195 protein-coding genes and 10 pseudogenes (2 of these 205 only partly in view) are annotated in these 230,686 nt (G+C 62.7%); 96 read left to right on the top strand and 109 right to left on the bottom strand.

Going from position 1 to position 230,686, the window contains the following annotated elements; all coding sequences use genetic code 11:
- The 3 genes from OKW39_RS23130 to OKW39_RS23140 form a co-directional block, all read right to left on the bottom strand.
- Positions 1-3,585, bottom strand: partial view of a CheR family methyltransferase gene (locus tag OKW39_RS23130; RefSeq protein WP_429563789.1) — the 5' portion only. It extends 498 nt beyond the left edge of the window; the window shows 3,585 of its 4,083 coding nt (coding positions 1-3,585); its start codon is at positions 3,583-3,585; its stop codon lies beyond the left edge, outside the window.
- A 104-nt stretch (positions 3,586-3,689) separates the two neighbouring features.
- Positions 3,690-4,679, bottom strand: a complete 990-nt coding sequence (locus OKW39_RS23135) for a chemotaxis protein CheB (RefSeq protein ID WP_090811729.1) — start codon at positions 4,677-4,679, stop codon at positions 3,690-3,692.
- A 305-nt stretch (positions 4,680-4,984) separates the two neighbouring features.
- Positions 4,985-6,064 carry a glycosyltransferase family 4 protein gene (locus OKW39_RS23140; protein ID WP_429360360.1) on the bottom strand — a complete coding sequence of 360 codons (1,080 nt, stop codon included), beginning with the start codon at positions 6,062-6,064 and terminating at the stop codon, positions 4,985-4,987.
- A gap of 142 nt (positions 6,065-6,206) precedes the next feature.
- Here OKW39_RS23140 and OKW39_RS23145 point away from each other — a divergent pair, with 142 nt between their 5' ends.
- The 8 genes from OKW39_RS23145 (at position 6,207) to OKW39_RS23180 (ending at position 14,419) form a co-directional block, all read left to right on the top strand.
- A complete protein-coding gene (locus OKW39_RS23145) occupies positions 6,207-6,767 on the top strand; it encodes a hemerythrin domain-containing protein (protein WP_429563790.1) in 561 nt (186 codons plus the stop codon).
- 317 nt (positions 6,768-7,084) lie between these two features.
- Entirely contained in the window at positions 7,085-7,357 is a 273-nt protein-coding gene (locus tag OKW39_RS23150; RefSeq protein ID WP_090811724.1) for a DUF6723 family protein, read from the top strand.
- A gap of 328 nt (positions 7,358-7,685) precedes the next feature.
- Positions 7,686-8,762, top strand: coding sequence for a cytochrome c oxidase subunit II (coxB, locus tag OKW39_RS23155; RefSeq protein WP_429563791.1), 1,077 nt, complete (start codon positions 7,686-7,688; stop codon positions 8,760-8,762).
- Positions 8,759-11,386: a cytochrome c oxidase subunit I gene (gene ctaD, locus OKW39_RS23160; RefSeq protein WP_429563792.1), complete on the top strand. Its 2,628-nt coding sequence runs from the start codon at positions 8,759-8,761 to the stop codon at positions 11,384-11,386. Before coxB ends, ctaD begins: the two co-directional genes overlap by 4 nt.
- A 14-nt stretch (positions 11,387-11,400) precedes the next feature.
- Positions 11,401-11,730 carry a hypothetical protein gene (locus OKW39_RS23165; protein WP_429332513.1) on the top strand — a complete coding sequence of 110 codons (330 nt, stop codon included), beginning with the start codon at positions 11,401-11,403 and terminating at the stop codon, positions 11,728-11,730.
- The gene (locus tag OKW39_RS23170; RefSeq protein ID WP_429564258.1) at positions 11,727-12,677 is read left to right on the top strand and encodes a cytochrome c oxidase assembly protein; all 951 of its coding nucleotides are present in this window, start codon (positions 11,727-11,729) and stop codon (positions 12,675-12,677) included. The genes OKW39_RS23165 and OKW39_RS23170 overlap by 4 nt, the downstream gene beginning before the upstream one ends.
- On the top strand, positions 12,674-14,035 hold the full coding sequence (locus OKW39_RS23175; RefSeq protein WP_429563793.1) for a c-type cytochrome: 1,362 nt from the start codon (positions 12,674-12,676) through the stop codon (positions 14,033-14,035). Before OKW39_RS23170 ends, OKW39_RS23175 begins: the two co-directional genes overlap by 4 nt.
- Before the next feature lie 105 nt (positions 14,036-14,140).
- Complete coding sequence (locus tag OKW39_RS23180) at positions 14,141-14,419, top strand: DUF2934 domain-containing protein (RefSeq protein ID WP_090811720.1); 279 nt, start codon at positions 14,141-14,143, stop codon at positions 14,417-14,419.
- Positions 14,420-14,434: 15 nt separating this feature from the next.
- On the opposite strand, the gene nadE is transcribed toward OKW39_RS23180, so the two are convergent.
- Both nadE and OKW39_RS23190 read right to left on the bottom strand, forming a co-directional pair.
- Complete coding sequence (gene nadE / locus OKW39_RS23185) at positions 14,435-15,295, bottom strand: ammonia-dependent NAD(+) synthetase (protein WP_429360373.1); 861 nt, start codon at positions 15,293-15,295, stop codon at positions 14,435-14,437.
- A 14-nt stretch (positions 15,296-15,309) separates the two neighbouring features.
- The gene (locus OKW39_RS23190; protein WP_090811716.1) at positions 15,310-15,834 is read right to left on the bottom strand and encodes a CinA family protein; all 525 of its coding nucleotides are present in this window, start codon (positions 15,832-15,834) and stop codon (positions 15,310-15,312) included.
- A gap of 255 nt (positions 15,835-16,089) precedes the next feature.
- On the opposite strand from OKW39_RS23190, the gene OKW39_RS23195 reads away from it, so the two are divergent.
- The 3 genes from OKW39_RS23195 (at position 16,090) to OKW39_RS23205 (ending at position 20,441) form a co-directional block, all read left to right on the top strand.
- The gene (locus OKW39_RS23195; protein WP_429563794.1) at positions 16,090-18,156 is read left to right on the top strand and encodes a protein-L-isoaspartate(D-aspartate) O-methyltransferase; all 2,067 of its coding nucleotides are present in this window, start codon (positions 16,090-16,092) and stop codon (positions 18,154-18,156) included.
- A gap of 330 nt (positions 18,157-18,486) precedes the next feature.
- On the top strand, positions 18,487-19,791 hold the full coding sequence (locus tag OKW39_RS23200) for a cation:proton antiporter (protein WP_429563795.1): 1,305 nt from the start codon (positions 18,487-18,489) through the stop codon (positions 19,789-19,791).
- Between the two features lie 233 nt (positions 19,792-20,024).
- Positions 20,025-20,441 (top strand): organic hydroperoxide resistance protein, encoded by a 417-nt coding sequence (locus OKW39_RS23205; RefSeq protein ID WP_429332506.1) that lies wholly within the window; start codon positions 20,025-20,027, stop codon positions 20,439-20,441.
- A 107-nt stretch (positions 20,442-20,548) separates the two neighbouring features.
- Here OKW39_RS23205 and OKW39_RS23210 read toward each other — a convergent pair whose 3' ends face one another.
- The 4 genes from OKW39_RS23210 to OKW39_RS23225 form a co-directional block, all read right to left on the bottom strand.
- Positions 20,549-21,283 carry an ABC transporter substrate-binding protein gene (locus OKW39_RS23210; protein WP_429360379.1) on the bottom strand — a complete coding sequence of 245 codons (735 nt, stop codon included), beginning with the start codon at positions 21,281-21,283 and terminating at the stop codon, positions 20,549-20,551.
- A gap of 228 nt (positions 21,284-21,511) precedes the next feature.
- On the bottom strand, positions 21,512-22,801 hold the full coding sequence (locus OKW39_RS23215; protein ID WP_429360380.1) for an MFS transporter: 1,290 nt from the start codon (positions 22,799-22,801) through the stop codon (positions 21,512-21,514).
- Positions 22,802-22,853: 52 nt separating this feature from the next.
- Positions 22,854-24,182 carry an MFS transporter gene (locus tag OKW39_RS23220; protein WP_429563796.1) on the bottom strand — a complete coding sequence of 443 codons (1,329 nt, stop codon included), beginning with the start codon at positions 24,180-24,182 and terminating at the stop codon, positions 22,854-22,856.
- A 71-nt stretch (positions 24,183-24,253) separates the two neighbouring features.
- On the bottom strand, positions 24,254-25,528 hold the full coding sequence (locus OKW39_RS23225) for a glucarate dehydratase family protein (RefSeq protein WP_429563797.1): 1,275 nt from the start codon (positions 25,526-25,528) through the stop codon (positions 24,254-24,256).
- Positions 25,529-25,733: 205 nt separating this feature from the next.
- Between OKW39_RS23225 and OKW39_RS23230 the strand changes: the two genes are divergently transcribed.
- The 3 genes from OKW39_RS23230 (at position 25,734) to OKW39_RS23240 (ending at position 27,434) form a co-directional block, all read left to right on the top strand.
- A complete protein-coding gene (locus tag OKW39_RS23230; protein WP_429563798.1) occupies positions 25,734-26,438 on the top strand; it encodes a GntR family transcriptional regulator in 705 nt (234 codons plus the stop codon).
- Between the two features lie 257 nt (positions 26,439-26,695).
- Positions 26,696-26,953, top strand: coding sequence for a hypothetical protein (locus OKW39_RS23235; protein ID WP_187614321.1), 258 nt, complete (start codon positions 26,696-26,698; stop codon positions 26,951-26,953).
- 133 nt (positions 26,954-27,086) lie between these two features.
- Complete coding sequence (locus OKW39_RS23240; protein WP_090811698.1) at positions 27,087-27,434, top strand: hypothetical protein; 348 nt, start codon at positions 27,087-27,089, stop codon at positions 27,432-27,434.
- A 97-nt stretch (positions 27,435-27,531) separates the two neighbouring features.
- On the opposite strand, the gene OKW39_RS23245 is transcribed toward OKW39_RS23240, so the two are convergent.
- The gene (locus OKW39_RS23245; RefSeq protein WP_429360385.1) at positions 27,532-28,545 is read right to left on the bottom strand and encodes a Gfo/Idh/MocA family protein; all 1,014 of its coding nucleotides are present in this window, start codon (positions 28,543-28,545) and stop codon (positions 27,532-27,534) included.
- 425 nt (positions 28,546-28,970) lie between these two features.
- Complete coding sequence (locus OKW39_RS23250) at positions 28,971-29,828, bottom strand: helix-turn-helix transcriptional regulator (protein WP_429332499.1); 858 nt, start codon at positions 29,826-29,828, stop codon at positions 28,971-28,973.
- A 104-nt stretch (positions 29,829-29,932) separates the two neighbouring features.
- On the opposite strand from OKW39_RS23250, the gene OKW39_RS23255 reads away from it, so the two are divergent.
- Positions 29,933-30,832 carry an SDR family oxidoreductase gene (locus OKW39_RS23255; protein WP_429563799.1) on the top strand — a complete coding sequence of 300 codons (900 nt, stop codon included), beginning with the start codon at positions 29,933-29,935 and terminating at the stop codon, positions 30,830-30,832.
- 62 nt (positions 30,833-30,894) lie between these two features.
- Here OKW39_RS23255 and OKW39_RS23260 read toward each other — a convergent pair.
- Positions 30,895-31,239 (bottom strand): annotated as a pseudogene (locus tag OKW39_RS23260) (phosphatase PAP2 family protein); the annotation flags it as partial.
- A 135-nt stretch (positions 31,240-31,374) separates the two neighbouring features.
- Here OKW39_RS23260 and OKW39_RS23265 point away from each other — a divergent pair.
- The 3 genes from OKW39_RS23265 (at position 31,375) to OKW39_RS23275 (ending at position 33,817) form a co-directional block, all read left to right on the top strand.
- Positions 31,375-32,247: an endonuclease/exonuclease/phosphatase family protein gene (locus OKW39_RS23265; protein ID WP_429563800.1), complete on the top strand. Its 873-nt coding sequence runs from the start codon at positions 31,375-31,377 to the stop codon at positions 32,245-32,247.
- A gap of 139 nt (positions 32,248-32,386) precedes the next feature.
- Positions 32,387-33,172, top strand: coding sequence for a COG4705 family protein (locus OKW39_RS23270; protein WP_429402293.1), 786 nt, complete (start codon positions 32,387-32,389; stop codon positions 33,170-33,172).
- A 144-nt stretch (positions 33,173-33,316) separates the two neighbouring features.
- Positions 33,317-33,817 carry a hypothetical protein gene (locus OKW39_RS23275; RefSeq protein ID WP_429563801.1) on the top strand — a complete coding sequence of 167 codons (501 nt, stop codon included), beginning with the start codon at positions 33,317-33,319 and terminating at the stop codon, positions 33,815-33,817.
- Here the strand turns inward: OKW39_RS23275 and OKW39_RS23280 are convergent.
- Entirely contained in the window at positions 33,796-34,980 is a 1,185-nt protein-coding gene (locus OKW39_RS23280) for a glycosyl hydrolase (RefSeq protein WP_429360397.1), read from the bottom strand. The genes OKW39_RS23275 and OKW39_RS23280 overlap by 22 nt on opposite strands.
- A 1,882-nt stretch (positions 34,981-36,862) precedes the next feature.
- Here OKW39_RS23280 and OKW39_RS23285 point away from each other — a divergent pair.
- The 6 genes from OKW39_RS23285 to OKW39_RS23310 all read left to right on the top strand — a co-directional run bounded on the left by OKW39_RS23285 (position 36,863) and on the right by OKW39_RS23310 (position 43,293).
- Complete coding sequence (locus OKW39_RS23285) at positions 36,863-37,507, top strand: SCO family protein (protein ID WP_090811955.1); 645 nt, start codon at positions 36,863-36,865, stop codon at positions 37,505-37,507.
- A 17-nt stretch (positions 37,508-37,524) separates the two neighbouring features.
- Entirely contained in the window at positions 37,525-39,483 is a 1,959-nt protein-coding gene (locus tag OKW39_RS23290; RefSeq protein ID WP_429563802.1) for an RICIN domain-containing protein, read from the top strand.
- The gene (locus OKW39_RS23295) at positions 39,483-39,917 is read left to right on the top strand and encodes a hypothetical protein (protein ID WP_090811682.1); all 435 of its coding nucleotides are present in this window, start codon (positions 39,483-39,485) and stop codon (positions 39,915-39,917) included. The genes OKW39_RS23290 and OKW39_RS23295 overlap by 1 nt, the downstream gene beginning before the upstream one ends.
- A gap of 461 nt (positions 39,918-40,378) precedes the next feature.
- A complete protein-coding gene (locus OKW39_RS23300; RefSeq protein ID WP_429563803.1) occupies positions 40,379-42,640 on the top strand; it encodes a polysaccharide biosynthesis tyrosine autokinase in 2,262 nt (753 codons plus the stop codon).
- 228 nt (positions 42,641-42,868) lie between these two features.
- The gene (locus OKW39_RS23305) at positions 42,869-43,048 is read left to right on the top strand and encodes a hypothetical protein (protein ID WP_429332492.1); all 180 of its coding nucleotides are present in this window, start codon (positions 42,869-42,871) and stop codon (positions 43,046-43,048) included.
- 80 nt (positions 43,049-43,128) lie between these two features.
- Positions 43,129-43,293, top strand: a complete 165-nt coding sequence (locus OKW39_RS23310) for a hypothetical protein (protein ID WP_244145196.1) — start codon at positions 43,129-43,131, stop codon at positions 43,291-43,293.
- A 461-nt stretch (positions 43,294-43,754) separates the two neighbouring features.
- Here the strand turns inward: OKW39_RS23310 and OKW39_RS23315 are convergent, their stop codons facing one another.
- A complete protein-coding gene (locus tag OKW39_RS23315) occupies positions 43,755-44,957 on the bottom strand; it encodes a glycosyl hydrolase (protein WP_429563804.1) in 1,203 nt (400 codons plus the stop codon).
- A gap of 569 nt (positions 44,958-45,526) precedes the next feature.
- Positions 45,527-46,753: pseudogene (locus tag OKW39_RS23320) on the bottom strand (ISL3 family transposase).
- 719 nt (positions 46,754-47,472) lie between these two features.
- Here OKW39_RS23320 and OKW39_RS23325 point away from each other — a divergent pair.
- Together OKW39_RS23325 and OKW39_RS23330 are read left to right on the top strand one after the other, a co-directional pair.
- Positions 47,473-48,069, top strand: a pseudogene (locus OKW39_RS23325) (sugar transferase); the annotation flags it as partial.
- A 105-nt stretch (positions 48,070-48,174) separates the two neighbouring features.
- Positions 48,175-49,299: a glycosyltransferase gene (locus OKW39_RS23330; RefSeq protein WP_429360407.1), complete on the top strand. Its 1,125-nt coding sequence runs from the start codon at positions 48,175-48,177 to the stop codon at positions 49,297-49,299.
- Positions 49,300-49,659: 360 nt separating this feature from the next.
- Here OKW39_RS23330 and OKW39_RS23335 read toward each other — a convergent pair whose 3' ends face one another.
- The 3 genes from OKW39_RS23335 to OKW39_RS23345 form a co-directional block, all read right to left on the bottom strand.
- Positions 49,660-50,580, bottom strand: a complete 921-nt coding sequence (locus OKW39_RS23335) for a glycosyltransferase (protein WP_090811675.1) — start codon at positions 50,578-50,580, stop codon at positions 49,660-49,662.
- Between the two features lie 98 nt (positions 50,581-50,678).
- The gene (locus OKW39_RS23340; protein ID WP_429360409.1) at positions 50,679-51,620 is read right to left on the bottom strand and encodes a glycosyltransferase; all 942 of its coding nucleotides are present in this window, start codon (positions 51,618-51,620) and stop codon (positions 50,679-50,681) included.
- 257 nt (positions 51,621-51,877) lie between these two features.
- Positions 51,878-52,789 carry a polysaccharide deacetylase family protein gene (locus OKW39_RS23345; RefSeq protein ID WP_429332488.1) on the bottom strand — a complete coding sequence of 304 codons (912 nt, stop codon included), beginning with the start codon at positions 52,787-52,789 and terminating at the stop codon, positions 51,878-51,880.
- Positions 52,790-53,191: 402 nt separating this feature from the next.
- On the opposite strand from OKW39_RS23345, the gene OKW39_RS23350 reads away from it, so the two are divergent.
- The 5 genes from OKW39_RS23350 to OKW39_RS23370 all read left to right on the top strand — a co-directional run bounded on the left by OKW39_RS23350 (position 53,192) and on the right by OKW39_RS23370 (position 59,634).
- Positions 53,192-55,453: a polysaccharide biosynthesis tyrosine autokinase gene (locus OKW39_RS23350; protein ID WP_429563805.1), complete on the top strand. Its 2,262-nt coding sequence runs from the start codon at positions 53,192-53,194 to the stop codon at positions 55,451-55,453.
- A gap of 193 nt (positions 55,454-55,646) precedes the next feature.
- Positions 55,647-56,876 carry an ISL3 family transposase gene (locus tag OKW39_RS23355; protein WP_429562555.1) on the top strand — a complete coding sequence of 410 codons (1,230 nt, stop codon included), beginning with the start codon at positions 55,647-55,649 and terminating at the stop codon, positions 56,874-56,876.
- Between the two features lie 67 nt (positions 56,877-56,943).
- The gene (locus OKW39_RS23360; protein WP_429332486.1) at positions 56,944-58,182 is read left to right on the top strand and encodes a lipopolysaccharide biosynthesis protein; all 1,239 of its coding nucleotides are present in this window, start codon (positions 56,944-56,946) and stop codon (positions 58,180-58,182) included.
- Positions 58,183-58,264: 82 nt separating this feature from the next.
- On the top strand, positions 58,265-59,413 hold the full coding sequence (locus tag OKW39_RS23365) for a hypothetical protein (protein WP_429563806.1): 1,149 nt from the start codon (positions 58,265-58,267) through the stop codon (positions 59,411-59,413).
- A 98-nt stretch (positions 59,414-59,511) separates the two neighbouring features.
- Complete coding sequence (locus tag OKW39_RS23370; protein WP_429332484.1) at positions 59,512-59,634, top strand: hypothetical protein; 123 nt, start codon at positions 59,512-59,514, stop codon at positions 59,632-59,634.
- A 34-nt stretch (positions 59,635-59,668) separates the two neighbouring features.
- Here OKW39_RS23370 and OKW39_RS23375 read toward each other — a convergent pair whose 3' ends face one another.
- From OKW39_RS23375 to OKW39_RS23395, 5 genes and pseudogenes are all read right to left on the bottom strand, one after another.
- Positions 59,669-60,499, bottom strand: a complete 831-nt coding sequence (locus tag OKW39_RS23375; RefSeq protein ID WP_018422193.1) for an ATP-binding cassette domain-containing protein — start codon at positions 60,497-60,499, stop codon at positions 59,669-59,671.
- A complete protein-coding gene (locus OKW39_RS23380; RefSeq protein ID WP_429563807.1) occupies positions 60,499-61,503 on the bottom strand; it encodes an ABC transporter permease in 1,005 nt (334 codons plus the stop codon). The genes OKW39_RS23375 and OKW39_RS23380 overlap by 1 nt, the downstream gene beginning before the upstream one ends.
- Positions 61,503-62,612 (bottom strand): sugar ABC transporter substrate-binding protein, encoded by a 1,110-nt coding sequence (locus tag OKW39_RS23385; RefSeq protein WP_090811664.1) that lies wholly within the window; start codon positions 62,610-62,612, stop codon positions 61,503-61,505. The genes OKW39_RS23380 and OKW39_RS23385 overlap by 1 nt, the downstream gene beginning before the upstream one ends.
- A gap of 291 nt (positions 62,613-62,903) precedes the next feature.
- Positions 62,904-63,014: pseudogene (locus tag OKW39_RS23390) on the bottom strand (uracil-DNA glycosylase family protein); the annotation flags it as partial.
- A gap of 93 nt (positions 63,015-63,107) precedes the next feature.
- Complete coding sequence (locus OKW39_RS23395; protein ID WP_429332482.1) at positions 63,108-63,656, bottom strand: DUF488 family protein; 549 nt, start codon at positions 63,654-63,656, stop codon at positions 63,108-63,110.
- 174 nt (positions 63,657-63,830) lie between these two features.
- Here OKW39_RS23395 and OKW39_RS23400 point away from each other — a divergent pair, with 174 nt between their 5' ends.
- Entirely contained in the window at positions 63,831-65,231 is a 1,401-nt protein-coding gene (locus OKW39_RS23400) for an MFS transporter (protein WP_090811661.1), read from the top strand.
- A gap of 33 nt (positions 65,232-65,264) precedes the next feature.
- Here the strand turns inward: OKW39_RS23400 and OKW39_RS23405 are convergent, their stop codons facing one another.
- The 32 genes from OKW39_RS23405 to OKW39_RS23560 form a co-directional block, all read right to left on the bottom strand.
- Positions 65,265-66,230, bottom strand: a complete 966-nt coding sequence (locus OKW39_RS23405; protein ID WP_429563808.1) for a sulfonate ABC transporter substrate-binding protein — start codon at positions 66,228-66,230, stop codon at positions 65,265-65,267.
- Between the two features lie 568 nt (positions 66,231-66,798).
- A complete protein-coding gene (locus OKW39_RS23410; RefSeq protein WP_018422184.1) occupies positions 66,799-67,239 on the bottom strand; it encodes a MarR family winged helix-turn-helix transcriptional regulator in 441 nt (146 codons plus the stop codon).
- A gap of 27 nt (positions 67,240-67,266) precedes the next feature.
- On the bottom strand, positions 67,267-69,162 hold the full coding sequence (locus tag OKW39_RS23415) for an FAD-binding monooxygenase (protein ID WP_429563809.1): 1,896 nt from the start codon (positions 69,160-69,162) through the stop codon (positions 67,267-67,269).
- A 137-nt stretch (positions 69,163-69,299) separates the two neighbouring features.
- A complete protein-coding gene (locus OKW39_RS23420; protein ID WP_090811655.1) occupies positions 69,300-69,506 on the bottom strand; it encodes a hypothetical protein in 207 nt (68 codons plus the stop codon).
- Between the two features lie 121 nt (positions 69,507-69,627).
- Positions 69,628-69,996 (bottom strand): hypothetical protein, encoded by a 369-nt coding sequence (locus OKW39_RS23425; protein ID WP_429563810.1) that lies wholly within the window; start codon positions 69,994-69,996, stop codon positions 69,628-69,630.
- A 14-nt stretch (positions 69,997-70,010) separates the two neighbouring features.
- Positions 70,011-70,547 (bottom strand): tetratricopeptide repeat protein, encoded by a 537-nt coding sequence (locus OKW39_RS23430; RefSeq protein ID WP_429563811.1) that lies wholly within the window; start codon positions 70,545-70,547, stop codon positions 70,011-70,013.
- 49 nt (positions 70,548-70,596) lie between these two features.
- The gene (locus OKW39_RS23435; RefSeq protein ID WP_429563812.1) at positions 70,597-71,376 is read right to left on the bottom strand and encodes a sigma-70 family RNA polymerase sigma factor; all 780 of its coding nucleotides are present in this window, start codon (positions 71,374-71,376) and stop codon (positions 70,597-70,599) included.
- On the bottom strand, positions 71,373-72,176 hold the full coding sequence (gene fliP, locus OKW39_RS23440) for a flagellar type III secretion system pore protein FliP (protein ID WP_429563813.1): 804 nt from the start codon (positions 72,174-72,176) through the stop codon (positions 71,373-71,375). The genes OKW39_RS23435 and fliP overlap by 4 nt, the downstream gene beginning before the upstream one ends.
- A complete protein-coding gene (locus OKW39_RS23445; RefSeq protein WP_429563814.1) occupies positions 72,173-72,544 on the bottom strand; it encodes a flagellar biosynthetic protein FliO in 372 nt (123 codons plus the stop codon). The genes fliP and OKW39_RS23445 overlap by 4 nt, the downstream gene beginning before the upstream one ends.
- Positions 72,541-72,870, bottom strand: coding sequence for a flagellar motor switch protein FliN (gene fliN, locus OKW39_RS23450; protein ID WP_262420007.1), 330 nt, complete (start codon positions 72,868-72,870; stop codon positions 72,541-72,543). The genes OKW39_RS23445 and fliN overlap by 4 nt, the downstream gene beginning before the upstream one ends.
- Positions 72,867-73,559 (bottom strand): FliM/FliN family flagellar motor C-terminal domain-containing protein, encoded by a 693-nt coding sequence (locus tag OKW39_RS23455; protein ID WP_429563815.1) that lies wholly within the window; start codon positions 73,557-73,559, stop codon positions 72,867-72,869. Before OKW39_RS23455 ends, fliN begins: the two co-directional genes overlap by 4 nt.
- A 134-nt stretch (positions 73,560-73,693) precedes the next feature.
- A complete protein-coding gene (locus OKW39_RS23460) occupies positions 73,694-74,887 on the bottom strand; it encodes a flagellar hook protein FlgE (protein WP_429563816.1) in 1,194 nt (397 codons plus the stop codon).
- 12 nt (positions 74,888-74,899) lie between these two features.
- Positions 74,900-75,322, bottom strand: a complete 423-nt coding sequence (locus tag OKW39_RS23465; protein ID WP_429354704.1) for a flagellar hook assembly protein FlgD — start codon at positions 75,320-75,322, stop codon at positions 74,900-74,902.
- A complete protein-coding gene (locus OKW39_RS23470) occupies positions 75,312-76,085 on the bottom strand; it encodes a hypothetical protein (RefSeq protein WP_429563817.1) in 774 nt (257 codons plus the stop codon). The genes OKW39_RS23465 and OKW39_RS23470 overlap by 11 nt, the downstream gene beginning before the upstream one ends.
- Positions 76,082-76,534, bottom strand: a complete 453-nt coding sequence (locus OKW39_RS23475) for a hypothetical protein (protein ID WP_429563818.1) — start codon at positions 76,532-76,534, stop codon at positions 76,082-76,084. Before OKW39_RS23475 ends, OKW39_RS23470 begins: the two co-directional genes overlap by 4 nt.
- Positions 76,535-76,544: 10 nt before the next feature.
- Positions 76,545-77,873 carry a FliI/YscN family ATPase gene (locus tag OKW39_RS23480; protein ID WP_184058978.1) on the bottom strand — a complete coding sequence of 443 codons (1,329 nt, stop codon included), beginning with the start codon at positions 77,871-77,873 and terminating at the stop codon, positions 76,545-76,547.
- Positions 77,866-78,579, bottom strand: a complete 714-nt coding sequence (locus tag OKW39_RS23485) for a FliH/SctL family protein (RefSeq protein ID WP_429563819.1) — start codon at positions 78,577-78,579, stop codon at positions 77,866-77,868. The genes OKW39_RS23480 and OKW39_RS23485 overlap by 8 nt, the downstream gene beginning before the upstream one ends.
- Positions 78,576-79,142: a hypothetical protein gene (locus tag OKW39_RS23490; RefSeq protein ID WP_429563820.1), complete on the bottom strand. Its 567-nt coding sequence runs from the start codon at positions 79,140-79,142 to the stop codon at positions 78,576-78,578. The genes OKW39_RS23485 and OKW39_RS23490 overlap by 4 nt, the downstream gene beginning before the upstream one ends.
- A complete protein-coding gene (gene fliF / locus OKW39_RS23495) occupies positions 79,129-80,673 on the bottom strand; it encodes a flagellar basal-body MS-ring/collar protein FliF (protein ID WP_262420008.1) in 1,545 nt (514 codons plus the stop codon). The genes OKW39_RS23490 and fliF overlap by 14 nt, the downstream gene beginning before the upstream one ends.
- A gap of 13 nt (positions 80,674-80,686) precedes the next feature.
- Positions 80,687-81,022, bottom strand: a complete 336-nt coding sequence (gene fliE, locus OKW39_RS23500; protein WP_184058971.1) for a flagellar hook-basal body complex protein FliE — start codon at positions 81,020-81,022, stop codon at positions 80,687-80,689.
- A complete protein-coding gene (flgC, locus tag OKW39_RS23505; protein ID WP_429563821.1) occupies positions 81,022-81,495 on the bottom strand; it encodes a flagellar basal body rod protein FlgC in 474 nt (157 codons plus the stop codon). The genes fliE and flgC overlap by 1 nt, the downstream gene beginning before the upstream one ends.
- A 4-nt stretch (positions 81,496-81,499) precedes the next feature.
- Positions 81,500-81,865 carry a flagellar basal body rod protein FlgB gene (locus OKW39_RS23510; protein ID WP_184058966.1) on the bottom strand — a complete coding sequence of 122 codons (366 nt, stop codon included), beginning with the start codon at positions 81,863-81,865 and terminating at the stop codon, positions 81,500-81,502.
- Between the two features lie 14 nt (positions 81,866-81,879).
- Positions 81,880-83,022, bottom strand: coding sequence for a flagellar basal body P-ring protein FlgI (locus tag OKW39_RS23515; protein WP_429563822.1), 1,143 nt, complete (start codon positions 83,020-83,022; stop codon positions 81,880-81,882).
- A complete protein-coding gene (locus tag OKW39_RS23520; protein WP_184058964.1) occupies positions 83,022-83,609 on the bottom strand; it encodes a flagellar basal body L-ring protein FlgH in 588 nt (195 codons plus the stop codon). The genes OKW39_RS23515 and OKW39_RS23520 overlap by 1 nt, the downstream gene beginning before the upstream one ends.
- A 7-nt stretch (positions 83,610-83,616) precedes the next feature.
- On the bottom strand, positions 83,617-84,279 hold the full coding sequence (locus OKW39_RS23525) for a hypothetical protein (protein WP_429563823.1): 663 nt from the start codon (positions 84,277-84,279) through the stop codon (positions 83,617-83,619).
- Between the two features lie 156 nt (positions 84,280-84,435).
- The gene (locus OKW39_RS23530) at positions 84,436-85,209 is read right to left on the bottom strand and encodes a flagellar hook-basal body protein (RefSeq protein WP_187618587.1); all 774 of its coding nucleotides are present in this window, start codon (positions 85,207-85,209) and stop codon (positions 84,436-84,438) included.
- Between the two features lie 2 nt (positions 85,210-85,211).
- A complete protein-coding gene (locus tag OKW39_RS23535) occupies positions 85,212-85,934 on the bottom strand; it encodes a flagellar hook-basal body protein (RefSeq protein ID WP_429360454.1) in 723 nt (240 codons plus the stop codon).
- A gap of 47 nt (positions 85,935-85,981) precedes the next feature.
- Positions 85,982-88,084, bottom strand: a complete 2,103-nt coding sequence (locus OKW39_RS23540; RefSeq protein WP_429563824.1) for a flagellar biosynthesis protein FlhA — start codon at positions 88,082-88,084, stop codon at positions 85,982-85,984.
- The gene (locus tag OKW39_RS23545) at positions 88,081-89,151 is read right to left on the bottom strand and encodes an EscU/YscU/HrcU family type III secretion system export apparatus switch protein (protein WP_429563825.1); all 1,071 of its coding nucleotides are present in this window, start codon (positions 89,149-89,151) and stop codon (positions 88,081-88,083) included. Before OKW39_RS23545 ends, OKW39_RS23540 begins: the two co-directional genes overlap by 4 nt.
- 2 nt (positions 89,152-89,153) lie before the next feature.
- Complete coding sequence (locus OKW39_RS23550) at positions 89,154-89,906, bottom strand: flagellar biosynthetic protein FliR (protein WP_429563826.1); 753 nt, start codon at positions 89,904-89,906, stop codon at positions 89,154-89,156.
- Between the two features lie 4 nt (positions 89,907-89,910).
- Positions 89,911-90,177 (bottom strand): flagellar biosynthetic protein FliQ, encoded by a 267-nt coding sequence (locus OKW39_RS23555; protein ID WP_184058948.1) that lies wholly within the window; start codon positions 90,175-90,177, stop codon positions 89,911-89,913.
- Positions 90,178-90,433: 256 nt separating this feature from the next.
- Positions 90,434-91,612 carry a tetratricopeptide repeat protein gene (locus tag OKW39_RS23560; protein WP_429563827.1) on the bottom strand — a complete coding sequence of 393 codons (1,179 nt, stop codon included), beginning with the start codon at positions 91,610-91,612 and terminating at the stop codon, positions 90,434-90,436.
- A 284-nt stretch (positions 91,613-91,896) separates the two neighbouring features.
- Between OKW39_RS23560 and OKW39_RS23565 the strand changes: the two genes are divergently transcribed.
- From OKW39_RS23565 to OKW39_RS23590, 6 genes are all read left to right on the top strand, one after another.
- The gene (locus tag OKW39_RS23565) at positions 91,897-106,029 is read left to right on the top strand and encodes a LysM peptidoglycan-binding domain-containing protein (RefSeq protein ID WP_429563828.1); all 14,133 of its coding nucleotides are present in this window, start codon (positions 91,897-91,899) and stop codon (positions 106,027-106,029) included.
- Entirely contained in the window at positions 106,026-106,268 is a 243-nt protein-coding gene (locus OKW39_RS23570; RefSeq protein ID WP_429402335.1) for a hypothetical protein, read from the top strand. Before OKW39_RS23565 ends, OKW39_RS23570 begins: the two co-directional genes overlap by 4 nt.
- A 59-nt stretch (positions 106,269-106,327) precedes the next feature.
- The gene (locus OKW39_RS23575) at positions 106,328-107,425 is read left to right on the top strand and encodes a hypothetical protein (RefSeq protein ID WP_429563829.1); all 1,098 of its coding nucleotides are present in this window, start codon (positions 106,328-106,330) and stop codon (positions 107,423-107,425) included.
- A 7-nt stretch (positions 107,426-107,432) separates the two neighbouring features.
- A complete protein-coding gene (locus OKW39_RS23580) occupies positions 107,433-107,789 on the top strand; it encodes a hypothetical protein (protein ID WP_429360468.1) in 357 nt (118 codons plus the stop codon).
- Between the two features lie 121 nt (positions 107,790-107,910).
- A complete protein-coding gene (locus OKW39_RS23585) occupies positions 107,911-109,062 on the top strand; it encodes a hypothetical protein (RefSeq protein WP_429563830.1) in 1,152 nt (383 codons plus the stop codon).
- A gap of 307 nt (positions 109,063-109,369) precedes the next feature.
- On the top strand, positions 109,370-109,834 hold the full coding sequence (locus tag OKW39_RS23590; RefSeq protein ID WP_429402340.1) for a DUF2846 domain-containing protein: 465 nt from the start codon (positions 109,370-109,372) through the stop codon (positions 109,832-109,834).
- Between the two features lie 178 nt (positions 109,835-110,012).
- Here the strand turns inward: OKW39_RS23590 and OKW39_RS23595 are convergent.
- Positions 110,013-110,243: pseudogene (locus OKW39_RS23595) on the bottom strand (transposase domain-containing protein); the annotation flags it as partial.
- A 2-nt stretch (positions 110,244-110,245) separates the two neighbouring features.
- On the opposite strand from OKW39_RS23595, the gene OKW39_RS23600 reads away from it, so the two are divergent.
- The 4 genes from OKW39_RS23600 to OKW39_RS23615 are packed head-to-tail and all read left to right on the top strand — an operon-like array spanning position 110,246 to position 113,018.
- The gene (locus OKW39_RS23600) at positions 110,246-111,721 is read left to right on the top strand and encodes a LysM peptidoglycan-binding domain-containing protein (RefSeq protein WP_429563831.1); all 1,476 of its coding nucleotides are present in this window, start codon (positions 110,246-110,248) and stop codon (positions 111,719-111,721) included.
- A 13-nt stretch (positions 111,722-111,734) separates the two neighbouring features.
- Complete coding sequence (locus OKW39_RS23605; protein ID WP_429563832.1) at positions 111,735-112,100, top strand: hypothetical protein; 366 nt, start codon at positions 111,735-111,737, stop codon at positions 112,098-112,100.
- Between the two features lie 2 nt (positions 112,101-112,102).
- Positions 112,103-112,558 carry a hypothetical protein gene (locus OKW39_RS23610; RefSeq protein WP_429563833.1) on the top strand — a complete coding sequence of 152 codons (456 nt, stop codon included), beginning with the start codon at positions 112,103-112,105 and terminating at the stop codon, positions 112,556-112,558.
- 28 nt (positions 112,559-112,586) lie between these two features.
- Entirely contained in the window at positions 112,587-113,018 is a 432-nt protein-coding gene (locus OKW39_RS23615; protein WP_429563834.1) for a hypothetical protein, read from the top strand.
- A gap of 122 nt (positions 113,019-113,140) precedes the next feature.
- Here the strand turns inward: OKW39_RS23615 and OKW39_RS23620 are convergent, their stop codons facing one another.
- Positions 113,141-113,356, bottom strand: coding sequence for a hypothetical protein (locus tag OKW39_RS23620; protein WP_429563835.1), 216 nt, complete (start codon positions 113,354-113,356; stop codon positions 113,141-113,143).
- A gap of 365 nt (positions 113,357-113,721) precedes the next feature.
- On the opposite strand from OKW39_RS23620, the gene OKW39_RS23625 reads away from it, so the two are divergent.
- Complete coding sequence (locus tag OKW39_RS23625) at positions 113,722-114,045, top strand: glycoside hydrolase family protein (protein ID WP_429563836.1); 324 nt, start codon at positions 113,722-113,724, stop codon at positions 114,043-114,045.
- Positions 114,032-114,442 carry a hypothetical protein gene (locus tag OKW39_RS23630; RefSeq protein WP_429563837.1) on the top strand — a complete coding sequence of 137 codons (411 nt, stop codon included), beginning with the start codon at positions 114,032-114,034 and terminating at the stop codon, positions 114,440-114,442. Before OKW39_RS23625 ends, OKW39_RS23630 begins: the two co-directional genes overlap by 14 nt.
- A gap of 100 nt (positions 114,443-114,542) precedes the next feature.
- On the opposite strand, the gene OKW39_RS23635 is transcribed toward OKW39_RS23630, so the two are convergent.
- On the bottom strand, positions 114,543-115,856 hold the full coding sequence (locus OKW39_RS23635) for an MFS transporter (protein WP_429563838.1): 1,314 nt from the start codon (positions 115,854-115,856) through the stop codon (positions 114,543-114,545).
- Between the two features lie 124 nt (positions 115,857-115,980).
- Positions 115,981-116,940 carry an MBL fold metallo-hydrolase gene (locus OKW39_RS23640; RefSeq protein ID WP_429332477.1) on the bottom strand — a complete coding sequence of 320 codons (960 nt, stop codon included), beginning with the start codon at positions 116,938-116,940 and terminating at the stop codon, positions 115,981-115,983.
- A 205-nt stretch (positions 116,941-117,145) separates the two neighbouring features.
- Between OKW39_RS23640 and OKW39_RS23645 the strand changes: the two genes are divergently transcribed.
- Complete coding sequence (locus tag OKW39_RS23645; RefSeq protein WP_429563839.1) at positions 117,146-117,949, top strand: IclR family transcriptional regulator; 804 nt, start codon at positions 117,146-117,148, stop codon at positions 117,947-117,949.
- A gap of 5 nt (positions 117,950-117,954) precedes the next feature.
- Positions 117,955-118,809: an IclR family transcriptional regulator gene (locus tag OKW39_RS23650; RefSeq protein ID WP_187613054.1), complete on the top strand. Its 855-nt coding sequence runs from the start codon at positions 117,955-117,957 to the stop codon at positions 118,807-118,809.
- A gap of 10 nt (positions 118,810-118,819) precedes the next feature.
- Here the strand turns inward: OKW39_RS23650 and OKW39_RS23655 are convergent, their stop codons facing one another.
- On the bottom strand, positions 118,820-119,011 hold the full coding sequence (locus OKW39_RS23655) for a DUF2783 domain-containing protein (protein ID WP_013094246.1): 192 nt from the start codon (positions 119,009-119,011) through the stop codon (positions 118,820-118,822).
- 5 nt (positions 119,012-119,016) lie between these two features.
- Positions 119,017-120,702 carry an FAD-dependent oxidoreductase gene (locus OKW39_RS23660; RefSeq protein WP_187613055.1) on the bottom strand — a complete coding sequence of 562 codons (1,686 nt, stop codon included), beginning with the start codon at positions 120,700-120,702 and terminating at the stop codon, positions 119,017-119,019.
- A gap of 279 nt (positions 120,703-120,981) precedes the next feature.
- Here OKW39_RS23660 and OKW39_RS23665 point away from each other — a divergent pair, with 279 nt between their 5' ends.
- A complete protein-coding gene (locus tag OKW39_RS23665) occupies positions 120,982-122,136 on the top strand; it encodes a virginiamycin B lyase family protein (RefSeq protein ID WP_429563840.1) in 1,155 nt (384 codons plus the stop codon).
- 49 nt (positions 122,137-122,185) lie between these two features.
- Here OKW39_RS23665 and OKW39_RS23670 read toward each other — a convergent pair whose 3' ends face one another.
- Positions 122,186-122,605, bottom strand: coding sequence for a DUF1810 domain-containing protein (locus OKW39_RS23670; RefSeq protein ID WP_429563841.1), 420 nt, complete (start codon positions 122,603-122,605; stop codon positions 122,186-122,188).
- A 160-nt stretch (positions 122,606-122,765) separates the two neighbouring features.
- Here OKW39_RS23670 and OKW39_RS23675 point away from each other — a divergent pair, with 160 nt between their 5' ends.
- On the top strand, positions 122,766-123,236 hold the full coding sequence (locus tag OKW39_RS23675) for a ribonuclease (RefSeq protein WP_090811628.1): 471 nt from the start codon (positions 122,766-122,768) through the stop codon (positions 123,234-123,236).
- A 586-nt stretch (positions 123,237-123,822) separates the two neighbouring features.
- Positions 123,823-125,172, top strand: a complete 1,350-nt coding sequence (locus OKW39_RS23680; protein WP_429563842.1) for an NAD(P)/FAD-dependent oxidoreductase — start codon at positions 123,823-123,825, stop codon at positions 125,170-125,172.
- A gap of 144 nt (positions 125,173-125,316) precedes the next feature.
- On the opposite strand, the pseudogene OKW39_RS23685 reads toward OKW39_RS23680, so the two are convergent.
- Together OKW39_RS23685 and OKW39_RS23690 are read right to left on the bottom strand one after the other, a co-directional pair.
- Positions 125,317-125,478 (bottom strand): annotated as a pseudogene (locus OKW39_RS23685) (cupin domain-containing protein); the annotation flags it as partial.
- A gap of 2 nt (positions 125,479-125,480) precedes the next feature.
- The gene (locus OKW39_RS23690; protein WP_090811625.1) at positions 125,481-126,071 is read right to left on the bottom strand and encodes a LysE family translocator; all 591 of its coding nucleotides are present in this window, start codon (positions 126,069-126,071) and stop codon (positions 125,481-125,483) included.
- A 100-nt stretch (positions 126,072-126,171) separates the two neighbouring features.
- On the opposite strand from OKW39_RS23690, the gene OKW39_RS23695 reads away from it, so the two are divergent.
- Positions 126,172-127,062 (top strand): LysR substrate-binding domain-containing protein, encoded by an 891-nt coding sequence (locus tag OKW39_RS23695; RefSeq protein WP_429563843.1) that lies wholly within the window; start codon positions 126,172-126,174, stop codon positions 127,060-127,062.
- Positions 127,063-127,149: 87 nt separating this feature from the next.
- Here OKW39_RS23695 and OKW39_RS23700 read toward each other — a convergent pair whose 3' ends face one another.
- The gene (locus tag OKW39_RS23700; RefSeq protein WP_429564259.1) at positions 127,150-128,040 is read right to left on the bottom strand and encodes a LysR family transcriptional regulator; all 891 of its coding nucleotides are present in this window, start codon (positions 128,038-128,040) and stop codon (positions 127,150-127,152) included.
- Between the two features lie 121 nt (positions 128,041-128,161).
- Between OKW39_RS23700 and OKW39_RS23705 the strand changes: the two genes are divergently transcribed.
- Positions 128,162-128,902 (top strand): SDR family NAD(P)-dependent oxidoreductase, encoded by a 741-nt coding sequence (locus OKW39_RS23705; protein ID WP_184055638.1) that lies wholly within the window; start codon positions 128,162-128,164, stop codon positions 128,900-128,902.
- Between the two features lie 36 nt (positions 128,903-128,938).
- Here the strand turns inward: OKW39_RS23705 and OKW39_RS23710 are convergent, their stop codons facing one another.
- On the bottom strand, positions 128,939-129,688 hold the full coding sequence (locus OKW39_RS23710; RefSeq protein WP_429563844.1) for an SDR family oxidoreductase: 750 nt from the start codon (positions 129,686-129,688) through the stop codon (positions 128,939-128,941).
- A gap of 99 nt (positions 129,689-129,787) precedes the next feature.
- On the opposite strand from OKW39_RS23710, the gene OKW39_RS23715 reads away from it, so the two are divergent.
- Together OKW39_RS23715 and OKW39_RS23720 are read left to right on the top strand one after the other, a co-directional pair.
- Positions 129,788-130,702, top strand: coding sequence for an AraC family transcriptional regulator (locus OKW39_RS23715; protein ID WP_429563845.1), 915 nt, complete (start codon positions 129,788-129,790; stop codon positions 130,700-130,702).
- Between the two features lie 8 nt (positions 130,703-130,710).
- Positions 130,711-131,142, top strand: a pseudogene (locus tag OKW39_RS23720) (glycine cleavage T C-terminal barrel domain-containing protein); the annotation flags it as partial.
- Positions 131,143-131,247: 105 nt separating this feature from the next.
- Here the strand turns inward: OKW39_RS23720 and OKW39_RS23725 are convergent.
- From OKW39_RS23725 to OKW39_RS23745, 5 genes are all read right to left on the bottom strand, one after another.
- Positions 131,248-131,715 (bottom strand): BON domain-containing protein, encoded by a 468-nt coding sequence (locus OKW39_RS23725; RefSeq protein WP_429564260.1) that lies wholly within the window; start codon positions 131,713-131,715, stop codon positions 131,248-131,250.
- Between the two features lie 170 nt (positions 131,716-131,885).
- On the bottom strand, positions 131,886-133,331 hold the full coding sequence (locus OKW39_RS23730) for a DUF5939 domain-containing protein (protein WP_429563846.1): 1,446 nt from the start codon (positions 133,329-133,331) through the stop codon (positions 131,886-131,888).
- 118 nt (positions 133,332-133,449) lie between these two features.
- Positions 133,450-136,755: an adenylate/guanylate cyclase domain-containing protein gene (locus tag OKW39_RS23735; protein ID WP_429563847.1), complete on the bottom strand. Its 3,306-nt coding sequence runs from the start codon at positions 136,753-136,755 to the stop codon at positions 133,450-133,452.
- A 302-nt stretch (positions 136,756-137,057) separates the two neighbouring features.
- On the bottom strand, positions 137,058-138,005 hold the full coding sequence (locus OKW39_RS23740; protein ID WP_090811608.1) for a pseudouridine-5'-phosphate glycosidase: 948 nt from the start codon (positions 138,003-138,005) through the stop codon (positions 137,058-137,060).
- A 62-nt stretch (positions 138,006-138,067) separates the two neighbouring features.
- Complete coding sequence (locus tag OKW39_RS23745) at positions 138,068-138,730, bottom strand: dihydrofolate reductase family protein (protein ID WP_429563848.1); 663 nt, start codon at positions 138,728-138,730, stop codon at positions 138,068-138,070.
- A gap of 264 nt (positions 138,731-138,994) precedes the next feature.
- Between OKW39_RS23745 and OKW39_RS23750 the strand changes: the two genes are divergently transcribed.
- From OKW39_RS23750 to OKW39_RS23765, 4 genes are all read left to right on the top strand, one after another.
- Positions 138,995-139,504: a DUF1269 domain-containing protein gene (locus tag OKW39_RS23750; protein ID WP_429332459.1), complete on the top strand. Its 510-nt coding sequence runs from the start codon at positions 138,995-138,997 to the stop codon at positions 139,502-139,504.
- A gap of 146 nt (positions 139,505-139,650) precedes the next feature.
- A complete protein-coding gene (locus OKW39_RS23755) occupies positions 139,651-140,778 on the top strand; it encodes an aminotransferase class V-fold PLP-dependent enzyme (protein ID WP_429563849.1) in 1,128 nt (375 codons plus the stop codon).
- A gap of 353 nt (positions 140,779-141,131) precedes the next feature.
- Complete coding sequence (locus OKW39_RS23760) at positions 141,132-141,764, top strand: hypothetical protein (protein WP_244144945.1); 633 nt, start codon at positions 141,132-141,134, stop codon at positions 141,762-141,764.
- A complete protein-coding gene (locus OKW39_RS23765) occupies positions 141,765-142,025 on the top strand; it encodes a hypothetical protein (protein WP_090811598.1) in 261 nt (86 codons plus the stop codon).
- Between the two features lie 198 nt (positions 142,026-142,223).
- Here OKW39_RS23765 and OKW39_RS23770 read toward each other — a convergent pair whose 3' ends face one another.
- Positions 142,224-142,622: a VOC family protein gene (locus OKW39_RS23770; protein WP_429563850.1), complete on the bottom strand. Its 399-nt coding sequence runs from the start codon at positions 142,620-142,622 to the stop codon at positions 142,224-142,226.
- A gap of 498 nt (positions 142,623-143,120) precedes the next feature.
- Between OKW39_RS23770 and OKW39_RS23775 the strand changes: the two genes are divergently transcribed.
- The 4 genes from OKW39_RS23775 to OKW39_RS23790 all read left to right on the top strand — a co-directional run bounded on the left by OKW39_RS23775 (position 143,121) and on the right by OKW39_RS23790 (position 146,779).
- Positions 143,121-143,459: a P-II family nitrogen regulator gene (locus OKW39_RS23775; RefSeq protein ID WP_026226100.1), complete on the top strand. Its 339-nt coding sequence runs from the start codon at positions 143,121-143,123 to the stop codon at positions 143,457-143,459.
- A 28-nt stretch (positions 143,460-143,487) separates the two neighbouring features.
- Positions 143,488-144,912 carry an ammonium transporter gene (locus tag OKW39_RS23780; protein ID WP_429360502.1) on the top strand — a complete coding sequence of 475 codons (1,425 nt, stop codon included), beginning with the start codon at positions 143,488-143,490 and terminating at the stop codon, positions 144,910-144,912.
- 274 nt (positions 144,913-145,186) lie between these two features.
- A complete protein-coding gene (locus OKW39_RS23785) occupies positions 145,187-145,477 on the top strand; it encodes a hypothetical protein (RefSeq protein WP_429563851.1) in 291 nt (96 codons plus the stop codon).
- 135 nt (positions 145,478-145,612) lie between these two features.
- The gene (locus OKW39_RS23790) at positions 145,613-146,779 is read left to right on the top strand and encodes a porin (protein ID WP_429360503.1); all 1,167 of its coding nucleotides are present in this window, start codon (positions 145,613-145,615) and stop codon (positions 146,777-146,779) included.
- 217 nt (positions 146,780-146,996) lie between these two features.
- Here OKW39_RS23790 and OKW39_RS23795 read toward each other — a convergent pair whose 3' ends face one another.
- Both OKW39_RS23795 and OKW39_RS23800 read right to left on the bottom strand, forming a co-directional pair.
- Complete coding sequence (locus OKW39_RS23795; protein WP_429563852.1) at positions 146,997-148,817, bottom strand: hypothetical protein; 1,821 nt, start codon at positions 148,815-148,817, stop codon at positions 146,997-146,999.
- 326 nt (positions 148,818-149,143) lie between these two features.
- Positions 149,144-151,084 (bottom strand): sigma-54-dependent Fis family transcriptional regulator, encoded by a 1,941-nt coding sequence (locus tag OKW39_RS23800; protein WP_429563853.1) that lies wholly within the window; start codon positions 151,082-151,084, stop codon positions 149,144-149,146.
- A 438-nt stretch (positions 151,085-151,522) separates the two neighbouring features.
- On the opposite strand from OKW39_RS23800, the gene OKW39_RS23805 reads away from it, so the two are divergent.
- From OKW39_RS23805 to OKW39_RS23855, 11 genes are all read left to right on the top strand, one after another.
- Positions 151,523-152,578 (top strand): ATP-NAD kinase family protein, encoded by a 1,056-nt coding sequence (locus tag OKW39_RS23805; protein WP_429563854.1) that lies wholly within the window; start codon positions 151,523-151,525, stop codon positions 152,576-152,578.
- A gap of 82 nt (positions 152,579-152,660) precedes the next feature.
- On the top strand, positions 152,661-153,647 hold the full coding sequence (locus OKW39_RS23810) for a thiamine pyrophosphate-dependent dehydrogenase E1 component subunit alpha (protein ID WP_429563855.1): 987 nt from the start codon (positions 152,661-152,663) through the stop codon (positions 153,645-153,647).
- Positions 153,648-153,783: 136 nt separating this feature from the next.
- Entirely contained in the window at positions 153,784-154,788 is a 1,005-nt protein-coding gene (locus OKW39_RS23815) for an alpha-ketoacid dehydrogenase subunit beta (RefSeq protein ID WP_429563856.1), read from the top strand.
- Positions 154,789-154,791: 3 nt separating this feature from the next.
- A complete protein-coding gene (locus OKW39_RS23820) occupies positions 154,792-155,901 on the top strand; it encodes an acetoin dehydrogenase dihydrolipoyllysine-residue acetyltransferase subunit (protein WP_429563857.1) in 1,110 nt (369 codons plus the stop codon).
- Positions 155,902-155,906: 5 nt separating this feature from the next.
- Positions 155,907-156,875, top strand: coding sequence for a lipoyl synthase (gene lipA, locus OKW39_RS23825; protein WP_090811575.1), 969 nt, complete (start codon positions 155,907-155,909; stop codon positions 156,873-156,875).
- A gap of 188 nt (positions 156,876-157,063) precedes the next feature.
- On the top strand, positions 157,064-158,467 hold the full coding sequence (locus OKW39_RS23830; RefSeq protein WP_429563858.1) for a DNA-binding protein: 1,404 nt from the start codon (positions 157,064-157,066) through the stop codon (positions 158,465-158,467).
- 212 nt (positions 158,468-158,679) lie between these two features.
- Positions 158,680-159,594: a LysR substrate-binding domain-containing protein gene (locus OKW39_RS23835; protein WP_429360511.1), complete on the top strand. Its 915-nt coding sequence runs from the start codon at positions 158,680-158,682 to the stop codon at positions 159,592-159,594.
- 122 nt (positions 159,595-159,716) lie between these two features.
- A complete protein-coding gene (locus OKW39_RS23840) occupies positions 159,717-161,012 on the top strand; it encodes a dicarboxylate/amino acid:cation symporter (RefSeq protein ID WP_090811568.1) in 1,296 nt (431 codons plus the stop codon).
- On the top strand, positions 161,009-162,475 hold the full coding sequence (locus OKW39_RS23845; RefSeq protein WP_429563859.1) for an aspartate/glutamate racemase family protein: 1,467 nt from the start codon (positions 161,009-161,011) through the stop codon (positions 162,473-162,475). Before OKW39_RS23840 ends, OKW39_RS23845 begins: the two co-directional genes overlap by 4 nt.
- A 95-nt stretch (positions 162,476-162,570) precedes the next feature.
- Positions 162,571-163,989: an aspartate ammonia-lyase gene (gene aspA, locus OKW39_RS23850; protein WP_429563860.1), complete on the top strand. Its 1,419-nt coding sequence runs from the start codon at positions 162,571-162,573 to the stop codon at positions 163,987-163,989.
- Between the two features lie 73 nt (positions 163,990-164,062).
- A complete protein-coding gene (locus OKW39_RS23855; protein WP_429563861.1) occupies positions 164,063-165,184 on the top strand; it encodes an asparaginase in 1,122 nt (373 codons plus the stop codon).
- 36 nt (positions 165,185-165,220) lie between these two features.
- Here the strand turns inward: OKW39_RS23855 and OKW39_RS23860 are convergent, their stop codons facing one another.
- Positions 165,221-167,449, bottom strand: coding sequence for an SLC26A/SulP transporter family protein (locus OKW39_RS23860; RefSeq protein WP_429563862.1), 2,229 nt, complete (start codon positions 167,447-167,449; stop codon positions 165,221-165,223).
- 250 nt (positions 167,450-167,699) lie between these two features.
- On the opposite strand from OKW39_RS23860, the gene OKW39_RS23865 reads away from it, so the two are divergent.
- Positions 167,700-168,317 carry an adenylate/guanylate cyclase domain-containing protein gene (locus tag OKW39_RS23865; protein WP_429563863.1) on the top strand — a complete coding sequence of 206 codons (618 nt, stop codon included), beginning with the start codon at positions 167,700-167,702 and terminating at the stop codon, positions 168,315-168,317.
- Complete coding sequence (locus OKW39_RS23870) at positions 168,299-170,995, top strand: ATP-binding protein (RefSeq protein ID WP_429563864.1); 2,697 nt, start codon at positions 168,299-168,301, stop codon at positions 170,993-170,995. Before OKW39_RS23865 ends, OKW39_RS23870 begins: the two co-directional genes overlap by 19 nt.
- A gap of 20 nt (positions 170,996-171,015) precedes the next feature.
- Here OKW39_RS23870 and OKW39_RS23875 read toward each other — a convergent pair whose 3' ends face one another.
- Entirely contained in the window at positions 171,016-171,321 is a 306-nt protein-coding gene (locus OKW39_RS23875) for a hypothetical protein (RefSeq protein ID WP_090811556.1), read from the bottom strand.
- Between the two features lie 289 nt (positions 171,322-171,610).
- Here OKW39_RS23875 and OKW39_RS23880 point away from each other — a divergent pair, with 289 nt between their 5' ends.
- Positions 171,611-172,399, top strand: a complete 789-nt coding sequence (locus tag OKW39_RS23880; protein ID WP_429563865.1) for a class I SAM-dependent methyltransferase — start codon at positions 171,611-171,613, stop codon at positions 172,397-172,399.
- Between the two features lie 34 nt (positions 172,400-172,433).
- On the opposite strand, the gene OKW39_RS23885 is transcribed toward OKW39_RS23880, so the two are convergent.
- The 11 genes from OKW39_RS23885 to OKW39_RS23935 all read right to left on the bottom strand — a co-directional run bounded on the left by OKW39_RS23885 (position 172,434) and on the right by OKW39_RS23935 (position 188,673).
- Positions 172,434-173,993 carry an efflux transporter outer membrane subunit gene (locus OKW39_RS23885; RefSeq protein WP_429563866.1) on the bottom strand — a complete coding sequence of 520 codons (1,560 nt, stop codon included), beginning with the start codon at positions 173,991-173,993 and terminating at the stop codon, positions 172,434-172,436.
- A 2-nt stretch (positions 173,994-173,995) separates the two neighbouring features.
- Entirely contained in the window at positions 173,996-177,247 is a 3,252-nt protein-coding gene (locus OKW39_RS23890) for an efflux RND transporter permease subunit (RefSeq protein ID WP_429563867.1), read from the bottom strand.
- Complete coding sequence (locus OKW39_RS23895; RefSeq protein WP_429564261.1) at positions 177,244-178,347, bottom strand: efflux RND transporter periplasmic adaptor subunit; 1,104 nt, start codon at positions 178,345-178,347, stop codon at positions 177,244-177,246. Before OKW39_RS23895 ends, OKW39_RS23890 begins: the two co-directional genes overlap by 4 nt.
- 2 nt (positions 178,348-178,349) lie before the next feature.
- Positions 178,350-180,020 (bottom strand): fatty acyl-AMP ligase, encoded by a 1,671-nt coding sequence (locus OKW39_RS23900; protein ID WP_429563868.1) that lies wholly within the window; start codon positions 180,018-180,020, stop codon positions 178,350-178,352.
- Positions 180,021-180,051: 31 nt separating this feature from the next.
- A complete protein-coding gene (locus tag OKW39_RS23905; protein WP_429563869.1) occupies positions 180,052-181,041 on the bottom strand; it encodes a fatty acid desaturase in 990 nt (329 codons plus the stop codon).
- Positions 181,042-181,092: 51 nt separating this feature from the next.
- Positions 181,093-183,837: a phosphoenolpyruvate synthase gene (locus OKW39_RS23910; protein ID WP_429563870.1), complete on the bottom strand. Its 2,745-nt coding sequence runs from the start codon at positions 183,835-183,837 to the stop codon at positions 181,093-181,095.
- Positions 183,838-183,852: 15 nt separating this feature from the next.
- Positions 183,853-185,514 (bottom strand): nucleotidyltransferase domain-containing protein, encoded by a 1,662-nt coding sequence (locus OKW39_RS23915; RefSeq protein WP_429563871.1) that lies wholly within the window; start codon positions 185,512-185,514, stop codon positions 183,853-183,855.
- 18 nt (positions 185,515-185,532) lie between these two features.
- Positions 185,533-186,615 carry an SDR family oxidoreductase gene (locus OKW39_RS23920; RefSeq protein ID WP_187615755.1) on the bottom strand — a complete coding sequence of 361 codons (1,083 nt, stop codon included), beginning with the start codon at positions 186,613-186,615 and terminating at the stop codon, positions 185,533-185,535.
- Between the two features lie 26 nt (positions 186,616-186,641).
- A complete protein-coding gene (locus OKW39_RS23925) occupies positions 186,642-187,448 on the bottom strand; it encodes a hypothetical protein (protein ID WP_429360533.1) in 807 nt (268 codons plus the stop codon).
- A 107-nt stretch (positions 187,449-187,555) separates the two neighbouring features.
- A complete protein-coding gene (locus OKW39_RS23930; RefSeq protein ID WP_429360535.1) occupies positions 187,556-187,885 on the bottom strand; it encodes a phosphopantetheine-binding protein in 330 nt (109 codons plus the stop codon).
- Positions 187,886-187,902: 17 nt separating this feature from the next.
- Positions 187,903-188,673 carry a Coq4 family protein gene (locus OKW39_RS23935; RefSeq protein ID WP_429360536.1) on the bottom strand — a complete coding sequence of 257 codons (771 nt, stop codon included), beginning with the start codon at positions 188,671-188,673 and terminating at the stop codon, positions 187,903-187,905.
- 592 nt (positions 188,674-189,265) lie between these two features.
- Between OKW39_RS23935 and OKW39_RS23940 the strand changes: the two genes are divergently transcribed.
- From OKW39_RS23940 to OKW39_RS23960, 5 genes are all read left to right on the top strand, one after another.
- Positions 189,266-190,375 carry a hypothetical protein gene (locus tag OKW39_RS23940; protein WP_429563872.1) on the top strand — a complete coding sequence of 370 codons (1,110 nt, stop codon included), beginning with the start codon at positions 189,266-189,268 and terminating at the stop codon, positions 190,373-190,375.
- A gap of 49 nt (positions 190,376-190,424) precedes the next feature.
- Positions 190,425-191,957: a B12-binding domain-containing radical SAM protein gene (locus tag OKW39_RS23945; protein WP_429563873.1), complete on the top strand. Its 1,533-nt coding sequence runs from the start codon at positions 190,425-190,427 to the stop codon at positions 191,955-191,957.
- Between the two features lie 68 nt (positions 191,958-192,025).
- Positions 192,026-193,453, top strand: a complete 1,428-nt coding sequence (locus OKW39_RS23950) for a tryptophanase (protein WP_429563874.1) — start codon at positions 192,026-192,028, stop codon at positions 193,451-193,453.
- 9 nt (positions 193,454-193,462) lie between these two features.
- On the top strand, positions 193,463-194,215 hold the full coding sequence (locus tag OKW39_RS23955) for a dTMP kinase (RefSeq protein ID WP_429360542.1): 753 nt from the start codon (positions 193,463-193,465) through the stop codon (positions 194,213-194,215).
- A 136-nt stretch (positions 194,216-194,351) separates the two neighbouring features.
- On the top strand, positions 194,352-194,558 hold the full coding sequence (locus OKW39_RS23960) for a hypothetical protein (protein ID WP_090811949.1): 207 nt from the start codon (positions 194,352-194,354) through the stop codon (positions 194,556-194,558).
- A gap of 128 nt (positions 194,559-194,686) precedes the next feature.
- Here OKW39_RS23960 and OKW39_RS23965 read toward each other — a convergent pair whose 3' ends face one another.
- A complete protein-coding gene (locus OKW39_RS23965) occupies positions 194,687-195,160 on the bottom strand; it encodes an Lrp/AsnC family transcriptional regulator (RefSeq protein ID WP_090811524.1) in 474 nt (157 codons plus the stop codon).
- Positions 195,161-195,430: 270 nt separating this feature from the next.
- Here OKW39_RS23965 and hppD point away from each other — a divergent pair, with 270 nt between their 5' ends.
- From hppD to OKW39_RS23980, 3 genes are all read left to right on the top strand, one after another.
- Positions 195,431-196,504, top strand: a complete 1,074-nt coding sequence (gene hppD, locus OKW39_RS23970; RefSeq protein ID WP_184011854.1) for a 4-hydroxyphenylpyruvate dioxygenase — start codon at positions 195,431-195,433, stop codon at positions 196,502-196,504.
- 93 nt (positions 196,505-196,597) lie between these two features.
- The gene (locus OKW39_RS23975) at positions 196,598-197,980 is read left to right on the top strand and encodes an amino acid permease (RefSeq protein ID WP_429563875.1); all 1,383 of its coding nucleotides are present in this window, start codon (positions 196,598-196,600) and stop codon (positions 197,978-197,980) included.
- Between the two features lie 44 nt (positions 197,981-198,024).
- A complete protein-coding gene (locus OKW39_RS23980; protein ID WP_090811518.1) occupies positions 198,025-199,230 on the top strand; it encodes an amino acid aminotransferase in 1,206 nt (401 codons plus the stop codon).
- Between the two features lie 142 nt (positions 199,231-199,372).
- Here the strand turns inward: OKW39_RS23980 and OKW39_RS23985 are convergent, their stop codons facing one another.
- Positions 199,373-200,491 carry a patatin-like phospholipase family protein gene (locus OKW39_RS23985; RefSeq protein WP_429563876.1) on the bottom strand — a complete coding sequence of 373 codons (1,119 nt, stop codon included), beginning with the start codon at positions 200,489-200,491 and terminating at the stop codon, positions 199,373-199,375.
- Between the two features lie 268 nt (positions 200,492-200,759).
- On the opposite strand from OKW39_RS23985, the gene OKW39_RS23990 reads away from it, so the two are divergent.
- The gene (locus tag OKW39_RS23990) at positions 200,760-202,793 is read left to right on the top strand and encodes an ATP-binding protein (protein WP_429563877.1); all 2,034 of its coding nucleotides are present in this window, start codon (positions 200,760-200,762) and stop codon (positions 202,791-202,793) included.
- Positions 202,794-203,109: 316 nt separating this feature from the next.
- A complete protein-coding gene (locus OKW39_RS23995) occupies positions 203,110-203,673 on the top strand; it encodes a zinc-binding dehydrogenase (RefSeq protein WP_429563878.1) in 564 nt (187 codons plus the stop codon).
- A 251-nt stretch (positions 203,674-203,924) separates the two neighbouring features.
- Here the strand turns inward: OKW39_RS23995 and OKW39_RS24000 are convergent, their stop codons facing one another.
- The 13 genes and pseudogenes from OKW39_RS24000 to OKW39_RS24060 all read right to left on the bottom strand — a co-directional run bounded on the left by OKW39_RS24000 (position 203,925) and on the right by OKW39_RS24060 (position 215,141).
- Complete coding sequence (locus tag OKW39_RS24000) at positions 203,925-204,956, bottom strand: Acg family FMN-binding oxidoreductase (protein ID WP_429563879.1); 1,032 nt, start codon at positions 204,954-204,956, stop codon at positions 203,925-203,927.
- A 142-nt stretch (positions 204,957-205,098) separates the two neighbouring features.
- Complete coding sequence (locus OKW39_RS24005) at positions 205,099-205,746, bottom strand: response regulator (protein ID WP_090811511.1); 648 nt, start codon at positions 205,744-205,746, stop codon at positions 205,099-205,101.
- A gap of 351 nt (positions 205,747-206,097) precedes the next feature.
- Positions 206,098-206,802, bottom strand: a pseudogene (locus tag OKW39_RS24010) (Tn3 family transposase); the annotation flags it as partial.
- 175 nt (positions 206,803-206,977) lie between these two features.
- The gene (locus OKW39_RS24015) at positions 206,978-207,931 is read right to left on the bottom strand and encodes a fatty acid desaturase (RefSeq protein ID WP_429332418.1); all 954 of its coding nucleotides are present in this window, start codon (positions 207,929-207,931) and stop codon (positions 206,978-206,980) included.
- Positions 207,928-208,347 carry a hypothetical protein gene (locus OKW39_RS24020; protein ID WP_184052544.1) on the bottom strand — a complete coding sequence of 140 codons (420 nt, stop codon included), beginning with the start codon at positions 208,345-208,347 and terminating at the stop codon, positions 207,928-207,930. Before OKW39_RS24020 ends, OKW39_RS24015 begins: the two co-directional genes overlap by 4 nt.
- Positions 208,348-208,363: 16 nt before the next feature.
- Positions 208,364-209,203: an alpha/beta hydrolase gene (locus OKW39_RS24025; protein ID WP_429332417.1), complete on the bottom strand. Its 840-nt coding sequence runs from the start codon at positions 209,201-209,203 to the stop codon at positions 208,364-208,366.
- A complete protein-coding gene (locus tag OKW39_RS24030) occupies positions 209,203-209,910 on the bottom strand; it encodes a 4'-phosphopantetheinyl transferase family protein (RefSeq protein ID WP_429563880.1) in 708 nt (235 codons plus the stop codon). The genes OKW39_RS24025 and OKW39_RS24030 overlap by 1 nt, the downstream gene beginning before the upstream one ends.
- 5 nt (positions 209,911-209,915) lie before the next feature.
- Positions 209,916-210,812, bottom strand: a complete 897-nt coding sequence (locus tag OKW39_RS24035) for a class I SAM-dependent methyltransferase (RefSeq protein ID WP_429332415.1) — start codon at positions 210,810-210,812, stop codon at positions 209,916-209,918.
- On the bottom strand, positions 210,805-211,107 hold the full coding sequence (locus tag OKW39_RS24040; protein WP_184011839.1) for an acyl carrier protein: 303 nt from the start codon (positions 211,105-211,107) through the stop codon (positions 210,805-210,807). The genes OKW39_RS24035 and OKW39_RS24040 overlap by 8 nt, the downstream gene beginning before the upstream one ends.
- 8 nt (positions 211,108-211,115) lie before the next feature.
- Entirely contained in the window at positions 211,116-212,042 is a 927-nt protein-coding gene (locus tag OKW39_RS24045) for an acyl-CoA desaturase (RefSeq protein WP_429332414.1), read from the bottom strand.
- A gap of 15 nt (positions 212,043-212,057) precedes the next feature.
- Positions 212,058-212,381, bottom strand: coding sequence for a hypothetical protein (locus OKW39_RS24050; protein ID WP_429564262.1), 324 nt, complete (start codon positions 212,379-212,381; stop codon positions 212,058-212,060).
- 38 nt (positions 212,382-212,419) lie between these two features.
- On the bottom strand, positions 212,420-213,649 hold the full coding sequence (locus tag OKW39_RS24055; protein WP_429562555.1) for an ISL3 family transposase: 1,230 nt from the start codon (positions 213,647-213,649) through the stop codon (positions 212,420-212,422).
- A 79-nt stretch (positions 213,650-213,728) separates the two neighbouring features.
- Positions 213,729-215,141, bottom strand: a complete 1,413-nt coding sequence (locus OKW39_RS24060; protein ID WP_429563881.1) for a fatty acyl-AMP ligase — start codon at positions 215,139-215,141, stop codon at positions 213,729-213,731.
- 440 nt (positions 215,142-215,581) lie between these two features.
- Between OKW39_RS24060 and OKW39_RS24065 the strand changes: the two genes are divergently transcribed.
- The 5 genes from OKW39_RS24065 to OKW39_RS24085 all read left to right on the top strand — a co-directional run bounded on the left by OKW39_RS24065 (position 215,582) and on the right by OKW39_RS24085 (position 218,782).
- The gene (locus tag OKW39_RS24065; RefSeq protein ID WP_429563882.1) at positions 215,582-215,857 is read left to right on the top strand and encodes a hypothetical protein; all 276 of its coding nucleotides are present in this window, start codon (positions 215,582-215,584) and stop codon (positions 215,855-215,857) included.
- A gap of 36 nt (positions 215,858-215,893) precedes the next feature.
- Complete coding sequence (locus OKW39_RS24070; protein WP_429332411.1) at positions 215,894-216,307, top strand: cupin domain-containing protein; 414 nt, start codon at positions 215,894-215,896, stop codon at positions 216,305-216,307.
- A gap of 233 nt (positions 216,308-216,540) precedes the next feature.
- Positions 216,541-217,068 carry a flavodoxin family protein gene (locus OKW39_RS24075; RefSeq protein WP_429332410.1) on the top strand — a complete coding sequence of 176 codons (528 nt, stop codon included), beginning with the start codon at positions 216,541-216,543 and terminating at the stop codon, positions 217,066-217,068.
- A 341-nt stretch (positions 217,069-217,409) separates the two neighbouring features.
- Entirely contained in the window at positions 217,410-218,291 is an 882-nt protein-coding gene (locus OKW39_RS24080; protein WP_429563883.1) for a F0F1 ATP synthase subunit gamma, read from the top strand.
- A 248-nt stretch (positions 218,292-218,539) separates the two neighbouring features.
- On the top strand, positions 218,540-218,782 hold the full coding sequence (locus tag OKW39_RS24085) for a hypothetical protein (RefSeq protein WP_184058754.1): 243 nt from the start codon (positions 218,540-218,542) through the stop codon (positions 218,780-218,782).
- Between the two features lie 111 nt (positions 218,783-218,893).
- Here the strand turns inward: OKW39_RS24085 and OKW39_RS24090 are convergent, their stop codons facing one another.
- Together OKW39_RS24090 and OKW39_RS24095 are read right to left on the bottom strand one after the other, a co-directional pair.
- A complete protein-coding gene (locus OKW39_RS24090; RefSeq protein WP_429563884.1) occupies positions 218,894-220,555 on the bottom strand; it encodes an AAA family ATPase in 1,662 nt (553 codons plus the stop codon).
- Positions 220,552-220,860 (bottom strand): hypothetical protein, encoded by a 309-nt coding sequence (locus tag OKW39_RS24095; protein WP_176078841.1) that lies wholly within the window; start codon positions 220,858-220,860, stop codon positions 220,552-220,554. The genes OKW39_RS24090 and OKW39_RS24095 overlap by 4 nt, the downstream gene beginning before the upstream one ends.
- Positions 220,861-221,034: 174 nt before the next feature.
- Between OKW39_RS24095 and OKW39_RS24100 the strand changes: the two genes are divergently transcribed.
- From OKW39_RS24100 to OKW39_RS24115, 4 genes are all read left to right on the top strand, one after another.
- Positions 221,035-221,985 (top strand): acetyltransferase, encoded by a 951-nt coding sequence (locus OKW39_RS24100; RefSeq protein ID WP_429332406.1) that lies wholly within the window; start codon positions 221,035-221,037, stop codon positions 221,983-221,985.
- Positions 221,986-222,408: 423 nt separating this feature from the next.
- Entirely contained in the window at positions 222,409-223,098 is a 690-nt protein-coding gene (locus tag OKW39_RS24105; RefSeq protein WP_429563885.1) for a CBS domain-containing protein, read from the top strand.
- A 56-nt stretch (positions 223,099-223,154) separates the two neighbouring features.
- Entirely contained in the window at positions 223,155-223,418 is a 264-nt protein-coding gene (locus tag OKW39_RS24110; RefSeq protein WP_429360557.1) for a hypothetical protein, read from the top strand.
- Positions 223,419-223,467: 49 nt separating this feature from the next.
- Positions 223,468-224,145 (top strand): phosphoribosyltransferase, encoded by a 678-nt coding sequence (locus OKW39_RS24115; RefSeq protein WP_429360712.1) that lies wholly within the window; start codon positions 223,468-223,470, stop codon positions 224,143-224,145.
- Between the two features lie 61 nt (positions 224,146-224,206).
- On the opposite strand, the gene OKW39_RS24120 is transcribed toward OKW39_RS24115, so the two are convergent.
- The gene (locus tag OKW39_RS24120; RefSeq protein ID WP_429564263.1) at positions 224,207-225,928 is read right to left on the bottom strand and encodes a ShlB/FhaC/HecB family hemolysin secretion/activation protein; all 1,722 of its coding nucleotides are present in this window, start codon (positions 225,926-225,928) and stop codon (positions 224,207-224,209) included.
- Between the two features lie 415 nt (positions 225,929-226,343).
- Here OKW39_RS24120 and OKW39_RS24125 point away from each other — a divergent pair, with 415 nt between their 5' ends.
- The gene (locus OKW39_RS24125) at positions 226,344-228,377 is read left to right on the top strand and encodes a glycoside hydrolase family 28 protein (protein ID WP_429563886.1); all 2,034 of its coding nucleotides are present in this window, start codon (positions 226,344-226,346) and stop codon (positions 228,375-228,377) included.
- A 204-nt stretch (positions 228,378-228,581) separates the two neighbouring features.
- Here the strand turns inward: OKW39_RS24125 and OKW39_RS24130 are convergent, their stop codons facing one another.
- The 4 genes and pseudogenes from OKW39_RS24130 to OKW39_RS24145 form a co-directional block, all read right to left on the bottom strand.
- The gene (locus OKW39_RS24130) at positions 228,582-229,112 is read right to left on the bottom strand and encodes a cytochrome b (protein ID WP_187615784.1); all 531 of its coding nucleotides are present in this window, start codon (positions 229,110-229,112) and stop codon (positions 228,582-228,584) included.
- Positions 229,113-229,175: 63 nt separating this feature from the next.
- Positions 229,176-229,613 carry a DUF6691 family protein gene (locus OKW39_RS24135; protein ID WP_429563887.1) on the bottom strand — a complete coding sequence of 146 codons (438 nt, stop codon included), beginning with the start codon at positions 229,611-229,613 and terminating at the stop codon, positions 229,176-229,178.
- Between the two features lies 1 nt (position 229,614).
- Complete coding sequence (locus OKW39_RS24140) at positions 229,615-230,046, bottom strand: YeeE/YedE family protein (protein ID WP_184010771.1); 432 nt, start codon at positions 230,044-230,046, stop codon at positions 229,615-229,617.
- A gap of 43 nt (positions 230,047-230,089) precedes the next feature.
- Positions 230,090-230,482: pseudogene (locus OKW39_RS24145) on the bottom strand (TSUP family transporter); the annotation flags it as partial.
- Between OKW39_RS24145 and OKW39_RS24150 the strand changes: the two are divergent.
- A pseudogene (locus tag OKW39_RS24150) lies at positions 230,364-230,686 on the top strand (tyrosine-type recombinase/integrase); its annotated part runs 939 nt beyond the window's last position; the annotation flags it as partial. The pseudogenes OKW39_RS24145 and OKW39_RS24150 overlap by 119 nt on opposite strands.

A 230,686-nucleotide genomic window follows, 5' to 3' on the forward strand; every position in this document is an offset into this window, starting at 1 on the left:
GACCAGATCACGCACCAGCGCGAGGCCGATGCCGAGGCCCCCGCGGCGCAAGCCCGGATCGCGGCTCTGCTGGAACATCTCGAAGATATGCGGCAGCAGCGACGCCTCGATGCCGATGCCGGTATCGCTGACGCGCAGCACGGCCTCGGCGTGATCGTTGACCTGCAACGACACCTGAATCGAACCGCGCTGCGTGAACTTCAGCGCATTGCTGATCAGATTCCACACGATCTGCTCGATCCGCGTGAGGTCCGCGTGAATGATCACAGGCGCATCGGTGATGTCGACGCTCAACGCGACGCCGCGCTGCGCCGTATCGTCCTGCACCGCGCTGCACACGCGCTGCACGATCTCGCGCATGTCGACCACGGTGCGCACGACCGACAGCTTGCCCGTGCGCACGCGCGAAATGTCGAGCAGATCGTCGATGATTTGCGCCTGGCCCAACACGGTGCGGCGGATCGTATCGGTCGCGCGCGACACGTTCAGGTTCTGCCGCGTTTCCGGCGCGCGCGCGATCAGCTCGGCGCTGGCCGAAATCAGGTTCAGCGGATGCTTGAGCTCGTGCGACACGACCGCGAGAAATTCGTCGCGGCGCCGCTGCGCGTCGCGCTCGCTTGCCGCGCGCAGCGATTCGACATGGGTGCCGCGTCCCGAGGTCGGTTCATTCACATATTCGCCGAGATCGCGCGTGATCTGCGCAAAGCCGCTGATGCCCGGTTCGTCGAGACGGGACAGCACGCCGCTCGCGAAAAAGCGCGTGCCGTCCTTGCGCAAATGCCAGCGCTCCTCTTCGGCGCGGCCATTCAGACGCGCTTCGGCGAACTCGCGTTGCGCGACGTTGTCGGCGCGGTCCTCTTCGGTGTACAGGATGTCGGCGGACTGGCCGATCATATCGGCTTCCGTATAGCCGAAAATCCGTTCCGCGCCCGCGTTCCAGCTGTTGATCACGCCGTTGTCGTCGAACGTGATGATCGCGTAGTCGCGCGTGCTTTCCGCGACGATGCGCATGCGCCGCTCGCCTTCGCGCAGCCGGTCTTCCGCCTGACGCCGCCCGGTGATGTCGATGAACGACAGCACCGCGCCGTCGATGCGGTCCTCGGTCGTGCGGTAAGGCACGAAGCGCGCGAGATACCAGCGCCCGTCGTTGCTCTTCAGCTCGCGTTCGATCAGGCGCAACGAGTCGAATGCCTCGGCCGCGTCGTCGGCGAGCTTGTCGTATTCGAGGCGGTGCGTGATGTCGAGCAGCGAGCGGCCGATGTCCGACGGAATGATGCTGAAGACGTCGGTTGCGCGCGGCGTATAGCGCTTGATGCAGATGTTGCGGTCGACGAAGATCGTGCCGATGTCGTTCGCGGCGATCAGGTTGTGCAAGTCGTCGTTGATCTTGCCGGTTTCCTCGACCTTCGACTTCAGCTCCGCGTTGACCGTGGTCAACTCCTCGTTGATCGATTGCAGCTCTTCCTTGCTGGTTTCGAGTTCCTCGGTCGCCGAGCGCAGTTCCTCGTTGATCGCCTGCAATTCCTCGTTCGATGCCTTCAGCTCCTCGGTTGAGGTTTCCGACTGCTCGATCGTGGACTGCAACTGTTCCTTCGTGCGTTGCAGTTCCCGTTCGAGCTGAGTGATGATCGGGTCTTTCTGCACGTCGGCCGGCGCCGTTTCGGCGTTCGCCACGCTGTCCTCGACCTCGTCGAACAGCACCAGCACGAAGTCCGCGTTCGCTTCCGGATCGTGCACGGGCCGCGCGGTCATGTTGACGAAGTACGACCGGCCATCGCGCTCGATGCGCACGCGGCGCGCTTCGACGCTGCGGTTCGTGTGCAAGGCCTGATAGATCGCGGTGCGCAGTTCCAGCCGCAGTTCCGGACGCACGACGGCCACGATGTTGTGCGACGGCTCGCCGCCGGAATACTGCAGAAAACGCCCGGCGCGATCGGACAGATGAACGATTTCGGATTCGCGGCTCACCAGCACGCTGGGCGGCGCATATTGCTCGACGAGCCGCTGATGCAGATCGCCGAACGAAAAGCGCCGGCGCCCCGGCGGCTGCACCGTGGTCACGACAGGCCGCGAGCTCATGGTGCCGGAAATCGCGATCGGCAGCGGCGTGTCACTGCGTACCGCCATGTTCGCGCGATAGATGCGGTTGCGCTTGTCGACCACGGTGAACATCGAGCTCACGCCGTCGGCCGACTCCGAGCTGCCGAGGAACAGCATGCCGCCGGGACGCAGCGCGAAGTGGAACATCTTCAGGATTTCGATCTGCGCTTCGCGGTCGAGGTAGATCAGCAGGTTGCGGCAGCAGATCATGTCGAGCCGCGAGAACGGCGGGTCGCTCAGCACGTTGTGGTGGGCGAACAGCATGTGCTCGCGCAGCTCTTTCTTGATCCGGAAATGCGCGGCGTCCCTCGTGAAGAACTGGCGGATGCGCGCCGGCGTCAGGTCGGCGGAGATCGAGTCCGGGTACACACCGGCGCGCGCGAGGGAAATGGCGCGCTCGTCGATGTCGGTCGCGAATACCTGAAAAGACACGCCCTCGGGCGACTTCAGCGAGCGTTCCTGCAGCAGCATCGCCAGCGAATAGGCTTCTTCGCCCGTCGCGCAGCCCACCGACCACACGCGGATGCGGTCCTGTTCGCCGCGGTTTTCGAACAGGGGCGGCAATACTTCACGTTCGAGCACGTCGAACGCTTCCTTGTCGCGGAAGAAATTGGTGACGCTGATCAGCATGTCCTGCAACAGCGCCTGGGTTTCTTCAGGGTGCAGATGCAGATAATCGCGATACACCTGCAGGTCGGTAATGCCGTTGACTTGCAGCCGGCGTTCGATACGCCGCAGAACCGTAGCCCGTTTGTAATGTCGGAAATCGTGTGCGGTGCGGGTGCGCAGAATCACCATGATTTCGCGCAGCGCGCGCTCGGCCGACTCGTTGACCGTGTCTTCCTCGGGCTCGTCCGCCTCCGCGGCCGGCAGATGGATTTCCCGCGCGGTGGACCACAGATCGAGCAGCCGTTGCGGCATCTCGGCCGCGGTCATCACGAAGTCGGCCATGCCGGTCGCGATTGCGCTGCGCGGCATGCTGTCGTATTCGGCCTCGGAAGGGTCCTGCACGAGCGTGATGCCGCCCATTTCCTTGATGCGCGACAAGCCGACCGAGCCGTCCGAGCCCGCTCCCGACATCACGATGCCTATCGCGCGTTCGCGGTGCGCCTCGGCGAGCGTGCGGAAAAACAGATCGATGCTCGCGCGGCGTCCTTCCTCGGGCAGCTTGCGCGTGACGCGCAGGTAGCCGTCGACCATGATCATCTCGAACGAGGGCGCGACCAGATAGACGTGGTCCGATTCGATCGGCGTGGGGCCGGTGACCTGCTGCACGGACATGCTGGTGACTTTCTGCAGCAGTGAGGCCAGATTGCTTTCGTGATCCGGCAACAGGTGAACGACCACGACGAAGGCCATCGACGTGCGCGCGGGCAGCGCCTCGAAGAACTCCGTCAGCGCGTTAAGCCCCCCCGCCGATGCGCCGATACCGACGATCGGATAGAGTGCCTGGCTAGGCAGAGTTTGCCCTCGCTTCTTTGACATGGCTGCGTGTCCCTTCTTGGAAAGGATAGTGTTCAGCGGTGGATTTTTATAGGGCGACGAGCCCATTTCCTGCTGGCTCGGACGGTTATTATCCCGCATTGCACTCATTTTTCCATCAGCATCGACTGCAGCAGTTCGGCCGCGTGCCTCGCGCGCAGCACATTATCCTCCTCGCGCTGTTGGGCGGCGGTATCTCCGGTTTTGGCGAAATGGTCGCGCAACTCGCGGCTGAACATTTCGCGCTCGCGCAGCGCACGCAGCGCTTTGCGCAATGAGTCCTCGGCATCCGTCATGCGGCCGTCGCCGAGCGACGCGGCCGAATATGCATGACCGGTATGACAGCGATAACGCATCACCCGCGATCCGGTCATGCGCCACAGCGTGCCGTTGCATTCGGGGCATGTGAAAGTCGAGGGCGTCGCGAGTCCCCTGATTGCTTCGAATGCCGTGGTGCCGGCCAGCCACGCGTCTTGTTCGAGAACGATGCGATCGGTCGCCTCGCGCCGCGCACGGCCGTTTTTTCCCGGCGCGCTGGCGTTGCCGCCGGTCAGTTTTACCAAACATTGCCCCATTTGATCGAGCGGCAGCACGTGGTCGGCAAACGGCGATGCATGTCGCGGCATCTCGCTCGCGAATGCGTCGGCCGGGTCCTGGACGAGCGTCGCGCCGCCGCACGCCTGGATTGCTTCGAGGCCCGCGGTGCCATCGTCGAGCAGGCCGGTCAGGATCACGCCGATCGCGCGTGGCCCTATCTGCGTGGCCGCAGTGCGAAAGAGGGGGTCGATCGCCGGGCGCGCGAAGTTCTCTTTCGCGCCGTGCAGAAGCCGCAGTAGCCCATCCTCGACGACGAGGTGCCGATCGGGCGGCGCCACGTAAATTCTGCCGGGCGCGTAATGTTCGCCATCCTGTGCGTGCTTGGCGGGTAGCGGTCCGGCCTGGTTCAGAAGCGCGGGCAGCATGCTGCCATGCGCGCCGATATGCAGCACGACGGCGATGCTGGCGGGCATATCGACGGGAAGCTGCGAGGCAAGCGAACGCAGCGCATCGACCCCTCCCGAGGACGTGCCGATTACGATGAAGTCGCGGTGGGTCAAGGGGGCTCCGGGACGTGGAAGCAGGCGTGAAAGCGGACCTTTCCTGTTAGTCAAACAAACGAGCAAGCCATATGCCGTCGCTGCATTTTTTGGGGCGTTGCCGGTAAAAACGTTCTTTTGGCGACGGCGGTTTTCAGCCTCCGCCACAATCCAGGCACGCGGGCCGCAAGCGCCGCGCGAAGCTCGCACAATGCATATGACGAATGTCGTGCAACATCACACTGCCGCAGCGACCCTCGCGGTGATGCAAAGCCGGACGCCCCGCGAAGCCGAGGTGCGCCGCGCGGGCGGTCCGGTTAACGCAATTACACCGGCGCGGGCTGACTGCCCGTTGCTCGCGGGCGGCCGCTCGTGTCGTGCGCGAGCAGCGCGTCGTAGATCGTCAGATAGTCGTCGGTCATGCGCGCGGCCGTGAAGCGGCGCTCGAACGCGCGGCGGCACGCGCCGCGCTCGATGCTGTCGATGCGCGCAACCGCTTGCACGGCCTCGTCCACGTTATCGACGATCAGGCCGCTCACGCCGTCTTCGATCAATTCGGGCACCGCGCCGCGGCGAAACGCGATCGCCGGCGTGCCGCATGCCATCGCCTCGATCATCACCATGCCGAACGGCTCGTCCCATTCGATCGGCAGCAGCAACGCGCGCGCGTTCTCGATCAATTGCCGGCGCGCGCCGCCGCCGACTTCGCCAAGGTATTCGGTGAATGCGCCAGAGCGGCGCAAGAGCGGATCGATGCGTTCGCGGAAATAGTCGCGTTCGCCGGGATGAATCTTCGCGGCGATCTTCAATGGCAAGCCGCTGCGCCGGGCGATTTCGATCGCGAGATCGGGACGTTTCTCCGGCATCATGCGGCCGAGAAAAAGCAGATAGGAACCGGCCATCGGTTGAAATTCGAACTGGTCGAGCGGCAGTCCGTGATGGACCGTGCCCTGCCAGTTCGCCCACGACACGGGCCCGCGCTGACTCGCGGAAATCGACACCACCGGCACGCGCGCGAATTCGCGAAACAGCGGGCCATGATCGTTCAGCAGCAGACGGCCGTGCAGCGTCGTCAGCGTACGGCATGGCAGGCGCTCGGCCCACGCGAAATGCAGCGGCTCGCCGTGAAAATGGACGACGTCGAAGCGGTCCGCGTCGCGAATCACGCGCGCGAGCTGCCTGACGTGATGGGTTTGCGTGTCCCACACGTTCGCGTCGCGCCAAAGACCGCGCGGGCAGATCGGCACGAGTCGCGCGGCGCTCGTCGAATCGGCGCTCGCATAGAGCGTCACGTCGTGGCCGCGCGCGACCAGCTCTTCGGTCAGATACGACACGACGCGTTCGGTGGCGCCGTACGCGAACGGCGGCACGCTTTCGTAAAGCGGAGCGATCTGGGCGATTCTCATCAGTCGTTGAGAAGAGGAAGGAGAGGTTAGCGCGCGACATGCCGCGCCGGACCACCAGCAGCAAGTGACGTACCGCCGCCGGACCGTTGGCGCGGTATGGCGTTTGCTCGATGCGGGCACTTGACCGATTGAAGGAGGCGCCATGAACCGCGCAACGCGAGCCGCTACCGACGACACGCAGCCCACCGCTCGACGCGACACCGCGAGCACGCCCGATGCGCTCGCGCTGCTCGAGGCCGATCACCGCGCCGTGGAAAAACTGTTCGACGCCTTCGGCAAATCGCGCGGCGACGAGCGCGACACGCTCGAAGCCAAAGCCGCGCTGACGCAGCGCGCGTGCGAAGAGCTGACGATGCACACGATCATCGAGGAAGAGCTGTTGTATCCGGCCGCGCAACAGGCGCTGCCCGACGACGACAAGCTCGATGTCGATGAAGCCTACGTCGAGCATTTTCTGGTGAAAACGCTGATCGCGAAGTTCGAGACGCTGAAGCCGGGCGACAAAGGCTTCGACGCGACGTTCAAGGTCATGTCCGAGCTCGTGCGGCATCACGTCGAGGAGGAGGAACGCGAACTCTTTCCGGCCTTGCGGCGCACCGGCTGCGATCTCGCCGCGCTCGGTGAAAAGATCGCGGCGCGCAAGCGCACGCTGCAGGCCAGGCTGGATCAGGCGGGCAGTCGCGCGGTCGGCGACAAGACCTGATGGGCGCAAGCGCCATCGAACATCGGAGGTGCATGATGGCAGTTGCAGCAGCCGACCGACGCGCTCGTGCGGCTCACGTCGAGCGCGATTTGCGGCACGGAGGGCCTACCGCGAGTTCGACCGGCGCGAGCCGGGTGGATCAAGGTAAAGCTGGAGCCTTGAAATGCGCGCGCCAGTCGCGCTGATCCGTTTGAAGCGTCGCCACGACAGGGAAGCCCATAAGTCGACGCTTATGGACGAACGCGCCCTTTTACACCTCCATTAACATCGGTTTCAGAAGGGGCGTAACAGGATCGCCTAATGCAGCAGGGAGTGACATGTCCAGGAGAAAGCTGAAACTGATCCAATACTCGCCGGCCGCGATCCTGTCGCGCGACGACTTTTCGATCTTCGTCACCGCGCGACGCAGCGCCGATGGACGATTCTATGCCGACCTACTGGTCAGCCGTAAGGTGGACGGCCGCCGACTGTTCCCTTTCGATGGCGCACCCGCTGTCGGTCCGTTCGACAGTATCGAGGAAGCGCGGCTCGCCGCCGAGGAATACGGCGCGCGGATCGTCGCGGCCGACCTTGCCTGTCCCGAGATGTAAGCGCGCGGCCCGTGCCGCGCTCAGCGATCCGGCCGCGATGGTGACCGGATCGCGTCGATCGTCGACGACACGCCGGCATCGGCGCGCGTGGCGCTATCGCCTGGCGACTGCATCCCCAATTGACGCGTGTGCCAGTCCGCGACCGGCACACCGCGGACCTGCGTGTCCGCCGTATTCCTTCTGACGTCGTCATCGCGGCTCCCCTCGAATGTCCAGAGATGCCAGGATTGGCCACCGGTCGAGCATCGGCCGTTGCTTTGCAGCTGTCGTCGTTGGAACGGCGCTTGCTGTGTGCGCCATGATCTATCTCGCTGGACCTATCGGACCTATGGCTTCTCATCGCATTTCGCTCCTCGCGCGGCGTGGCGTGCGGATACTGCTCGCCTGCGTGGCACGCGGCGCTTGCGCACAGCAACCGCCGCAGGATGCGCTGCATCCGGCCGGCGTGCAGGCCGCGCACATTCTGCGGCTGTGGCACCTGTCGTTGATCGTCTGCGGCGCGGTGTTCGCGGCAGTGCTGTTCGCGACACTGATTGCGCTGGTTCGCCGCACCGATAGGAGCGGCACTACTGGCGACGATGCGCAAAGTGTCGAGCACGCGTCACTCGCGCAGCCGCGCGAACGCGGAACGCAGCGCGTGGTCGCCGTCGTCAGCGTCGCGTCGGTCGCGCTGCTGTTGGGGCTGATCGTCGCCGACGTATTGACGGATCGCGCGCTGTCACGCTTGCCGGTCGACGACGCGTTGCATCTCGAAGTCACCGGCGAGCAGTGGTGGTGGAAAGTCGACTATCCTGGCGATGCGCAACAGCCGGGCTTCTCGACCGCGAATGAATTTCACGTGCCCGCGGGGCGGCCAGTCGTCATCGCGCTGAAGGCGAGCGATGTGATCCACAGCTTCTGGATGCCCAATCTGCACGGCAAGAAGGACATGCTGCCGGGCATCGATTCGACGATCGAATTCCGCGTCGACAAACCCGGCGTCTATCGCGGCCAGTGCGCCGAATATTGCGGTGCCGAGCACGCATGGATGGCGATGTTCGTGACCGCCGACACGCCCGAACATTACGCGCACTGGCGTATGCAGCAGGCCACGCCCGCCGTGACGGCGGCGCTCAGTCCGACCGACGTGGTCGCTCGACGCGGCCTGCAGATCTTCGAGCAGTCGAGCTGCGCAAACTGCCACACCGTGCGCGGCACGTCGGCGCAGGGCACGCTCGGCCCAGACCTCACGCACCTGATGAGCCGGCAGACGATCGCCGCGGGCGTGCTGCCGAACACGCAGCAGAACCTCGCGGCGTGGATCCGCGATCCGAACGCGCTGAAGCCGGGCACGACGATGCCGACCGTGCCGCTCCCCGCATCCGACCGGCAAGCGCTGGTCGCCTGGCTCGGAACCCTACGATGAGCACGCTCGAACGCCCGGCCGCCTTGCACGTCGACCTCGCGATCAAGGACGGCCCCCACGCGCCCGCCGATACGCGCGCGCTGCTCGCCGACACGTGGCGCGATCCGCCGGGCGTGATTGGCTGGTTGTCCGCAATCAACCACAAGACGATCGCGCGGCGCTTCATCGTCACGACGTTCGTATTCTTCCTGCTCGCGGGGTTGCTCGCGCTCGCGATGCGCACGCAGCTCGCGCGGCCGAACAACCACGTGGTCGGTCCCGACTTCTACGACCAGCTGTTCACGATGCACGGCACGACGATGATGTTCCTGTTCGCCGTGCCGGTGATGCAGGCGGTCGCCGGTTACCTGATTCCGTTGATGATCGGCGCGCGCAGCGTCGCGTTTGCGCGCATGAATGCGTACGCATACTGGGTGTTCCTGTTCGGCGGACTGACGCTCTACATTGCGTTCGCGATGGGCGCGGGGCCGCGCTCGGGCTGGTTCAGCTACGTGCCGCTGGCCGGCCCGGACTATGCGACGGGCAAAGGCTCCGATATCTGGGCGCAGATGATCACGTTCACCGAGCTGTCCGCGCTGCTCGAAGCGATCGTGCTGATCACGACCATTCTGAAAATGCGCGCGCCCGGCATGTCGCTGAACCGGCTGCCGCTGTTCGCATGGGCGACGCTCGTCACGCAGTTCATGGTGCTGTTCGCGATGCCCGCGGTCATGCTCGCGAGTACCGCGCTGATTCTGGACCGGTTGGTCAGCACGCAGTTTTACAACCCGTCGCTCGGCGGCGACGTGCTGCTGTGGCAACACCTGTTCTGGTTCTTCGGACACCCGGAGGTCTATTTGATCTTCATCCCGGCACTCGGCTTCATGTCGTCGATCATCGAGACCTTTTCGCGCCGGCCGGTGGTCGGCTATCCGGCGATGGTGCTCGCGCTGATCGCGACCGCGTTCCTTGCGTTCGGACTCTGGGTGCATCACATGTTCGCGACCACGGTGCCCGAACTGGGCAAGAGCTTCTTCACGGCGGCAAGCGTGCTGATCGCGGTACCGTCGGCCATTCAGATCTATTGCTGGCTCGCGACGCTGCTGACCGGCAAGCTCAGGCTCCGGACGCCGCTGCTGTTCGTGCTCGCGTTCTTCTTCATCCTGGTGCTGGGCGGCATGACCGGCATCATGCTCGGCTCGGTCGCGCTGGATCTGCAGGTGCATGACACCTACTTCGTGGTCGCGCATCTGCACTACGTGCTGATAGGCGGCGCGGTGTTTCCGCTGTTCGGCGCGTTCTACTACTGGTTTCCGAAGATCACCGGACGCATGCTCGGCGAGCGCCTCGGGCGCTGGCATTTCTGGCTGTTCTTCATTGGCTTCAACGTGACGTTCTTCCCGATGCACTGGCTCGGCCTGCATGGCATGACGCGGCGCATCTGGACTTATCCCGCCGGGCTCGGCTGGGGGCCGCTGAATTTGAGCGCGACACTCGGCGCGTATCTGATGGGCGTCGGCGTCTTGCTGTTCCTCGTCAATGTGGCGCGCAGCCGCCGGCGGGGCGCCGCTGCGTCGGCCGATCCGTGGGGCGGCGGCACGCTCGAATGGAGCATGCCGAGCCCGCCGCCGCCACACAATTTCGACGTGCTGCCGATCGTGCATGGCCGCCATCCGCTGTGGGAGCCGTCGCGGCAGCCGGCGTCGGTGTCGGGTCTCACGGCCGGCGCGCGCGAGGTGCTGACGACGAGCGCGCTCGATGCGATCGCCGAAACCCGCCCGCTGTTTCCGACGCCGTCGATCTGGCCGTTTGTGAGCGCTGTCGCGACGACGATCTTCTTTATCGGTTCGATCTTCACGCCGACGGCCGTATGGTGGGGCACCGTGCCGGTCGCCGCGGCGATGATCGCGTGGTTCTGGCCAACCCGCGCGAGCAACGCGGTGGCGCGCGCGCTCGAACGCTGGCCGTCGCCACGCGGCGGTACGGCGCAGCACGAAACGCCGCAAATCCGCACGCTTGCCGAGTCCGACGACACGCCGGCGGGCACCGTCTCGACCCTCGATGTGCGCGCGTTGCCGAGCTTCGACTTCAGCCATCGCAGCCCGATGTGGTGGGCGACCGCCGGTCTGATGGCGATCGAAGGCACTGTGTTCGCGATCGCGGTCGCGATGTACTTTTATCTGCGCGGCGTGAACGCGGCGTGGCCGCTGCACGCGCCGCCGCCCGCTTTGCTGTGGGGCACGCTGAACACGGCCATCCTGCTGCTGAGCCTCGCGCCGAACCAGTTCGCGAAGCGCGCGGCGGAGCGTGGCGAGCGCGCTCGCGCGTGCTTGTGGCTCAGCGTGTGCCTCGCGTTCGCGCTGGCATTCCTCGTGGTGCGCGGCTTCGAGTTCACGGCGCTGAACGTGATGTGGTACGCGAATGCATATGGCTCGATCGTGTGGCTGCTGCTCGGGCTGCATACCACGCACCTCGTGACCGATACCGTCGATACAGCCGTGCTCGCGCTACTGCTGAAGACCGGTCCGTTCGAGGGCAAACGGCTGCTCGACACCAGCGAAAACGCGATCTACTGGTACTTCGTCGTGATGAGCTGGCTGCCGATCTATGCGGTGCTGTACGTTGCGCCGCGCATGCATGGGTGATTCGTGAGGTGCCGATGGATATCTGGCTAGGATTGCTCGCGGCACCCACGGCGGTGCTCGCCACCCAGAGCATCGACTATGCGCTGATCCGGCTCGCCTGCGCGAGCGGCGCCGCATGGCCGATGCACGCGGTCAGCGCGGCGGCGTTCGCGTTCTGCGCGTTTGCCGCGTGGCTCGCATACGGACGCTGGCGTGCCGAACGCTCGCCCGGCGAGCCCGCCTATGCGCGACGCGACGCGCGCGCCGGCTTTTTCGCGCTGATGGCGATGATCGTCGGTGCGCTGTCCGCGCTCGTGCAACTCGCGATGTGGTTCCCGCAATGGCTGCTGCCCGCTTGCCGATGACACGGCACATCCATTGGGCCGCATGCCTGGCCTGGCTGCCCAGCACGACGGCCGCCGCGCATGTGCTGTCCGACGCCGATCGCGCGACCTTGTCGTTCGGCTGGAGCTTCGAGCCGTGGGTCGTCGCGTTGCTGGCGCTCAGCATCGGCGCGTATCTGATCGGCTATGCGCGGCTGCGGCGCCGCTCGCGCGCACGGCGGCGCGGGGTCGGCGCGCGCACGCTGCATCTGCTGGCCTTCGCCGGCGGTTGGAGCGCGCTCGTGCTCGCGTTGATGTCGCCGCTCGATACGTTGTCCGGGGCGCTGTTTTCCGCGCACATGGTGCAGCACGAATCGATGATGCTGATCGCGGCGCCGCTGTGCGTGGCGGGGCGTCCGCTTGCCGTATGGATGTGGGCGCTGCCGCGGCGCGCGCGTCTGGCGGTCGGGCGGGCGGTGCGCGCTCGCCCGTTCGCGCGCGCGTGGCGCTGGCTGACCGCGCCGCTGGTCGCGTGGGTGCTGCACGCCGCCGCTCTATGGGCGTGGCATGCGCCGACGTTGTTCGAGGCCGCGCTTGCGCATCCAACCGTGCATTCATTGCAGCACGCCAGCTTTTTGCTGAGTGCGCTGATCTTCTGGTGGACCGTGACAGGCGACGGCGCCCGCCGCGGCAACGGCGGCCACGCGATGCTGTCGCTGTTCACGACGATGGTTCACACGAGTGCGCTCGGCGCGCTGATCACGCTTGCGCCGGGCCTCTGGTATCCGTCGTATATCGAACCGTGCGCGGCGTTGGGCATCAATCCCCTGCACGATCAGCAACTGGGCGGACTGATCATGTGGGTGCCGGGCGCGATGGCCTATCTGGCTGGCGGGCTGCTCGTCGCGGCGCGCTGGCTGAGCCGCGCGGACCGGCAGCCGGCATTCACGTACGACGCGGCGCGGGCCCGCGGGGAGGGCGCGCCATGATGCGAAGGCATGCCGCGGCGCGAGCGGCGGCAGCGGGTGCGTTGCTGGCGCTGTGCGTCGGGTTGTCGGCGAGCGCATTCATCGGTGGATCGATCGCGGCGGATGCGTCGGCGGCGAGCACTGACGCGCAGGCTTCGGGCGACGCGGCGAGCATCGAGCCGTCCCAGTTCGCGCTTGGCGAGTACCTGGCGAAAGTCGCCGATTGCGCCGGCTGCCACACCGCGCCGAAGGGCGGTGCGCCGTTTGCGGGCGGCCTTGGCATGGGTTCGCCGTTCGGCACGATCATGTCGAGCAATATCACGCCGGACCCGCAGTACGGCATCGGCCGCTACACGTACCAGGACTTCGAGCGCGTGCTGCGCGAAGGTGTCGCGCGCGGCGGCAAGCGGCTCTATCCGGCGATGCCATACGTGTCGTTCTCGAAGCTCAGCGACGAGGACGTGCACGCGCTTTACCTATACATGCTGCACGGCATCGCGCCGGTCGCGAAACCCACGCCGCGCTCGGACGTCGCGTTTCCGTTCAACCAGCGCTGGGCGCTGCGCTTCTGGCAGATGGTCTTCGTGCCGTCGCAGCCATACGTGCCGCGTCCGCAAAGCGACGCGATATGGAATCGCGGCGCGTATCTGGTGCAAGGCCCGGGACATTGCGGCGCGTGTCATACGCCGCGCGGCAAGTTCTACCAGGAAAAAGGCCTCGACGAGTCGTCGAGCGACTATCTGGTGGGCGGCGTCAACGATCACTGGTTCGCGCCGAACCTGACCGGCGACATGGGCTCAGGACTCGGCCGGCTCACCGCCGCGGACATCGCCGCGTTCCTGAAGACCGGCCACGGCGCGGGCGTCGTCGCGTACGGCAGCATGGTCGAACAGGTCGAGGACAGCACGCAGTATCTGACCGACGACGATCTGCATGCGATCGCGCATTACCTGAAGTCGCTGCCCCCGCAACAGCCGTCGGGCACCTATACGCACGGCGCCGATCCAGCGCGTTCTAGCGTGAACGGCAGCCGCGTGCCCGACTCGCTGAGCGTCGGCTTCAACGTCTACCAGTCTTTCTGCGCAAGCTGCCATCGCGCGGATGGGCGCGGCGTGCCGAACGTGTTCCCGGCGCTCGCGGGCAACCCTTCGGTGATCGCGGAAGACACCACGTCGCTGATCCGGCTGCTCGTCGAAGGCGGCAACAGTCCGGCAACGCGAAGCGGTCCGTCACGTCAGTCGATGCCGCCGTTCGCGGCGACCCTCGCCGTCGTCGAGATCGCGCAGGTCTTGACGTATATCCGCAGTGCCTGGGGCAACAACGCGCAGTCCGTCACCGCCAACGACGTCGCGACGCTGCGAAACGAGCTGCACAAATAGCAGCACACGCCGCGCGGAACAACGCTTGCTCGCCTGTCGCTCGCCGTCATTCGGGCACGGCGCGCATGGCGCCGTATTGCATCGCTCACGTTCACGGAGAGACACATGGACAAGGAACTCGAAGCCCGCATTCGCACGCGGGCGTATCAAATCTGGGAAAACGATCCGTCGCCGGAAGGCAGGGCCGACGACCATTGGGAAGAAGCGCGCCGGCAGATCGAGGCGGAAGGCGCGATCGATGGGGCTGCCGCGCCGCAGGAGCCGACCGATCAGTCCGCCGATCGCGACCGCGGCTCGCGCATCGCGCCCGAACAGCAACTGCAGGAAATGCCCGGCGAGGACATCGAACAGCCGAAGCGCGCCCAACGTCCGCGCGCCGGATAAGCGGGCGCCGCGCTGTCAGACCGACGCCGACGATGGCGTCGGAGCCACCGGCAGCGCGCGCTTGTGGCGCGTCGCCATGTAAAAGCGGCGGATCGTGGTCAAGACTTCTTCACTGACGGGCTTGCCTTCGAGGAAGTCGTCGATGTCCTGGTAGCTGATGCCGTAGCTGTCCTCGTCCGGCTTCTGCGGCGTCAGCGATTCGAGGTCCGCGGTCGGCACCTTGTTGACGAGCCGCTCCGATGCGCCGAGCGCATGCGCGAGCGCGCGCACGCGGCGCTTCGTCAGACCGGCGAGCGGCAGGATATCGGCGCCGCCGTCGCCGAACTTCGTGAAGAAGCCCATCAGCGATTCGGCCGCGTGGTCGGTGCCTATCACCACGCCGACGCGCGCGCCCGCAATCGCGTACTGCGCGATCATGCGTTGCCGCGCCTTGATGTTGCCGAGCACGAAGTCTTCCTGAAAGTCGTCGACGTACTGCACGTTGCCGCGTTTGAGCGAAGACAGCATCGCGTCGGCGGGCTCCTTGATATTGACCGTCAGCGTTTCGTCCGGACGGATGAACGCGAGTGCGGCCGCGGCGTCCTCTTCGTCGCGCTGGCTGCCGAACGGCAGACGCACCGCGACGAAACGGGCTTCATAGCCGCTGGCGCGCAGACGTTCGACGGCAAGCTGCGCGAGGCGCCCCGCGGTCGACGAATCGACGCCGCCGCTAATGCCCAGCACGTAGGTGCGCAGGCCTTGCGACGCCAGGTAGTCGCCGAGGAACGCGACACGCCGCTCGCGTTCGCGGGCCACGTCGAAATCACGCTCGACGCCGAGTTCGTCAATCACTGCCTGTTGCCAGGCGTTGGCGTCGAAGGAGGATTGCAGATTCATCGTTCGGTCTCTCTTCAGTGGTCCCGCTGGATGCGCGGGAGTTGATCGAAGTAATGCTCGACGCGCGACAGCGCATACAGCGCGGCGGCCGAACGCACGTCGTTGCGGTCGCCCGAAAAGCGCCGCGTCTCGGCGAACGTGACGAACTGATCGCCCGGCCGCCGGAACGCCCACGCGAAGCATTGCGTGCCCTGTGGCGGATCGTCATCCGAGCCGCCATGCGCGCCGCCATCGGCGAGCCCCGTGTTCGATACCGCGATGTCCGCGCAGCAGCCTTCCTGGCGCAACGCGCCCTCGGCCATTTCGCGCGCGACCGCTTCGCTGGTGAGTCCGTATTGCTTCATCGTGCTTTGCCGCACACCGAGAAACCCTGCTTTGCCCGATGGCGAGTAGCTGACGAAGCCGACGTCGAGACATGCGCCGCTGCCCGGCACGCTCGCGAGATAGGACGCGATCTGGCCGCCGGTGCAGGATTCGGCGGTCGCGAGCTTCAGACCTCGCGAGCTGAGGAAGGATACGACCTGCATGGGAATGCTCATGATTTTCGCCCCTGTTGTGCGACGCAATCGGACCGGCGTTTTGTTCGCTCAAGCGCTCGCGCCGGAACCGCAGCAAATATCGGTCCGCGCTCGCGGACCGCGGGCGCGTGACGGCGGCTTCACGTTTCGCGCATCGCCACCGGTCCCCGCTGGCGGTATGCTCGTTGCTGAAGCGTGGAACAGCAGTGCGCTCGCGCGCGGCCCCGTGGCAAGTGCGGAGCGCGCGCAGCGCTGCGCATTCGCGAGGAGGCGGCGATGAGCGATTTCGACGAAGCGCGCGCATGGATGGTCGAACGGCAGATCGTGCAACGCGGCGTGCGCGACGACTACGTGATCGAAGCGATGCGGCGCGTGCCGCGCGAGGCGTTCGTGCCCTCCGATCTGCGCGAATTCGCGTATGACGATACGCCGCTGCCGATCGGCGGCGAGCAGTCGATCTCGCAGCCGTACATCGTCGCGAAGATGCTCGCGGCCGCCGAGTTGCAGCCCGGCGATCGCGTGCTCGACATCGGCACGGGCTCCGGCTATGCGGCCGCGATCGCCGCGGAGATCGCGGGCCGGGTGGATTCCATAGAACGCGACGCGAGCCTCGCCGAGGGCGCGCGCGAGCGCTTGCAGCGGCTCGGCTACGAGAACGTCGAAGTGCATGTCGGCGACGGCACCGCAGGTCTTGCCGCGCATGCGCCCTATAACGCGATCATCGCGGCGGCGGGCGGACCGCGTGTGCCGCGAGCGCTGCGCATGCAACTCGCCGTGGGCGGACGGCTCGTGATGCCGGTCGGCAGCAGTCAGAGCCGTCAGCGGCTCGTGAAGATCGTGCGGCGCGACGAACACGACTACGACGAAGATGCGTTCGGCGACGTGCGCTTCGTGCCGCTCGTCGGCGACGATGGCTGGCCGGAGCCAGGCGGCGCGGCGCGCGCGGATTTGCGGCCTGCATCCACGTCCACGCCCATCCCGCTCACGCCTACGCCGGCCGCACCTATGCCGGTCGCGCCTAGGCCGGCCGCGCCTAGGCCGGCCGCGCTCGAACTCGCGATTCGCGACGCGGCCGAACCGTTGCCCGACATCGATTCCGCGGAATTCGCGGCATTTTTCGACCGCTTCGCCGGGCATCGCGTCGTGCTGCTCGGCGAGGCCAGTCACGGCACGTCGGAGTTCTACCGTGCGCGCGCGGCGATCACGCGGCGCCTCGTCGAGCAGCACGGCTTTTCGATGATCGCGGTCGAGGCCGACTGGCCCGACGCCGCGATCGTCGACCGGCATGTGCGCGATCGGCCGATGCCCGGCGGGCGGTCCCGACCGTTTCGCCGCTTTCCGACCTGGATGTGGCGCAACACCGACTTCATGGGCTTGATCGCGTGGCTGCGCTCGCACAACGCCGCGCACCCCGAGCGCGAAACGCGCTTTTACGGGCTCGATATCTACAGCCTTTCCGAATCGATCGATGCGGTATTGCGCTATCTCGACAGCGTCGACCCTGCCGCGGCGCGCATCGCTCGCGAGCGTTATGGGTGCCTCAGTCCGTGGCAGAAAGATCCGGCCGTATATGGACGCGCCGCGTTGAGCGGCGGCTACGCGCAGTGCGAAGAACACGTGGTCGCGCAACTCGGCGATCTGCTGAAAAGCCGGCTCGACTATGCGCGCGAAGACGGCGAGCGCTTCCTCGACGCGGCGCAGAACGCGCGGCTCGTGGCGGTCGCCGAGCACTACTATCGCGCGATGTACTACGGCGGGCCGCAAAGCTGGAATCTGCGCGACACGCATATGTTCGACACGCTGCGTCATACGCTCGACAGCCGCGGGCCGCAGGCGCGTCTGGTCGTGTGGGCGCACAACTCGCATATCGGCGACGCGAGCGCCACGCAGATGGGCCGCATGCAGGACGAGATCAATCTCGGCCAGCTGTGCCGCGCGCAGTTCGGCGACGCGGCGGCGCTGATCGGGTTTGGCACGCACAGCGGCACGGTCGCCGCGGCGAGCGATTGGGGCGGACCGATGGAGGTCAAAACCGTGCAGCCCTCGCTCGAGGGCAGCGTCGAATTCAGCATGCACGGCACGGGTCTCCCGCGCTTCCTGCTCGACCTGCGGCCCGGCATGCACGACACGCTGCGCGAACGGCTGCGCGCGCCGCTATTGGAGCGCTTCATCGGCGTCATCTACCGTCCGGGGACCGAGCGGTATAGCCATTACGCGCAAGCGTCGCTGGCCGAGCAGTTCGATGCGTTCGTGTGGTTCGATCGCACGAGCGCGGTGAGCGCGCTGCCCGTTTCCGCCGACGAAAAGAACCACGCGGCGGAGACTTTTCCATTCGGTGTGTGAGGGCGATCGGCACGCTCACGCCTCAGGCGAGGAACGCGGCTTGCAACGGAACGGACAGTGCATTCCAGCTGGTCCGAACCGAGGGGTCGCTCATGAACAAGGATGTACAGCGCCTTGCCATCGCCGCGATGTCGGGTGTTGCCAGTGGCGTCGTCTGCGCGCAAGGCGCCCGGCGAGCTGAGCCGCGACCAGGCGAACCGTGAACATGCGGGGCGCGCGAACCAGGCCGCGGTTCAGCACGGATAGCGCCGCCGGCATGGCGCGAGCAGTGCGCGCTAGCGGCGACGCGGCCCGGCTGCCGCCACCGCCGCGCGTGCTCGCGATTCCGCCATGAAGGACGAACCGGTCTGGTTCCTGCTGATCGGCGCGCTGCTCACGTTCATGGCCGTCGCGCGCGGGCCGATCCGCCGCTTGCCGCTGACCGGCGCGATGATTTATCTGCTGGTCGGCGTGGCGGTCGGGCCGGCCGTGTCCGGGCTCGTCGGGGTCGATCTGCTCCGCAATACCGCGTTGCTCGCGATGCTGGCTGAAGTCGGGCTCGTCGTGTCGTTGTTTTCGATCGGCATGCATCTGCGCGTGCGGCTGCGCAATCCGCTGTGGTTGTTGCCGCTGCGGCTCGGCGGCCCGGCGATGCTCTTCACCGTCGCCTTGATGTTCGGCTTCACCGCTTTGGTGACCGGACGCGCGGACGGCGCGGCGTTGTTCCTCGCGGCCGCGCTCGCGCCGACCGACCCGGTGCTCGCCAACGAGCTGCGCGTGACGCAAGCTGGCGACGACGAGCCCGTGCGGTTCGCGTTGTCGGGCGAAGGCGGCCTGAACGACGGTGCCGCCTATCCGTTTGCGGTGCTGGGACTGACGCTTGCCGGCGCGAGGCTGTTCGGCTCGGGCAGTGGCGTGCATTTCGTCGGCTCGGTGCTGTGGGGGATCGTCAGTGCGCTCGTGATCGGTTGCGTGTTTGCGATCGTGTTCGCGCGCGCGATCTTTTTTCTGCGCACCCGCTACGGCGAAGCGATCGGTCTCGACGGGTTTCTCGCGCTAGGCCTGATGTCGACGTCGTACGGCGCGTCGCTGCTGCTGCACGCGTATGCGTTCGTCGCGGTGTTCGTGGCGGGCGTCGCCGTCCGTCACGAGGAACTGCGTGCGACGGGCGACAAGAATCCCTCGGAAGTGCTCGACGAGGTGCAGCACGGCGAACAGGTCGATGTCGCCCAGGATCCAGAAATGGCGCATGCGGTCCTCGCCGAATCGATGATGGGCTTCATGCGCGAAATGGAGCGACTCGCGGAGTTGTCGCTGATGCTGATCATCGGCTGCGTCGTGTCCGCGCACTGGCGCGAGATGTTCGATCTGCGCGCCGTGTTGCCCGCGGTGTTTCTGTTTTTCGTCGCGCGGCCGCTGTCCGTCGTCGTCGCGATGATGGGTGCGCGCATCGACAATAGCCAGCGGCATCTGATGGCGTGGATGGGGATTCGCGGCGTCGGCGCGTTTTACTACCTGATGTTCGGCCTCGAATACGTGCGTGGCGCGATGACGCCGCTGCTGCCCGCCGTGCTCGATGCGATCGTGTTATCGGTGCTGCTGCATGGCTCGACCGCGAACTATCTGTTGCGGCGGTATTTCGACCGGCGTCGCTGAATGAAGCGACGGGCGCGATGGCGCGCGTGAGTTGTCGCGCCGCGCTCCGCCTGGCTCCCGTTTGCCGCTCCTTGTATCGCAATGTATCCGCGCGGCCCGGGGATACGTGCGCTTACCAAACCCGCTGATCCAGACACATGCGAGATACGTCGGCGCGTTCAAATACGTGCACCGCAAGTTCGAGCCCGGATTTGCAGACCTGAATATCACTGGATCAACAGGAGTAAGCCACCATGACCCGCATCGAAGCAGTGCTGTACACCGGCAAAACCCATACGACCGGCGGCCGCGAAGGCGCCGCGCGCAGCTCGGACGGCCGTCTCGACATCAAGCTGTCGCCGCCCGGCACCTCGGGGGGTGGAACGAATCCCGAGCAGTTGCTCGGCGCGGGCTGGTCGGCGTGTTTCATCGGCGCACTCGGGCTGGCGGCGCGCGCGTTGCACCTGTCGTTGCCGGCCGATACCAGCGTCGATGCGGAGATCGATCTCGGCACCACCGATGGCGCTTATTTCCTTCAGGCGCGTCTGTTCGTCAGTCTTCCCGGTGTCGAGCGTGACGTGGCGCACGGGTTGATCGAGCGAGCGCATCTGACCTGCCCGTATTCGAAGGCGTTGCGCGGTAATGTGGATGTGCAGACTACGCTCGTTTGAGCGTCGCTGAGGGTGGTGGCGGGGCCGCGCCGAAGCATCGCGCGGCCCCGCGTATCTGCCATGCCAGCAGCTTCGAAAGCTACGCGGTGTCGGGTTCGTGCGGCCCGCTACGCCGCAGGCGCAACCGACGCTCCCGCGATCTTGTGCCGCGCGAGCGATTGCGCCACCAAGCCCGAGGCCTTCATCTCTTCGACAAACGAACACAGCGCGTGAGCCGCCGCTTCGCCGCGGCTCTTCGGCACACCCATCGCCTGCCGGATCACCATGAAGCGCTCGTCTAGCAACCGCAGACCGGGAGTTTGCTTCGCATCGGCCTCGAGTTGCTGCTTCACGCCTGCCGCCACTTCCAGATGCTGCTCGATAAACGTCGGCACGACGCTCGGCGAGCTCGGCGCGCGCACGATTTGCGCGGATTTCAGCTCGCGCGTCAGAAACAGATCGTATGCACTGCCTTTGCCGACGACGACCCGGTTGTGCGCCTGATCCACATCCTGATTCGAGTGTACCGGCGAGTCGTCGCGCACCAGGTAGAAGCCTTCGATCAACACATACGGCGCTGTGAACGCGATCGTCTCGCCGCGCAACGGATCGATCGCGAAGAAGCCGAAATCCGCGCGCTCCTCGCCGACGGCCTGCACCGATTTGCCGGCCGTATCGAAGACGACCAGCTCCAGTTCGACGCCCAGTTTCGCGGCGAACGCGCGCGCGAGATCGATCGATACGCCGAACGGCTCGCCGGAGTCGGCGTGACGATTGGCGAGGATTGGATTGCCGAGATTGATCGACGCGCGCAGCTTGCCCGTGGGCGTGAATGCGGCGACGACGGAGGGATCGATGGTCATAACGGCTCTCGTGGCGATGGCGTTGGGGCGAGCGAAGTCTCAGGGTCCAAGGATTTCGCTGATGCGGGATAGCGCGTTGAGAGTATGCAACAGATGCTCGCCCGTTGCTTCTGACACTTCTTCGTTGCGCTCGCGCTCCAAAAGTTCAGCAGGAAGCATCATTGCAAGGGCGGGGGACGCCAGTTATCCGTGCCACGTCCCCTCGCCCTTTCACCCGCCAGCGTTACCTCAATCGCGCAACTTGACCGTCGTCATCCGCGGCATCAACAGATGAATGATGCCCAGCGCAACCAGATACGCCGACGCGCCGACCGTAAAGAGCGCCCAATACTGCCCGGTGCGCTGCAAGGTCTCGCCGATCACGCCGGAAAAGAAGAACGAACCGACCATCCCCGCCACGCCGCCGATACCGACCACCGTGCCGACCAGCCGCTTCGGAAACACGTCGCCGACGGTCGTGACGAGGTTCGCCGACCAGCCCTGGTGCGCCGCTGCCGCGAGACCAACGGCGAAGACCGCCCACCACAGGCTCTGGAAATACGACAACGTTGCGATCGGCACCACGCACAATGCACAAATGAGCATCGTGAGCTTGCGCGCGAAATTCGGCCTGTTGGTGCGGGCCATCAAACGCGACGACAGCCAGCCACCCGCCACGCTGCCGACCGATGACATCGTATAGATAGCGATCAGCGGCAGGCCCATGTTGCCGATGTCGATATGGCGCGACTCATTGAGCCACTTGGGCAGCCAGAACAGATAGAACCACCACACCGGATCGGTCAGCAGCTTGCCGAAGACGAACGCCCACGTTTCGCGGTACTTGAGCACCGACAACCAGCCGACTTTCTGCTCGACGACTTCCTCGCGATCCGCATTGATGTAGTCGAGTTCTTCCTTCGACACCGACGGATGCTCCGAAGGCTGCCGATAAACGAGCATCCACACCGCCAGCCAGATGAAACCGGTCGCGCCGCCCGCGATGAACGTCGCGCGCCAGCCCCACGTCACGGCAGCGATCGGCACGAAGGCCGGCGCCACGATGCCGCCGATCGTCGCGCCCATGTTCCAGAAGCCCGTCGCTAGCGCGCGTTCCTTCTTCGGAAACCACGTGGCGGTAGTGCGGATCGCAACCGGAAAATTGGCCGCCTCGCTGAAGCCGAGCAGACCGCGCACGGCCGCGAAGCCCGGCACGGTCGATGCCACCGCGTGGAGCATCGCCGCGAGACTCCACAGCGCCATCGCGCTGCCGTAGACCTTCTTCGTGCTGACGCGATCCGCGATGCGGCCGAAGATCGCGAGACCCACCGCATAGGCGACCGTAAACACCATCACGGTCTGCGCGTACTGCACCTGGCTCCAGCCGATATCCTTTTGCAGCAGCGGCGCGAGCAGCCCGAGCATCTGACGATCCATGTAGTTGATCGTCGTCGCGGCGAAGATCATCGCGCAGATGGTCCATCGGTATCGTCCGACGGCCGTGCGTGCGGCGGCCGTCGTGGCTTCTATCGTTTTCATCGTGTCTCCTTAAGGTTTCTGCAAATGGTGTCTATACGGTTGTTCGATGCAGTCAATGCGCGGAGGCTGGCACTCCTTCGCGCGGGCTCATGCGGGAGAAGAACACGACCCCGGCGGCCACCACCGACATCACCGCGAGTCCGATGAGGCCGCCCTCGATCGAGCCGGTCTTCTGTTCGAGGAGGCCGAAGGCCGCTGGCGCGACAAAGCCGCCGAGGTTGCCGATCGAGTTGATCAGCGCCAGCACCGCGGCGGAAATCCGCGCGTCGAGATAGCCCTGCGGGATCACCCAGAACAGTGACGAGGCGGCCTTGAAGCCGATCGCCGCAAAGCAGATCGCGACGAACGAAAATGCCGGGCCGCCCTGGCCGGCCGTATACATGCCGAGCGCGGCGATCAGCAGCACGCACGCGACCCACGCCTGCTGGAACTTGAAGCGCGCCGCGAGCATCGCGAACAGATACATCGCCGCGATCGAGATCAGCCACGGAATCGAGTTGTACAGGCCGACCTGGAAATCGTTGAAATGGTCCATCTTGCGGATGATGCTGGGCAGCCAGAAGGTCGCGCCGTAGATGGTCAGCGATACCGCGAAGTAGATCAGGCAAAAGATCAGGATTTGCGGATCGCGCAGCAGCGCGCCTATCGATGGCTTGACCGGGTGCGCGGCGGCGCGCTGGCGTTGCTCTTCGTCGACCGCATCGAGCAAGGCCTCCTGCTCGGCGCGGGTGAGCCAGGCGGCGTCGCGCGGCTTCGAGTCGAGCCACAGCAGAATGAAGCCCGCGAGCACGACCGAGAACATGCCTTCGATGATGAACATCCACTGCCAGCCGCGCAGCCCCGCGCCTTCGATCAGCATCAGCCCGCCGGAGATCGGCCCGGACAGCACCGACGCGAGCGCCGAGCCGCTCAGGAAGATCGCCATCGCCTTGCCGCGCTCGTTGCTCGGCAGCCATTGCGTGAAGTAGTAGATGACGCCGGGAAAGAAGCCCGCTTCGGCCGCGCCGAGCAGGAGCCGCATCGCGTAGAACGACGTCTCGCCGCGCACGAACGCCATGCCGGCCGCGGCCAGCCCCCACGTGAGCATGATGCGCGCGAGCCACAGCTTCGCGCCGTAGCGCTGCAGCAGGATGTTCGACGGCACTTCGAAGATCGCGTAGCTGATGAAGAAGAGCCCCGCGCCGAGCCCATAGGCCGCCGCCCCGATGCCCAGATCGGCGCTCAGATGCTGGCGCACGAAGCCGATGTTCACGCGATCGATGTAGTTGACGATGAACATCACGACGAACAGCGGCAGCACGCGCCATTTGATCTTGCGCACCGCGCTCGCCAGCGCGCCGGCGCGCTCGGGCCGCGCCGTGTCGGCAATCGGGCTACTCATGGGGTTGTCTCCTTCGATGGCGACGCGCGTTGCGCGTCGCAGGGCTCGTAGGCGCGGATTGGAAGCGGGAGTTAAAAGCGCGGATTCTTGCCGGTGAAGCCCGGCTCGTACTTGCGCATCTGCGAGAGGTCATCGCGATTGCGCACGCCGCACGACAGATACTGCGCATGCAGTTCGGCGAGCCGCTCGCGGTCGAGCTCGACGCCGAGGCCCGGCGTGGTGGGCACGCGCACCGAGCCGTCGTCGAACGTCACGCGGCCGCCCTTGATGACTTCTTCCTCCTGCCACGGGTAATGCGTGTCGCACGCATAGGTCAGGTTGGGGATGCTTGCCGCGACGTGCGTCATCGCCATCAGGCTGATGCCGAGGTGCGAGTTCGAGTGCATCGACATGCCGAGATCCCACAGCTTGCACATGCGCGCGAGCGTCTGCGTCGCGCGCAGGCCGCCCCAGTAGTGGTGATCCGACAGCAGGACCTTGACCGAACCCATCTCGGCGCCGCGCCGGAAATCTTCCATCGTCGTGATGACCATGTTGGTCGCGAGCGGCAGGCGCGTGTGCTTCGCCAGTTCGGCCATTCCTTCGAGACCCGGGCACGGGTCTTCGTAGTACTCGAGCAGCTCGTCGAGTTCCGGTGCCGCCGCGATGCTCGTTTCGAGCGTCCAGTTGGCGTTCGGGTCGAGGCGCAGCGGCACGCCGGGGAACGCCTGATGCAGCGCGCGCATGCACGCGATTTCGTGTGCCGGTTCGAACACGCCGCCCTTCAGCTTGATGCTCTGGAAGCCATACAGCTCGATCATTCGACGCGCCTGCGCGACGATCTGCTCGGGGCTCAGGCCTTCGCCCCAGGCATCGGGCGCATAGGGCTTGTCGACGTGCTCGGCGTATTTGAAGAACAGATAGGCGCTGTAGGGCACGGCGTCGCGCACCTTGCCGCCGAGCAGGTCGACGACCGGCGCGCCGACGATCTGCCCTTGCAGATCGAGCATCGCGACTTCGAGCGTGCTGATGACTTTCGGCGCGTTCTTCGCCGAGTGCGAGCCGGGCGCGAGTTCGAATTCGACCGCGCCCGGGCTCGCCTTGATCGACGCTCGCACGCGCTCTTCCATGCGATTGAGGTCGAACGGCGACAGGCCGGTCACCAGCGACTTCGCCTGTTCGAGCACGCGCAGCATCGGTTCGTCGCCATAAGTCTCGGAGATGCCGACGCGGCCGTCGCTCGTCTCCAGCTCGACGATGGCGCGCAGCGCCCAAGGTTCGTGGATTCCGGCGGCGTTGAGCAGCGGGCCGTCGCGGAAGGCGATCGGGGTGATGCGCACCTGCGTGATGGTGATGTCGCGAGTCATGATGGCATTCGGCATAAGAAGAGTTTGATGGGACGGATGGTAAAGCACTAATGTATTAGTGCGTTACTGGGGTAAATACCCATCTGCACTTCTCGCGGAATTCCGCTCGCAAGCCCGCTGGAAGGGGCGCGCGTCGGCTATAGTACTAGTGCCTCAGCGGACCGCCATGCCGGGTCACGCCTGCTTCCATGCTTCAGTTTCTGCCATGAAAAACCACGCTCATTCGTCGACGGTAACCCGGCTCGACCGCTCCCGCCACGCCGCGCCGCAAGTATTCGAACGACTGCGCGAAATGATCCTTTCCCTCGAACTCACGCCGGGTACGGTGCTGTCGCGCACCGAGCTGGCGAACCGCTACGGGCTCAGCCAGACGCCCGTGCGCGACGCGCTGATGAAGCTCGGCGAGGAAGGTCTCGTCGACATCTATCCGCAGCACGCGACGGTCGTCAGTCAGATCAACGTGACGTCCGCGCTGCAGGCGCATTTCCTGCGCCGCTCGATTGAACTCGAAGTGGTGCGCACGCTCGCGGAGCAGCACGACGCCACGCTGATCGCTGAACTGCGCCTGACGATCGCGCGGCAAACGGAAGTGCTCGACCTGAAGAACTACGAGCAGTTCTCGCTGCTCGATCAGGCGTTTCATCGGCAGATGTACGAGGCGGCCGGCGTGCCGCAGCTATGGGATCTGGTGCGTAGGTTGAGCGGCCATATCGACCGGCTGCGGCGCCTGAATCTGCCGGTGGAGGGCAAGACGATAGCGGTCGTGCGCGATCACACCGAGATCGTCGATGCGATCGGCAAAGGCGATGTCGAGGCGGCGCAGGCAGCGCTACGCAAGCATCTGTCGGGGACGCTGAGTCAGATCGATCAGATCCGCACAAGTCATCCGAATTTTTTGGCGGACGAGTGAGCGTTCGCTGATTCGCTGGCTACGGCTGGTTCACGGTCATTCTGAATGGACCGCCGTTCGCCGCCGCGTGGGGTACCGCTTCGTTGAGCGGATCGCAGCATCCTCGTTTTCATGTTCATCGAACCGGAAGCGCGGCGGCTGGTGGATCGCGCACGACGCGACAGCCCTAGGACCTTGGTCCGATTGACGCGACTGCCACGCGTGGCACCCTCGTACAAAGCCGGAATACTCATATTCAACCTGTCAGGGAGGTCGCCATGTTTTCATGGAGCCGGGAGTTCTCGGTCGCGGTCATGGCTGTGTCCGTGATGGCTTGCGCGGGAAGCGCCTGGGCAACCGAACAGGCTCAGCAGCGTCGCGCCGGACGTGACGTTCGCCAGGAGACACGCCAGGGTTCCCGCCACACGAAGCAGGAGTGCCGGGCCACGGACCAGAAGAGCAATTCGCAGTGCCGGCAGGACAAGCGGCAAACCAAGCAGAACGGCCGTGAGGCGGCCAGGAATATCAAGTATTGAGCGTTTGCGTTCGCGTGCGCCAGCTGGGCACTGAACCAGCGACAGCAGGGGATGGCAAACACCACGTCCACCAGATCAAGCGGGGAAGCTGATGCGAGCCTGCCGATACGTAGCGCTTTGCACCTTGCCGTTCATGATCGTCGGCTGTAACACGCCTCCGATCGCACCGGGCAAGCCGGTCGATATCCCGACTGCCCTCGAGCAGGTTCTCCAGGGGCTGTGCAATTTCCGCAAAGATCAGGCCAGCCGGAAGCAGGATCTGGGCGCTGCAATCGACTCTATCACCGTGGAACTCGACCTGACCGTCGACGGAGCGAGAAATCCCCCGGTGGCGGTGGCACCGGATATCCAGTTCATTCCCACGGTTAGCTATGGTCAGATCATGACGGCAAACAGAGGTAGCAGACTCGTGCTTACGCTGAAAAACACCGGCAGCGGTGCCCACGGCGGCGACTGCGATGTCACCGCGCCGGCCAGGTAGGGACCACTTTCGCTCGCCATAGTCTATGGCTTTGCGAATGCGGACAACTGGGCACTTGCCGCGCGTTGAACAGCGCGGCTCGCGCCAGCGTTGCACGTCAACCTTGGGCGATGCTCTCCCACGCGCCCGATTGAGCCGAGCGGAACACGGCATCGATCACCCGCATATTCGCGCGCGCATCTTCTAGCGGAATAGCCTGCGGGCTCCCACTCAGGATCGCCTCCGCGAACGTGGCGGCGGCTACGCCATATTGATCGCACACCGTAAGCTCCAGCCAGCGATCAGTCGCGACACCGTCGCTATTGTGCTCACTGATTAGCAGGCGCGTCGGTCGATCGTTTGGTGCATTGAATGGAATTTCGACTTCGATTCGCCCCTTGGTACCGTGAAATTGCATCCGCTGGTACGGATAGGTCTGAGTCGAGTAAAAGAAACTCGCCTGCACGCCATCGAAGTCCATCAGCACGGAGCCGAGCCGGTCCACTTTGAAGGTGGGATCCTGCTCCACCAGCGCAACTACGCGCCGTGGCTCACGCCCGATAGTGAAGCGCGACGTCGTGATCGGATAACAACCAATATCGAGCAGACCGCCGCCACCTAGCTCGCTCTTGTTGCGGATATTGTCTTCGTTCGTGTTGTGATAGGTGAAACCGCCGGTCACTGCCCGCAATTCGCCGATCGCGCCTTCGTCGATCAAGGTCCGCACCTTCAACCATTGCGGATGCGTGCGAACCATGAACGCTTCCTGGATGTATCGGCCGTTCTTGTCGCGCGCGGCGATCAGCCGTTCAACCTGTTGAGCGTCCAGGCTGATCGGCTTCTCACACAGGACGTGCTTGCCCGCCTCGACCGATTTGATCGTCCATTCCACGTGGAGATGATTGGGTAATGGAATATAGACCGCGTCGATTTCCGGGTCCGCGAGGAGCGCCTCGTAACTATCGTATGCGACAGCCAGACCATACCTGGCCGCGGCTTCCCGCGCCTTCTCCCGAGAGCGTGACGCGATGCCTTTCACCCGACACTTCGGCGCGTTGTGCATGGGCACGACCACCTTGTCGTTGATCTTTGCGGCGCCCAAAATTCCCCAGACTATTTCATCCTTTGCCATGACATCCCTTTATTCGATTGCGTATCCGATGAATCGAGCAGGCTGAACATTCGCGTGAGTCGACAAGTCGCGTGAGTCCGCGAACGACCAGAAGCACGCGATCGTATCAGTTTAACCGTGTCGACCCGCGATACGCGGCGAACACTGCAGGCCCTGGAAGTCGCCGACGCCGTCGCCATTCGCATCCATGAAGGTGCCTGCCGAGAGGCAATAAATGATCGCGCCAACTTGCTTGCCGCCAGCGAGGCGGTCGTCGTGATTCTTACGCGAAGCTTGTCCGATGCCGTGCGGCCCATTAACCGGCCGAACGATGCAGTTCGGTAGTCGTCCCCAAGGTGCTTCAACCTCATTGGTTTCCACGAGCAATTGCGGAGTCGCCTGAGTGCGATCCGGCGGCCGCGCTCGCGGTGGAGCGTCAAAGCCGATCACGCAGCGGTCAAAGGCGCGGCGCTGGCACTCTCATCGATCGATGAAACGGTACTGCGGATGCGCGTGGCGATTCGCGCGTCGAGCGGCGTGTACACGAGCATGCTCAGGTCTGGCCGACCATCGACGGCGAACAGCGAATACTCCATTTCGATGGTCCCGAACGCAGGATGCAGCAGGCGCTTAACGTGCTGTCCTTCGCTGTGGCCGAATACCTGGTTTTCGCGCCACATGCGTTCGAAGTCCGGGCTCGCGCGACACAGATCGTCGACCAGATCGCCCACCTCGGAAGCGAGCCCCGCGCGGGCAACGTCCGCTCGGAACGTCCCCACGACGAAGCGCGCGACACTCTCCCAGTCGTGCTGTTTTGCCCGGACGGCCGGATCGCCGAACAGGAAACGCAGGATGTTGCGCTGGCCCGGCGGCAGCGCGCTGTAGTCGGTCAGCACGACGGCTGCGGCGCGATTCCACGCGACGACGTCCCACGTCGCGGTCTTGATGATCGACGGGCTGGCATCGAGTGAATCGAGCACGCGCTGTAAGCGCGGGTCCACTGCGTCGGTGGACCGGTAGCGCACTTCCGGGGGGCGTCCGAGGCCCAGCATGAAAAGATGTTCGCGCTCGGTATTCGTCAGCATCAGCGCCGCGCAGATGCGCTCAAGCACCGCGGCGGATGGCGCGCCGCCGCGGCCCTGCTCGAGCCACGTGTACCAGGTCGAGCTGATATTCGCGCGCTGCGCCACTTCTTCCCGGCGCAATCCGGGCGTGCGCCTGCGGCCCGAGAAGCCGAAGCTGGCCGGATCGAGCCGCGTGCGGCGACTACGCAGAAAGTCCCCGAGGGTTTGGGCAGTGTTCACTGGGATGATTAACCTGTTAGTCGCTTTACCGGGATAAGCTCACTACTTCAATAGCATAGTGAATGATCGCATAGTGCGTCGGTGGCTATTCTGGAGACTTGACCATGCGAATCTTTCTGACGGGCGCAACCGGGTTTATCGGCTCGGCTTTGGTGCCCGAACTTATCCAAGCCGGGCATCAGGTCATCGGCATGACCCGGTCCGATCAGGGCGCGCAGGCGCTCAGCGCAGCCGGTGCGCAGGTCCATCGCGGCACGCTCGAAGACACCGACAGCCTGCGCAGCGGCGCCGCGAAGGCGGACGCCGTCGTTCACCTTGCTTTCGACCACGATTTCTCGCACTTCGTGGAGAACTGCGAGAAGGACAAGCGTGCTATCGCTGCACTGGGCTCGGCGCTGGCCGGCTCGGATCGGCCGCTTCTGATCACGTCGGGCACGGGCGTCGGCAGCCGCGATCACGGGCAGCCGGCCACCGAAGACGTGTTCAACACCAGTCACCCGAACCCGCGCATCGGCTCGGAGCTGGCCGGCAACGTGCAGCTGGAGGCGGGCGTCAACGTGTCGGTGATGCGCTTGCCGCAAGTGCATAACCCGTACCGGCAAGGCCTCATCACGCCGCTCATCCAGATCGCGCGGGACAAAGGCGTGTGCGCCTATGTGGAGGAGGGACGCAACCGCTGGCCGGCGGGGCATCTGTCGGATGTCGTGCGGCTGTACCGGCTCGCGATCGAGAGGGGCGAACGCGGTGCGCGCTATCACGCGGTCGGCGAAGAAGGCGTTAGCGCCCGCGAGATCGCCGAGGCGCTCGGACGCGGCCTGAAGTTGCCGGTCGTCTCGATCGCGCGCGAGGAGGCGCAGGCGTACTTCGGATGGATGGCGATGTTCGCCGCGCTCGATATGCCGGCATCGAGCGCGCAGACGCAGGCGCGTTTGGGCTGGCGACCGACAGGTCCGACGCTTCTCGCGGATCTGAACGAAGCGCGCTACGTTAAGGTGTCCACGTAGCTTTCGCTGTCGCTGTCAGCCGCCGTCGCACGAGAACAAACCTGGAGCAACCATCGCCGCCGTCATAGGTGTTTCATTACGCCACTCGCCAGCTTGCGCAATTCGTCGAACTGCGTGACGAGCTGGAGGCACAGAATAAAGGCCAGCGTCGCTGCGGGCGCCGGGTGGCGTTCGGTCCATCGCAGCACCGGCGTCGCGTAGCGTACGCGGATCGTATCCCGCGTCATCACCAATGTAATCACGATTCCCACCACGGCGCCCACCAGCAAATCGGTCGGATAGTGAAAGCCGGGATAGGCGCGCGGAAGGCAAATGAACAGCGCAGTATAGAGAAGCACCAGCACGCCGACGCGCCGCGACATGAGGAAGATGCCGGTGGCGACCGCCATCCATAGCATCGCGAACTCACCGAGGTGTATGTTGGACAGATATGTTTCGATGGATAAATCGAAGCTATTCGTTGTTTTCTAAAGAAATTGAGCCGGTCGCGGATGAGGGGGATGCGGCGATACACTGTAGTCGGATCTTTCAAGGAGGCCGTCATGAAACTGGTCGACTGGAACATTCAGTGGGGATGCGGCGTCGACGGCCGCGTCGACCTCGGACGGATCGTGCGGGAAGCACGCGCGTTGTGCGACTTCGACGTCCTGTGTCTGCAGGAAGTCACGCGCGGCTTCGACGAAGAACCGGCGGCCGGCGGACTGAAAGGCGCGCCATCGTCCGATCAGTTCGCCGAACTTGCCGCTCTGCTGCCGGAGATGACCGTGCTCGATGCGATCGGCTCCGATCTGCCCTCGTTGGGCGCGAGCCGTCATCGGCGGCAGTTCGGCAATGCCATCGTGACCCGTTTGCCGGTTCGTCAGGTGCTGCGCCATTCTCTGCCGTGGCCCGCGGACCCCGCCAAGCCGTCGATGCTGCGCGTCGCGCTCGAAGCGGTGCTCGAAGCCGACGTCGGTCCGCTTCGTGTCATCACCACGCACCTCGAGTTCTATTCGGAGAAACAGCGGCTTGCACAAGTGGCGAGACTGCGCGAGTTGCATCAGGAGGCGTGCGCTCACGCGCGCGCTCCCGCGCGTGGCGAGAAGCCGGACAGTCCGTTTGCCGATACGGCGCGCCCGGTCAGCGCGATTTTGTGCGGAGACTTCAACAGCGCATTCGAAGACACCGCCTTTTGCCGAATGCTCGAACCGATCACCGACGCTCCGGCGTTCGTCGATGCGTGGGCCCGCGCGCACCCCGGCGAGCCGCGTGCCGCGACGGTCGGCCTATACGATCACGAGCAATGGCCCCACGGAGCATTCGCGTGCGATTTCGTTTTCGTCACGGAGGACCTGAGCGCACGCATTGCATCGTGCGATGTCGATCAGCACAGCCGCTCGTCCGATCATCAGCCGATGTGGCTGGAACTGCGTTGAAGGGACTCGCAGTTACCGCCCCGTTATTGGCGCAGGAAAATCTGACCGCGTGATTCGGTGGGATGCTTAAGGTGCTGTTAAGCGTTGCTCTGCGATGGTTGAGCCTATGTTCAAGCCATGAGAATAGTGAGCACGTCACATGAATAGCAACCCGTCGCAAACTCGCGCGCATGCACTCAGTAAAGTCCCGCAGATCACGCTGGGCTTCTGGATCATCAAAATCGCCGCCACGACGCTTGGCGAAACGGGCGGCGATTGGGTGACCATGTCGCTCAAATTGGGTTATCTGATCGGCACCGCGATTTTTGCGGTTATTTTTATTGGGCTGGTCGCAGGGCAGATCAGGGCAGAGCGGTTCAATGCCTCGCTCTATTGGGCGACCATCGTCGCAACGACCACGCTCGGTACCACGCTGGCCGACTTCTTCGATCGTTCGGTGGGAGTCGGCTATCCGGGCGGTGTAGTCATCGTCTTCGCGCTTCTGCTTGCGAGCCTGGGCGTCTGGTACAAATCGGAAGGTACGGTGGCGGTGCAGAGCGTAACCACGCCCAAAGCCGAGTGGTTCTATTGGGTGACGATCCTCTTTTCGCAGACACTGGGTACGGCCTTGGGCGATTGGGTGGCGGGATCGGACGAAGGCGGTCTGGGGCTTGGCTATGAGTACGGCGCTTTGATCTTCGGTGGGGGGCTGCTGATCGTCGGTGCGCTTTATTACTGGTCGCGGCTGTCACGGACCGCTATATTCTGGGCGGCGTTCATCCTGACGCGTCCGCTAGGCGCGACCTTGGGGGACCTGCTCGACAAACCCATTTCTCAAGGTGGGCTTGAGATCAGCCGACTCTATGCGTCGGTGATTCTGGTTTCGTTCATGGCGCTCTGCGTGATTTTCTTACCGCAACGTCCTGCTGGGCGAGCGATGCGGTAGATGGCGCGAAGAGGCTACGAATGTTCGGGAATAGCCATTGCGTGCCCGCTTTCGCCGCGACACCGACGCGCAGAACGAGCGCGTTGACCTATCGGTAGCGCGCCCGCTCGACGTCCGTTCAATCGAGGCCGACATGAAGAATCCGTGGACGAAGAAGAACCCGTTCCTGAGCATGTGGTTAAGCGGCGCCAATACCGTCGCCAACTCAGCGCGGGTAAGAACGACAGCGGCAGCCAAACGCGCGACCTCCGCATTCTGGAGCGCCGCACTCAGCTCACCGAAGCCGAAGAAAAGCAGAAAGACACGCCGCTGAGCGGACTCGTCCGCTGTCGGGCGAATATGCACGGCTGGCGTGCGCGTCCGGACGCACGGCGTATCAGGACCGGGCGTTTCTCGACTCTCGGGTGGCGCCGCGTTGTTTGCCGTGTCTGCTCCTTCGACTACGGCAGCGACGAGTTTGACGCAACGCATTGGCACGGTGCCAGTTCATTCTCGCGAAGCTCGGCCTCGGGAATTTCGCTGCGCGCTCAAACTGGATGCGGTCCTGTCAACCCGGCCAAACCGGAAAAACGAAGGAGCGCGATAGTCGCGCTCCGTTCATTCATGGGTTACAGCAGGCAGGCTTACTTGATCGCAGTCAGGTAAGAGCCGGACAGGAAGCGTTGCGAACGCGGAATGGTCGCCGTGTAGGCCTGAATCGCGGCTGCCAGCTGCGGACGAATCAGGTTACGGTTGTAGTCGTAGATCGAATAGCCGTCGCCTTCGCCATTGCTCGGATCGCCGTTGCGCACGACATACCAGAACGCCTTTGCCACTGAACCGTTGTTCATCAGAACCTTCAACTGGTTGAATGCGGCCGTTTGTCCGGCGTCCGTACCGTTGGTGCCATTGTTGGTCTCGGTCAGCCAGATCGGCTTGGCGCCACTGCTAACGAGGTTCGACACCGTGGTCATGAATGCCTGCACCATCATGTCGTATTCGGCGCTGCCGAAGTAGGGGTGAACGTCGACGACATCGATCGTGGTGTTCAACGGGCTGGAAGCACTCTTCGTGTTGTTACCCATTGCCTTGATGTAGTCGGTCGCCTGGATCAGCTCGCTGCCCGCGGGCGGTTTCCAGCCGTTATTCGGGTACGCCGAGTTGTAGAAGTACGAGATGCCCTGAGTGTGCAGAACCGTTTTGTAGCCCGACTGGCTTTTCGTGTTCAGGATCTGCTTGGCTTCCGAATAGAGCGTCTTGCTGCGATTCAGAATGTATCCGGAGATACCGTTCGGATCGCCGTAAGACGGGTCCGAAGCGGAGAACGACCAGTTGGTCTCATTGAACAGTTCGATGTCAGCCGTAAAGGGCAGAACGACGTCCATGAGCGAGCCGAGATACTTCGTGAACGTCGCGTCGCAGAAGTCGAGTCGCGGTGACGATGCGCTCGGCGGATTCTTGGTGGCCGGGCATTGGTATGCGCTAGACGGCGCGTACATGCCCACCTGGAAAAGAATCTTCATGCCGCGCGTGCGTGCGGCGTTCAGAAGCGACTTCAGAAAGGCCACTTTGTTGGGATCCAGCGTGCTGCCGTCGGCCAGCGTCATGAAGTCCCACGAAACGCCGAGGCGAACCGTACCCACGCCCAATCCGGCAATCAGATCCAGGTCCTTTGAGCATTCGTTCAGCGCCGTCTGATCTGCACTCCAGAGATTGCAGTTCACGTCCATTGCAAAACGGTCGTTTCCGCTTCCGGTGGGCGGCGGCTGCAGCGCCGCGAGTTGCTGGGCGGTGGCGGCGGTCGAAGTCGTCTGGGAGAACGCTGGCATCGATTGCCCGCACAACAGGGCTAAAACGGCGAATAGTGAGTAGAGTCTGAGTTTCATGGCTTAGCTATAAATTGCTACTGACCGGGGATGGGCCGAGAACGTTGGAATTACGTTTGCCGATGACCATCAGTTCCTGAAGCGATGGCATACGTAACGCAAACACGTCAAACGCGTGAGTCAACGGTCGCTGACATCACGATTGAAAATGCTCTTGCACGGGATAGGCGGGTTTCGTATCGATCGTCGCGAAACGGTTCAATCGCCTTGTCCCGCCCGTTGCACCAGGGCGCGGTTATAAGGCTGACCGTTCGCCTGAACCGGCGGAGAGCCATTGTCGGGGGGCACTACGCCGTTGCTGTACGGATCTGTAGCCGCGTTCGCGACTGTGTCGGCAGGGAGGGAGTTGGCGGTCACGGACGCGGTGCTGCCATCATCGCCTGTTTCACCGCCACAACCTGCAAGGCTTAGTACGCCTGCGATGAATGCAAGCGCCGAAGCAGTTTTTGCGATCTGGGGAAGCCGACGAAATGACGGTTTCAGTCTTGGAGAGAGTCTGCTGGAAAAGGACATCTGTCTATCAAGGCCGATGGAACCTTGCCGCTAAAACGAACAACGTTCGCGTGATAAGGACGTCGCCACGAAAAAATACGCAACAACACGAAGTACAACTGAATAATGACCGGCTTTTGTCAAGAGCCGCCCGCTGCCGCACTCGCGTGGGGCACTAATCGCGTTTTAATCTTCAGATTTAATGCGACCTACTGAAAACCCGCTTTCATCATTTTCAATCGGAAGATTCGGTAATTCGTCGCAAATTGCGAAGTTTCTCCAATCGAATCAAAATCGATAAGGTTTTCCCTGAGTAATCTGATGAATACGAATGATACAGAAATGGAACAAATCTCGCGCCATCGGGCGTAACTAAGCGTAACAACGGATTTTGTGCTATGTGAGGCCATCGGCAACGTGTCCCTCCTCGCTTCCCACGCTTATCCAGAGGGGTTCTCGCGCCCGGGTTCGAGATTCACAAAGCAACAAAAAAACCGTTACAAAATTGTTACTTGTCGCTTTTAGACAGTCGGGGCACTTTAATTTCCGCCAATGTATGGTTCTTATCGGGATGGCTCGGGACCTAATTAAATGCTAATTAAATGTCTCGGTATGGTTTTAGAAAGAAAATAATGCTGCCGAGGCATTTATATGGGCCGTGCCGGTCGCATCAAATAAATCGCGGAATGCGAATTTTGCCACGGTTTGACTTTGTGCTTTGGAACAAGGAGACGGCCGGGAGCCAACGGCGCGGAACCTGCATATCATCGCCAGCGAAACACGCGCAATGGCTCGCCGTGGTCGCGGCGAAACTCGAAGCCGCCGGACACCGGCGCTGCTTGCTATTCGCCACCGCGGACTTGCCATCGCGCCGATGCTGAGGCCTTGTTGGGCAACGCCTTCGTTGTAGGAGCAGGGCTTGGCAGTTCGGTAACGGTCAGCCGAGTCTCTTCGGCCGGGCCGACCTGGTCCGCCTGCCTGACGCGTCTTGCCGCCACGTTTGAGCGCGCAATCCATTTTCGCGACTTCGCCATTTCCGCCGCCTCACGACGAATCTCAGGACGACATAGGGTTTTGCTCGGGCTCTCTAAAACAACCAGTCTTTGAAGTTTCATTGTTATGTGGCCGACCTCACAAAGCGGAGCAAGTCGCCGGCCTGACGCTGTCATTTTCCGGAAAGTTCTCTGCTACGCTCCCTAATACCATTGGCTCGCAATCAGAAAGCGAACGTAGCCGTCGCGCGACTCGTGCGCATTATCGCGCGGGTAACACGCAATAAAAGATGGCGACGAATGGTTCTGCGAGCCATTACCCGTTGCGGGAGATCATAGTCATGTTCCATCAACATGCGCCGACTCGCGCGGCGTTGCGTGCGTGCGCGCCGGTCCGAAGTCCGAGGCGCCGCGCGCTGCTGCGTGGCATATCGGCCGCGGCGTTAGCCGGCGTTTCTTTTCCGCTATACGCGCAGCACGCAAGCATAGGACTCGTCACACCGCCCATTCGTCTCGACGACTTCTGGGTGGTCGATCAAAGCGGCGAGAAACGGTTGCTAACCGACCTGTTGCGTCAGAAAGTGACTGCGTTGCAGACGATTTACACAGGATGCACTTCAGTTTGTCCTTTGCAGGGTGCGCTGTTCAGCACCGTTCAGCAACGGATATCGCAGTTACAGCACCGCTACCCCGTTCAGTTGGTGTCGATCGGAATCGATCCGCTTTCCGACACGCCGCCCGCGCTGCACGCATGGCTCATGCGCTTCCAGGCCGGACCCGAATGGCGGGCGGCCACGCCGACGTTGCAGGACGTCGACCGGATGCGCAGAGCGCTTTCGGGCAGCACCCTGCCACTCGGCAACATTGCCGATCACTCGACCCAAATCTACTGCTTCGATGCGAACGCAATGTTGCGCTGGCGAAGTGACGACCTGCCTCGCGCGGATCAAATTTGCGATGTACTGGGCGCATTAGGGCGTGTGTAACCTACTGGACTGAGGCTATGTCACAAAACCGATCGTTTAGGATCCTCTCGCAATCGTTCGACGGGTGCGTGAAAGCGTTGCTGCTGATCACATTCATGGCGACGCTTTCGATGTTCTCCACAGCTGCCGACGCGCAGACATCGAGCACGCTCACCGTCAACGGCACGACCTTGTGCGCCGACGTGAACGCCGAATCGAAGACGCCTGGCGCCTCGGTTATCGAGTGGACGTGCAATGGCGGGAATAACCAGCACTGGACACTGACGCAGAACAACGGGCTTTATCAGTTCGTCAACGTCAACAGCAACCTTTGCCTCGACATCTACGGTGTCAGCATGGATGCCGGCGCTGGGGCGGACCAGTGGACCTGCAATGGCCAGGCGAATCAAAGCTTTCAGCTGATCCCGCAAGGTGGCGGCTTTGCAATCGTCGCGTCGCAGAGTCATCTGTGTCTGGCTGCTGCCAGCCTCACGGCGCAGGGCTCGCAGATCACGCAGCAGTCTTGCAGCGGAACCGCTCTGCAGACGTGGCAGATCAGCGGCATGACCGCGAAAACATTGCCGGCAAAGTGGACTACACCCTATAACCTGTCGATCGTGCCGGCAGCTGCGGCGAATCTGCCCGATGGCACCGTGGTAGTGTGGTCCGCCGACCAGAAGCTGGACTTTACGGCTGGCGAAGTCACCCCCGGCAACACATACACCGCAATCTTTAACCCGACTACCGGCACGAGCAAACAGGTTCTCGTGTCGAATACCGGCCACGATATGTTCTGCCCGGGAATCGTCAATCTTCCGGATGGCCGCATTTACGTCACTGGTGGCTCGAGCAGCGACGCGACGAGTTTCTACACGCCTTCGACTGGAAAATGGTCGTCAGGTCCTCTAATGAATATTCCGCGCGCCTACCAAGGCAGCGTAACGTTGAGCAATGGCAACGTATTCCTGGTGGGCGGCTCGTGGAACGGAGGCGAGGGCGGCAAGACCGGCGAAACCTGGTCGCCGAGTACGGGTTGGCAGGTCAATAGCGCCATTCTCGCCGACTACATCCTCACGAATGACGCGGCTGGCATTTTCCGCTCCGACAATCATGCATGGCTGTTTGCGGTGGCAAATGGGCGAGTCTTCCACGCCGGTCCGAGCGTTGCCATGCACTGGTTCGATACCGCCGGCGCGGGCAGCGTGACGCCTGCCGGCAACCGGGGCAGCGATACCGATGCGATGAACGGCAACGCCGTTATGTACGATATCGGCAAGATCCTGGCTGTTGGCGGTGCGCCGAGCTACGAGTATGCCAACGCGACTGCGGACGCCACCCTAATCGACATCAGCAGCGGCACCGCGGTGACGCAAACGCTTACGCCGATGAATTACCGCCGCGCCTTCAACACCAGCGTGGTCTTGCCGAACGGTCAGGTGGTAGTCCTTGGTGGAGAGGCGTACCCGATAACGTTTTCCGACGACACCGCCGTGCTGGCGCCAGAGTTGTGGGACCCTACCACCAAGACTTTCTCGGTGCTCCCGCCGCAAGCCGTGCCGCGTAACTATCACAGCATCGCACTGCTGTTGTCGGACGGTCGCGTACTGAGTGGTGGCGGTGGACTGTGCGGAACCTGCTCGACAAACCATACGAACCTCGAAATACTGACGCCGCCGTACCTGCTCAACGCGGACGGCTCGGCGGCAACACGACCGACCCTCACAGCCGCGCCCACTACGGCACAGCTCGGGACATCGATCGCCGTAACGGGCAGCAGTGGCATCACGGCCTTTGCGTTGATGCGCATGTCTTCGTCGACCCACGCGGTCAACAACGAGCAGCGGCGGGTACCCGTGACTTTCACGGTAGGAACGGCGGGCGAATATCTGATCAATATTCCTTCTGACCCGGGTGTCGTCGTGCCTGGCTACTACATGCTGTTCGGCCTGAACGCGAAGGGCGTGCCGAGCGTTTCGCGCACGGTGCAGATCCAGTGATGGCGGTACGGTCACGGCGAACCGCGGCGCGTGCGCTGGCGCTGGCGCTGGCGAACATCACGTATGTCGCGCATGGCGCGCCGCTTTGTGCGTCGAACGATCTCGGGTGTTCGATCTTCAACGGGCAGCATTCGGTTGAGGCGCAATTGCGCGACGACGATCGTCTGTTGCCCGGCTCGACCACGCGTTGTGCGAACTGCCATTCGCAAACCGGCTCGAGCGACGCATTCGCACCACCCTTGACCGCCGGTAACCTGTTTCCTGCGAAGAGTCGAAGGGACGGTCCGGCGAGCAGTTACGATCAGGCAACGTTCTGCAGGGCGCTGAGGGAAGGCATCGACCCGGTCAACGTGATGTTGCGCAAAGCCATGCCTCACTACCGGATATCCGAGACCGAGTGTGCGGCGCTCTGGCATTTCGTGACGAAGCGCTAGCACCTTTGCGTGCGGTTGCGCGAATTCGGCGCCGTTTGCTCCACCAGCTTTTGTCGGTGTTTTCACGCTATACGGGCGCTTGTTCGAAATGATCGAAATAGCGACATCGCAATTGCGCACGACCCCGTTGGTGCGAAAAACGCGAATGTGCGGCAGCGTACGGAGGTGCGGCAAGCCGTCAGATAGGCTGCGATGACTTCTGCTATGAATAACTCGATTTCTGTTTGCTGGCGCAATATATCGGATGCGGAAAAATTAGAAATCTGCGCCAGATCTGGCGGAAGTCTCTTTTAGACCATAAGACGATTCATTTCGAGCACGCTTGCGAGCAGGACTGACGTACTCGGCCTGTGCGTCCGATTTCAGCCGTCCCGTGACAAAAAGCGAGATCTGGCAACGCCGCATCGCCTGCACATTAAATCTAGCTTCCACCCTTTTCGTACACCCTCCCTGGGGTTTCGATGAATCAGAACTCTCTGCTTACGAATGCTGTCGTGCTCCGGAATAACGATGTAAGTCTTTCGCGTTATTTCGACGTTCTAATGGCCAACCGCTGGCTGGTCGGTGGCATCGCCGGCAGTGTGCTCGCCCTGGGCGTGGCCTACGCGTTTATCGCGCCGTCGGTGTACCAGGCCGATATTCTCGTGCAGGTTGAAGACAGCATTCCGACCAACAATTCCAAAGGCCCGCTGGGCGACGTCGCCAGCATGTTCGACGTCAAAACAGAGGCGACGGCTGAAATGGAAATCCTGCAGTCGAGAATGGTGGTCGGAAAAGCGGTCGACGATCTGCACCTCGACGTCAGCGCAAAGCCGAAGCGCTTTCCCTTGATCGGAGACTGGTTGGGCCGGCAAGCCCGGAGTCTTTCCGAGCCAGGGATCTTTGGATTTGGCGGATATGCATGGGGCGATGAAGCGATCAAGGTGTCCAGCTTCGACGTCCCGGAAGCATTCGAAGGCGAGAAGTTCGTTCTGACGGTTCTGGAGGGCGAACGCTACCGGCTGGAGCAGTCGGATCTCAGCGAGCCGATCGAGGGTCGCGTGGGCGAAAAGCTCGACACGAAACTGCCCGATGGCGCGATCACGCTGCAGGTCGATTCGCTGAACGCAAAGCCGGGCACGCAATTCATTCTGGAGAGACAGTCGCGCGAGAAGACGGTGGAAAGCCTGCAAAACCGGCTGACGGTCTCGCAGAAGGGTAAAGACAGCGGCATCATCGGCGCGTCGCTGACGGGCTCTGAGCGGCTGCTGACGGCCAGCACGCTCGCCGAAATCGGCAATGCGTATGTTGACCAGAATCTGAAGCGCAAGGCGGCGGAAGCCGAGAAGTCGCTTGCGTTCCTGAGCGCGCAGCTGCCGCAACTCAAGAGCGACCTGGAGCGTGCCGAGGGACGCTATAACGACATGCGCAACCGCATGGGCGTGTTCAATCTGAGCGAGCAGGGCAAGGCCTATCTGGATCAAAGCGTAGCCACGCAGCGCAGCCTGCTCGAACTGAAGCAGAAGCGCGCGGAGATGGGCGCGATCTACGCGCCGGGTCACCCCGCGATCCAGGCGATCGATCAGCAGATCGGCATGCTGAGCAGCAGGATCGGAAGCTTGTCGCAGCAGGAACAGGCGTTGCCGGACCTGGAGCAGAATGCGGTGCGCCTGACCCGTGACATGAACGTGAACAACGAGCTTTACGTCGGCATGCTGAACAACATGCAACAGCTCAGACTGGTTCGCGCCGGCAAGGTTGGAACGGTGCGGTTGATCGATAACCCGGTGGTGCCGAAAGAGCCGATCAAGCCGAACAAGCTTCTGGTGATTATCTATGCTGCGTTGGGCGGCCTGATTCTGGGCGTGGGTGCGGCGTTCGGGCGTACGGCGCTGTATCGGGGCGTGACCGACGCGCAGGAGATCGAGGAGCAAACGGGCCTGAACGTCTATGCGAGCGTGCCGCTGTCGCAGGCGAAAGTCGCGCGAATCGGCAAGACGCCGAAGCTGCCCGCTGGCGAGAAGTTCCTGCTGGCGAGCGAGTTTCCGCGCGACCCGTCGATTGAAAGCCTGCGCCGACTCAGAACCGCGCTTCATTTTGCCATGCTGGAATCGGAATCGGGCGACAATCGCGTGCTGCTGACGGGGCCGACGGAACAGGTGGGCAAGTCGTTCCTTTCGGCGAATCTGGCGGCGGTCGTATCGGCGGCCGGCAAGCGGGTGTTGCTGATCGACGCGGACCTGCGCAAAGGTCATCTCGAGCAATACTTTGGTCTCGACTCGACCCCCGGCCTGGCTGACTATCTGACGTCGGACGTGACGTCCGACCCGGTGATCATGCGTGACGTGCGTCCGGGCCTCGACTTCGTTGCGCGCGGAGCGATACCGGAGAACCCGGCCGAGCTTCTGGTGAGCGAACGCATGCAGCAATTCCTCGCGAAGACGAGCGAATACGATATCGTGCTGATCGACACGCCGCCGGTGCTCGCCGTCTCCGACGCGACCGCGCTTGCGGATAGCTGCGGCACCGTGTTGCTGGTGACCCGCTTCGAGACCACTTCCATTGCGCAGGTGCTGGAGGCGACCGCGCAGCTCAAGCAGGCGAATGCCCGGGTGAAGGGCGTGATCTTCAACGGGATCGATACGGATGTCTATCGCTATAGTCTCGGCGCGCGCGCAGACCTCTATCGCAGTGCTTCCTATCTCGATGCACTGCCGGCCAGTGGAGAGACAAAAAAAGACTAGCCTTCACGGCGCGAGGGCCGTCGTCACGAATGGCGATGAAAAATCAGCCGACTTTCGGCGTGGATGATTGGCGGATATCAAAGACTCATTCGTCAGTGTCCCTGGAGTTGTACTGAGTCAGGCGCTCAATTTCTTTTCGATTCTATTGATCGGGAAGTTCTGCGGGCCGACGGCTTTCGGGTACTTTTTATCCGCTCGTTAATCGGCTTGCGTCTGGAGGTTGCGTGCATGGCGGCGGACAAGGCCCAAGCCGTGCGTGCAATGACGAGTTGCAGCGCCGTCGCCATACCGATCGGCCCCGCGCTTGGTGGCCACGATCATTTCCGCCCCTCCGATTCGATCCCGGTGATCGCCCTCGCATTCGGCGTATTTCCGCAACAGACGCTGGGTGAAGCGCTGACCAGCTGAGCGCACGGGCACCGGCGTCTTCATCTATGGCGGGATCTTTTCGACCTCTCTGTTTGTGCCGGCCGGCGTCTGCCATTTTGATGCCGATGATCTTCGTCCGTCGCGACGCCGGCAGCTTCGCGCTCGCCTACCGCGTCGGCTATTTTCGTGCGTCACGTTCTTCTGAACCCGCGCGCCGCCGGCGATGCGATGCGCTTGCCATTCTGAAGTTTGGCGCCGAAAGCGTGGCTAAACCCGTGGTATAGTGAGTTCGATTATTAGGTCGGCATCCATCCGCAAGCGGGACATTGCGCCCTTGTCAATCTCTGCCGGACTTTGGATCGCCTTCATCACACTGTCCGGTGCCGCTAGGGAAGATCTCAAGCCATAGCTACGCCACCGATGACATCGTGCTGTTCAACTTCTCGAAAATTCGATGTGGTCGTAAAGGGAGTGGAAGATGGTAACTTTCTTGACGCATGCCGCCTGTCTGCTGATCGGCGTGGCGATTGGGGTCTTCGCGTGTGCGCTTTGCGTTGCGCGCGCGAGAGGATCAAAGGAGGATAATTAGTCTCATCGCCCTCTTATGATTCATCCGTCATTGCGGATGTCCGCTGCTTCCTTTTTGCAACACCATCAAGCACGTTGAAGCAGGGCAGAACAGCAAAATCACGCAAACAGCGGAGTCGGCGTTCGCGTTCATCTCATCGATTGCAATTAGACGCCTTCACTGGACCGGGGTCAGGTAGGGACCCGATAGGAATCGCTGCGCTCGCGGGATGCTCGCGGTGTAGGCCCGAATAGCGGCGGCAAGCTGCGGACGAATCAGGTTACGGTTGTAATCGTAGATCGAATAGCCGTCGCCTTCCCCGTTGCTCGGATCGCCGTTACGCACGACATACCAGAACGCCTTTGCCACCGAACCGTTGTCCATCAGCACCTTCAACTGATTGAATGCCGCGAGTTGTCCGGCGTCCGTACGGGTCGTCCCGTTGTTGGTTTCCGTGATCCAGATCGGCTTGGGACCGCTAGCGACCAGATTCGAAACGGTCGTCTTGAACGACTGCATCAGCGTTTGGTAGTCGGCGCTGCTGAAGTACGGGTGAACGTCGACGACGTCGATCTCGATGTTCAAAGGGCTGGAAGCACTCTTCGTGTTGTTACCCATTGCCTTGATGTAGTCGGTCGCCTGGATCAGCTCGCTGCCCGCGGGCGGTTTCCAGCCGTTATTCGGGTACGCCGAGTTGTAGAAGTACGAGATGCCCTGAGTGTGCAGAACCGTTTTGTAGCCCGACTGGCTTTTCGTGTTCAGGATCTGCCTGGCTTCCGAATAGAGCGTCTTGCTGCGATTCAGAATGTATCCGGAGATACCGTTCGGGTCGCCGTAAGACGGGTCCGAAGCGGAGAACGACCAGTTGGTCTCATTGAACAGTTCGATGTCAGCCGTAAAGGGCAAAACGACGTCCATGAGCGAGCCGAGATACTTCGTGAACGTCGCGTCGCAGAAGTCGAGTCGCGGTGACGATGCGCTCGGCGGATTCCTGGTGGCCGGGCATTGGTATGCGCTAGACGGCGCGTACATGCCCACCTGGAAAAGAATCTTCATGCCGCGCGTGCGTGCGGCGTTCAGAAGCGACTTCAGAAAGGCCACTTTGTTGGGATCCAGCGTGCTGCCGTCGGCCAGCGTCATGAAGTCCCACGAAACGCCGAGGCGAACCGTACCCACGCCCAATCCGGCAATCAGATCCAGGTCCTTTGAGCATTCGTTCAGCGCCGTCTGATCCGCACTCCAGAGATTGCAGTTCACGTCCATTGCAAAACGGTCGTTTCCGCTTCCGGTGGGCGGCGGCTGCAGCGCCGCGAGTTGCTGAGCAGTGGCGGTAGTCGCGTTCGTTGTCTTGGCGCGACCGTCCTTCGCGAAGGACGACATCGGCTGCCCACACAAAAGTGTTAAGACGGCGAATAAAAAGAAAATTGTGAGTTTCATTTCGCAACTATAAATGCTGTCGCCTGGAATTGGTTCCGAAAACGTCAGAGTTAAGTGTGGCGATGAACATCAATTGTTGACGCGACCGCATTGACGGCACGGATACGTCGAACACGCGCATCGAATACCGTGTCGACGTCAGAGTCCCGCACTGACACTACACTTCGAACAGAGCGACTCAATCTTCCTAAGGATGCGCCCCCTTGTTCGGCATTAGTCCAAGCTGAAGTTTGTTGTGTGACGCAATGCCTCACTATCAGATTTCCGACGCCGGTTGCGCCACGCTTGCCGGCGTATCACGAAGTCTTCGCGTCGAACTCCGCAATGAGCGAATCGTCCGGTCATGTACGGGAACGCACATCGATTCGTAGTGCCGAGCCGGGATACTTGCGACTTCGATGTGCAGCGCGAGTCATCGCATAGACCTTGCCGCGGTCAGTCATTACACAAGTTGTTCTTTCATCAAATGTTCTTTTTTCCGGCTCTTTTGAAAATGCAGTGGGTAACGGGGCTCACGAGGCATGCGGGTTGAGGCCGGAGAAATCGAGCTTGCCAGCAACGAGAAAGAGGACCGTGCGCATCGTCGCGAAGCGCGTGTAGCCGCGAGCCTTTCGCTTGGCCGCTTGAAACAAGCCGTTGATTGCTTCGATGAAGCCGTTGGTCTGGCGCGTCTAAGTCCAGGCGACGATGCCGTCGAAGTGCCGACGAATCAGACGCGCGACGTCCTTCATCGGCTCGACTTTCGAACGCATGACGTTGGTGCACCACTGCCGCAACATCTCGGAGACGACATGGATTTGCTTGCGCCCGAGAATCTCGCGCAGTTGCTCGCGATACAGCCATGCGCGGGCGGTGCGCTTGGTGGCGTACTGCCTGACCAGCGCCTCGAGGTCGGTCAATTGCGCCAGATTCAGTTTGTTGGCGTCCTTGAGCAGCGTCCAGCGCATCCCTTTAAGTTCTGGGTCGGCTTTCTGTTGTTGGCGGCGCACCGTATCAAGCGCCTTGGACGCGTGGGCGACGACGTGAAACTTGTCGAACGTCAGCCGCGCATTGGGCAGATGTTCGCGCACGCCTTTGATGAAGGCGGGCGACATGTCGATGCTCACCGAGGTGACCTGCTCGGGCGTGCCGTGGTGTCGGCTCAGATATGCCGCGAAGCCTTCAATCGTCTTCGCGTCACGCCCGGGCGTGACGAACACGACCCGTCGCGCCTGCATGTCGGCGACCAGCGTCAGATACTCGTGGCCGCGCCGGTACGAGGTTTCGTCAATAGCTACCGTGCTCACGTCCGACAGGTTCGCCGACGTGAGCGCGAGTTCCACATAGCGCGAACAGATGGCGTGCACTCGGTGCCACGACAGATTGACGATGCGTGCCACCGCGGCAAACGGCATCTGCTGCGCCAGCATCAGCACCAGCGCTTCGAACAGCAACGTGAAGCCGTCGAGTTGGCCGACCCAGTCGGGTTCCACCAGCCGTACCGCGCCATCCGGCAAGCGCACTCGCGGTACCCGCACTTCCAGATAGCACTCGTGCTGGAAGAAATTCAGGTGGCGCAGTCGCTTGATTTGCGTGTCATGCACTGGGTGCTCACCGGCGACCCCGGGGTAGGCGAAGCGGCTGCCAGCGACAAAGTCCACGGCAATCGTGAGCTGCCGTTTGGCCGTGTCGAAGTCGACGCCTTGCAGGTACCACGGGGCCTTGATTCCCAAGGCGGCTTCAAAGAGTTGATTCGTCATGTTCGCTTCGTCTCGCATGGCTGGTTGCCGCATTCTGCCGCAACCAGCCATGCACCAGCTTGCCGGTTCAGGGCGCCTCAAGGGTTCGCTGCGCCGGGCTCACGCCCGCCCTTGACCCGCCAAATCACCCACTCGGGTTTCAAAAGAGGCTTTTTTCCTAAAGATGAAAATTGTCGTCTCTCTTTAGACAAATTCGAAATCACGAGCGTTCGAAAGAACGGTTACACGTCTGATAAAAGTATGCGTCTGACCTGAACGCTTTGTCATGATATTTACGCGTGATACCTGGCGATAAGACCAATCAAATAACGAAGCCATGATTCGAATTCTGCGTATTTGATTGTCAGAAGAACTGTTGGTGCACCCGATGAAGGCGACGTGTCGCGATCGAACAGTACGATGGCGACTTTATGCGCTATTGCTAACATTCGGTCTTTGAGTGAGATGTTACGCTCGTCGTGACTCGTCAGTGAATCAATGAAATTAGCTTCACTAAACGATTCACTTCCACACCAAAATCTGTTTTGCAAGCGCAAGGTGCCTACGCCGGCATCGTTTCCCACGAGTTTCCGAACTGAGGAGATAGTATGTTCGAATCCAACGCCACCGCGGATCCGAAACTGGAAGAGGCGTGCCTTGAGCCGAATTCAAAACCGGTCGCCCTGGATGAATCGAACCCGCAAAGCGAGAACATCTTCGTCGCAAGGTGGGACGATGCAGTGAAGAGAACGATGGACGTTTGCGGGGCGTCGGTTCTACTCATCCTGCTCTTCCCGGTTCTTCTGATAATTGCGCTGGCAGTCATGAGCGATCACGGAAACGCCGTATATGGTCATCCGAGAATTGGCCGAGGAGGACGTACTTTCAAGTGCCTGAAGTTCCGCTCCATGGTCAAGAACTCGGATGAAGTTCTCGCCAAACTGCTCGCAACCGATCCGCAGGCTCGTGCGGAATGGGACCGCGATTTCAAGCTTAAAAACGATATTCGTGTGACGCCAATTGGCCGCATTCTGCGCAAGACGAGCCTCGATGAGTTGCCGCAACTATGGAACGTGCTGCGCGGCGATATGAGCCTGGTGGGACCCCGTCCTATCGTGCAGAAGGAACTGGTGCGATATGGCCGCGATGTTCGTTACTACCTCGCGCTGAAGCCGGGAATGACAGGCTTATGGCAGGTCAGCGGCCGCAACGATGTGGACTATCCGACGCGGGTTTCGCTCGATGTTAAATACGCAATGAACCGCTCGCTGACATTCGATATGTCGATTCTTTTGAGAACCGTCAAAGTGGTGTTCGCCAAAGACGGCGCCTACTGAGCCGGCTGAGGTCCTTGCCCTGTCGTCGGTTGCATGTCGTCGCGATCGCCGTGACCGATCGGGGATGTGTTCCGCTATTGCTGCGCAATTCACGAGAAACATGTTATGAGAGTGGTCCACGTAATCGAATCGACTGCTACAGGAACGCTTGCAGTTGTGAGCACGCTTGCGACGCGCCTCGCCAAGGAAGGTCACGAGGTGTATGTGATCTATTCAGAGCGCGAGGAAACACCGAAGAATTTGCGCGCGATGTTTCACTCTGACGTCGTCCTGCAGCATCTGCAGATGAAAGGGCCATCATTGGCTCGGATCATGTCTGTCTTGCGTCAACAACTCATCGAATTGAACCCGGATATCGTCCATCTGCACTCGTCATTCGCAGGTTTCCTGGGACGAATGTCGACCTTGTTTGCGTTGCCGTCAACGGCGCTTCTTTATAGCCCGCACTGCATCTCTTTCGTACGGCGAGACATAGGCAGGTTGAAGCGATACTGTTTCGCCGCGTTGGAGTTGCTTGCGTGTGTGAAGAACTGCACATACGTTGGCTGCTCCGAGAGTGAATGCGCCGCTATTCGCCGCTATCTTCGGCGAGATGCAGTACTGGTCGAGAACGCAATCGATCGGGCTGTCAGTGTCCAGGGCAACAATCGTTTGGAAAGCGCCGGAAAAGTCGGATCGACGAAAAGGCGAAAAATTGTGACTGTCGGCGGCATTCGTGTCCAAAAGAATCCGCGATTGTTCGCGGAGATTGCTCGCTCGTTTGATCGGGACGGCGTCGAGTTCGTATGGATCGGCGACGGCGACGCAGATCTCAGGAGGACGCTCGAGGACGCCGGCGTGCGTGTGACCGGTTGGCTTACGCGTGCTGACGTAATCGCGGCTGTGGCGCAAGCGGATATCTATTTGTCGACAGCTTCCTGGGAGGGAATGCCGATTTCTCTGATTGAAGCAATGACGCTCGGCACACCCGTTGTGGCGTCAGATTGTCCCGGCAATATAGACACCATTCGTCACAATTCGACCGGCGTTCTTTATCGGACGGCTGCGGAAGCGACTTCGCTGATCCGGAAGATGATAGCCGAGGATAAATTTCGTGAAGGTTTATTGCGGCGCGCGCAGGAAGAAGCGCGCAACAGATTCAGTGAAGATCGTTTCTTCAACAACATCGCGCTGCTTTATTCGGCCCAGTTGAGAAGCATTCGCCAGAGCCGTTCGGTGCTGAGCGAGTGACTACGTGAAGCTGCACGGCGGGGCTTAGCGCGATTTTCCGGCGAAGAGGGGACGCGGCGCCGGTTTCAGTTGCTTGCGCAGACTGCGCGATTTGCAGCAAGCCGTCGTCTGGGACCGATTGCATACAGTGCTCTTGCCGAAGTGAAGAGTAGCGGACAAAAGCCTCTTCACGCGCGTGACCATCAACTCTTCATCGATTCGCGCAGTCGGGACGGGCGAAGAACTGGCCCGAACGTGCCGATGGGGCGCGGCAAGAATCGAAGCACCACGCCGTAACCAACGTTCACGGAACGCCCATCGCAACGAGACTGACTTTTGAGAAATGGTTTGCGCGTGTCATCGCGCAAACCATTTTAATTTTTAGAGCCGCGCGAGATATCGCTCCACGCCCGAGGCGGCGATTATATCTGTCCACCGCAAATGCAGCAGCGTCGAGGGGTCATTTTTCGGCACCATATCGCCGTGGAAATTGCAGATGCTAGAGAATACGTCTGGGCCCGTTACTTTACATTGAATTCCAAACTTGGCGGCGGCGTTCAGATTCGAAGGCGAGTCATTGCAGATGATTCTTTTGCCGAGCGCAGCATATTCCAGAAGCTTGGTCGGCGTCTGCACGTCGTACGGACGCTTGTACGGGATGGTTGAAATAGCAATCTCGCAGTTGCGAACCACCGCGAGGGCGTCGCGTTGCGCAAGACGTCCCGTGAACAGGATGCCGGGCGATCGAAGATATGCGTCGGAGATTTCCTTTTCAACAGGCCCAATCAGAACGAGGGTATCCGAGTCGCGCTTGGCGGCCAGGAAGTCCCTGATGAAGCCGACAAAGCCGCGTTCCCGCGTTATCTCGCCCAGATAACAATACGTTCCGGACGGAAGCGCCTGGTTGCGGTCAGCATCCGTCGCGAAAATCCAATCTGGTACGCCCATCGGCAGGAAAACGGTGTCTACGCCGTCGCGGAAGCCCATGACTGCACTCATTGAGTCGTTCTGAAATATTCGAAGATCGGGCCGTGATTGAAACGTTTTCTTGATGCTGTCCTTTAGCGCACTGTTACGCCCGACAGACAGCGAGCGGTAATCGTGGATAACGTATTTTGCAGCAGGGATCCTGGGGTAAAAGCCCATGATGCACCAGAGAACGTACTCCTCCGGATTCTTGACTTTTTTGTAATCATCCAGTGTCCCTGACGTTACCTTACAGTCGTTTCTCACAAAATACTTCGTGTAGGCGTCTATCTCTGGATAATTCGCCTTGCCGGGGTGAAGAATGAATATCTGCATGTCATTACCACCGTTCAAATGTCGTCTCTTCGGCTGACTCAGTGCTACCAAGGGCAGTTCGAGTCGCATTCTTGAAATGTCGCACGTCAATGGATTGGTCAAGCGTTGGTTAGCTTGATATCCGTTGGCAGAAATGTCGCGACGTTGGACTGCTCTATCACCCGGTCCCAAATGAGGTCTGCGAAGTCCGTCCGACGATTCGCTGTCGCACCGCGGGCGGCGTCTTCATCGATTCCGTCAAAGATGTTCGCCGTGGTGATCACACTATGGATGCCCATCTCTTCACAGCATCTGATATTCGACGGCGAGTCGTTGCACACGATTTTCTTGCCGAGCGCAGCATACTCGAGCAGCTTGGTCGGCGTTTGATAGCAGTGCGGCCGGTGATAGGGGAAATAGCACACCGCAACATCGGATTCGACCACGTGCTTCAGCGCCTCACGCTGCGGCAACGGCCCGGTGAAAATGATATTTTTTGCATTCGAAAATCTTTCGTAGATGCGCGGGTCCGGTTTTCCCACCAGGAGGAGGGAGACGTCGCGCTTCTGAAAGTTGTTTATAAATGCTTCCAGCACGCGATCGAAGCCCCGCTCGACGCTCATTTCGCCGATATAACAGAAATCAGCTTTCTTTTCGGTCTGACCGCCATCCTGTACCTCGAAGATCCAGTTCGGCACGCCCATGGGCAGGATCACACTGGGTACGCCGTAACCGAAACCCATGATCTCCTGTTGCCGTTTGTTCTGAAAGATCCGCAGATTCGGCTGGCAATTGAAATACCGCTTCGCGACGTCTTTCATCGCCGGCCAGCCGCCAACGGAGAGAGAACGGTAGTCATGGATGACAAAGTCGGATTCAAACCGGTTCGGATAAAAACCCATGATTTCCCACAAAACGAAATTTCGTTTGTTATCGAGGGCGCGGTAATCGCTAATTGTTCCGACCATCACATCCACGCCGCGCGCTTTAAAATAGTTTTGATAGGCAGTAATTTCCGGATAATTGGCGGTACCCGGAGACGTGATGAAGATTTTACGCATGCCGCCTTCCTTTTTAACCGTGGAGATAAGGAACAATAAGGCCGTTACGAGTAATGCACTGGCGGTCCGGTTGCGCCTTTGATTGACAGGTGCTCGAACGTTGACCGCTTGTTCTGCTCGAAGCCGAGATCGCGCGCGATAGTATTTTTATTAGCGAATACCTTATCGTGACGATTCGCCGCCCTGGGTTGGATGCAGCGCGGTGCACGACGGTGTCGTACGCCGCTGCGCGAGCTGTCGCGTCGGCGCTGTGCTTTCTACGCCTGGTTCAATGCACGTGGCCTGCTAAAGATGCGCTGAGCCAGGCGCCTGACGCGTCCCAGTCGCAGATAGCGCGGCACCAACGTCAGGCCCGTGAGCTGCGCGGCAAACCACGACACGGAAGAGTCATCGTCAATGTCGAACGCCTTGAGTCGGAACGGGTCGCTTCCTTCGTCATTCCAGCCCACGTCGGTCGTGCGTGCGGTCTTGTAGCCGGCGGCCTTCAGCAGCTCGACTTCGCGCGGACCATAAATGCCATAGGGATACGCGAAATGCTCGCAAGGCTTACCTACGATCCGTTCTACCTCCGACTTTGATAGCGCAAGCTCTTCAAAGCATTCGTCATCGTCACAGAAGGTTAGTGTCGGGTGATAGCGTGTGTGAGACTGAAAGTCGACATAGGGGCGCATCTCTTCAATATGGGCGGCGCTGAGGCCACTAATCGTCGCCGCTGGGTCTGGCAAGTCCTGACGAAAGCCTCGCGCGTCGAGTTCAGCCAGGCGCTCGTGGTTTTTCATGCGAATCAGCCGCTTCACACCTGCATCCCTTGCGACAGGATGCAGGAACCAGTGAGTACGATCGTGCGCCACGACACTGCTGCAGATGTAAATGGTCGGGTACACGCCGTACTTGATGAATACGGGCAGCAGATTTGCATTGCCGATATGGCCGTCGTCAAACGTGACGGCCACGCGCGGGCGACCACTACCTCGCGAATTTGCCTGCGACAACGGCACGAACTCGACCTTGTCTTTCAGGTACTCAAAATGAGCCTCGAGCGTGGCGGGCGACGGATCGTGATAGAGCAGAATCGCGGTGCGATCGCGCCAGAGAAAGGCTCGAATCGCCGCGGGGGTTCCACTGAAAAGCAGCGCGCGTGTGAACATCTCACGCATCAATTGTTTCATATGCATCCCAAGCTAACGGCGTTGAATGGGATTGTGCCGTCACGGCCACAAAAGCGATGTGCGTTAGCGTACGGAGGTGATGATCGTCTTCAGATAGTCTGCGATACCTGTTAGTGTGAAATCTACGCTAATTTTCCACCGAGGAATCTACTGCGGGGAAACAGTGGTTCAGCGGAGAATTAGGCAGTCTTATCTTTGTACGGTAAGACGATTATTCTGAAGTTGGTGGCGCGCAAAGCAGAGGAATTGTTGACAGATTGCGTTGCACACCGAACTGACGCGCGCAGCGCCCGCACCCAAAATGTTGCCGTCCCGTGACAAAAAGCGAGATCTGGCAACGCCGCATCGCCTGCACATTAAATCGAGCTTCCACCCTTTTCGTACACCCGCCCTGGGGTTTCGATGAATCAGAACTCTCTACTTACGAATGCTGCCGTGCTCCGGAATAACGATGTAAGTCTTTCGCGTTATTTCGACGTTCTAATGGCCAACCGCTGGCTGGTCGGTGCAATCGCCGGCGGCGTGCTCGCCCTGGGCGTGGCCTACGCGTTTATCGCGCCGTCGGTGTACCAGGCCGATATTCTCGTGCAGGTTGAAGACAGCATTCCGACCAACAATTCAAAAAGCCCGCTGGGCGACGTCTCCAGCATGTTCGACGTCAAAACAGAGGCGACGGCTGAAATGGAAATCCTGCAGTCGAGAATGGTGGTCGGAAAAGCGGTTGACGATCTGCACCTCGACGTCAGCGCAAAGCCGAAGCGCTTTCCCTTGATCGGAGACTGGTTGGGCCGGCAAGCCCGGAGTCTTTCCGAGCCAGGTATCTTTGGATTTGGCGGATATGCATGGGGCGATGAAGCGATCAAGGTGTCCAGCTTCGACGTCCCGGAAGCATTCGAAGGCGAGAAGTTCGTTCTGACGGTTCTGGAGGGCGAACGCTACCGGCTGGAGCAGTCGGATCTCAGCGAGCCGATCGAGGGTCGCGTGGGCGAAAAGCTCGACACGAAACTGCCCGATGGCGCGATCACGCTGCAGGTCGATTCGCTGAACGCAAAGCCGGGCACGCAATTCATTCTGGAGAGACAGTCGCGCGACAAGACGGTGGAAAGCCTGCAAAACCGGCTGACGGTCTCGCAGAAGGGTAAAGACAGCGGCATCATCGGCGCGTCGCTGATGGGCTCTGAGCGGCTGCTGACGGCCAGCACGCTCGCCGAAATCGGCAATGCGTATGTTGACCAGAATCTGAAGCGCAAGGCGGCGGAAGCCGAGAAGTCGCTTGCGTTCCTGAGCGCGCAGCTGCCGCAACTCAAGAGCGACCTGGAGCGTGCCGAGGGACGCTATAACGACATGCGCAACCGCATGGGCGTGTTCAATCTGAGCGAGCAGGGCAAGGCCTATCTGGATCAAAGCGTAGCCACGCAGCGCAGCCTGCTCGAACTGAAGCAGAAGCGCGCGGAGATGGGCGCGATCTACGCGCCGGGTCACCCCGCGATCCAGGCGATCGATCAGCAGATCGGCATGCTGAGCAGCAGGATCGGAAGCTTGTCGCAGCAGGAACAGGCGTTGCCGGACCTGGAGCAGAATGCGGTGCGCCTGACCCGGGACATGAACGTGAACAACGAGCTTTACGTCGGCATGCTGAACAACATGCAACAGCTCAGACTGGTTCGCGCCGGCAAGGTCGGAACGGTGCGGTTGATCGATAACCCGGTGGTGCCGAAAGAGCCGATCAAGCCGAACAAGCTTCTGGTGATTATCTATGCTGCGTTGGGCGGCCTGATTCTGGGCGTGGGTGCGGCGTTCGGGCGTACGGCGCTGTATCGGGGCGTGACCGACGCGCAGGAGATCGAGGAGCAAACGGGCCTGAACGTCTATGCGAGCGTGCCGCTGTCGCAGGCGAAAGTCGCGCGAATCGGCAAGACGCCGAAGCTGCCCGCTGGCGAGAAGTTCCTGCTGGCGAGCGAGTTTCCGCGCGACCCGTCGATTGAAAGCCTGCGCCGACTCAGAACCGCGCTTCATTTTGCCATGCTGGAATCGGAATCGGGCGACAATCGCGTGCTGCTGACGGGGCCGACGGAACAGGTGGGCAAGTCGTTCCTTTCGGCGAATCTGGCGGCGGTCGTATCGGCGGCCGGCAAGCGGGTGTTGCTGATCGACGCGGACCTGCGCAAAGGTCATCTCGAGCAATACTTTGGTCTCGACTCGACACCCGGCCTGGCTGACTATCTGACGTCGGACGTGACGTCCGACCCGGTGATCATGCGTGACGTGCGTCCGGGCCTCGACTTCGTTGCGCGCGGAGCGATACCGGAGAACCCGGCCGAGCTTCTGGTGAGCGAACGCATGCAGCAATTCCTCGCGAAGACGAGCGAATACGATATCGTGCTGATCGACACGCCGCCGGTGCTCGCCGTATCCGACGCGACCGCGCTTGCGGATAGCTGCGGCACCGTGCTGCTGGTGACCCGCTTCGAGACCACTTCCATTGCGCAGGTGGTGGAGGCCACCAAGCAACTCAAGCAGGCGAATGCCCGGGTGAAGGGCGTGATCTTCAACGGGATCGATACGGATGTCTATCGCTATAGTCTGGGCGCGCGCGCAGGCCTCTATCGCAGTGCTTCCTATCTCGACGCATTGCCCGCCAGCGGAAAAACGCAGAAAGGCTAGCCTTCAGACGACAACCATCGTCGTGTAGAGCGATGAAAAATGCCTCTTTCAAAATCCGAGTGGCTGGTTTGGCGGGTCAAGTACGGGCGTCAGCCCGGCGAAGCGAATACTTGACGCGCGTTGAAGAAGTAAGCTGGGACAGGGCTGGTTGCGGCAGAATGCGGCAACCAGCCCTGCAAGACAACGTGAACCGATGAACCAGACCCAACTGTTTGAAGCCGCCTTGGGGATCAAGGCGCCGTGGTACGTGCAAGGCGTCGATTTCGATGCCGCGCGGCGTGAGCTGACCATTGCCGTGGACTTTGTCGCGGGTACGCGCTTTCCATATCCCGGTGTGGCGGGCGAACACCCGGCTCACGACACCCAGATCAAGCGGCTGCGGCACCTCAACTTCTTTCAACATGAGTGCTATCTGGAGGTCCGGGTGCCGCGGGTACGTCTGCCGGACGGCTCGGTGCGCCTGATCGAACCCGACTGGATGGGCAAGCTGGACGGCTTTACGCTGCTGTTTGAAGCACTCGTGCTGGCGCTGTGCCGGGAGATGACATTTGCCGCGGTGGCACGCGTGGTGAACCTGTCGTGGCATCGGGTGAAAGCCATCTGTGACCGTTACGTGGACCTGGCCGTGGCCGCGACTGACCTGTCCGAAGTCACTGCGGTGGCTATTGACGAGACTTCGTGCCGGCGTGGCCACGACTATGTTTCGCTGGTCGCCGACATGGACGGGCGGCGTGTGGTCTTCGTCACGCCAGGCAAAGATGCCGGCGTTGTCGAACGCTTTGCCCGGCACCTGGAGGAACACAACGCAACGCCTGCGCAGATCGAGTCGGTCAGCATCGACATGTCGCCCGCCTTCATCAAGGGCGTCGAGGAGCATCTGCCCGATGCGCGGGTGACCTTCGACAAGTTTCACGTCGTCGCGCACGCGTCCAAAGCGCTTGATGGCGTGCGCCGCGCGCAGCAGAAAACCGATCCGTCGCTGAAGGGTATGCGCTGGTCGCTGCTCAAGGATGCCGGGAAGCTCGATCTCGCACAACTGACCGATCTCGAGGCCCTGATCAGCCAGTACACCACCAACCGCACCGCGCGTGCGTGGATGTACCGCGAGCAGCTGCGCGAGATTCTCGATCGCAAACAGATCCACGTCGTCTCCAAAATGCTTCGCCGGTGGTGCGGCAACGTCATGCGCTCGAAAGTCGAACCCATGAAGGACGTCGCGCGCATGATCCGTCGTCATTTCGACGGCATCATCGCGTGGGCGCAGACGCGTCAGACCAACGGATTCATCGAAGCGATCAACGGCCTGTTTCAGGCCGCCAAACGCAAGGCACGGGGATACGCCAGCTTCAAGACCATGCGCACCGTGCTGTTTCTCATCGCGGGCAAGCTCGACTTCTCAGCACTCAATCCGCATGCCTCGTGAGCCGCATTACCCACTGAGTTTTTAAAAGAGCCTGAAAAATTCACCCGGACTTCGACGTAGATAAATTGTGAATATCAAACATTCGATCGTCAGTATCGCTGGAGTCGTACTGAGTCAGGCGCTCAATTTCGTTTCGATTCTATTGATCGGGAAGTTCTGCGGGCCGACGGCTCTCGGGTATTTCAGCCAGCTCATGGCCGGTGGTCTTTTTATCGGGTCGGTGATCGGCTTGCGTCTGGAGGTTGCGTGCATGGCGGCGGACAAGGCCCAGGCCGTGCGCGCAATGACGAGTTCCAGTGCGGTCGCCATAGGGATCGGCGTGGCGCTCGTGGTGGCCACGGCAGCGGCCGGGCATGCGGAATACATACCTGTTATCGGTCTGGCACTTGGCGTGTTCCTGCAACAGGCGTTGTGCGGAGCACTCACCACCGAAAGAAAGTACGCGCAAATCGCGACGATCCGGTTCTTCCCTAATGCCGCGTTCGCCGTCTACTTCGTCTGCATGATGATGTTTTCGAAAGGGGAGTGCACAGGCACCACCGTATTCAACGTCTATAGCTGGATTTTTCTGGCCTCGACCGTTGTGCCCGCCGCGATCTGCCTTTACTCGGCGCGCCGGATGATCCCGTTGGCCTTCATCAGGTTCTCCGCGCTTCAGATCCAGTATGCAAAATTTGGTGTGCCGACCACTACGCTGAATTCCTTCGTGATCTATGCGTCCGCCATTTTGATGCCGATGATCTTCGATCATCGTGAAGCCGGCATCTTTGCGCTGGCGTATCGTGTGGGGTACTTCCCTGCGTCCCTCTTGTCGCAAAGTTTGGGCGCTGTCTTCCGCCGCGATCTGATCGATTATTTTGACGGCCACAGAAAAGACAGAGTGAATCCCTCGAAACAGTTTTTTACTATGCTGACGTTTATCAGCATTTCTCTGGTGGCAGCGTGCTATGCAGGCCTTAGCCTGATTATCCACATGAAGATGGGCGACGAATGGGAACCGTCGATGTCCGTGTACCTGATCTTTGTTCCCTATTTCATCACGATGGCGATCTATGGCTCGATGGCTCAGGTATTCATTGTCGCGAACCGGCTGAAGATCGACTTGATGATTCAAGCAGTCAATGCCGTATCGATCTTCCTGATCTTTGCGACGGCTCAATTCCTCGGCGTCGGGTTCATCCACTCGCTTCTTCTGCTCAGCGTCTGTGGAACGATCGTGGCAAGTGCGGGTACTTACCAGGCGCTCAAGATCGGCAAGGAGCCGGACGCTTATTTGAATCGCCAACCTAGTTTTGAAGCGCCGTGATCTCTGCGCTCAAAAATCGGCGACGCTGCAAGTTTAGCTCCTCCACCGCGAGGCGAGTCGCTCACTTGTTCAGGGAAAGAGAATGCGCATTGTAAAACTCCCCGGCATCATCGGCAGGAATGCGAGTCCAGGCGTGTCGGCCGTGGTCTGGTTCATTCTGTTCATCGCACTTTATGCGATCTCCGCGTTTCACCAGAGCACGTTGCCGGCGCGTTTTCTGTTGGATGAACTGGTGATCTTCGACCGGATGAAGACCGTCACGGCTTTCAGGGCGTTTGGCGACTCATTTGACAATCTCGCGTGGCTGTTCAACTTCTTCGGTCTCCAGAGTTTCTCCATTTCTTTGATAGGATTTCTCGCATCGACTATCGGCATGTTTGTCGCCGTCTGGCGTTCCGGTGTCACTTCGCTAAAACCGGCCGAGTTCTTTCTGGTTGCCTTCTGGCTCGCCAATCAGACCGTCTACATCGGCGTTCCATCGAAAGAAATCATCATTTCGGTTCTGGCTCTTTTGATGCTGTTTTACAGCTCGTCGCGTGCGATATTGGTTTTGTTTGTCGTCCTGGCAGCGCTGGTAGCCGTGTACTTCAGATCGTACTGGGGCATTACACTGGCCGCAACCGTGTTTCTTTATATCGCGCCAAACGGCTTCAGAAGGCCGGTTTCATTGATCTTTTTCGCGCTGGCCATGTTTGTGATGGTCGCCTTCGTGTTCCAGAAGGCCTATGGCGAATCACTGGATTTCGCAAGGCAGAACGCCAATGAGTGGCGGGACCCGGAGGAGGTGGGGTCGATGATCGTACAGTTCATTCCAGGCAGTGGTATGTTCATTGGCGTGGCGAACGTCGCCATCACGCTGGCGACCTTCGTTTTGCCGGTGCGGTTGATTACGTCGGGTTCTCCGCTGCAAATGCTGGGCGGCATTGGCGTGTTTTTCACTTTTGCGATGGCGTTTGTGCGTTATCGCTCCGCGGCGGCGCTATTTCCGATGGGCCGATTCGAGACGCTTTGTTTTTGTTTTCTGGTCAGTTTCCTGTCAACGCAAGCTATTTTCGAGCCGGACTACGGGTCATTTCTGCGGCATCTTTCGCCGGTGTCGCCGATGATCATGTTTCTCGTCCTGCGGCTCTCGTACGATGAACACATAACGGTATCGGCGCAGAGTGCATCGCGAGTGAACGACGGCGCCCATCACCAGTCCACATTGTCGAAGCATCGCAGCGCCTCCTGAATCGCAATGACGGTCCGCTGACTCAGTAGGCCGTCGATGAAGCACATGATCGTAAACATCGGGGCGAACTATCTGACGCGCATCGGTGGGGGCATGACGTGACGCTGCGCGCGGCGATTGGCAACATCACGAATCGTCGCTACTGGATGTTCCAGTACTCGGACTACATCGCGCCGGGCGATCCGCGCATGGTCAGCGTGAACGCGAAGATCGATTTCTGATCTGAGTTGCGCGGTGTCGCGGGCCGCGGCGGGCTCACTGTGCGCCGCCGGCGCGCATGGCCCGGTATTCCCGCTGCACGATGTCCATCAGCTCCGCCACCGAAGTCAGCGCGCTCTGTTGCTCGTAGGTCACGCGCCCTCGCTGCATCAACATGATGCGATCCGCGATATCGAGCGTCTGCGCATAGTTGTGCATGATCATGATGATCGAGAGGCCGCCTTTTTCCTTCAAGCGCATCAGTAGGTCGATGATGAGTCCCGCCTCGCGCGCGCCCATCGCGGCGAGCGGTTCGTCGAGCAACAGGATTTTCGCGTTCGAATGCACGGCGCGCGCCACGGCGATCGCCTGGCGCTGGCCGCCCGAAAGACGCTCCACGGGCAAATCCACCGAAGGCACGTGCACGCCGATATCGTCGAGGCATTGCGCCGCGCGCTCGCGCATCCGTTTGTGGTCGAGCAGCCTGAACGGCCCGCGCCGCACGATTTCGCGGTTCAGGAACATGTTGTGGTAAATACTCAGCGAATTCGCGAGCGCGAGATCCTGATACACGCATTCGATGCCGAGCGAACGCGCGTGATCGACCGAGCGCAACAGCGTCTCCTCGCCGTCGATGTGGAGCGTGCCGCTCGTTTGCTGATGAAAGCCCGTGAGGATCTTCACGAGCGTGGACTTGCCCGCGCCGTTGTCGCCGAGTATGCCGAGGATCTCGCCCTTGCCGAGCGTGAGCGAGACGCCATCGAGCGCCGTCACCGCGCCGAAGCGTTTGACGAGGCTGTCGCCGCGCAGCGCGAGCGGGGCGTTCGGCGCGCTGCGCGCAGCGGCCGTGGCATTGGCGCCCGCGGAGGAGGTTTGCGATTGGTCCATCATCGTCCACCCTTGCGGCGAATGCGCCCGACGTGGATGTTGAAGATCATCGCCGCCAGAATCGCGGCGCCAAGAATGATGTTGAACGTAAACGCGTTGATACCGATCAGTGTAAAGCCGTCGTTCAGAATACCGAGCACCGCTGCGCCGATGAGGCCGCCCACGATGGTGCCCGAGCCGCCCGTGAGCGGCGTGCCGCCGATCACGGCGGCGGCCACGGCAAGGAACATGATCTGGTTGCCGCCGGCCTGCGGGTCGATCGAGGTAATGCGAAAGGCTTCGAGCATGCCGGTGAAGCCCGCCAGCACCGCGGCGAGGACGAAGTTGCCGAGGCGCAGTCGCTTCACATGTATGCCGGCCTCGCTCGCGCCGAGCGGATTCGCGCCCGCGGCCTGCGTATGCAGGCCCCAGCGTGTATGTCGCAACAGCACGTGCATCGCGGCCGCGATCACCAGGGTCCAGATGATCTCGCTGTAGCCCCACGCGCCCATGAACGCGGCGAAGGTGGGCGATCCCGGCGTGGCGGCGGGCGTGCCGCGCGAGATCGTGAGCGTGATACCGTTGATCAGAAAGAGCGTGCCGAGCGTCGTAACGAACGAGGGCAGCCGCAGCCAAACCGACACCGCCCCGTTCACGAAGCCGACGATTCCCGCGGCCATGAGCCCCGCGATCACGGCCAGCCACATCGGCGCGCCCGCGTCATTCGCGAACACCATCATGAATGGCGCGAACGCGAACACCATGCCCGCCGACAGATCGATGTCGCCGCCGATCATCAACATGATTTCGCCGAACGCGATGATCGCCACCGGCGCGATGAACTGCGACAGGTTGACGAGGCTCGCGTTGGTGAGCAGGAAATCGTGGTTTGCGAATTCGAAGTAGGCGGCCAGCAACACGGCCACGAGCAGGATGCGCAGCTCGGCCGCCCATTGAGACGCGAAGGAAACGCCCGCGCGCCGGGACGCGCGGACCGCTTTGCTGGTTTCGTTCACTGTATTCATCAGGACTTGATTGCGCCGGATCTCGGAACGATTTGCTCCTTGTCGGTCTTGCCTTCATAGCGCGTCGAGGTATTCAGGTACGGCTCGACGTTATCCTTCGTCACGAATTTCAGGCCGGTGTTGATGTCGGCCGGGCCGACGAGGCCGCCGGAGCTGAGGAACACGAACGCCTCCATCACCGTATAGAAACCCTGGACGTAGGGCTGCTGATCGATGGTGAAGTCGAGGAAACCTTCGTGGATCAGCTGGATCGTGCTCGGCAGCAGGTCGAAGCCGCCGCCGTGCACGCCTTTGGACGGCAGGTTCGACTCTTTCATCACCTGCGCGACGCCCTGCGTGCTGCCCGCATCCACCGCGAACATGCCTTTCAGGTCCTGGTGGCCCAGGTAGAACGCCTTGATCTTCGACAGTTCCTCGTTGACGGTCGCGCCCGTGGCCACGGTCTGGATGTCGATCTTCTTGCCGGACTTCTTGATGGCGTCGCTCGCACCGTCCAGACGCGGCTGGATGTTGAGCTGCCCCGGCGTGGCGATGAACAGCCCGACCATGCCGCTGTCGATCAGACTGACGATGCGCTCGCCCATCTGGTAGCCCGACAGATACAGGTCCTGGCCGATATACGCGAGGCGCGGATTCTTCTTGCCGCGCGGCGCGTCGGCGTTGTACGCGAACACCGGAATTCCGGCGTCGAGCGCGGCCAGGATGGGCTTGTCGAAAGCGCTCGGATCGACGATCGGCACCGCGATGGCGTCGGCCTTCGCGGCAATCGCCGAGTTCACGGCGCGGACCATTTCGCCCGCGTCCGAAGTGGCCGAGCCGGTCCACTGATAATCCATGTCGAGTAGCGAGCAGGCATCCTGAATGCCGTACTGCGTGGGCACGAAGAACGGGTTGGTGGTGACGTGATTGACGAACACGATCCTCCACTTCTTGTGCGACGGAAAAGCCGTCTGCGCTGCCTGCGCGGTGCCGATCAGACCGCCCGCGCCGCCTAGCGCGCCCATCAGCGAAAGCGCTGCGCCGAGTCCCGCGCCCTGCATCAGCCCCCGCCGCGCCGTGCTGAAACCGTTGCCGCTGTTTTTCTGATCGTCATCCCGTTGCTGTGCCATCTGATCCTCCGGTTCTTGTCTTCATTGGTCGATGTGGTCGACGTTGCGTCGATTGCGTGCAGATGCTGGACGGCACCGGGAGTTCGCGGGGCAGCGCGAGAGTTTGGCGTGGGACGTGCAACCCCGATTCGGAAGCGCTCGATACGAGCCGTGCGGTACCGGAAAAATGTTAGTGCAGTGCGGTAGCGACTCCTAATCCATGTATACCCGTAACCGTTCCGAAGATTGGGACGCCGGGTCAGGATGCGTGTTTACCACGAGCGGCCGATCGCGCGGATGGGTGCGCGGCGCTCAAAGCTCGCCGCCCGCCAACACCGTCGCCACGTGCTCGCGCAACGTCGGCAGCACCGCGCCCTCGAACCAGGCATTGCGCTTGAACCACGCGATATTGCGCGGCGACGGATCGAGCGACGTGTCGAGTTTCGACGGACGTTTGGTGGTAACAGCCATAAAGCGGTGCGAGGTGACTGGTGCGCAGTCGTGTCGTGAGTCGGCTCAGTTCTGCGCCTGAGCCGGATAGATCAGCGTGCCGTCGGCCTGGGGCTCGGCGCCCGGTGTCATCGTGGCGGCGTTCGTGTGATGTGCGTCCATGATGTGCAGCACGGTTTCATCGTGCATCAGCAGATAGTCCGTAATGATACGCCGGTGGCAGCGCCACCAGACCGCCTCCGAGCACATGATCGCGCAGCGCTGCCGATGACCGAGCGTCAGAAGTTGCGCCAGCCCGTCGCGGAATGCGTCGCTCATTGCATAGTCGGCATAGTTGCGAAAGGCCGGATGCGTCCAGTACGCATTCGGCGACGGCGCGTCAACCTTGCGCCTGCTGCGGCGTCCGCCGAGCGCGGCGAGATGCATGTAGTCGATATGTTCCGGTGCGAGCGAGGCGGGCAGCGTGTCGCGATTGAACTGCGGGTTGGTCCGCGAGCGCGGGATGCTGCGCACGTCGACGAGCAAGGCGATCTGCTCGCCTTTCAGTAAGTCGACGAATTCCTGCAACGGACGCGTCGAGTGGCCGATCGTGAAAAAAGGGCGTTTCGTTTCCATGTGTGCTTCGCCGGCGCTGATAGCGGCGTCGATCCCTACAGACTTACAACGTGCGGCGCAGTAACGTCAACTGTGTCCCGATTCAGGTACGAGTCGAAGTTGCAACAATGCACCCGCGACGGCGCCCGCGCCGCACGCAGTCGCCCGCGCATTTTCTTTCGACCCGCTTGCACCATGACCGACGGCCTGCCCAATCCCCAACGTGCGTTTGCGTACATTGCGATCGCCATCGCGATGACGATGTCGGTGCTCGACACCTCGATCGTCAACGTCGCGCTGCCCACCATCAGCAACGACCTCGCGGTATCGCCCGCAAGCGCGATCTGGGTCGTCAACGCGTATCAGCTGGCGATCACGGTGTCCTTGCTGCCGCTCGCGGTGCTCGGGGACAGCCTCGGCTACAAACGGGTCTACTGCTACGGACTCGCACTTTTCACGCTGGCGTCGTTCGCCTGCGCGAATGCGCACACGCTGCTGGTGCTTGCGGTCGCTCGCGTGTTTCAGGGCTTCGGCGCGGCCGGCATCATGAGCGTGAATATCGCGCTGGTGCGCTTCGTCTTCCCGAAGGCACGGCTTGGCGTCGGCGTCGGCTATTCGTCGCTGGTGGTGGCCGTTTCGGCGGCGGCGGGGCCGAGTATCGCGTCGGCGATTCTGGCGGTCGCGCACTGGCAGTGGCTGTTCCTCGTCAACGTGCCGCTCGGCGTGCTGGCGCTGTCGATCGGCGCGCGCACGTTGCCCGCGACGCCGACCTCGGGGGCTCGCCTGAGCGGCCTGAGCGTCCTGCTCAACGCGCTCACATTCGGCCTGCTGATCTCCGGTCTCGCGGCATTCAACCAGGCGGGCGCGACGCAGCGCGGCGCCGTGATGGTCGCGATCGCCTTGGTGGCCGGCGTGCTGTTCGTGCGACGCGAAAGCCGGCTCGCGACCCCGATGCTGCCCATCGACCTGCTGCGCATGCCGGTGTTTTCATTGTCGATGGCGACGTCGATCTTCTCGTTCGCGGCGCAGACGATGGCGTACATCATGCTGCCGTTCTACTTCGAGCAGACGCTGAAGCTGTCGGAAACACAGACCGGCATTCTGCTGACGCCGTGGCCGCTCGTGACCGCGTTGATCGCACCGGTCGCGGGCCGGCTGTCCGATCGGTGGGCGCCGGGACGCATCAGCAGCGTCGGGCTCGTCGTGTTCGGGTGCGGACTCGCGATGCTCTGCCAGCTCGGCGAGACGGCGACGCGTTTCGACATCGTGTGGCGGCTCGCGGTCTGCGGCCTCGGCTTCGGTATCTTTCAGTCGCCGAACAACCGCGTGATCATCGGCAGTGCGCCGCGGCATCGCAGCGGCGGCGCGTCCGGCCTGCAATCGATGGGTCGTCTGCTCGGCCAGTCGAGCGGCGCGGTGGCGGTGTCCATCGTGTTCGGACTCGTGCATGGCCGGCACCTCACGTTGATTGCCGGCATTGCCGCGGCGCTCGCGTTGATCGCGGCCGGCGTGAGTTCGGTGCGGCGTATGACGGAGCACAGCGACGCCCCGCCGGAACAGCAGGCTACGCCAACGCGGCCGGTCTCCGAGCGTTGACGCGGCTGCGGCGTCGTTGCGCCGCCCATACGCCTACGCGAGATTCGAAGGCGCCGCCTTCAGCACGTCGACGTGCTTCGGAATCAGGCCGAGATCGAGGAACGTCTCGGCGATCTGTTGCTGCTCGCCGAGAATCGCGCGGGTAATCGGCTGCGTGCCGAACTGTTGACGCTGCACCGCCACGTCCACGACCTGCTTCGGCAGACCCCATAGCTGCGCGAGTTCGCTGGCGAGCTGATCCTTGTTCTGCTTGCCCCACTGATCGACCTTGTCGAGTTCTTCGATCAGGATCCGGACCACGTCGGGATTGTTCGCCGCATAACTCTGCGACGAGAAGTAGAACGCCCGATTGCCGACTACGCCGCTTGCATCGGCAATCACGCGAGCGCCGAGCGATTGCTCCGCCGCGGCGAAGAAAGGATCCCAGATGACCCACGCGTCGATCGACGCCCGCTCGAACGCGGCGCGTGCATCGGCGGGCGCGAGGAACACGAGCTTTACGTCGCCGTATTGCAGGCCATGCTGGCGCAGTAGCTTGACGAGAAAGTAGTGGACGTTGCTGCCTTTGTTGAGCGCGATCCGTTTGCCCTTCAGGTCCGCGACCGAGCGGATCGTCGATTGCGGCGGCACCAGCACCGCTTCCGACCGCGGCCGCTTGACGGTCGCCGCCACATAGGCCAACGGTGCGCCGGCGGCCTGTGCGAAGATCGGCGGTGCTTCGCCGACGTCGCCGAAATCGATCGAGCCGACGTTCAGTGCTTCCAGTTGCACGGGGCCCGCCGCGAACTCGGTCCATGTAACCGATACGTTCAGCGGCGCGAGCCGTTTTTCGAGGGTGCCGCGGCCCTTCAGCAGATTCAGGTAACCCTTCTGATTGCCGACGCGCAGCGTGCGCGCGTTGCCTTGCGCGAACGAAAGCGGTGCTGCCGCGGCCGCTGCGGCGCCGAGCGAAAGTTTCAGGAAGATGCGGCGGTCGTGGAGCGTTCTGTTAATGGACATGACGGACGATACGATCAGGAGGGCAATGAAGAAGGCAGGATGCGCGGCGGCCGAAGCGCCGCGGCGTGAGTCGCGCGTTGTTCGTGCGTCAGGTTAGTGCTGGGGCGCGCCATCCCATGCCGGCAGCGTGGCGCCGTGATAAACGGTCAGGATCGCTTTTGTCGTAGCCATGTTTTGAAAAGAGATCGAAGTGTAGGTCCGGAGATCGTAGAGAGGCGCTCGTTAGTGCACAAATAATATCGAGCGCTATCGTTATCGCGCTTGAGCGTAAGCGGCGGTACGACGTGCATGGCGCTGCTGGGAATAAGCCAAGCGCGATCGCCGCGCTGGCATGAAGCGAGCCGCAGCGGGGTTGGCGGATGCCGGATCGTGCGAATGTCCGCTGGCGCGGTTTTCGTTTCAGGTTGCGTGCCGGAACAGATGTGCGGGCTCGCGTGCGTCGTCCGTCATTTGTTCTGGAAAGGCACCCGGTTCTAACCAGGCGGCGGCGGGGAGGGGGCTATGGGAGCCGAAATGGAGGCGCTGTCTGGCAGACCGCGACGGCAGGCGGTCTTCAGAAGCAAGCGCATCAAGCCCGCGGCGGCAACAGTGCCGAAAGCAGCCGGCGCAACTGCGCCAATTCGCTTGCCGTCAGCCTTTCAGTGAGAATGCGCTCGACCTGCTCGACGCGCGGACGCAAGGCCGAGAGCTGCTTCTTACCGGCAGTGGTGAGAAACAGCACATAACTGCGCTTGTCGACAGGATCGTCGGCGCGCTCGATCTGGCCGTTGCGCACCATGCGTGCAACGAGATCGGCAATCGTCGAACGATCCACGTCGAGTTTGTCTCCGAGTTGCCGCTGACTGACGCCAGGCGTCTCGTGCAAGACCTCGAGCGCCGCGTACTGCACGCTCGTGATCTCCGCGGAAACCTCGCTCAGCCAGACCGCTGCATGGCGCTGTTGGGCACGGCGCACCAGGCTGCCAGTAAATTTGGGGAGCGCGCCGGCGTCTTCGGGTTTGATCGGCAATTTCGGAGGTTTGGGTTTCGTTGTGGTTTAACGCACGCGAAAGATGGGCCGAAAGAAGGCGTTCAACTCCGCATACGCATTCAATGGGAGAACATGGGCCACGTATTGATCGGGACGTACCACGACGAGTGCACCTTGTTCGCGATCGATGCCGCGCTCGTCGAAGATATCAGTCGTCGCGTCGCTCGTAAATGCCTTTTCGTAGTCGATGAGGCCGTGGCGACCCTTGCGCGGCAGCAGGAGGGCGGGGACGTCTTCGAGGCGGACTTCGCGATGCGGCTGTTGCAGCACCGCGCGCAGATCGAGAACGCTGTCCACGTCGGCGTCCTTCGGCGTGAAGAGCCTCAAAACGGAATCGGGCGACTTGTCGAGATGCTCGCACAGCGCATCCAGCGCACGACGCGACGCGTCCGCGAAAGCGTACAGGCGCCAGCGGCCGTCCGCTTGCGCGGCATGCCCTAGATGGAACGGTTTTGCATCAGCGAGGCGAACGACAGGCGACGAGTGAAAGCGCGTACCGATCGCGAAGCCTTTGGCGAGCGCCTGATGCGTCGCTTCACCGGTCAGGGTGGCCGGCCGGTAACGCGTTGCGACGCCAGCCGTGTAGCGGCCAGCGCGAACGAAGTACGCCTGAAGCTCCGCGGGATCGACGCCGCCCGCCTCGGGCCGGTTCGGATCCTTCGGCGGCGCGGCCATCATCGCCGACCATTCCTTGTCGAAATCGATCAGCTCCTGCGCAATAGGTTGGCGCTCGTCCGAATACGTGCGCAACAGAGCGGCGTCGCTGCGGCCCTCCAGCACCGCGCCGAGCTTCCAGCCGAGATTGAAGCCGTCCTGCATCGACACGTTCATGCCCTGACCCGCTTTGGCGCTATGCGTGTGGCAGGCGTCGCCCGCGATGAACACGCGAGGCTCGCGCGAAGTGCCGTCGGCGGCGATGGCATCGTCGAAGCGGTCGGTGAGGCGCTGCCCGACCTCATAGACCGAGAACCACGCCACTTCTTTTACGTCGAGCGTATAGGGATGGAGGATGCGCTGCGCCGTCTCGATGATGCGATCGACCGTGATCTGCTTGATGCTGTCGCGGTTCTCCGGGGTGACATCGCCGAGGTCGACGTAGAAGCGGACCAGATATCCGCCTTCACGCGGAATGATCAGCAGGTTGCCCCTGCTCGCGGACTGAATCGCCGCTTTCACCCGGATGTCCGGAAAGTCGCTGACCGCCAGCGCATCCATCACGCCCCACGCATGGTTGGCCGCGTCACCACGCAGCGTTTGTCCGATGGCGGTGCGTACGCGGCTGCGAGCGCCGTCGCAACCGACGACATAGCGCGCACGCACGGACATCGTCTCGTCGAGCCGCGCGGGATCGGTCTGGCGCAGCGTGACCAGCACCGGGTATGCGTGCGTATCGTCGCGCTGAACGTCGACCACTTCGAGGCCGTAGTCCGGTTCGATCCGTCGCGCGGAGCGGCGCATCACGTCGAGCAGATATTCCTGGATGCGGGCCTGATTGACGATGACGTGCGGAAATTCCGAAAGGCCTGTTTCGGTATCCTGAACTCGGCCGGTACGACTGATCGCGCCGCGGTCATTTGCATCGGGTCGCCAGAATACTGTTTCATTGACCCAATAGGCTTCTTGCAGCAGGCGGTCACTGAGGCCGAACGCATTGAACATCTCGACGGTACGGCACGCCACGCCATCGGCCTGACCCATCTGCAACGGTCCGTCGCGACGCTCGACGACGCGCGTGCCGATCGACGGGAATTGCGACAGCTGCGCCGCCAGTACGAGTCCGGCAGGGCCGCTGCCGACGATCAGCACGTCGACCGTCTCGGGCATCTGCGCCGCATGCGCATTGCCGATGACTGGCTCGATCGTCGGATCGCCGACCCGGAAACCGTTGAGATGAAATTGCATGACGTCCTCCTCCGTTCAGTAGATATCTGCTGAACGCGAATATACTCCGTACCCCAACCATTTTGAAGTACTTCGTGGGAGGATGGATGTTTACCCTGGTTCGGTAGAGCGCTCGTGAACTTTCGGGAACGGCTGTTTCAATGACCGTGCCAATGGCCCCCATGGTCACCCCAGTAGCCGCCAATGCCGATGCCGAGGCTCACGGAGGGCGCGACGTAATACCCGGGGGCATAGCCATAGGCGGGCGCTGGCTCATAACCGTAGCCAGAGCTGGGCGGCGGCGGGGCGACGACGCAGCCCGCCAGGCCAACTGCCACGATGATTGCAAAGAGTAGTCTGGTCATGATCGTTTTCCTCCAATCATTGAGGAGACGCAAGATTCAGTCCAGCCGTCTTCTGCCACCACGTCGACAGTGTCGTCCTCGGCAATGGCACCCAGAAACTCAGCGTCAGCGATGCACGTCGTTAATCACGGATGACCTCGCGCAGCACATGACGCGTGTCGAGCTGTTCGGACAGGCACTCGCTGACCCATTCGCTCATCTGCTGGAAAGAGGGATCGTTGGCCATTTCTTCGCCGAACTCGCGCAGCAACAGCAGGTCGACCACGGCACGAAAGAACTGCCGCTCGTCGTCGACACCTGCCGCGCGTAACGTGTCGATCCGCGTTCGAATCGCATCAGGCAGACCTTCGGCAGTCGACGGCGGTCCGCCAGGCTGCATGGAAGATGCCCCCTTGCGGCCAGAGGCCGTCCGTTCGCCCCGCTGCTCCTTTTCGGCGAGTTGTTGCCGTAGCACCTGCATTGCCTGATTGAGCGTCGAAATGGGGTCCATGGCGCGGCCGCGAATCAGTGACGGGTCTGATTGTTCTGATAGCCCGACAGCAGCAGATGGTCGTGTTGCGCCGTGGAGCCTTCTTTCGCCTGATCCGCAGGCTCGGCCTCGGCAGTCAATGTCGCGATCAGCGCGCCGACATAGGCGTTGATCAACGGATACTGCCGATTGAGCTCCATGCCGAGATTGAGCTTGTCGAGCGCGTCATCGAACTGATCGTCGGCAAAGCTCAGCAGCCCATCTTTGAGCACGCGCAGTGCGTCGTACTCAGCCAGGCGATCGAGTGGCAACCAGCTTTGCGACGCCTGCGCGACGAGCCCGTTTTGCAGTTCGAGAAGCCCCAGCATGAAGCGGGCGACGTGAAGATCCGGCACGAGCGTCAACGCCTGAACGAAATCAGTACGCGCTTCGCCGTGTCGACCCTGGTTGGCGTACACCGAGCCGCGCAGGAACCACAGGCGTGCATCGAGCGGCCAGCCAGCGAGCGTCTCGTTCAGCACATCGAGCGCATGTTCATCGGTGCCCTGCATCGCGGAGAGGACGGACGACATGACGCCATCGTTGCAGTGCGTAGGAGAATCGTGTTCATGAGTCATAGTTCTAGCCAGTGATATGCAGATGCTGGGTATTGCCGAGCAGGTTGCGCAGATCGAGCAGCGCACCGCGATGCAACTGTGAGATGCGGCCCTTGGTTACGCCGAAAATGTCGGCGATTTGCTCGAATCCCAGTCCATGAAAATAATGGTAGCGGATAATCTTCTGCTCGCGCGTGGATAATCGTGCAACGGCCGAATGCAGTTTCTCCGTTGTCTGCCTCCAGGCGATGATTTGATAAGCGGTTGCATACGGCGCGGCCTGTGCGGCGGATTCCTCGACGATGCCGGTACCGTCGAGCATGAAGCCGATCGCAAGGCCCGCGGCGAGCGTCGCGAGAGCCTGGAACGTATCGGACTGCTTGCTCGTGCGAGCGGGCGCTTCTAGTGATGCAACACGCTCGCGCCGTATCCGTTTGCGCAGCGCGATTTGTTCCTGCGCATCGCTCAGGCGCTGTACGCCGGTCAAAACGTTGCCTCTGAGGCGCGGGGTGCAGAAGGTGCGAAACGACACGCCGCGCCCGGATTCGAAGCGGTCGATTGCTTCGAGCAGACCGACGCAGGCAAGTTGCAGAAAGTCCTTGAACTCGACGTCGTCGCGGTGCCGGCCTGCGTATAGTTGCGCCGCGAGCGCCTGTGCGTAGGGCAGAAAGTGCGCGAATACGGCTTCGCGCGCTTGCGGACCGCTTTCGTCGCGTAGCGCTGCCCATAGGCTCTCCTCCAATGCGGACGCCGCGGCGTCACCGTGGGTCTCGTCGGCATTCGCATACTCCGCCGGCAAGTTCATTTGAAGCTACTCAGCACGCCGCGCAACACGAGGCTCCAGCCGTCCACCAGCACGAACATCAGCACTTTGAGCGGCAATGAGATCGTTGCGGGCGGCACCATCAGCATACCGAGCGACAGCAGCACGCTCGACACGACGAGGTCGATCAGCAGGAACGGCAGCAGGATCACGAAGCCGATCTGAAACGCAACGCGTAATTCGTTGAGGATGAACGCGGGCGTCAACTGCACCAGGCTGACGTCGGCCGGCGTCTGCGGCAGCGCCTGTTGCGACATCTCGTACATCAGCCTTAGCTCATCCTCGCGCACCTGGCGCAGCATGAAATCGCGAATCGGCGCGGTACTGCTGTCGAGAGCGTGAGCGAGGTCGATCTGGCCGTGCATGAATGGCTGCAGCGCGTCGTGATTGATCAGCTGCAGCGTCGGCAGCATGGCGAATGCCGTCAGGAACAGCGCGAGGCTGATCAGCACGGGTGTCGGCGGCGTTTCCGGCATGCCAAACGCGTGCCGGATCATCGCCAGCACGATCACGATGCGGACGAATGCCGTCATCGACACGATCAGTGCAGGGGCGACACTGAGTAGCGTGAGCAGCGTCGCAATGCGTACCGTTTCAGATACGCCCTTACTGTCCGCGATGACTCCGGATGCGGAACCGGAGAGCGACAGCATGCCTGCGTCACCGCTGTGCGCGATTGGCGCGATGGGCGCAGCGTCGACGAATCCGGCATACAGGCAGAAGACTCCTGGCAGCAGCGCGATCAGCCAGCGCCACGCGTGAAACCGACTTCGTTGCATCATGCTTCGCGCGCTCCGTCACCTCGATCGCGCGCGTCCAGCAGCTTGACACCGGTTGTATCCGAGGCGAGCAGGACGACGCGGCTATCGTATTCGATCAGATGAAGCGTCGTGCGCGGGCCCAGACGCAGCGATGCGGCTGCGGTGATCCGCGGCGTGAGGCTCGACGACGAACCGCACGCGCCGACCCGATGGCTTCGCCGCAAAAGCAGAATCGCAACGATACCAAGCGCGATGCAACACACGAGTGTGATGCCGACGCGCATGACGTCGACCCCCGCGAGTGCGAGGCCGGTTGCCGATAACGCATGTTGGCCTGCGGTCGCGTCACTTGCGCCTTGCAGCCATGAGGCCGGGGTTGAAACGGTCATGGGTGCGTCGAAATTTCAGTGATTCGAATGCCGAACTGCTCACCAAGCGCGACGATCTCGGCGCGCGCAACGCTCTTGTCGTTGAGCAACACGTCGACGGCATCGCCGAGATGACGATCGAGTTCGACCACAGCGCCGGATTGCAGCGCCAGCAGTTCCTTGATCGACATCTCGGCTGAGCCGAGGCGGATATCGACGGTGACCTTCACTTCTTCGAGCAGCGCCAGCTGCGGGCGTGTCGTGTTGCGGTCGTCGAAGACCGGTTCTTGTTCGGGAAGATCGACACGCATGACGAGCGGTCGGGTGGGTGGGGTACTCAGAGTCATGGGGTATCGGGCCCGGCTATCGAAGTGAGTTGAATGGATAATTTGCCGCCGTGTTGTCCAGGCGTGCCGGCGGCGATGGGGGGGAGTCGTCCGCAGTCGGACTGCGCCAACAGCAACGGGATCGGCTCGGAAATCGTCTGGTCGAGTCGGATGACGTCGCCAACGGCGAGCGTGGCCAGTTGCGGCACGCTCAGTTCGCACTGCCCGAGCATCGCCCAGAGCGATACGCGGCTCGATTCGACGGCCGCGCTGCGACGCGTGGTGGTCGGTGAGTTCGCTCCATGAACCGTCGGCTTGCTGACGGGCCAACACGACCACAGCGCCGGCGCGCCGCAGACGAGCGTCAAAACGGTCTCGCCGCTCGTGTTCCGTATTCGGAAGCAGGCGCCGCCAAAACGAAGACGCGGTGTATCGGCGTTTCCTGTCGTACGGACGCGGGCAGCGGACTGTTGCCCTGGAGATAACGCCGCACCGATCGCATCGAGCAGTTCGTCGACAAGCTGCTTGCCGACGTCCGCGAGCAGGGGCGCGCGAGCGTCGTCGGTCAGGGCGAACGTCTTCGGCAGATCGAGCGTCTCGTTGACCAGCATGACGATCTGCCGAGGCTCGGTGAATAGCCAGACGTTGTCGCCGATTGACCACGACTCGCATTGGCCCGAAGGCGGCGCGCTGTCGAACGGATCGAGCAAGTCCACGGCTTCGACAGTGAGCTCGGGCGCGGCCAGCCACGCCTGCCGCCACGGATCGATTGCGCGCGCAAACCACGCCGCGCCGGCTGCGAGATCGCGCGCGCCGAGCGGCCGCCAGCGGATTGGCACGACGCTCATCCCTGACCTCGCATCTGGAACAGCTGCATGATCATTTCGTTGGCGGTACTGATAACCTGCGACGACGCCTGGAAGCCGCGCTGAATCAGGATCAGTTGACCAAACTCCGTCGATAGATCGACGTTCGACGCCTCGGTCGCGCCCGCGAGCAGTTGCCCAACGCCCGCGCCATTGCTGCTGCGATATTGCGGCGGCGACGCGTGCGACGCATCGAATAGACCATTCCCCTGTTGCACCAGTTGCTGCGGATTCGCAAAGCTCGCGAGCGCGATCGTGCCGAGCTCATCGGTTTGTCCGTTCGAGTATTGCAGCACCAGTCGCCCATCGACGTCGACGTTCATCGACGACAACGTACCGGTCCCGTAGCCGTCCTTGTCCGACACACGCAGGCTCGAGAAGCTGCCGGCGGAGAAGCCGGTGACGCCGGTCGAGAAATCGAGTGTGACGGTGAGCGGCGGCGCGTCGGCGGAAGTCAGCGTGAAGTCGATCCGGTCGCGTCCGGGCTCGGGAATACCACCGTTGAACTGCAGCGTGCCCTGCTGGACCGGTATGTTGTTTTCGTCGGAGACGGTCACCTGCCAGCGCCCGGGAACGATGCTCGAATCGGGCGCGAACGCGATTGTCAGCGTGTGCTTGCCGCCGTTCGCGTCAAAGACGTCAACGTCCGGAATCGAGAAGCTGGTCGAACCCGTCGACAGATTGTCGGAAAACCTGATCACCGTCGTCGCCTGCGGTGGGCTGATCTGTTTGCCGGCGAGCGAAATCGGACCGAGGCTGCCCGATGCGCTCAAGGCCGCGAGTTTCAATCCCGTCGCCTTGTCCTCGATAAAGCCGTCGTTGCCGACCGCGAACTGACCGGTGCGGGCGTAACGTGCGGTGTCACCGTCGAGCAGCGTCAGAAAGCCCTTGCCCTGAATTGCAAGATCGAGCTGGCCGTTACTCACGCGCAGATCACCCTGCGCGAAATTCAACGACGAGTAACCGTACTCGACGCCGCTGCCGAATTGCATCGTGTTCATCGCGCCTGGTTCGCCCCGCGCAAACTGCTGGCCGTAATACAGATCGGCGAACCCCGGCGTCGAGGTCTTGAAGCCCGCGGTGTTCAGGTTCGCGACGTTATTGCTGATGGTTTGCAGGCCCTTCGCGTACGCCGTCAACCCGCTCATGCCGATGTAAATGCTTTCCAGCATGGAAACTCTCCTTTAAGAACCACTCGTCTGGCGCACTGCGACGATCTGCGAAATATTGGCGTTCGTCAGAAATTCGCCGCTCTCGGTTTCGATCGTCAATTGCGGCTGAGAATCCTTGAACGACACGCTCTTCACGATGCCGCTCAGCAGCGCCGTGTCGGTCTGCACGTCGACGTTGCGGCCGAGCAGGCCGAGCGTCTGCGTGGCTGACTGGACCGACAGCAGGTCGTCGATCTTGTCCGTGATCTGGCGTGTCTGTTCGAGCGACGTGAACTGCGCGAGCTGCGACACGAACTCGAAGTTGTCGACCGGCTTTAGCGGGTCCTGATAGGTGAGCTGCGTCAGGATGATCTGCAGCAGCGATTGCATGTCGAGACCGATCGAATCGATGCGGTTGCCGACGTCGCTGCTCGAGCTGATCGGATTAGTGGCCATGAGCGATGCCTTGCGATGTAGTCGGAATGTGTTCGACGCCGTTGACGACGACTCGCACGGCGCGCGGTACGGCGCGGCGCAGCTCGTCGAGGGCGTGCTGGGCGCGGGCGTCGGGTTCGTCCGCCTTCGTGATCGCATGGTTGATGCGTAATGCGATCGACACGCCGGCTTCGCCAGTCATCACGGTCAGACGATAAGGCGTTGGCGCGCTCCCGGCGCTGGCGCCGCTCTCGGTATTAGCGGCCTTAGCGGCTCGTGAGGCGATCGATGCGGCGGACGAAGTGATACGAGCGGCCCTGTACGGTATGGCCTGTTCGCGCGACAGTGCGTCGTGAACAGTGCTGCCCGATGCTGGGAAAGACGAACTGGCGAGCGTGACCGGCGACCTGGTGACGTGCCCGGCGTGAGCGCCATCGTGGTCAGGGAGCGCAGGCTCGGTGTCGCGCGCATGCGATTCGACATCGATGCGAGCGGATCTCGCCGATGCACAGCCGCGCGGCTCGCTCGCATGGTCAACGGACCTATCGCGAGCATAGGAGCGGGCGTCGAATGCCGGCGCGTTGTCGTAACGTTCCGCTGGCGTGCGTCGCTGTCGTGCGGGCGTAGGATCTTCGTTCAACGCGCCGGCCTTCGCGCCCGACCACATGACTTTCTCCATCACCCGCAATACCTGATCGAACGCCGCATGCCTGGCATCGGGCTTGGGCGAACTTGCTGTGGACATCGGCGCATTGCGCCACGTTGGAAATACGGTGAGCTTCATTGGCGCTCCTCCCGCGACAGATACATGTCCTCGATCCGGCTCGCACGCTGCTCGTCGCGCTGAAGTTCGAATTGCCGCTCGACCCTGGCGGCCACGCCGCAAGCGTGCTCGGTTTGCTGTTCGTGGCGCGCCAGCACTGCGCGCTGTCGTTCGACACGGCTTGCGGCATCGCGTGTGTCCTGTTGCGCGTGCAGATGGGCGGCGCGAGCCGAGGCGAGCGCGCCTGCCCAATTGGCCGCGAGCGCAGGCGACAAGCCGTCCGGCGCCTGCAACGCGTCGCGCCATTGCGCGACATGGGCGTCGAGGCTTGCACAAAGCGATTGTTCGCGTGCGTGGCTGCGCTGATGGAGTTGAATGACTCGCACGGTATCCAGGCGCGCGCGTTCCAGTTGCAGTCGACGCAAGTCGGCGATCTCTCGTGCCGTTTCAAACGGGTGGCGTTTTTTCATGAATGACTCGTCATGCAACTTCCCGAAGCAAAGCAGCGAGCGCGTTGATGGTCGTCGCGCGCGGCGTCGTCGCATCAGGGGCCTGACGCAGAAAATCGATTAGCGCGGCGCGCTGTTGCAGCGCGCGATCGAGCGCCGGGTTGCTGCCTGGCGCGTAAAGCCCCGATTCGACGAGCGTGCGCGACGCTTCGTACGCTGCAAGCTGCGCGACGGCTTCGGCGGCGAGCCGCCGTTCGTTGGGCTCAGCGACGTACTGCATCACGCGGCTAATGCTTCTCGGCACCTGAATCGCCGGGTAGTGACCTTGTTCGGCGAGTTCGCGCGTCAACACGATATGGCCGTCCAGCAGCGCGCGCATCGTCTCGGCCATCGGATCGTCGATGTCGTCGGTCTCGGTGAGCACGGTCATCAGCGCGGTGATCGCGCCACTGTTCCTGATTGCGCCGCACCGCTCGACGATTTTCGGCAGCGCGGCGAACACGCCCGGTGTGTACGCGCGAACGGTCGGCGGCTCGCCGGCGGCGAGGCCGATCTCGCGCAGCGCGAGCGCATAGCGCGTGACCGAATCGAGAAGCAGCAGCACGTGCGCGCCCTGCGCACGAAAATACTCGGCGAGCGACAGCGCCACCTGCACGCTGCGGGCGCGCATCACGGCAGGCTGGTCGGAGGTTGCGACCACCATCGTGGAGCGGGCGCGCGCGCTGTCGGACAGCGCACGCTGCCAGAACTCCTCCGCTTCGCGGCCCCGCTCGCCGACGAGGCACAGCACGCAGACGTCGGCTTCGACGTGGCGCGCGAGGCTCGCGAGCAGGGTCGTTTTGCCGACGCCGCTGCCCGCAAAAATGCCCACGCGCTGGCCGACGCCAAGCGTTAGCAGGCCGTCGAGCGCGCGAATGCCGGTCTCCAGCGGCTCGACCGGCGAGAGGCGATCGAGCGGCGGCGTGCAGACGCCGGCGAGCGGCCATGAGGCGTCGTTCGCGGGAAGCGGTGCACCGCCGTCGAGCGGCCGGCCCAGGGGATCGACGACGCGTCCGAGCCAGCGTGGCCCAACGGGGATCGTTGCTCCCACTCGCATCGCGCACACCGGGTCGCCAACGCAGATCCCTGCCGTCGACGTGTACGGCGCCAGCGTGACGCGGCCCACCTCGACCTTGACGACTTCCGCCTCGCATTGCTGCGGACCCGGCGCGCCGAGTGAGCAGCGCGAGCCGAGCGGCACGCCGGGTCCGTCCGCTTCGACGAACGTCGGCATTACGCGCGTGATCGCGCCGACCCGGGTCGCCGGATCGACCTGACGCATTGCGGCAAGATAGCGGTGGAGCGAGGGGCGGTCAGTCATCGGCGCGAAGTTCGTCGAGCGTGCGATTGAAATGCGAGAGCTGCCGCGGCAGGCTCACGTCGAGGCGGCCGAGTGTCAGATCGATCAGGCACGCGCCGGCAGCCAATTGCGGATCGGCGTCGACCGTCAGTGCGGTATCGCGCGTGAGCGTGGCGAATGCGTCGCGCAGCGCATCGGCGTCAGGAAAGTCCTGCGCGGACACGCGCACGCCGATCGCCGACCCCGCCGCGATCTGCGCGAGATGATGGCGCGCGGTTTGCACGACGAGCGCCGCACACGCAGTGGTGTCGCCGAGGGTTTTCCGCAGCGCGGCTTGTGCGACATCGAGCGCGAGGCTTTCGACTGCTTGCAGGCGGTCGCGCAACGCAGCGAGCGCCGCGTCGATACCGGCGACGAGTGCTTCGATCCGCTGCACGTGATCGAGCTTGACGCGCGCTACCCCCTTTTCGATGCCTTCTTCGATGCCTCGCTGATAGGCGGCGCGTTCCCGTTCCTCGAAGTCGCGGATTTGCTCGGCATGCGTTTGCGCGAGTTCCGCCAGTTCGCGTCTGAGTTCGTCGATCTGTGCGTCGGTTTGGAAAGCGTGCTGAACTTGCACCGGCACGTGTTCGGACGGCTCGGCGGCTACGGCAACTAGCGTGGCTCGACCGAGCGTCTTGCGTCCGCTGCCCAGCGTGACCTGCGCGGCTTTCAGCAGCAGACTCATGCGGACCGCCCCATCCAGCGGCGAAGCTTCTGGTGGAGCCGCAATGGTTCGACCTGCGGCGGCTTGCCGTCATCATCAGAGATATCGCCGAGTTGCGCGCTGGCTGTGAGCGCCGCGGCCTGCAACGCCGTACGCGCGCGCTCCGTGATGTCATATGCACGACCATGTGGCGCGAGCATTGCGCGGCGCTCGGGCGGCAACCCAGCGATCACGGCCTCGCGGGTCGGTGCATTCACGCAAGACATCAACCGGCAAAGCAGTTCATGCGGCAAGGTCTCGGCGAAACGCGCAAGCCGTGATGCGGTGAGTCGCGCGTCTTCAGGCGAATGGCCGTCGCTGGCAATCGCAACGCGGTCATCTGTCGCCGGGGCCGTCATCGCCGCCACCAGATTTCCGGGTGCGACGCGCGCCGCGTCAGCGAGCAGCGGTCGCAAGCGCGCGCGCTCGTCGTGCGAGAGCGCGCTCCAGATCGCCTCGATATCGTCGATCGCAAGCCCGCTCAGATCGGCAACCGCGCGCCTCAGACGACGTTCGCGCGATGCGTCGCGCTCAGGCGTGGCCATGCTGCTCTCCTTCTTCGGCGAGCAGCGCACGCAAGCGCAGCACGTAGGCTTCGCGCTGATGCAGACTCAAAGCACGTGACGACGAGCGACGGGAAGCACGACGCCGGCGCATCGCGAGCAACGCACCAATGATGCCGACGAGCAACAGGGCAGAGCAAACGCCGGCGGCCGGATGACTGGCCATCCATTGCGCGAGGTGTTGGACCACAGCCTCCACGCGCCGTGCGTCGGCGTCGCGTGCAGCGGAATTTGCGACGGCCAATGCGACGGGTTCGGATGCGTCGCGAATCGTGGCGCCGGCCTCCAGATCCGCGCTCGCATCGGGCTCGACTGGTGCCGCAACGCCGGCGTTCGCGGGCGTCGTTTGCGCAACCGCACTCGTCGCTGCGTCGCCGGAGTGACGCACATAGATAGACAGCACATCACCGCGCGCCGCGTCGATACCGATCGACGCGCCCAGCATCGCGTTTATGCGTGTCATATCGTCTTGCGGCAAGGCATAGTCGAGCACGATGCCGACTGATAGCCGGCGGATCGAACCGGGCTCCGACACGATCTGCTCGAGACTGCGATCGGTCTTTGTCCCCTCCACGGAGGGCATTGCGGGCAGCGGTGGCGTGCCAGCGGGCGGCAACGCATTTGCGGTTTTCGTTGACGGTAGCGGCGGCGTGGCGCTGGCCGCGCCGTCGGCGTTGACGATGGGCCGGGTGACACCCGACTCGCGCGTCGTGCGCGTCTGCGCGAAGTCAAGCGCCGCGTCGACGCTGACGCTCACATGACCGTCGCCGACCAGCGGCGCAATCTGCGTAAGGATCTTACGTTCGTAGCGTTGCTCGATCGCCTGCTTCAACGTGAAATGCGGGTCGTCGGTCATCGCGTTTTCGCCGGCTTTCGTGCCCGCGACGCCGCCGCGTTGATCGAGCACAGTGACGTCGTTGGCGGACAGCTCGGGCACCGCTGCGGCCACGAGCCGCTGGATGCCGCGCACCGTTTCGGGAGCGAGCGCCTGGCCGTCGCGCATGAACAGCGCGACCGAGGCCTTGGGCCGCGCCGCATCGCGCCGGAACAGCGACGACTCGGGCAGCGTCAGATGCACGCGCGCGAGGTCGATCTCGTCGAGCGTCATGATCGTGCGCGCGAGTTCGCCTTGCAACGCGCGCTGATAGTTGACCTTCTGCGCGAACTCGGTGAGGCCGAGATCTGAGTTATTGAACAGCTCGAAGCCGACCGCGCCGTGCAGGCGCAGATCGCTGCTCATCAGCTTCAGACGCAGTGCGCGCGTATCGCCGGCGGGCACCAGAATCGCGGAGGTCTCGTCGTCGATCCGGTAGGGTACCTTCTGTTTGTCGAGTTCGGCCACGAGCGCGGACGCGTCCTGCGGCTTCAGATCGCGGAACAGGACCTGATAGCCGGGCCGTGACAGGAAGAACGCGGCTGCCATCGCGCCGCACAGCAGCAGTGATAGCGCGCCGACCATCAAGAATTGCCGCTCGCGCGGCGCATCGGCAAAAAACGACTTGAAGCGGGACATGCTGGCTTCCATTTCAGAGTTGCATCCGCATCAGTTCCTGGTAGCCCTCGACGAGGCGCGAGCGGATCTGCAACGCGAATTGCAGCGATATGCGGGCCTGTTCGAGCGCCATCATCACTTGATGCGGCGGCAGGTCCGCGCCGAGCGCGAAGTCGGCAATCGCTGCATTGGCGGTGCTGACCTGCGTGTCGACCGATTGCAGGCCATCGACGAGTAGAGCGCCGAAGCCGGGTTGAGTGGTCGCGCCGAGGCCTTGCTCCACTTGCGGCGCGAGCGACGGCGCCAGGCCGGTTTGCCACGTCGGCGCGAGAAAGCCCGGTTCGAGCGCGGAGATGACGGCGATGCTCATCAGTGACTCCCCATTTCGAGGGCACGCAGATACATCGAGCGTGCCGCGTTGAACATCACCGTGTTGGCTTCGTACACGCGCAACGTCTGCACCATGAGCGCCATCTCGCCGGCATGATCGAGACCGGCGTAGGACACGAAGCCTTTTGCGTCCGCGTGCGGATGCGACGGGTCGTAGACGAGGCGCGGCGGCGCGTCGACCGTCTCGATGCCATACGTCTGCACGCCCCCGAGCCCATGCGTGGTGGGAAGTCCCGCGGCGCTGTGCGCACCGGGCGTGCCGCCGTTGCCGAGCAGACTGGGGAAGTCCCCTGCGGCCAGGCGCGGCCCCGACACGAGCCGCAGCGGCTGATAAGACGCGCCGCTTGCCGTGCGCGTCGTGCCCGCATTGGCCAGGTTCTGCGCAATGACTTCCATGCGTTGGCGCTCGACGTCGAGTCCGGAGCGCGCAATCGCGAAGATGGAATCGGTCATCGGTTCAGCCTCCGCCTATCGCGAGTTTCTCGATCTGCATCGTGCGATCGAGCATGCCGGCCAGCATCGCGTAGCGTGCCGAGGTTTCGGATGCCGTAGCAATTTCGTCGTCGATTCGCACGGTATTCGAGGCGAGCGGCAGCGGCGCGTCGATGCGGGGCGCGACACCCGCGACACGCGCGAGCACGCTGGCCGGCGTGTCGCCGGGGTGCAACGCGGCGGCGTCGCGCAAGGCATCCTCGAACGACACCCGCAGCGGCGTGAAATTCGCCGAGCCGGCGTTGGCCACGTTCTGCGCGGTGGCCGTTTGCCGTGCGAACAGCCCGTCGAGGGCCTTGCCGGCGATGGCGGCGACGAGGTTGATCGTCATAGCGGTTCCTCCTGTTATTGAACGATGATGTCGGCGTGCAACGCGCCCGCCGCCTTGATGGCTTCGAGAATCGCGATCACGTCGCGGGTGCTGACACGACTGCCCGAGAGCGCTTGCACGAGTTCGCCGACCGAGCCGTAGGGGAACGTTGCGGCGACGGTTTGGCCGGGTTCGTCGACGGAAAGATCGCTGTTGCCGATCACGAGGCTGCGCACGCCGCGGCCCGCAATGCCGATCTGCTCGGGTTGCGATGCCGAGTATTCGGTCGTGACCGTCACGCGAATGTCGCCGTGCGAAATCGTGATCGGCGAGATGTGCGTGTCGCCGCCGGCGACCACGGTGCCCGTGCGTTCGTTGATGACGACACGTGAGCCCTGATCGGGCAGGACGCCGAGCGTCTCCACGCGCGCTACGAAACTGTTGAGCGCGCTGCCTTCACCGGGCGCGCGGATCTGGACGGTTTCCGCGTCGAGCGAGCGCGCGCTGCTGGCGCCGAACGCCTGGTTGATACGCTGTGCGATGCGCTCTGCCGTGGTCGCATCCGCGTTGCGCAGGACGAAGTTCAGATAGCCGTCCTGCGTGACGAGCTCGGCGCGCACCGGTACTTCGACGATCGCACCTTGCGGCACGGTACCGACCGTCGGATGATTTTTCTGGCGCAGATTGCCGTTGGCGTCGAAGCGGTAGCCGCCGACCGTTATCGGTCCTTGCGCGAGTGCGTACGTCTTGCGGTCGGGGCCGCGCAGCGGCGTCATGATCAGCGTGCCGCCCGACAGGCTGCGTGCATCGCCCATCGACGTGACGTTGATGTCGATCCGGTCGCCGATGTTGGCGGTCGGCGGCAAGGAGGCCGTAATCATGACCATGGCGACGTTGCGGCTCTGGATCTGGTCCTGGGTCAGATTCAGATCGAACTGCGACATCATGTTCATCATGGCCTGACGGGTGGCCTGATTGCGCGGCGTGTCGCCCGAGCCCGCGAGACCCGACACGATGCCGTAGCCGACGAGCATGTTGTCGCGCCAGCCGAGAAAGCGTCCGAGGTCTTTGAGGCGCACTTCATTTGCCGCGTGCGCTGGACCGCTGCCCGCGGCCATCGCGCATACGAGCAGCAGTACGGCCTGGATGACCCGCATCGTGCGAGAAGAGAGCCGCATTACCATAAGCCCAACCATGCGAGAAAGCGGGGAATGAGGCCGGGTCTCGACCGATCGGTGATGAAGCCTTCGCCGACGTAGTCGATCTTCGCGTCCGCGAGGCGGTTCGACTGCACTGTGTTGTTCGCGGCGATGTCGACCGGACGCACGCGGCCTTGCAGATGGATGCGCGTCTTTTCGCCGTTGACGTCGATGGCCTGTTCGCCGGCGACGATCAGGTCACCATTCGGCTCAGTCGCCTCCACACGCGCGCTGATCTGCGCGAGCAAACGGCCCGTGCGCTGGATCTGTCCGCGTCCGCCGTAGTTATCGCCGAGGCCGATCTGCGCAGCATTGCTGCCGGCCCACATCGTCGACACGTTGCCCTGCACAGCCACGTTCGTTTTGGTCGACGTGTCCGCAGTATTGCTCGCGGTCGAGTTCTCATAGACGAGGATCGTGACGATGTCGCCCGGGCGCGAGGCGCGGCGGTCCGAGGTCAGCGACTGGTAGGCGTCGCTGTGGAAGAGGTCGGCGGCGTGGGTGGGCGTGAGCGCGCACCAGGCGATGCCTATCGTTGCCAGCGTTGAACGGATCTTGGGTTGCATGACTGAATTACTTCGACAGCGAGGTGGTAGCAGGAATGGCCAGGATGTCGTGATCGCCTGTCGCGATCATGGTTACGCGGCCACTCGCGCTGTCCGTTAATGCGATGCCGGTTCGCCAGACGGTGACGGCACCCGTTCGTACGACGGCCACAATGCGTTCGCCGCGCATGACCTGGGCGAGACGTTGGGAGGGGATGCCGGTTATCACGTCGCCGGGCACGAGGTTTTGAGCCGCACGCGCGACGCGCGCTTTGTCGTCGTAGTGAACGCCGCGCATGACTAGCTTCTGCGGGCACGCGATACCGCGCACGCTATCGAACGTGATTGCATCGCCTTTCGCGAGATCACGAACGAGTTCGACGCAGCGTGCCGGCGGCGCAGAACGAGCGTCGCTCGGCGAACCGGACATGGCGCGAACAGGACCGCTGATGACGACGGCCGGTTGAGTGTCCCGCATGGAAAGCCACGGCGTGAGGGCCGGCATCTGACGGCGGGCCGCTTCGGCGAGACGACGCGGCTCTACCGCAACACTCGTAGCCGATTCGGACAATCTTGCGACGACGAGTTCGGCCGCCTGCTTTTGCAGGGCCACAGGCACAGGGCTCAGGTCGGCGACATCGCCGAATCGCACGACGTTGCCGTCGATGTCGGCGGCGGCGCGGAACTTCACCGCCGCGTCAGAGGCGTAGGCTGCCGCGCTCGCGACCACGGAGGCGAACGCGATCGCAAACGCATTGAACTGGCGACATCGGATGGGCGACATAAGATTGAACGCGCTCGTATTGAACATGGGCTGGCTGTATTTGACCGTGATTGCGAAGCTGGCTTACCGCTTCAACCCATTCGCAATCGCCATCAACTCATCGCCGGCCTGCACGAGTCGCGCATTCGACGCATACGCACGCTGATACAGCATCAGACTGACGAGCTCATCCGACAGCGACACGTTCGAGGCTTCGCTGAATCCTTGCGCCAACGTCCCAGCGTTGTCTTCGCCGGGACGCACGCGGCTGACAGTGATCCCGTCGTCCTGAATGCGATAGATTCCGTCGCCGGCCGATTGCAGCGCGCGCACGTCAGTCGGCATCACGAGTTCGATTTCGCCGAGATCAATCGGGTCGGTCTGGTTCGGCAGAACCGCCTGCACCTGGCCGGTCGCCGAAATGGTGATGCTGGAGGCGTCGCGCGGAACGGAAATCATCGTTTTGAGCGGCAGGCCGTTCGACGCAGTCAGATAACCGTCGGCCCCGACGTGCAGCGTGCCGCCGCGCCACAACGTGGCCGGTCCCGAGTCCGACGCCAGTTCGATGAAGCCGTCGCCCCGAATCGCGAGATCGAGCGCGCTGCCGGTCGGGCGCAACTCGCCCGCCGTGAAAACGTGCAGCGACGGGTCGGCCGCCACGCCCGCGGCGATGGTGACGGTTTCGTTGGCCGGGGCGCGGCTGAGTGGGGCGACCGCCGACGTCAGCAACTCGCTGAAGGACACCGTGCCGCGCTTGAACGCCGGTGTGTTCATGTTCGCGATGTTGTTCGCGGTGACGTCGACGGCTGTCTGCTGCGCGTTCAAGCCCATCGCGCCGATATAAAAAACGTTGTTCACGCTTACATGTCTCCCAAACGCTGCAAAACGGCGCCGACCATGTCGTCGTACGCATGCACGAGCTTCTGGCCGGACTCGACGCGGCGCATTGCCTCCATCATCTGCATCATGTCGTTGCCGACCGCGACGTTCGACGATTCGATAAAGCCCTGCGCGATGTGCGGCTGTTCGACGTCGACGGCCTGCGCGTCCGTGGCATGGAACAGGCCGTCCGCGCGGCGCTCGAGTTGGGTCGGATCCGTAAAAGTTGCGACGCGTATCACGGCTGAAGGTGTGCCGTCGTCAATCAGCGTGCCGTCGCTGGCGATCTGCCAGTTGCCCGAACGCAGGACCACGTCGCCGCCACCCGCGGCTTGCAACGCCCAATTCTGGGCCGTGACGAGACGTCCGTCGGCATCGCGATGGAACGCGCCGAGCCGAGTGTAGGCCGGACCGCTCGCTGTCATGACCTCGAAGAAGCCGGAGCCGCTGATCGACAGATCGAGCGGATTGCCGGTGTGGACCAGCTTGCCGGCGGAGAAGTCGGTGGCGATGCCGGTTGGCGGCGGCGCGAGCATGGCAGACACAGGGACCGTCCCGGTGCGTCCGGCTGCGAGCACGTCGTCGAACGCGATCTGCCGCTTGTAGCCGGGCGTGGCCACATTCGCGAGGTTTTGCCCAGCGGTTTCGATCCGGCGCGTTTCGTGCGAGATCAGGCTGGCCGCGACAGTCATCATGTTATCCATCAGGAATCCGTTTCAATTTGGCAGGCAGGTGGCAAGCTGCTCGACACTCAGGCGGCGAGCGCTGTAGCGTTCGAGGGCTGCGCGGCGCGCGCGGGAGCCCGAGCCGCAGTTGTGTCGAGACTGACCATCGCGAACGATCTCAGGCTGATCGAGTGCGGAACCTCGTTCATCGACAGCACGGCGAGCCGTGGCGCAACACGATGCGTGAAGGTTTTCAGATGACGACGAATTTCCGGGCGGCACAGCAACGCAGGTTTGAGGTTCTGCCGCATCATCGCGTCGACCTGCGCGGCGAGCCGGGCGAGGAAGCTTTCGGCCAGACGCGGGTCGAGCACGAACGCGCCTGCGCCGTCAGCACCCTGCAGGTTCTGCACGATCGCGTTTTCGAGCGCGGGGTCGAGCGTCAGCACCGCAAGCGCATCGTGATCGCTCTGGATTGCCTGACAGATGCCGTGGCCGAGCCGCTGGCGCACACGCTCGCTCAACGCGGCAGGGTCTTTTTCATGCCGACCCGCGTCGACCAGCACTTCGACGATCAGGCCGATATTGCGGATCGCGACCTGCTCGGTCAGCAGATTCTGCAAGACGTGCTGCACGTCGCTGACGGCGAGTACGTTCGGCACGAGTTCCTCGACGAGGCCGGGTGTGCGTGAACGCACTCCTTCGAGCATCGCGACGACTTCGGTGCGCGACAGCAACGCGGGTACGTTGGCCTTGATCACCTCGGTGACGTGCGTGATCAGCACGGTCAGCGGATCGACCGCGGTGTAACCGAGCAAGCGCGCGCGCGACAGCTCGGCCGTATCGATCCATACCGCGGGCAGCCCGAAGGCCGGATCGTGAGTGGCGATGCCGGGCACCTTCTCACCCTTGTCCGACGAGTGAATGGCGAGTGTTTTTTCCGGATACAGCGTTGCCTGACCGAAGCGGTCTCCGAACAGCAGGATCCGGTAGTCGTTGGAGCCAAGCTGCGCGCCGTCGCGGAACACCACGGGCGGAATGGAGACGCCCATCTCGGCCGCGTACTGTTTGCGAAACGCCGCGATGCGTTCGGCCAGCAAGCTTTGCGTCGGGATCCATGCGGCCGTCAGCGCGGCGCCGAACGACACTTCGACGGCCGGCAGATCGGTGGCCTGGGTGGCCGCGGCCGCGTCGCTGTCGCCTCCGTCCGTCGCGGCCTGGTTATCCGGCGCCGCACTTCGTTTGCGGCGCGCGATCCACCAGGCGCAAGCCGCAATCGTTGCAAGGATCAGCACGGGCCACTTCGGCATGCCCGGCAGCGCGAGCAGGCCGGTCAGCGCGACCATGACGAGGATCTGGATCTTCGGGAATTGCACGAGCTGACGCAGCACCTCGTTGCCGAGCTCCCCGTCGGCAGACGAGCGCGTGACGATGATGCCGGTCGCGACGGAAATGATCAGCGCGGGCACCTGCGTGACGATGCCGTCGCCGATCGTCAGCAGCGTGAAGGTCTGCATTGCCTGGCTGAGCGGCATGCCCATCTGCGCGACGCCGACCGCCCAGCCGCCCAGAATGTCGATCAGCAGGATCATGATGCCGGCTACCGCATCGCCTTTGACGAACTTGCTCGCGCCATCCATCGAGCCGTAGAAGCCAGCTTCCTTTTCGAGCGCCTTGCGTCGGCGCTTCGCTTCGTCCTGATCGATGAGACCCATGTTGAGGTCGGCGTCGATACTCATCTGCTGGCCGGGCATCGCGTCGAGTACGAAGCGCGCGGCGACTTCCGACACGCGCTGCGCGCCGGTCGTGACCACCACGTATTGCACGACGATCAGGATGAAGAAGACGATCAGGCCGATGACGAAGTTACCCTGCACGACGAATGCGCCGATTGCCGCGATGACCTGGCCCGCTTCGGCGCCGGACAGGATCAGACGGGTCGCGGCGATGTTCAGCGACAAGCGGAACAGCGTCGCGATCAGCAGCAGGGAAGGGAACGTCGAGAACTCGACGGGTCGCGACACGTAAAACGTCATCAACAGGATCGTGAACGCGAATGCGAAATTGACGATGATGAACAGGTCGAGCGCCCCTGCCGGAATCGGTGTAAACAGCAGCAACAGGATCGCGACGACGGCGAAGACGAGCGCGAGGTCGGAATGATTGCGCAGGCGGGATCGAAGCGTCATGCGGACATCACCTGCGACGGCGCACGTCGCGCCTGCAAATAGATCGCCGCGGTATCGCGATACAGATCGCCCGGCACCTCGCGTTCGAGCACTGCCTTGAAATAGAGCGCGCGGGCGAAACGTGGCGACTCGATGACCGGCACGCCATAGATGAAGGCGAGCTTCTTCAGACGCAGTGCAAAATCGCCGGCCCCTTTGGCGACGACATGCGGCGCGGCCATCCGTGACGGATCGTATTTCAGACCGACCGCATAATGCGTCGGGTTCGCGACGATCACGTCCGCACTACGCACCGCCTTCATGCTGCGCGAACGCTGCAGCAATTCGCGCTGCAACTGGCGGCGCCGCTGCTTGATGCGCGGATCGCCTTCGCGCTGCTTCATTTCCTGCTTCTGCTCGTAGCGGCTCATACGCATCTTTCTCGCGAATGAGCGACGCACCAGCACCTGGTCGAGCAACACGAACACCGACGCGGCCGCGAGCAGCATGAAAAGCAGGTGGACGCCGCTAGCGAGCAGCGTCTGCGCAATGCGTACCGCGGACAGGTCCTCATGTGCGAGCGAGACGGCCGCATCGACGATCGTGAAACGGATGATCGCCACATAGACGACCATCTTGAAGCATGCCTTGGCGGCTTCGATCAGCGTCTGTATCGAGAAAACACGCCTGAGGCCTTGCACCGGATTCAGCTTGCTGGTGTCCAGCCTGAGTGCGCCGGGGGCTAACAGGAAGCCGGTCTGCATCAGCGCTGACAGTAGCGCGCTACCCATCGCAATCGCAATCAGTGGCGCAACCGCGTGCGCGCCCTGCAGCAGCAGCGCCGCGCACACCACCGGCATCGCACGGCCGCTTGCGTCGAGTGACGCGGCTTCGCTCAGCGCATGAGCGCCGAGCGAAGCGAGACGTGCCGCCATTTCTCCGCCCCACACTGACAGGTAGCCGGTACTCGCAAGCAGGCCGAGCACCATGCCGAGCTCCTGGCTGCGCGGCACCATACCCTTCTTGCGCGCCTGCTCGAGCTTGTAAGCAGTGGCCTGTTCCGATTTGTTCTGTTCCGTATCCGACATGACTAATCCAGGGACGGTACGAAAGCCAATGCGTGCGTCAGCAAACGCAATGTCGCAGGTGCGAGTAGACCCGCTGATAGCGCCATCATGACGGGCGTCGCGATGACTTTGATTTGCAGACCCAACATCAGTGCGTTCATTTGCGGCAACGCGCGGGAGAGAAAGGCGATCGATACATCGATTAGAAACAGTGTGACCATTGCGGCCGCGATGACCGACAGACCCATGCCGAGCGCAATGCCGAAATAGCCGATCAGCGCATCGGGAGTGACGGCGACTCGCGCGTAGCCGACTGGTATGACGCTCGTTAGCGCAATCAAAAGCCGTACCAGCTCGAGATGACCGCCCGAAGCAAAAAACAGCAGGCCCGCGACGAGCGTGAGTATCGTGCCGAACAGCGGCGCCTGTGCACGCGAACCCGGATCGATCACCATCGCGAGACCGTAGCCGGCCTGGACGTCGAGCACGCGGCCAGCAAACGTTAGCGCGGCAAACGCGGCCTGGAACGCGAAGCAGATCGCGAGGCCCAGCATCAATTCGGCTGCAGCGGCGATGAGTAGCGCTGCGCCGTCCATGTAGACGTCGGGTGCAGCGCTATATGCCAGACATGCGGCGAGCGCCAGCACGAAGCACACGCGGACCCGCGCGGGCACCTGCGTTTGTGAGAACGGCGGCGCAAGAACGAACACCGGGCCGATTCGCAACGAAAGAAGAAGAACGCCGAGCGTCCAGCTCGTGCTGGCTTCGATTGTCATTGCGTTAGCCCAGATCAGGAATGCTGCGGAAAAGCGACGCTGCGAAACCGGTCAGACGCGCGAGCATCCACGGGGCGAGCGAAACCGTCACGATGACGGCGACCGCGAGCTTTGGCACATAGCTCAGGCTCATCTCCTGCAGCTGTGTGACGACCTGAAAGACACTGATCAGCAGACCGACCACGAGCGTGGCAATAACAATTGGCCCCGCAATGAGGAAGCTGTTCCAGAACAGCTGCGTCATCATTTGGATTGCCTGGTCGGCCGACATGGATAAGGTCCCCGTGTTTAAGTGGGCCGCATTATGAAGAGCTTTCTTTCGAATTGGAAGTTGTGAAATTGAAAAAAATAGTGAGGCAAACGAATGAAAATAGTGAGGCAAACGAATCAAAAACGAATGTAATCAGAGAGGTAGGTGCTTATATCAAAATAGTCGATCGTCACTCAAAATAGTCGATCGTTACGTATTTTTAGGACAAGTTCTATTTCGCAGATGATCGACCATTCGCGAAAAATCAGGCGTTTGCCTATTCCAGTTCTTGTGACGATTTGTTAAGGGGAGGGGTCTTATTGCTCCGGGTCACCTTTCTCGCGATCGCTTTTGCAAGTGTATTGCCTTGTGGGTCCAAGGGCCGATTCAATGCCGCATCAAGGGCTTGACTCGCTGTATTTTGATCGCCTGCGGAGGTGCTGAGCAGACTCTTCGCAAGTGCGGCGGACAGACACTCGGGGTCCAGCCGCAACGCCACCTTCATATGCGCACGCGCCTCGTCGAGTCTGCCTTCCCGCAGCGCCACGATGGCCAGTGCGCCAGGGGCTTCGGCAAAACCGCGATCTAGGTGAGCGCCTTGTTCGAAGCGCGACCGCGCCAGTTGTAGATCGCCATTGAGCAAATGGGCCCAGCCGGCCGCAATCCAGGAGCCCGCATGGGTGCGAAACGATTCGGATGCGGCGTCGATGTATTGCGCGGCCTGCTCGAAGCGGTGCTGTTCGAGTAGCACGAGCCCTGTGCCGAGAAGCGCGCGGCTGTGTGCCGGCTGGATGCGCAGCGCCTCCGCGAACAGCGCCATAGCGTCGAACTCGCGGCCTTCGCCGAGTGCCAGCAAACCACCTATGGCGAGACCGTCGGGAGAGCTCTTTGCAAGAGACGCGAACTGTTGCGCGCTGTCGGGATGTCCGGCATCGAACAAAGCAGCGGCGAGGAGTCCGCAGACTTCGATGCCGGTCTCCGGATGATCCGCATACCGCTTGCCAACTTCGATGACCTCGTCGAGGCGGCCTTGATGGTGAAGCGACCGCATTTGGAGCGTGATGGCTTGGGGAATCGTTGTCAGCACGCCTTCATCCAGCAGCGCTAGCGTTTCGTCGAAAGCGCCGAGCATGGCGTGCGCATAAGCTTTGTTATAGCGAATCGCGGGATGGCTTTCACCGTCCGGTAACGCGGCGAATGCCCGGAGCGCGTCCTCGAATTTGCCACGAGCCATGGCACACAGCCCACGCAGATGCATCGACTCAGGCGGCACCGCACCGAGCGCTTGCTGACGTGCGAGCAGTTCATCGCACCGTTCGAATTGCTGTGCGTCGAATGCGCACGCGGTGGCGTCTCCTAGCAACGACAGGTTGTTGGGGTCGGACTCAAGGAACGCAAGCAGCCGGGTCAGTCGGGCAGATGCCAAAGCAACGGCGTGTTCGGAAGTGGAGTTCATTTGGCGTCGGGTGTTCGCTGCGTCGGTGGACAAAGCCGAAAGTGATGGATCGGAAGTGAGTAGCCTTTTTCTAGCATAGCAGTCTGGAATTGCTGCGGGATCCTTATTGCGAGATCAGGCCGGCAATCGCCGCCACAATTTATGCTTCATCGCACGCAAGGACGCACGAGATCCTGAGCACCTGAGATTTTCGCTAAACAGTTCTAAAAATCTTCGGACAACTTGTTCGGAAGCGGTTCGGGAAACCAATCGCGCAAGGCTTAACGAACAAGTACGGGGCATAGATGGTAGCGATCGTCACGGGCAATGGTTTGGGGTTGCAGTCGTCGTCGGCATTGGGGCTTGGAGCCCATGGCCAGGTCGGCAATGCGGCATTCGGGCAGACCGGAGAGCAGCTCTATGTGAACGCGGCGAACGGCAATCTGGTGATTCAGGATCGTGACCAGTTGCTGCTCGGCCAGGGGGTGAACAGTTCGATCTACCGCGCCTATAACAGCCTCGGACAGTTTGCTGGAGACAACTGGCGCCCAGGCGGATCGCGCACGGTGGATGGCCTCACTGGGACGCTGAATAGCATAGGCAGTACGGTAACCCTGACAGACTGGGATGGTTCGAGTACGGTGTACGAGTACGATGCGTCGCGCCAGTTGTATGTGTCGACCGCGTGGCTTGGCGCCAGCGTTGTCCAAGGCGACTTTGAGCCCGGCTATGCCGATGCTACTGGCACAGGGGCGTACGCGACGCTGTCCTTTGATGAGGCGACCCGCAACTGGCAGTGGAACGACGGAAACAACGGGCTGAGCGAGCTTTACGATGCCACGCGAGGCGGCAGGCTCGTGTCAACCCGCGACAGGGACGGCAATACGGTCGGCTACGCCTACAACGCCGCAGGGCAGCTCGCGCAGGTAACGACTGCAGGGGGCGACGTCACCTATCTCGACTACAACGCAGCCGGCCAACTGACGGATCTGCGCTCGGTCTACCGGGGGATGGGTAACAGTCTGGTCACGTCGACCACGATCCGTTACGCGTACGACACACAGGGCCGGCTGTCGCGGGTGACAGTCGACCTGAGTCCGGAAGACAACAGCATCGCCGACGCTCACGTCTATACGACGACCTATACGTACGACGGCACGAGCAGCCGGATCGCCTCGATCACCCAGTCGGATGGATCCCAGGTGATGTTCACCTATCTTCAGGTGAACGGCGAGTACCGGGTGGCGACGATTGGCGAAAAGGCCGACGACGGGGTGTTTCGGATCACCACGCTTAGCTATGACACCGCGAACAGGCAGACGACGGTGACCGATCCGCTTGGCTACAGGAAGGTCTTGACGTATGACGATGCCGGCAGGTTGACCAGCATCCGGTCGACTTCGTCTCTGGACGGACAGTGGGTAAACCTGAACTTTACGTATAACGTCAACGGCGACAGCGACCTGCGGATTCTGAATGATGGTAAGGGCAAACCGATCTACTTTATTTACGATGCCGCGGGCAATCTGATCAGCCAATCGGACAGCTCAGCCGACGTTACCCGTACGTACGGGTCGAACAATGAACTGTTGACCGAGACGGTCTTTGACAAGACCAGCAATTTTGCCAATGGTTACGCGAACCAGTACCTGACGACGCGCTATGTCTATGACGCAGCCGGGCATCTGCGATACGTGGTGAGTGCGGCGGGCCGCGTCACGGAGTTCAGGTACAACGCGGCGGGCCAGAAGGTCAGCGAGATCCAGTACACATCGGCGGCATTCGACGTCAGCGCCTTGAGCAACACCGATGCAGTGTCGGAGGCGACGTTGAATGCATGGGCGGCGGGCCTTGTGAATCCCAGCGAGGCGATCCGTATCGATTCGACGTATGACTACCGTGGGAACCTCGCGACGGTCACGCGCTATGAGAAGCTGCTGGCCGACGGCACAGGCGATGTGACGGGAGCAATCATCCAGACACGGTACGTCTATGATGCTGCCGGTCGTCTCCTACAGCGTTTTGCGGGCAGTCCGGGCAACGAGAAGGCTGAAACTTTCACGTACGACGGGCTCGGCCGCCTGCTCTGCGCGATTCAGTTCGACGGCGTCACGACGCTGTATCAGTACGACGATGCGCACCACACGGTTTCAGTCACCTTCAGCAACGGGCTGACGCGTACCTCTACGTATAACGCCGCGGGGGAACCGGTCGCCGTGGTCGATTCGGTGCAGGGCAAAGTGCAGTCGCAGATCAGGAACTACTACGACACCAACGGCCGGTTGCAGATGACGACCGATGCCAATGGACTGAATACGCACTACCTGTACAACGGGCGTGGCCAGTGTGTCGCACAGATCGCCCCTGATGGAACATTGACGGAGTATGTCTACGACACCACATTCGCGAGGCCGCTGCGCACGCTTACCTATGCAACCAGGCTTACGGCCGCGCAACTCGCCTCGTTGACCAACGCCGACGGGACACCCGCCGAAAGGCTGAAATCGGGGGCGCTGCTGACGCTCGACTCCTCGAAGCTGCGCCCGCCTGCATCGGTGGACGACCGGACGGTATGGGCTTTTTATCTCAACAACTTCATCGACCATACCGTTGACGCGGACGGAACCGTCACCCAGGTTCAGTACGACGGCAGCGGACGTCCCGTGGTGAAGACGGTCTTTGCGAACCGGGTCGACATCAGCGTGGCGCCGACACAGGTCTTACCAGATGCCGATCCGGCCAACGATCGCGTCACGCGCTACTTCTACGATCAGGATGGTTTGTTGCGCGGGGAACTTGACCCGGAAGGTTTCCTGACCGAATACCGGTACAACGGCGCAGGGGAGCGTGTTGAGACGGTTCGTTATGCCACGGCAACGGACGCCTCGTTGCGCAGTCAGGGCATGTTTGCGCAGCTGGTTCCCGGTAGCAGCGACGCAGACGCTCACCTGAGCTACTTCTATGACTCGCGCGGCCTGTTGTGTGCAGAAGTCGATGCCGAAGGTTACGTGACGCACTATAGCTACGATGCGTGGGGCAACGTCACACAGCGCGTGCGCGGCCAGCAAGTCGATCTCGGCTCGACGCAGGCGCCACAGCAGATCCCGGTCACGATTAACGTGACCGGGACGCTGGGTTCAAGCGGCAGTGTTGAAATCTGGATCGATGGCGTGCAGGCGGGAGCGCTCACGTTCGACTTCCCATTCGGAGGCTTCGCCACCGGTACGCTTGACGTACCGAACATAGTGCCGCTTGCGCATCATACGATCGAGTTCCGCTATCCGGCGGACAGCGGCCTCTCGATAGGGTCCGCAACCTTTGGCGCATCCTGCCTGAGCAAGGCTGACGAGCTGAGCACGCCGGTAGGCGGTAACGCCTCGCAGCAAAGCCTGCGCTATGTGCTGCGGGCCGATGCCATGCTCGCGTGGACAAGTCGTCCCGGGCAGATGGAGTTCACCTACTACACCTACGACGCAATGGGACGGCTCACGGGCCGCACTACGTATTCGCAGGACGGTATGGGCGGCAATGTCTCCACTAGCTGGACCTGGGACGACGAGGGCCGCGTGGCCAGCGAGACGACCGCTGGGCGCACGACGACCTACCGCTACGATCTGCAGGGACGGCTGATTGCGCAGCTGGGCGGCGAAGGCAGCACGGCGCTCGCAGCGCTTGGCGCGAACGCAACGCTTGCACAGATCGATGCCGTATGGCAATCGTGGGGGGTGAGCTACACGTACGACGCGGCGGGCCTGCGCACCTCCATGACGGACGCGAACGGCAACACCACGTACTACTACTACGACGTGGCGGGCCACCTCACCCACGTTGTCAATCCGATCGGCGAAGTCGTCGAGTACCAGTATGACGCATTCGGTGACGTGACGGAGACGCTGGTCTACGCGACGCGCGTTGCAGCGGACACGCTGGCCAGTCTGGTAGGCGGTCTCCTGCCCGACCCGCTCAGAAGCACACTTGCGGTGCTGGGCGATGATGGTGACGTCACGCGCACTGCTTTCACTTACAGCGCCGCCGGCCGCCTCGTCCAGCGTACCGATGCGTTAGGTCTGAGCACACGCTATATCTACAACACGTTTGGCGAGCAGATTTCCACCGTTCGTGACATTGCCTCCAATGTTCAGGTGCGAGACACGATCGACTACGACCGGCTCGGTCAGGCGATCCGCCATACGTCCGACGCGGGCGGCCTCAACCTGCTCACTCAGGCAATCTACGACGCGTTTGGGCGTGTGATCGAATCGATCGATGCCAACGGTGTGCTGCGCCGCCAGGACTACGATCGCAACGGCAATGTGGTGGTGGTGACCGACGGCACTGGCGCGCGTATGCACATGACGTACGACGCGTTCCGCAACATGCTCACCCGCACCGACGCGACGGGCAGCACGACGACATGGTCATACTCGGAGTTCGACCGCGCGGTGACAGTGACGACCGCCGAGGGCATCAGGACCACATTGACGTACAACGACGCCGGCCAGATCGTGACGCTGACCGACGGGCGCGGCAACACGACAGGCTACACGTACGACCGTGACGGCAACCTGGTCAGCACGACCGATGCAACCGGTGCGACGACCACGCAAAACTACGATCACGCAGGCCATCTGATCGATACGGTTGACGCGCGCGGTGTTCACACCACGTATAGCTACGACGCGACGGGCCGCGTGCTGAGCTGCACAGTCGACCCGAGCGGCCTGAATCTCACGACCCGCTACGAATACGACGGCAAGGGTCAGGCGACCCGCGTGACGGACCCGTCTGGCGTCGTGACCGAGACCCGTTATGACGCAGCCGGACACACGGCTTCCGTGACGGCCGACGTAGGTGGACTGAACCTGTTGACGACGTTTGCTTACGATGGTGTTGGCAACGTCCTCACCGTGACCGAAGGTGCGGGCGGCTGCAACCCGCGCGTCACGCGGAACGTGTACGACAAGGCGGGCCGTCTTACCAGCACGACCGTCGATCCCGGCAAGCTTGAACTCACGACGAGCTATGGCTACGACGGCAACGGCAATGTTGTCTCGGTGACCGATGCGGCGGGCGGCGTCACGCGCTACGTTTACGATGAGGAGGGGCGGCAGATATGGTCGGTCGGACCGACCGGCGCGCTCGTCAGGAGCGTGTACGACGCCGCAGGGCGTGTCGTCGCGCGAACGGCGTTTGCCTTCCCTCTGGACGGTTCGCCGGACAATCTGACCGACGCGTACATCACGGGAAGTCAAACGGTTCAGCCGCTGCTCGACCAGACCACGCAATACGTGTATGACGCAGACGGCCGCTTGCGCTACGTGGTGAACGCGCTGAACTACGTTGCCGAGAACGTCTACGACGCCAACGGCAATGTGATCAGCACGATCACGTATGCAAGCCCCGTCAATATAGCGGGTGCCCTCACCGTCGAGGCCGTTGCCACAGCGCTGAGCGCCCAATCGGCTCAGGCGCATGCGAGCGATCGCACGACGCGCATGGTTTATGACGTGGCAAACCGGGTGGCAGCCAGTATCGATGCGCTCGGCTTCGTCACATCCAACTGTTACGACGCCGGCGGCAATCTCCTCGAACGCACGCAGTACCAGACGCCGTATGCGGAGGCCGGCATTCCAGACGCCTCGGCGCTGGAACTCTGGCTCGCGTCACCTGGCGTCGCGAAGCCATCCGGGGATCGCGCCACTACGTGGATTTATGACACCGCCACCCGGCCGGTCTATGTGATCGATGCCGAAGGCTACGTCACGGAGCAACGTTACGATCCAGCGGGCCATCTGCTGACGACCATCCGCTACGCGGACAGATACGAAGCGGCGCGCGGCGCCAGCCAGAAACAGGCTGCCGCTCTTCTGCCGCAAATCATTCCGGCTTCGGCGGCCGCGACGGGATACGACTATGACAGCGCCGGACGTCTGACGAGCACGACGAATGCGGCAGGCGTCGTCACGCGCTATGAACTTGACGCGCTGGGACGCGCGGTGAACACGAGCGTCGCCGATGGTCTGCCCGAACAGAGCGTCACGCACGCGGTATTCGACGCAGCTGGGCGCATGATCGAACAGACCCGCGCGTACGGTACGTCAGTCGCTGCGACATCACGTTACACGTATGACGGGATGGGACGTGTGACCGCTGAGACCGACCCTCGCGGGGTGGAGCTTTCCGAGCGGGACACCGCCTGGGCACTTGCCGAGCGCAAGGCGCGTGGCTATGTCGACGCGAATGGCAAGGCGCTCGAGGCAGCAGCGCTCAGCCCCAGCCAGCGGAGCAATCTGCAGGCGGCGTATCGCATGCGCTATATCTACAACGCGAGGGGTGATCTACTGGTTACGGCCGATGCGCTCGGCTATATAACCAGTAACACCTATGACGCTTTCGGCAATAGGGTGACGGCGGCCGACCAGAACAGGAACATCATCAGCCAGATCTCCTACGACGTGCTGAACCGCGCGGTGCAGGTCGTCTCGCCGACGGCGAGCATCGTGCTGACCGAATACGACGCGTTTGGCGATGCGGTCAAGGTGACGCAGGATACGAAGGCGGTCACCCGCATGGAGTACGACCGGCTCGGCCACCTGGTGAGGTCGACCGACGCCGAGGGCTACGGCGAAATCTACGCGTACGACGCATTCGGCAACCGCACCGGCTATACGAACAAGGTCGGCGGGCAGTTTTCTTATACGTATGATCGCCGTGGACTGATGCTGTCGGAAACACTACCGGTTACTTCGGGTGGCAAGGCGGTTGTCAACACGTTCGAATACGATGCGCGCGGCAATCGCATCGCGACGATCGAAGCGCAGGGGCTCAAAGAGGAGCGTGTTACGCGCTATGGGTATGACCTGCTTGACCGGCAGATCACGCTGACCGGCGTGTCGGTGTACCAGGCTGGCTTTCCTGCGAGCACGACCGAGACACGGGTCTATGACGCGCAAGGCAATCTCACATCGATTACCGACGCGAATGGACATACCACCACGTTGTACTACGACGTGGCGGGCCGGAAGACTGCGCAGGTCAGCCCGACCGGCACGCTCACGCTGTGGGCGTGCGATGCGGTGGGCAATGTCATCGCGACGAAGGTCTACGCGGATCCGATCGTGGCGCAACCTGGTTCGCAACCGCCGGTGCCTGCCGATGCGGCCAACGTGCGCGAAACGCGATACGTCTACGACGCGGATAACCGGCTCACTCAGTCCCGCGTGCAGAATGTAGCGACAGGCTATTTCGATCCGAGCGCGGGTGACGACGCGCGGGGCGAATACTTCATCACGTCTGGCAGCGAGCTGGTGACGACGTGGGAATACGATGGTTGCGGCCAGGTTACCGCGACCGTCGATCCGACCGGCAATCGCACAACGTACTTCTATAACAAGGCCGGACAGAAGACGCTCGAAATCGACGCGAAGGGCTTCGGCATCGCGTACACGGTGAATGCGCAAGGCAACGTCACGCAGGAAACGCGGTTTGCACTGCCGTTCCCGGACCCGGTTTCGGCGAGCGCCTCCGTCAATACCATCGTCGGTTCGTGGCCCCGCAGCCCCGACGATCGCATCACCAACTACACCTGGGACAACAACGGCCGGTTGCTGAGCGAGTCGCGCGTCGGCGTTGAGTTCGCGAAGGTCGACGCCAACGGCAAGCTCGTGCAGTCGACCGGTGACGCCACGTCGAACTATTCATACGACGGAGAGGGGCACCTGCTGCGCAAGGTCGACGCGAACGGCAGCCAGTACGACTTCACCTATGACGCGCTCGGACGTCTGACGGGCGAGATGCTGCCGCAGTTCGCCGACTATCAGAACCGGCAGGTGCGCGTCACGACGCTCTATCAATACAACGGCCTGAACAACGTCGTGAAGGAAACTCGCAAAGGCGAGCCGGACCAGGTGACGTCGTACCTCTACGACGCGGGTGGTCGCCTTAGTTCGAAAGTCAACGCGCTGGACGTGGCGACGAATTTCAAGTATGACGCCGTGGGCAATGTCACGAGCGTCTACTATCTGCGCCGCGATGCGGACGGATACCAGTGGTTCGACTCCACCACGATCACCTATGACGCGGAAAACCGCGAAACTTCGCGCTTCACCCAGACGAGTGACGCAGCGACAGGTGCACGGGTGTCAACTGGTGCACTGATCGAGCAGCGCTACAACGCGTATGGCGAAGTGACCGGACGGCGTACGGGGGGCGGCGGCGCGAACGGTGAATGGCAGGAATATGCGGACTATGACAACGCCGGCCGGGTGGTGCGCACGAACTTTGATGACGGGGTGTCGCATCTGTTCATGTATGACCGCAATGGCAATGCGACGCTGAAGGTCGAGTCGATGGAGAGCGATCTGCGCTATCGCGTGATCACGACCGGGGACGATCTCGTCGCGCTGCTGCAGAGCGTCGACATGATGCAGACTTACACGCGCTATGACGAGCGGAATCAGGTGATTCAGATTCGGCAGCCGAAGACGTCGGGCGGAATACCGACCATCAGCTTTAGCCCGGTCGATATTCCGATCGATGGTGGGGTGTTCGCGAATACTGAATTGAGCATCTCGGGGTGGATCGATTCGGCAGCGCGGCCGGTGACCGGGCCGACGTTAAGTCTCGTCGACGGAGACGCAGGAATTTCTGCAGGAGGCGGGAGCGTCGCGGTATCCGTTTCCGGCCAGTGGAGTTTCACGCCCTACATTGACGGCAGTATTGGCGGTCGAGCCACAGTTTCATCGCTTTCGATCAATCTTCCAGACCTCAGCGGAATCTACGGCGCGTATCAGATCCAGGCGGTTGTCCACAGCACGGCAACGATCACGCATTGGACTGGCGCCAATACGAACAACGGAGGCCTTGAGCACCTTGTCACCTATCAGGACTCGACGGACTCGCCGGTGGTCACCAGTTCGATCAATGGGACGCAAATTACCGTACCGGTCAATTGGTCGGAGCTCGGCAGCATTACCAACGTAGATTTCGCCTATACGGTCGATCTGACGTTGATCCCACTTAATGGCGGGGCACCGCGCAGCTTGGGCTCTATAGGCAATTCGGCCCATCTGTATGGGTCGGACAACGGACCGTCGAGCGGAAAACCGGATGCGCTCAATACGGATACGGTGCTGGGCGACACGTCTGTGACCAACGTCATTTCGGTCGCGCGTGGCACATTGCCCGACGGTTCGTATGGGATGTTGTATTACCGACCCGCCGGAACAGATCAGCCCTTTCAGACTCTCGGCAAGAGCACCGCCAGTCTGGCAAATTCGTTTAGTGCCGACATCAGCGGTTTGCCCGACGACGACTACGAAATGATCTTCATGGCGGTCAGCGACGGTGGCTACGGTCCAGTGGGGACGCTGCTCCGACGCGACAGCTTTGCAGTCCACCTTTCCCGCAGCGACAATTCGACCATTTTTCAGACCGACCTCCCGGCGCATGTCCCAAGCTCGCGCCCCGGCTTCACGGTTGACGCATCAGGCAGCTATATCTGGTCGGCACCGCAGGTACTGAACATCTACTCGCTGGAAAGCACGGAGTTGCAGCTGGCCGATCACATCGTCGTCCATCTGCGCGACCCCAACAATCCAGGTTGGGCGCTGGATTATCCGGTCTGGCGCGATCCGGCCACCGGCGCGTTCTCGATAGACATGGCCGCGCTTGGTGCGGGGAAGTACGACATGTCGCTTGACCTGTTCGACGCGGCTGGGACACAGATCGATGCACTGCGTGGCGTGGTCAATCTGCCGGGCAATGGGCAGTCACCGTCGCTATCGTCGCTTGGCTATCTCGGTGATCTGAAGTCGACGGTCGTCTTTCATACGCAGCCCGCGGACACAGACCACGTGATCGTTTCGTGGGAGCAGAACGGCTTGACGCAGTACCAGACTTTGTACCGCACGGGCAACGCCTTCCAGTGGGATACGACGCAGTCGGGCTTGCTGCCGGACACGGATTACGCAATCAAATTCACCGCTTACGACACGGCGGGCCGGCCGCTCTCGATGGGCCAGGGCGACATCAGGATCGGCGTCAACACGGATTCGGGCGTGACGCTGACGGGCAGCGCGCTGCCGTCGATCTTCCAGTTTTCGCCGACGGACAGCAGCGGCGCGCCGCTTACGAACGTCGATACGATCACACTGTACTACCGCGAATCGACAAAGCAGGATGGCGACTATGATCGGCCGTTCAAAACGGCGATCCTCGCTCGCGACGCTGCCGGCCGCTTCCTGTTCGACGCGGGCGATCTGCCGACGAACGTCGAGTACGAGTACCGCTACCTCGCAATGGACGCCGCCGGCAACGTGCTGATGGAGCGCCAGAGCTACTTCCTCACCGGCACGCGTAACAACCCCGTCACCAATGTCGACATCGTCGGAGTGATCGAGGAACTGGCGAAGGACATGACGATCGACCGTCTGCAGCAGCACGACGCGTTCGGTGAGGTGTCGGCGGAGAGGGACGGGCGCGGCAACTGGACCTACTCGTCGTATAACACGATGGGTTCTCTCACGCTCAAACGCGAGCCGACTGTCATGGTCACGCTGGAGAACGGGGCGCAGATAGAGATGGCTCCGCTCACCACGTACTACTACGATCTGACCGGTAACCTCGTGGGCCTGAAGGATGCGAACGGTCATCTGAGCACCCAGCAGTGGAACTATGGTCTCGCGCAGCCGGCGGTGGCGCAGTCGTGGGATGCGATGGGGTATGGCAAGAACTTCTCGTATGACGCGGTGGGAAATCTGCGCGTGTCGACCGACGAGCTGGGACGACGCACCGATTACACGTACGACAGGGCCAACCAGCTGATCGAGATCGCCCGGCCGGTGTTAGCCAACGGGCAGCGCAGCATCGACCGCTATGAGTACGATGGTGCGGGTAACCGCATTGCCCACACAGACGCGCTGGGCGGACGCGAACGCATCTACTACGACGCCGACGGTCGTATCGTGAAGACCGTCAGCGCGGCGGGCCGCACGGTGCAGTACGACTACCGCTGGGCGAGCACGATCAGCTCGATCGGCTCGGTCGCGAGCGGTGGATGGGTAAAGACGACGATCGATGCGAACGGCCGCTCGATGGTCGACGAGGTGGATCTGTTCGGCCGGGTGACGAAACATACCGATCTCGGTGGCCACGTGTTCCAGTACACGTACAACTGGGCCGGTCTGCTGACAAAACAGGAAGGCACGAGTGGCCAGCATGTCGAATACAGCTATTACTCGCACGGTCTGGTGCGCTCGATCATGGATTACGGCACGCAGACCCAGTCGCTCTACGAATACGACGGCGACGGCAACCGTACGGCGGAATTTTTCACGGACTTCGGCAACTCGTACGTGTTCGCGCAGTCGCGGGTCGAATACGACGCACTGAATCGCGTCGTGGCGATCCGTGACAACAGCTACCAGGTCGGTTACGAGTACGACGCGCTCGGCAATCGCCGCCGGATGATGGCGACGTACACGGACATGGTGGGTTATCACGCGACGGAGCAGGAGTACTGGTACGAGTACGACGCGTTGAACCGCTTCACGGTGTCGATGGGATCGCTGTCGGGCGCGCGCGCTACCGATCCGGACGACACCAGTGTGCATATCGTGGCGGGCGCGGCCGGCGGCGACGGCGTGCAGCTTGGCTATAACGCGGCCGGCGAGCGGACGATGGCGGTCTATGCCAGGGATGGACGCACGGAGTACTACACGTACGACGCGAACGGCTTGCTGGCGACGCAGACGGTCGACGGCATGGTGATCCGGCAGCGCACCAATGATCTGCTGGGGCGCGTCACGGAGATCATCGAACGGGACAGGAGCAGCGGTCAGATCGTGACGGCGGTGACGCGCGACTGGGACGCCGACAGCCAGTTAATGTCCGAGCATGACAACATCGAAGGTACGACGACGACCTATACGCGCATGGCCGACGGCACGCTCGGGCAGGTCGCCACGCGGCCCGACAATGGCAGCGGCGCGACCATGACATCCACCTATTCGTACGAATGGTGGGACAGCGCGAAACAGAGCCAGATCCTGGCGCAGGGGAGCAACCCGGACGCGCCGGGCTGGAGACCGGCATCGAGCTATTTCAACTACGACGTCAACGGCAACCTGAAGGCCACCTACGACAATGGTGGCGGCCAGGCGGGCAGGGCACGCGCGTTCACGTACTACACCGATCTGCGCGGCCAGGTGCAGCGGCGCGACGAACTGGTGGGCGTGACGGTGGCGGATGACGGCACGATCCGGGGCGCGACGGGAGACAGGAAACACAACTACTACTTCCTGAACGGCAACCGGGTGGGCAACCAGGGCAACGACGGGGTCGAGACGGTCGACTACGTGCAGGAACTCGCGGGCAAGCTCGCGAAGGGCAGCGAGAGTCAGTACAAGGTGTTCACGCCGGTGGGCAGCGCGGACTTCGACGAGAACTTCATGGCGATCAACGGGGTGTATCCGGGCGTGAGCCCGGGTACCTGGACGGTGCGCGATGGGGATACGCTGCAGTCGGTCGCGTCGTCGCTGTGGGGGGATGCGACGCTGTGGTACATCCTGGCGGACGCGAACGGGCTGAAGGGCGATGACGTGCTGAAGGCCGGGCAGATGCTGACGGTGCCCAACCAGGTCACGAACGTGCACAACACGGCGACGACGTTCAAGCCGTATGACCCGGGCAAGGCGATCGGCAATACACAGCCGACCTTGCCGGATCCTCCACCGCCGCCGAGCAAGGATGGGGGATGTGGTGGGGTGGCCCAGATTTTCGCGGTAGTCATCGCGGTCGCGGTATCGGTCGTGTCGATGGGTACGGGCAGCATTGTTGGCGCAATGCTGATTGGCGCCGCGGGAGCGGCCGCGACGCAGGGCGTCATGATCGCCGCAGGCGAGCAGCATGGATTTGACTGGAAGGGGATGGCAATTGGAGCTGTGTCAGCTGGTATCGGGGCGGCGGCGGCCCCTGCCACCAGCTTCTGGACCGCGGCTGCTCAGGGGGCGGTGCGTTCAGCGGCAACTCAGGGTATGGCGCTCGCTGTTGGTGCTCAGCGCGGGTTTGACTGGAAGGGCATGGCAGCGTCCGCTGTGGCATCTGGGGTCGGCTTCCAGGCGGCACGGACGATTAATGTCGGCGGCAGCAACTTGGGCTTTAACATGGGCTCGGATCCAGGCAGGTTTGTAACGGGCATGGGTGCGGGGATAGCTGCAGGGGCTGCTAGTACAATCGTGCGCGGTGGGAGCCTTGGGCGCAATGTTGGGGCGATCACGATGGATGCCATCGCCAGCACCATTGGCAATCTCGTCGTCGACCAGGTGCAGGCCGGCTCCGTTGGGAAAACCGATACGACCGCGCAGCGTGTGCAGGAAGCGATCGGCGGCATGAATGCGCAGGTGCTGCCGGGCGGGCTTGGTGGCGTCGGCAGCGGGTTTGTAGCTCCGGAGGCGTCATACAGCAGTAGCACTGCACTGTTCGGTGTGTATGGCGGGCTCGTTGACAGCAGCCAGACGCCGTACGCCGGTGCTGCAGCGCTCTTCGGCCCGTCTTCTAGGCTGGCAACCTCACAAATCGATCCGCGTCCTGCAGTGCTGGCCGATAATAGCGGCGGCTCCGATAATCTTCTCTACGCGTGGGATCGTGCGAAACAGTACGGGGCTGATGGCTGGAATGCGACCAAGCAGTTCGCGCACGACATGGTCGGCGCGACCAGCATGGACGCAGCACGGGCGAACTGGGATGCGGGGAATTACGGCACGGCTGTAACGAAGGGTGCCCAGTCGTTTCTGGAAGCGGGCATGACTGCTTTTACCTTGGGAGCTGCTGCACCGATCAAAACGGGAATCACTGCGCTCGTCAACGGCGGGCGTGCAACATTCGCGAGCGAAATGCTCGGCGGTGGCGCACCGATCTTTAGTTCCGGTGGCTTGCTGGGTTCGCGCATGTGGGCCTCGTCGGTGGGTACGGGAGCGATTAGCGCGGGCGTCAACGCGGGAGCGCAGTACTTCTTGACTGGGGATGTCAATCCCGTTGATGTCGGTGTGAGTCTTGCAGCAGGTGCACTGGGTACACGCAGTGGCTTGCGATGGAATATGGCAGTGAATGCGGTTGGTGGCGCAACAGGTACAGCCGTCAACAACGTCGTGTATGGGAAAGACGACTCGATCGGTGGGGCTGCTTTTACCAGTGGTGTCTTGTCCAGCTTCGGCTATGGACTAGGTAAGCTCGGCCAGGGCGCGATCACCTCGTCTATTAGACCTTCTCTCACGTCAAGTGATTGGGCCGCGACCGGAGTGTGGTCAAGTGCCGGATGGAATTTGCTCAACCCCAACCACCTGCCAGTTGTCGCAGGTTCTCTGGGGGGGGCGTCCGGTCAGGAAGCTGTCAATGCCATCTATCTGCAGATGCAATCGCAGCTCGGAGGCAAGAAATGATGAGAAAGTTACTTTCCGTATTCGTGAAGTCGCTCCTGATCTGCGTGCCAGGAATGGCTGTGATTGGCGTCGTTGGGGTGTACTTGAGCTGCTTCTTCGTGGCTGGTTGCTACCAGACGTTGGGAATCGCAGGGGTGCTCGGAGCGGTGAGTATTAAGGGCATCTTCGTCAAGGGCACGTTGCTTGCGCTTGCGTTCACGTTGCTGTCGTTGCCCAAAATACGAAGCTCAATGCGGTAGGGTGTCACGCGCGGTCGCCCGTAATCGCCAACATTGGGCGCGATGTTGGCGCGATCTCGATGGATGCCATCGCCAGCACCATTGGCAATCTGGTGGTCGACAACGTCGCGGGTCAGGCAACAAATACGGGCACACTGTATGGCGTGGGTGGAGACATCAACGGTATGGTGCAGGGTGCGTATACGGTTGACGCAGGCAAGCAGTTTGCGTGGCTGGCCAATGAGCAGTTGAACTCCGGCAGCATGTTCGATGCAACGGCAGCGAGCCTGGGCCTGACGACACAGGCGGCACATGGTCTGATACAGGCTGACAATGGCCGATCGATTGTAGGCTCGCCGCTCTCGCCGGAGGTGGAAGGTCACGCTGTGCCGTATCCGCAGATCTCGGTGTCGTCGCTGCCGGAGTCTGGTGTGACACTGGCGCAGACAGAGGGTGGATTCTGGCGCGGACTCAGTGGCGACAGACGTAGCGTGTTCGAAGGTCCCGCACCGCTGTCGGAAAAGATCGGTGCAGGCGTGCGCGCGGTGGGTGAGTTCATCGTTGATCCTCTTATTGAGGTGGGAAACCAGTATCGCGATGTCGCCGCTGCGGCGACGGGTGCAGCTGGCGGCTGGCACAGTGCCTTTGCGCAGCAGGTCTCTGCCGGAAGTTATGGCGGAGCGGCGCTGACGGAGTTCGGTGCGGTTGCTGGAGCGATGCCGCTGGCCGGGGCGACGCTGAAGGGCGTTGCATCGGTTGCTCCAGCACTTGCCGACACGGCTTATTTTGCGGTTGAAAGCTATGCGGCCAAGACCGGCCTGGTCTCCTATATCGTCGAGAATGGCCCCATTGGCACGTCTAGCAACATCTGGCGTACCGGAGACTCGCTGGCGGAAGGCCTGACTCAGAGCCAAGCGAAGAATCTGGATCGATATCTGGATAAGTTGCCGGCCAATGCCCAAGACTTCCGTGTCGGAAATCTGCCCAACGGAGGAGTGGTATTCCAGGCAAATTCACCAGCAGCCAACATTCAAGGCTCTTTCGTTGCGTACGAAAAGCAGGTCGATGCGTTTGGCAATACAGTTCTCTATACGAAGACCACGTATGCACCGGATGGCCGCATTGTCCACGTGGCACCGAAATACCCTGTCGGCCCAAAACTCTTTCCGGGGCAATGATATGAATATGAACCACATGAAGGTGTTGAACAGCGTAGTTGAATTCTCGCGACCAATTGAAGTGCTGGAATCCGAGGTTGCAAAGCTACCGTGGGACTCGGAGAGCGCTCTTGTCGAACTCTCATCTCTTCGTCTTGCATCGGCTCTCGATCGCTTTTTAACGGGGCAGTTAACGTTCGATGCTTTATCGCGTTGGGCTGAGCTTATTGAGGTCAGGGAGGATATAGATTTGCCGAGGGATGCGACTCGTGAGGCTGTGAAGCTTGCGATATCTAGACTTGCGAACGCAAGCTTGGAGACAGAGTCACCTGCGCAATTCGTGAAGGAGATCCGCAAAACTCTCACAGAAACTGAAGGTAGATGAGTGCGGCTTTGGAGTTGGAAACCTCGTTATAGACAGGGTGCAGGCGGTCTCGGTCGGGAAAGGTGCGACGGAAAACGGTGGTGGCAGCGGCAGTCTTGGGCGCAATGTTGGGGCGATCACGATGGATGCCATCGCATCGACGATTGGCAATACGGTCGTCGATCAGGTGCAGGCGGGGTCTGTCGGGAAAACGGACTACACGAAGCAGGCGATAGAGGCGCTGAATGGCGAGATCCTGCCGGGTGGTCTTGGTGGAGTGGGCAGTGGGTTCGTCGCACCGCAGACGTCATACAGCAGTAACGCTGCGCTGTTCGGTGTGTATGGCGGACTCGTCGATAACACCCCTGCGTCCTACAGCGGTGCCGCAACTTTGTTGGGCCCGTCGTCTGGACTGGGTGCCTCGCAAATCGATCAACGGCCCGGCGGCTTGGCCGACCGGAGCGGCAGTTCCGAGAACTTACTGTATGTGTGGGATCGGGCTAAACAGTACGGCGCCGACGGCTGGAATCCGACCAAGCAGTTCGCGCACGACATGGTGGGGGCGACCAGCATGGACGCCGCACGGGCGAACTGGGATGCGGGGAATTACGGCACGGCTGTAACGAAGTGTGCCCAGTCGTTTCTGGAAGCGGGCATGACTGCTTTTACCTTAGCGGCTGCGCCGATCAAGACAGGAATCACGGCGCTCGTCAATGGCGGGCGTGCAGCACTCGCGAGCGAAATGCTCGGCGGCGGAGCGCCGATCTTCAGCTCGGGTGGCTTGCTGGGTTCGCGCATGTGGGCCTCGTCAGTGGGCACCGGAGAGATTAGCGCGGGGATTACTGCGGGCTCTAAGTATTACCAGAAAGGAGCGATCAATCCGGTTGATGTGGGCGTGAGCTTTGGGGTCGGTGCGATAGGTACGCGTTACAACCTAGCCGTAGCCGGCAATATGGTTCTGAATGCGGCAGGTGGAGTTGCCGATACGGCGATCAACAACGTTGTGTATGGGAAAAGTGACAGCTTGGTCAACGCTGGATTTACAAGTGCGGCTCTATCTGGCTTGGGCTATGGCCTCGGGAAGTCCGTCGGGTCATGGTTCGATGCAACACTCAAACCAACTCTCGGCAACTCAAGGAATTGGGCCTCGACGGATGTTTGGTCCGGTGGCGGATGGAATCTGTTTAGCCTCAATACAGGTGGCGTGATTGCCGGGACGATTGGAGGAGGGGTGGGCCAGAGTGCAGTTGGTCCACTTGTTCCACCATTTCCCTACGGGAGCGGCCAAAAATGATCAGGTGGTTGATTGCGTTTTTGGGTGCGTGGGGTATTTGCCTAGCAGGAATGTACGTCATTTGGGTGGTCGCTTTGTGCCTGAACTGTCTATTTGCACCAGGATGCTTTAGTCACCTGACGGTCCACGATGTGCTCTCCGCAGTTAATTTTAGAGGCGTGTTTGCAAGGGGTACGCTACTGGCAATTGCATTCACGGGCATTGCGTGGTTTAGGAGGCGTGCATAGCGAAACAACCCCTGGCCTATGTTAGGCCGGGACTCAGTCTCCAGATTCATGTTCCACAAACCTGAAAAGGAAAACAAGAAATGCAGTTGAAGAAATTGATCCCGCTTGGCGTTGTGCTGCTGGTGATGGCGGGCTGTGCATCGGTGCCGATGGGCGATCCGCAGAAGGATGCGGCGCTGAAGACCTTCAGTGCGCCGCAGGAGAAGGCGGCGATCTATGTGTATCGCAACGAAAGCATGGGTGGGGGCGTCAAGATGCCGGTGACCCTGGATGGTCAGATTCTGGGCGACACGGCCGCCAGGACCTACCTGTACACGGAAGTCGAGCCGGGACCGCATGAGCTGGTGTCGAAGGCTGAGAACGATTCAAAGCTGGATGTCGACGCGGTTGCCGGCAAGGTCTATTACGTCTGGCAGGAGGTCAAGATGGGCGTCCTGTATGCGCGCAGCAAGCTGCAACTGGTTGACGACAAGACTGGTCAGGACGGTGTGAAAGAGTCTAAATTGGCGGTTCTGCCGCCGGCGCAAAGTGCGAAAGCGGAGTGACGATTAGCCGCTAGCCGTTACCACCGATTGCCGCCACCGACGCCCGCTTGGTGCGGGCGTTATCGCATTGAGGCGAGCAGCTGTGGCGGGGCGCGAATTGCGCAGATTGCGCGATTGATGACCGTAAGCACCCGATCAGTACCGTAGCGGATTTAGTTGACGGCGGAAGCGTCGACTGCTAGCGAGTCGGGTTGACGCGAGCAGACGCTGGCAGCAGAGGTGCGACGTTCCATTGCAGCAATTCGTCGTTACGGTTGGCAGGATGATCGGCAATGCGCTCGATGACGTAGTGCAGGTAGGCTTCGGGATCGATGCTGTTCATACGTGCTGAACCGATCAGGCTATACATCGCCGCCGCACGTTCGCCGCCCGAGTCGGCACCGGCGAACAGATAATTCCGCCTTCCGATCGGTGCGCGATGGGGACACGCTGCAGTCGATCGCGTCGTCGCTGTGGGGGGATGCGACGCTGTGGTACATCCTGGCGGACGCGAACGGGCTGAAGGGCGATGACGTGCTGAAGGCCGGGCAGATGCTGACGGTGCCCAACCAGGTCACGAACGTGCACAACACGGCGACGACGTTCAAGCCGTATGACCCGGGCAAGGCGATCGGCAATACGCAGCCGACGCTGCCCGATCCTCCACCGCCGCCGGGGAAGGATGGGGGATGTGGTGGGGTGGCCCAGATTTTCGCGGTAGTCATCGCGGTCGCGGTATCGGTCGTGTCGATGGGTACGGGCAGCATTGTTGGCGCAATGCTGATTGGCGCCGCGGGAGCGGCCGCGACGCAGGGCGTCATGATCGCCGCAGGCGAGCAGCATGGATTTGACTGGAAGGGGATGGCAATTGGAGCTGTGTCAGCTGGTATCGGGGCGGCGGCGGCCCCTGCCACCAGCTTCTGGACCGCGGCTGCTCAGGGGGCGGTGCGTTCAGCCGCGACTCAGGGTATGGCGCTCGCTGTTGGTGCTCAGCGCGGGTTTGACTGGAAGGGCATGGCAGCGTCCGCTGTGGCATCTGGGGTCGGCTTCCAGGCGGCACGGACGATTAATGTCGGCGGCAGCAACGTGGGCTTTAACATGGGCTCGGATCCAGGCAGGTTTGTAACGGGCATGGGTGCGGGGATAGCTGCAGGGGCTGCTAGTACAATCGTGCGCGGTGGGAGCCTTGGGCGCAATGTTGGGGCGATCACGATGGATGCCATCGCCAGCACCATTGGCAATCTGGTGGTCGACAACGTCGCGGGTCAGGCAACAAATACGGGCACACTGTATGGCGTGGGTGGAGACATCAACGGTATGGTGCAGGGTGCGTATACGGTTGACGCAGGCAAGCAGTTTGCGTGGCTGGCCAATGGGCAGTTGAACTCCGGCAGCATGTTCGATGCAACGGCAGCGAGCCTGGGCCTGACGACACAGGCGGCACATGGTCTGATACAGGCTGACAATGGCCGATCGATTGTAGGCTCGCCGTTCTCGCCGGAGGTGGAAGGTCACGCTGTGCCGTATCCGCAGATCTCGGTGTCGTCGCTGCCGGAGTCTGGTGTGACACTGGCGCAGACAGAGGGTGGATTCTGGCGAGGACTCAGCGGTGACAGGCGTGGTGTGTTCGAAAGTGCTGCGCCGTTGTCGGAAAAGATCGGTGCTGGCGTACGCGCGGTGGGCGAATTTGTTGCCGATCCTTTTATTGAGGTAGGAAGCCAGTATCGCGATCTTTACGCGGCGGCAAACGGTGCGACGGGTGGCTGGTCAAGCGGGTTTGCGCAGCAGGTGTCGGTGGGGAGTTATGGTGCGGCGGCGCTGACGGAGTTCAGTGCGGTTGCGGGCACGGTGCCGCTGGCTTGGGGCTACGCTGAAGGGCGTTGCATCGGTTGCTCCGGCGTTTGCTGACGCGGCCTATGGCATGTCAGAGCGCTATCTCGTGCCAGTTAGCGGCCGGATGTACGCCGTACCGCCGGGTGAGGCAAAACTCACGGCAAGCAGCGAACTTGCTTTCAAAGATTTCAATCAGGCGCAAAATGCGGCAATTGAATGGCTGGACGCTCGTGGATTCAAAGCTGAACAACCGACCCTAGCAAAGTTTGGCGACAACGCGGGTACGCCAATTGGGATGAAAACAGCTGACGGCCGTGTCGGATTCCGGGTGGAATACGATGCACGAAGTGGCGCTCATATCAACGTTTTCGCTGGCAAAGAGAAGGGGCCGCACTTTACCTTCGAGGGTAACCAGTCAGTGGTCGATCAAATCGTAAGGCAATTTTGGAAATGAAGATGACAAGTACGAATTTCTACGAAGTCGAGCTTCGCAGGGCCTTGAGAGCAAACTTCGAATCAGGAGAAGTAAGGGTTGTCGGCGATTCCGCAGTTGTTTTTGAGAAGTTGGCGAACGCATACCCTGCGAGTGGCTCGAAAATTGATTGGAGTCAAATTCCTGGTTCGATCGAATGCTTTGAAGAAGAGGATGATCTCCAAGCCGTGAAGTTCATTGAATTCTTCGATGAGATTGTTGGCAAATTTGTTTTGACCGGTGAGGTAATTTACATCGGTGACAGTGCAACGGACTTTGCGCTCGGGAGCACCATTGAATCGATGAGAGGAATTCTCCCCGAATTGCTCGTTATTCCACAGCACCACTACTTTACAAACTCCATGTGTTCGTGGTGTATGTGCCTGACAATGGAAGGTGACATGGGCTTTGGCTTCGGGGCGATGAAACAAACTACATAACTTCGGGCGCAATGTTGGCGCGATCTCGATGGATGCGGTGGCGGCCACCATTGGCAATCTCGTCGTCGACCAGGTGCAGGCCGGCTCCGTTGGGAAAACCGATACGACCGCGCAGCGTGTGCAGGAAGCGATCGGCGGCATGAATGCGCAGGTGCTGCCGGGCGGGCTTGGTGGCGTCGGCAGCGGGTTTGTAGCTCCGGAGGCGTCATACAGCAGTAGCACTGCACTGTTCGGTGTGTATGGCGGGTTCGTTGACAGCAGCCAGACGCCGTACGCCGGTGCTGCAGCGCTCTTCGGCCCGTCTTCTGGGATGGCAACCTCACAAATCGATCCGCGTCCTGCAGTGCTGGCCGATAACAGCGGCGGCTCCGATAATCTTCTCTACGCGTGGGATCGTGCGAAACAGTACGGGGCTGATGGCTGGAATGCGACCAAGCTGTTCGCGCACGACAGCCGCTAGCCGTTACACCGATTGCCGCCATCGACGCCCGCCTGGTGCGGGCGTTATCGCATTGAGGCGAGCGGCTGTGGCGGGGCGCGAATTGCGCAGATTGCGCGATTGATGACCGGAGCCCGTGGACGTTAGAAAAGCCGAAGTGCGACACGCTGGCGCAGGTTCTCATCCTGATGCATATCGCGAATTCCGACGATCGCGCGTTGCAGCCACTCGGTGACAAGTGCCTGACGGATGTCGCACGTCCGGCGCTGCATCGTTCGCGTGATTTGTTCATTTCCGTGATCGGCGGGCGCGTTGCTGACCAGCGGCATCTGGGCGGATCGGACGTTGTCGTCTGGCACAAGAATTCCCCTGAAAGTAGAACACAGCATTACGCACGTACCAAAACGCGTGCAAAACCGCCGCTAACCGACGCCAGCATTGGATTTGCGGCGGTACAGAAAAGAGTGCAACGGGTTGCGCCGAAAATATCGAATCGCATGGAACCCGGGATGAGGCAAGGGTTTGCGGGTGGTGCGATTTGCACCACCAGTGTCCGGAGCGTGGCCACGCGGCGGACTCGCCGAGGTCTGGCACAGCGACGTCAGCAACCCAGGTCCAGTTGCTCGAATTCCGTTTGCGTCCAGGGTGTCGATTCGGTGACCAAGGCATCCGCTCAAAGGCGGAGAGTAAACGGCAAACGCCGACAGTTTACAAGCGCGGCGCTATGTCATTGAAAGTAAACGGCCTTTCTCGCCGCCGCGGACCGGCGGCGACGTTGTGTATAACGACATGGGTAGAAAGACGTCTGAATGCCGACGTGAAGGTTCCGTTGTTTCAGTTCGAATACGATGCCCTTATGAGTATCGTATATAACTGTGGTTCAGGAGACGGCGCCAGCGAAATTATTAGAAAAGTTAATTCTGGCCATTATGATGATATGCATGATTTTATCCTGACGTATCGGGTGGAAACGAATCGGGGCGTCAAGAATCGCCGGATTGCCAAAGCTCGTTTATTTGTCTCAGGAGTTTACGATGCATCTCATTAGGATCATGATAGTTTTTTTTATCTCGGGGGTGTTATTTTCTAGTCTTGCGGTCGCGAAGTCGAACTCGGATTGCCTGCAGCATTTGGGGGGCGGTTACGGTGACGCCGAGTGCTATTCCGAGTTACAGAAAGACCTGACGGTCCAGAGCAAATTCATCTATAACAAGTTGCGTGCGACCATGCGGAACGGCAACGTCCATGCGAAGTTGCTCGACGAGTACATGGAAACGCAAGATGCATCCGTGAGGTACTGCGAATTACCACTTAATGCCGGGGCAAAGTGGAAAACGGAACACGATGGATCGATGTTTTCAGCTTTGCGAGAGGAGTGCATCTACAATCTTCGCAAAGCGCAAAATCAGTTTTTAAAGGATTTGCTTGATATGGCAAATTGGTAGAGCGTGAAATCGCAGCCCCGCTTCGGCGGGGCCATTTAAAGGCAGATTACGCGGGCAAGCGGCACCACCACGACTCGGCATAGGCGACATCACCGTCGCGTCACGCCCCCTTAACGCCGACCATCAAAGCGACCCCACTAACCACAAGCAGACTCGCAAGCAGATACACGGCGAGATCCATACTCCCCGTCGTCGTGCGAATCTGACCGATCACCCACGGACTGACGATCCCGCTCGTAATCCCAATACTGCTAATAAACGCGATCCCCGACGCAGCCGCTTTCCCGGACAGATAGCTGGTAGGCACCGCCCAAAAGATCGGTAGCGCCGCGAAAATCAACATGGCAGCGAGCGACAAGATAGCCAGCATCGCAGGAAAGCTGCTCAGATGCAGCGTAAGCGCCGCGAGCGCGAGACCCCCGCCCACCGTGCAGAAAGCAAAATGCTTACGCCGTTCCCCAGTTCGATCCGAGCGGCGCGCAATCAGAATCAGACCCACCGCACCGATCGCATTCGGCACCACGGTATAAAGACTCACCGCCACGACATCCTGAACCCCAAAATCGCGGATCATCAACGGCATCCAGAAATTGAGCGTTAGCGACGCACAGGTCAGCGAAAAATAGATGAACGCGAACAGATAGACGTGCGGATTGAGCAACGCGGCGGCGAAGCTGTGACTGTCATGCCGGTGGTCTTTCGACTGGCCTTGGGCGCAAAGCGCGACGAGTCGCTCTTTTTCGTCCTGCGTGAGCCAGCTTGCCTCGTGCGGCTTGTTGACCAGATAGCGCCACGAGAGCAATCCGAGAATCACAGCGGGTGCGCCTTCGATCGCAAACATCCACTGCCATCCGAACAGGTTCAGCACGCCGCTCATGTCGCGCATGATCCAGCCGGAGAAAAGTCCGCCGAGCACGCCCGCGACCGCCACGCCCGCGAAAAACACCGAGATCACGGCGGCGCGCCGGCTGGCGGGAAACCAATACGTCAGATACAGCACGATGCCCGGGAAAAACCCCGCCTCGAAAACGCCCAATATAAAGCGCAGAACGTAAAAGTGCGCGGGCTTCGACACGAACATCATGCACATCGACGCGATGCCCCACAGCAGCATGATCCGCATGAAGGTTTTACGCGCGCCGTATTTGGCCAACAGGATGTTGCTCGGCACCTCGCACAGCACGTAGCCGACGTAGAACACGGCTGCGCCGAGTCCGTACATCGCGTCGCTGAAGCCGAGATCATGCTTCATCTGCAATTGCGCGAAGCCGATGTTGATCCGGTCCAGAAACGACACGACATAGCAAAGAAACAGAAACGGCACGATGCGCCACGCGACCTTCCTGAACATCGAATCGTCGCTCGCGACGGGCGCGGCGTGGCCAATGGCGTTGCCATCGAGGGAATGCTGCATGTCTCGCTCCTGGTGCGGAGCGCGCCTGTGCGAAGACGAGCGCGCCCGAGGCGTCTAGCGCGCCTTCATGGTTTGAACGGAAAAGAGGAAAGACCGGACGGCCTTTCCCGAGTGCGCGGCGCGATCAGTTCTGCAGCGCGTCCCACATTTCCTTGTCGCGCTGCGCGGTCCAGATGCGCGGATGGCTGATGCCGCTTGCTTCGTCGTAGGCTCGCGACACGTCGAACGGCAGGCAATGCTCGTAGATGAAGACGTTGCCGAACTTCGGGTCCATGGACTTGCGCGTGAGCGCCATCGCGCCCTTCAGATCGAGCTTGTCCTTGAATGCGTCACGGCCCGCCTGCAATAGCGTGGTGACGAAGTCTTTCGTGTAGTCGATGCCCTTGTTCACTTCCGCCGGCGACAGTAGCGCGGGGCCGCGACCCGGCACCAGCTTCTCCGCGTTCAGGGCGCGCAGTGCTTCGAGCGTCGTCGGCCATTGTTCGAGTTGCGCGTCGCCGCAGTAGCAGGCCGCGTCGTACTCGACCAGGTCGCCGGAGAACAGCACCTTCTGCGACGGCAGCCAGACGACCGTGTCGCCCTTCGTGTGGCCCGAGCCGAGATGCGCAATGCGCACTTCGAGCTTGCCGAGAAAGAGCGTCATTTCCTTTTCAAACACCAGCGTCGGCCACGTCAGGCCGGGCACCGTTTCGACGCCCGCAAAAAGGCGCGGGAAGCGTTCGATCTCCGATTTCATATCGGCTTCGCCGCGCTCGACGATCATTTCGTAGGTGCCGCGGCTGGCGATCACCTGCTGCGCGCCTTCCTTGAAGTACGCCGACGCGCCCAGCACCCGTACCGCGTGATAGTGCGACAGCACGACGTATTTGATCGGCTTGTCGGTGACGCTGCGGATCTTCGCGATCAGGTCTTGCGCCATGGCCGGCGTGGCGGTGGTGTCGACGATCAGCACGCCGTCGTCGCCGATGATCACGCCGGAGTTGGGGTCGCCCTCGGCCGTATACGCATACGCGTTTTCCGACAATTGGGTCCACGTGATCTTCTTTTCTTCCAGATCGGCCTGCGATGCGAAAGCCTTCGCCATGTCTGTCTCCGTCTCACGATTCGTTGGGGGATGACTAATAGTCGTCGTCATGTTGTGATTTGTCAATGACAAAATACCTTGTCATTAACTAAGCTAGGGTAAACTCCGTTGGTTGGTCGGCACGGTCCGATCGGATACCATCTAGGCCTTCCACGGGCGACACCGGACGGGCCGAATCTCCTTCGGGTCAAGGGCGGACAACACGATGGCTGATACGACAAGCGAAAAGAAACAGCGGGGGATTCAGAGCGTCGAGGTCGGCGGACGTCTGCTGCAGGCGCTGGCGCGACAGCGCGAACCGCTCGGGCTGACCGAACTGGCCGGCGAGGCGCAACTGTCATCGGCGCAGGCGCATACCTATCTCGTGAGCCTGACGCGCCTCGGCCTCGTCAAGCGCGATGCCCTGACCGGCAACTACGAGCCGGGGCCGCTGTCGTTGCGGCTTGGCCTCATGCATATCGAACAGCAGCCGGTCTATCGCATCGCGGCTACCCACGCGGCTTCGCTCGCGGAGCGGATCGGTCTTAGCGTGGCGATCTGCGTGGCGGGCGTGCAGGGCCCGACCATCGTCCGATACGAGCGCAGCGGTGCGCCGCTGCATGTCAATCTGCACATCGGCACGGTGATGTCGCTCGAAGCGACATCGACGGGCCGCGTATTCTGCGCGTTCTGCGCGCCCGAGCAGGTCGCGCAAATGGCGCGAAGCCAGGCGCATTCGGCGGACCCGACGCCGGCGCGCGGCCGCGCCGCCAAAGGGCCGACTAGCAAGGAGTGGCGCAAACGTTTCGATGAGATCCGCGCGCGCGGCATCGAGCGAGGAATCGATGCGCCGAGTCCGGGCATCAGCAGTCTGAGCGTGCCGGTGTTCGATGGCGATCAACGGATGCAACTCGCGTTGACGGCGATCGGCTCGTCGGGCTCGATCGAAGTCGCGTGGGACGGTGTGGTCGCGCGTCAGTTGCTCGAAACTTCCCGACGTATCACCGAAGCGCTGGTCACACCCAGCTGAGAATCATGCAGATCGAAACCCCGGACGCGTCCGACGCGAACACGCCCCAACTCAACGACACGAAAGCTCAGCGCGGAATCAGCGCGCTCGACAACACAGGCGAGCTCCTGCTGGCACTCGTTGCCGCCGGCCGTCCGCTGTCGCTGCGCGATCTGGCCGCGGCCGCCGATATGCCCGCCGCCAAGGCGTTTCCGCATCTGGTGAGTCTGCTCAAGGTCGGCTTGCTGAGCCGCGACGACGCCGGTCTTTTCAGTGCGGGACCGCTCGGCATGGAACTCGGCCTGATCGCGTTGCAGCGCATGTCGCCGATTCGCGATGCCGAACCGGAGGTCGTCACGCTTGCGGCGGAGTCCGGCATGAGCGTCGCGGTGGCGATTCTTGGACCTTTGGGTCCCACGGTAATCCGTTTCGAAGAATCGGCGAGACCACAACACGTGAGCCTGCGCGTGGGCACCGTGATGTCGCTCGTCAACACGGCGATAGGGCGCGTGTTCGCCGCGCATCTTGCGGACGACGTATTGGTCGGGCTGTTGTCGCAGGAATCGATCAGACTCGCGGGCGCGCCGGTTGCGGAAGTGCTCGTGGCGCCGAAAAAGGGCCCGCCGTCGTTGGCTCCGGCCTATCTGGCACGTCGCGCGAAGGTTGTGAGCGACGGCATCGATGACGCACTCGATGCGCCGGTGCCGGGCATCGGCGCGTTGGCCGCGCCCGTGTTCGATCATACGGGCAGCGTCAGTCTGGTGGTCGCGGTGATCGGTCCGTCGGGCGGCTTTGATTTCAGCACGCACGGCACGACCGCACAGAGGCTGCTCGCCACGACACGACGGCTGTCGTGGCGGTTCGGCTGGATCGGGCGCTGAGCCTCGGTCGTCAATCCGCGCGCGCCAGCGCCAGCGCTTCGAGCAGCACGTCGGCATCGCCGATGTGGTTCGCGAGCAGCAGCACGAGCTTTGCGTTCATGAAATGGCTTTGCTCGTCGGTCAGTCCATTGTGCGCGTCGATGAGCTTTTCATAGAACGCATCCGGATCGGCCATATTCGTTTCGATGTTCAGCTTGGTCATGATGGTTATCCGTTGCAGGTTGCGCGATCCACGGCCTTGGCGACCGAGGCGGTGTCGAGGGCGCGCCAGCGCGCGCAGACATGCTGGTCCGGACGCAGCAGATAAAAGGTACCGGGCCGCGCATCGAAGCGATGCGTGACGATGCCTTCGACGTCCTCGATCACCGTGACGTGAGGCATCTCCGGCAGCGCGGTCACGGCCGCGCCACGCGGCACGACGATCAACGAGTGAACCGGCACCGCGAGGCATGCGAGCGCGCGAAGCCGTTCGGCGCATCTCGTCAGGTCGTCTCCCTGGCCGCAGAATTGCACACCCGTGAAGCCGCCATGTCCGGTCTGATTCAGGAACCAGGCGTCTTCGCCAGCGAGCTTGACCGGCGCGTCGGTGCTGGCCGCGCCGGGCACCATCGCACCGGTGAACGCGTCGGCGTCGGGCGTGTTCAGGGGCGAGTCGCGCAGAACCGCCGGCACCGACAGACGGCCGCTGTTGACGATGCGCCGCGCGAACGGACACTCTTTCGCGAGCTTGAGCGTGGCATCGCGGAACATCCGCGAAACCGCGCTTTTCGGCGTGATGAAGTCGGTGGCGCGCGATGAGTTCAGGATGTTTTCGTCCGCCGCATACTCGCGCTCGGATGCATAGGTATCGAGCAGCGCCGGCGGCGCGTCGCCGTTGACGACGAGCCGCAGCTTCCAGGCGAGATTGTCGGCATCCTGCACGCCGCTATTCGCGCCGCGCGCGCCGAACGGCGACACGCCATGCGCCGAATCGCCCGCGAACAGCACGCGGCCATGCCGGAAACTGTCCATCCGCAAACACGAAAACGTGTAGACGCTGACCCATTCGAGCTCGAACCCGGCATCGTCGCCGAGCAGCGCTTTCACGCGCGGAATCACTTTTTCGGGCTGTTTTTCGGCGACCGGATCGGCGTCCCAGCCGAGCTGGAAATCGATGCGCCAGACGTTGTCGGGCTGCCTGTGCAGCAGTACGGATTGATTGCGATGGAAGGGCGGATCGAACCAGAACCAGCGTTCGGTCGGAAACGGCGCCTTCATTTTCACATCCGCGATCAGGAAGCGGTCCTTGAAGGTGCGACCATGACTGTCGAGACCGAGCGCCTTGCGCACCGCGCTGCGCGCGCCGTCGGCGGCGACCACGTATTGCGCGCGCATCGGATAAATGCCGTCGGGCGTTTCGACCCGCAACTCGACATGGTCGTCTTGCTGGGTCACACCGATCACATTGCTTTTCCAGCGCATCTGCAGATTCGCGGTTCGCTTCGCCTCGTCTACCAGATAGCCTTCGACGTAGTACTGCTGCAGATTGATGAATGCTGGGCGCGCGTGGCCTGTCTCGGGCAGCAGGTTGAACGTATAGATCAGTTCATCCTGCAGGAACACCTTGCCGACGTTCCAGCTCACGCCTTTGTCGACCATCTGCTTGCCGCAGCCGAGCCGATCGAAAATTTCCAGCGTCCGCTTCGCAAAACAGATTGCGCGCGAACCGCTCGACAGCGTGTCGTCATTGTCGAGCAGTACGGTGCGAACGCCCTGCTGGGCCAGATCGATGGCCGCTGACAACCCGACCGGGCCAGCGCCGATCACCACGACCGGATAGGTGAGCGGTGCACCGGCATCGTGGTCGGCGGCTCGCTCGTAGTCGAACCGCATCGTTTGGTAGTCGATCTGCATGGCGTCTCCGGGTTCTGCGGGGTATCTTTGATTAATCTATAGCAAGTAGTATTGCTCCTTGCTAATATCGGCCATTCTATAAAGCTTTTTGAGCAATCGAATCTGTATTTACCCTGGTGCGGTTCCATTGCACGCAAACCCGGCAACGAATATCCCGGCGAATCGCACTTTCGACAACGTCGAGGAAGCGCATGCCGCCAAGCATTGAAACGTCGGGTTGACCTTGGCAAGTGGCATTCGTGATACGTTAGCTGGCACAAGCAGCGATGGAGACCACCCATGCTGATTCCTCTGCTGTTACTTGTGGGGCTTCTTTGGTGGATGTTCGCGATCCATCCGGGGCATGCGGCGCTCGAGCGACTTCGTGCGATGATGGATTTTGCCCGCTTGGACTTCAAACATTTTCCGAAGCTTGCCCCGCAATCCACTGCCCGGTCTGCGATTGCCCTGGCTCTTTACGCCATCGCTTGCGCGATCAGCACAGACAACCTTGGCCTCGCGCAGGCTCAAGCACAGCCGCCGTCGTTCGAGAGCTTCGCCGTCCCGGCCGGCAGCGCACCGCATGACGTCGCACCGGCGCATGACGGCACCGTGTGGTACACCGCGCAGGCGCGGGGAGCGGTCGGGCGGCTGGACCCGCGCAGCGGCAAAACCGACATGATCGCGCTCGGCGCCGGATCGGCGCCACATGGCGTGATCGTCGGCCCCGATCGTGCGGCGTGGGTCACTGACGGCGGCCAGAACGCAATCGTGCGTATCGATCCGAAGACGCTCGCCGTCACGCGTTTTCCGCTACCCAAGGACCGGCCAGATGCCAATCTGAATACCGCCGTGTTCGACAAACAGGGGCATCTGTGGTTTACGGGGCAAAGTGGTATCTACGGCGAACTCGATCCGCAGCGATCGCGCATGCGCGTCTTTGATGCCCCACGCGGCGCCGGGCCCTACGGTATCTGCGTGACCCGCTCCGGGGATCTGTATTTCGCTTCGCTGGCGGGAAATTACGTAGGTCGCATCGACCCGACGACGGGCGCGGCACAGGTCATCGAGCCACCAACGTCGAATCAGGGCGCGCGCCGCGTCTGGGCCGATTCCAGGGGGCGCATCTGGGTCAGCGAGTGGAACGCCGGAAAAGTCGGCGTGTACGATCCTGGCACGCATCATTGGCGCGAATGGGGACTGCCCGGCACCGATCCGCACGCGTATGCAATATTCGTCGACGACCAGGACATCGTCTGGCTCAGCGAATGGAGTGCTAATGCGCTAGTGCGCTTCGATCCGCGTGCCGAGCGGTTCGACGTGTTGCGGCTGCCGCGTGACCACGCGAACGTGCGTCAGATGATGGGTCGTCCGGGCGAGGTCTGGCTGTCCGAATCCGGCACGGATCACCTGCTGCTCTTTCGATCCCGTGCAGCCGATGTGAGCGGGCAGTGACCACGCACTGCACTGGGAGCGGAATTGCGCGGTCCGCTACCAAAATGGTCTAGAGCAGCTTGAGGGTCCGCGGATCGGCTTCTCCGCCGAAATACTTGCGCAAAGCTTCGATGAATACGTCGTTGTCGTTCGTGGCGCGCGCGAACAAGGTGACCGACGAGCGAAACTTCAGGTCATCCGGATACCCGAATATTTCCTCGACGGAGCGGTCGCTGACGAGGTTGACCAGGTGCGTCGTTTCGCGCAGCCGTGGGCCGAGTATCGGGTGGCGCAGATAGGCTTGCGCTTCGTCCAGCGACGAAAGCGCGAATCGCTGAGCCATTGCGCTGGTTCCGAGCCCCTCGATTTGAGGAAACACGAACCACATCCAGTGGCTTCGCTTGCGCCCGTGCCTCAGTTCATCGCATACCTGGTCGTAGACCGGCTCTTGCGCATCGAGGAAGCGCTGAAGATCATAGGGATCGTCCATTTCGTACTCCGCTGCAGGCGTGGAAACCATCGTTAAACCACGATTCTCGCGCGCATGCAGGCACGGGTCTACGATGGATCGTTGATTCGCTCCGTCATTAGCGATACCTTTACGTCTATCCAGGTCGTCGGGTGCTGGTCAACGAAGGGAGAACCGTTTCGTGAAGAGAGCGTGGGCTGTCTCCTGCATCGTCGCGTTGAGCGCGATCTTCGGCGGATGCGGCAAGCAGGGACCGCAAAGCGCCACTGAGGCATCGGGCGCATCCGCGAGCTCGGCGCCGGTTCAGCCAGCACAGGGTGCGAGCGCTGCAACCGCTGCATCAGGCGCCCAAGGAACGGGCGCGCTGGTCACCGTCACCAAGGCGCAGTTGCCGGCGGAAGCGGCCGAAACACTGCGACTGATCAAAGCGGGCGGCCCCTTCCCGTTTAGCGATGACGGCGTCTTGTTTCGTAACAGTGCGGCTTTGCTGCCGAAGCATCCGCGCGGTTACTACCACACCTATACGGTTCGCACACCAGGCGCGACGGATCGGGGGCAGCGTCGGATCGTATGTGGTGGGCCGCGCAGGCAAACCCGCGAGTGCTATTACACCGACGATTACTACGCCAGCTTCAAGCGCATTGGAGAATAAAGACGGAATGAACTGCATCAGCGACGCTATCTGCGAACTGGCGGCGGCGTTGCAAGGCATCTTTTCGCTAGCTGCGATGGCGCCTGTTTCAGCGAGTTCGGCGACGCAGTCATCGTGCCATTGCGGCCCACAACGATGAGATACCTGCCGACAGCATCAATCCATCGACCAAAAGTCTGAACGTTGATGGCTTCATCCTGATCACCACAGATCTGGCGAAGAACGACCCCCAGCCATCAGCGCGGCACCTACACCTACGATCACCCCTTTGACGACCACGCCGAGTGGAAGGGCGCCGAACTGCGTTTAGCAGTACGTTCGAGCGCCTGGCCATCGCGGCGAGCCGACTGCGCCTAAGTGAAGTCGCGCGCCGGGTCTCGGGCATCGTGCGTGTGAACCTGGAGGGGATTCCAGACAGTGCGAGTACGCCGTTGAGGGCGAGGTCAGTAGGAGATCTCTCAATCAGAAAACCTGAAGGCAGCCATCAGAACTATGAGATTTTCCTGCTGTCGGGCTTCTGCGATAGTTGTTCTCAACCGTTGTGTTGGATTTCCGTACCGCGCGTCGTCGTCCAGGGAGAATCTGCATGCATCGTTTTGTGATCGTGGGAGGAGGGGCGGGTGGCATCGAACTCGCAACGAGGCTAGGCGATCGTTATGGTGGTCGGCGAAGAAGCGGGGCGCAACGTGCCTCCGTTACGTTGATCGACCGCAACCGGACGCATATCTGGAAGCCCCTGTTGCACGAGGTCGCAGCAGGAAGTCTGGACCCATTCGCACAGGAACTGGCGTACGCCGCGCAAGCCCAGTGGCACGGCTTCCAGTTCATCCAGGGCGAACTTGTCGGACTGGATCGTGGCTCGAGGCAGGTCCTGCTTGCGCCACTGCTCGATGACGACGGAACCGAACTGGTACCGCCGCGCCGAATCGGGTACGACTCGTTGATTCTTGCCATCGGTAGTACAACGCACTACTTCGGCGTGGCGGGCGCGGCGGAAAATTCGCTCGCGCTTGACAACGTCGCTCAAGCGGAACGCTTCAGAAAGCGCCTGATTTCAGCTTGCATTCGCGCCGAACAACAACGAGACGCCGGTGAGCGGAGTGCATGTGGCGTGCCCGTCGATCACGCGCCTCGTGTTCAGGTCGCGATAGTTGGTGGGGGCGCTACGGGCGTGGAATTGTCCGCCGAATTGCGCAATACGGCGAAGGTACTTTCATCATACGGCTTGCATCGGCTCGACCCCACACACGACGTCGGGATCGTGCTCATTGAAGCTGGGCCGCGGATTCTGCCAGCGTTGAAAGAACGCGTGTCCATCGCAGCTGCCGGACTGCTGGACAAACTCAATGTCAAGTTGATGGTCGACGAGCGGGTCGCGGAGGTCGCGCCCGGACTCATCCGCACGAAAAACGGCAAGACGATACGTGCGGATCTCACGGTGTGGGCCGCGGGCATCAAGGCACCCGCGGTGCTTTCAACGCTCGATGGGCTGACCGTCAATCATCTGGGGCAACTCAGTGTGCGTCGCACGCTTCAAACGGATCTCGACGACCATATATTCGCATTCGGCGATTGCGCGGCCTGTCCATGGTTGGGTTTCGAGCGCAATGTTCCACCGCGCGCCCAGGCGGCTCATCAGCAGGCATCGTTTTTAGTCAAGGCACTTGCGCGACGCATCGAGGGGCAAAAGCTTCCTGAGTTTGCCTATCGCGATCTCGGCTCGCTAGTGTCGCTCGGGCACGCGAATGCGGTAGGGAGTCTGATGGGAGGTCTTATCGGCGGCAGCATGCTCGTGGACGGACTGCTTGCTCGCTTCATGTATTTGTCGCTGTATCGGATGCACGTTGCAGCGCTGCATGGCTATGCACGCATGATCGTCAATACCCTCGCGCATCGGCTCCGTCGAAGCACTGCGCCGCACGTCAAACTGCACTGAGCACGCCTTTCAGCGTCGACTCGAGCGGAGGCGCCATGCACGCTCGAAACGGAACCTCGGCCAGACGATGCCGACGTCTCCGGCGTCTCGAATGGATTCATCCAGCAAGGTCTCGATATCGGGGTGCTCGTGTTCTTCGGCAAGCTCCTCGTGCTCGTGGTCGTGCCAGACGAGCTGCCCGCGCACTTTCGCGACCTTCACGTACCGATCGTTGACCCGTGCGACAACTTTCGGCGGCCAATGATCCGACACATCGGCGAACGCGGCTTCAAGGTCGAACGATTCGGCGAACGGATGGGAAGACATGCTTATCTCCAGGTCGGAATGAGGGATGCGGCGAGCAGCACACCCATCGCCAGATTGAGAATGCGCCAGTGGCGCGGCGTCCGAAACAGCCGCGCGAATAGCACGCCGAGCGCACACCACAGCGCGAGCGACGCGCACGCAGTCACCCCGAACGCTGCACCGAGCAGCATCGCGAGGCGGTTCGGATTGTTTGCGAGCAGCGCGAAAGACGCCGCCGCGCCAACCGTCATCGCCCAGCCTTTCGGGTTGAGCCAGAGCAGCAGGAAACCGTTGACGAGCGAAACCGGCCGCACGGGGCCATTGCTCGCGTTTGGCGGCCCGCTGCGCGCGATGCGCCACGCGAGCCACAGCAGATACGCGGAGCCGAGCGTCCTCACCGCCGTTTGCAGCGACGGCAGCGTGAGAAGCAGACCGCCAAGCCCGAGTGCGGCGAGCGCAGCGAGCAAGGCGAGGCCCATAGCGATGCCGAGCATCAGCGGTATCGAGCGTACGAAGCCGAAGCGTGCGCCTGAGGCGGCGGCGAGCGTGGTCGCGCCGCCGGGCGTCACGGTCGCGACGGCGACGAAGAGCAGAAGCGGCAGAATCGAGGTCATCGGTGCACATTCGGATCAGTGAATTCGCACTGTACGGATCGTCAAGGCAACGTGAAAGCTAATAATATTGATGCGGTACATTACGCCGCATAATGCATAGATGAGCCGAAACCTCGACCTCGATCTGGTCCGCACCTTCGTTGCCGTCGCCGATAGCGGCAGCATGACGGTCGCCGCGAATCTGCTGCACATGACGCAAGGCGCCGTGAGCCAACAGGTGAAGCGCCTCGAAGATGTGCTGGATTGCCTTCTGTTCGTTCGCAAGACGCGCCGGCTGGAACTATCGCACCAGGGCGAGCAGTTTCTCGTGAAGGCGCGCAAGCTGCTGCGGCTGAACGATGAAATCTGGGCCGACATGACCGGCCAGCCGTTGCGCGGCGCCTTGCGTGTGGGCGTGCCTTACGATCTCGTGACGCGGCTCGCGCCCGCGATGAAGGCATTCGCCGAGGCGCATCCGCACGTCGAAATTACGTTGGTGTGCGCGGCGTCGCCAGAGCTGAGCGAAGCGGTGAATAGCGGTCGCGTTGACGTGTCGTTGATCGAATATGTCGCAAGCGAAGCCGAAGGTGAAGTGGTCTGCATCGAGCCGTTGGTGTGGGTCAAGGGGCGCGGCAGTGATGCATGGCAGAAGCGGCCGTTGCCGCTGTCGATGGTAGACGATCGTTGTGCTTTCCGTCCGGTGGTGCTCGGCGCGCTCGCGGACGAGGGCATTGCGTGGCGCACGGTGTTCGAGAGCAGAAACATCGAGGCGACCGCCGCAACGGTGCGCGCGGGCCTCGCGATCACGGCCTGGCTCGCCTCCACGGTGCCGGCCGATCTGGAGACGCTCACGTTTCGAGTCAGCGGCTTGCCTGCACTGCCTGCGTTCGCGATCTGTCTGCGATTGCCCGCGACGGTTCAGCCAGCGGCACAGGAATTCGCGCGCCATGTGCGGGATTCGATGTCGGGCGACGCAGGCACTCGACGCGCGCCGCTCGCGAACATTGCGTGACGTCCGGCGTTTGAAGTGCGCGCCGGAATCGACTGATTCAGACGCACGCAGTGCCGCCAGCCATCTTTTAGTTCACGGACGTCGCTCCTACAAGCGCTGTGGCAGCGCAGCCGCAAAATAGTCAGTCACCCGGCGCACGCGCGCAGGCACGAAACGACGCCTCGGCCAGATGATGCTGACATCACGGGCGTCGCGAATGAAGTCGTCCAGCACGGTCACAATGTCGGGATGCTTGAGTTCGTCGGCGAGCGAGAGCTTCGCGAAGAGGCCGATTCCCACGCCCGCGAGCACGGCCGATCGTATTGTCTCGACGCTATTCGACGACAGGTTGCCTCGCACCGGTACGCTGAATCGGCCTCGTGGCCCATGAAACGGCCAGTTTGCCGACTCCATCAGACCGCCGTAGAGCAGGCAATTGTGATTGGCGAGTTCGGTAGGATCCTTCGGTACACCGTATTGCTCGAAATAGCGACGCGATCCGACGCAGACCAGCGGGGTGCTCGCAATCCGCTTCACGACCGAATCCGGATCGTTGACGGAGCCCACTCGAATCGCGAGATCGATTCGATCTTCGACCATATCGCGTACGAAATCCGACAACACGAGCTCGACCCGCAGACCAGGATAGCGCGACAGCAGCTCGGGAATGAGCGGAACAACGTGCAGGCGACCGAACGTAGAGGCAGAGGCGAGCCGGACCAGCCCCGAGACATCCAGCGTGCTGCTGGTCAGTTCGCTGTCGGCCACCTCAATCTCGTCCAGCAACGGCTTGGTGCGTTCGTAGTATTTCTGCCCCTGATCCGTCAGGGTCACGCTGCGTGTGCTTCGGTTGAATAGCAGCACGCCCAGGCGCTTTTCCAGCGCGCCGATCGACTTACTGATCGCGGACTGTGACTCGCCGGTTCTGCGCGCCGCGGCGGAAAAGCCACCCGCTTCAACGACGGCGAAGAAGGCGTTCAATTCGTGAAACCGATCCATTGTATTTCTCTCGTGCGATCTATTCTCTCGGTGAATGGATCTTATGATAAATCCGCCGATTATCATTCGCAGGAGCCGCAATTACGATGTCACTTCCATTCACCAACAGGCAGAAGCTTCAATGTCTACTCTCACAGGGAAGATCGCCGTGATTAGCGGCGGAACGACGGGTATCGGCCTGGCGATCGCCAGGCGATTCGTCGCCGAAGGTGCTCACGTCTTTATCTTCGGTCGGCGCCAAGGCCAGCTCGACGAGGCCGTCAAACTGCTCGGACGCAACGTTACCGCGCTTCAGGCCGACGCCGCGAATCTCGATGACCTCGACCGTGTCGCTGCGGCAGTCAGGGACGAAAAAGGTGTCGTCGACATCATCGTGTCGAACGCGGGCTTTACCGAGCAGGCTTCGATCGACACCATCACGCCTGAGCATTTCGACAAGGCATTCAACCTCATGGCGCGCGGCCCGGTATTTCTGGTGCAGAAGCTGCTGCCGATGATGACAGGTGGTGGGTCGATCATCCTGGTTTCGTCGGCCATGCACGTCATGGGCATCCCTGGTCATACCGCCTACGCGGCGACCAAGGCCGCGTTGCGTTCCTATGCCCGCACCTGGGCCGCCGAATTCAAGGATCGCGGCATTCGCGTCAACATGCTTAGCCCCGGTGTCACCGACACCCCGATTCTCGACTCCCAGTCGGCGACACGCGAGGATCTGGTGAGCATGTACAAGAGCATGGTCCCGATCGGTCGACTCGCCCGCGCCGAGGAGATGGCCAGCGCGGCGCTCTTTCTCGCCTCCGAACAGAGTTCCTATATGACGGGCGCGGATTTGATGAATGACGGCGGCATCGGCCAGGTCTGAGGCCCGAGGCTCTCATCTCCGCGATTTTTACTCGTGCTATTTAGCGGCCGCGTTGTACCACTCGACAGCGTCCTCGCCGGCGGGGATGTTGAACGGGCTCGATGAATCGGTCGCTGCGAGCCAAACCGCTTCGGCGACATCCGATGCGTGCGTGACGGCCGTTTCTTTCTGCCAGTTTGCGAAAATCTGCTCCACGAGCGCGCCGTACGGCTCGGCGAATCCGTCTTTCATACGTGCCTGCGCGTTCTCGCCGAAGCGGGTGGAAGGCGCGCGTCCCGGCAGCACGACACGCACGCGCACATTGAACTGCTCCAGTTCGAGCGCGAGCGATTCGCTGAACGCGTTGACCGCGGACTTGCTCGCGGTGTAGACCGACAGCAAATGCAGCGGTCTGCAGGTGACGGTCGACGTCACATTGATGATCACACCTTCGCGGCGCTCGCGGAACTGCGGCAACACGGCCTGCGCCATCGCAATGGTACCGAGCGTGTTGGTCTCGAAGATATCGCGCACGGTGTCCATCGGCGTTCCTTCGAGCGCGTTCAGAAAACCGATACCCGCATTGTTGACGAGCACGTCGATCCGACCGGCGGCATCGACGACGGCGCGAATGCTTTGCGGGTCCTTCACGTCGAGGGCGAGAATCGAAAGACGATCGGAGCGCGGCAAGACGTCTTCGCGTGGCGCGCGCATCGTGGCGATAACGCGCCAGTCGCGATCCAGAAAATAACGCGCGATTTCGAGGCCAAAGCCGGACGAGCAACCGGTAATCAAGACGGTCTTCATGTCGAATCCTGTGGTTGGTGACAGTCCCAACACAATAAGTCCTGACCGCCCGGACTCGCTACAATTGAGCGTCCAGGTTTCATTCGAAATCGTCCGATCATGATCGACCCGCTCGCCGAAATCGTCACATTGCTGAAGCCGACGCCCACGTTCTCGAAAGTGCTGAGCGGCGCCGGGCGCTGGCGCGCGAGCCGCACGGAAGTCGGCCAGCCGTTCTATTGCGTGGTGCTCGAAGGTTCCTTCCGTCTATCCGTCAATGGTTGCGAGCCGCTCATTCTTCAGGCCGATGACTTCGTGCTCGTGCCCGAAGTTTTTAGCTTCACGATGACGAGCATCAATCCGCCCGACGATGACGACGTCTCCGATATCGCGCCCGCGGCACTGCCCGACGGCAGCTTTCGTTTCGGCGATGCATCGGTCGCGCCAGAAGCCCAATGGCTTGCGGGCCTCTGCGCATTCGGTTCGCCGGATGCGGCCTTGCTTGTCTCGCTCTTGCCCAAGCTCGCGCACGTGCGCGGTGAACCCAGGCTGGCGACGCTCGTCAAGCTCGTGAGGGAAGAATCGCGCGCGCAGCGGCCCGCGCGCGAGGTCGTGCTGGCGCGACTGCTCGAGGTGCTCTTCATTGAAGCGTTGCGAGCCACGGGGACGGGGGCATCGCCCGGACTCGTCCGCGGCCTCGCCGACGCCCGTCTCGCGCTCGCCATCCGTCATATGCACGAGAGTCCGCACAAGCCCTGGACGATCGCACAACTCGCAAGAACCGCCGCGCTTTCACGGTCCTCTTTCTTCGATCGATTCAGCCGCGCAGTCGGCGTGGCACCGATGGAGTATCTGTTGTCGTGGCGCATGGCCGTCGCGAGGAGCCTGCTGCGCCGGAACGAAGTCAGCATCGCGGTGATCGCGGAACGTGTCGGTTACGGCTCGGCGAGCGCATTCAGCGTCGCGTTCACGCGTCATGTCGGACTACCGCCCACGCAGTATGCTCGAGACGCAGCGAATGTCGTCGCTCGATAGCGTCATAAAAAGGCTATCGGGCCTGGGGCCGCGAGCTTTCGCCGGATTGCAATCCGTTCGAGGCAGGCCTGGCGTTCGCCTGCAAGCTCGACCGGGACATCGCCTTCCGCGGTCGCGAGGCCCTTCTGCGTCTGCGCGAGGCGCCGCTGCGCCGGCGTCTCGTTACCCTGACGGTCGACGGCGCCGAACATCTGATGCTGTGGGGTGGCGAAGCAATCTTGCGCGACGGCAAGCCGGTAGGGGCGGTAACCTCAGCCGCGTTTGGGCATACATTGCGATGTCCGGTTGCAATGGGCTTCGTGAACCGTGCCGATGGTGCCGCCGATGCCGCGTGGCTCACGCAAGGCCGCTATACGATCGACGTGGCGGGCGAACAGGTGAGGGCAATCGTGCATCTTAGGGCGCCATACGATTCGCGATCGGAACGCGTGAAGGGCTAAATGCAGCGAGCTGAGCCGCGAACGACCCCAAAATCAGGATTTCGCGCAACAGTCGCGCGTTGCGCCTTCGTGGAGCTTCCCGAAGTGATGAGATCAACATCGAGCCTATCCGGCCGATGCCGCGAGACGTTGGTCAATGCTTGCTGCATCGCTCTTTCGCACTGTCAATCTGTTCGTCACCGACTTGACTCCCAGCACTGATCTTGGTGCATTGCCAGCGCGCGAGATCTGCCAGCTTTCCGGCACCGATCCGGTGAGCGTGACGACGCCGTGGCTGGCCCTGATGTGAATCTCTGAATCATCCATATCCGGTACCCGCCTGAGGGCGCGGCGAACGTCACGAACTATCGAAGTATCCGGCCTGGGTCGAGGCGGCGAGCCCGAGGCCGCCACCCTTTGTGCGACCGCGCCGGCCGTCGCGCTCATACCTTGTTGCGCGTTCGCATAGGCCGCGCCACTCGCGATGGCCGCAATTAACATTGCGTCGATTATTCTGCTCGCATTGCTTATGTTCATGCTGGCTCCTTTGGGTTCTGCCCAACCTTGCAAAATCCGCTGTCCGTGTCGAACCATTTCTTTGACCAGCAGATCCAGGTCGCGAGCGTTTCCTCGGAACGCGGCTGAACGCCATGCATAGGGAGCAAACCGGCTGCGTCGTTCTTCTCCATCACGGCACCTGTCGGGTTCAATGTTGAGCAAACAAGAATAGCCCCAGGAGGAGGCAAGATCGGCGCCGTAAGCCGTCACCACTCGGACACGATGCGATACACGCTTGCCCTGCCCTGGAGGCCGCGAAGCGGAGCCTCAAATTCGACGACAGTGCGGCCACCAAGGAGGTCGCGGACCCCAGGCGCACTATAGAGCGCTTCCGAAATGCAAATCTCCCCGGCGTCGGCGAGAGACTGCACGCGCGCGGCGACGTTGACGGCCTGGCCGAAATAATCGAGATTGTCGTTCAGTGTCACCGCAATCGACGGCCCGCAATGTGCCCCGATCTTCAGGATGATCGCCGGTTCTCCACGTTCGCGATTGAAGCGCCCGATTTCCTCCACGATACTCAATGACGCGGAAACCGCGTCCGTCGGTCGACAAAAGACGGCCATCACAGCGTCGCCAATCGTCTTCACGATAGCGCCGGAATACCGTTGTGCGATCATCTCAAGCAAGGCGAAATGCTGTCTGACGAGGCCGTACGCATTCAGATCGCCGATGCGTTCATACATGGCCGTCGAACCCTTGAGATCCGTGAAAACGAACGTCACTTGCCGAATCCCAAGGCCTTCCTTCTCGTCAACGTTCTCCGAGCGGAACAGGCGCCGGAAGGTCTGTCGCGCCACCAGCGCCCCGCCGGAGAGATACGGTTCGAATTCGAGCGGCGGCTTGATGGCCTGAGCGACGACCTCTGGAGGCCAATTGATCAAGAGCAGCGACCCGCGCGTGCTCCCGGTATTCCTTACTTGAATGACGACAGGCCCAGGCGGCACAACGCAGAGCGCCGGGGCAAACCGTTGACCGTCATAACCGACCTGCAACAGTGTCGGCGAGGTAGCGGCCTCACCAGCGATCGGAACAATGAGAGCGGCTTGTGTCTCGACATTCACACCCGTCAAGGCACCGGGGCCAAGAACAGCCTGCAGGGTCGTCGTCGAACCTGGCGGCAGGAACGTGAGGCCGCGCACGAGCCCCCGCAAGAAGTCGAGAAACCGGACTTGCTGGCCGACGAACCGACCGTCACCGTTAAATCGCAGTTTCCAGTGGAAATCTTCCACGGAAAGCGACTCGGGATCGTGGAACGTCAGCCTCCGAAGTTCGGGCGATATTGAAAACGTGACCTGGATGAAATCGTCGAGGTCGGTTTCGCCCGTAACGTCGCATAGCCCACAGACGTAATGGGTCTTGAGAGTGCGCAATGATCCGAAGCTGTGGAGGACCATTCCCGACTGCGGACAAAGAACGTCCCAGTTCATCTCGAACAATCCGTATCGCGCCGCATGAAGAAAGAGGTCAATGCATTCAGCCTCGCTTATGCCGCGATCTCGCGCAAACGCCAGCGGATTGACCCGGTAGACGGACAGCTCGTCGCCGCTCCTGATCAGAGTCTCGAGCTTGGAAATGACACGCGGACTCCATGATCTCGCCTGCTCGATCGCGATCATTTTGCTCTCGAGAAGCCGATCGTCAATGTTCATCGTCGTGGCCAGGTCAACGGAAAACAGTCAGACACAACTGCCGTGTCATGTCGCTTTACCTTGGATTGCAAGATACGGTGATGGTTGGACGGCGTCAACAGGAGTGAGCGCGGCGACCCTATCCTCCTCTATCGGCCTCGCCCGAAAGCGCGGCCTCGATCGCCTGGAGCGCATAAAGGAAACCCAGGCCGCTGCCCTCCTGCCGTAGCCGCTGGAGTTCCTTCAGCGATGCCGGATCGCGATTGCCGGTTCCATACGAGACAAGCGCCCGTGCGCGCGCCACGAAAAATCCGGAAAAGGGCGATGGCTCGCGGCGTGCGTAGTCTTCAAGGGCCGCAGCATGATGCGCGGCCGCATCCCAGCGTTTGCGGTCGATGCATGCATCTATCGCATCACGTCGAAACAGAAAGTGGTTGTGGCTCACCGCTCCGGCCGCGAGCAAAGCTTCGCCCTCCGCGAGCGCCTGTGCGAAGACAACGGGGTCGTCCGTCGTGCGCGCGAGCACGCCGAGATAAGCGGGGCCCAGGTAGTTCATGCCGGTCTCCCGGCTGATCGACAGCGCCGCTTCGATATCGGCGCGCGCTTCGCGCGGACGGCCGGCGACCCGATGCAATTCCGCGCGAAACGCGAGCGCTTCACCTTCGAAGCGCCTTGATTTCAGCTCGCGCGCGCACTGTAGCGCAGAAGCGACGTGCTCCCACGCACGATCCCACTCCGCGCGATCGTGCAGGCAGTGCCAGGCAGCGTGATGGGCGACGGCGAGCGCGCGGGGATGCCCCACCTTCTGCGCCGCGGCGACGCTTGCAAGCGCGGCGTCGAGCGCGCGCGCGGCTTCGCCGGTAAACCACGTCGTGATCGCCCGCATCGGAAGGTTGGCCACCTCGATCCGTCCGAAGCCATGGCATTGGCAGAGTTCGATGCAGCGGCTGAAGGCCGCGTGGGCGCTGATCATCCGGCCGCGCATGTACTCGCCATCGCCAAGGCCGCCGAGTGCGGCCGCCTCCTGTTCGGGATCGCACGCGTCGCGCGCGAGGGCAAGGCTGCGCCCGTGCTCACGCACGCAGCCGTCGATATCGCCGCGTGGAAAACACAGATTGCCGCGCAGGAAGTGAATGCGCGCCTCTTCGCGCAACAGGCCTTGGGAGGCTTCAGCGGCGTAGTCGAGGTCGGCCCATGCACCGTCGAGATCGTCGATGATCCGCTTCACCGTGGCCCGCCCGATCCATGCGCGGCAACGCTCCGCGTCCGTCGTCGCATATTCGAGGGCGATTTCGAATGCATGAAGTGCCGACTTCATGTCGCCGAGGTCATGCAGGACGCTGCCATGTAGACACTCGAGTGCGGCGCGGTCGCTACGTTGATCCGCGAGATCGAGCCCTCGTTCGACAAGCCGGAGCGCGGCTTCATGGCGGTGCCCCGACGCCTGCGAGCGCGCTGCTTCGCAATAGGCGAGCGCTGCCCCGGGTTCTCCCGCGCGATCGAGATGTTCGGCTCGCAGGACGAGGTCGCGCTCGCCGTACCACTGTGCGGCGCGACGATGCAAATCGCGGCGCCGGCTTTTCAGCAGCCCGTCATAAATGGCGTCGCGAATCAGTGCGTGATGGAAGATGAATCCGGTGCCTTGACGTCGTAACAGCAGACCGATCACAAGCGGTTCCAGCGCAACGCCGGCATCAGCATCGGCGCCAGCGCCATCGACGAGAAAATCGACCGACTCCTTCTCGAACAACTGGCCGAGCACCGAGGCAGCCTGCAGCACTGTCTTATCGGCGGGATCAAGCCGATCCAGCCGCGCCTGTACGAGGCTTCGCACCGACCCCGGCACGCCGGTCCCTTCGCCGTCCTGCGCATCGTTCAGCAACTGCTCGAGAAACAGCGGATTGCCCGCCGCCCGTTCGATGCAGCGTCCCGCCAGACCTGCCTGCGCCCCGGGAAACGATCTGGCCATCGCATGCGCGTCGCCGGCGCTCAGCGGACCCAGATCGATCAGCGAATACGGTCCGCCGGTCGACACGCGCCACGGCTCTTCAGTCGAATCGCCGTGCATCCGCACTGTCAGCACGAGTACGGCCGGACATCCCGTCATGGTTTCCGACAGTCCGGCGAGGTCGCGAAGCGTCGATTCGTCCGACCAGTGAATATCCTCGACGACCAGTACCCGAGGTTGCTGGCGGCTCGCGCGTTGGACGAGCCGGGTCAGGGCGTTGCGTCGGCCGCGAACGCGCATTTCATTGTCCATGGCGTCGTAGACTGCACGGTCCTCGAACCCCATCGGCAAATCGACCAGATCTTCGAGAAAGAGTGCGTCGCCAGCGTCGATCAAACCGCTGGCGAGCGCGTGCTCGACGCCAGCGGCACTCGCAGCTCCGTCGGTTGAGCCGTCGGCTGCCAACAGGCCGTGCACGAGAGACTGGATTGCGCCACGTCCGGTTGACGCACCGAAGTCGAGCACGAGGCCAGTATGAGAAAGGAATCCTGACTCCCGTGCCTCGCGTTCGAATTCCTCGACCAGGCGTGTTTTGCCGATCCCGGCCTCGCCGCGCAGCAGAACGGTGCGTCCGCCTCCGGTGTCGCGGCAGGAATGGAGCACGGATCGAAACTGCCGCATCTCATGATGCCGGCCGACGAACGGCCGGCCCGGGCGTGCGCGCCGAAGGCCGGCAATACACCACGCCGTGACCGCTTGCGCGAAGCCTTTGACCGACAGCGCGCCGCGTTCGACACAGTCCAGGCGGTCAGCCAGCGGGCGTCGCACGCTTTCCGAGATCAGGATCGTCCCCGGCTCAGCCGCATCGGTGAGACGCGAGGCGAGGTTGACCGTGTCGCCGGTGACGGTGTATTCCCTATGAGTCGCGCTACCGGTGCCGCTTGCGACGACTTCGCCGCCGGCTATGCCGATATGCACGCAGACCGGGCGGCCGAGCGCACGCGACAGGTCGGGCATTCCGTCCCTGATCGCGAGTGCCGCCCGCACGGCGCGTTCGACATCATTGCCATGCGAGACCGGCGCGCCGAATACTGCCATGACGCTGTCGCCGACGTGCTTGTCGACGTGCCCGCCATGCTGCTCGATGGTGCGGTCAACCTGCTCGAAGTAGCGATCGAGCACGGCGAGTACTTCCTCCGCGTCGACTTCACGGCTCATCCGCGTGAAGCCACACAGATCGGCGAACAGGACGGCGACCTGCCGTCGTTCGCCTTTCGCCTCGCCTGGGCTCGCGGCGCTATGCCGGGGCCCGGTTCGCGCCCGCAATTCAGTCAAGGCATCGAGCAGTTTGCGGCGATGACCGACCGACGCAATACCCAGTTCTTTCAGATCGTCCGCGGTGAGGTCGCGAAGCACGTCGGCGTCGATGGCGTTCTCGCGAAACACCGGTTCATACCGCTCCATTCCGAGGCTGTGCAGCCACACGGCGACGTCCACGAGCCCTCCTGAGAGGAAGGTGTCGAATCCGTCAAAGATAGCACGGGGCTGGCTTCGTGGAGCCCTGCGCCCCGGGCGGCGGCCGACGCATCGCTGCCGCCCATGGGCGCGGTTGTCGTCCGGTGGAAAGCAGCGGAGAAGGTGCGTCTCGCGCGTTGCCGATTGGACGACTGGGACTTCCGCGAGGCAGATATCGACGAGCCAGCGCCTCATATAGCCGCGGGGCGAACAGCTTCGGCACTGGCTCGAAATGAGCGCGGTGGCCGTCAAGGAAATACCAGCCGCGCGAAACCGCAGTGAGGCTACACCGCGCCTGTGCTGGGCTTTGAGCGTGCCAACGCTAGCGCCAGCCTTGCGCCGACCTCTGCGTTGTGTTTCACGAGCGCGATGTTTGTCGCCAGGCTGCGCCCGCCTGTCAACGCCTTGATGCGCGCCAGCAGGAAGGGGGTGACGGCCTTGCCGGTGATTCCTTGTGCAGCGGCCTCGTCGAGCGCCTGCTGGGTCAGCGCGTCGATCTCTTCGAACGACATCGCTGCGGCTTCCGGCACCGGAGTGCTCAACACCACACCGCCGTCGAGGCCCAGGTCCCACTTGGTGCGAATGAACCGTGCCTGTTCCTCCGCGTCGTCCAGCCTGAAGTCCGCGCGAAAGCCGCTGTCACGCGTGTAGAACGCCGCAAAATTGTCCTGTTCGCAACTGAGCACCGGCACGCCGTGGGTTTCCAGGTATTCCAATGTGAGCCCGATGTCCAGGATGGACTTCGCACCGGCACAGATCACCGCCACCGAGGTCTTCGCCAGTTCTTGCAGGTCGGCCGAGATGTCAAAGGTTTCATGCGCGCCTCGGTGTACGCCGCCAATGCCTCCGGTGACGAAGACCTCGATGCCGGCCAACGCCGCACATATCATCGTGCCAGCCACGGTCGTGGCGCCCAGCCCGCCGCCGGCCAGCACGGCCGGCAGGTCGCGGCGGCTGACCTTATGGACGTGGTCCGATCGGCCGATCGTTTCCAGCTCGTCATCCGAAAGGCCGATGTGGATTCGCCCATCGATCAGCGCAATAGTCGCCGGCTCGGCACCCGCGTCACGGATCAAGGCTTCCACTTCGCGCGCAGTGCGAACGTTCTCCGGGTAGGGCATGCCGTGGGCGATGATGGTCGATTCCAGCGCCACGAGCGGGCGACCGGAGGCCTGCGCAGCGGCTGCAGGCGCGCTCCAGGTCAACCAGGAGCGTGCAAGGTCAGCAACCATGTCGATCCTTTCGGTGGTGTGATTCACTGAAGTATGCGGTACAAGAGGCCTTCAGCGAGTGCTTAGGCGTCCGTGTGCCCTTGGCGTCTTAGGACGACATGCGTGGCCTTCTCCGACGCTACGAATTCAACGCATTCGTATCCCAGAGCCCGCAAGTCGACCCCTTCGAACAGCGATTCTCCCCGGCCGAGCAGGACCGGCGCGACGGCAATGTGCAGATCATCGATGAGGCCCTCGCGAAGATACTGCTGAATTGTGTCCGGCCCACCGCCGATCCGCACGTCCATTCCGGCAGCGGCCTCGCGTGCACGGTCGAGCGCCTCGCGGATGCCTCCTGTTATGAAGTGGAACGTCGTGCCGCCTGCCATCTCGATGGGGAGACGAGCGTGATGGGTCAAGATGAAGACTGGAACGTGATACGGTGGATTGTCTCCCCACCAGCCTTTCCAGTTCGTGTCCGGCCAGTCCCCACGAATGGGTCCGAACATGTTGCGCCCAAGAATCCAGGCCCCGACATTCTGAAAGCCGCGGGCGGCGAAATCATCGTCAACCCCGGTCGTACCGCCGTCCTTGCCGAACAAGGCTTGCTGGAACGTGTGTGTTGGGACTAGCCACTGATGCAGTTCCGTCCCGCCAACGCCGAGCGGATTGTTGATGTCTTGATTCGGGCCTGCGCCGTATCCGTCGAGCGAAATGGTGAAGCCCGCAACGCGAACGCGTGTCATCGTTTGCCTCCGTTTAGACGCCTAACGTAATGTGGACCGCAAACCTGCATGGTTTGCCGGAACTACGCGAAATAGTCTGGCAGCAGATTTTTGCTCAATCCTATGTCTCCAGGAGAAGTTTTCCGAATTTGTAAGCTGGCATACAGCAGCGACAATCCATCCAAACACGGCACGCACCTGCCCGGAGTCAACTTTTGCCTGCCGCAGGCGTACGATGAACGGCATAGTCCCGTTTGAGGACGGCTTGAGTGATGGAGGGTCGAGATGAGACGTCTTTATTTCCTCGCATCTGACACGTCGACGGCGAAGGCGATCGTAGACGACTTGCTGCGGACGCGGATCACATGGCGACATCTCCATGTTCTCGCGAATCACAGCGTCGCACTCGAACAGTTACCCGAGGCAACTTTGCTGCAGAGCAGCGACGTCGTGCACTCGCTCGAACGAGGCGTGGCGCTCGGCGGTGCGACCGGCGCGCTTGTCGGCCTCGTGGCGCTGGCGTTTCCTCCCGCGGAGCTCGCTATTGCGGGCGGAGCCGTCATCGCGTTGACGTTGGCGGGTGCCAGCTTCGGGGCCTGGACGGCCGCGATGATCGGCGTCGCCGAACCGAATGCACGACTCGAGCGCTTTCGGGACGCCATCCGTGACGGCCAGCTCCTGATCATGGCCGACGTGCCTGGATCGCGCGAACAGGAGATCGAGCAGATGGTCGCGCAGCATTTTCCGAAGGCCGATATCGAGGGCGCGGAGCCCACGACACCGATCTTCCCCTGAGAAGCAGTCGGGACGAGGCGAGCGGCGCCACCTTTGGCGCGACTGCGATCGAAGAAGGGCGGGGACGTCTCGGCCGATACCGTTGCAGGCGGCTTTCGTTAGAATCTGTCTTCGATTCTTTTACTCGTCAATTACCGGAGGCGAAGGTGCCAGGTTTACTTCCCGATGTCGACCGCGATGGACTCCTCGAATATTCGGTCGTCTACACCGACCGATCGATCAATCACATGTCGCAGCTCTTTCAAGGAGTCGTACGCGATATTTCCGGCGCCCTGAAAAAAGTCTACAACGCGAAGTCGGCCGTTATCGTCCCGGGCAGCGGGACTTTCGGCATGGAAGCCGTCGCCCGGCAGTTCGCGACGAACAGGAAGTGTCTGGTCATCCGCAATGGCTGGTTCAGTTTCCGCTGGTCGCAGATTTTCGACATGGGCGACATTCCGTCTGAATCGGTGGTGTTGAAGGCGCGTCCGGTCGAACGAGGTAGGCAGGCCGCATATGCACCGGCTCCGATCGAAGAAGTCGTCGCTGCGATCAAGGAAAACAAGCCGGATCTGGTCTTTGCGCCGCATGTCGAAACCGCATCCGGGATGATGCTGCCTGATGCCTACTTGCGCGCGGTGTCCGACGCGGTGCATGCCGTCGGCGGCATGTTTGTACTGGATTGCATCGCCTCCGGTACGATCTGGGTGGACATGCAGGACAGCGGCATCGATGTCCTGATCAGCGCACCGCAAAAAGGATGGAGCGCGTCACCCTGCTGCGCAATGGTCATGCTCAGCCCTCTCGCCCGCGAAAGAATCGACGCAACGACCAGCACCAGTTTCGCTTGTGATCTTGGGAAATGGCTGCAGATCATGGAAGCCTACGAGAACGGCGGGTTCGCGTATCACGCCACGATGCCCACGGACAGTCTCGCGACGCTGCGCGACGTCATGAAGGAAACCGAGGCATATGGCTTCGAGAAAGTCAGAGCTGAGCAGCTTGAACTCGGCAAGCGCATTCGCTCGCTCATGAGTGACAAAGGTTTCAAAAGCGTGGCGGCTGAAGGTTTTCAGGCTCCTGGCGTCGTGGTTTGCTATACGGACGATGACGGCATACGATCTGGCAAGAAATTCGCCGATGCCGGCTTGCAGATCGCGGCCGGTGTTCCCCTTCAATGCGACGAGCCAGAAGACTTCAAAACCTTCCGCGTCGGATTGTTTGGCCTGGACAAACTGCATGACGTCGAAGGTGTGGTCGTCAGGCTCGCCAAGGCGTTGGACAGTATTCTTTAGAGCGTTTTTCCAAAGCACGTGCGCGTGGCTCGCTCTCGCGACCGGCCGCCGCACGGCGCCGCGAAACTTCATTTCTCATCCGACGCATCAGTCGGATAACCTTTTCAGTCTGCTCTTTTCATCCCGCCAGGATACCAGCTCTCAATCGGAGTTTCTAACACGCTTTAATTCGGGGTTTTTTGAGATGGTGCCTTGTTGCACAATCGGGCCTCCTTTATTGCCTGTGAGGCACTATGCATTCAGTTTCCCTAGGCTCTCATCGCGGCGCCCACGAAAGGCGGCACGGACATTTCTTTTCGATCAGCCTTAGCAGATCGTTCTACCTTCACATCGAGTCTCCCTGGCTGTTTGACGTGGACCGGTGGTTCCACTTTGCATTGCCGGCGAGCGTACCTCGCGAAGCACACGACGACACTGTGCAGGCCATGGAAGAAGCGCGCGCAGCGTGGCTACAACATAGCCCGTCCGTGCTGGCGTCGCATCAGTCATACGAGTTACGCGATATGCTCGGCCGGAGTGAAAACCGCTTTCATATGCACAGGATGGACGACCATGAGATCGCCAAGGCCCTATACAAAGAAGTGAAGAACGGCAACCTGCTCTTTGTTCCCGAACGGGACGAGATGCGCAAGTGCGTGCAGGCGATACGGCAGCAGCGGGAAAAGGCTTCCCGCTCAGCCGCCGTGCGCGCGCAGAAACCGGCCAACGCGGACATGCTAAGGTCGCTCTACCGCGACACCCCACGCGTGCCGCAGAACTTCGACAATGCGCAGCCGTTCAAGTACACACCGGACGCGATAAGCGACGATGTGCAGAGCATCGCGGCGCGCGGAGTGAGCGAAGCGCACGACGCAGAATGCCACGCGCAGTACGAACGAGACATGGACGAATGCACTGCCTATCGGATGGCAATGGGTGGGCAGAGATTCATGGATGTGTGCTCGCAGAGAGCATTTCAGAACTATCAACGATGCAGAGGATATTGAATGGCAACTCACCCCCAAAAGCGATGTGTCGTGGTCATGTGGTCGGAGGAAAAGCAGGCACTGGTCTCCTATACGCTTGACGTTGAAAAGGTGCTGGCGGTTACCACGCGACAGTTTCCTTTAGAACTGCCGGTGGCCGACTACAACAATACGCTGGACGATGAGTTCGCGCGTCGGTTCGGCGCGGCGACGCTCAATCTTCTCGCTCTCTCAAATCCTGAACTCAGGCCGTTCATCAAGATTACCTCGGCTAACGACTGACTTGCTGAATGGAAGCCCTCGACGGGATCATCGGGGGTGACGAATGCATCAGGAAGTCAACCGAATGTTAGGTTCACTGAACAGTAGCCGACCCGATCCCGTCGACCGCTCGCGCCGCCTCGACGGCAATTTTCAAGTCGAAACGGGTACCGCTTCGAAAATAGGCCGGTGTATAGCGTGTTCGGGGCTTTGCGAATGCTACGGAGTCATGGGATCGTGACAACAATCGCAAATCCTGTTTCCCTCCGGGTCGCGGAAGTACCCCCCGTAATAGTCCGGGTGATAGCGTGCTCGCAAGCCGGGAGGACCTTCGCAAGAACCTGAGTTTGCCAGCGCGCTAGCGTATGCGTTGTCGACTGAACGACGATCAGGCGCAAGCAATGCCACCATTTGACCGTTTCCGTGTTCTGCGGAGTTGCCATCATATGGCCTGCCGATAAGGAAGAGCGGGCGCGGCATACCCTCAGCCATCCAACCAGCCCACGGTTTATCTGGCTCGCAAAACTTCAGTCGATGTCCCAACTCGCTCATGACGGCCGAATAGAACTTCAACGCACGGTCAAAGTCACTAACCCCAACGAAAACATGCGAAATCATCCTGATCTGTTCCTGTTCCTGTTCCTGTTCCTGTTCCTGTTCCTGTTCCTGTTCCTGTTCCTGTTCGAGTTGCGATGTCCTTGCACGTTATCACGGCGGAGTTGCGCTCGACCTCTTGAACGCTCGCGAGCGTCGGGCGTGCGAGTGGAAAACTGGAAGCTTCGATTAATGAATATGTAATGACAAGCGGCAGAACCGTGCACGCATGCCCCCGATTGGGCGGACGACGGGAAAACGCGCTCGCACATGGTGCCTGGGTACACGCCATCTGTACACCGCATTCCGCCAAGAAGCCTTCTGACAGTGCTGCCGCCCAATCCCGCTCCCTTCCTCACAACATCCATCTGACCGCTGAAGGACCCGAAGTTCGGCTCCTCCGATAACTCCCCGCTCCAGTACCTGCCGTGCAAATGGCATGACAGTTGCTTTGAACGTCTCCGCGCTGAGCCACGGTCATTCGCGGCCAACATCGGGATCGACGGTCAACGGAGAGGCAAATTGAAACTAATCAGTGCGGTCATCAAGCCATTCAAGCTTGATGAGGCTCGAGAAGCCTTGTCATCGCTTGGCGTCTCTGGAATCACGGTTACGGAGGTCAAGGGTTTTGGGCGTCAGAAAGGGCACACCGAACTGTATCGGGGCGCGGAGTACGTCGTCGATTTCCTGCCGAAAGTGAAGATCGAGGTCGCCGTCCCGGACGACATCGTCGATCAGGCTATCGAGGCGATCGAGCGTGCGGCGCGTACCGGAAAGATTGGTGACGGGAAGATCTTCGTGACGCCGATCGAACAGGTGATCCGGATCCGCACGGGCGAGACCGGCGCCGACGCCCTATAAAAAAACACTGGGATAAGAGGAAAGAAAAATGCGCAAACTGTTGATGACGTTGTTGATGGCCGGCTCATTGCTCGCCGGCGGGCTGGGCTCCGCATTCGCGCAAGACGCCTCGGCGCCCGCGGCCGCCTCCGTACCGGTCGCGCAAGCGTCCGCGGCTCCAGCGGCACCGGCCGCGGCGGATGCCGCTGCATCGGCACCGGCCGCCCCAACCGCACCGTTCTCGGTCGATTCATCGAAGATCAACTCCGGCGACACCGCGTGGATGCTGACCTCCACCGCGCTGGTGCTGTTCATGACGATCCCGGGTCTCGCGCTGTTCTACGGCGGCATGGTCCGCAAGAAGAACGTGCTCGCGACGCTGATGCAAAGCTTCGCGATCACCTGTGTCGTGACGATCGTCTGGACCGTGGTGGGCTACAGCCTCGCGTTCACGCCTGGCAGCTCGTTCATCGGCGGCTTCTCGCGCGTGTTCATGACGGGCATGAACTACATCAAGGGCGACAAGGCCACGACGCTGACCGTCAGCCATCTCGCGCCGACGATCCCCGAGACGGTCTACTTCGTCTACCAGATGACCTTCGCGATCATCACGCCGGCGCTGATCACCGGTGCGTTCGCGGATCGCATGAAGTTCTCGGCGATGCTGGTGTTCATGACGCTGTGGTCGATCATCGTCTACTCGCCGATCGCGCACATGGTGTGGGAGCCGAGCGGCTGGCTGGCTAGCGCGGGCATCCTCGACTTCGCGGGCGGCACGGTGGTGCACATCAACGCCGGTATCGCGGGTCTGGTCTGCTGTCTGGTGCTCGGCAAGCGCGTCGGCTATGGCAAGGAAGCGATGGCGCCGCACAACCTGACGCTCACGCTGATCGGTGGCGCGATGCTGTGGGTCGGCTGGTTCGGCTTCAACGCGGGTTCGGCCGTGGCAGCGGATGGCCGTGCCGGCTTCGCGATGTTCGCGACGCAGGTGGCGACCGCCGCGGCGGCGCTCGCGTGGATGTTCGCCGAATGGGCAGCCAAGGGCAAGCCGTCGGTGCTCGGTATCGTGTCAGGCGCGGTCGCGGGTCTGGTGGCGATTACGCCGGCGTCGGGCTTCGTCGGCACGCTCGGGGCGCTCGTGATCGGTATCGTCGCGGGTGTGGTCTGCTTCTGGTCGGCCACGTGGCTCAAGCACAAGCTCGGTTACGACGATTCGCTCGACGCGTTCGGCGTGCACTGCGTGGGCGGGATCGTCGGTGCGCTGCTGACCGGCGTGTTCGCGGTCAAGGATATCGGCGGCGCGGACGGTGACGTGATGCTGCAACTGAAGGGTGTCGCGACGACGCTGATCTACAGCGGGGTGGTCTCGTTTGTTCTGCTCAAGGCAATCGACGCAGTGATGGGGTTGCGTGTCGCCGAGGAAGAAGAGCGCGAAGGACTGGACCTGGTGCTGCATGGCGAGGCGGTCGAATAACGGTTGCGCCGCGGATGGAGCGGGTACGACGGTCACCGCCCCTCCTTTGGGGTGCCGCGTACCTGCCGGCATCGCTGCCCATGCGGGGCAGGGCGCCTGCGTGCCTTGGGTTGGGGCCTGGCGCTTACAGCGGCCAGGCCGCGACAGAAGTCGGAGCACCCTTCGTACTTGAGAGCATGCGGGTGTCTGCCAGGTACGCGCCCGTACTGCCGAAGTTCGGCCAGACGAGCGAGGAGGTCGTGCCGGGTTCGAGCAACCGGATTTCCGCCAGCCGATGAAAAAGAATAATCAGCAGCATGTCGTCGTACTGGTTGTTCTCATATCGCAAATCGCCTTTTTGGCAATGTTCGCATTCGCCGAACATGTCGTCAGGCATAACAGATGGCTCGCCGCAGGATTCGGATTCGACTTTTTATTCGGGCTGATTCTGTCGGTCGGCTTTGTCGGGATGTGGCGCACGCGCGCCGTCGATTCAGATTTTCTCGGATTTCTTCTGGCCAATCCGGTTGATCTGGCGATCGTGATTGCGACCGCCGGTCAGCTAGTGGCCATTCTGCTTGTTTGATGCGATTGGAAAGCGCATTTCGATTTAGAAGCAGCTCGGCGCGAGCTGACCATCCCAGGTGGAATGTCCCGGGATGGAACTCCAATTAAGAAAAAGCTGTTCTATTTTTCTGTAGTCGCAAATGGGGCATAAGACATGAAAAAAACCTTGCTGGCAATTGGGGTCCTCGGCGCATTTTCGGTTTCCGCGTATGCGCAAAACAGCGTGACCCTGTACGGTCTTATCGACACGGGACTCATCTATACCAACAACCAGGCCGGTCATAGCAATTGGCAAATGGCGACCAGCTCCACGCAGAATACGGTGTTCGGCCTCAAGGGTACTGAAGATCTGGGAGGTGGTGTTCGTACGATCTTCAAACTCGAGCAGGGCTTCAATCTAAACAACGGTAGCCAGGCCTTTCCGGGTGACGCCTTCGGTTCTCAGGCCTGGGTCGGGTTGCAAAGCGACAATCTCGGCACCGTGACGTTGGGCCGCCAGTTCGATGTGCTGAACGACCAGCTCGGACCGATCACCGCGGGGAGCAACACGTGGGGTGGCAACCTCGCCGCACACCCGTTCGAGAACGACAACCTGGCGGCTGATTCGGTGGTCGTCAACAACTCGGTCAAGTATGTGAGCCCGACCTATGCCGGCGTGACGTTCGAAGGCATGTATTCGTTCAGCAACAAGGCGGGAGGATTCGCTGACAATCGCGCGTACGGCTTTAGCGTAGGTTATGCGCAGGGCCCAGTGAATCTTGCTGGCGGGTACCTGCAGTTCAATAACGCAGGCGGTGGCGTATCGGGCACGAATCCGAATGGGGCAATCGCGCAGGCCGACGGCAGCGCGAACTTCATCGCGGAGCGCCAGCGTATCTGGGGCGCCGGCGGCAATTACACGTTCGGCCCCGCAACTGTCGGATTCGTGTGGAGCCATACTCAGATCGACAACATGGCGGGCGTCATCTCGCTGGGCCTCGGCAGCTATCTACCGCTTGGCGGTAATCTGCGATTGGACAATTACGAGGTGAACGCACACTACTCGGTGACGTCTGCGTGGAGCGTATCCGGTGCCTATACGTTCACTGACGGTGCTTACAACCAGGGGGCCACGAAGGCCTCTCCAAAATGGAATTCGGTCATGCTGCAGACCGACTATTCGTTGAGCAAGCGTACCGACGTGTACCTGGAAGGCGTCTATCAGCATGTTCATGGCGCGCCGGCGGATTCCGTGCTCGCAGATGCGATGATCAATACCCTCTCGCCATCGTCGACGGGCACGCAGGTCGCGGTCACCGTGGGACTGCGACACCAGTTCTGATCTTCTGATTGCACGAATCGTGCGCTGTAGCGATGCGGCTGTGGGCATAACTTGATGCACGGACACAGCCGCGTTGCAACAGAGGTCGCCTGACTCGCAACTCGTCGCCCCGGGCTAGGAGACCTATCGCGGTCTCGGCCGGGACGGGTTATCCGTCAACGTCTCACGCAGGTCGGATCGACCGTAGGCAGCGCGCGGACTCAGCGAGTGCGGACGCTCAGCTATCGGGATGGCTCGCGACAAAACTGGCGAACGCATTGTACGGAAGCGCAAGCGCCGTGCCGTTGATCACCAGACCGTAAGTTGCGTCCCCGCTATCGAGCTCGTAATACATGGCCGATTGAATGTTCTTCGTCTTTCTCGCCTGATAGTAAGTGAGCAGGCGCGACGTGATGTAGTTGGCCCGGTACGCCTCGGTCTTCTCCGGTCCTGTGTTCCATTCCGAGATCACGAAGGGGACGCCATATCGGGCCTTGCAATAGGTGGGCAAATCGAAGCCCGGGCCGGACCCGTCGGAGCCGATATCGAAGATGTCGCCGTACACCTCGTAGTTGTGCCACGTAGTCAAGTCCCACCTGACGGTCGGATGGCCGCTCGTGCCATCGGGCTGCTTGCCATCCCACAGAGCGTCGGATGCGCCGGTGTCCGCGACGCAAAAGTTGACGCCGCATTTAGCATCCGCCTGCACCGACTTGACCCCGTCGATCATGCCGCGCATCACGCCGCGCATCAGCGGCCAGTTCGCATTGTTGAAGTCGACGACGCTCGTTCCTGCGTTGGTGGAGTCGAGAATGATTCCGTTCGCGCGCGTCAGTTCGTTGCCGCATTCATACAGGGTCACGCCGTAGGGTTGCAACGCCGTCGCGACAGTTACCGCGCAATTGAAGCCGCGTGTGTAGGCGGTCGATTCGCTCGTGAACAGGTTGCCGTTACCGTCGTAGATGCCGGCATCGATCAGCACGAAAAGGGTCAAGCCCGCTGGCTGGAATGCTTGTGCCAACGCCACGACCGCGGCGAGTTGCGGTGCGTAGTCGGTACAGCTGAGCCGGTACGTCGAGCAGCCCAGGGCTTGCATGATCGACACGAGTTGCGATGTGGAATACAAATAATCGTAATGCCCGTTGATACCGTGAAACGAGCCGGCCGGCGCCGCGGTCGCGATGCGCGGATCGTTGCACGGCAACCATTCATCCGCATCGGCGCACACGTAGAACTGACCGCCAGTCGATTGTGCCCAGAACTTGCCGCCGTACCACAGCAGAAGCGCAGCATTCGACATCGTGCCGACGGCACTCCGATTGCGGTACACGACACCGTTCACGACGGTCCATATCGTGCCGACCTTGTCGATCAGATACGACGCGGGCGGGATCATGGTGCCGTCGGCGGAGGTGCCGCCCAAACGTGGGTCATTGCACGACTGCCATCCCGAACCATTCCATCCGTAAAATTGGCCGCCGGTTCCCTCGTGATAGATCGTACCCCCGTACCAGAGTATCAACGAGACGTTGTAGGTGTTGCCCGCCGCGACACCGTTCCTGTAGACAGATCCGCCGACCAGGGTCCACGACGCGTTCTGACTGTCGATAATCACCGTCGCCGGGGGGATGGTCGTGTTCTGTGGCGAAGCGTTCGAAGCGTTGCCGGGTGACCCCGAGTTCGGGTCCGATGGAGCGCCAGAACTGTCGCCCGAGGTCGAGCCGGACGTACCGGTGGACGCTGTTCCAGTCGAGGCGGTCGGCGACGAGCCGTTCGCCACCGTCGTCGTGCCGCCAGTCGAAGTCGTAATGCCGGAACTGGTCGTGCCCGTCGAGGTCGCGATACCGGAGGTTGCCGTGCCCGTAGAGGGTGCCGCCGTCGTGCTCGACGGGTCCGTGGAATTGCCCGTGGAAGAGCCGCCGGCATCCGCAGTACCGCTATCACCACCACCACCACCACCACCACCACCACCACCACCACCGCCACCGCCGCACGCGCTCAATACGACGCTTCCGCCGAGCGCAGTGAGACAACCAAGAAATTGACGTCGCGCAATCATGACAATAGCGCGAGCTGCCGCGAGGCGGCCCGCAAGGAATCCGGAGAGAAGTTGGGGAGTCCTTCGGGTCGCGAGTGCGTCGCGTGAGCCGTTCAGGACATTCGATGCGCGGTCGTGGGTGGTCTCTCGTTGCGACCGATCACTGAGTCCGGCAAGTCATGCCTGTCTGTCGGCACAAACTGCGCATGGGAGCAGGGTTGTGCCGAAATAAAATCTTTTCGCTCGCGATGGACGAACTGCGAAAAGATTTCACTCTGCGGGTGAGGGCGTGGGAATCGGACGCTGTCTGCACAGTGGCAGACTCAGACGGGCGATCGCGATGCCGCTTATGTGCGATGCGGCCCGACGATGCCCAGCCGCGCGATGCGCCGGTACAGCGTCGCGCGCGATATGCCTAATGCCAGCGCGGCCGCGTTAGGCCGCCACTGGCAACGCGTGAGTGCCGCGACGATCCGTGCCCGCTCGTCGTCGGCGCTGGCCGGCGACGTTGAGTTCGCCGCGAGCGCCGGCGTGACGGCGGGCGCGAGTTGCGCCGCGAAGTCCGGCGACACGTGCCGCAACTCGACGCGAGCCGAATCGCAGACCGCGCACGCATAGCGCAGCACGTTGCGCAGTTGCCGGATGTTGCCGGGCCACGAAAAAGCGGCAAGACGCCCGGCGAATTGCGGATCGAGCATCAGCACATGCGTGGCCGCCTGGGCTTCCTCGTTGAACACCGTATCGATCACATCGCGGATATCGGTGCGCTCGCGCAGCGGCGGTATCCGCAGCGTTGCGCCGCTCAGGCGATAGTAGAGATCTTCGCGGAACGATCCAGCTTCGACCATCTGCATCGGATCGCGGTGCGTCGCGCAGATCACGTCGATATCGACGCGCACCGGCGTATCGCCGCCAAGCGGCACCACTTCGCCCTCGGCGAGTACACGCAGCAGGCGTGTTTGCAGGCCGAGCGGCATGTCGCCGATTTCGTCGAGAAACAGCGTGCCGCCATGCGCGAGGGCGATCTTGCCGCGCGCGCCGCGACTGCGCGCGCCGGTGAACGCGCCAGGCGCATAACCGAACAGCTCGCTCTCGATCAGCGGCTCCGGAATCGCGCCGCAATTCACGGCGACGAACGGCCGCGTGCGCCGCGAACCCGAGTCGTGCACCGCGCGCGCGAACACCTCCTTGCCGACACCGGTTTCGCCGAGCAGCAGAACCGGGAGCCGCTTGCCGGCGATCCGCAATGCGACTTGCGCGTTGCGCGCGATCCGTTCGTCCGAGCTGTGCAAAAAGCGGCTCATCGCGCCGATGCTGCCGTCCGCATGCGGATCGGCCGGCCGTGTCGCGAGGAGCGGGCGAGCCGCGCGTCTCATCGGCGCGCGAATGCGGGCATACAGCATCGCGCCGGTCGCGCGCAGCCGCAGCGCCACGATCATGTCGGTGCGCGCGACGTCGTGCAGACGGACCTCGGACGTGTCGAATATCTCGTCGATGTGACGCGGCCCGTCGAGCCCCGCGATGCTCTCGTGCGCCTTGCGGTTCGCGGCGGCGATGTTGCCGCATTCGTCGAATGCGATCAGTGCTTCAGGCTGCGCTTCGACGAAATGGCGGCTTTGATGGCCGAACAGGATCCAGTGCTGCGCGGTCTGATTCAGAAAGTAGCCATCCTCGATCAAACTCGCGCTTTGCCCCACCAGCTGAAAAACCAGCCCTTGGCTGTCGCGGTTGTCGGGCGATCGAATCGCCGATGCATCGAGCACGCCGATCAATTCGCCGGTCGGCGCGAAGATCGGCGAAGCGCTGCACGTGAGCGTCGTGAACGCGGCCCGGAAGTGATCGGTCTTGTGCACGGTGATCGGCGCGAGATCGGTGAGTACGTTCGCGATGCCGCAGGTGCCTTCTTCGCGCTCGGACCAGCACGAGCCGATATACAGCCCCGCATGCTTGAAATCGTTGCGCCGGTCGCGGTCGATCCGATAGTCGATCGTGACGCCGTGCGCGTCGGACAGCATCACGCAATAGTCGGCGACACGAATCATTTCGTGCAGCCGCGTCAGGCACTGGCCCGAGGCGCGCAGAAAGGCTTCCTCCTTGCCCTGGACTTCGCGCAGTTCGGCGGACGTCAGCACGCGCGGGCCGATCACCGAACTGGGGTCGAGCCGGTACTGCTCGTACGAACGCTGCCACGACGACACGAGGCGCGACGAATTGGCAGGGGCCGGCAAGCGTCCTTCGATGGCCCCGCGTACGCGATCGACGTGCTGCGTTTGAGAAACATAGGGCATGGCCGGCTCCAGGCGAGCGGCACCGAGTAGGGCGCGTCCCTGTCTTGTAGCACATCCACACTGAGCGATCACATTGCGGCGCAGCACGTCAGGGGCGTGAGACGAACGTCTCAGAGACGAGTGAGACGCTGGTCGCATCGAGCAAACCCTTGTCTGGCGCGGTACCGCGCAAGCGTCGCGACGTGCTGTGAGCCGCGCACCACGTCGCGGGACGGGCCCGTGAGACACAGTGAACTGCGCGGCGCAGGTCCGATGAAAGCGGCCGCGACCGTCCGACCTCCGCGTCCACCCTGTGAATACGGCGCTTTCGGCGCGTACGCACGACGCGCAAGCAACTGGCCCGACCTTTGCAGTATCGCTGGCAGACAAGCAAACGCGAAAGCAAGCGCGCTTCATCACAGCAAGTCGCTTCGCTACTCGCGCACAGGAGACAAGCCAGTGTCATCACCCATCACCGTCGGCGTGATCGCGAACCCGGCATCGGGCCGTGATATTCGACGCCTCACCACGCACGCTTCGGTGTTTCCGACCGCCGAGAAGGCGAACATGGTCGTGCGCCTGCTCGCGGGCCTCGGCATGCTCGGCGTCGCTCGCGTGCTGACCTTGCGCGACCGGACCGGTGTCGCTGCACTAGTACTGCGTGCGCTTGAAACGCACGCGGCCGTGGCCGAGCCGCAGACTTGGCCGACCGTCGAATTTCTCGAACTGCCGATCACGGACAGCGCGGCCGACACCCACGCGGGTGTCGCGCGGATGGTCGGGTTGGGTGTCGATCTGATCGCGGTGCTCGGCGGCGACGGCACGCATCGCGCGGTTGCCGCGCATTGCGGCGAGGTGCCGCTGCTGACGCTGTCGACGGGTACCAACAACGCGTTTCCGGAACTGCGCGAAGCGACGGTGGCGGGCCTCGCGGGCGCGCTCGCCGCTTCGGGGCTCGTGCCGCCCGAGGTCGCGCTGACGCGCAACAAGCGTCTCGTGGTCCGTTGCGTCGCGGGCCCGAACAAGGGGCGCGAGGAAATCGCGCTGGTCGATGTGTGCCTGAGCCGGCAGCGTTTCGTCGGTGCGCGCGCCGTCTGCGAGCCGGCTGATATCGAAGCGCTGTTTCTGACCTTCGCGGCGCCGGATGGTATCGGCCTGTCGTCGATCGGCGGGGCGTGGGCGCCGGTCGAGCGCGGCGCGCCGTACGGGCTGCATCTGACGTTCGCGCGCGCGGGCGAATCCGGCGTGCCGATCTTCGCGCCGCTCGCGCCGGGCCGTGTCGATCGGGTGACGATGCGCACCTGCGAGCGCTTCGAAGCGGGCTGCTGGACGCCGCTGCATACCGAACAAGGGACGCTCGCCTTCGACGGCGAGCGCGAGATCGAGCTCGAACGCGACGACCGCTACGAGATCGCGCTCGACTGGGCGGGACCGCTCACCGTCGATGTCGGCCGCACGCTGCGCTATTGCGCGTCGCGGCAGTTGATGCGCGAAGCGGCGGCGCGTCGGAGGTAATCAACTCAGGAGGAGGCGAACGCCTGAAGCACAGCTGGCTGAAGTAGCAGTGACCATCGAGATCATTCCCTGGAGACACACCATGTCTGTATCGACGCAGTTGAGCAAGGAAAAGCTGCTGGAAGCGTACCGGATGATGCGCACGATCCGCGAGTTCGAGGAGCGCCTGCACGTCGAATTCGCCACCGGCGAGATACCCGGCTTCGTGCATCTGTATGCCGGCGAGGAAGCGTCGGCGGTCGGCACGATGATGCATCTGAACGACGCGGACTATGTCGCCACCACGCACCGTGGTCATGGCCACTGCATCGCGAAGGGCGTCGACGTGCCCGGCATGATGGCCGAAATCTACGGCCGTAGCACCGGCGTGTGCCGCGGCAAGGGCGGCTCGATGCATATCGCCGATCTGTCGAAAGGGATGCTCGGCGCCAACGGGATCGTCGGCGCGGGCGGTCCGCTCGTGTGCGGCGCCGCACTCGCCGCGAAGCTCAGGAAGACCGGCGGCGTCGGCGTGTGCTTCTTCGGCGACGGTGCGTCGAACCAGGGTGTGATCTTCGAATCGATGAATCTCGCTTCCGTCTGGCGCCTGCCGGCGATCTTCGTCGCGGAGAACAACGGCTATGCGGAGGCGACCTCGTCGACGTGGTCGGTCGCGGCCGACAACATCGCCGACCGCGCGAGCGGCTTTGGCATGCCCGTAGGCGTGATCGTCGACGGCTTCGATTTCTTCGCGGTGCACGAGGCGCTCGGCGCCGCGATCGAGCGGGCGCGCGGCGGCGGTGGCCCGACGCTCGTCGAAGTGAAGCTGTCGCGCTATTTCGGTCACTTCGAGGGCGATGCGCAAACGTATCGCGCGCCCGGCGAAGTGCAGAAGCTGCGCGACGAAAAAGACTGCCTGAAGCGTTTCGAGGAGCGCGTGGTGCGCGCCGAAATGCTCAGCGCGGACGAACTGCGCGGCATCGATGCCACGGTGAAGCAGTTGATCGACGGCGCGGTGACCGAAGCGAAGGCCGCGCCTCTGCCGACGGCCGCCGACCTGCTGACCGACGTCTACGTGTCCTATCCGTAACCCGCGGCGCGAAACCATTCAATCTTCAGCTTTACATGGGATCGGAATAAGTGCGTTGCATGGGACCAGAGTAAGCGCTAAAGCGCCAACTCTGTTCGACAGCTAAAGCGCTAACTCCGATCGACAGGAGACAGTCATGGCAAGGAAGATCACGTTTTCTCAGGCGATCAACGAAGCGCTGAGCCAGGAGATGGCGCGCGACGAAACCGTCATCGTGATGGGCGAGGACAACGCGGGTGGCGCTGGGTCCCCGGGCGAACAGGATGCGTGGGGCGGTGTGCTCGGCGTGACGAAAGGACTCTTTCACAAGTTTCCGGGGCGCGTGCTCGACACGCCGCTGTCCGAAGGCGGCTTCATCGGCGCCGCGGTCGGCGCGGCCGCATGCGGCATGCGGCCGGTCGCCGAGCTGATGTTCATCGATTTCATGGGCGTGTGCTTCGACCAGATCTTCAATCAGGCCGCGAAGTTTCGCTATATGTTCGGCGGCAAGGCGCTGACGCCAGTCGTGATTCGCACGATGCAGGGCGCCGGCCTGCGCGCGGCCGCGCAGCACTCGCAGATGCTGACGTCGATGTTCACCCATATCCCCGGCCTGAAAGTGGTGTGCCCGTCGACGCCGTACGACGCGAAGGGTCTGTTGATCCAGGCGATTCGCGACAACGACCCGGTCATCTTCTGCGAGCACAAGCTGCTGTATGGCCGCGAGGGCGACGTGCCGGAAGAGTCGTATGCGATTCCGTTCGGCGAAGCGAACGTGGTGCGCGAAGGCGACGACGCGACCATCGTGACCTATGGCCGGATGGTTCACCACGCGACGGATGCCGCCGAAAAGCTCGCGAAAGAGGGCATCCAGGTCGAGGTGATCGATTTGCGCACGACCTCCCCGCTCGACGAGGAAACGATCCTGGAAAGCGCCGAGCGCACCGGGCGTGTCGTCGTGGTCGACGAGGCGAATCCGCGCTGCTCGATCGCGACCGATATCGCCGCGCTGGTCGCGCAGCGCGCGTTCCATTCGCTGAAGGCGCCGATCGAACTCGTGACCGCGCCGCATACGCCCACGCCTTTCGCAGGCGTGCTCGAAGATCTGTATATCCCGTCGGCCGAGAACATCGCCGCGGCCGTGCGGAAAGTAAGGAGCTGAGCAATGCCGATTCACATGATCACGATGCCCAAGTGGGGGCTGTCGATGGAGCAGGGACAGGTCAACGGCTGGCTGAAGGAGGTCGGCGAAAAAGTCGCGAAGGGCGACGAGATACTCGATGTCGAGACCGATAAGATTTCGTCGGGCGTCGAGTGCGCTTTCGACGGCACGCTGCGCAGGCAGATCGCGCAGCAGGGCGACACGCTGCCGATCGGCGCGCTGCTCGGCGTCGTCGCCGACGAAGCGAGCTCCGAGGCCGACATCGATGCGGCGGTCGAGGCGTTCCAGCGCGACTTCGTGCCGGCCACCGCGGACACGGCGGAGGCCGGACCGCAGCCGCAAAAGGCGCAGATCGGCGGGCGCACCGTGCGTTACCTGAAGATCGGCGACGGCGGCACGCCCGCGGTGCTGATCCACGGTTTCGGCGGCGATCTGAACAACTGGCTCTTCAATCATGCGGATCTCGCCGCGCACCGCGCCGTGTGGGCGCTCGATCTGCCGGGGCATGGCGAGTCGGGCAAGGCGGTCGACACGGGCAGCCTCGACGAACTGGCCGACAGCGTAATCGCGTTTCTCGACGACCGGGGCATCGAGCGCGCGCATCTCGTCGGCCATTCGATGGGCGGCGCCGTGTCGATGACGCTCGCCGCGAAGGCGCCCGAACGCGTCGCGTCGCTGGCATTGATCGCGGGCGCGGGGCTCGGCGACGAGATCAATCGCGAGTACATCGAAGGATTCGTCGAGGGCAGCAGCCGCAACGCGCTGAAGCCGCATCTGGTGAAGCTTTTTGCCGACGGGTCGCTGGTCACGCGGCAACTGATCGAAGACATCGTCAAGTACAAGCGGCTCGAAGGCGTGAACGACGCGTTGCGCAAGATTGCCGCGTCCGCGTTCGAAGGCGGGGTGCAAAGCCGCGTCTATCGCGAGCGGCTCGACACGCTCGCGCCTCGCACGCTGGTGATCTGGGGCGCGCAGGACCAGATCATTCCTGCCGCGCACGCGCAGGGGCTGCCCGCTCAGGTGCGTGTGCACGTGATCGACGGCAAAGGACACATGGTGCAGATGGAGGCTGCATCGGAGGTGAACCGCCTGCTCAACGAGTTCTTCGGATAACCGCGATGGACGCCGCTCCTCATACCGACAGCCTCACGGCGCTTGGCCAGCATGGCAAGCGCAACCGCGACAAGCTCGCCCGCATTCCGGTGAAGATCGTGCCGGCGGACCATTCGACCGTATTGCCGAAGCCGCCCTGGCTGCACGCGCGGCCGATGATGAGCGAAACCGTCGCGGGCATGGCGGCGGTGCTGCGCGAGCACAGCTTGCATTCGGTCTGCGAGGAGGCGATGTGTCCGAACATCGGCGAGTGTTTCGCGCAGCGCACCGCGACGTTCATGATCATGGGAGGGATCTGCACGCGGCGCTGTGCGTTCTGCGACGTCGCGCACGGACGGCCGCAAGCGCTCGACGACGACGAGCCCGCGCGGCTTGCCGACGCCGTCGCGGCGCTCGGGCTGCGCTACGTCGTGATTACATCGGTGGACCGCGACGATCTGCGCGACGGCGGCGCCGCGCACTTCGCGCGTTGTATTGCGCTCGTGCGCGAGCGCGTGCCGGGCATTCGCGTGGAAATCCTGACGCCGGATTTTCGCGGGCGAATCGACCGCGCGCTCGATGCTCTGTCCGTGGCGTGGCCAGACGTTTTTAATCACAACATCGAGACGGTGCCGTCGCTGTACCGGGCGGCGCGGGCCGGCGCGGACTACCTCGGCTCGCTCGACCTGCTATCGCGCGCGAAACGCCAGAATGCGGCGGTGTTGACCAAATCCGGCCTGATGGCCGGGCTCGGCGAGACCGACAGCGAACTGCTCGCGACGATGCGCGATCTGCGTGCCCACGACGTCGACGTGCTGACGATCGGCCAGTATCTCGCGCCGTCGCGGTTTCACATGGCGGTGCGGCGATACGTGCCGCCCGCGACGTTCGACATGTTGCGCGACGAAGGCTTGAAGATGGGGTTCGTCGAAGTGGTCTCGGGGCCGCTCGTGCGGTCGTCGTATCACGCGGATCGGATCGCCGGAAAGCTCTGAATGCATGTGCGCCGGACCTTTGGCGGCGCAATCCGACGAATACCTCCCCGTAACCTCGGCTTTTCGAACGATTGACCGCCGGGGAAGTACTCGACAATTCGTAGGTATGCGAGGCGAGTCCCGGCGCGGGGCCGCCTCCCGAACGACGAAACGGTATTCGTCACCACGTGCACTTTGTCGAGGCAGGCATGTCAAGCAACATTACGATCACGGACGAACTCGTCGCTGAAATCGCAAACCGGTTGGCCGAAGAAGGCGAGAAGGTGTCTCCGGTAGCCATCTGGTCCGAAGTCCATACAGGCTCGGTGGTCGCGGTGGCAGCGGCATTGCGCAAGTGGCGTGAAACGCGCGCCCCGCGGGTGCCGCAGGTCGTCGAACGTCCGGCGTTGCCGGAAACCGTGACCGACACCATGCGCGATGCGCTCGACCGGCTGTGGAGCTCAGCGCAGGACGAAGCGGAACGCGCGGTGGCGCGACGCCTCGCCGCGATGCGCCAGCGTGTCGAGGACGCCAGCAACGAGCGCGACGACGCGCTCGCCGAGCTGCAAACCACCGTCCAGGAACTCGATGCGCTGCAAGTCCAACTGGATAAGATGACGAGCGCCTACGACGAGAAAGTCGACGCAGTAGCCGGGCTCGAAGAGGACATTGCGCTCGCCGTGCAACGGACCGACGCGGCGGAGAAGCGCGCGCAGGAACTTGCCGAGCGCGTTTCGCTCCTCGAAGCGGAACTGCAGAGCGCGGAACTGGCCGCGGAGCGCCGAGCCGTTTCGCACGAGGAGACCGACGCCGCCGGCGAGGGCGAGGTGGCGAACGAGTCGGCTGGGTCAGTCGTCGAAACGCCGGCCGACGAAACGGAGCGTGCGGCGCTGGAAGCGGCGCATTCCGAAGCGGTCGCTCGTCTTCAAAGCGAGCTCGAAGCGATTCGCGCGGAGCTGCAGGCCGAGCAGGAAGCGCACGCGGCCCGCCGGGAAGAGGTCGCGGGCGCGCAGGCTGAACGGAATGCCGCCGCACTTGAGTTGCAGAATGTCCAGACGCAGATCGCCAGCCTGACCGATGAGCGTGACGCGGGCACCTCCGAAATCGCGAGACTGTCGGCCAGCTTGTCGGAGGCGCAGGAGCGTGCCGACGCGGAGCAGCAGCGCGCGGCCGAACTGGCCGAAAGCGCGGTGGCGAGCGAGAACGTCGCGGGCCTGGAGTCGGCGTCGCCGGTGACTGCCGACTCTCAGCAGCTCGAGGCATTGAAGGCGCAGATGACGCGCGACGCGGACGCGCATGCCGCCGCAATTGCCGAAGCGCGGGAGACCGTCAGGAAATGGTCCGACTACTCGAACGCACTGAAGCAGCAACTGGCTCAGGCGAATGAAAAAATGGTGGTCGTCCTTGCCCGCGGCGCAGGCGAAGCGACATTGAGCCGCCGGCTAGCCGCTGAACTGGCCCAGCTCAAGCCGGAGCATGAATTGCTGCGCAAGGAGATTCAGCAGCAGGTGATCGTTGAAACGATCAGCGCTCAACTCGAGAAACAAGGCTACCGCTACGACGAGAAGACGGGTGCGGTGTCGAAGCTGAACACCGAAACCTCGCCGGCGTGACGGGATCGTTGATGGGATGGCGCGCGTCGCGAGCATGGCGACGCGCAATGGGCTCGTAGGGAGGGCTCGCATTACGGGATCGATGATTACCTTGAAGTACCTGTGCATGGCGGTTTGACCCAGGTCCGATAGTCAGCGTGCGGCACGGCCAAGCGTAGAATTGCGGGCGCGGCGGCGAGTCCATTCGTCGCCGGACCGGAGACCGATGGCTGATGGAAATCAAGTGGATCGAAGACTTCATCGCGCTCGCCCGCTATCAGAGCTTTTCCCGGGCGGCTGAGTTTCGCAACGTCACGCAGTCGGGTTTCAGCAGACGGATCCAGTCGCTCGAACAATGGGTCGGCGCCGATCTCGTCGATCGCAGCGGCTTTCCGCCGACCCTGACCCCGGCAGGGCAACTGTTTCGTGACGCGGCCGAAGACATCCTCGACAAGCTGTTCGACACGCGCGCCATCATTCGCACCGAACAGCGCATCGCCGGCACGAGCCTGCAGATCGCAGCCGGCCACACGATCGCGCTCAACTTTCTGCCCGCGTGGCTGCGCACGCTGTCCAAGCATGTCGGCGAAGTGCGCGCGCGCGTGATTCCGGCGAACGTGCACGATTCGATACTGATGCTGGTCAACGGCAACTGCGAGCTGATGTTCGCTTATCACCATCCGCAACTGCCGTTGCATCTCGATCCGACCAGGTATGAATGCGTGACCGTGGGCGTCGATACTTTCATGCCGGTATGCAGGCCCAATCAGCGGCTTGCGCACGTGTACCGTCTGCCCGGCGTGATCGAACATCCGATGCCGTTCATCGCCTATACGGAGACGAGCTACTTTGGGCGCTGCTTCGCGTTGCTGATGGAGCAGAGCAAAGCGTCGCCCGCCTTGCATCTTCACTATGAATCCGACATGGCCGAGGTCGTGAAGAAGCTCGTGCTGGAAGGCGAGGGTGTCGCCTGGCTGCCGAAGAGCTCGATCGCCGCCGAACTCGACAGCGGCCAGCTGGTCGCCGCCGGCCGCTCCGAATGGCAACTGGAACTGGAGTTGCGCGTGTATCGCGACCTCACGAACCGCACTGAACTGCTCGATACGCTGTGGCGGCATCTGCGGGCCTCGTCGGGGTCAGCCGGATAGCGCCGCTAGGGTTATCCCGCGTTATGCGAAACTTGCATAGCCGTATGCAACACTAGCATTCACGTCCTTTCTGCCGTCTCTAGAATTCCGTCCAGACACAAATAATCTCAGGACGGAGACACATGAAGAATCGGCTTACCCTCTACATCCTCGCCGGCATGCTGCTCGGCGTGGCCGTCGGTTATGTCTGCCATCGCACGGCGGCCGATGCCGCGCAGGCGAAGGAGATCGCCGGCTACTTTTCCATCGTCACCGATATCTTCCTGCGGCTCGTGAAGATGATCATCGCGCCGCTGGTGTTCGCCACGCTCGTGTCAGGTCTCGCCGGCATGGAAGGCACGAGCGACGTGCGCCGCATCGGTCTTCGCTCGATCGCGTGGTTCCTGTGCGCGTCGCTGTTCTCGCTCGCGCTCGGCCTCGTGCTCGCGAACCTGCTGCAACCGGGCGCGGGCTTGCACATGTCCCAGACGAGCGCTGACGTGGCCACCGGCCTCAACACGTCGAGCCTGAACTTCAAGGACTTCGTCACACACGCGTTCCCCACCAGCATCGTCGATGCGATGGCGCGCAACGATATCCTGCAGATCCTCGTCTTCTCGGTGATGTTCGGCATCGTGCTCAGCGTGATCAAGTCCGACCCGCGCGTCGCGCCGCTGATCGCGGGCGTCGAAGGGCTCGTGCCCACCATGCTGAAACTGACCGACTATGTGATGCGTCTCGCGCCCGTCGGTGTGTTCGGCGCGCTGGCATCGGCGATCACGGTGCATGGCCTCGACGTGCTGACGACGTACGGCAAGCTCGTCGCCAGCTTCTATACGGGGCTCGCGCTGCTGTGGGCGGCGCTGATCCTCGCCGGCTACGCGTTTCTCGGCAAGCCGGTCTGGGCCTTGCTCAAGGCGATCCGCGAACCCGCGATGCTGGCGTTCTCCACCGCGAGCAGCGAGGCGGCGTATCCGCGCCTGACGGAGAAGCTGGAGGAATTCGGCGTCGACAAGAAAGTGGTGGGCTTCACGTTGCCGCTCGGCTATGCGTTCAATCTCGACGGCTCGATGATGTATCAGGCCTTCGCCGCGATCTTCATCGCGCAGGCGTTCGGCATCGACATGCCGATCGGCACGCAGATCGTGATGCTGCTCGTGCTGATGGTGAGCAGCAAAGGCATGGCGGGTGTCGCGCGCGGCTCGGTAGTGGTCGTCGCGGCCGTGGCGCCGATGTTCCATTTGCCGCCATCGGGCGTCGTGCTGGTGCTCGCGATCGACCAGATTCTCGACATGGGGCGCACGGCGACCAACGTGATCGGCAACAGCATCGCGACGGCAGCCATCGCGAAGTGGGAGGGCCAGCGCGTGACGCGGCAGGAACGCCGCACGGCGATGGCGACGGCTTCGTTCGGCCAGCTCGAAGGCGAGACGAAATGAGCGGCATCGACGCAACGGCTGCCACGAGCGCGCGCAAGTTCGGCGTGGTGGGCGGGCTCGGCCCGCTCGCGAGCGCGGACGTGTTCTTCAAACTGATCAAATCGACGCCGGCCACGCGCGACGCCGAGCACTTCGATGCGATCTTCGAGCAGCAGCCGTTTCGCAGCGCCGATGCCGACAGCGAGACGTTGACGCAGCGCAAGCTGTACATCTTCGATCTGATCAGCAGCTTCGAGAAGCGCGGCGTGACGACGGTCGTGCTGCCGTGCTTCCTGAGTCACACGTTCATCGACGAACTGAAAGCCAATTCGCCGCTGCAGATCGTCGACATGATCGATGCGGTGCGCAGCCACGTGCGCAGAAGATTTCCCGCGGTGCGCCGCGTGGGCGTGCTCGCGTCGGCGCATACGCGGCGCAGGCGCCTGTTCGAGAAGTACTTCGCGGCGCCCGAGTTCGAAGTGATCCACCCGCGCATCGGCGACGGCATCGATTTCGTCACCGAGGCCGTTTATGGCGAGGATGGCGTGAAGAGCGGCAATCTGCGTGGCCGTCCGGCCGAGTTGCTGCGGGCGGCGTGCGAGGACCTGATCGAACAGGGCGCCAACGTCATCGTGCCGGGGCTCACCGAGATCGCGCTGGTCGCGGACGAACTCGGTGCGTTGCGCGTGCCGCTCGTCGATTCGAACCTGGCTTATGCGCAGTACGTGGTGTCCGGCCAGTACCACACGCCCGAGACGATCTTCAAGGTCGGCGTGGTGGGCGGCGTGGGTCCGGCGGCCACCGTCGATTTCATTCACAAGATCGTGCGCGCGACGCCCGCGCGGCGCGATCAGGACCACATCAAGCTGCTCGTCGAGCAGAACCCGCAGATCCCGGATCGCACGGACAATCTGATCGGCGACGGACCCGACCCGACCATCTCGCTCTATGCGACCTGCAAGAAACTCGAAACGGGCGGCGCGGATCTGATCGCGATCCCGTGCAATACGGCGCATGCCTTCGTCGAGCGGATACAGCCTTATCTCGGCGTGCCGATCGTCAATATGCTGACGGTGACGGTGCGTTATCTGCGCGAGTCGTTTCCCGCGCTGCGCTCGGTCGGCGTGCTCGCGACTTGCGGCACGCTCGCGAGCGGCGTCTACGAAAAGGCGCTCGAATCGCACGGCTTGCGGCAGGTCGTCCCGGCACCCGCGCTGCAGGCGCGCGTGATGGACGCGATCTACGGCAAGGAAGGCGTGAAGGCCGGATTCACGGCGGGGCAGTGCCAGCAAGACCTTGCCGCGGCGATCGACGGGCTTATCGCCGACGGCGTCGAAGTAATCGTTCTCGGCTGCACGGAACTGCCGCTGCTGATTCGCGAGCCGTATGTGATCGGCGCGAACGGCGCGCGCGTGAGCGTGGTCGATCCGACCGACGTGCTCGCGAAGCAGTGTGTCGCCTGCGCGACAGCGCCGCCGCGATAGCTCAACCGCATCACCCAGTCAATGCGACGGACCTGCACACGAGGTGTGCCGGATGACCCCGCTCGCCTGTCGATTTCAGAACCTGAGAGGTAATCATGCTTGCACCGACCGAACGTATCGAACACGACCTTCTCGGCGATCTCGCCGTGCCCGCGACCGCGTACTACGGCGTACACACGCTGCGCGCGCTGCAAAACTTTCCCATCACGGGTATTCCGATCTCCGTGTATCCGAACCTCGTCAACGCGCTGGCGAGCGTGAAAGAAGCCGCCGCGCTCGCGAATTACGATCTCGGCCTATTGAGCGCAGTGAAGATGCAGGCCATCGTGCACGCATGCAGGCAAGTGCGCTCAGGCACCGCGCACGAGCATTTCGTCGTCGACGTGATTCAGGGCGGCGCGGGCACGTCGACCAACATGAACGCGAACGAGGTGATCGCCAATCTCGCGCTCGAACATCTCGGCCAACAGCGCGGCGAATACGCGGTTCTCCATCCGAACGAGGACGTGAATCTCGGCCAGAGCACCAACGACGTCTATCCGACCGCGCTCAAGATCGCCACGTACGCGGGCATCATGCAACTGGTCGACGCGATGGGCGTGTTGCGCGCATCGTTCGAACGCAAGGCGGTGGAATTCGGCAACGACCTGAAGATGGGCCGCACGCAGCTTCAGGACGCCGTACCGATGACGCTCGGCCAGGAGTTCAGCACCTTCGCTGTGATGCTCGGCGAAGACGAAGAGCGGCTGAAGGAAGCGGCCCAGCTCATCTGCGAGATCAATCTCGGCGCGACGGCGATCGGCACCGGCATCAATACACATCCGGAATACGCGCAGCTTGCATGCAGGCACTTGAGCGAAATAACCGGTATCGCGTTGAGCACGTCGCCGAATCTGATCGAAGCGACGCAGGATGTCGGTTCGTTCGTGCAGCTCTCCGGCGTGCTGAAGCGCGTCGCCGTAAAACTCTCCAAGACCTGCAACGATCTTCGCCTGCTTTCGAGCGGTCCTCGCGCGGGCCTCGGCGAAATCAACCTGCCGCCGGTGCAGGCGGGTTCGAGCATCATGCCGGGCAAGGTGAATCCGGTGATTCCGGAGGTCGTCAACCAGATCGCGTTCGAAGTCATCGGCAACGATGTGACGGTGAGCTTCGCCGCCGAAGCGGGGCAGCTCCAGCTCAACGCGTTCGAGCCGATCATCGCGCACAGCCTGTTCAAGAGCGTCGCCCATTTACGCGCAGGGTGCCTCACGCTCGCGTCGAAATGCGTCGACGGCATTACCGCGAATCGCGAGCGGCTGCGCGCGATCGTCGAGAGCTCGATCGGCATCGTGACCGCGCTGAACCCGTACATCGGCTATACGCACTCGACCGAAGTCGCGAAGGAAGCGCTTGCGTCGGGCAAAAGCGTCGCGCAGATCGTGATCGACAAAGGGCTGTTGAGTCAGGCGCAGCTCGACGAGATCCTTCAACCCGCCATGCTGACGCAACCAAGAAAGATGTCGTCGGCGGCGTGAGCGACGAAGGTTGTTCCGGTCACAGGTCGCGTGCATACGCACGCGACTCTTTTAAACGATGGAGGAGAGAAAGATGAACGGCAACACGATCGATCGAAAAGCAAGGCGGCTGTGCGGTTCGGCGGCACTGCTGATCGCGGCACTTGCCGCGGGTACCTGCGCGCAGGCTGCCGACGCGTCATCGCAACAGGCAAGCGCCGTCACGGCAACGCCGCGTGTGCTGGTGCTGGCCACCGGCGGCACCATCTCGGGAACCGCCGATCCCCGTTCGGCGATCGGCTACAACTCGGGCAACGTGAAGGGGCAGGAACTGGTGCGCGGCGTGCCGGGCATCGAGAAGCTCGCGAGCATCAGCGCGGAGCAGATCTCGAACGTCGGCTCGCAGGACATGAACGACAAGATCTGGTTGCAGCTTGCGCGGCGGATCGACGAGGTCTTCGCGCGGAACGAGGCCGACGCCATCGTGATTACGCACGGCACCGATACGATCGAGGAAACGGCGTTCTTCCTGAGCAACGTGCTGCGCTCCGACAAGCCTGTGGTGCTGGTCGGCTCGATGCGACCGGGCGGTTCCGCGAGCGCCGACGGTCCCGGCAATCTGTACGAAGCCGTCGAAGTGGCGGCGAGCCCGCAGTCGCGTGGCCGAGGCGTGATGGTCGTGATGAACGACCAGATTCACGCGCCGCGCTGGATCACCAAGACCAATACCACGGCGGTACAGGCGTTCGCGTCGCCGAATGCCGGCGCGATCGGTTATGTCGATCCGGCGAGCGTGCGCTTCGTGATGCCGGCGGTGCAATCGACGCGCGCTGCGCTGAGCCTGCCCGCGAGTGGGCAATTGCCGCGCGTCGATATCGTCTACGCGCATAGCAACATGGATGGCCGCCAGATCGATCATGCGATCGCCGATGGCGCGAAGGGCATCGTCGTCGCCGGCGAAGGCGATGGTGACATGTCGAAGGAAGCCCTCGCGGCGCTCGACCGCGCGGCGGCAAAAGGCATCGTGGTGGTTCGCTCGACGCGCCTGGTGTCGGGGTTCGTGAACCGCAACGTCGAGGTGGACGACGACAAGCGCGGTTTCGTCGCATCGCTCGATCTGAATCCGCAGAAGGCGCGATTGCTGACGCAATTGCTGGTGGCCAACGGCGTGACCGATCCCGTCAAGGTACAGCAGGCGTTTAGCGGGACGTGGTGACGGGTTGGGGGCGCCGCCGGTCAGGGGCGCTGCCGCTTATAAAGCCGCGCGTAATGCCTCGTCGGCAACGGCAAGACGCAACGCGATGGTCTTCACGAGAAACCGATGCAACTGTTGCGCCGTCGCCGGATCCTGCTGTTCGAGTTCGAGCAGCCGGGAGATCGACAGGCGGTACACGCGCGTCGGTGCCTCGGCAATCACATCCGCGCTGCGCTGTTGCTGCGTGTACACCGCCATTTCCCCCACGACCGTGCCCGGGCCGAACGAGCGCAGACGCGCCGAGCGGCCATCGCCGAGCGGCAGCGAGATCGCGACACGTCCTTGCTCGACGAAATACAGCGCGTCGCCCAGCTCGCGATGACGAAACAGCGCCTGCCCCGAAAGCAGATCCTGCACCTCCAGACACGCGATCAAGCCGTTCAACGCGCCGGCCGTGAAATGCGGCTCGAGCATCGCCCGCAAATCGCCGCCATGCGCGATCGCGAGCGAGTTCGCCGCGAGCAGTTTGTCTTCGATCCATTCGAGACCCGCATCGAGCGTATCGAATTCATGGATCTTCAGATTGAGCGTGCCGGTCTTCACGAGCAGATCGCGCGAGCGCGGCGGCAGCGCTGTCAACACGAGGTCCACGCTTCTTGCTGCGCAGAGCTGCCTGAGTTTGACGAAGCTGATCGATACGGATGCATCCATGCCATGTGTCGCCGCAAAGTCGAGCACGACGAAGCGGACCTGCGACGGATCCCCGGCGCCGAATCGCTCGCGAAGGCGCTGCAGAATGGAATTGGCCGTGCCGAAGAAGAGAAACCCTTGCAGGCACATTCCGCATACCTGGGGGCCGATTGCGCGCAGAGCCTGGGTGTCTTCGATGCTGCGCTCAACATTCGAGGTCCGCGCGCGCAGGTCGAACTCCATGCGTATGCAGCCGACCCGACCGTAGAGCAGCGTGAACATCACACATGCTGCAACGACGCCCACCCCTACGCCGACGATCACGCCATACGCCGCGATAGTGCCGAGAATCACGGGCACGAGCAGATACTCATACCAGTTGAGCTTGGTCCAGGCGCCCGCCAGCCAATGCACGAGCAAGCGCAGCCCCATGAAGAGCTGAAGGCCGACCAGCACCGGCACCGGAAAGAGCGCGACGATGCCCGGCGAAGTGGCGAGCACGACCACGCACGCGAGCGAGGCGAACACGCCCGCCACCCGGCTCGTCGCGCCCACCCGCGCGTTGAGCATCGAGCGATTGAACGACTGGTAGCCGACCATGCCGCCCAGCAGTCCGCTCGCGAGATTGGCGAGGCCGGCGGCGCGCATCTCGCGATTGAGGTCGACGTCCTCCCCGGTGGCCGCGCCAATCGCCGTTGAATTCATCAGGATCGTCACGGCCGATACCGAGGTCACCACCAGACTCTCCGGAAGATGCGCGCCGACCGCCGACCAGTCGATGCCGCCCCGTCCGAGCCTCGCGGCCAGGTGCAACTCCGGCAGCCCGGATAGGTGCAGCTTGACGCGCGGCAGCAGCAGACCCATGCCGCGCGCGTCGTCGATCGAAACTCCGGCAACCTGCAGCAGAACGTAGAAAAGCACCACGCCGAAGGCCAGCGTGAGCGGCAGCGCGGCAATGTGCTGCCACGTGCGCATCAATACCGTGGCCAGCACGCCGACGACCAGCGCCGGAACCCATGTGAGCCAGTGAAGGTGCGCGAGCAACGCGAGCGTGTGCCACTGCAGCGGCTGGCCCGTCAGCACGCGGAACGCCCCCGCGAGCAGCAGGTAGCCCGTGCCCGCGAGAAATCCGCCGAGCACCGGATAGGGCAGGAACTGCAAGGAGCGGCTGCGCTTCGACGAGCCGATCGCATAGAGCACGATGCCCGTCATGAGCGAACAGAGCGCGATGGCGATCAGCACAGTGAGGATCAGCGTCTGCGGCGAACCGCCGTCCGCGCGCACGCTGCTGGCCACCCCCGCCGCCACGCCGGCGAGAAAGGCGGCGGCGTTGCTGTCGGGGCCGCCAATGTTGACGCGCATCGAACTCGTCAAGGCGATCACGAGCGCCGTGACGACGCAGCTCACGAGCGCGGTGGGCACGCCCAGCATCGCGTAGCGGGCAAGATCGGCGCTAAAGATCATCGTGCCGAGGCTCATCGCATAGCACAGCATGACGAGCGTCGAAACGGCGCCCGCCGCCACGTCGCCTGGCAGACCCGCCAAACGCGAGCGCAGCGGGATCTCGGAGACGGAAACGGTCTTGCCCGGCTTCACGTGGATTCCCGGTCGAATGCAAGGGCGCCGTGAGGCGCGCCAGCCAGTATCCTGCGCGGCTCGAACGGCTGTCAAACGCGATGCAGCGTGCTTATCGGACACCTACACTGATTATTCATCGGCCCCGTACCTGGCGAACTCCACGCAAAGGCCATGCAGCTCCGGAGCCGTTCACACCGGCGGCCGGCACGCGCGCTATTCGTCTGAGCTTTTGCCCGCGGGGCCACGCATCGGAGGCGGGGCGACGAACATGGATATCGAGAAATGGCTGCGGGACCTCGGGCTCGAGCAGTACGCCCACGCGTTCGCGGCAAACGACATCGACATGTCGCTGCTCGGGCAGCTGACCGACGTGGACCTGAAAGAGCTGGGAGTACAGTCGCTCGGCCACCGTAAGCGCATTCTGGCCGCGGCGGCAGGCGCCCTAACGGCGGCCGCGCCGCTACCGCCCCAGACGTCCGCCGACAACGAGGTGCCCGCGGACGAGCGCAGGCAGGTCACGATTCTGTTCGCCGATCTCTGCGGCTACACGATGCTGTCGCGCTCGCTCGATCCCGAAGACTTGCGCGCGCTGATCGGACGCTACACGGCGCTGGTCGACGGGATCGTGCTCGCCTATGGCGGCACGATCGACAAGCACATCGGCGACGCGGTGATGGCGCTGTTCGGCGCGCCCCGCTCGCACGAGACGGACACGCTGCGCGCCGCTCGTGCCGCTCTCGACATTCACGACGGCCTGGCGCGGCTGGCCGCGCAGACCGGGCGGCCGTTGCAGGCGCATATCGGCATGGCGAGTGGCGAGGTCATCGCGGGCGCGCTGGGCCGCGCGCCGACGCGCAGGACTACACCGTGCATGGCGATCCGGTGAACCTGGCCGCTCGGCTCGTGGCAGCCGCGGCCGCCGGCGAAACCTGGATATCCGACGACGCGGCGCGCACGCTCGGCGACGCCGCCAGTTGCGAAGCAATCGGCGAGCGGCGCTTCAAGGGCATCGACACGCCGGTGCGGGCATGGCGGCTCGTCGCGCTTGGCAGCGAGCCCGGCAGGACGAGCCGCAGCCGCTTCGTCGGACGCGAAGCCGAGCTCGAACAGTTTCACGGCATCCTTCATGCGTGCATGGCAAGGCGCGCAGGGCATGTCGTTCATGTGCGAGGCGAAGCCGGGATCGGCAAGACGCGGCTCGTCGACGAGATGCGCCGCCATGCGCAGGCAGAGGGCTTCACGCTCCATCGGAGCCTCGTGCTCGATTTCGGCGTCGGCAAGGGCCAGGATCCGGTGCGAACCATCATTGGAAGCCTGCTCGGCTTACCGCCCGGTGCATCGAGTGAAGCGCGGCAGGCCGCCGCCGCGCAGGTCGCGACCCAAGGTATCGTCAAGGCCGAGCAGATCGTGTTTCTGCACGACTTCCTCGATCTCCCGCAGGCCGCCGAATGGCAAACCATCTACGAGGCCATGGACCACGGCGCGCGCAAGCGCGGCAAGCAGGCGCTCGCCGTGAGGCTGACCGAGGACGCTTGCGCCCATGCGGCGACGCTCATCGTCGTCGAAGACCTGCATTGGGCCGATGCCGAAGTCATCGGCTACCTGTCGGCGTTCGCGTCAGGCATTGCCAACGGCACGGGCCTGCTGGTCACGACTTCGCGCGTGGAAGGCGATCCGATCGATGCAGGCTGGCGCGCACGTTGCCGCGACACCCCGTTCGCCACGATCGATCTCGGACCGCTTCGCAAGGACGAGGCCCTGAGCCTGGCGGGCAATTTCATCGATGCGACCCAGCGCGTCGCGCTCGCCTGCATCGAGCGCGCGGGCGGCAATCCGTTGTTTCTCGAACAACTGCTGCGCAACGCTGAAGAAGGCCGCGGCGGCAACGTGCCCGCGTCGATCCGCAGTCTCGTGCTCGCGCGGATGGACCGGCTCGCGCCCCGTGACCGCCTGGCGTTCCAGGCGGCCGCCGTGATCGGTCAGCGTTTCGACCTCGCGCTGCTGCGAGAGCTGGTGGGCGATCCTGGCTACGTCTGCGACGGCCTGCTCGTCAATGCACTCGTGCTGCCGGAAGGCGAGGACTTCCTGTTCGCCCACGCATTGATCCAGGAGAGCGCCTACTCGACGTTGTTGCGCGCGCGCCGCCGTGAACTTCATCTGCGCGCGGCCGAATGGTTCGCACAAAGCGATGTCACGCTGCACGCCCAGCATCTCGACCGCGCCGAAGACGAGCACGCGCCGCACGCCTACCTGGGCGCGGCGGCCGCACAGCGTGCCGCCCATCGTTTCGAAGCGGCGCTGCGGCTGGCCGAGCGCGGCATCGAAATCGCGCAGTCGGAGGCAGACCGCCATGCACTGAGCTGCTGCAAGGGCGAACTTCAGCGCGACCTGGGCGACATCGCAGGATCGATCGTGACGTACCGCACCGCACTCGCCGCCGCCACCGACGACGCCGCCCGATGCGACTGTCAGCTCGGGCTCGCGGAAGGTCTGCGTGTCAGCGAGGGTCTCGACGAAGCACTCGGCTTACTCGCGCAAGCGCAAAAGATCGCGGAGCGAGACAACCGGCTGGCGGAGCTTGCAAGCCTCCACTATCTGCGCGGCAACATTCTCTTTCCGCTCGGCAAGATCGACGCCTGCAGCGCCGAGCATGAGCGCGGTCTTGGCTACGCGCGGCGCCTCGGTCTGCCCGAGGCAGAGGCTCGCGCGCTCGGTGGCCTGGCGGATGCCGCGTATGCGCAGGGGCGCATGCGGACCGCGTTCCATCATTTCAGCGAATGCGTCGCGATGAGCCGCGAACACGGGTTCGGCCGCATCGAGGTTGCCAATCTGTCGATGCAGGGCTTCAGCCGCATTTATCTGAACGACGCAAGTCAGGCTCGCGAGGACGCAAGCGCCGCCGCCCGCGCCGCCGAGTTGATCGGGCAGCCTCGCGCGCAATTGCTGGGGGAGACGCTGGGGGTGTTCGCCTGCCAGGAACTGGGCGATGCGCAGGCGGCCGGCAAGCATCTGGTGCAGGAAATGCGTGTGATCCGGCAATTGGGCGCGCGCCGCTTCGAAGCGCAGAATCTGGAGATGCAGGGTCGCCTGTTACTGGACGAAGGATGCCGTAGTGAAGCAGTGGTTGCGCTGCGCGAAGCACTCGCCATCTCACGCGAGGTAGGGACTCAGTTTTCCGGGCCAAAGGCCTTGAGCGCACTGAGCCGCGCGGTTGACGATAACGGCGAGCGTACGCGGCTACTGGCTGAAGGCGAGGCGCTGTTGCGCCTCGGCGCGGTCGGCCACAATCACCTGTGGTTTTATCGCGACGCCGTCGAAGCGATGCTGGGGGCGAGCGATCCTGCTGGCATGCTGCACTACGTGGACGCACTCGAGGCCTATACGCAGCGCGAACCGTTGCCGTGGTCCGAGCTTTTCGCGGCGCGTGGCCGTGCGCTTGCACTCGCGCTTCAGGCGCCGCTCAGCGAAGCCACGCGACATGAACTGCTGCGGCTGCGAGAGGCGCTGCAGCAGGCCGGCTTTCGCAATTACGTAAGCGCGGTCGAAGCGGCCCTTGCGGCTTGAGGCACGCGCGTAGCCGATCCTCAGCGTGGCGCGGAATCGTCGTCGGGCGGGTCCTTGTGGACGACCTCCATGTCGATGGTGCGGGCGTCGTCGCCATGCGCGACCGTCTGCCGGCGCAACGCGCGCATCTTCCACCACAGATACCCGACGACGATCGTGCCGACCGCGAACAACACGGCGAACAGCACGATCGACAGCATCGCGGCCACCACGAACAAGATCGCGCTCAGGGCGACGGCCAGCAACCGGCCGAACCAGCCGGGGCCGCCGATCCGGATCCCTTTCTCATATGTCACCCGCCGCGGCGGGGGTCTGTCGTTTTGCATCGCTCGTCTCCCGGCCGCCGTCCGGCGGATGATGCGGGTAAATCCTCATGCGTGGTCATTATGCAGGATGCGAACCGCTAACGTCGCCGGCGCGGCTCAGCGTATAGTCGACTGACGTCGTTAAGAAGCCCGCGCGTTGGCTCGTTTAAGTTCGGTAGTAAGTTGCCGCTCCCAAGGCTGACAGGCGTGGTGTTTAGCGTGCAGGCCTTCTCTGTCTACCCGGTTGCACACTGCCAGGGCACGTTATGAAATCCGCCGGTTTTCAGTTACCTCGGTTGCCCGCGTGATCATGCGACGCCTGCATCTGCTCGAAATCGAAGACCAGCCGTGGTGCCCACGGGCGATCCGTGACGGCGGGACGGACTGGCTGCATTTCCTGGCCAATACCCTCGAGGGCTTCAACGTCATCGCGGGCAAGCTGCGCGAAGCGATGCGGCGGGTCGGCAACGACCGGATCGTCGATCTATGTTCGGGCGGCGGCGGCCCGTGGCTGACGCTTGCACCGTTGCTCGCGCAGTCCGGACGCGTGACGGTGCAACTGACCGACTTCTATCCCAATCGCGCCGCGTACGAGCGCGTATCCGCCGGGGCAGCCGGCCGCGTCACCTATGTGAGCGAACCGGTGGACGCGATGGACGTGCCATCGGGATTCGACGGCGTGCGCACGATGTTCAACGCTTTCCACCATTTCCGGCCGGACGATGCGCGGGCGATCCTCGCCGACGCGGTGACGAAGCGTCGCGCGATCATCATCGTCGAGGGTGCCGACCACCGGCTGCTCGGTGTCGTGTTCATCCTGGCGATGCCGCTGATGATGCTCGCGCTGACGCCGCTGATCCGGCCGTTTCGCTGGTCGCGACTAGCGCTCACCTATGTGCTGCCGGCTATCCCGCTGCTGTGTCTGTTCGACGGCATCGTGTCGATGATGCGCATCTACAACCCCGACGAATTGCGTGAGATGGTGGCGCGTATCCCGGACCAGCAGAGCTTCGAATGGGACATCGGCACACTGCCGGTGCAGGGCTCGCCGATCGGTCTGACTTACCTTGTGGGCGTTCCGCGCCGACGCGCCGGCTGAACGCAAGCGGGCGCCGTCGGCAGCGGCGGGCCGATCACTTGCCGGCCAGATGGTCAGGTGTCTGGCTGCTGCCCGCCGGCAGTTCGCCCATCGCCTGAAACAGCGTCGCCGTATCGGCCAGGCGCCGGCCGATCAGGCGGATTTCTTCGAGCCTCGCTGCTTCGTACTGCTGCTCGCCGCCGCGGGCGGATGCAGCGGGCAGCGCGCCGAGCCGGTGACGTGACGTGGCATCGTCGAACGACTCGCGTGCCTCACGGGCAGCGCTGCTCGCGGCGTCGAGCGCCTGCGCGTCGTGTTCGAGCGACGCAAGCGTGTCCGCGACGTTTTCGAACGCCGCCAGCACGGTCTGCTTGTACTCGAACACGGCGGCCTCGTAGGTGTCGATTGCCGCGCGCCGCTGTGCGACGAGCGCGCCGCCATGAAAAAGCGCCTGCGACATCGTCGCGGCGATGCTCCAGATCGCGCCTGCGCCCGACAGCGCGAGCGGCCAGTTGAAGCCGCCTTGTCCCATCGAGGCGTTCAGCGTCAGGCTCGGAAACAGCTGTGCCGTCGCGACGCCGACGTCGTCTGCGGCGGCCTTCAGCGCCGCCTCGGCGGCCGCGATATCGGGCCGCGCGCGCAACAGGTCCGATGGCAGCACGACGGGCAGGTCCTGCGGCAAGTGCAGGTTTGCCAGCTCTGGCTCGGGCGGCGCCGCGTCGGGCGTGCGGCCGAGCAGCACCGCAAGCGCATGTCTCGTCACCGTCAGCCGTTGCCGCAGATCGGCCACGCTGACCTCGAGCGCGGCGATGCTTTGCCGCGCAGTCGACACGTCGCCGCGCGTCAGCGATCCGAGTTCGTAATGCCGTTCGGTGTCGTGAGCCTGATCGCCCGCAAGCGCGATCAATCGCTCGGTCGCGTCGATCTCGGCGCGCAACATCGCCGCCTCGATCGTCGCCGTGACAATGTTGGTGGCCAGTGCGCGGCGCGCAGCTTCGCGTTGATACGCGTCGATCTCGACACGCGCTGATCGGGCCGCGTTGGCTTTACGCACCGCGCCGAACAGGTCGAACGTATATTGCGCCTGGACTACGCCGATGAACTCGTTGTAAAGCAGCGTATTCGGGCCGCCGGGGACCGGAATGCCGAGATCGCGCCCGCGCGAGGCCTGCCCCACCAGATCGACCGACGGCAGCAGCGAGGCGCCGATCTGCGCCCGTAGTTGTTCGTGTGCCGCGGCCAGGTGCTTGTCGGCGGCAGCGAGCGTCGGGCTGTCGCGCAGACCTTCTTCGACGAGGTCATTCAACGCTGTCGATTCGAACAGCCGCCACCATTGCGGCACAGGTTGCGCGCCGGTGGTGAAATGCTGCGCGACACCGAGCGCGGCGACCGTTTGCGCGGGCTGAGGCTCGACGCCGTAATGGGCGGGAGAGGGCATCGCGGGCGGCTCGCCGCCCGGACCGAACGAGCATGCGCCAAGCGCGATCGTCGCGGCCGCGCCGAACGCCGCGCGCCAATCATGGATCGCCGCTGCCCGCGTTCGACCCGGCGCGCCGGCGAAATGCGGCGCGCTCGCGAGCGCCGGCCCGTCGATGGGGTTGCAGTCTGTGCCCACGATCAGCTCCACGTAGATTCGATTGTCGGGGTCGCGGTTCGCACACCGCGTTCGAAGTGCCGCACCTTGAACGCGGTCGCGTACAGCGCGGGAACGAAGAACAGCGTCAACACCGTGGCGCCCGTGATGCCGCCCATCAGTGCGGTCGCCATCGGTCCGAAGAAGGCCGAATGCAGCAGCGGGATCAGCGCGAGCACGGCCGCCGCGGCGGTCAGCATGATCGGGCGGAAGCGCCGGACCGTGGCGCCCACGATCGCATCGAAGCGCCCCTGGCCCGCGGCGATATTGCGTTCGATCTGATCGACCAGAATCACCGAGTTGCGCATGATGATGCCGGACATCGCAATGACGCCGAGCATCGCCACGAAGCCGAACGGCTTGCCGAACAGCAGCAGTGCGGCGACCACGCCGATGAGCCCGAGCGGCGCGGTGAGCACGACCATCAGCACGCGCGCGAAGCTGCGCAGTTGAATCATCAGCAGCGTCAGCACCACGACGAGCATCAGCGGAAGCTGCGCGATCACCGACGCCTGCGCCTTGCCGCTGATCTCGCCCGCGCCGCCGGTCTCGATCCGGTAGCCGATCGGCAGCGACGCGCGTAGCGGCGCGAGCGTCCGATCGATCGCCTGGGTCACGTCGATATCCAACGCGTTGCCGCGCACGTCGGCCTGGACCGTGATCGTCGGTTGACGGTCGCGGTCCCAGATCACCGCGTATTCGAGCTCGTTGTTCAGGTGGGCGAGCGCGCCGAGCGGCACCGGGCCGTTCGGCGTCGGCATCGCGAGGTTCACGATCTCGTCGGGGTCGACCCGCTCGCGCTGGGGCGCACGCAGATCGACGCTGATCAAGCGGTCGCGGACCCGGTACTGCGTGAACGTATAGCCCGACAGCGTCATTGCGAGGAAGCTCGCCACGTCTTCCGACGTGACGCCGAGCTCGCGCGCCTTCTGCTGGTCGATCTCGAAGCGCACCGAGCGTTCGCCGGGTTCGTCCCAGTCGAAATGGACGCCCGTTGTGCGGGCATCGGCTTTCATCGTGGCCGCGACCTTTTCCGCGATCTCCCGCACGGTGGCGAGGTCGCTTCCGCTGACGCGAAACTGCACCGGATAGCCGACCGAGGGGCCCGTCTGGAGCGGCGAAACGCGCGCGCGCACGGCGGGAAAGCTGTTTTGCAGCGTGCTCGCGAGCCAGCGTTCGAGCTTTGCGCGGTCGTCGACGGACTTCGCGGTGATCACGAGCTGCGCGAAGTTGGGCTGGGGCAACTGCACGTCGAGCGGCAGGTAGAAGCGCGGTGCGCCCGCGCCGACGAAGTCGACCAGATGATCGATCTCGGGCCGGCCGGCCAGCGTCTTTTCGAGGCGCGCGGCTTCGCGCAGCGTCGCTTCGAACGACGCGCCTTCGGGCAGCCGCATGTCGACGAGCAGTTCGGGCCGCTCGGAGCTCGGGAAGAACTGTTGCGGCACGAGCGCGAAGCCGGCCAACGCGGCAACGAACAAGGCGGCCGTGACGCCGATCACGACGAGGCGCCGCTTCACGCACCACGCGATGCAGTCGCGCAGGCGGTCATGAAAGCGGGTGGCGCGCGGCGCCGCCACAGGGGTCCGGCGCGTCTGCGCGTCGGCGCGCCGGCGGAGCTTGCGAAGCGCGCGCCGAGGCGTCTCGCGTGCGGTGTCCTTGGGTTCGGGTAGCAGGTGATAGCCGAGCAACGGAATCAGCATGACCGCCGCGAACCACGAAGCGATCAGCGCAATCGCGGACACCTGAAAGATCGAGCGCGTGTATTCGCCGGTGGCCGATTTCGCCAGCGCGATCGGCAGGAATCCCGCCACCGTGACGAGGGTTCCCGTCAGCATCGGAAATGCGGTACTGCTGTAGGCGAACGCCGCGGCCCTCGCGCGGCCCCAGCCCTGCTCGAGCTTCACGGCCATCATCTCGACCGCGATGATCGCATCGTCGACGAGCAGGCCCAGCGCGAGGACCAGCGTGCCGAGCGAGATCTTGTGCAGGCCGATGTCGAAGCCGTTCATGCATAGCGCGGTGACCGCGAGCACGACCGGGATCGAGATCGCCACCACCACGCCGGCGCGCCAGCCCAGTGAGATGAGGCTCACGGCCAGCACGATCACGATCGCTTCGGCGGCGGCCCGCAGAAAACCGTTGACCGAATGCGAGACCGCGTGCGGCATGCTCGACACCTCGACGAGTTCGAGCCCCGCGGGCAGACGCGCACGCAATTCCGCTGTCTGCGCATCGAGCCGCTTGCCGAGCTGAATCACATCGCCGCCAGCCTGCATCGTGATGCCGATGGCGAGCACCGCGCGGCCGCCGGTGCGAACCTGCGAGACCGGCGGATCGTCGTAGCCGCGCCTGATCGTGGCAATGTCACCGAGACGAACCAGGCGGTGATTGATGTCGATCAGCGTGTCGCCCATCGCCTTCAGGTCGGTGAACTGGCCGCTCGGACGCACGTACACGCGGTCGAACGCGGTGGTCAGCGTGCCGCTCGGCGTGACCGCGTTTTGCGCGTTGATCGCCCGCGCGAGCTGTTGCGGCGTGATACTGAGCCGCGTCAATTGCGCGTTGGGAATCTCGATCGTGATGTGCTCGTCGGGGTCGCCGAAATAATCGACTTTCGCGACCCCGGGCACGCGCAGCAGCACGCCGCGCAGTTCGTCGGCATAGTCGTGCAATTGCGCCGGCGAGAACCCGTCGCCGGCGAGCGTATAGATGTTCGTGTAGACGTCGCCGAACTCGTCGTCGAAGTACGGCCCCCGCACGCCGGGCGGAAGCGTATCCGCGATGTCGGCCATTTTCTTGCGTACCTGGTACCACGTCTCGCGCACTTCGTTCACCGGCGCGGAGTCTTTCATCGTGAAGACGATCAGCGATTCGCCGGGACGCGAGTAGCTGCGCAGATAGTCGAGATGAGGCGTTTCCTGCAGCTTGCGGCCGATCCGGTCGGTCACCTGTTCCTCGACCTGGCGTGCGGTCGCGCCGGGCCAGAAGGTCCGGATCACCATCGCGCGGAACGTGAACGGCGGGTCCTCGGATTGTCCGAGCCGGGCATAGGCGAGCCCGCCGAACAGCGTGGCGAGCACGACGGCGAAGATGACCAGCGCCTGGTTACGGATCGCCCACGCGGACAGATTGAAGCGGCCGGTATCGTCCGCTGCCGGCCGCCGCGGTCCGCCCGCTCCGCCGGGTCCGCCGGGTCCACCCGCTCCGTCGGGCCCCTGGCCGAACGGCGCTCTCATGATGCGAAGTCCTCGGGATGCAACGGCGCTACCGCGCGCACGGTTTCGCCGGCGCTGACGGTATGCACCCCTTGCAGCACGACGCGCTCGCCGTCGTTGAGGCCTCGCGCGACCGAGATCGTGCGGTCGTCGTAGCGGCCAACCTGGACCCGGCGCAGTTCCAGCGCCTGGTCGCCCGGCCGAACGACCCAGACGGCCGGCGCGTTGCCGTCGTGAAAGAGCGCGCTCGCGGGCAGCGTGATCGGGTCGTCCGCTTGCGCCTCGCCGGCCGCGGCGAACGTGACGGTGGCCGTCATGCCCAGGCGGACCTCGGGGCCTGGCGCATCGAGCGTCAGTTTCGCGCGATAGGTGCGGCTGCCGGGGTCCGCGGCCGGCGACAGCTCCCGCACGTGTGCCGTGAAGCGTCTGCCCGTGGCGGCCGGCAGCGAGACGCTGGCCGCGCTGCCGATCGCCAGCGCGTTCAGCAGACTCTCGGGCACGTCGCAGAGAATATCGACCTCGCCGGACCAGGCGAGATGGTAGACCGCTTGTCCCGCCGCGACGTTCTGCCCGGTATCGGCGTCTTCGGCGGTGATGACGCCGGCATGGTCCGCCGTGAGGACCGTGTACTGCGTCTGATTCTTCAGCAGCGCGAACTGTTGTAGCGCCTGATCGCGCTGCGCGGTGGCTGCCACATACGCATCCTGGGTCTGCTCGAGCTGCGCTGTCGAGATCAGCTGTTCCTGCGCCTGCGCCCGGTCGCGATCGAGTTGCTGCTCGGCGAAGGTGAGCCGATGCTGCGCCGCCATCAATTGGGCGTGCGCGCTCGCGAGGCTGCGTTGCGCGTCGTCGGCATCGAGCCGCGCGATCGCCTGGCCGGCCGTGACCGTATCGCCGAGCCGCACCTTCCGCTCGATCAGCTTGCCCGCGATGCGAAACGACAGCGGCGTCGCATAGCGTGCGTTGACTTCGCCTGGCAGCGTCGCGAGCACGGGCTTGCTGTCCCGATGCACGACCACGGCGATGACCGGGCGCGGCAACGTCACCTCGGCTTCTTTCGCGTGACAAGCGGCGAGCGTGAGCGCGCCCGACAGCGTCAGCATGATCTCGCGCCAGCGCATGCTCACGAGTGTTCCTCCAGCTCGCCGGCTTCGAACTGCGCCTTGGTCCGGCGGCGCTGTACCTTGCCGCTAGAGGTCCGCGGCAAGCTGCCCGCCTGCACGATCGCAACGTGACCGACCTGCAGGCCCGCGCATTCGGCGACCTTCTGCGCGATCGCACGCCGCAGCGCCGTGGCCTCCACCGGCTTGCCCTCGGCACAGACGACCAGTGTCTCGTCGCCGTCGCGCATCACGCTGAACGCGATGACACCGCGGCTTTGCACGCTCGGCAATTCGGCCACCGCCCATTCGATGTCCTGCGGATAGAGGTTCGAGCCGTGAATGACGATCAGGTCCTTGCTGCGGCCGCAGATATAGAGCTGATCGCCGGCGAGGTAGCCGAGATCGCCGGTCTGCAGCCAGCCGTCGCGGTACGCGTCGGCGCTCGCGTCGGCCTGGCCGTAATAGCCCACGGTGATGCTGGGCCCGCGCGTGACGATTTCGCCGACGCAGCGTTCGGGCAAAGCGCGCCCGGATTCGTCGACGATCCGCAACTCGTGGCCGGGAAAGCAATGGCCGCAGCCGACCAGTTCGATCGTGCGTAAGCCGTTATCACGCGCAGCCGGTATCGCTCGACCCAGCCCCAGCGCGGCCGCATAGACGACGTCGGTGACGAGCGGCTGGCCGTGGTCGTGAAACGTGATCGCGAGTGTTGCTTCGGCCATCCCGTAGCACGGCAGCAGCGCTTCGGCACGAAAACCGGCCGGCTCGAAGCGCGCGCAGAACTGGCGCAGCGCTTGCGCGTTGATCGGCTCGGCACCGCAGCCGGCGACGCGCAGCCGCCGCAGATCGAGGCCTTCGAGGTCCTGGTCGCGGCTTCGGCGAGCGGCGAGCGCGTACGCGAAGTTCGGCGCGAAGCTGATGGTGCCGCGGTATTTCGTGATCGCCTCCATCCAGAGGCCGGGCCGGCGCACGAACGCTTCGGTTGCCAGCAGCACGCACGGCAAGTCGCAGATCAGCGCGCCGAGCACGCTGATGAGCCCCATGTCGTGGTGCAGCGGCAGCCAGCTGACATAGACGTCCTGCTCGCGCAGATCGATGCCGCGGGGTCCGAGGAACGCTGTCGCATTCGCGACCAGATTGCGATGCGTGACCATCACGCCTTTCGGCAGCGACGTGCTGCCCGACGTGTATTGCAGGAAGCACAGGTCATCGGGATGCAGCGTGGGCAAATCGCACGCGGGCGGCTCGCCGTCGAGCAGCGCTTCAATGGTCACGATACGTTCGAGACCGGTGTCGACGGCGAGCACGTCCTCGATGGTCTCTCTTGTCGAGTTCGACGTGAGCAGCATCCGGGCGCCTGCCGAGCGCACGATGTGACTGACGGTTTCGGCGTAACGTGTGCGGGTCCTGAAGTTCAGGCTTCCGCGCGGAAAGATCGGTACCGGGACGAGACCGGCGAACGAGGCGCCGAGGAAGCTCAGGATGAACGCTTCCGGGTCGAGGACCACGAGTGCGACGCGCTCGCCCTTGTTCAGCCCCAGTGCCACGAGCTTTTTCGCGTGGTTGCGCGCCTCGCGTTCGAGCGCCTCGTAAGGATAGTAGTGCTCGTCGCCGTGCGTGGAGACGAAGCGAAGGCCTCGAGCGTCGCCGCGCGGCAGTGCTGCAACGGCATCGACTAGCGTCTGGTCCATGGTGAGGGGTCCCCGGTCAGGTAATCGAGATTCAGTGATCGAGCGAAGCAGCGGGCGACCAGTCGCGGATCGGCTGCAGACGGCGACGCAGCAGCGCGATCACCTCGTCGTCGCTGCGCACCGGCGCGCCCGGCAAGCGCACGAAATGCGTGGCGAGCTTGCGGTGCTGGCGCGTGACGAGCAGCAGCCAGATCTGCGCGATGTCGATGCGATCGAACACGACCGCGTCCTCGCGACCGTACTTCTCGAGGTTCGCCGCGAATTCCTTCGTGAGTTCGCTGAAGTGCGTGCCTTTGCGGACGTGGTGGTAGATGTGATAACCGGCGTTGAAGACGCGCGCATTGAAACGCGAGTCGATCGTATTGGTGCTGCTCGTGTACGGGTTGTCAGGCTGAACGGGGTCGATGAACGCGTGCTGGACCCAGTTGCCGATCATCATCATCAGCCGCACGAACACGAACGGAAACACGAACACGACGAGCGTCGCCCGCAGGTTCAAGTACGCGGCGGCGGCAACCGCCGCGTAGAACGCGACCTCACCCACGAGCAGTTGCCTGATCAGCTTCGTATTGCGCGAGCGCCACAGATAGACGGACAGATCGAGCGGCACCAGCGCGGCGAAGCGCAGGTAGTAGTGCAGGAAGCCGATGACGCTATCGCGCTGAAACCGCATCGTGGAGCTCAGGTCGCGTGGCAGGTTGTCGTCGATGTGATGCATGCCCATGTGATGGACATAGAACGTGCCCGGCGTCTGACCGAAGAACGGACACAGCACCCAGTCGAGCAGGATCTCGAGCGCCCGGTACTGCTTCCTGAAGAGCCGCCGATGCAGCGTGCAGTGGTAGCTCATCGTGAAACGGTCGCCGAACGCGTTCCAGACGAGCACGTATGCAACGCCCAGCCACCACGGAAAGCGGCCGAGCCCAAACAGCACGGTTGCGGCGGGAATGAATATCAGCGCGCACTGGAGGTAGAGCCGCAGATGCGGCAGGTCGCGACGATCGTTGAGCAGGCGGTACATGATGGTTTCCTTCAGGGGCGGTTTCGGTGGTCAACGGGCGGTCAATTCATGTCAGGTCGGCTCGGGCAGTTCGATCACGCCGCTATGGCCATCGACCTTGAGCTGCATGCCCGACTGCACGCGCGTGGTAAGGCCCGGAATCTGGACGACGGTCGGGATGCCGATTTCGCGGGCGACGATCGCGGCGTGGGTCAACGGACTGCCACGCTCGATCAGCAGCCCGGTCGCCGACGCGAATACGGGCACCCAGCCGGGGTCGGTCCGATAGGTGACGAGGATGCCGCCGTCGAACTCGTTCGCTTCGCGCACGACCTTCGCCCGTCCCTCGGCGAAGCCCGGCGAGCAGGGCGTGCCGCGCAGCGTCGCGCCGGCCGCGTGGGCAGGCGCCACGCGCAACGCGGCGAGGTTCGCCGGGTTGCTGAGCCAGGCCGCCACCGGGCCATGCGTGACGAAGCGTGGCGGCAGGTCAGCCATGTCGCGATAGCTGGCATCGTCGCGCTTGCGCTGCTCGATGAGCGGGCGCAGTTCGCGGTGGGAGACGGTGCCTTCGAAGCACCCGCGAATTTCCTCGAGGCGCAGATGGAAGATGTCGCGGCCCGTCGCCAGCACGCCGTCGGCGGCGAGACCCTCGCCGATTGCTCGGAACATCCGGCGCGCGACCCCGAACGCGCGCGAACGGCAAAAGCGCACGGTCTCGCGCGCCCGGATCGCGGCGCGCACGCGGCCGCGCGCGCGTGCAAAAATCCAGCGCTGCAGCGGATTGAGCTGCTCACGCAACAACGCGTCGATGTGCGCTTCGGTGGCACTGCGATCGATCGACGCGGCACCATGCGCGAGCGCGGCCTTCAACATATCGAACAGCACGCCCGGGTCTTCGCGCAGATCGGGCTCTTCGAGCTTCAGTTCGTTGTTGCTGCGGTACGCGAAGTCGGCGAGGTAGCGCTCGATGTCGGCGACGATCTCGGGCGCGCCGCATCCGCGCAGCGCCGCATACGCAACGGCAGACGGCGTGTTGCGGATCAGCGCTTCGACCTGAGGCTTCGCCCGCACGGCTTGCGCAATCGCGCTCAGCCTGCGGACCGGCTCGATCGACTCGAGGTCGTCCATGCCGCCGATCACCGCCACTTCGAGCCAGTCGGGCGCACCGGGCATCCACCGCTTGATCAGCCGCCGGACGACGCCGTAACTGAGCCCGATCGCCGACTCGAGCACGATCATCATGCCCCAGCGTGCTAGCAGCGCCTGCTCGAAGCGGCAGTAGTGCGCATAGACGGCGTCGGCGGGAAGCGAGCGATAGTCGAGCGCGTTGAACTCGTCGTAGACCGGATAGAAAAACGCGCGGAAGCGCTCGACGTTGCGCGCGAGACGCGCGAAGTGCCACGCGAACTTCGTGCCGCTCAAGGCCCGGATGCAGGCGAGTCCGGCGCGCGAGCCGGTCTTGTACGGCGCGATCAGCGCGGCGAAGCTCGCCAGATCGAGCGGCTCGTCGACGCCCATCTGGACTTCCATCATCTTGCGCCCGAGGTTTTGGAACGGCGCGAGCCCGGAAAGCTTGTACCAGTGCAGCAGGTTGTAGTACACGCGCCCGTTCAGGAACGCGAGCGTCGAGCCGAGGAAGCCATCCATCTCGCGCCGCTGCTTGTGCGGAATCGCGAGCAACCGGCAGAACTCGCGGAACACCTGCGCATAGACGTGCTGCGCGAAGGTGAAGGTCAGTTGCGTCGTCACGCCGGGATAGTTCTCGACGATGTTGGAGTTGTCCCACAGCTGAAATTCGCCGGTCCGCGATGGGGCCGGTGCGATCGGCGTGGTCACGGGGCGCGCCTGCAGAATCCACAGCTGGTGCTCCGCGATACACCATTCGATATCGAGCGGCTCGCCGAGCTCGCTTTCGAGCGTGCGGGCCGCCGCCACGACGCGCTCGATCTCGTCGTTAGAGAGGGCCGCTGCGTCGCGCAGCGCGGCCGGCACCTCGCGGATGTGGCGGCCGTCATGACGCTCGTGTTTTTCACCGATCACCACCTGCCTGGGCTGTCCGGTGTGGCGATCCACGGTGATCGTGTCGGCGTCGACCGCGCCCGACACGAGTCCCTCGCCGAGCCCGTAGACGGCGCTCAGCACGAGCTCGTCGCGGTTGCCGTTGGCCGGGTTGAGCGTGAACACGACGCCGCTCGTGTCCGCCTGAACGAGGCGCTGCAGGATCACGGCCATACCGGCGCCGGCGATATCGAGTCCGTGCTGATGCCGGTAGCGCAGCGAGCGCTCGGAATACGCGGAAGCCCAGCACCGGCGTACGTGTTCGAGCGTCGAGTCGAGCCCGCGGACGTCGAGGAACGTGTCGAACTGGCCTGCGAACGAGAAGCTGGCGCTGTCTTCTTCGATGCCGGACGAGCGCACCGCGAGGGGTCCGTCTCCAATGATGTCGTGCGCGCGTTCGATGTCGGTGCGCAACGCGGCGCTGATGTCGCACGTCAGCACGGCCTCGCGGATCGCGCTCGCGATCGCGGCGGCGTTCGCAGGCGTGAAGTCGCGCAATAGCGCGGCGATGGTCTGATCGAGGCCGCCGTCGCGGCGGAACTCCGCGAAGCAGTCGGTGCCGAGAATCGCCCAGTGCGGCACCGCCACGCCGAGGTTCGCAAGCCGATGGAGCGATCGTCCCTTGTTGCCGGCGAGCCGCTCGATCGTTTCGGCCGGACTCGCCGCGCTCAGGATCAGGCGTGGCGATGCTGTCGGGGCGGCGCAGCTTTCGGCCGATTCGAATTCGCCGCGTGCGCGCGTAATGGTGTCGAAAGTCATTGAGGTCCCCGTTGCTCAGGTGCTCGACGAAGCGAGCAGGTCTCTTGCTTCCTCGGCTGTACCGCGCCCGCCGTGAGCGGTCTGCGGGAAGCGCGCGTGCAGATGCGCGCCGAGGTTGATCCAGTCGTAGGCGGCGTGGATGGTTCCGCGCCAGCCCGACGCCGTATCGAAGCTCGCCGGAAACCGCGGGTCGCCGCCGAGGTCGCGCAGACGCTGCGCGAGTTCATCGGCGAGCGCGACGTAACGCTGTGCATCGCGAGCCGATCCGATCGAGCACTGTTCGAGTTCGCGGATGCCGTCGATCAGCGCCGCATCGAGCGGCAGCAGCCGGATCGCGTCGAGCGTCGCTTCTTCCATCGTCGACTGCGGCGTCACGCCATGCGCGCCGAGCGTGACCATGCAGGCGGTCTGCATCATCCGTTGCAGCGCGTACTCGAGCACCTTCCATTGGCCGCGCTGGAGTGCGCCCTGGGCATCCTCTCGCGCGTTCTCGAGACCGATGTTGGCCCAGATGATCTCGAGACCCGCTTCGGCGAAGCGCCCGGCGGGCATCGGCAGCAACTGGGCACCGCTCGCGCGGCCGCCCGCGAGGCGCGCGCCGTCGATCGAAATCAACGGCGCGCGCGACACCGGCGTCGACGTCGCCTGCTGACGTGCGTGGATTTCTCCGCTGCCCTTCCAGCGCAGGCTGACGAGACCCAGCCGGCTGAAGTCCGCGATCAGCGCGCGCTGCCGGCTCGCCGCTTGCGCGTCGCCACGGCTGGCGATGGCCGTGCATGGCGTGTCGAAGGTGATCGCTCGCCAGGCCTCGGCCGCTTCGTCGTCGAGCGCAAAGACGTCGCTACCTCGCAGCACGTGGACCCGTTCGCCGATCTGCCAGGTCGTCGTGTCCTTGCCGGGGCCAATCAGCACGTTGTCGGCCATGAGGCTCACACCGTTGACGCCGAACTCGCGGATCAGCGCGACCCCCGCCGCGAGGAACCCGCTTTCGGCGCCATGCTCGCGCGGCGCGTGCAGCAGGCTCCACAGACGGCCGACGCGGCCGGCGTCGACGGCCGCGCGTTCGAGTTGCAGCGACAGCCATTTCGGGCTCATGTAGCACTCGCCGAGGCGCGCCACGTGACTCTTCGCCGCATGAAACGCGGCGGTCCTGATCCAGGCGCGTGCGTAGTCGGGCTCGCCGAGCGCGAACATCGCCACCGCATAACGGCCGGTCTCGCGCGCGAAATCCTCGAACCACAGCGCCACCGCCTCGCAGAGCGCCTCGCGGCCAAGCGCCGCTTGCAGCGTCTCGATCAACGCCGGGTTGTCGATCGGCAGCGCGCCGATAAAGCGCTGGCACCGTTCGAGCAGATTCCACGACAGACGCGCGACCGCGCGCCGGCCTTTGCCGAGCGCTGCGCGAACCTGCGCGAGTTCGCGGCGCAGCCGCGCCGGACTCAGCAACCTGACCTCGACGCGGCGGCCGTCGATGAACAGGATGTACGGCATCGTGGCTGGCTCTAGCCCGCTATCGACGATCGCGACGAAGTCGACGTCGGAGCGCTCGTTGCCGAAGCCTTCGGCGATCGAGCCTTCGAGAAACACGGCGCTCGGTACCCGCTGTTCGAACTGGGCGCCGAGCGCGGCCCGCGCTTTTTGCCAGAGCTCGGCGAGCATCGGATCAGTCATCAACATGGTTAGGCTTCCTGAGCGTCAAGCCGTGCGCGGCACGAAGTAGCCCGCCGCGATCCCGTAACGAAAGATCCTGCGCAGCAGCGTTTTGCCCGTCGCGCGAGGCAGGGCCGGCAGAATCGCGGCGGTCGCGTCGCGTGCAAAGCGCACCTGGCGAGTCAGGTACGACTCGTACAGTTTCACGACCTCGTCGTAGTAACGCCGCTCGAGCGGTTTCATCGCGGCGGCGTCGAAGACATGCCGCGGCACATAGCGAGGCACGTGAAACGAGGGAAACTCCGCGCAGACGTCATTGATTTCGCGCAGCGTCGTCGGCGTGCCCGAGGTCAGATGCAGCGTGCGTCCGCGCACGAGCGGAAACTTCGCCAGCGCTTCGACGACGCAGTCCGCGACCCAATCGATCGGCACGATGTTCAGCGTCGCGCCGTAGTCGCCCGGCATCGTGCGCACGAGTCCCGCGGCCGTCAGGCGCACGACGGTGTACAGCGTGTCGAACTTGCGGATCACGCCGCTCGCCGAGTCGCCGACGATGATCGACGGGCGCAGCACCGCCGCCGGCAGACCGCTGCGCATCGCCGCTCGCACCGACTGTTCCGCGCGGTACTTGCTCTGCTCATACGGGTTGCCCAGACGCTGACCGAGCTCGAGATCGTCCTCGCTGAACACGCCGGGGCGCTCGCCGCAGACGTAGGCGGTGCTCACGTAGAGCAGCGGAATCGGCGCGTCGCCGCTACCTTGCGCGAACTCGACGATGCGCTCGGTGCCGCGAAAGTTGATCGCGTCGTAGACCTCGGGCTTGCGCCCGAAGCTGGTTAGCGCGGCACAATGGACGATCGCGCCCGTTGCCGCGCGCAGTGCCTCGTAGGTGTGCGGATCGAGCCCAAGCCTGGGCTCGGCGACGTCGCCCCGCACACATGCGAAGGTTCCGGCAGCGGGCGTGTGGCCGCCGTACGGTGTTGCCGCGAGCGGTGTGCCGTCGTTGCGGACAACCGGTCCATCGGAGCGCAAGAATGCGACGACCGGGTACCCCATCGCCGTCAGCCGGGCGATCACTTCGGCGCCCAACAGACCTCGCGCACCGGTGACGAGAACGTGCTTATCCATCGTGGGTGACCATCCAGGGTTGCGTGTCATTTGAGGAGAAGCCCGGCCAGCAGTCCGAGCTCGACGGCGACGATGAAGCGGGTGCCAGCCCAGCGTGGCCGGCCCGGTCTGCTCGCGGGGCCCGGCCAGCTCGCGTTGAGCCAGACGAGCCACACGAGCGGCAGCGTTGCGGCATAGATCGAATACGTTTGCGACAGGCTTGCCAGGCGCGAGAGCGATACGTTGATGCCGAGCGCCAGAATCAGCAGGGCATTCAGCGCGACCCGAATGGCGCGCGCCGACAGGAGATAGGGCTGCAGTGCGGTGGTGCCGACCTTGCGCGAGAACTTCCAGAACTCATAGCCGGTCCACATCGAACCCGCTACGCACACCACGACGTAGAAGCTCAGTTCGCGCCCAGCAACGTCGCGCCACAAGAAAAAGCCGTACATGAAGATGGCGAAGGGCGCACCCTCGAAAAAGGGTAGGCACAGCAGCGGGTGGGTCGGGAGCAGCCGCTTGAAGACGAACGGCGCAGCGAAGGCCAGTGCGGTGGCGGCAGCGGCGGCCGTCCTCGCGTGCCCCATGCCGGTGTTCAGCGCAACGAGCAGGATCGCGCTTGCCGCGAGGCTGGCGACGAGGCGTGTGCGTCGCGCCTCGCGTCGCGCCAACAGCGCGTGCCCGGCGGGATAGTCGCGTTCGAGGTCGTCGAGGTCGTCGATCAGGCGAAGCTGGACGAACAGCAAAAAAAACGACGCAAGACCGGCCAGCAAGCGCCAGCCCGGTTCAATGGCGACGCCGGCTATCCGTCCGTATAGCAGCAGCGAGCAGACGAACGCGCCGGCGATCGGCACCGCCTCTGTCGCCAGCGGCATGCGACCGAGCGTGTGGCCGAACGCGGCTGCCGCAGTGGCGAGCCGGCCACGTCTCGCGTGCGGGGTGACCAGCGAAAGGCGCGGGCTCATGTGCGCAACCCCTCATTGGCGTCTACACGGACGGCGGCGTGCCGGATGCATAGGTCCACTAGCGATCCGACCGTGAAATACGCTTCGGCGCGTTCTTCGTTCAACGCTTCCAGCGGCAGACGCTCGATGCCAAACACCTGCTCTAGTGCGACCACCGCTTCGACGAGCGACAGCGAGTCGAGGCCAAGATCTGCGATCAGCGAACTGTCGAGGCGAATCTCAGTGTTGAAGTCGCGCTGATGCTCGCGGCAGACGCGCAGTAACTGCGTGCGTACGACGCCGAATACGGTGTTGCGCGTCGACGCATTTTTCGGTGTGCTGGCCATGCTGGATCCCTTTCCGTTCACGCGTTGCTCGACGCGGCGTAGCGCCACGGCAGTGTCTGGCCGCCGGCCAGGATGCCCTGTGGATGCGCGAGCGCGACAGGCTCGATCGCCAGTTCCAGGCGGACGGCTTCGAGTGGCCGCTGCAACGCTTCTTCCCAGCGGTAGGAAAGGGGAATGAGCGCGCGCTTGCCACGCAGCCACGCGCGGCGCAGAAAACGATGGACCCAGAAGTTCGGCCACCACGGCGCAGTCAACGCGGTGCCGAGCAGACCGACGATGCGCGCGCGCATCGGTTCGAGCCCGCAGTCGAACGCGAGAAGCGAGGTCTCGCCGGCCCAGTCCTGGCCATAGCCCGTCAATACGTGCAGCAGGTCATGAATGCAGCCGGTGCGCTCGATGAACCACTGACGGTCCGGGCCGGGGAGAATTTCTTCGAGGCCCGCGGCCAGCCGGCTCGCCTGCAGCAGACCATCGGCGCTGTAGCCGCTGTGCTTCATCATCGCCATGTAAGCGCGGCCGAACGAGCCCGGCGGCAAGCGCAGCAGCGTGTCGGAATCCGCGAGCTTGCCGAGCAGTGACGGCTGCTCGGCAAGCAGCGCGCCGGCGCCGGGCTCGCCGAGAAAACGCTGGTACATCGCCTCCATCTGGCCGCCGTCGAGCGCGATCATCACTTCGTAGGCATGCTGAATATCGTCTACGTTCGCCCTCAATGCTTTGATCGCCCGCAAGGCGCGCGGCCAATCGATGTGGCGTCGCGCCAGCGCGTCGTCCTTCAAGGTTGCTGTCATCTGCGGCTCCCGGCAAAGATCAAGAGGGCGAGTCACGAGTGGCAACCGACCGGTGTCTCGCGATTCGGGTTCGGATACGGCAAAGAGGAATCAAGGCAGGTCGGCCACCAACTGTGGATGCTTTTTGCAGGGTTCATGCCAGTCGTGCGTCGGCAGCACGAAGGTCCTCCTCATTCCCTGCAAGAACGGACCGAAGTGCCCAGATCTCAAAAGGCCGCGCGGGTTTCGCGCCGATTGAAGCGGAGTCTGCGATTTGCCGACGCACGTTCGGGGCGAGCCCGTCGCAGCCTGCTGGATGTCGGTGCCGGGCCAACAGGCGAAGCGCATCTGTTGGTTGCAGATCGACTGCGGGACATTCGATACCGGCCCGGTACGCATGCCGACGTCCAAACATCTAAACGTGCGCATGTATCGCGCTGCCCTTTGAAATCTGGCTGCCCGCTTGCGTCATTGCTTCTGACGAGGACTCACGTCGCGCTGCAAGAGCGTGCCTGGCACGAACCGTGCGCCAGGAGCGCGAACAGTGAGTGGTGCGTATTGATGGTCGCGAAACGTATCGCTTGGGAATACTCACGAGGATGGAGGTAGAGCAATGAATCAGGCATGGAAGGCGAAAGCGGGGCAGTTCCTGCCGGGTGCGAATCTGACTGTGCTGCCGCACTGGGAGCGCGACGCGGTACCGAGCTACGATCGTGCCGAGGTCTCGGTGCCAGGGCGCCTTCACTTCGCGGTATTCGACTTTATGCAAATGGCGCCCGGCTTCGGCGGCGGCGGACTCGGCGTATCGACGAGCACAGTCGGACACCGGATCACCGTCACGAAGACGACCAACGGCGAGGGCGGCTGCGACGTGCCGAGCGGGCGGCACATGCTCGAGTTGTTCAAGCGAGCCGTCGGCTACGCACGTGACGACATCCGCGTCGATCGGGTGCGCAGCATCCAGCACCAGCACAGCGGCTTCGGCTCGAATGTCTCGTTCAACACCGCGACGCTCGCCGGCTTGAACGCGTTGTTCGGCTCTCCGTTTTCGCCGCACGACATGTGGGAAATGATCACCCGCAACTACGTCGAGACCGCGAAGGATGACGAGCACGTGTATTTCGGACTGGAGACCGGCGTCGGCGAAGCGTGCCTGTTCTTCGGCGGTCTGGTCTGGGTCGACGAGAAGCACGGCAACGGCCGTTTTCTTGGCAACCTGAGTTCGGAAAACCTGTGGGTGACCACCGCCGTTGGCAACTACGACACGCTATCGACCGAAGCGCTGCGCGCCCATGGCGAAGGCGCGGACATGTCCGGCACCACCGAGGCGGGCTTCGTGCCGACGCATTTTGTCGAGTGGCAGAAGCGCTACGGCATCGCGTGGCGCAACTTCATCGAACAGAAATTGCGGCCGGCACTGCATCGCAACGACCTGTTCGCGTTTCTGAAGCACGGCTGGGAACTCAACAGCATGAGCAACATGAAGGTGCTCGAAGGCATTTTCCGGACCGACGTGATGCGCGAGTTCGAGGAGACGATGCAACGCGAGGGCGCGGTGTACGCGGGGATGAGCAGCGCGGGTCCGGGCTTCTATGCATTCTCCGACTGCGAGGACAAGGCAAAGCACCTCGCGGCGGTGATGATGCATCGGTTCAGCGATTTCATGAGCGAGATGACGGTGGCCCGCGCGGGCCAGAAGCTGTCCATCGACGTCGCCGTCTAGGCGCATTCCTGCGAGCCCTCGCGAACCTTTCCACCGAGACCGATCGAACATGGCCAAGCGCGTCACCTTCGTCAACACGAACCAGATCAAACCGGCGATTGCGCCGATTGCATTCGACTACCTGTCGGCGCCGATGGAGCGAGCCGGGTTCGCGCTCGATTTGCTCGACCTGTGCTTCTCCGACGATTGCGAGGCGGCCATTGCCGCGCACTGCCGCACCGCCGCGCCGGATTACTGGGGGGTGACGCTGCGAAATACCGACGACGTCTATTTTTCCAGCGGCTACAGCTTTCTCGACAGAATCAGGGACATCGTCGCGTTGCTTCGGCGCGCGCGCGCGGTTCCGGTCGTGATGGGCGGCGCGGGCTACTCGGTGATGCCGGAAAAACTGCTTGCTTACCTCGACGCCGACTTCGGCATCGTCAGGGAAGGTGAATTCAGCTTTCCCGAGCTGCTGACCTGCCTCGAAGAAGGCAGGAGTTTCACGCACATACCCGGCGTGGTTTACCGCGATACGGCCGGGGTGCGCGCTACGCCGCTCGCCCCGAACGCATGCGGACCGCTGGCCAGCATCGGGCCTCACAAACGCGAGCTGGTCGACAACCCCCACTACTTCGCCAAAGGCGGCCAGATCGGCATCGAAACGAAGCGCGGTTGCAATCGCTCCTGCATCTATTGCGTCGAGCCGCTGATCAAAGGCCGCACGGTGCGCATGCGCGAACCCGATGATGTCGTCGCCGAGATGGCATCGCTCGAAGAACGCGGGGTCAACGTCTTTCACATCAACGACTCGGAATTCAATCTGAGCGTCGCGCATCCTCTTGCGCTGTGCGCGGCCATCATCCGGCACGGGCTCGCCGGCAAAATCCAGTGGTATGCGTACGGTATGCCGCGGCCGTTTCCCGATGAACTCGCGGCCGCGATGAAAGCAGCCGGTTGCGTCGGCATGAACTTCGGCGTCGACACCGCCAGCGAAACGATGCTGAAGATACTGCGCCGCACCTTTTGCGCCGACGACATCGAGCATGCGGTCAATACGGCGAAGCGCCACGGCCTCGAGCACATCATCGAGCTGCTGTTCGGCGCCCCCGGCGAGACGCAGGAAACCGCGCGCGAGACGATCGAATTCATCAAGCGGGTCGATCCGGAGCGCGTTTCGGTGACGGTCGGGCTGAGGATTTTCCCCGGCACCGAACTCGAGCAGATGATTCGCCGCGAAGGCCTGCACGTCGGAAATCCGAATCTTCACGGCCATATCGAAGGCAACGACGATCTGCTGCATCCGGTGTTCTATCTGCCGACCGCATTGGGCCCGGACCCGCAGCAATTCATTGCCGATCTGATCGGCAATGATCGGCGGTTCTTCGGGACCAACGCGAGTCTGTTCAACTACAACGCAAACGACGCGCTGGTCGAAGCGATCGCGCAAGGCGAACGGGGCGCGTATTGGTCGATCCTGAACCGGATCGAGAAACGCTTCGAAGCGGCCCACGACGCTCGCGGATGTCACCGCACGCCCGCGGCCGGTGGCGATGCGGATTGGGCACCGATCGAGGTTGTGCCGATCGAGCAAAGTGCCTGATGCGGTGTGCGATGCCCGAAGCGGCCAGTCATCCAGTGGCTTGCGTACTTTCAACCCAGGAGGAGTGCATGCTTTTAGAAAACAGCCAGCCAGAGCCGTACAGGATCAAGATGGTCGAGCCGATCAGGCTGATCGACCGCGAGCAACGGCAGGCGCGGCTTGTCGCCGCCGGGTACAACGTCTTTCGCCTCGAAGCAGACGACGTCTACATCGATCTGATGACGGACAGCGGCACCTCCGCGATGAGCGCGAACCAGTGGGCCGGCATCATGACCGGCGACGAATCATATGCCGGTTCCCGCAGTTTCATGAAGTTGACGCAGGCCGTGCGGGACATGCTCGGCTTCGACTACGTATTGCCGACCCATCAGGGCCGGCCGGCCGAGCACTTCCTGTTTCGGACCCTCGTGCGCCCAGGCCAGGTGGTGCCATTCAACGCGCCGTTCGATTCGACCGAGGCACACGTATCGATTGCCGGCGGGACCGCGATACCGTGCGTCGCCGAAATCGGCTACCAGCCCGCTGTCGAGCACCCGTTCAAGGGCGACGTGGATGTGCAGAAGCTGCGCAACGTGATCGAAAGCGAAGGGCGCGACAATATTCCGCTGATCATGGTCTCGCTGACGAACAACGCGGGCGGCGGCCAGCCGGTCTCGATGGCGAACCTGCGCGCGGTGAGGGCGTTGGCCGATGAGTTTGCGATTCCGGTCTACTTCGATGCGGCGCGCTGCGCGGAGAATGCTTACTTCATCCAGCAGCGCGAGAGCGGCTATGCGAACCGGTCCGTGGCGGAAATTCTGAAGGAGCAGTTTTCCTATGCCGAGGGCTGCACGTTCAGCTGCAAGAAGGACGCGCTGGTCAACATCGGCGGCTTGCTCGCGACACGGTCGCGCACGCTCTATGAGCAGGTCGTGCCGCTGCTCGTGCTGTACGAAGGTTTCGTCACCTACGGAGGGATGGCGGGCCGCGATCTCGAGGCACTCGCGATCGGTCTGCGCGAGATGGTCGACGACCGATACCTGCAACACCGAGTAGGTCAGGTCGAACGGCTAGGGGACACACTGCTTGCCGGCGGCGTTCCGATACTGAGACCGACCGGTGGACACGCGGTGTACGTCGATGCGGCCGCCTTCCTGCCGCACCTGCCGCGCTCGCAATTCCCGGCCGAGGCGCTGGCTGCCCAGCTTTATCTGGAGGGCGGCGTGCGCGCCGTCGGTCTGGGCTCGTTGGCGTTCCTGAAAGAAGATCCGTCGACGGGCACCGTCAGCGCCCCGCGGCTGGAACTGCTGAGGCTGGCCATTCCTCGCCGCGTCTACACCGATAGCCACCTCGCGGCGGCTGCCGCCGCGTTGATCCGGGTCTACCAACGACGCGATGCGATCCGGGGAATGCGCATCGTCTCGGCACCGTCGATGCTCAAGCACTTCACCGCGGTCCTCGCGCCGATCGAGGCCCGTGACGACATGCTTGCGGAGTCTCGGGAAGTTATGGTCTGAGGTGATTTCATGTCGAATGGTGTCTTCGAAACGCTTGAGCTCAAACCGCATGCTTATCCGGGGGTTCTGGTCACGTTGTGCGGTGTGGATGGGGCAGGGAAGTCGTCACTGATGGAAAGGCTCGAAAGCGCGTGCACGCGTGCGGGGCTCAACTGCGTGACGACGTTTACGCCGACCCGTAGGATCCGCAAAGATGCGCTGTTCCGGGATATGGTGGACAGCCACTGGCATACATCGAGCGCCGGTTCCGGACTCGACGTAAACCGACGGCGCGTCGACATGCTGGGCATTCTGCTGTCCATCATGGGAGACCTCGTCCAGCATCTGACCGACACGGTCATACCGGCACTGGAACGCGGCGACGTCGTTTTCTGCGACCGCTACGTGTTCACCTCTCAGGCTGAAATCGGCACGCGTTCCGATCCCGCTGAGACTGCGCCTGTGCTCCGCAGCATCGCCGGTCACTTGCTGCGTCCCGATGTCGCCTTTGGTCTGAACGTTTCCGGCGCGACTTCACACCGTCGCGTGCGGGCAAGGAACGACGAGAACGACCAGCCGCCGCCGATGAGCTTTCTGACGCGTCAGGTGGCGGCCTATCGCGCCGTGTTCGAGGTCAACGGCGTCGTCGCGCTGGATGCGGAGCGCAGTCTCGACGAGACGTTCTGTCAGGCACTCAGTCATCTCGTGGCTATCGACCGTGTTGCGGGGCGGTTGGGCTCTCTCGGGGCGGAATGTCCTACACGAAGCGTGGCGGCATGCTGAGGCTTCGACCTGCGCCCGGGAAGCCGGATTCGGGCATCGAGGTATGCGACAAAATGCGCGTCGACACGTTTTGACGAGCATCTATCCTTCGAGGAAGGACCATGATGCATGGAACATCAGAGCCAGGGAGACGACGATGCTTAGCCCACATGAGATCGCAACGCTCATGCTTCTCGAGACAAACCCCCGTCCAGAAAATTTCGATCCCGGCGATCTCGACGCGTTGTGCGAGCGCCAACTTGTATTTGTGGAAAAGCTCGCGTCTGGATACGCGCGAGGGCGTCTGACCGCGCAAGGACGCTCGATATTGCGGTCGGTCGGGAGGGTGATCTCGGGAGGGTGAACTAGTGCCTCGCTCTGCATCGCCTGGGAGCTGTGACCTTCAGGAGCAAAATGACCGTTGAAGCGCACGCACGCATGCGGGGAATAGTGGGCACCGGAATGTGACGGGCGACGCTCGCGCTCAGCGGGCTAGGCCGCCAACGGGACAGCGCCCGTACATTTGATTTCATCGAGGCAAACGCTGGACTTGACTCCGCTCACGCCCGGAATGCGCATCAGCGTATCCAGCAGAAACTCCGACAGCGCTTTCAGGTCTTGCGCCACGACCTTGAGCATGTAATCGATATCACCCGTTACGACGAAGCATTCCTGAACCTGGGTGAGTTCCGAGATCATTCGCTTGAACTTCGACAGGTCGCGTACATGGCCTCGCTCCATCGTCACCTGGATGAAGGCCACTACGCCAAAGCCCAGCAGCTGCGCGTCGAGCCGCGTCTCGTAGCGTTTGATCACACCCATTTCCTCGAGCCGGCGATGCCGCCTCAGCGTTTGCGCGGGCGACAGTTTGATCGCCTCCGCAAGTTCGAGATTGGAGATGCGCCCCTGGGACTGAAGAATCTCCAGTAGACGCACGTCGATACGGTCGATGTCGATTGCCTGCACTTTTATTTCCTCGTTCTCCAGTGAAATGAAATATTAATGCACAAATCAGGGTTTGTCTGCGTCTGCAAGGAAATCCAATTGCGTCGATAAAAATTTACACTGAATCCAGATGGCGCTGCAACGACGCCGGCAGATGCGTTGAGAGAGTGGTCCGAGGACGCTGCCTGCCTGGCGATTGGAGAAATTTGCTTTCATTTTTCCGACACCCGGCACCACTCGGTGCCGGTTGCTCGCCACAAATCATTCACCCTCTGCTGAACCTGAGAGATCATGGCCGACCTGTTTGACAATCCAATGCAACTGATGGGCTTCGAATTCGTTGAATTTGCCTCGCCCGTACCCAATGTCCTTGAACCGCTGTTCGAGCAGATGGGCTTCACACTGGTGGCTCGCCACCGTTCGAAGGACGTGCTGCTTTACCGCCAGGGCGAAATCAACTTCATCGTCAATCGCGAGCGCAACAGTGCGGCCGCTTACTTTGCCGCCGAGCATGGCCCGAGTGCGTGCGGCATGGCATTTCGCGTGAAGGATTCGCACAAGGCCTACGCCCGCGCGCTGTCGCTAGGGGCTCAGCCGATCGAAATCGCAACCGGTCCAATGGAGCTGAGATTGCCGGCAATCAAAGGCATTGGCGGCGCACCGCTTTATCTGATCGACCGCTTCGAGGACGGCAAGTCGATCTACGACATCGATTTCGAGTTCATCGAAGGTGTCGAGCGGCGGCCGGCCGGTCATGGCTTGCGCCTCGTCGACCACCTCACGCACAACGTCTATCGCGGCCGCATGACGTATTGGGCCAACTTCTACGAGACTCTGTTCAACTTCCGTGAGCTACGCTACTTCGACATCGAGGGCGAATACACGGGTCTCACGTCGAAGGCGATGACGGCGCCGGACGGCAAGATCCGCATTCCATTGAACGAGGAATCTGGCAAGGGGAGCGGGCAGATCGAGGAATTCCTGATGGCCTTCAATGGCGAGGGCATTCAACACATCGCGTTCCTGACGGACGATCTGATAACGGTTATCGACAATCTGCAGATGGCAGGCGTGCCGCTGATGACGGGGCCCAACAGCTACTACTACGATGCGCTCGAGACGCGCTTGCCGGGCCACGGTCAACCGGTGGGCGAATTGCAATCGCGCGGCATCCTCCTCGACGGAACGACGGCAGACGGGTCGCCGCGCCTGCTGCTGCAGATTTTTTCCAAGCCGCTGCTTGGCCCTGTCTTTTTCGAATTCATCCAGCGCAAGGGTGATGAAGGTTTCGGCGAAGGCAATTTCAAGGCGCTGTTCGAGTCGCTCGAACGCGATCAGATCGAGCGGGGCACGCTGAAGGTTTGAGCGCGTACAACCCCGTTGATAGCTCTCGACCAGAGCAGGCGAAAAGCGAGGCGTGGCGTCCAGAACCAACCGCAGGACACAGGAGACAACATCGTGGCACACCAGCAACAGGGCACGCTACAGCGCGGCCTGAAGAATCGTCACATTCAGTTGATCGCGCTAGGAGGCGCAATCGGCACCGGCCTCTTTCTCGGCATCGCGCAGACCATCAAGACGGCAGGGCCGTCCGTGTTGCTCGGGTACGCGATCGCGGGCATCGTCGCCTTCTTCATCATGCGGCAGCTCGGCGAAATGGTCGTCGACGAGCCGGTGGCGGGATCCTTCAGCTACTTCGCAGGCAAATACTGCGGCCAATTCTCCGGCTTCGTGTCCGGCTGGAACTACTGGGTGCTGTACGTTCTCGTGTCAATGGCAGAACTGTCGGCCGTTGGCATCTACATGCAGTACTGGTGGCCCGGTCTGCCCGCGTGGGTCTCCGCGCTCGTCTGCTTTTGCGTCATCAACGCGATCAACCTCACCAGCGTGAAGTCGTACGGCGAGCTCGAGTTCTGGTTCTCGATCGTCAAGGTCGCGGCGATCGTCGGCATGATCGGCTTCGGCGGCTACCTGTTGATTTCGGGCCACGCAGGCCCTGACGCGGGCGTGGCCAATCTCTGGCGCCACGGCGGCTTCTTTCCGAACGGCGTGTCGGGCCTCGTGATGGCGATGGCTGTCATCATGTTCTCGTTCGGTGGACTGGAACTCGTCGGCATTACGGCCGCCGAGGCGGAAGATCCTTCGCACACCATCCCGCGCGCGACCAACCAGGTGATCTACCGGATCCTGATTTTCTACGTCGGCGCACTCGGCGTGCTGCTGTCGCTGTATCCGTGGGAAAAAGTCGTTACGGGCGGTAGTCCGTTCGTGCTGATCTTTCACGCGATGAATAGCAACTTCGTCGCCAACGTGCTCAATGCGGTGGTGCTCACCGCCGCGCTGTCGGTGTACAACAGCGGCGTCTACTGCAACAGCCGCATGCTTTACGGCCTCGCAGGCCAGGGCAATGCGCCGCGCGCTCTGCTGAAGGTGAACGCCCGCGGGATTCCGCTCGTCGCGCTGGGTGTTTCCGCCGTGGCGACGGCCACCTGCGTGGTGATCAACTACCTGATGCCCGGCAAGGCATTTCAATTGCTGATGGGGCTCGTCGTCTCGGCGCTCATCATCAACTGGGCAATGATCAGCATCATTCATTTGCGATTCCGCGCTGCGAAAGCGCGAGCCGGTGAGACGACCGTATTCCGCAGCCTGGGCTATCCGCTTACCAACTATCTGTGTCTGGTGTTCCTTGGCGGCATTCTGGTGGTGATGTGGCTGATACCGGATCTGCGCATGTCGGTCTACCTGATCCCCGTTTGGCTCGTTGCGCTGGGCGTCGGCTATCGCTTGCGCAATCGACGCGCGGACGCCTCCGTACCAGTTGGTGTGCCGATGCGCTAGGCACCGCGTTTCTGCAACCATTTGGCCTAATCCAGGGAATCAGCATGTTTGAACACATCGATGCCTATGCGGGCGACCCGATCCTCACATTGAACGAGAACTTCGCGAAGGATTCGCGCGACCACAAGGTCAATCTGAGCATCGGCATCTATTACGACGATCAAGGCCGCTTACCGGTGATGCAAGCCGTACGCGAGGCTGAAGGACAACTGCTCGCCGAGCTCGGTCCAAAGCCGTACCTGCCGATGGCGGGCTTCGCCCACTACCGCGATGCCGTGCAATCGTTGGTGTTCGGCGACGACTCGCCCGCACGTACCGAGGGGCGCATCGCGACTGTGCAGACCTTGGGCGGCTCGGGCGCGCTCAAGGTCGGTGCGGATTTCATCAAGCGCTATTTTGCGGGCTCACGGGTATGGGTCAGCGATCCGACGTGGGAAAACCACCGTTTCATCTTCGAGCGCGCGGGATTCGAAGTCGACACGTACCCGTACTACGACGAATCGAGCGGCGGGCTCAAGTTCGAAGAGATGCTATCGGCCATCGACGCGCTGCCGGCGCGCAGCGTCGTCCTGTTGCACGCGTGCTGTCACAACCCGACGGGCGTCGATCTGAACGACGCGCAATGGGTGCAACTGATCGAGGTCATCAGGAAGCGGACCCTGCTGCCATTCATCGACATGGCGTATCAGGGCTTCGGCGCGGGCATCGACGCGGACGCATTTGCGATTCGTGAACTCGTGCGCCAGAACGTGCCGGCGTTGGTGGCCAATTCGTTCTCGAAGAACTTCTCGCTGTATGGCGAGCGCTGCGGCGGACTGTCGGTGATTTGCGAGTCGCCGGATGTTGCCGGGCGCGTATTGGGTCAATTGACGAGCGCTGTGCGCGCGAACTACAGCAATCCGCCGACGCACGGCGCAAAGATCGTAGCGCGCGTGCTGACAACACCGGCAATGCGGCAATCATGGCAACAAGAGCTTGCATCGATGTGCCGGCGCATCATGCGTATGCGTGCGGAGATCCATGAACGCCTGCGCGGCAAGGTGCCGGACACGATGCTCGCGCGCTACGTCGAGCAGCGCGGTATGTTCACGTACACCGGGTTGTCGGCAGACCAGGTCGACACGCTGCGCGAACGACACGGCGTCTACTTGATCCGGTCCGGGCGCATGTGCGTCGCCGCGCTCAATGACAACAACGTTGCGACGGCTGCGGAGGCCATCGCGAGGGTCATCTTGCGGGCAGGCGATTGAGACTACTGCCGCAAGCCTGGAGCCGCGGCTGGACACGCGATCAGTCCGGCTAAGGTGCGCGCGATGGCGGATCGGTTCCAGACCGACGTCGAAGCCGTCGCTAGCGCTCTCGATGCGGTGCGCGGCATGGAAATCGTCCTTTTCAGTTTTGTCGCGCGCTCGCGTTGCCGCTGTGCTTGAGCGTCGGATCGAGCAACGAACCCTTGACGTCGAGCGAAGACGCTTGCCCGAGTTTCGCGTAGTCGTTCTCGAGCCATACGTTCGCCACTTCGCGGCCACGCTCGAAGAGCGTTTTGAGCAATGACCAGGACGTGCTGCTCTTGGAAACAAAACCGAACTTCGCGAGAAAATCGTCGTCGCGAATCAGGTGAAACCTGACGGGCTTGAAGCGGCTTTTGCGCGCCGCTTCCTCGCCGACCGAGTCGAGCACACGGTTGACCGCTTCGATCGCGTTGATCTCCAGTACGACGGACGCGTTGAAACCGATTTCATTGAGCCGGTCGAGAATGCCGCGCGCGTCTTTAGGCGGCATGTCGTGGCGCACGAACGGATTCGCGAGAACGAGAATCAGGTCTTGGGCATGGGCGATCAACGGCGCCAAAGGCGGGTTGCCCAGATAGCCGCCATCCCAGTACGGTATGCCGCCCACGCTGATGGTGCGAAACTCGCTCGGCAGGCATGCGGAAGCGCGCAATACGTCAATGGAAATCTCGGGGCGGGTGAAGATTGCGCGTTGGTTGGTTCGTACGTCGGTTGCGCAAATGAACAGTTGCGGGCCATCGCGCGTGGTATTGAGCGCGGTGAGATCCTGTTCGGGGAGGGCGGAACGAATCACCGGCCCGAGCGGATCGCGGTAAAACGGATTGCCATAAGGCGAAGCGACGAGTCCCACGGCCTCCAGCATGATGGCGGCGGGATTCCAGTCGATATTCCAGCCGCCGAATGGGCCGGGTTCGGAAAAGCCGAGGAGCGCGTTGCCCGCCAGCGCACCGGCGCGCGATACCGCTTCCCAGAAGGCGCGCAGCATCTCGCGTGCTTTCGGTGCGCCGCTGGTTGCGAGACCCGCCGCGCACAGCGTCGCATTGATTCCGCCCGCGCTTGCGCCGCTGATCGCCGCGATATCGAGCGGGGTTGCCTGCGACGAAGCCTCCAGCAGACGGTCGAGCACACCCCACGTGAAGGCGCCGTGCGAACCGCCGCCTTGCAGGGCAAACGCGACCTTGGGGCCGTTCTGTCGCGTCGGGTTCCGGGGTTGCTCCATCGCCATGGCTCCTTCGCGTCTTCATCGCGTTCCCGGCAATCTTACGCGCACGCGAGGATACTTGCGTCGGAAACGTCGAGCCTTTAATGGTTCGTCCTGTCCCGCATGCCATGGCGGATCGCCCTGGATGCTGCGATACTATTTATAGTCGCTATAGTCGCGCGCTGCGTAACCTACTAAAACGGTCCATGACAAAGAGGTTGACTGACACAAACCGGTGTGCCGGGACGGCATCGCGGGCTCACAGCTTTCGTCCGGGGGTACTTGGATGAAACGGCATCTCGATCTGGATTCCCGAGGCGCGATCACGCTAAACGGGCTGGCGCGCAGGCTGGGGCGTACCCGTGAGCAATTGATGCATCGCTGGATCGCCGAGACCTCGGAGCAGGCCGCGCACACCGATGCGGACAGCGGGCAGGGACTCATGGACTGCTTCGCCTATATGCTGGCCGAAGTATGCGCTGCCCTGCTGGTCGCCGAGAGCGACGCGTCACTATCCGCGCATGTGGCTGTCGCGCATCCCGGCAGGTTCTGGCCAGAGGGCTGGCGGGTCACGGATCTGTTTCGCAACATCGATCTGATGCAGCGCTTTCTGAAAGACGAGATCCGCGCGTATTTCGGTCCGGTTGCGGCTTCCGTCGACGTTCACATACGGGCACATGACATCGTCGAGCGCACGTTTCGCGCGATGATCGAAAACGCCATCGAGGCGCAAATGCAACGTCAGGCGGCCGAGGTGGCGGCGGCGCAGGACAGCCTGCACACGGCGCTGACCGCGCTGAAGCTCACCGAGGAGCGGCTGCGTGTCGCCACGAGCGCGGCCGGCATCGGCATCTTCGAGTGGTGTGGCGCCTCGCGACAAGGCGTGTGGGAAAACCGCCAGATGTACGAAATCACCGGGCAGCCCGAGGAGAGGGGACCGTTGACGGAAACCGAGTTCATAACGTCGGTCGTTCATCCCGACGATGTCGAACTGCTGAAATGCCATTTTCAGTCCCGGCTGGTCTCCGGCGAGCCGGTGCATGTCGCGTTCCGGCTGCACCGCGTCACCGACCGCGCGCTCAGGACCGTCGAAATGTTCGGGTATCTGCGTCCGCCCGTTCAGCAGGACGATTACACGTTCATTGGCAGCTTGTGCGACGTGACGGAGCGGACCGACGCGGAGGCGAAATTGCAGGACGCCGATCGCCGCAAGGACATCTTTCTGGCCACGCTCGCGCACGAGCTGCGCAACCCGTTGGCGCCCGTGCGTAACGCCGCGCATCTGCTGGGCCACGGCGCGGGAGCCGATCCCGCCAAACGTGAATGGCTGCGCAATGTGATCGAACGCCAGACCGGCCACCTGTCGCATCTGATCGACGACCTGCTCGATGTATCGAGGATCACCACCGGCAAGATCGAGTTGAAGCGCGAGGTCTTCGATATCAGGCTGGCACTCGACCACGCTCTCGAGATCACGATGCCGGCTGCGTTGCAGCGGCATCACGACATCGTGCGTCTGCCGCTCGCGCACCCCGTGTACGTCCACGGTGACCCGGCGCGGATCACCCAGACATTTTCCAATCTGCTGGATAACGCGATCAAATACACCGACGAGGGCGGCCGGATCGTCGTATGCGCGACGCTCGTCGGTCAGGAGGTATCCGTTACCGTGTCGGACACGGGCACGGGTATTTCGCGCGACGCACTGCCTCACGTGTTCGATCTGTTCGTACAGGGTTCCTGCCACGGCGAGCCGTCCAGGGGCGGTCTCGGGATCGGGCTCTCGGTGTGCAAGACGCTGACCGAGATGCACGGCGGGACCATTATCGCCAGGAGCGAAGGCAAGAACAGAGGCAGTGAATTCGAAATACGTCTACCCGTTTGCCAGGGCAGCAACCAGCAGGCTAAGGACGGTGCCGAAGCAGGTCGACCGCCGTCCGACCCATTGCGTGTTCTGATCGTCGACGATAACAGCGATGCCGCGCTGTCGCTCGCAATGATTCTCGACGCGCACGATGTGCGCACCGCACACAGCGGGGAAGAAGCGCTTCAGATTGCCGCTGCCTTCGAGCCGCAGATCGTTTTCCTTGATCTTGGTCTGCCGGGAATCAGCGGCTATGAGGTTGCGCGTCGGCTGAGGGATCGTCAGGCGGCCGGCAAGCGCCTTGAAATCGTCGCCGTGTCCGGATACGGACAGCCTGAGGACGTGACTCGCTCAGCGGGAGCGGGGTGTGATAGTCATCTCGTCAAACCCGTCGATATCGAAGAACTGCTTGCGATCATCAGGCGAATGACCAGCGAAAATCCGTCCACCGCGTAGTTTTCAATCGCCCCTCTTTGTGCGAGGCGGCGTTCTGGGGCGACGACGAAAAGCACTGTTAGGATTTCCCCGCTTATCAGTCGAATTCCCTCCCGGGAACGGCGTGGTGGGCGAGGGCGTCGGCGGTTTCGCGCCCGGAGACGAGGTCAATGTGATCCCGTCGTTCTTGATGAATCAGTACTTCACCTAGGGCGAAGTCATCATCGTGCCGGACCATGCAGTCGTCAGGCACCCGAAATCTCTTTCCTTCGCCGAGGCCGCGTCGGTGTGGATGATGTTCGTCACCGCATAAGGCGCGCTGATCGAAGATGCGAAGGTGGGCGCCGGCGACTATGTCGTCATACCGGCCGCTTCGAGCAGCGTTGGACTGGCAGCGATCCAGCTAGCGAATTACGCGGGGGCGACGTCGATCGCGGTCACGCGCCATGCCGGCAAGCGACAGCAGTTGCTCGACGCGGGTGCCGCACACGTGGTCGTCACGGACGAGTCGGACCTTGTCGAAGCGATCATGCGGATCACGGATGGAAAGGGGGCTCGCGTCGCTTTCGATCCGGTCGGCGGCCCGAACTTCGCGAAACTGGTCTGGGCGCTGTCCTTCCAGGGGGTCGCATATCTGTACGGCGCGCTAGACGAACGTGCCACGACGCTGCCCGTGCTGCCGATGATCGCCAAAATGATTTCCGTGAAGGCGCACAACATCTGGCTGACGAGTGGCGACCCGACGCGCCGAAAGGCTGCGGTGGAGTTCGTGCTCAAGGGGCTCGAAAGCGGCTCGCTGAAGCCGGTCATCGATCGCACCTTTGGGTTCGACGAGATCGTCGACGCGCACCGCTACCTCGAAACCAACGGGCAGTTCGGAAAGATCGTGGTAACGGTGTAGCCCGCGAACCGACATTGAGGTGAGGCAACGCGCTGCTTTTCCGCTTGATATCGTTGCTGGCCGCGTTCGCTCAAGCGCGGCCATCGCGAAGTGCTGAGGTCCAGTTCATGCAGCATGTGGCGGCATTGGGGTAGCGCATGACATGGCGATTCTTCGGTCGGATCGCGCATGCCGGCGTTGGTCTGGCTGTCGCGCGACCTTCATCACGGGCCCATCGGTACCGTTTCCACGCGTGCCCGGACTCACGCGTGTCAGGACACCACATCGGCCAGCGGCCGCCTCGGCGCATGACTGACGCGCGGGCCGCGGCCGACGCGGAGCAGAAGCTGCGGAATCGCCTCCGTTCCCAGCAGCGTCCGGAGCCGCTCGCGCAGCGGGTCCACTTCGATCGGCTGGTTCAGGTAGGAAGCGGTCAGTCCCGCGGATGCCGCGACCAGCAGCATCCGCTCGAGCGCCTGTCCCGCCGCGAGCCATGCCTCGCGGTCGTCGCGCATCGTGGCGATGCCGACCATCAGCGGCGAGCCTTGCACGAGGTGCTGATGCGTAGCGGGCTGTCCCGCGCCCACATCGAATACGCGGACGGCCAGGCTGACGAGCGGCGCCGCGAAGTCGAGCAATGCTCCGACAGCGGTACCGTAAGCCGGCATGCCATCGTCGCGCCGGCGCGGGTGGATCCAGCTGGCGAGCTCGCGACGGAAGCGTGGGTCCGCGAACTGCGCGTGATCGGCGTCGGCGATCAGTTGCGCAAGCGCCTCGCGTGCGGTCGTTTGCTCCACGCAACAGGCAATCGCGCCCTCGTCGTCGCAGGCGTCGCTGAGCTTGCGTTGCAGTGCGGCCGGAACGGCTTCGTCGGCGAACGGCGCACGCGTCGTCACGCGCGCCGTCAGCGCGTCGAAGAGTTCGCGCAGGTGGGGATCGCGAGCCCCGTCGCGCGACACGCGCACGAGCGCCACGATGTCGGGGTCGGCTTCCGATGGAAACAGCGTGATCGCATAAGCGAGACCGAGACGGCACAGCGCCACGCGAAGATTGAGCAACGCCGCGCCGCAGCTCATCAGAAGTTCGCGATCGAAAGGATCGACCACGGGAAGCGCGCGCATGCGGTCGGCGCAGATCTGTACGGTCTCGCCGTCGACGATGAACCGCCACGGTTGCGTGTTGTGATTCGACGGCGCGAGCACCGCATAATGCAGCGCAAAGCGCAGCTGCTGTTCCAGTGGCGTGGAGGCGTGGAAGTGCGGTTCGCCGATTTCCCACGCGTCATGTTGGGCGGCATCGTTCATCTCGAAGTCTCCTTTCGGATCGTTCCCGCGAGCACGCGGTTCGTGTCGTCATCGTGTCGCCGGGTACCGTGGCAGGTTTGTGGCAGGTCGACGTTTCAGATGTCTCGCGTACGCTTTGAGCGGGTCTCGCAGCGCAGAAGCGCTACAGGTCGTTTCCGTCGTCGAACAGCTTATGGCGGATCGCATAGCGAACCAGTCCGTTCTCGTTCGGCATCTGCATTTTTTCGAGGATGCGCGTCTTGTGCGTGCTGATCGTCTTCACGCTGACGCATAGTTCGTTGGCGATCTCGGTGATGCTCTCGCCTTCGACCAGGCGCCGGAACACGTCGAATTCGCGATCGGACAGCCGCTGGTGCGGCAGCGCGTCGGCAGGCTCGTTCAGGTTCTGGGCAAAGCGTTCGGCCATCGCGAGGCTGACATAAACGCCCCCTGACGCGACTTTCGTCACCGCGCCGACCAGTTCCGCGCTCGCGCTTTCCTTGGTCAGATAGCCGGACGCGCCCGCCTTGAACGCGCGCACCGCGTATTGCTGCTCGGCGTGCATCGTCAGCACCAGAATCCGCAGGCCGGGTTTTTCCTCCTTGATCTGCTTGATCAGTTCAATGCCATTGCGCCCCGGCATCGACAGGTCGAGCACGAGCACGTGGGCCTGCGTCGCGCGAATCAGCGCGATCGTCGTCGCGCTGTCGCAAGCTTCGCCGGCCACTTCGAAGCCGCTCGCCTGCTGCAGGATATGGCGCAGTCCGTCGCGTACGAGCGTGTGGTCGTCGGCCAGCAACACCTTGATCATGGGGTGATCTCTCCCGGTTGCATCCATTGCCAGGGAAACCTGACCGCAATCGCGAAATCGGCGCTTTGCGCTGTATCGATCTGGATGGAGTCGCCGAGCATGGGCGCGTGTTCGCGCACGCCGATCAATCCGAACGGTATTTCGTGACCGCTGGCTCAAACCGTCTCGCGATCGGCGTCTCGTTCACGATCTATTATCCGCTATCCGTGGCGGGCAGTCGGGCCGTTTGTGTGAGATGTCACTTCGGCCGTGTTTCGCCTTCGCCTGGCGGCGACTTTATTCAGCGCTTCCTGAACGAGGCGGAAGGACGAGGCTTGGCCGGGATTCATTAAAAATCCGCCACGTCTCAATCTAAGCTGCTGATTTGAATGCAAAATCAATCGATGGATCGAGCGGTGGGACGGAGCGCAAGAGATCCAGCAGATAGTCGCCGAACCGGTTGATGTGCTCGCGCCGGTACGGCGACAGCACCTTGAGGACCTCGGCATCGACCGGATGCCCCTTCTGCTGTAGTTCCTTCAACTTGCGCGACATCCACTGCACGTTGTACAGGATCACCATGTTCGCGACGAGGTAGTTGTACTTGATCACCTTGCGCTGCTCGTGTCGGACGTTTTCGGCGATCACGCCATCGCCGCCGAACATCAGCCATTGAGCGAAGTCATTGAACTGCTCGCTCTTGTTGGTCGCCGCGTGAATCGTGCGCCGCAGGTCCGGTTCATTGAGATATTTCAGCAGGAACAGCGTCCGGATCACGCGCCCCAGCTCCCGGAATGCGAAGTAGAGCTTGTTTTTCGTGCTCTCCGATCCTAGGCGGCGCAGGATCGTCGACGGCGTCATCTTGCCTGCCTAGATCGACACTGCAACGCGCATCATGTCGGTACAGTGACGTTCGATCAGTGCCCAGTCAATCGCCTGACGGCACAAGCTGTCGATGTGCTTGTATTTGCGCCGCCGGTCAGCCTTGTACAGCACGAGATCCTTGATGTTGCACATGCGCGGCATCAGGTTGATACCCACCACGTACGACAGACCGAAGACCGGACCGCTTTGCGATGGGCCAGCAGGTAAAGTTGATGCCGGCGAAGTTCGTCAAGGCGTTCGATATAAGGACAGATGCAATGTGCTCGCGGACCCATTCGTCCGCCGCTGAAAAATCCTACGATCTCGCAATATAAGTACGTCGCATATCTATTCCGCTCGCTCGTTGAGTCTTACTGCAACAAAGCCATCAGAGTTTCTTGATGCATCTGTCAATTGAAATGCGCTTTTCCTGAATTTGATCTGACGTCGGGCCGGAAGCGATGACGATGATCCCCAGCCTCTGAAGCAGCCAGTAGAATCGCTTCATCGGATCGATTTCGCGGTCGATCGCCGGCGACAGAACACGCGGAAAAGCATGATGATTGTGATGCAGCGTGGCGCCAAGGGTCAGCGGAGACAGGAACGGCAAATTGGTCGACGCCCCCCCGGTCCGGAATTTGGCGGATCCGACTGCGTGACACAGACCATTGACCACAAATTCCGTGAAGAAGTACCCGATAAAAACGCGTAGTGCCCCGAAGTAGGCAAACCATTTCACCCCGAGGTCGACCCCGCCAAGGATGCATCCGAGTAGGAACGGCAAAACGAAGCCGCCATATGACAGGGCAACGAAGTGCTTGTCGTACCAGCGCACGAGCGGGTCGTCCAGCAAGTCGCTCGCATAGAACCGTTTTGCCGTCAGCACTCGGTCGAACTTCCATCCCATCGACGCCCACCAAAGTCCGATGGTTAGCACCGTCACACGCCCGCAGCCAAATCGTCTAGGCGTATGGGGATCTTTGCCAGGAATATCGACATGACGATGGTGCCGCTTGTGATTGGCTACCCATTGCACGATCGAGTCTTGGCAAAGGAGCGTGCCGACCATGGCCAGAAAACCGCGAACGAACGGCGTTGTCGTGAACGACCGATGCACGAAGTACATGTGATAGCCCGTGTTCGCACCGAGCGCGGTGGCGATAAACGCAACCGGTAACACGTATAGCGCGTCCCATGGCGACAGGGCGAGGCGTTGAATGGCAACGCCGGTGCCGGCCAGGACGAGTGCAATAGTCAGCCCAAAGTAGGCGAGACGTCCCAGATAAGCGCGTCCACGCAGGACAATGACTTCGCCATGATCGAAGGTTGTGTCATTTGTCACAGCACGCTCCAGATCAACATGGGTAAGGTGACGGACACGGCAATGACGGACAAGATCGAAGCAGCGATCTGTAGCCAATAGACTGGCGCGGTGCCAGGTTCACTGCGGTCGTCATCCCAGGATTTGTTGAGCCATCCGCTTAGCGTGCACGCGATGAAAAAGCAGTACGCCGACAGGGCGAACGGCGCCAAGATGTAGCCGGCGTTGCCGCCGAAAAGCCGTGGTAGCGCCATCGCCAACGCAAGCACGGAAACGCCACCGACACAGGTGGACAGATGCGCGATTCGCCAAAGCTCGGTGTTCTTTGCGTCACCCCGGCGTTTCGAGCGCCCGTGGGGAATGCCCAGCAGCGTGCCTGCGCAAAAAAGCACCAGACCCGAGCTCAGGTAGATCTGTTCCGATTGAGTTATTGTCATCGAGTCGCCTAGACTGTCACGAAGTTTGGCAGACCGGCTGGGCGACAAAATCGGCGACCCGTTGCACGACACGCTCGTCCTGCAAAATGCGCATATGTCCCAAGGTTCGGGTGCGGACCAACTCGGCACCGGCGATGCTGCGTGTGACTTTCTCGCCATCGGTGATGGGGATGTACTTGTCGGATTCATCGTGGATCAGCAGGCAGGGCGTCCGCAAGTCGGGGCCAATAGTATCGAAGGACAGTTCGGTCTCCGCGCAGTGATGGAGGCCTTGCATAATCGGGTACATCTTCTCGTGCGAGCGCCCCGGCAAGCGGACGAATCGGGCAAAGCCGCCAACCACGTGCCGCAGCGAAAACGGGCACGAGATCAGCACGGCCCGCTGCGCCTGAACGCCTTTTCGCATGGCGATCGCAACGGCTGCCGCGCCGAACGAATGTCCGACGATGCCATGAAGCGGACCGTATTGGCGGGCTGCGTGCTCGACGGCCTCGGAAAATTCGACTAGGGTCGTCCGCTTCTTGGCTGACGAGCCATGCGCCGGCCCGTCGAAAGTCACGACCCGGTAGCCCCTATCTAGCAGTTCGAGTGCGATTTTTCCGAGCTGGCCGCGCCGTCCTTGCCAGCCGTGAACCAGTAGCACTGTGGGACCTTTGCCTTCCCAGATCGTGGCGTCCAGATGTTCGCCGTCGAACCGGAGACTATCCGGCTTGCCAGATGCGCTCGCCGTACTCTCCCACTTCGCTGCTGGATAACGTCGCGGCGTGTAGAAGACGGAAACAGCCAAGCGCGCGGCTAAGCGCGGAGAAAGCGCGTCGAGAAGAGCGAAAAGCAATCGGAAGAATTTGAGTTGCATTAGCGTCTCCGAAGAAACCTGGTGAATGAGTCCAGCGTGAACAGCGTCACGTTCCAAGGGCCGCCTTCCGCAGCGCAGGCCAGCGCGCAGTTGGTCGGGGGAGGCAGCGAAACCACGAGCCAACGAGCATGTTCCACATGCACAATGTTCTCGTCGGAAGGAAGGGGCGGTAGCGTCGCCAGCCCTTGAAGCCCGGTTCCGAGCGCTTTCAGGAGCGCCTCTTTGCGCGTCCAGCACTCCCAGACTTGAAGCGGCGAAGTCAGCGCACGTTCTGACGCCTGGAAATGACGAGTCAACGCCAACGAGAAGGCAGGTGAATCTCTGATCGAATCGATATCGACGCCAATGCGCGCGGTGCGGGAAAACGCCAGCGCCACGCTGTGCACGCAATGTGAAACGCTGACATGAACGGGGTAACGGCGTTTTCCGCGCGGTCGTACCAGCCGTGGCTGGCCCGTTGCGTTCTTGCGCAGTTCGATATCGCGCCCCCGCTCGCCGGTATAGTGCGATGCCAGCTTTCGACCGGCGAAGCGGGACGCAAGATATCCGGTCCGGGCAGCGGCATCCACGTAGCTGCGCGCTGTCCGTCGCTCGCTATGCGTCAGGCCATCCCTGAACATTCCCGGAAGAATGCGGCCGCGCAGCGGGACGACCCAGACATGGACGTGCCCGGGCCGCATAGGACCGAGTGATGAATGGCATTTCATCGCAGCTATCGTGCCACGCTCGGGGACGCGATCTTGCGCGCGGTCAGGCGAGCGAGATTGACTGTTCCCGTGTGAAATCCCACGACAAATATGCCCAGATACTTTTCGTACTTCTTGTAGACCGCTTCGCCGACCTGCGCAATCGCCTCGTCGCGGTGCTTGCGCAGGTTCGCGTACCACACCTGCAGCGTTCTTGCGTAGTGGTGCCGATCATTGCGCATCCGGGTGACTTCAAACAGGCCCTCGCACGCAGCCAGGATTTCCGACAGGCGCGGAAGCTCAGATTCCGGAAATATCTCTTCGACAAACGGATTCGGATTTTGCTCGTCGTAGTTTTCATAAACGATGGACTGCAGGGACAGCGTGCAGTTGTCGCTCGCGTGTTCGTGGCACCACTTGAAGAAGCGTCGGTACGCTTCGATTTTTTGGGCCTTGGGTAGCCCGATTTTGGCGAAGTGCTCGAAGGCGCCGATCGAGACGATTGCGTCGTAGGACGCCTCGGGCGCATGATCGGCCCAACTCTCCAGCAGCACCGACACACGCTCGGACGCCGACTGAGCAACCCAATCCGCCTGCGCACGGCTCAGTGTCAGGCCGACCGCGTGTCCAACGCCGTAATGCGTGACGGCGCGTTCGAGCAGTGCCCCCCAGCCCGATCCGACGTCCAGTAAACGCGCCCTGCCGTGGGCTTGCGCTTCACTCAGGTGATAGTCGAACTTGCGCAATTGGGCGAGATGCAGCGTGTCGCCGGCGTCTTCGTCGTCCCACAGCGCGCAGGAATACGCCATCGATGAATCAAGCCACAGCGCATAGAAATCGTTGCTGACGTCATAGTGGGCTTGGATGGCTTGCTCGGAGGCGCCCGCAGAAGACGGGACAATGGAGCACAGGTTGTCAGCCACGGCGAGCCTCCGAATGTCGTTCCATTAGGTAAGCGGCCGCTTTTTCGATCGTCGGATACTCGTAAAGCAACGTGGGATCAACGTCGCACTTCAGCCAATCCATCAAGTCTCCGCTCAACGCGACCGCCGAGGCCGAATCGAGGCCGTACTTGCTCAGGACAACTGTGCGGGAAATCTTCTCCCGTTTCATGCCGCGCAGGTCGGCGATATATGACACAAACCATTCTTCCAACTGGGCTTGCGTGATGCTCTCGTTCGGAATAGCTGGTCCGATGGATGCGTTGGTATCGTGCATAGCAAATCTTAGTTGACGTTTGAAAAGGAGGCGGCTTGCTTTTTTGCTAGTGCATTGCGATCGGGCAGACAGACGTCGGTACACAGGCCGCAGAGCTGGAGCAAGCGAATCAAGCCGTAGCCGATATCCAGCTCCCACCATGCGTGTCCAAACCGTGCCGAACCAGGGTACGCATGATGATTGTTATGCCAGCCTTCGCCCATCGTGATCAGCGCGAGCCAGCCGATGTTGCGGCTGTTGTCTTCGCTCTTGTACCTGCGGCGCCCGAACACGTGATTGAGGGAGTTCAAGCCCCAAGTGATCTGATGAACGAAGCAAATCCTGAACAGCCCACCCCAGAGAATGCCCTCCATGGCGCCTTCCCAACCGCCGGGGCTGATCGCTCCCACGCCAGCCGGTATCGCCAAGCCAAGCAAGACCCACAGAAGGTAGTAGCGGTTCAGCAACATGACCAGGTCGTCCTGCAATATGTCCCTTGCAAACATCGGGACATTGGTCACCTCCGTCTTAAGCATCCATCCGAAGTGCGCATGCCACAGTCCCCTGATCGTTCCCGAGAGCCCGGCGCCGTGCGTACAGGGGGAGTGGCAATCGTCCCTGGTATCGCTGAACGCGTGATGGCGGCGGTGACTTGCGACCCAGAATAGCAACGGACCTTGCGCAGCCATCATGCCCAGTATCGCCAGTACGGCTTTGACGAGCACGTTCGGCTTGAACGACTTGTGAGTGAACAGACGGTGGAATCCGACCGTCAATCCGGCTGTAGTCAGTAGATAGAGTGGAACGCAGACAGCGACGGTAGTAACGCTGATTCCGCGCGTTAATGCCCAGTAGAGAGCCGCAGCCGCGCCAAGCATCGGCACGGTGACCGTCATCAACGCGACACGTTGCTGTGAGCGCGCCAGAACGGGGTTGTCGATGAGTATCTTCGCCATGATCTTTGATTTCCCTCAGTCGAGTTTTGACGTTGTCAATGGTCGAAGCTTTCTGGCCATGTACAACTGCCGAGTTGCGGAGCGGCTGATCTTTCCGCTGCTTGTGCGCGCAAGGCTTCCAGTCTTCACAGGGACAAAATCCGACAGGCAGACGCCGTGGTGTTGTAGAACCAAGTGCGAAACGAGCTCTCGTGTCTCGCGCAAGTCCACGGAACGCAAGGTCCGGGCGCTGATTTCCTGCACCAACACCACTTCCTCGCCCGAATCGCCTTCGACGCAAAAGGCCACTGCGCATTCGTGAGCGAGCCTCTGCTCGGCCTGTTCGGCGGTCGCCTCAATATCTTCGGCTCTTTTAAAAACTCAGTGGGTAATGCGGCTCACGAGGCATGCGGATTGAGTGCTGAGAAGTCGAGCTTGCCCGCGATGAGAAACAGCACGGTGCGCATGGTCTTGAAGCTGGCGTATCCCCGTGCCTTGCGTTTGGCGGCCTGAAACAGGCCGTTGATCGCTTCGATGAATCCGTTGGTCTGACGCGTCTGCGCCCACGCGATGATGCCGTCGAAATGACGACGGATCATGCGCGCGACGTCCTTCATGGGTTCGACTTTCGAGCGCATGACGTTGCCGCACCACCGGCGAAGCATTTTGGAGACGACGTGGATCTGTTTGCGATCGAGAATCTCGCGCAGCTGCTCGCGGTACATCCACGCACGCGCGGTGCGGTTGGTGGTGTACTGGCTGATCAGGGCCTCGAGATCGGTCAGTTGTGCGAGATCGAGCTTCCCGGCATCCTTGAGCAGCGACCAGCGCATACCCTTCAGCGACGGATCGGTTTTCTGCTGCGCGCGGCGCACGCCATCAAGCGCTTTGGACGCGTGCGCGACGACGTGAAACTTGTCGAAGGTCACCCGCGCATCGGGCAGATGCTCCTCGACGCCCTTGATGAAGGCGGGCGACATGTCGATGCTGACCGACTCGATCTGCGCAGGCGTTGCGTTGTGTTCCTCCAGGTGCCGGGCAAAGCGTTCGACAACGCCGGCATCTTTGCCTGGCGTGACGAAGACCACACGCCGCCCGTCCATGTCGGCGACCAGCGAAACATAGTCGTGGCCACGCCGGCACGAAGTCTCGTCAATAGCCACCGCAGTGACTTCGGACAGGTCAGTCGCGGCCACGGCCAGGTCCACGTAACGGTCACAGATGGCTTTCACCCGATGCCACGACAGGTTCACCACGCGTGCCACCGCGGCAAATGTCATCTCCCGGCACAGCGCCAGCACGAGTGCTTCAAACAGCAGCGTAAAGCCGTCCAGCTTGCCCATCCAGTCGGGTTCGATCAGGCGCACCGAGCCGTCCGGCAGACGTACCCGCGGCACCCGGACCTCCAGATAGCACTCATGTTGAAAGAAGTTGAGGTGCCGCAGCCGCTTGATCTGGGTGTCGTGAGCCGGGTGTTCGCCCGCCACACCGGGATATGGAAAGCGCGTACCCGCGACAAAGTCCACGGCAATGGTCAGCTCACGCCGCGCGGCATCGAAATCGACGCCTTGCACGTACCACGGCGCCTTGATCCCCAAGGCGGCTTCAAACAGTTGGGTCTGGTTCATCGGTTCACGTTGTCTTGCAGGGCTGGTTGCCGCATTCTGCCGCAACCAGCCCTGTCCCAGCTTACTTCTTCAACGCGCGTCAAGTATTCGCTTCGCCGGGCTGACGCCCGTACTTGACCCGCCAAACCAGCCACTCGGATTTTGAAAGAGGCATATCTTCCGGGAAAATGTTTCTGCCTCTGATGACGATCAGATCGACCAATCGGCCCGTGACAAAAAGCTGGGAGTCCAGCAGGAATCCCAAATCGCCGGTGCGGATAGAGAGTGGATGACCCCCGTGCGGCGCATCGGTACGTCGGTTCCAGTAACCACTTGAAACACTGGGGCTCCGGACTACGATTTCACCGACCTCTCCGTCCTCGCTCAGATCGTCCGAGTCGATACGTGCAATACGCACATCGGTGCCCTCCGCCGCAACGCCGGACGAAACAAGACTATCTTTCGCGGTAAGCGCGAACCTCTGCGTGCGGGAAATACGGGCGTCGGTGGGTTCGATGATCTCTGCGGGCCGCTCTCGATTCGCCGAGGCGACCAATAACGTCGCTTCTGCTAGTCCATAGCAGGGCACGAAGGCGGATCGCCTGAAGCCAGCATCGGAAAAGGCAGCTGCGAATGTATCCAGAGTGTCGGCCTTGACCGGTTCGGCTCCGATGAAGGCGACAGCCCAACTACTCAAATCCAGTCCCAAGCTCTTGGCGCTGTCCGCCTTAGCGAGACAGAGGTCATAGGCAAAATTCGGCCCCCCACTCGTCGTTGAACGGTATTTGTGAATGGCCTGAAGCCATCGCAAAGGACGCTGGACGAATGAAATGGGGCTGAACAGCGTGACAGGGAAACCGACGAAAAGCGGCTGCAGTATGCCGCCGATCAATCCCATGTCGTGATAGTGCGGCAACCAGATAACGCCCGAGCTATCGCGCGTATGACCGAACGCGCGTTCGATCTGCTTCAGATTGGCGAGCAGGTTGTCATGACTGACAATAACGCCTTTCGGATTTCCGGTGCTGCCTGATGTGTATTGCAGAAATGCGACCTCAAGATCTGCTTTACACGGCGAGACAATTGTCTGCTCGCATTCAAATGCGATATCCGTGGCGACAACGGTTGCCTGCATCGGATCAGGAAGTAACGCGCGAACTTGATCAAGAGTCGCCGTTTGGGACAATATGGCCGCTGGCGCGCAGTCGCGGATGACATGCGCGAGCCGTTGCATTTTGTCGTCCGCCTTCGGCAGCGGCAGCGGCACGGCAACCACATCCGCCAAGACGCAGGCGTAGAAGGCGCAAATGAACTCGAGGCCCGCAGGGTAGATTAGCAATACGCGCTGACCAGCCGGAATGTGGCATTTTATATCTGACGCCAATTGCTGCACGCGGCGAAACAGCTGTCCATAAGTCAGGCAGAGTTCGTCTCGGTCATTGGGCAAAAACCGGTATCCAATTTTGCCGGAGGCTTCGACGGCTCTCTGTTCAACAAGCTGTTTCAAGTTCACCGGCAACCCACTAATGTTAGGGTGAAATAATTTTGAAATTGGGAGCCATAGCCGATGAGACGGCCACAGACCTCTGTCGTCGGTCGTCTCCCAGCAACACCCACATCAAATTGTTTGTCAGACGAAATGCGGAGGGCGAATGATAACGAGGCCAGAGGGACTTTTGTTATCTCTTTATTTGGACCGGGCAGCTGAAAACCCTGTCCGCGGCAAGATCGGCACCAGCCGGCGATCTGACTTAAAACAAATCTTCTACAAACATTGTCAAATGTCGCCTCAATGCCCGGGCAGATTCAACGTAGAACCGTAAGAAATCCGTGCACGTTTACCACACGGGTATCTCTTTACAACCTATCTGATTGATAGGTGTATCTTGAAAATAAATTAAGGTGAAGTAACGGGCCTTTAAAACTGATGAATCGGAGGGTGGGGAAACAATTATGGCTGTTGATATGCATACGCCGTGTAACGAAAGGATGTCGGTGTTTTCGATGAATGAGGCTGTCGCGCTCGACTACCGCCAGACGGATTGCCCAACCAAAGTTCTTATTTCGCCGGGAGATACGCAGGGACTCGATGCAGATTCCACACATTTCATCGTTGTGCAATCCGGTGAAGTGGATGTCTCACACGACGGAAGCGTCTATCGGTTACGGAGCGGGCAATTTGGTTGCTTTCCTGGCGCATTGTCGTTGAGAGGCAACGCCGAAGCCTGAGTTACCACGAGCCTCGGTTACAAGGGCGTAACTCTGATGGGCGGACCGATCGAGGACGTTGGTCGACTGCGCTATATCGATGGCTGTACGAGTAGCTTACTAATTTCATCACCTACTCGCGGCGAACCTTGCCTGAATTTTCTGCATTTGCCACTTCAGACTTCGCAAACGTTGCACACTCATCCGACCATACGGGTCGGGCTGATTCTTTCCGGTGACGGTCATTGCGACACACATCAGGGACTGCTGGAGTTTCGCGGTGGCACGGCTTTCGTGATTCCGCCTGGCGTTGCGCATAGCTTCCAAAGTGGAGAAGAAAACATGCGTATTGTCATATACCACCCAGATTCAGACTCGGGTCCGACGCACACTGACCATACAATGCTCAACCGGACATTCGTCGATGGTAAGAGAGCAAAAGCAAGCGCGCCGATGCCGCACGCCAGTTGATGTAGGTCAAGCGCTGCCGGCTGCGCGCAAATACAGTGATAGCAGCGGACGTCGCGCCGTAGCGGTGCCTGCAGTTGCGTGCCGTCTGTGGAGGGCAACGATCACGGCCAGGGAATGTTCCGGTTAATCCGGGCTGCGTTCACACCCCGGCTCGGCGTGCGCGCTTCGCGCACGCAACGAGTGACGCCCAATTGGCGGACGGAGCGCCCAGTGTCTGCCGCCGGAGAAGGAACATGACCGAGCATTGCGGGATTCTGATCGTTTACTACTCGCGAACCGGCACCACGCGACGTGTTGCCGAATTGCTCGCGTCCGAACTCGACGCCGACATCGAACCGATCCGCGAACGCGCCGGGCCAGGATCGCGTGATGGCGCACGCGGCTACGTCAGATCGGTGATCGATGCGCTGTGCCATCGGCGCGCCGCCGTGATGCCGGCGCTGCTCGACGTCGCCGCGTACGACCTGGTCGTCGTCGGTGCGCCCGTCTGGGCAGGCGGCGCGTGCGCGCCGGTTCGGGCGTGGCTGGAATCGAACGGAGGACAGATCCGTCACCTGGCGCTGTTCTGCTGCGAGGGCGCGCGCGGCAGCGGATCGGCGCTGAAGCAGATGTCGGAGGCGGCGGGCAAGACGCCGCTTGCGGCCTGCGTGATCAGCGGCAGCGATTTGTACCGCCGCAGGGACGCCGACAAACGCGACGCGTTCGCGCAGAAGATCAGGCAAAGAATGGCGGCGCGGCGGGAGACGGAGTGGCTGGTGTAGCGCGGGCGGTCGCACGCGCGGTCGGGAAGGATGCAACTAAACCCGCAGCGAACCGCGCAACGCGCCGAAGTCGGTGCGTGGATGACGGTGCACCGGCGTTGCGTCCGGTACCGTGAAAGCCGGCTTGTCGAGCTCCGGACGAATGACATCCGCGAGGTCGAAAGGGAAACGGTGACGCGCCGCGTCGTAGCGCCGTGCCGCTTCGTCATAGCGCTCGCGCGCGAAGGCGATGGATCAGCTTGCATGCTGGGCGGGCCGCTATCGTGAGGGAGTTGCGGAGCCGCTCGTCGAGCGCGCGATGCACGAACGTGCGCGCGCGGCGCAAGCAGCAGGGAGTCCCGATGAGCAGCAAGCTCAGTGAGATCGAAAGCCGCACCGCTTCGGCGCGGCAACTCGAAACGGTGATTGGCGCGATGCGCGGCATCGCCGCCGCGCGCGAGCGCGAGGCGCAGGCGCGGCTCGCGGGCATCCGCTCGACGGCGGCGACCGTCGGCGAGGCGATCGGGATGGTGCTGGCGGCGGCGCCGTCGGCCGACCCGGCGGCATCCGCGCCGCCGGAACACGCCGCGCGCATCATCATCGTGCTATGCACCGAGCAGGGTTTCGTCGGCGGCTTCAACGAGCATCTGCTGGCGCGCGTCGAACGATTGAAGGCGGACGAGCCGGGCGAGATTTTCATCGTCGGCACGCGCGGCGTGATGCTCGCCCAGGAACGCGCATTGCATTACGGCTGGTTTGTGGGAATGGCCTCGCACGCGGAGGACGTGATGCGCGTGGCCAGTCAGCTCGCGGACGCGGTGTTCGCGCGCTTTCGCGATCAGGCGTCGTCGCAGGTGTGGCTCGTGCACGCGACGCCCGGCCCCGGACTCGACGAGCGCATCGTGACGCGGCGGCTGGTACCGTTCGATTTCACGCGCTTCCGGGTGGCGTCGCGCGGGCAGGCGCCGCTTTTGAACCTGCCGCTCGACGGCTTGCTGAGGGGCCTCACCGAGCGCTACGTGTACCTCGAACTGTGCGAAGGCCTGATGCAGTCATTCGCGGCGGAAAGCGCGGCGCGCGTGGGGGCGATGCTGGCGGCGAGCCGTCATGTGAAGGACCGGCTGCAGGAACTCACGCGCGACTATCGGATCGTCCGGCAGGACGAGATCACCGCCGAAATCGCCGAACTGGCCGCGACGGGCGCCTGCGTGCCGCCGGCTACGTCGGCACGGGGGCAGTCGTGAAGCGCGCCGCGTGCTGGCTCTGCGTGTCGCTGCCCGGTTCGGTGACGTGCGTTTGAGCCTCGGCGGTGGAGCACGGACCGTGTCGTCCGATCGTTCAACTGGGGTCAGCCGATTCCTACGACCGGCGACGACGGACTAACCCCGTTTCCACCGTCGCTGATTTAGATAACGCCAGCCGTTGCCGATAATAGATTCGACGACACGCCGCGATGTCCGGCGCCAAGGTCGGCGAGTCCAGGGAGGCGGCAATGAACGACACCATCATCCCGCTGCGCGCACTGGTCGAGAAATGGCTTGCGCCGACCGGCACGACACCGGCACACGTGGTGCGCACGGGCCGCCTGGCGATCACCCGGGCGCGGTATGTCTGGCTCGAAGGCGCGATTTCTTCGAGACCGCTGACGATCGTATTTTTCCGGCACGGCAAGGGTTCGTGGGACGTGTTTCCGCCCGTTGAACAGGCACCGGCAATGAGCGCGCGCTACTTCTAAGCGCCCACCGGTATCAACGGATCTGGTGAAGCATCGGCCAGCCGTGATCGACGCGGACGCGACCTCGGTCACGCGCGCAGATCAATGACCCCGCTTCGCGTCGGAACACGATCAGCGGGTCGCAAACGGCGCTGACTGCATCAGTGCAAGCACGGGTCGCCAGAACGCGGGGGAGTCGAACGCCGCCATCGGTACCGCGGTGTCGAATGACAAGGTCAACGCCTGTTCCGCCGGCGTCAGTGCGTCGGCGCTCGCGAGTTGACGCGCGAGCGTCGCGGTGTCGGCGTCGGATAGATCGCGCGGACCATGCCGGCGCGCTTCGATGCGTTGCGCGAGCACCGTTGGTTCGGCACGAAAGTCGAGAATGCGAGCCGGTACACCAAGCCGTTGGGCGAGCGCGAAAAACGTGTCGCGGTGACGGAACTCGAGAAAGGTCGCGTCGACGATCGCGCTGTGGCCGCTTTGCAGCACGCGGTGCGCGAGTCGAAGAAGGTGGTCGTAGATCGCGTGACGTGCGGCTGGCGTGTAGTGTTCGGCGCCAGGCGAGGTTTGCGCGTCGGGCGCCGGCCGCGGACGCTTGCGTTCGGCATCGCTCGACACTCGCACCGCGCCGCACAGGTCCGCAAGGGCCCGGCTCGCGACCGATTTTCCCGAACCGGAGTAGCCATGACACAGCAGCAAAACGGGTCCCGGCTTCTGCGTTTGCGCGCGTGCCACCTCGAGGTAGCGCAGGGCCGGATCCGGGATGGCGACGTTGCGGCCCGCTACGTATCCCGCTTTCAGGCACGCGACCCACGCCCGCACCAGCGCGCGATAGGCGACGTACAAAGGCATCAGCGACAGCGCCGCATAATCGCCCGACGTTTCCAGCCAACGGTTCAACAGTCGATTGGCCAGACGGGGCTCCGCTCGCGCGCACAGGTCCATCACGAGAAACGCGACGTCCGCTGCGACGTCGATCCAGCGTAGCGCATCGTCGAAGTCGATACAGTCGAACATCGCGATTGCGCCGCGCCAGCGAACCACGTTGTCCAGATGCAGATCGCCATGGCAGCCCCGCACGAAACCCTCGGCGCGGCGCCGCCCGATCAGCGGCGCGAGTTGGTCGAGCTGTCGCGCGCACCACGCGGCAATGCCGGGCAGCGCGGGATGGCTGCAATTGGCCAGCAGCGCCGCGTTGATCGTTTCGATCTGCGTTCGCACCAGCGTGGCGCTGCCGTAGCGCGACGACGGCGCGTTGCGGGGCGCCCTCAGGTGATAGTCAGCGAGCCGCTTCGCCGCGCCGTCGATGTCGCGCGGCGTCAGTGCTCCCTTCGCCGCGAGACTCGAAAAGAGCATCGCCTCGTCGAAGCGGCGCATCTTGACCGCGTGATCGACTGTCACGCCGCCGTCCCCGAGTGTCAGCACGCCGGCGTGGCGCGCAATCGGCAGCACGCCGGCGTAAATACCTTGCGCGAGCGGCCGGTTCAGACGGAGCTGGGCTTCGCAGCAGCGCTTGCGGGTCGCGGTGGCGGTAAAGTCCGCGAAACCCGGGGCGACGGGTTTGATGATCTTGTACGCGAAGCGCCCGGCGAGATACACGACGGATATGTGCGTTTCGACCCGGACGATCCTGCCCGCTGGATGACGGTACGTGCCCGGCCTGCGCAGCGTCGCGTCGAGTCCGCGCACGCTGCGGCGCGCGGCGCGGACCCGGTTGGCGAGATGCTGGATGCCGCGCATGCCTGCATTGGCGCGTGGTGAAGAAAGCTTGCGGCTTCGTGGCGAACTCATGCCGGACTCCACCTCGCGGGCAGCTGCGCGCCCATTTCTCCGTGGCGACCGCTCAAGTCGACCGAGCCCGCGACAACCGGGCCGGAATTCGCGACGAGCGGCACGCCGGGCGCGCGTTCGACGATCACGCTGCGGCCGCCGAAACCAGGCATGACCTTGACGGCCTCGGCGAGCGCATTGATGCCATCGAGCAGCCATTGCCGGGCCTCATGGTGAAGCACGAGCGTCTCATTCGGCACGGTTGACCTCCGCGTGATGGGACGGCCGGCGCCCGCCTTGCGCGCGAGCCGGAATCGTCTACTCATTTAAGCCATCGGGTATGGTAACCGGCTTGATCTGTATCAACGAGGCGGTAGCCGGGCATCGCCAGTCGCTCGGCAACTGCCTGTACGCTTCCATACGAAATGGAGCGTGGGTCACCGATTGACCGCAGTCAAGCCGCGTGCGATCGTGGCAGCAACGCGCCGGTGGAGCAGCGGATGAAGCGATTCGATATTTTCAATGGCGATGCCGACGGCATCTGCGCGCTGCATCAGTTGCGGCTCGCCGAGCCTGCCGACACCATCCTGATCACGGGAGCCAAGCGCGAGATAATGCTTCTGCAACGCGCGAACGCGCAGCCGGGCGACAGCGTGACCGTGCTGGATATTTCGCTCGACTCGAACCGCGAGCCACTCATCGCATTGCTGGATCTTGGTGTAAAGATCGACTATTTCGATCATCATTTCGCCGGTCCCATCCCCGCACACGCGCTGCTGACGACGCATATCGATACGTCACCGGATAGGTGCACTGCGCTGATCGTGGACCGCCATCTTCAAGGCCGGTACACGCGATGGGCGGTGGTCGCGGCCTATGGCGACAACCTGCATCGGGCAGCGCATCGGGCCGCCAGTGCGTGCGCGGTGAACTCGTCCGATGAGCGCAAACTGCGCGAACTCGGCGAAGCGATCAACTACAACGCCTACGGGGACAGCGTTGTCGATCTTGCCGTCGATCCTGTCGAGATGTATCGCGCCATTCAACCCTATTCGGATCCGCTCGAGTTCATTGCATCGACCGGCGTGCTGCCCGAACTGCAGGCGCGACGAACGGAAGACCTCGAACTGGCCTTGGGACTCGCGGTAACGCGGCGGCTCGCCAATGGAACGCTGCACATTCTTCCCGACGCGGCGTGGGCGCGGCGCGTGCGAGGTGATTTCGCCAATCTCGTCGCGCGACGCGACCCGGCGCGAGCGCACGCGGTCCTGACGGCCGGCGCCGATGGCCGATACACGGCGAGCGTACGGGCTCCGCTCGATTGTCCGCGAGGCGCCGACGTCCTTTGCAGGAAGTTCGGAGGAAACGGCAGGGTCGCTGCCGCCGGTATCGACGGGCTCGATCGCGCGCGGCTCGACGAATTCGTGACAGCGTTCAGCGTTGCGTTTTGACGCGACGTTCGTGGAGCGGGTGACCGGTAATTCACCGCCGCATCGCAGTCGGCAGTGCGAATTCCCCAGATGGCGCATCGACATGGACGCCGTCACCGTCGCCTGGACAGCGGAGGGCGGCCTTGATGCTTGATGCAAATCAACGATGGTCCGCCGCTACGCATCGATCATTGGGCTGTACTCGAACCCGGGGCTCATCACGAGTGGCCGGATCTTTGCGATAGGCGCATGGCACGGCGGAATCGACGCGTTGCAACGACTGGTCGACGCGGACTCCGTCGCGGCGGCGCGCCGCGCGAGCGGATTCGAAGTTGGCGCCGAAGGGAGCACGGCGACGCGTCCTTCAGCGCCTGTCAATTGCGTCGCCTCGCGCCTGCCGGCACCCATGTGCGACAGCGCAGGGCACTCGATATGGAGATCACTATGCAAGCCTCGGACATCATGACCACCCGGGTGGTTTCAATCGCAGCGGAAAGTTCGGTCTATGACGCGGCAAAGCTGCTTGCCGACAGCCGGATCAGCGGCATGCCCGTCGTCGACGACGCAGGCAGCGTGATTGGCATCGTCAGCGAGGGCGATCTGCTCCGGCGCGTCGAAACCGGCACCGAAACGCAGCGGCGCTCGTGGCTCGCGGAGTTCCTCGCGCCTACGCGTCAACTCGCGGTCGAGTATCTGAAGGAGCGTTCGATTCGGGTGCGTGACGTGATGAGCGCCCCCGCCGTCACCGTCGACGAATCGACGCCGCTTGGCGCGGTCGCCGAACTGCTAGGGCGCAAGCACATCAAGCGGTTACCGGTCTTGAGCAAGGGCAAGCTCGTCGGCATCGTCAGCCGGGCCAATCTGGTGCGCGCGCTCGCGAGTTGCGCACCCGCGCAGCTCGATGCGCAACCGTCGGACGATCAGATTCGCAGCGCGATCACGAAGGAACTCGACGGACATCGTTGGGCGATGGCCGCCGACGACCTGATCGTCACGGACGGCGTCGCTCATTGCTGGGGAGCGGTGCGCTCCGAGGAAGAACGCCAGGCGATCCTCGCCGCCGCCGCGCGGGTGCCAGGGGTAAAAGGCGTAAAGGATCATCTGGAATATTCGGTCGCGTTCACGCCGATGTGAACAGGGGCGCGGCAAATCGCGGGCATTCCGGCATGTTCTGCACGCCGTGCCGCGTCATGGTCCCGACGCAGTGCCTGGACCTCGACCGTCCGTTCCAGACGTCGCAGTTCTTCCGCTCGGTGACGATCTTCGCGCCATCGCGCTACAACCGTGATTTTCTGATCACGGTCAACGACGAGTTCGCATTCGTGCCGGGGTTTTCGTCGGATGGCGCCCCGGGGTTCTCGGGCACGTGCTTCGGAAGCGGTGGGGTATCGGCATCGCCGGCGAGACCCGTGAAAACTTCTCCGTTCAGGAGGACGCTTGATGCGGCCGATTGATGGCATAGTGGCTCTGGCAACGCGCACCGACGTTGCGGGAGGAAAAGCGATGGGCAACCTGTTTCGCGACCGCGCCGACGCTGGCAGACAGCTGGCCCACGCACTGCGCGACTATCAGGGTCGCGGCGATCTGGTGGTGCTGGCTCTGCCGCGCGGCGGCGTTCCTGTCGCGTTCGAAGTCGCACGGGCATTGCATGCGAAGCTCGACGTTCTCGTCGTCAGAAAGCTTGGGGCGCCGCAAGACGAGGAACTGGCGATGGGCGCCATCGCGACGGGGGGCGCCCTTCATCTGGAAAGGTCGGTGCTTCGCGAACTGCAAATCCGTGACGCCCAATTGGCCGACGTGATCGCGCGCGAAACAGCCGAACTCGCGCGCAGGGAACTGGCGTACCGTGGGGAATGCCCGCCGGTGCCAGTACAGGGCAAGACGGTGATCGTGGTCGACGACGGCATCGCGACGGGGGCATCGATGCATGCGGCGCTAGACGCGCTCCGCAGCAGACATCCCGCTCGGATCGTGGTGGCGGTCCCGGTGTCGCAATCCGATGCGTGCACGGCATTCGAAGGAATCGCGCACGCGTTCGTGAGCGTGCTGCAGCCGGATTGGTTGATGGGGATCGGCGGGTTCTATGTGAATTTCGACCAGACGACCGATGAAGAAGTCCGCGCCTGTCTCGCCGCCGCGCGCGGTTGGGAGCCCGAGCAGGGCTCGGACTCGGCCGGCTGACGGCGCAATGAAGGCAGACACGGCGGCGGGCCGTGTCGAACATGGGGCATCTATCGACGGCTCACGTTCCGACCGACACGTACAAGAGCACGATCGGCGCCTTCGAACCGTTAGGTGTCGCCGAGCGTAATGGCGCGCCATAGGTGCAGCGCAAATCCACGAATCTCGACCATTGGACGCGCACGCCCGCGCCGACGCCCGCGAGCAGACCGGGGTTATTTTCGGCTGGCTGGTCGATCGTGCTCCATACGCGGCCCGCATCGAAAAACACAAAGGGTTGCACGACTGCGTTGCTCGCGCCGAGCGAGATCGCAGGCGTGCGCACCTCGGTCTGAATGTTCCAGCCGCGATCGCCCAGCGTGACGTATGGGTCGTAGCCTCGCACACTGGACTCCCCGCCGAGCCCCATCTCCTCGCTCGGTAATAACGTGTTCGGCGTCCACTGGAACGTTCCGTTCGTGATCAGCGTGAAGCCAGCCCCAAGCGCGGTGGCACGAGACGCTGTCAACTGCATATAGACGTAGCGGGCCGTCGCGCCCTGCCGCGCGGCGTTAAATGCCGAATCCTGATTGTTGCCATCCAGTCCGCCCGGACTGGCGACGAGTGTCGCCGCGGCGTGCGCCGTGCCAGCCTCGGTCGGTTTGCTGATGTCGTAAGACAACACGAACTGATGTATGTGCGTATTCGAGTTGAAAACCTGGGAGCCGCCAAATTCCAGATCGTTGTTGCTGCGCTTGAAGTCGTATCCGATCTGGATCAACTGTGTCGTGTCCGTGATGGTCGGCAGACGCAAGTCGTAGCGAAAGCTGAGCTGCGCAGAAATGCCCGTTTGCCCATACGTGTCGGGCAACCGTGGCGTGCTCTGCGCGTAGACGCCGAACAACTCGATACTGTCGAGCCAAGGCAGCGGCGCCGTGTAGTTCAGCGCGTGCGCGGTGAAGCGGGCGCGGTTCGGGCGGCCTTCGATATTCGGATTGCCGCTGAAAAAATCGTTGCTGGCCGTGAATTGATAGGCGATCTGCTGATCGAGACCAAGCAGGTTGCCGTAGCCTATGCCTGCAAAGAACCGATCACGGCCGAGCTCCGGCACGCCTTCATTGTCGTAACCCGCGCTTACGCGAAGCGGCAGCCGGTCTTCGGTTTGCAACACGACGTCGGTCGTGTCGGCGGCCTCACCGGGCGCAAAAACAGCATCGACCCGTCGGTAAGGATTCGCGTTGAGCACCGCAAGTCCCTTCGAGACCGCCGATTGCAGGATCGGTCCGCCGGGCTCGAGCGGCATTTCACGTTCGAGAAGCCTGCTCGAAAAGTAGGTGTTGCCGCTGGCATGAACCCGACCCAGTCTGAATTCGGCAATGGCGATACGCACGACACCCGAGCTCACGTCCTGTTCCGGCACGTAGACGTCGACGAGCGGCTTTCCCGCCGCCCGATAACGCGCGACCACGGCGCGGCGTATCTCGGCGAGGCGGCCGAAGGTCAGCGGCTTGTCGAGGTCCGTGGCGAAGCTCTGCAGGAAGGCGGCGTCGAGTACGGGCAATCCTTGCGCGACGATACGAACTTGCTGCCTCGGCGATGCCGCCGCGGACGCGCCGGCTGGTTCGAAGACGAGCCCGGCAAGCCGCTCGACAGCGATCCGTGCGGACTCGGCCTGCGCTTCCGGGGAGGAGGGTGACGACGCGCTTCGCGGCGCCTGCGGTGCGGGTTGCGGCGCGAGGTCGCGCCATGCCTGTGCCGCTACTGGTGAGGTCTGCATGATGCCCGCAATGCACGTTGCGATCATCAGGACAGCAGTGCAGGCGGCGGATCGCGATTTCATCGATCGCTTATATGCAAAGCGCTGTGCCTATTGGCAGGCTGGCCGCAGGCTGCGGCGACCAGCAGGCCGCCGCCCTCAACCCGATGTCGCGCATGCAATACGAGCCTTCCGTCGTTCATGGCGATACCTATTAACGGGTGTGGTGCATCGAATCCGGAGCCGCACGTCGAAATTATTCTAGTCGAAGCGCCTGCGCGAGTTTCCAAAAGCAACCCGAACCCTCTTCACACCTCGCGAATGCTATCGAGGAAACATTTAGTAAGGGTTTCCACGATATGTACTGACCCGCGTCTTGTCTTTACTCTTCTAGACTTGTCATACAACATGCGCGATGACGATTCTCTCGTGCGCCTACAACTATTTGTCCGGAGGGGACTCCATGTCCAAGCTGTCGTGCGATCTTGATAAAAATGCGCCCGCAACGGGCGACACCTTGCGCATTTCGCGCCGTGGCTTCATTGGCCTCGGAGGCGCGCTCGCCGGCAGCGCACTCCTGCAGGCTTGCGGCGGCGGAGTTTCCGCTTCCGCGGCAGGCGGAAGCAGTAGTTCCACGCCAGCGACGGGAAGCACGCCGTCAACGGCTGCGGCCGACCCGATCTGGGGTCCCAACGGCTCAGCGACGAACATCATTAATGCGCTGCAGAAAATCACGCAGAGCGCGTTCCCGGCCGTCGATTTCCAGGTCGAACAGTACGGTGCGCAACCGTGCGCGGTCATTGCCCAGGCCAACCCCTACACCGGCAGTTCATCGCCCCTGAGTACGGGGGCGGGCGCGACCAACGCACCGGGATCGTTCGATTCACGTCCCGCTTTCCTCGCGGCAATCGCGGCCTGCAGTGCAGCCGGTGGCGGCCGGGTCGTGGTGCCGGCGGGCACGTGGTATTGCGCGGGTCCCATCGTGCTGCAGAGCAACGTCAACTTCCATCTGAGCGCGAACTGCACGATCTATTTCAGCCCGAATCCCGCCGACTATGCGAAGGACGGTCCGGTCAACTGCGGCGCCAACGGCAACCTTTACTACAGCCGCTGGCAGGCGAACGACTGCCTGAACTTCGGCTCGCCCGTGTACGCGCGAAATGCGAACAATATCGGGGTGACTGGCGAAGGCCCGACCTCGGTGCTGAACGGTCAGGCGATGACGCCGTTCGCCGGAAGCGGAAACACCAGCACTTGCTGGTGGACCTACAAGGGTTCCAGCGGCGCATACGGCTGCGCGGGGTCGACCACGCCATCCCAGGCCTATACGAATCCGAATAACGTCGATCTGATGGTGGTCGCCCCCACCATTTCGGCCTCGCTCTACACGCTATTGACCAATCCGGCTACGCCGTGGCAGCAAGACCAGAACTACCTGCCGGCGCTCTCCGAAGCGGGCGTGCCGGTCGCGCAGCGAATCTTTGGTCTCGGCCACTATCTGCGGCCGTGTATGGTCGAGTTCATCGGTTGCACGAACGTGCTGATGGAAAACTACCGAACCAACAATACGCCGTTCTGGCAGCATCATCCGACGGACTGCACGAACGTCGTGATCCGTGGCGTGACAGCCGACAGTATCGGACCGAACAACGACGGCTTCGACCCCGACGCCTGCAACACGGTGCTGTGCGACAGCGTAACGTTCAACACCGGCGACGACTGCATCGCGATCAAGTCAGGCAAGGATCTCGACACGGAGTACGGACCCGCGCAGAACCATGTGATCCAGAACTGCATGATGAATAGCGGTCACGGCGGCATTACGCTCGGCAGCGAGATGGGTGGCGGCGTGCAGAACATCTACGCGCGCAATCTGACCATGCTCAATCAGTTCTGGGCAACGAATTCGCTGAACATCGCGATCCGTATCAAGACGAACATGAACCGTGGAGGCTACGTCAAGAACTTCTACGTGAACGGCGTCACGCTCCCGCACGGCGTGAGCCTGACAGGTGGAGGCTACGGCAGCAAGATGCTGACGGGCAGTCCGATCAACGGCACCGTGCCCATCGGTGTGGCCACCGCAACAGCCGCCAACCCGTCCGCGTCTCAAGGCGGCCTGATCACGTTCGATTGCGATTACCAGCCTGCCGCCGATGCGATTCGCACACGCCCCGCGCTCATTGACAACGTCAACATCACGAACGTCAATGCTTCGAACGTGACATTGGGCAGTACAACCGGCTCCTGTTTCCAGGCCGTCGTTGCGCAAGGTCCAGTTGCGTTCGACTACAACGGTCCGGCGCCTGCGCCGACCGTACCGGCAATCACGGGAGTGACGATTTCCAACTGCGACTTCGGCACGCCTGTGGCCGCAGGCCCCGCGAGCGCCAGCACGCCGGGTCCGATCTACCTCTACAACGTGCACGACATTACGTTGCAGAACGTGATCATCGCTGGGCAGACGCTGAATCAGACGCTGTCGGATCCGCGTTAAATACGACGCACCAAAGAGCGGCGAGGCGCCGCTCTTTGGCGTCGCACAGCTAGAGTGAAGTCGTCGCGCGGGGGGCTCTCAAGACGAGCCACTTTGCAGCTCGCTCATCAGGCTCGCCGCGTAGGCCGGAATATTCGGACCTTATGTCGTCACTCAGGACATGGCGGAAATCAAGTCGTTCCAGCTTGGGCGATATGTGTCGCGCTAGATCTTCATGCGCTGCAGAACGCGGTCGCCGGCGACGAACTGATGAAACATCGCCGCTGCGATATGCAGGCAGATCACGCCGAACAGCACCCAGGCGAGGACGCCGTGAACATCGCCCATCGCATGTCCGAATGACGAACCAGGTGCCGACAGTGAGGGCAACGAGGCAAGTCCGGCGAGGCGGACCGTCCACGTGCGCGACGAAGCGTTGATCCAGCCGAGCAGCGGCACCAGCACGAGCAGCACATACAGCGCGAGGTGCGTGAGCTTCGAAGCGGCGCGAAACAGCGGCGGCAGGTTGTCCGGCGGCGACCGATGAGTCACGCGCCACAGCACCCGTAACACCATCGCTGCGAGCAGTGCGGTGCCGACGCCAAGGTGCCAGGCGATTTCGCCGTCCGGCACGGTATCGCGGTGCACGTCGGGCATCGTCCAGCCGATCACGAACTGCGCGGCAACCAGCCCGACGACGAGCCAATGGAGCAAACGTGCGACGATGTCATATCGGTGTTCAGGGGAGACTTGCATAGGGGAGCCTGTGAGTTGGATTCAGTCGAAACAGATCGTACACGGCCGCGCCTTAAGGCCAGGTTAAGGGGTAGTCGCCAAGGCCGCCTGTCTGCGCCGTTCCAACAACTCGAAGACCGCCATTCCCGCGATCATCGCCGCCACGAACACCCACGCTTTCACCGACCCGAGTCCGAGCGCAACGAGCGCCGGGCCGGGACAGAACCCTGCAATTCCCCAACCGACGCCGAACGCGAAGCTGCCCACCATCAGCCTTCGCGTGACGTGCGTTGACGCGGGAATCTGCATCGGCAATCCGAGCAGCGACTTGCCGCGGCGCTTCGCGATCGCGAAGCCGATTGCTGCGACAGCCACCGCGCCGATCATCACGAACGCAAGCGACGGGTCCCAGCGTCCTGCGAAATCGAGAAAGCCCAGCACTTTGGCGGGGTTGGCCATGCCCGACAACAGCAGGCCGAAGCCGAACAGCAGCCCGCATACGAATGAAACGACTGTTGCCATCCTAGGCTCCGAGAAGATGTCGCATGATATAGACGGTGACGAAGCCGGCCGCCATGAACGTCGCCGTCGCTACGAGCGAGCGCGTGGCGCCGCGTGAAATGCCACACACGCCGTGTCCGCTCGTGCAACCGCTGCCATAGCGGGTGCCGATGCCGACCAGAAAGCCGGCCGCGATCACGGCCGGCCACGACGCGTCGACGGTGATCGCGACGGGCGCACCGACCGCGCGCGCGATTACCGCGGCAGCGACCAGCCCGGCAACGAAGGCGACGCGCCATGCGCCGTCTCGCCTGGTCCAGCGCAGCAGGCCGCCGACTATCCCGCTGATTCCGGCGATGCGGCCCAGCAAAAGCACCATCGCCGCAGCCACGGCGCCGATCAGCAGGCCTCCGCACAAGGACGCGAGCGGGGTGAAATGGTCGAGATCGATCATCGTTCAGGTTGACTGTCGTGTGGGTGGAGGGAAGCGGCAGCGCTTACATCAGCGCCGCTTTGACCAGCAGGCCGAGCGCCACGCAGACGAGGATGCTCGCAAAGCCCAGTTGCACCTGACGCGCGGCGATGTGATGCGATGCAAGCCGTCCGCTGAGCATACCGGCGGCGGTGGCGCCAGTGAACCACAACGCGACTTCGAGTGGAAGCGTTGCGCCGTGCGTGGCCGTCGCGAGAACGCCGCCACTGTCGACGAGTGCGATCACCATCAGCGAAGTCGCGACGATACCGTGCATCGATACGTCCGTCAGCTTGTGCATCATCGGCACGATGATGAAGCCGCCGCCGACACCGAGCATCCCCGTCATCAATCCCGTCAGCGAACCGGTGGCCGCGAGCGCGGCTGCGGTCGGCCAGGTCCAGCGAAAGCGGCCGGTCGCCGTGCGGATTCCACGGCGGCGCCGCTGGTGGACAGTAATCGAAGGGCTGGGGCGTGACGGTCGCGCGACAGATCGAAGCGTTCTTCGCGTTTCATCCGCAGCTTTCCGAACGCGCCCGAGCCTTGATCGCCGTCGCGCAACCGAGCGGCATCGTGCCGTGGGAACAATTGAACCTGCCTCACGAGGTCGATGGCTCGCGGT

Origin of the sequence: Paraburkholderia sp. MM6662-R1 (genome assembly GCF_050436245.1) — a bacterium.
GTDB classification, from domain to species: Bacteria; Pseudomonadota; Gammaproteobacteria; order Burkholderiales; family Burkholderiaceae; genus Paraburkholderia; species Paraburkholderia tuberum.

What these genes read in the sequence shown, in the direction of transcription:
- OKW39_RS23335 (WP_090811675.1), bottom strand. Translation starts at nt 50,580, where the DNA reads ATGCAGATATTCATTCTTCACCCCGGCAAGGCGAATTATCCAGAGATA.
- OKW39_RS23765 (WP_090811598.1), top strand. Translation starts at nt 141,765, where the DNA reads ATGGCAACTCACCCCCAAAAGCGATGTGTCGTGGTCATGTGGTCGGAG.
- OKW39_RS24040 (WP_184011839.1), bottom strand. Translation starts at nt 211,107, where the DNA reads ATGCACGATACCAACGCATCCATCGGACCAGCTATTCCGAACGAGAGC.
- OKW39_RS23855 (WP_429563861.1), top strand. Translation starts at nt 164,063, where the DNA reads ATGAACGGCAACACGATCGATCGAAAAGCAAGGCGGCTGTGCGGTTCG.
- OKW39_RS23835 (WP_429360511.1), top strand. Translation starts at nt 158,680, where the DNA reads ATGGAAATCAAGTGGATCGAAGACTTCATCGCGCTCGCCCGCTATCAG.
- OKW39_RS23800 (WP_429563853.1), bottom strand. Translation starts at nt 151,084, where the DNA reads ATGCCCTATGTTTCTCAAACGCAGCACGTCGATCGCGTACGCGGGGCC.
- OKW39_RS23650 (WP_187613054.1), top strand. Translation starts at nt 117,955, where the DNA reads ATGCAGATCGAAACCCCGGACGCGTCCGACGCGAACACGCCCCAACTC.
- OKW39_RS23795 (WP_429563852.1), bottom strand. Translation starts at nt 148,817, where the DNA reads ATGATTGCGCGACGTCAATTTCTTGGTTGTCTCACTGCGCTCGGCGGA.
- OKW39_RS23580 (WP_429360468.1), top strand. Translation starts at nt 107,433, where the DNA reads ATGAACCACATGAAGGTGTTGAACAGCGTAGTTGAATTCTCGCGACCA.
- OKW39_RS23750 (WP_429332459.1), top strand. Translation starts at nt 138,995, where the DNA reads ATGAGACGTCTTTATTTCCTCGCATCTGACACGTCGACGGCGAAGGCG.
- OKW39_RS23265 (WP_429563800.1), top strand. Translation starts at nt 31,375, where the DNA reads ATGAAACTGGTCGACTGGAACATTCAGTGGGGATGCGGCGTCGACGGC.
- OKW39_RS23480 (WP_184058978.1), bottom strand. Translation starts at nt 77,873, where the DNA reads ATGACTGACCGCCCCTCGCTCCACCGCTATCTTGCCGCAATGCGTCAG.
- OKW39_RS23680 (WP_429563842.1), top strand. Translation starts at nt 123,823, where the DNA reads ATGCATCGTTTTGTGATCGTGGGAGGAGGGGCGGGTGGCATCGAACTC.
- OKW39_RS23635 (WP_429563838.1), bottom strand. Translation starts at nt 115,856, where the DNA reads ATGCAGCATTCCCTCGATGGCAACGCCATTGGCCACGCCGCGCCCGTC.
- OKW39_RS23375 (WP_018422193.1), bottom strand. Translation starts at nt 60,499, where the DNA reads ATGGACCAATCGCAAACCTCCTCCGCGGGCGCCAATGCCACGGCCGCT.
- OKW39_RS23310 (WP_244145196.1), top strand. Translation starts at nt 43,129, where the DNA reads ATGCCGATGATCTTCGTCCGTCGCGACGCCGGCAGCTTCGCGCTCGCC.
- OKW39_RS24125 (WP_429563886.1), top strand. Translation starts at nt 226,344, where the DNA reads ATGTCCAAGCTGTCGTGCGATCTTGATAAAAATGCGCCCGCAACGGGC.
- OKW39_RS23895 (WP_429564261.1), bottom strand. Translation starts at nt 178,347, where the DNA reads ATGCGCTGGCGCGAGATCATGCTGACGCTGTCGGGCGCGCTCACGCTC.
- OKW39_RS23625 (WP_429563836.1), top strand. Translation starts at nt 113,722, where the DNA reads ATGTCATTGAAAGTAAACGGCCTTTCTCGCCGCCGCGGACCGGCGGCG.
- OKW39_RS23920 (WP_187615755.1), bottom strand. Translation starts at nt 186,615, where the DNA reads ATGGATAAGCACGTTCTCGTCACCGGTGCGCGAGGTCTGTTGGGCGCC.
- OKW39_RS23425 (WP_429563810.1), bottom strand. Translation starts at nt 69,996, where the DNA reads ATGGACCCCATTTCGACGCTCAATCAGGCAATGCAGGTGCTACGGCAA.
- OKW39_RS23285 (WP_090811955.1), top strand. Translation starts at nt 36,863, where the DNA reads ATGTTCCATCAACATGCGCCGACTCGCGCGGCGTTGCGTGCGTGCGCG.
- OKW39_RS23225 (WP_429563797.1), bottom strand. Translation starts at nt 25,528, where the DNA reads ATGACTCGCGACATCACCATCACGCAGGTGCGCATCACCCCGATCGCC.
- OKW39_RS23655 (WP_013094246.1), bottom strand. Translation starts at nt 119,011, where the DNA reads ATGACCAAGCTGAACATCGAAACGAATATGGCCGATCCGGATGCGTTC.
- OKW39_RS23520 (WP_184058964.1), bottom strand. Translation starts at nt 83,609, where the DNA reads ATGCAACCCAAGATCCGTTCAACGCTGGCAACGATAGGCATCGCCTGG.
- OKW39_RS23570 (WP_429402335.1), top strand. Translation starts at nt 106,026, where the DNA reads ATGATGAGAAAGTTACTTTCCGTATTCGTGAAGTCGCTCCTGATCTGC.
- OKW39_RS23295 (WP_090811682.1), top strand. Translation starts at nt 39,483, where the DNA reads ATGGCGGTACGGTCACGGCGAACCGCGGCGCGTGCGCTGGCGCTGGCG.
- OKW39_RS23660 (WP_187613055.1), bottom strand. Translation starts at nt 120,702, where the DNA reads ATGCAGATCGACTACCAAACGATGCGGTTCGACTACGAGCGAGCCGCC.
- OKW39_RS23540 (WP_429563824.1), bottom strand. Translation starts at nt 88,084, where the DNA reads ATGACGCTTCGATCCCGCCTGCGCAATCATTCCGACCTCGCGCTCGTC.
- OKW39_RS23615 (WP_429563834.1), top strand. Translation starts at nt 112,587, where the DNA reads ATGGATGCGGTGGCGGCCACCATTGGCAATCTCGTCGTCGACCAGGTG.
- OKW39_RS23475 (WP_429563818.1), bottom strand. Translation starts at nt 76,534, where the DNA reads ATGAAAAAACGCCACCCGTTTGAAACGGCACGAGAGATCGCCGACTTG.
- hppD (WP_184011854.1), top strand. Translation starts at nt 195,431, where the DNA reads ATGGCCGACCTGTTTGACAATCCAATGCAACTGATGGGCTTCGAATTC.
- OKW39_RS23705 (WP_184055638.1), top strand. Translation starts at nt 128,162, where the DNA reads ATGTCTACTCTCACAGGGAAGATCGCCGTGATTAGCGGCGGAACGACG.
- OKW39_RS24130 (WP_187615784.1), bottom strand. Translation starts at nt 229,112, where the DNA reads ATGCAAGTCTCCCCTGAACACCGATATGACATCGTCGCACGTTTGCTC.
- OKW39_RS23695 (WP_429563843.1), top strand. Translation starts at nt 126,172, where the DNA reads ATGAGCCGAAACCTCGACCTCGATCTGGTCCGCACCTTCGTTGCCGTC.
- OKW39_RS23445 (WP_429563814.1), bottom strand. Translation starts at nt 72,544, where the DNA reads ATGACCGTTTCAACCCCGGCCTCATGGCTGCAAGGCGCAAGTGACGCG.
- OKW39_RS23460 (WP_429563816.1), bottom strand. Translation starts at nt 74,887, where the DNA reads ATGCTGGAAAGCATTTACATCGGCATGAGCGGGTTGACGGCGTACGCG.
- OKW39_RS23210 (WP_429360379.1), bottom strand. Translation starts at nt 21,283, where the DNA reads ATGACCATCGATCCCTCCGTCGTCGCCGCATTCACGCCCACGGGCAAG.
- OKW39_RS23395 (WP_429332482.1), bottom strand. Translation starts at nt 63,656, where the DNA reads ATGGAAACGAAACGCCCTTTTTTCACGATCGGCCACTCGACGCGTCCG.
- OKW39_RS23665 (WP_429563840.1), top strand. Translation starts at nt 120,982, where the DNA reads ATGCTGATTCCTCTGCTGTTACTTGTGGGGCTTCTTTGGTGGATGTTC.
- OKW39_RS24135 (WP_429563887.1), bottom strand. Translation starts at nt 229,613, where the DNA reads ATGGCAACAGTCGTTTCATTCGTATGCGGGCTGCTGTTCGGCTTCGGC.
- OKW39_RS23890 (WP_429563867.1), bottom strand. Translation starts at nt 177,247, where the DNA reads ATGAGAGCGCCGTTCGGCCAGGGGCCCGACGGAGCGGGTGGACCCGGC.
- OKW39_RS23980 (WP_090811518.1), top strand. Translation starts at nt 198,025, where the DNA reads ATGTTTGAACACATCGATGCCTATGCGGGCGACCCGATCCTCACATTG.
- OKW39_RS24080 (WP_429563883.1), top strand. Translation starts at nt 217,410, where the DNA reads ATGAGCAGCAAGCTCAGTGAGATCGAAAGCCGCACCGCTTCGGCGCGG.
- OKW39_RS23950 (WP_429563874.1), top strand. Translation starts at nt 192,026, where the DNA reads ATGCTTTTAGAAAACAGCCAGCCAGAGCCGTACAGGATCAAGATGGTC.
- OKW39_RS23590 (WP_429402340.1), top strand. Translation starts at nt 109,370, where the DNA reads ATGCAGTTGAAGAAATTGATCCCGCTTGGCGTTGTGCTGCTGGTGATG.
- OKW39_RS23350 (WP_429563805.1), top strand. Translation starts at nt 53,192, where the DNA reads ATGAATCAGAACTCTCTACTTACGAATGCTGCCGTGCTCCGGAATAAC.
- OKW39_RS23140 (WP_429360360.1), bottom strand. Translation starts at nt 6,064, where the DNA reads ATGAGAATCGCCCAGATCGCTCCGCTTTACGAAAGCGTGCCGCCGTTC.
- OKW39_RS23905 (WP_429563869.1), bottom strand. Translation starts at nt 181,041, where the DNA reads ATGTACCGCCTGCTCAACGATCGTCGCGACCTGCCGCATCTGCGGCTC.
- OKW39_RS23560 (WP_429563827.1), bottom strand. Translation starts at nt 91,612, where the DNA reads ATGAACTCCACTTCCGAACACGCCGTTGCTTTGGCATCTGCCCGACTG.
- OKW39_RS23170 (WP_429564258.1), top strand. Translation starts at nt 11,727, where the DNA reads ATGACACGGCACATCCATTGGGCCGCATGCCTGGCCTGGCTGCCCAGC.
- OKW39_RS23380 (WP_429563807.1), bottom strand. Translation starts at nt 61,503, where the DNA reads ATGAATACAGTGAACGAAACCAGCAAAGCGGTCCGCGCGTCCCGGCGC.
- OKW39_RS24140 (WP_184010771.1), bottom strand. Translation starts at nt 230,046, where the DNA reads ATGATCGATCTCGACCATTTCACCCCGCTCGCGTCCTTGTGCGGAGGC.
- OKW39_RS23960 (WP_090811949.1), top strand. Translation starts at nt 194,352, where the DNA reads ATGCTTAGCCCACATGAGATCGCAACGCTCATGCTTCTCGAGACAAAC.
- OKW39_RS23575 (WP_429563829.1), top strand. Translation starts at nt 106,328, where the DNA reads ATGGATGCCATCGCCAGCACCATTGGCAATCTGGTGGTCGACAACGTC.
- OKW39_RS23220 (WP_429563796.1), bottom strand. Translation starts at nt 24,182, where the DNA reads ATGAGTAGCCCGATTGCCGACACGGCGCGGCCCGAGCGCGCCGGCGCG.
- OKW39_RS23670 (WP_429563841.1), bottom strand. Translation starts at nt 122,605, where the DNA reads ATGGACGATCCCTATGATCTTCAGCGCTTCCTCGATGCGCAAGAGCCG.
- OKW39_RS23640 (WP_429332477.1), bottom strand. Translation starts at nt 116,940, where the DNA reads ATGGCGAAGGCTTTCGCATCGCAGGCCGATCTGGAAGAAAAGAAGATC.
- OKW39_RS23770 (WP_429563850.1), bottom strand. Translation starts at nt 142,622, where the DNA reads ATGATTTCGCATGTTTTCGTTGGGGTTAGTGACTTTGACCGTGCGTTG.
- fliN (WP_262420007.1), bottom strand. Translation starts at nt 72,870, where the DNA reads ATGACTCTGAGTACCCCACCCACCCGACCGCTCGTCATGCGTGTCGAT.
- OKW39_RS23550 (WP_429563826.1), bottom strand. Translation starts at nt 89,906, where the DNA reads ATGACAATCGAAGCCAGCACGAGCTGGACGCTCGGCGTTCTTCTTCTT.
- OKW39_RS23510 (WP_184058966.1), bottom strand. Translation starts at nt 81,865, where the DNA reads ATGACGATCAACCTCGTCGCCGCCATCGCCGGCAAGGCCCTCGACGGG.
- OKW39_RS23400 (WP_090811661.1), top strand. Translation starts at nt 63,831, where the DNA reads ATGACCGACGGCCTGCCCAATCCCCAACGTGCGTTTGCGTACATTGCG.
- OKW39_RS23255 (WP_429563799.1), top strand. Translation starts at nt 29,933, where the DNA reads ATGCGAATCTTTCTGACGGGCGCAACCGGGTTTATCGGCTCGGCTTTG.
- OKW39_RS23485 (WP_429563819.1), bottom strand. Translation starts at nt 78,579, where the DNA reads ATGAGTCTGCTGCTGAAAGCCGCGCAGGTCACGCTGGGCAGCGGACGC.
- OKW39_RS23340 (WP_429360409.1), bottom strand. Translation starts at nt 51,620, where the DNA reads ATGCGTAAAATCTTCATCACGTCTCCGGGTACCGCCAATTATCCGGAA.
- OKW39_RS23830 (WP_429563858.1), top strand. Translation starts at nt 157,064, where the DNA reads ATGTCAAGCAACATTACGATCACGGACGAACTCGTCGCTGAAATCGCA.
- OKW39_RS23810 (WP_429563855.1), top strand. Translation starts at nt 152,661, where the DNA reads ATGTCTGTATCGACGCAGTTGAGCAAGGAAAAGCTGCTGGAAGCGTAC.
- OKW39_RS23290 (WP_429563802.1), top strand. Translation starts at nt 37,525, where the DNA reads ATGTCACAAAACCGATCGTTTAGGATCCTCTCGCAATCGTTCGACGGG.
- OKW39_RS23840 (WP_090811568.1), top strand. Translation starts at nt 159,717, where the DNA reads ATGAAGAATCGGCTTACCCTCTACATCCTCGCCGGCATGCTGCTCGGC.
- OKW39_RS23305 (WP_429332492.1), top strand. Translation starts at nt 42,869, where the DNA reads ATGGCGGCGGACAAGGCCCAAGCCGTGCGTGCAATGACGAGTTGCAGC.
- OKW39_RS23270 (WP_429402293.1), top strand. Translation starts at nt 32,387, where the DNA reads ATGAATAGCAACCCGTCGCAAACTCGCGCGCATGCACTCAGTAAAGTC.
- OKW39_RS23730 (WP_429563846.1), bottom strand. Translation starts at nt 133,331, where the DNA reads ATGAACATTGACGATCGGCTTCTCGAGAGCAAAATGATCGCGATCGAG.
- ctaD (WP_429563792.1), top strand. Translation starts at nt 8,759, where the DNA reads ATGAGCACGCTCGAACGCCCGGCCGCCTTGCACGTCGACCTCGCGATC.
- OKW39_RS24025 (WP_429332417.1), bottom strand. Translation starts at nt 209,203, where the DNA reads ATGCAACTCAAATTCTTCCGATTGCTTTTCGCTCTTCTCGACGCGCTT.
- OKW39_RS23985 (WP_429563876.1), bottom strand. Translation starts at nt 200,491, where the DNA reads ATGGAGCAACCCCGGAACCCGACGCGACAGAACGGCCCCAAGGTCGCG.
- OKW39_RS23930 (WP_429360535.1), bottom strand. Translation starts at nt 187,885, where the DNA reads ATGGCCAGCACACCGAAAAATGCGTCGACGCGCAACACCGTATTCGGC.
- aspA (WP_429563860.1), top strand. Translation starts at nt 162,571, where the DNA reads ATGCTTGCACCGACCGAACGTATCGAACACGACCTTCTCGGCGATCTC.
- OKW39_RS23565 (WP_429563828.1), top strand. Translation starts at nt 91,897, where the DNA reads ATGGTAGCGATCGTCACGGGCAATGGTTTGGGGTTGCAGTCGTCGTCG.
- OKW39_RS23280 (WP_429360397.1), bottom strand. Translation starts at nt 34,980, where the DNA reads ATGCCAGCGTTCTCCCAGACGACTTCGACCGCCGCCACCGCCCAGCAA.
- OKW39_RS23935 (WP_429360536.1), bottom strand. Translation starts at nt 188,673, where the DNA reads ATGACAGCAACCTTGAAGGACGACGCGCTGGCGCGACGCCACATCGAT.
- OKW39_RS23215 (WP_429360380.1), bottom strand. Translation starts at nt 22,801, where the DNA reads ATGAAAACGATAGAAGCCACGACGGCCGCCGCACGCACGGCCGTCGGA.
- flgC (WP_429563821.1), bottom strand. Translation starts at nt 81,495, where the DNA reads ATGACCGATTCCATCTTCGCGATTGCGCGCTCCGGACTCGACGTCGAG.
- OKW39_RS24095 (WP_176078841.1), bottom strand. Translation starts at nt 220,860, where the DNA reads ATGAGTAGACGATTCCGGCTCGCGCGCAAGGCGGGCGCCGGCCGTCCC.
- OKW39_RS23200 (WP_429563795.1), top strand. Translation starts at nt 18,487, where the DNA reads ATGAAGGACGAACCGGTCTGGTTCCTGCTGATCGGCGCGCTGCTCACG.
- OKW39_RS23900 (WP_429563868.1), bottom strand. Translation starts at nt 180,020, where the DNA reads ATGGACCAGACGCTAGTCGATGCCGTTGCAGCACTGCCGCGCGGCGAC.
- OKW39_RS23465 (WP_429354704.1), bottom strand. Translation starts at nt 75,322, where the DNA reads ATGGCCACTAATCCGATCAGCTCGAGCAGCGACGTCGGCAACCGCATC.
- fliE (WP_184058971.1), bottom strand. Translation starts at nt 81,022, where the DNA reads ATGAGCATCGCCGTCATCTCCGCGCTCGAACCGGGCTTTCTCGCGCCG.
- OKW39_RS23910 (WP_429563870.1), bottom strand. Translation starts at nt 183,837, where the DNA reads ATGACTTTCGACACCATTACGCGCGCACGCGGCGAATTCGAATCGGCC.
- OKW39_RS23240 (WP_090811698.1), top strand. Translation starts at nt 27,087, where the DNA reads ATGATCGTCGGCTGTAACACGCCTCCGATCGCACCGGGCAAGCCGGTC.
- OKW39_RS23175 (WP_429563793.1), top strand. Translation starts at nt 12,674, where the DNA reads ATGATGCGAAGGCATGCCGCGGCGCGAGCGGCGGCAGCGGGTGCGTTG.
- OKW39_RS23235 (WP_187614321.1), top strand. Translation starts at nt 26,696, where the DNA reads ATGTTTTCATGGAGCCGGGAGTTCTCGGTCGCGGTCATGGCTGTGTCC.
- OKW39_RS23990 (WP_429563877.1), top strand. Translation starts at nt 200,760, where the DNA reads ATGAAACGGCATCTCGATCTGGATTCCCGAGGCGCGATCACGCTAAAC.
- OKW39_RS23195 (WP_429563794.1), top strand. Translation starts at nt 16,090, where the DNA reads ATGAGCGATTTCGACGAAGCGCGCGCATGGATGGTCGAACGGCAGATC.
- lipA (WP_090811575.1), top strand. Translation starts at nt 155,907, where the DNA reads ATGGACGCCGCTCCTCATACCGACAGCCTCACGGCGCTTGGCCAGCAT.
- OKW39_RS23430 (WP_429563811.1), bottom strand. Translation starts at nt 70,547, where the DNA reads ATGTCGTCCGTCCTCTCCGCGATGCAGGGCACCGATGAACATGCGCTC.
- OKW39_RS23780 (WP_429360502.1), top strand. Translation starts at nt 143,488, where the DNA reads ATGCGCAAACTGTTGATGACGTTGTTGATGGCCGGCTCATTGCTCGCC.
- OKW39_RS24110 (WP_429360557.1), top strand. Translation starts at nt 223,155, where the DNA reads ATGGTCCCGACGCAGTGCCTGGACCTCGACCGTCCGTTCCAGACGTCG.
- OKW39_RS23355 (WP_429562555.1), top strand. Translation starts at nt 55,647, where the DNA reads ATGAACCAGACCCAACTGTTTGAAGCCGCCTTGGGGATCAAGGCGCCG.
- OKW39_RS23845 (WP_429563859.1), top strand. Translation starts at nt 161,009, where the DNA reads ATGAGCGGCATCGACGCAACGGCTGCCACGAGCGCGCGCAAGTTCGGC.
- OKW39_RS23435 (WP_429563812.1), bottom strand. Translation starts at nt 71,376, where the DNA reads ATGAACTTGCCGGCGGAGTATGCGAATGCCGACGAGACCCACGGTGAC.
- OKW39_RS23315 (WP_429563804.1), bottom strand. Translation starts at nt 44,957, where the DNA reads ATGTCGTCCTTCGCGAAGGACGGTCGCGCCAAGACAACGAACGCGACT.
- OKW39_RS23865 (WP_429563863.1), top strand. Translation starts at nt 167,700, where the DNA reads ATGGATATCGAGAAATGGCTGCGGGACCTCGGGCTCGAGCAGTACGCC.
- OKW39_RS23630 (WP_429563837.1), top strand. Translation starts at nt 114,032, where the DNA reads ATGCATCTCATTAGGATCATGATAGTTTTTTTTATCTCGGGGGTGTTA.
- OKW39_RS23145 (WP_429563790.1), top strand. Translation starts at nt 6,207, where the DNA reads ATGAACCGCGCAACGCGAGCCGCTACCGACGACACGCAGCCCACCGCT.
- OKW39_RS23420 (WP_090811655.1), bottom strand. Translation starts at nt 69,506, where the DNA reads ATGACCAGACTACTCTTTGCAATCATCGTGGCAGTTGGCCTGGCGGGC.
- OKW39_RS24100 (WP_429332406.1), top strand. Translation starts at nt 221,035, where the DNA reads ATGAAGCGATTCGATATTTTCAATGGCGATGCCGACGGCATCTGCGCG.
- OKW39_RS23165 (WP_429332513.1), top strand. Translation starts at nt 11,401, where the DNA reads ATGGATATCTGGCTAGGATTGCTCGCGGCACCCACGGCGGTGCTCGCC.
- OKW39_RS23700 (WP_429564259.1), bottom strand. Translation starts at nt 128,040, where the DNA reads ATGGATCGGTTTCACGAATTGAACGCCTTCTTCGCCGTCGTTGAAGCG.
- OKW39_RS24090 (WP_429563884.1), bottom strand. Translation starts at nt 220,555, where the DNA reads ATGAGTTCGCCACGAAGCCGCAAGCTTTCTTCACCACGCGCCAATGCA.
- OKW39_RS23245 (WP_429360385.1), bottom strand. Translation starts at nt 28,545, where the DNA reads ATGGCAAAGGATGAAATAGTCTGGGGAATTTTGGGCGCCGCAAAGATC.
- OKW39_RS23690 (WP_090811625.1), bottom strand. Translation starts at nt 126,071, where the DNA reads ATGACCTCGATTCTGCCGCTTCTGCTCTTCGTCGCCGTCGCGACCGTG.
- OKW39_RS23545 (WP_429563825.1), bottom strand. Translation starts at nt 89,151, where the DNA reads ATGTCGGATACGGAACAGAACAAATCGGAACAGGCCACTGCTTACAAG.
- OKW39_RS23180 (WP_090811720.1), top strand. Translation starts at nt 14,141, where the DNA reads ATGGACAAGGAACTCGAAGCCCGCATTCGCACGCGGGCGTATCAAATC.
- OKW39_RS23875 (WP_090811556.1), bottom strand. Translation starts at nt 171,321, where the DNA reads ATGCAAAACGACAGACCCCCGCCGCGGCGGGTGACATATGAGAAAGGG.
- OKW39_RS23405 (WP_429563808.1), bottom strand. Translation starts at nt 66,230, where the DNA reads ATGTCCATTAACAGAACGCTCCACGACCGCCGCATCTTCCTGAAACTT.
- OKW39_RS23415 (WP_429563809.1), bottom strand. Translation starts at nt 69,162, where the DNA reads ATGCAATTTCATCTCAACGGTTTCCGGGTCGGCGATCCGACGATCGAG.
- OKW39_RS23605 (WP_429563832.1), top strand. Translation starts at nt 111,735, where the DNA reads ATGTCAGAGCGCTATCTCGTGCCAGTTAGCGGCCGGATGTACGCCGTA.
- OKW39_RS23535 (WP_429360454.1), bottom strand. Translation starts at nt 85,934, where the DNA reads ATGGATAACATGATGACTGTCGCGGCCAGCCTGATCTCGCACGAAACG.
- OKW39_RS24020 (WP_184052544.1), bottom strand. Translation starts at nt 208,347, where the DNA reads ATGACAATAACTCAATCGGAACAGATCTACCTGAGCTCGGGTCTGGTG.
- OKW39_RS23725 (WP_429564260.1), bottom strand. Translation starts at nt 131,715, where the DNA reads ATGGTTCGACACGGACAGCGGATTTTGCAAGGTTGGGCAGAACCCAAA.
- OKW39_RS23150 (WP_090811724.1), top strand. Translation starts at nt 7,085, where the DNA reads ATGTCCAGGAGAAAGCTGAAACTGATCCAATACTCGCCGGCCGCGATC.
- OKW39_RS23645 (WP_429563839.1), top strand. Translation starts at nt 117,146, where the DNA reads ATGGCTGATACGACAAGCGAAAAGAAACAGCGGGGGATTCAGAGCGTC.
- OKW39_RS24055 (WP_429562555.1), bottom strand. Translation starts at nt 213,649, where the DNA reads ATGAACCAGACCCAACTGTTTGAAGCCGCCTTGGGGATCAAGGCGCCG.
- OKW39_RS23365 (WP_429563806.1), top strand. Translation starts at nt 58,265, where the DNA reads ATGCGCATTGTAAAACTCCCCGGCATCATCGGCAGGAATGCGAGTCCA.
- OKW39_RS23740 (WP_090811608.1), bottom strand. Translation starts at nt 138,005, where the DNA reads ATGGTTGCTGACCTTGCACGCTCCTGGTTGACCTGGAGCGCGCCTGCA.
- OKW39_RS23345 (WP_429332488.1), bottom strand. Translation starts at nt 52,789, where the DNA reads ATGAAACAATTGATGCGTGAGATGTTCACACGCGCGCTGCTTTTCAGT.
- OKW39_RS24000 (WP_429563879.1), bottom strand. Translation starts at nt 204,956, where the DNA reads ATGAACGATGCCGCCCAACATGACGCGTGGGAAATCGGCGAACCGCAC.
- OKW39_RS23230 (WP_429563798.1), top strand. Translation starts at nt 25,734, where the DNA reads ATGAAAAACCACGCTCATTCGTCGACGGTAACCCGGCTCGACCGCTCC.
- OKW39_RS23470 (WP_429563817.1), bottom strand. Translation starts at nt 76,085, where the DNA reads ATGAAGCTCACCGTATTTCCAACGTGGCGCAATGCGCCGATGTCCACA.
- OKW39_RS23300 (WP_429563803.1), top strand. Translation starts at nt 40,379, where the DNA reads ATGAATCAGAACTCTCTGCTTACGAATGCTGTCGTGCTCCGGAATAAC.
- OKW39_RS23330 (WP_429360407.1), top strand. Translation starts at nt 48,175, where the DNA reads ATGAGAGTGGTCCACGTAATCGAATCGACTGCTACAGGAACGCTTGCA.
- OKW39_RS24085 (WP_184058754.1), top strand. Translation starts at nt 218,540, where the DNA reads ATGAACGACACCATCATCCCGCTGCGCGCACTGGTCGAGAAATGGCTT.
- OKW39_RS23610 (WP_429563833.1), top strand. Translation starts at nt 112,103, where the DNA reads ATGACAAGTACGAATTTCTACGAAGTCGAGCTTCGCAGGGCCTTGAGA.
- OKW39_RS23715 (WP_429563845.1), top strand. Translation starts at nt 129,788, where the DNA reads ATGATCGACCCGCTCGCCGAAATCGTCACATTGCTGAAGCCGACGCCC.
- OKW39_RS23745 (WP_429563848.1), bottom strand. Translation starts at nt 138,730, where the DNA reads ATGACACGCGTTCGCGTTGCGGGCTTCACCATTTCGCTCGACGGATAC.
- OKW39_RS23385 (WP_090811664.1), bottom strand. Translation starts at nt 62,612, where the DNA reads ATGGCACAGCAACGGGATGACGATCAGAAAAACAGCGGCAACGGTTTC.
- OKW39_RS23915 (WP_429563871.1), bottom strand. Translation starts at nt 185,514, where the DNA reads ATGTTGATGACTGATCCGATGCTCGCCGAGCTCTGGCAAAAAGCGCGG.
- coxB (WP_429563791.1), top strand. Translation starts at nt 7,686, where the DNA reads ATGGCTTCTCATCGCATTTCGCTCCTCGCGCGGCGTGGCGTGCGGATA.
- OKW39_RS24120 (WP_429564263.1), bottom strand. Translation starts at nt 225,928, where the DNA reads ATGATCGCAACGTGCATTGCGGGCATCATGCAGACCTCACCAGTAGCG.
- OKW39_RS23940 (WP_429563872.1), top strand. Translation starts at nt 189,266, where the DNA reads ATGAATCAGGCATGGAAGGCGAAAGCGGGGCAGTTCCTGCCGGGTGCG.
- OKW39_RS23820 (WP_429563857.1), top strand. Translation starts at nt 154,792, where the DNA reads ATGCCGATTCACATGATCACGATGCCCAAGTGGGGGCTGTCGATGGAG.
- OKW39_RS23790 (WP_429360503.1), top strand. Translation starts at nt 145,613, where the DNA reads ATGAAAAAAACCTTGCTGGCAATTGGGGTCCTCGGCGCATTTTCGGTT.
- OKW39_RS24045 (WP_429332414.1), bottom strand. Translation starts at nt 212,042, where the DNA reads ATGGCGAAGATACTCATCGACAACCCCGTTCTGGCGCGCTCACAGCAA.
- OKW39_RS23190 (WP_090811716.1), bottom strand. Translation starts at nt 15,834, where the DNA reads ATGAGCATTCCCATGCAGGTCGTATCCTTCCTCAGCTCGCGAGGTCTG.
- OKW39_RS24030 (WP_429563880.1), bottom strand. Translation starts at nt 209,910, where the DNA reads ATGAAATGCCATTCATCACTCGGTCCTATGCGGCCCGGGCACGTCCAT.
- OKW39_RS23785 (WP_429563851.1), top strand. Translation starts at nt 145,187, where the DNA reads ATGAAAAAGAATAATCAGCAGCATGTCGTCGTACTGGTTGTTCTCATA.
- nadE (WP_429360373.1), bottom strand. Translation starts at nt 15,295, where the DNA reads ATGAATCTGCAATCCTCCTTCGACGCCAACGCCTGGCAACAGGCAGTG.
- OKW39_RS23490 (WP_429563820.1), bottom strand. Translation starts at nt 79,142, where the DNA reads ATGGCCACGCCTGAGCGCGACGCATCGCGCGAACGTCGTCTGAGGCGC.
- OKW39_RS24005 (WP_090811511.1), bottom strand. Translation starts at nt 205,746, where the DNA reads ATGATCAAGGTGTTGCTGGCCGACGACCACACGCTCGTACGCGACGGA.
- OKW39_RS23880 (WP_429563865.1), top strand. Translation starts at nt 171,611, where the DNA reads ATGCGACGCCTGCATCTGCTCGAAATCGAAGACCAGCCGTGGTGCCCA.
- OKW39_RS24065 (WP_429563882.1), top strand. Translation starts at nt 215,582, where the DNA reads ATGGCTGTTGATATGCATACGCCGTGTAACGAAAGGATGTCGGTGTTT.
- OKW39_RS24115 (WP_429360712.1), top strand. Translation starts at nt 223,468, where the DNA reads ATGGGCAACCTGTTTCGCGACCGCGCCGACGCTGGCAGACAGCTGGCC.
- OKW39_RS24070 (WP_429332411.1), top strand. Translation starts at nt 215,894, where the DNA reads ATGGGCGGACCGATCGAGGACGTTGGTCGACTGCGCTATATCGATGGC.
- OKW39_RS24105 (WP_429563885.1), top strand. Translation starts at nt 222,409, where the DNA reads ATGCAAGCCTCGGACATCATGACCACCCGGGTGGTTTCAATCGCAGCG.
- OKW39_RS23515 (WP_429563822.1), bottom strand. Translation starts at nt 83,022, where the DNA reads ATGCGGCTCTCTTCTCGCACGATGCGGGTCATCCAGGCCGTACTGCTG.
- OKW39_RS23205 (WP_429332506.1), top strand. Translation starts at nt 20,025, where the DNA reads ATGACCCGCATCGAAGCAGTGCTGTACACCGGCAAAACCCATACGACC.
- fliP (WP_429563813.1), bottom strand. Translation starts at nt 72,176, where the DNA reads ATGATGCAACGAAGTCGGTTTCACGCGTGGCGCTGGCTGATCGCGCTG.
- OKW39_RS24075 (WP_429332410.1), top strand. Translation starts at nt 216,541, where the DNA reads ATGACCGAGCATTGCGGGATTCTGATCGTTTACTACTCGCGAACCGGC.
- OKW39_RS23710 (WP_429563844.1), bottom strand. Translation starts at nt 129,688, where the DNA reads ATGAAGACCGTCTTGATTACCGGTTGCTCGTCCGGCTTTGGCCTCGAA.
- OKW39_RS23955 (WP_429360542.1), top strand. Translation starts at nt 193,463, where the DNA reads ATGTCGAATGGTGTCTTCGAAACGCTTGAGCTCAAACCGCATGCTTAT.
- OKW39_RS23945 (WP_429563873.1), top strand. Translation starts at nt 190,425, where the DNA reads ATGGCCAAGCGCGTCACCTTCGTCAACACGAACCAGATCAAACCGGCG.
- OKW39_RS23815 (WP_429563856.1), top strand. Translation starts at nt 153,784, where the DNA reads ATGGCAAGGAAGATCACGTTTTCTCAGGCGATCAACGAAGCGCTGAGC.
- OKW39_RS23555 (WP_184058948.1), bottom strand. Translation starts at nt 90,177, where the DNA reads ATGTCGGCCGACCAGGCAATCCAAATGATGACGCAGCTGTTCTGGAAC.
- OKW39_RS23585 (WP_429563830.1), top strand. Translation starts at nt 107,911, where the DNA reads ATGGATGCCATCGCATCGACGATTGGCAATACGGTCGTCGATCAGGTG.
- fliF (WP_262420008.1), bottom strand. Translation starts at nt 80,673, where the DNA reads ATGTCCCGCTTCAAGTCGTTTTTTGCCGATGCGCCGCGCGAGCGGCAA.